General features: G+C 66.3%; 141 protein-coding genes, 3 tRNA genes and 1 riboswitch (1 of these 145 only partly in view). Of the genes, 49 read left to right on the top strand and 95 right to left on the bottom strand.

The window, feature by feature from the left end:
* Together BLT03_RS02720 and BLT03_RS02715 are read right to left on the bottom strand one after the other, a co-directional pair.
* Positions 1 to 203, bottom strand: a 203-nt coding sequence (locus BLT03_RS02720) for a transposase (protein WP_491907763.1), incomplete at its 3' end; no start/stop codon positions are given.
* A 204-nt stretch (positions 204 to 407) separates the two neighbouring features.
* A complete protein-coding gene (locus BLT03_RS02715; protein WP_175537639.1) occupies positions 408 to 3,593 on the bottom strand; it encodes a non-ribosomal peptide synthetase in 3,186 nt (1,061 codons plus the stop codon).
* Positions 3,594 to 3,707: 114 nt separating this feature from the next.
* Here BLT03_RS02715 and BLT03_RS24390 point away from each other — a divergent pair, with 114 nt between their 5' ends.
* Positions 3,708 to 4,070, top strand: coding sequence for a hypothetical protein (locus BLT03_RS24390; protein WP_175537638.1), 363 nt, complete (start codon positions 3,708 to 3,710; stop codon positions 4,068 to 4,070).
* Positions 4,071 to 5,040: 970 nt separating this feature from the next.
* Here BLT03_RS24390 and BLT03_RS02710 read toward each other — a convergent pair.
* The 8 genes from BLT03_RS02710 to cyoA all read right to left on the bottom strand — a co-directional run bounded on the left by BLT03_RS02710 (position 5,041) and on the right by cyoA (position 12,683).
* Entirely contained in the window at positions 5,041 to 5,589 is a 549-nt protein-coding gene (locus BLT03_RS02710) for a BON domain-containing protein (RefSeq protein ID WP_175537637.1), read from the bottom strand.
* 158 nt (positions 5,590 to 5,747) lie between these two features.
* Entirely contained in the window at positions 5,748 to 6,284 is a 537-nt protein-coding gene (locus BLT03_RS02705; protein ID WP_092739985.1) for a response regulator transcription factor, read from the bottom strand.
* Positions 6,274 to 7,611 (bottom strand): ATP-binding protein, encoded by a 1,338-nt coding sequence (locus BLT03_RS02700; protein WP_092739983.1) that lies wholly within the window; start codon positions 7,609 to 7,611, stop codon positions 6,274 to 6,276. The genes BLT03_RS02705 and BLT03_RS02700 overlap by 11 nt, the downstream gene beginning before the upstream one ends.
* Positions 7,595 to 8,491, bottom strand: coding sequence for an SURF1 family protein (locus BLT03_RS02695; RefSeq protein WP_434802322.1), 897 nt, complete (start codon positions 8,489 to 8,491; stop codon positions 7,595 to 7,597). Before BLT03_RS02695 ends, BLT03_RS02700 begins: the two co-directional genes overlap by 17 nt.
* Complete coding sequence (gene cyoD, locus BLT03_RS02690; protein ID WP_092739979.1) at positions 8,488 to 8,916, bottom strand: cytochrome o ubiquinol oxidase subunit IV; 429 nt, start codon at positions 8,914 to 8,916, stop codon at positions 8,488 to 8,490. Before cyoD ends, BLT03_RS02695 begins: the two co-directional genes overlap by 4 nt.
* Entirely contained in the window at positions 8,913 to 9,554 is a 642-nt protein-coding gene (cyoC, locus tag BLT03_RS02685; protein ID WP_092739977.1) for a cytochrome o ubiquinol oxidase subunit III, read from the bottom strand. The genes cyoD and cyoC overlap by 4 nt, the downstream gene beginning before the upstream one ends.
* Positions 9,547 to 11,550, bottom strand: a complete 2,004-nt coding sequence (cyoB, locus tag BLT03_RS02680; protein ID WP_092739975.1) for a cytochrome o ubiquinol oxidase subunit I — start codon at positions 11,548 to 11,550, stop codon at positions 9,547 to 9,549. The genes cyoC and cyoB overlap by 8 nt, the downstream gene beginning before the upstream one ends.
* Positions 11,551 to 11,603: 53 nt before the next feature.
* A complete protein-coding gene (gene cyoA, locus BLT03_RS02675; RefSeq protein WP_092739973.1) occupies positions 11,604 to 12,683 on the bottom strand; it encodes a ubiquinol oxidase subunit II in 1,080 nt (359 codons plus the stop codon).
* A 177-nt stretch (positions 12,684 to 12,860) separates the two neighbouring features.
* Between cyoA and BLT03_RS02670 the strand changes: the two genes are divergently transcribed.
* The gene (locus tag BLT03_RS02670; RefSeq protein WP_092739971.1) at positions 12,861 to 14,198 is read left to right on the top strand and encodes an MFS transporter; all 1,338 of its coding nucleotides are present in this window, start codon (positions 12,861 to 12,863) and stop codon (positions 14,196 to 14,198) included.
* Between the two features lie 253 nt (positions 14,199 to 14,451).
* On the opposite strand, the gene tolA is transcribed toward BLT03_RS02670, so the two are convergent.
* The 12 genes from tolA to BLT03_RS02610 form a co-directional block, all read right to left on the bottom strand.
* Positions 14,452 to 15,453: a cell envelope integrity protein TolA gene (gene tolA / locus BLT03_RS02665; protein WP_092739969.1), complete on the bottom strand. Its 1,002-nt coding sequence runs from the start codon at positions 15,451 to 15,453 to the stop codon at positions 14,452 to 14,454.
* Positions 15,454 to 15,502: 49 nt separating this feature from the next.
* On the bottom strand, positions 15,503 to 15,928 hold the full coding sequence (locus tag BLT03_RS02660) for an ExbD/TolR family protein (RefSeq protein ID WP_092739967.1): 426 nt from the start codon (positions 15,926 to 15,928) through the stop codon (positions 15,503 to 15,505).
* 20 nt (positions 15,929 to 15,948) lie between these two features.
* Entirely contained in the window at positions 15,949 to 16,653 is a 705-nt protein-coding gene (gene tolQ / locus BLT03_RS02655) for a protein TolQ (RefSeq protein ID WP_092739965.1), read from the bottom strand.
* The gene (locus BLT03_RS02650; protein WP_092739963.1) at positions 16,650 to 17,126 is read right to left on the bottom strand and encodes a YbgC/FadM family acyl-CoA thioesterase; all 477 of its coding nucleotides are present in this window, start codon (positions 17,124 to 17,126) and stop codon (positions 16,650 to 16,652) included. Before BLT03_RS02650 ends, tolQ begins: the two co-directional genes overlap by 4 nt.
* A gap of 11 nt (positions 17,127 to 17,137) precedes the next feature.
* On the bottom strand, positions 17,138 to 18,322 hold the full coding sequence (locus BLT03_RS02645) for a pyridoxal phosphate-dependent aminotransferase (protein WP_092739961.1): 1,185 nt from the start codon (positions 18,320 to 18,322) through the stop codon (positions 17,138 to 17,140).
* Positions 18,323 to 18,463: 141 nt separating this feature from the next.
* Positions 18,464 to 19,054: a transcription antitermination factor NusB gene (gene nusB / locus BLT03_RS02640; RefSeq protein WP_092739959.1), complete on the bottom strand. Its 591-nt coding sequence runs from the start codon at positions 19,052 to 19,054 to the stop codon at positions 18,464 to 18,466.
* Complete coding sequence (ribH, locus tag BLT03_RS02635; RefSeq protein ID WP_092739957.1) at positions 19,051 to 19,515, bottom strand: 6,7-dimethyl-8-ribityllumazine synthase; 465 nt, start codon at positions 19,513 to 19,515, stop codon at positions 19,051 to 19,053. Before ribH ends, nusB begins: the two co-directional genes overlap by 4 nt.
* A 3-nt stretch (positions 19,516 to 19,518) precedes the next feature.
* The gene (ribBA, locus tag BLT03_RS02630; RefSeq protein ID WP_092739955.1) at positions 19,519 to 20,640 is read right to left on the bottom strand and encodes a bifunctional 3,4-dihydroxy-2-butanone-4-phosphate synthase/GTP cyclohydrolase II; all 1,122 of its coding nucleotides are present in this window, start codon (positions 20,638 to 20,640) and stop codon (positions 19,519 to 19,521) included.
* 145 nt (positions 20,641 to 20,785) lie between these two features.
* The gene (locus BLT03_RS02625; RefSeq protein ID WP_092739953.1) at positions 20,786 to 22,504 is read right to left on the bottom strand and encodes a T6SS phospholipase effector Tle1-like catalytic domain-containing protein; all 1,719 of its coding nucleotides are present in this window, start codon (positions 22,502 to 22,504) and stop codon (positions 20,786 to 20,788) included.
* 164 nt (positions 22,505 to 22,668) lie between these two features.
* Positions 22,669 to 22,965 (bottom strand): 2Fe-2S iron-sulfur cluster-binding protein, encoded by a 297-nt coding sequence (locus BLT03_RS02620; RefSeq protein ID WP_092739951.1) that lies wholly within the window; start codon positions 22,963 to 22,965, stop codon positions 22,669 to 22,671.
* Between the two features lie 450 nt (positions 22,966 to 23,415).
* Positions 23,416 to 23,697 (bottom strand): DUF427 domain-containing protein, encoded by a 282-nt coding sequence (locus tag BLT03_RS02615; RefSeq protein WP_092739949.1) that lies wholly within the window; start codon positions 23,695 to 23,697, stop codon positions 23,416 to 23,418.
* Between the two features lie 248 nt (positions 23,698 to 23,945).
* On the bottom strand, positions 23,946 to 24,614 hold the full coding sequence (locus BLT03_RS02610) for a glutathione S-transferase family protein (protein ID WP_092739947.1): 669 nt from the start codon (positions 24,612 to 24,614) through the stop codon (positions 23,946 to 23,948).
* Positions 24,615 to 24,909: 295 nt separating this feature from the next.
* Between BLT03_RS02610 and BLT03_RS02605 the strand changes: the two genes are divergently transcribed.
* Positions 24,910 to 25,812 carry an SDR family NAD(P)-dependent oxidoreductase gene (locus BLT03_RS02605; protein WP_092739945.1) on the top strand — a complete coding sequence of 301 codons (903 nt, stop codon included), beginning with the start codon at positions 24,910 to 24,912 and terminating at the stop codon, positions 25,810 to 25,812.
* A 31-nt stretch (positions 25,813 to 25,843) separates the two neighbouring features.
* On the opposite strand, the gene BLT03_RS02600 is transcribed toward BLT03_RS02605, so the two are convergent.
* On the bottom strand, positions 25,844 to 27,844 hold the full coding sequence (locus tag BLT03_RS02600) for an esterase/lipase family protein (protein ID WP_245711199.1): 2,001 nt from the start codon (positions 27,842 to 27,844) through the stop codon (positions 25,844 to 25,846).
* 108 nt (positions 27,845 to 27,952) lie between these two features.
* Between BLT03_RS02600 and BLT03_RS02595 the strand changes: the two genes are divergently transcribed.
* On the top strand, positions 27,953 to 30,187 hold the full coding sequence (locus tag BLT03_RS02595; RefSeq protein WP_092739943.1) for an FUSC family protein: 2,235 nt from the start codon (positions 27,953 to 27,955) through the stop codon (positions 30,185 to 30,187).
* Between the two features lie 65 nt (positions 30,188 to 30,252).
* On the opposite strand, the gene xopZ is transcribed toward BLT03_RS02595, so the two are convergent.
* Positions 30,253 to 34,506: a XopZ family type III secretion system effector gene (gene xopZ / locus BLT03_RS24385; RefSeq protein ID WP_092739941.1), complete on the bottom strand. Its 4,254-nt coding sequence runs from the start codon at positions 34,504 to 34,506 to the stop codon at positions 30,253 to 30,255.
* Between the two features lie 276 nt (positions 34,507 to 34,782).
* Between xopZ and gshA the strand changes: the two genes are divergently transcribed.
* Positions 34,783 to 36,306, top strand: a complete 1,524-nt coding sequence (gene gshA, locus BLT03_RS02585; protein WP_175537646.1) for a glutamate--cysteine ligase — start codon at positions 34,783 to 34,785, stop codon at positions 36,304 to 36,306.
* A 110-nt stretch (positions 36,307 to 36,416) separates the two neighbouring features.
* Here gshA and BLT03_RS02580 read toward each other — a convergent pair whose 3' ends face one another.
* The 4 genes from BLT03_RS02580 to amaB all read right to left on the bottom strand — a co-directional run bounded on the left by BLT03_RS02580 (position 36,417) and on the right by amaB (position 42,104).
* Positions 36,417 to 38,141 carry a thiamine pyrophosphate-binding protein gene (locus BLT03_RS02580; RefSeq protein ID WP_092739937.1) on the bottom strand — a complete coding sequence of 575 codons (1,725 nt, stop codon included), beginning with the start codon at positions 38,139 to 38,141 and terminating at the stop codon, positions 36,417 to 36,419.
* Between the two features lie 43 nt (positions 38,142 to 38,184).
* On the bottom strand, positions 38,185 to 39,444 hold the full coding sequence (locus tag BLT03_RS02575) for a pyridoxal phosphate-dependent aminotransferase (protein WP_092740130.1): 1,260 nt from the start codon (positions 39,442 to 39,444) through the stop codon (positions 38,185 to 38,187).
* Between the two features lie 23 nt (positions 39,445 to 39,467).
* Positions 39,468 to 40,439 (bottom strand): amino acid ABC transporter substrate-binding protein, encoded by a 972-nt coding sequence (locus BLT03_RS02570; protein WP_092740128.1) that lies wholly within the window; start codon positions 40,437 to 40,439, stop codon positions 39,468 to 39,470.
* Between the two features lie 126 nt (positions 40,440 to 40,565).
* Positions 40,566 to 42,104, bottom strand: coding sequence for an L-piperidine-6-carboxylate dehydrogenase (gene amaB / locus BLT03_RS02565; protein ID WP_092740126.1), 1,539 nt, complete (start codon positions 42,102 to 42,104; stop codon positions 40,566 to 40,568).
* Positions 42,105 to 42,402: 298 nt separating this feature from the next.
* Between amaB and BLT03_RS02560 the strand changes: the two genes are divergently transcribed.
* Positions 42,403 to 43,320, top strand: a complete 918-nt coding sequence (locus tag BLT03_RS02560; RefSeq protein WP_092739935.1) for a LysR family transcriptional regulator — start codon at positions 42,403 to 42,405, stop codon at positions 43,318 to 43,320.
* A gap of 180 nt (positions 43,321 to 43,500) precedes the next feature.
* On the opposite strand, the gene BLT03_RS02555 is transcribed toward BLT03_RS02560, so the two are convergent.
* Positions 43,501 to 44,490 (bottom strand): oxidoreductase, encoded by a 990-nt coding sequence (locus tag BLT03_RS02555; protein ID WP_092739933.1) that lies wholly within the window; start codon positions 44,488 to 44,490, stop codon positions 43,501 to 43,503.
* A complete protein-coding gene (locus BLT03_RS02550; protein ID WP_092739931.1) occupies positions 44,487 to 45,254 on the bottom strand; it encodes a dCTP deaminase domain-containing protein in 768 nt (255 codons plus the stop codon). Before BLT03_RS02550 ends, BLT03_RS02555 begins: the two co-directional genes overlap by 4 nt.
* A 120-nt stretch (positions 45,255 to 45,374) precedes the next feature.
* Between BLT03_RS02550 and tmk the strand changes: the two genes are divergently transcribed.
* The 4 genes from tmk to BLT03_RS02535 all read left to right on the top strand — a co-directional run bounded on the left by tmk (position 45,375) and on the right by BLT03_RS02535 (position 47,912).
* The gene (gene tmk / locus BLT03_RS02545; protein WP_092739929.1) at positions 45,375 to 46,007 is read left to right on the top strand and encodes a dTMP kinase; all 633 of its coding nucleotides are present in this window, start codon (positions 45,375 to 45,377) and stop codon (positions 46,005 to 46,007) included.
* Between the two features lie 23 nt (positions 46,008 to 46,030).
* Positions 46,031 to 46,423, top strand: coding sequence for a hypothetical protein (locus BLT03_RS23710; protein WP_139160296.1), 393 nt, complete (start codon positions 46,031 to 46,033; stop codon positions 46,421 to 46,423).
* 359 nt (positions 46,424 to 46,782) lie between these two features.
* Positions 46,783 to 47,391: a DUF4256 domain-containing protein gene (locus tag BLT03_RS02540; RefSeq protein ID WP_092739927.1), complete on the top strand. Its 609-nt coding sequence runs from the start codon at positions 46,783 to 46,785 to the stop codon at positions 47,389 to 47,391.
* Between the two features lie 173 nt (positions 47,392 to 47,564).
* Positions 47,565 to 47,912 carry a DUF6678 family protein gene (locus tag BLT03_RS02535; protein WP_139160295.1) on the top strand — a complete coding sequence of 116 codons (348 nt, stop codon included), beginning with the start codon at positions 47,565 to 47,567 and terminating at the stop codon, positions 47,910 to 47,912.
* Between the two features lie 105 nt (positions 47,913 to 48,017).
* Here the strand turns inward: BLT03_RS02535 and BLT03_RS02530 are convergent, their stop codons facing one another.
* Both BLT03_RS02530 and BLT03_RS02525 read right to left on the bottom strand, forming a co-directional pair.
* Positions 48,018 to 48,794: an SDR family oxidoreductase gene (locus tag BLT03_RS02530; protein ID WP_092739923.1), complete on the bottom strand. Its 777-nt coding sequence runs from the start codon at positions 48,792 to 48,794 to the stop codon at positions 48,018 to 48,020.
* A gap of 133 nt (positions 48,795 to 48,927) precedes the next feature.
* Positions 48,928 to 49,968 carry an NADP-dependent oxidoreductase gene (locus tag BLT03_RS02525; protein WP_217640123.1) on the bottom strand — a complete coding sequence of 347 codons (1,041 nt, stop codon included), beginning with the start codon at positions 49,966 to 49,968 and terminating at the stop codon, positions 48,928 to 48,930.
* A gap of 24 nt (positions 49,969 to 49,992) precedes the next feature.
* On the opposite strand from BLT03_RS02525, the gene BLT03_RS02520 reads away from it, so the two are divergent.
* A complete protein-coding gene (locus tag BLT03_RS02520; protein WP_092740124.1) occupies positions 49,993 to 50,871 on the top strand; it encodes a LysR family transcriptional regulator in 879 nt (292 codons plus the stop codon).
* 45 nt (positions 50,872 to 50,916) lie between these two features.
* Here the strand turns inward: BLT03_RS02520 and BLT03_RS02515 are convergent, their stop codons facing one another.
* From BLT03_RS02515 to BLT03_RS02505, 3 genes are all read right to left on the bottom strand, one after another.
* Positions 50,917 to 51,303 (bottom strand): TipAS antibiotic-recognition domain-containing protein, encoded by a 387-nt coding sequence (locus BLT03_RS02515; RefSeq protein WP_092739921.1) that lies wholly within the window; start codon positions 51,301 to 51,303, stop codon positions 50,917 to 50,919.
* 133 nt (positions 51,304 to 51,436) lie between these two features.
* Entirely contained in the window at positions 51,437 to 51,682 is a 246-nt protein-coding gene (locus BLT03_RS02510) for an oxidoreductase-like domain-containing protein (RefSeq protein ID WP_092739919.1), read from the bottom strand.
* Between the two features lie 18 nt (positions 51,683 to 51,700).
* On the bottom strand, positions 51,701 to 51,946 hold the full coding sequence (locus BLT03_RS02505) for a hypothetical protein (RefSeq protein WP_092739916.1): 246 nt from the start codon (positions 51,944 to 51,946) through the stop codon (positions 51,701 to 51,703).
* Positions 51,947 to 52,025: 79 nt separating this feature from the next.
* Here BLT03_RS02505 and ylqF point away from each other — a divergent pair, with 79 nt between their 5' ends.
* A complete protein-coding gene (gene ylqF, locus BLT03_RS02500) occupies positions 52,026 to 53,036 on the top strand; it encodes a ribosome biogenesis GTPase YlqF (protein ID WP_092739914.1) in 1,011 nt (336 codons plus the stop codon).
* 152 nt (positions 53,037 to 53,188) lie between these two features.
* On the opposite strand, the gene BLT03_RS02495 is transcribed toward ylqF, so the two are convergent.
* A complete protein-coding gene (locus BLT03_RS02495; protein ID WP_092739912.1) occupies positions 53,189 to 54,904 on the bottom strand; it encodes a hypothetical protein in 1,716 nt (571 codons plus the stop codon).
* A gap of 204 nt (positions 54,905 to 55,108) precedes the next feature.
* Here BLT03_RS02495 and BLT03_RS02490 point away from each other — a divergent pair, with 204 nt between their 5' ends.
* On the top strand, positions 55,109 to 56,041 hold the full coding sequence (locus tag BLT03_RS02490; protein ID WP_092739910.1) for a M14 family metallopeptidase: 933 nt from the start codon (positions 55,109 to 55,111) through the stop codon (positions 56,039 to 56,041).
* 86 nt (positions 56,042 to 56,127) lie between these two features.
* Here the strand turns inward: BLT03_RS02490 and BLT03_RS02485 are convergent, their stop codons facing one another.
* From BLT03_RS02485 to BLT03_RS02475, 3 genes are all read right to left on the bottom strand, one after another.
* Complete coding sequence (locus BLT03_RS02485; protein ID WP_092739908.1) at positions 56,128 to 56,382, bottom strand: hypothetical protein; 255 nt, start codon at positions 56,380 to 56,382, stop codon at positions 56,128 to 56,130.
* Positions 56,383 to 56,556: 174 nt separating this feature from the next.
* Entirely contained in the window at positions 56,557 to 57,789 is a 1,233-nt protein-coding gene (locus BLT03_RS02480; RefSeq protein ID WP_092739906.1) for an MFS transporter, read from the bottom strand.
* A gap of 101 nt (positions 57,790 to 57,890) precedes the next feature.
* Positions 57,891 to 58,298: a RidA family protein gene (locus BLT03_RS02475; RefSeq protein WP_092740122.1), complete on the bottom strand. Its 408-nt coding sequence runs from the start codon at positions 58,296 to 58,298 to the stop codon at positions 57,891 to 57,893.
* Positions 58,299 to 58,493: 195 nt separating this feature from the next.
* Here BLT03_RS02475 and soxR point away from each other — a divergent pair, with 195 nt between their 5' ends.
* Positions 58,494 to 59,051 carry a redox-sensitive transcriptional activator SoxR gene (soxR, locus tag BLT03_RS02470; RefSeq protein ID WP_092739904.1) on the top strand — a complete coding sequence of 186 codons (558 nt, stop codon included), beginning with the start codon at positions 58,494 to 58,496 and terminating at the stop codon, positions 59,049 to 59,051.
* Positions 59,052 to 59,108: 57 nt separating this feature from the next.
* Here the strand turns inward: soxR and BLT03_RS24380 are convergent, their stop codons facing one another.
* The 4 genes from BLT03_RS24380 to pdxR all read right to left on the bottom strand — a co-directional run bounded on the left by BLT03_RS24380 (position 59,109) and on the right by pdxR (position 62,456).
* On the bottom strand, positions 59,109 to 59,252 hold the full coding sequence (locus BLT03_RS24380; RefSeq protein ID WP_175537636.1) for a hypothetical protein: 144 nt from the start codon (positions 59,250 to 59,252) through the stop codon (positions 59,109 to 59,111).
* Between the two features lie 62 nt (positions 59,253 to 59,314).
* Entirely contained in the window at positions 59,315 to 59,815 is a 501-nt protein-coding gene (locus BLT03_RS02465) for an MgtC/SapB family protein (RefSeq protein ID WP_092739902.1), read from the bottom strand.
* Between the two features lie 222 nt (positions 59,816 to 60,037).
* Positions 60,038 to 60,817: a pseudouridine synthase gene (locus BLT03_RS02460; protein ID WP_092739900.1), complete on the bottom strand. Its 780-nt coding sequence runs from the start codon at positions 60,815 to 60,817 to the stop codon at positions 60,038 to 60,040.
* Between the two features lie 130 nt (positions 60,818 to 60,947).
* The gene (gene pdxR / locus BLT03_RS02455; protein ID WP_092739898.1) at positions 60,948 to 62,456 is read right to left on the bottom strand and encodes a MocR-like pyridoxine biosynthesis transcription factor PdxR; all 1,509 of its coding nucleotides are present in this window, start codon (positions 62,454 to 62,456) and stop codon (positions 60,948 to 60,950) included.
* An 84-nt stretch (positions 62,457 to 62,540) separates the two neighbouring features.
* Between pdxR and BLT03_RS02450 the strand changes: the two genes are divergently transcribed.
* Positions 62,541 to 63,164, top strand: coding sequence for an FMN-binding negative transcriptional regulator (locus tag BLT03_RS02450; protein WP_092739896.1), 624 nt, complete (start codon positions 62,541 to 62,543; stop codon positions 63,162 to 63,164).
* 11 nt (positions 63,165 to 63,175) lie between these two features.
* The gene (locus BLT03_RS02445; protein WP_092740120.1) at positions 63,176 to 63,532 is read left to right on the top strand and encodes an antibiotic biosynthesis monooxygenase family protein; all 357 of its coding nucleotides are present in this window, start codon (positions 63,176 to 63,178) and stop codon (positions 63,530 to 63,532) included.
* A 25-nt stretch (positions 63,533 to 63,557) separates the two neighbouring features.
* On the opposite strand, the gene BLT03_RS02440 is transcribed toward BLT03_RS02445, so the two are convergent.
* Positions 63,558 to 64,193: a glycine zipper family protein gene (locus BLT03_RS02440; protein ID WP_245711198.1), complete on the bottom strand. Its 636-nt coding sequence runs from the start codon at positions 64,191 to 64,193 to the stop codon at positions 63,558 to 63,560.
* Between the two features lie 178 nt (positions 64,194 to 64,371).
* Between BLT03_RS02440 and BLT03_RS02435 the strand changes: the two genes are divergently transcribed.
* On the top strand, positions 64,372 to 65,310 hold the full coding sequence (locus BLT03_RS02435; protein WP_092740116.1) for a DHH family phosphoesterase: 939 nt from the start codon (positions 64,372 to 64,374) through the stop codon (positions 65,308 to 65,310).
* A 21-nt stretch (positions 65,311 to 65,331) separates the two neighbouring features.
* Here BLT03_RS02435 and BLT03_RS02430 read toward each other — a convergent pair whose 3' ends face one another.
* From BLT03_RS02430 to BLT03_RS23705, 6 genes are all read right to left on the bottom strand, one after another.
* Positions 65,332 to 65,655 (bottom strand): hypothetical protein, encoded by a 324-nt coding sequence (locus BLT03_RS02430; protein WP_092739894.1) that lies wholly within the window; start codon positions 65,653 to 65,655, stop codon positions 65,332 to 65,334.
* A 223-nt stretch (positions 65,656 to 65,878) separates the two neighbouring features.
* Entirely contained in the window at positions 65,879 to 67,162 is a 1,284-nt protein-coding gene (locus tag BLT03_RS02425) for a DUF1501 domain-containing protein (RefSeq protein WP_245711197.1), read from the bottom strand.
* Positions 67,163 to 67,255: 93 nt separating this feature from the next.
* Entirely contained in the window at positions 67,256 to 68,845 is a 1,590-nt protein-coding gene (locus BLT03_RS02420; RefSeq protein WP_092739892.1) for a DUF1800 domain-containing protein, read from the bottom strand.
* Positions 68,846 to 69,102: 257 nt separating this feature from the next.
* Positions 69,103 to 70,329, bottom strand: a complete 1,227-nt coding sequence (locus BLT03_RS02415; RefSeq protein WP_245711212.1) for an MFS transporter — start codon at positions 70,327 to 70,329, stop codon at positions 69,103 to 69,105.
* Positions 70,330 to 70,536: 207 nt separating this feature from the next.
* Complete coding sequence (locus BLT03_RS02410) at positions 70,537 to 70,965, bottom strand: thermonuclease family protein (protein ID WP_092739890.1); 429 nt, start codon at positions 70,963 to 70,965, stop codon at positions 70,537 to 70,539.
* Positions 70,966 to 71,192: 227 nt separating this feature from the next.
* Positions 71,193 to 71,756: a hypothetical protein gene (locus tag BLT03_RS23705; RefSeq protein WP_139160294.1), complete on the bottom strand. Its 564-nt coding sequence runs from the start codon at positions 71,754 to 71,756 to the stop codon at positions 71,193 to 71,195.
* Between the two features lie 13 nt (positions 71,757 to 71,769).
* Between BLT03_RS23705 and BLT03_RS02405 the strand changes: the two genes are divergently transcribed.
* Positions 71,770 to 72,117: an Imm1 family immunity protein gene (locus BLT03_RS02405; RefSeq protein WP_092739888.1), complete on the top strand. Its 348-nt coding sequence runs from the start codon at positions 71,770 to 71,772 to the stop codon at positions 72,115 to 72,117.
* Positions 72,118 to 72,505: 388 nt separating this feature from the next.
* On the top strand, positions 72,506 to 73,201 hold the full coding sequence (locus BLT03_RS02400; RefSeq protein WP_245711196.1) for a hypothetical protein: 696 nt from the start codon (positions 72,506 to 72,508) through the stop codon (positions 73,199 to 73,201).
* A 108-nt stretch (positions 73,202 to 73,309) separates the two neighbouring features.
* Here the strand turns inward: BLT03_RS02400 and BLT03_RS02395 are convergent, their stop codons facing one another.
* From BLT03_RS02395 to BLT03_RS02380, 4 genes are all read right to left on the bottom strand, one after another.
* The gene (locus tag BLT03_RS02395) at positions 73,310 to 74,305 is read right to left on the bottom strand and encodes a tetratricopeptide repeat protein (RefSeq protein WP_092739886.1); all 996 of its coding nucleotides are present in this window, start codon (positions 74,303 to 74,305) and stop codon (positions 73,310 to 73,312) included.
* 137 nt (positions 74,306 to 74,442) lie between these two features.
* Complete coding sequence (locus tag BLT03_RS02390; RefSeq protein ID WP_092739884.1) at positions 74,443 to 75,108, bottom strand: pseudouridine synthase; 666 nt, start codon at positions 75,106 to 75,108, stop codon at positions 74,443 to 74,445.
* A gap of 37 nt (positions 75,109 to 75,145) precedes the next feature.
* Positions 75,146 to 75,331 carry a hypothetical protein gene (locus BLT03_RS02385; protein ID WP_092740108.1) on the bottom strand — a complete coding sequence of 62 codons (186 nt, stop codon included), beginning with the start codon at positions 75,329 to 75,331 and terminating at the stop codon, positions 75,146 to 75,148.
* A gap of 154 nt (positions 75,332 to 75,485) precedes the next feature.
* Positions 75,486 to 76,433 (bottom strand): M23 family metallopeptidase, encoded by a 948-nt coding sequence (locus BLT03_RS02380; protein ID WP_092739882.1) that lies wholly within the window; start codon positions 76,431 to 76,433, stop codon positions 75,486 to 75,488.
* Positions 76,434 to 76,764: 331 nt separating this feature from the next.
* Here BLT03_RS02380 and BLT03_RS02375 point away from each other — a divergent pair, with 331 nt between their 5' ends.
* From BLT03_RS02375 to BLT03_RS02350, 6 genes are all read left to right on the top strand, one after another.
* Positions 76,765 to 77,991 carry a GGDEF domain-containing protein gene (locus BLT03_RS02375; RefSeq protein WP_139160292.1) on the top strand — a complete coding sequence of 409 codons (1,227 nt, stop codon included), beginning with the start codon at positions 76,765 to 76,767 and terminating at the stop codon, positions 77,989 to 77,991.
* 154 nt (positions 77,992 to 78,145) lie between these two features.
* On the top strand, positions 78,146 to 79,429 hold the full coding sequence (locus BLT03_RS02370) for a phospholipase D-like domain-containing protein (RefSeq protein ID WP_175537634.1): 1,284 nt from the start codon (positions 78,146 to 78,148) through the stop codon (positions 79,427 to 79,429).
* A gap of 207 nt (positions 79,430 to 79,636) precedes the next feature.
* Positions 79,637 to 80,599, top strand: coding sequence for an AAA family ATPase (locus BLT03_RS02365; RefSeq protein WP_217640122.1), 963 nt, complete (start codon positions 79,637 to 79,639; stop codon positions 80,597 to 80,599).
* Positions 80,600 to 80,610: 11 nt separating this feature from the next.
* Positions 80,611 to 81,804, top strand: a complete 1,194-nt coding sequence (locus tag BLT03_RS02360; protein ID WP_092739878.1) for a DUF58 domain-containing protein — start codon at positions 80,611 to 80,613, stop codon at positions 81,802 to 81,804.
* Positions 81,801 to 83,246: a TgpA N-terminal domain-containing protein gene (locus BLT03_RS02355; protein WP_092739876.1), complete on the top strand. Its 1,446-nt coding sequence runs from the start codon at positions 81,801 to 81,803 to the stop codon at positions 83,244 to 83,246. Before BLT03_RS02360 ends, BLT03_RS02355 begins: the two co-directional genes overlap by 4 nt.
* Positions 83,247 to 83,319: 73 nt before the next feature.
* Positions 83,320 to 83,916, top strand: a complete 597-nt coding sequence (locus BLT03_RS02350) for a type 2 periplasmic-binding domain-containing protein (protein WP_092739874.1) — start codon at positions 83,320 to 83,322, stop codon at positions 83,914 to 83,916.
* Positions 83,917 to 84,024: 108 nt separating this feature from the next.
* On the opposite strand, the gene BLT03_RS02345 is transcribed toward BLT03_RS02350, so the two are convergent.
* The 3 genes from BLT03_RS02345 to BLT03_RS02335 all read right to left on the bottom strand — a co-directional run bounded on the left by BLT03_RS02345 (position 84,025) and on the right by BLT03_RS02335 (position 87,424).
* A complete protein-coding gene (locus BLT03_RS02345) occupies positions 84,025 to 84,921 on the bottom strand; it encodes an alpha/beta hydrolase (protein WP_245711195.1) in 897 nt (298 codons plus the stop codon).
* Between the two features lie 190 nt (positions 84,922 to 85,111).
* Positions 85,112 to 85,444, bottom strand: coding sequence for a DUF2322 family protein (locus tag BLT03_RS02340; RefSeq protein WP_092740102.1), 333 nt, complete (start codon positions 85,442 to 85,444; stop codon positions 85,112 to 85,114).
* Between the two features lie 168 nt (positions 85,445 to 85,612).
* Positions 85,613 to 87,424, bottom strand: coding sequence for a glutamine--tRNA ligase/YqeY domain fusion protein (locus BLT03_RS02335; protein ID WP_092739870.1), 1,812 nt, complete (start codon positions 87,422 to 87,424; stop codon positions 85,613 to 85,615).
* Positions 87,425 to 87,592: 168 nt separating this feature from the next.
* Here BLT03_RS02335 and BLT03_RS02330 point away from each other — a divergent pair, with 168 nt between their 5' ends.
* From BLT03_RS02330 to BLT03_RS02305, 6 genes are all read left to right on the top strand, one after another.
* Positions 87,593 to 87,982, top strand: a complete 390-nt coding sequence (locus tag BLT03_RS02330; RefSeq protein ID WP_092740100.1) for a hypothetical protein — start codon at positions 87,593 to 87,595, stop codon at positions 87,980 to 87,982.
* A gap of 132 nt (positions 87,983 to 88,114) precedes the next feature.
* Positions 88,115 to 88,558, top strand: coding sequence for a type II 3-dehydroquinate dehydratase (gene aroQ / locus BLT03_RS02325; RefSeq protein ID WP_092739868.1), 444 nt, complete (start codon positions 88,115 to 88,117; stop codon positions 88,556 to 88,558).
* 68 nt (positions 88,559 to 88,626) lie between these two features.
* Positions 88,627 to 89,529 carry an alpha/beta fold hydrolase gene (locus BLT03_RS02320; RefSeq protein WP_245711194.1) on the top strand — a complete coding sequence of 301 codons (903 nt, stop codon included), beginning with the start codon at positions 88,627 to 88,629 and terminating at the stop codon, positions 89,527 to 89,529.
* Positions 89,526 to 89,945, top strand: a complete 420-nt coding sequence (gene arfB, locus BLT03_RS02315) for an alternative ribosome rescue aminoacyl-tRNA hydrolase ArfB (RefSeq protein WP_092739864.1) — start codon at positions 89,526 to 89,528, stop codon at positions 89,943 to 89,945. The genes BLT03_RS02320 and arfB overlap by 4 nt, the downstream gene beginning before the upstream one ends.
* Before the next feature lie 132 nt (positions 89,946 to 90,077).
* Positions 90,078 to 90,773, top strand: a complete 696-nt coding sequence (locus tag BLT03_RS02310) for an alpha/beta hydrolase (protein ID WP_092739862.1) — start codon at positions 90,078 to 90,080, stop codon at positions 90,771 to 90,773.
* 177 nt (positions 90,774 to 90,950) lie between these two features.
* Complete coding sequence (locus BLT03_RS02305) at positions 90,951 to 91,838, top strand: DUF3014 domain-containing protein (RefSeq protein ID WP_092739860.1); 888 nt, start codon at positions 90,951 to 90,953, stop codon at positions 91,836 to 91,838.
* 137 nt (positions 91,839 to 91,975) lie between these two features.
* Here BLT03_RS02305 and BLT03_RS02300 read toward each other — a convergent pair whose 3' ends face one another.
* The 6 genes from BLT03_RS02300 to BLT03_RS02275 form a co-directional block, all read right to left on the bottom strand.
* Positions 91,976 to 92,827, bottom strand: coding sequence for a M90 family metallopeptidase (locus BLT03_RS02300; protein WP_092739858.1), 852 nt, complete (start codon positions 92,825 to 92,827; stop codon positions 91,976 to 91,978).
* Positions 92,828 to 92,880: 53 nt separating this feature from the next.
* A complete protein-coding gene (locus BLT03_RS02295; protein ID WP_092739856.1) occupies positions 92,881 to 93,669 on the bottom strand; it encodes a UDP-2,3-diacylglucosamine diphosphatase in 789 nt (262 codons plus the stop codon).
* A gap of 36 nt (positions 93,670 to 93,705) precedes the next feature.
* Positions 93,706 to 94,212, bottom strand: a complete 507-nt coding sequence (locus BLT03_RS02290) for a peptidylprolyl isomerase (protein WP_092739854.1) — start codon at positions 94,210 to 94,212, stop codon at positions 93,706 to 93,708.
* Positions 94,213 to 94,259: 47 nt separating this feature from the next.
* A complete protein-coding gene (locus BLT03_RS02285) occupies positions 94,260 to 94,844 on the bottom strand; it encodes a peptidylprolyl isomerase (protein WP_092739852.1) in 585 nt (194 codons plus the stop codon).
* The gene (locus tag BLT03_RS02280; RefSeq protein ID WP_092739850.1) at positions 94,841 to 96,127 is read right to left on the bottom strand and encodes a L,D-transpeptidase family protein; all 1,287 of its coding nucleotides are present in this window, start codon (positions 96,125 to 96,127) and stop codon (positions 94,841 to 94,843) included. Before BLT03_RS02280 ends, BLT03_RS02285 begins: the two co-directional genes overlap by 4 nt.
* A 103-nt stretch (positions 96,128 to 96,230) precedes the next feature.
* A complete protein-coding gene (locus tag BLT03_RS02275; protein ID WP_092739848.1) occupies positions 96,231 to 97,322 on the bottom strand; it encodes a L,D-transpeptidase Cds6 family protein in 1,092 nt (363 codons plus the stop codon).
* 213 nt (positions 97,323 to 97,535) lie between these two features.
* Here BLT03_RS02275 and cysS point away from each other — a divergent pair, with 213 nt between their 5' ends.
* From cysS to BLT03_RS02240, 7 genes are all read left to right on the top strand, one after another.
* Positions 97,536 to 98,915 (top strand): cysteine--tRNA ligase, encoded by a 1,380-nt coding sequence (cysS, locus tag BLT03_RS02270; protein WP_092739846.1) that lies wholly within the window; start codon positions 97,536 to 97,538, stop codon positions 98,913 to 98,915.
* A 44-nt stretch (positions 98,916 to 98,959) separates the two neighbouring features.
* The gene (locus BLT03_RS02265; protein ID WP_175537633.1) at positions 98,960 to 99,619 is read left to right on the top strand and encodes a DNA-3-methyladenine glycosylase family protein; all 660 of its coding nucleotides are present in this window, start codon (positions 98,960 to 98,962) and stop codon (positions 99,617 to 99,619) included.
* A gap of 88 nt (positions 99,620 to 99,707) precedes the next feature.
* Entirely contained in the window at positions 99,708 to 100,685 is a 978-nt protein-coding gene (locus BLT03_RS02260; protein ID WP_092739844.1) for an acetyl-CoA carboxylase carboxyltransferase subunit alpha, read from the top strand.
* 107 nt (positions 100,686 to 100,792) lie between these two features.
* Positions 100,793 to 101,743, top strand: a complete 951-nt coding sequence (gene tilS / locus BLT03_RS02255; RefSeq protein WP_092739842.1) for a tRNA lysidine(34) synthetase TilS — start codon at positions 100,793 to 100,795, stop codon at positions 101,741 to 101,743.
* Between the two features lie 97 nt (positions 101,744 to 101,840).
* A complete protein-coding gene (locus BLT03_RS02250) occupies positions 101,841 to 103,109 on the top strand; it encodes an aspartate kinase (RefSeq protein ID WP_092739840.1) in 1,269 nt (422 codons plus the stop codon).
* Between the two features lie 43 nt (positions 103,110 to 103,152).
* Positions 103,153 to 103,245, top strand: a tRNA-Ser gene (locus BLT03_RS02245).
* A 248-nt stretch (positions 103,246 to 103,493) separates the two neighbouring features.
* A complete protein-coding gene (locus BLT03_RS02240) occupies positions 103,494 to 103,871 on the top strand; it encodes a hypothetical protein (protein ID WP_092739838.1) in 378 nt (125 codons plus the stop codon).
* A gap of 966 nt (positions 103,872 to 104,837) precedes the next feature.
* On the opposite strand, the gene BLT03_RS02230 is transcribed toward BLT03_RS02240, so the two are convergent.
* From BLT03_RS02230 to BLT03_RS02215, 5 genes are all read right to left on the bottom strand, one after another.
* Entirely contained in the window at positions 104,838 to 105,242 is a 405-nt protein-coding gene (locus BLT03_RS02230; RefSeq protein WP_175537632.1) for a hypothetical protein, read from the bottom strand.
* Positions 105,243 to 105,357: 115 nt separating this feature from the next.
* Entirely contained in the window at positions 105,358 to 105,510 is a 153-nt protein-coding gene (locus BLT03_RS24375; RefSeq protein WP_175537631.1) for a hypothetical protein, read from the bottom strand.
* A 676-nt stretch (positions 105,511 to 106,186) separates the two neighbouring features.
* On the bottom strand, positions 106,187 to 106,606 hold the full coding sequence (locus tag BLT03_RS02225; protein ID WP_092739832.1) for an RNA-binding S4 domain-containing protein: 420 nt from the start codon (positions 106,604 to 106,606) through the stop codon (positions 106,187 to 106,189).
* Entirely contained in the window at positions 106,603 to 108,063 is a 1,461-nt protein-coding gene (locus BLT03_RS02220; protein ID WP_092739830.1) for a sensor histidine kinase, read from the bottom strand. Before BLT03_RS02220 ends, BLT03_RS02225 begins: the two co-directional genes overlap by 4 nt.
* Positions 108,060 to 108,743 carry a response regulator transcription factor gene (locus BLT03_RS02215; RefSeq protein ID WP_092739828.1) on the bottom strand — a complete coding sequence of 228 codons (684 nt, stop codon included), beginning with the start codon at positions 108,741 to 108,743 and terminating at the stop codon, positions 108,060 to 108,062. Before BLT03_RS02215 ends, BLT03_RS02220 begins: the two co-directional genes overlap by 4 nt.
* 126 nt (positions 108,744 to 108,869) lie before the next feature.
* Between BLT03_RS02215 and BLT03_RS02210 the strand changes: the two genes are divergently transcribed.
* The 3 genes from BLT03_RS02210 (at position 108,870) to BLT03_RS02200 (ending at position 112,038) form a co-directional block, all read left to right on the top strand.
* The gene (locus tag BLT03_RS02210) at positions 108,870 to 109,829 is read left to right on the top strand and encodes a Bug family tripartite tricarboxylate transporter substrate binding protein (RefSeq protein ID WP_092739826.1); all 960 of its coding nucleotides are present in this window, start codon (positions 108,870 to 108,872) and stop codon (positions 109,827 to 109,829) included.
* A gap of 173 nt (positions 109,830 to 110,002) precedes the next feature.
* On the top strand, positions 110,003 to 110,527 hold the full coding sequence (locus BLT03_RS02205; protein WP_245711211.1) for a tripartite tricarboxylate transporter TctB family protein: 525 nt from the start codon (positions 110,003 to 110,005) through the stop codon (positions 110,525 to 110,527).
* Positions 110,527 to 112,038: a tripartite tricarboxylate transporter permease gene (locus BLT03_RS02200; protein ID WP_092739824.1), complete on the top strand. Its 1,512-nt coding sequence runs from the start codon at positions 110,527 to 110,529 to the stop codon at positions 112,036 to 112,038. Before BLT03_RS02205 ends, BLT03_RS02200 begins: the two co-directional genes overlap by 1 nt.
* Here BLT03_RS02200 and BLT03_RS02195 read toward each other — a convergent pair.
* The 3 genes from BLT03_RS02195 to BLT03_RS02185 all read right to left on the bottom strand — a co-directional run bounded on the left by BLT03_RS02195 (position 112,028) and on the right by BLT03_RS02185 (position 115,849).
* Positions 112,028 to 113,224, bottom strand: a complete 1,197-nt coding sequence (locus BLT03_RS02195) for a PepSY-associated TM helix domain-containing protein (RefSeq protein WP_434802321.1) — start codon at positions 113,222 to 113,224, stop codon at positions 112,028 to 112,030. The genes BLT03_RS02200 and BLT03_RS02195 overlap by 11 nt on opposite strands.
* A gap of 58 nt (positions 113,225 to 113,282) precedes the next feature.
* Positions 113,283 to 115,493 carry a TonB-dependent receptor gene (locus BLT03_RS02190; protein ID WP_092740092.1) on the bottom strand — a complete coding sequence of 737 codons (2,211 nt, stop codon included), beginning with the start codon at positions 115,491 to 115,493 and terminating at the stop codon, positions 113,283 to 113,285.
* Positions 115,494 to 115,630: 137 nt separating this feature from the next.
* A complete protein-coding gene (locus tag BLT03_RS02185; RefSeq protein WP_092739822.1) occupies positions 115,631 to 115,849 on the bottom strand; it encodes a hypothetical protein in 219 nt (72 codons plus the stop codon).
* A gap of 308 nt (positions 115,850 to 116,157) precedes the next feature.
* Here BLT03_RS02185 and BLT03_RS02180 point away from each other — a divergent pair, with 308 nt between their 5' ends.
* Positions 116,158 to 118,293, top strand: coding sequence for a D-(-)-3-hydroxybutyrate oligomer hydrolase (locus tag BLT03_RS02180; protein WP_092739820.1), 2,136 nt, complete (start codon positions 116,158 to 116,160; stop codon positions 118,291 to 118,293).
* 173 nt (positions 118,294 to 118,466) lie between these two features.
* Here the strand turns inward: BLT03_RS02180 and cysC are convergent, their stop codons facing one another.
* Together cysC and hemH are read right to left on the bottom strand one after the other, a co-directional pair.
* Positions 118,467 to 119,129 carry an adenylyl-sulfate kinase gene (gene cysC, locus BLT03_RS02175; protein WP_434802325.1) on the bottom strand — a complete coding sequence of 221 codons (663 nt, stop codon included), beginning with the start codon at positions 119,127 to 119,129 and terminating at the stop codon, positions 118,467 to 118,469.
* A gap of 101 nt (positions 119,130 to 119,230) precedes the next feature.
* Complete coding sequence (gene hemH / locus BLT03_RS02170; protein ID WP_092739816.1) at positions 119,231 to 120,292, bottom strand: ferrochelatase; 1,062 nt, start codon at positions 120,290 to 120,292, stop codon at positions 119,231 to 119,233.
* 73 nt (positions 120,293 to 120,365) lie between these two features.
* On the opposite strand from hemH, the gene BLT03_RS02165 reads away from it, so the two are divergent.
* Positions 120,366 to 121,058: an HAD family hydrolase gene (locus BLT03_RS02165; RefSeq protein ID WP_092739814.1), complete on the top strand. Its 693-nt coding sequence runs from the start codon at positions 120,366 to 120,368 to the stop codon at positions 121,056 to 121,058.
* A gap of 165 nt (positions 121,059 to 121,223) precedes the next feature.
* On the opposite strand, the gene BLT03_RS02160 is transcribed toward BLT03_RS02165, so the two are convergent.
* The gene (locus BLT03_RS02160) at positions 121,224 to 122,033 is read right to left on the bottom strand and encodes an alpha/beta fold hydrolase (protein WP_092739812.1); all 810 of its coding nucleotides are present in this window, start codon (positions 122,031 to 122,033) and stop codon (positions 121,224 to 121,226) included.
* Positions 122,033 to 123,355, bottom strand: coding sequence for an O-acetylhomoserine aminocarboxypropyltransferase (locus BLT03_RS02155; RefSeq protein ID WP_092739810.1), 1,323 nt, complete (start codon positions 123,353 to 123,355; stop codon positions 122,033 to 122,035). Before BLT03_RS02155 ends, BLT03_RS02160 begins: the two co-directional genes overlap by 1 nt.
* Positions 123,356 to 123,451: 96 nt before the next feature.
* On the opposite strand from BLT03_RS02155, the gene BLT03_RS02150 reads away from it, so the two are divergent.
* The gene (locus BLT03_RS02150; RefSeq protein ID WP_092739808.1) at positions 123,452 to 123,907 is read left to right on the top strand and encodes a CBS domain-containing protein; all 456 of its coding nucleotides are present in this window, start codon (positions 123,452 to 123,454) and stop codon (positions 123,905 to 123,907) included.
* Positions 123,908 to 124,059: 152 nt separating this feature from the next.
* A complete protein-coding gene (gene aroC, locus BLT03_RS02145; RefSeq protein WP_092739806.1) occupies positions 124,060 to 125,157 on the top strand; it encodes a chorismate synthase in 1,098 nt (365 codons plus the stop codon).
* Between the two features lie 78 nt (positions 125,158 to 125,235).
* Here aroC and BLT03_RS02140 read toward each other — a convergent pair whose 3' ends face one another.
* The 5 genes from BLT03_RS02140 to BLT03_RS23700 form a co-directional block, all read right to left on the bottom strand.
* Positions 125,236 to 127,560: a hypothetical protein gene (locus BLT03_RS02140; RefSeq protein WP_092739804.1), complete on the bottom strand. Its 2,325-nt coding sequence runs from the start codon at positions 127,558 to 127,560 to the stop codon at positions 125,236 to 125,238.
* A gap of 214 nt (positions 127,561 to 127,774) precedes the next feature.
* A complete protein-coding gene (nrdR, locus tag BLT03_RS02135) occupies positions 127,775 to 128,224 on the bottom strand; it encodes a transcriptional regulator NrdR (RefSeq protein WP_092739802.1) in 450 nt (149 codons plus the stop codon).
* Between the two features lie 108 nt (positions 128,225 to 128,332).
* Positions 128,333 to 129,577, bottom strand: coding sequence for a serine hydroxymethyltransferase (gene glyA, locus BLT03_RS02130; protein ID WP_092739800.1), 1,245 nt, complete (start codon positions 129,575 to 129,577; stop codon positions 128,333 to 128,335).
* 34 nt (positions 129,578 to 129,611) lie between these two features.
* Positions 129,612 to 129,765, bottom strand: a riboswitch (ZMP/ZTP riboswitch).
* A 68-nt stretch (positions 129,766 to 129,833) separates the two neighbouring features.
* On the bottom strand, positions 129,834 to 130,703 hold the full coding sequence (locus tag BLT03_RS02125; RefSeq protein WP_092739798.1) for a lytic transglycosylase domain-containing protein: 870 nt from the start codon (positions 130,701 to 130,703) through the stop codon (positions 129,834 to 129,836).
* 232 nt (positions 130,704 to 130,935) lie between these two features.
* Positions 130,936 to 131,301 carry a hypothetical protein gene (locus BLT03_RS23700; protein WP_139160288.1) on the bottom strand — a complete coding sequence of 122 codons (366 nt, stop codon included), beginning with the start codon at positions 131,299 to 131,301 and terminating at the stop codon, positions 130,936 to 130,938.
* Positions 131,302 to 131,354: 53 nt separating this feature from the next.
* Between BLT03_RS23700 and BLT03_RS02120 the strand changes: the two genes are divergently transcribed.
* Both BLT03_RS02120 and BLT03_RS02115 read left to right on the top strand, forming a co-directional pair.
* Complete coding sequence (locus BLT03_RS02120) at positions 131,355 to 135,179, top strand: DUF748 domain-containing protein (RefSeq protein ID WP_092739796.1); 3,825 nt, start codon at positions 131,355 to 131,357, stop codon at positions 135,177 to 135,179.
* Between the two features lie 266 nt (positions 135,180 to 135,445).
* Entirely contained in the window at positions 135,446 to 138,187 is a 2,742-nt protein-coding gene (locus BLT03_RS02115; protein ID WP_092739794.1) for a DUF349 domain-containing protein, read from the top strand.
* A 214-nt stretch (positions 138,188 to 138,401) separates the two neighbouring features.
* On the opposite strand, the gene BLT03_RS02110 is transcribed toward BLT03_RS02115, so the two are convergent.
* Both BLT03_RS02110 and BLT03_RS02105 read right to left on the bottom strand, forming a co-directional pair.
* A tRNA-Leu gene (locus BLT03_RS02110) sits at positions 138,402 to 138,486 on the bottom strand.
* Positions 138,487 to 138,649: 163 nt separating this feature from the next.
* A tRNA-Leu gene (locus BLT03_RS02105) sits at positions 138,650 to 138,734 on the bottom strand.
* 19 nt (positions 138,735 to 138,753) lie between these two features.
* Here BLT03_RS02105 and rnr point away from each other — a divergent pair.
* Both rnr and BLT03_RS02095 read left to right on the top strand, forming a co-directional pair.
* The gene (rnr, locus tag BLT03_RS02100; protein WP_092739792.1) at positions 138,754 to 141,042 is read left to right on the top strand and encodes a ribonuclease R; all 2,289 of its coding nucleotides are present in this window, start codon (positions 138,754 to 138,756) and stop codon (positions 141,040 to 141,042) included.
* Between the two features lie 39 nt (positions 141,043 to 141,081).
* Complete coding sequence (locus BLT03_RS02095) at positions 141,082 to 141,837, top strand: SDR family oxidoreductase (protein ID WP_092739790.1); 756 nt, start codon at positions 141,082 to 141,084, stop codon at positions 141,835 to 141,837.
* A 402-nt stretch (positions 141,838 to 142,239) separates the two neighbouring features.
* Here the strand turns inward: BLT03_RS02095 and glgA are convergent, their stop codons facing one another.
* The 13 genes from glgA to BLT03_RS02030 form a co-directional block, all read right to left on the bottom strand.
* Entirely contained in the window at positions 142,240 to 143,697 is a 1,458-nt protein-coding gene (gene glgA, locus BLT03_RS02090) for a glycogen synthase GlgA (RefSeq protein WP_092739788.1), read from the bottom strand.
* Positions 143,698 to 143,710: 13 nt separating this feature from the next.
* Complete coding sequence (locus tag BLT03_RS02085) at positions 143,711 to 148,690, bottom strand: malto-oligosyltrehalose synthase (protein ID WP_092739786.1); 4,980 nt, start codon at positions 148,688 to 148,690, stop codon at positions 143,711 to 143,713.
* The gene (gene treZ / locus BLT03_RS02080) at positions 148,687 to 150,504 is read right to left on the bottom strand and encodes a malto-oligosyltrehalose trehalohydrolase (protein ID WP_092739784.1); all 1,818 of its coding nucleotides are present in this window, start codon (positions 150,502 to 150,504) and stop codon (positions 148,687 to 148,689) included. The genes BLT03_RS02085 and treZ overlap by 4 nt, the downstream gene beginning before the upstream one ends.
* Positions 150,501 to 152,669 carry a glycogen debranching protein GlgX gene (gene glgX / locus BLT03_RS02075; RefSeq protein WP_092739782.1) on the bottom strand — a complete coding sequence of 723 codons (2,169 nt, stop codon included), beginning with the start codon at positions 152,667 to 152,669 and terminating at the stop codon, positions 150,501 to 150,503. Before glgX ends, treZ begins: the two co-directional genes overlap by 4 nt.
* The gene (locus tag BLT03_RS02070; protein WP_092739780.1) at positions 152,666 to 153,970 is read right to left on the bottom strand and encodes a glucose-1-phosphate adenylyltransferase; all 1,305 of its coding nucleotides are present in this window, start codon (positions 153,968 to 153,970) and stop codon (positions 152,666 to 152,668) included. The genes glgX and BLT03_RS02070 overlap by 4 nt, the downstream gene beginning before the upstream one ends.
* Before the next feature lie 548 nt (positions 153,971 to 154,518).
* Complete coding sequence (locus BLT03_RS02065) at positions 154,519 to 155,028, bottom strand: MarR family winged helix-turn-helix transcriptional regulator (RefSeq protein WP_175537629.1); 510 nt, start codon at positions 155,026 to 155,028, stop codon at positions 154,519 to 154,521.
* Between the two features lie 296 nt (positions 155,029 to 155,324).
* Complete coding sequence (locus BLT03_RS02060; protein ID WP_092739776.1) at positions 155,325 to 155,702, bottom strand: response regulator; 378 nt, start codon at positions 155,700 to 155,702, stop codon at positions 155,325 to 155,327.
* Between the two features lie 77 nt (positions 155,703 to 155,779).
* Entirely contained in the window at positions 155,780 to 157,996 is a 2,217-nt protein-coding gene (locus tag BLT03_RS02055) for an ATP-binding protein (protein ID WP_092739774.1), read from the bottom strand.
* A complete protein-coding gene (locus BLT03_RS02050) occupies positions 157,993 to 158,652 on the bottom strand; it encodes a biliverdin-producing heme oxygenase (RefSeq protein ID WP_092739772.1) in 660 nt (219 codons plus the stop codon). Before BLT03_RS02050 ends, BLT03_RS02055 begins: the two co-directional genes overlap by 4 nt.
* A 122-nt stretch (positions 158,653 to 158,774) precedes the next feature.
* Positions 158,775 to 161,435, bottom strand: coding sequence for an ATP-binding protein (locus BLT03_RS02045; protein ID WP_092739770.1), 2,661 nt, complete (start codon positions 161,433 to 161,435; stop codon positions 158,775 to 158,777).
* Positions 161,436 to 161,445: 10 nt separating this feature from the next.
* Positions 161,446 to 163,425, bottom strand: coding sequence for a hybrid sensor histidine kinase/response regulator (locus BLT03_RS02040; protein WP_092739768.1), 1,980 nt, complete (start codon positions 163,423 to 163,425; stop codon positions 161,446 to 161,448).
* Positions 163,426 to 163,428: 3 nt separating this feature from the next.
* Complete coding sequence (locus tag BLT03_RS02035) at positions 163,429 to 164,376, bottom strand: sensor histidine kinase (RefSeq protein ID WP_092739766.1); 948 nt, start codon at positions 164,374 to 164,376, stop codon at positions 163,429 to 163,431.
* A 20-nt stretch (positions 164,377 to 164,396) separates the two neighbouring features.
* On the bottom strand, positions 164,397 to 164,601 hold the 3' portion of the coding sequence (locus tag BLT03_RS02030; RefSeq protein WP_092739764.1) for an ATP-binding protein. 851 nt of this gene lie beyond the right edge of the window; the window shows 205 of its 1,056 coding nt (coding positions 852-1,056); its start codon lies off the right edge, out of view; the stop codon is at positions 164,397 to 164,399.

The raw sequence follows: 164,601 nt of genomic DNA, 5'->3' as shown, positions 1-164,601 counted from the left end.
AGGTACAGCAACCCGGCGATCAGACGAGGTGGCAATGCGGGCCGGCCCCGCCAGGAAGTGAACGAGACCACGAACGTGCGCTCGATCTCGGCCCAGTCGATCAGCGCAGCCAAACGGACCAGCGGGTGCTTCATGTTGAGCTGCTCGTCCAGCCGTGGGCGAAACAACTCACCGGACTGAGGCAGCGAAGGCTTCGGACCCATGGAACTCCTCGGAGAAATTTGCAAGAAAACAGGTACTGGAACAACCATACCTTGCAAATCCTGCGCCCATCCATCAGCAGAACTACGTGTCAGATCAAGGGCTTGCAGATTGTTCAGGGCGGACTCGATAGTGCATCGCTCCCACTCCTGTCGATCAAAGAAATTGAAAAAGAAAGAAATACAGACCCAGGGCCATCGAAGGGGTCAGCCCTCGGGCACCTCGGCATCGGCGCAGAAGCCGAGCAATTGCCACGCGTAGCGCCCAGCGGAGGCGGCGACAGCGCCATCGTCTTCTCCAGCCAGCGTTCGTTCCAACGCCGTGCATTGGTCGCGCAGGAAGAGCCGGGGGTTGTCGGTCAGCAGTCCGGACAGGGAGCGCGCGAAGGCCTCTTCGTCGCCTGCGGCTGGCAGCAGGCTGCGAACCACCGTGAGCGCCCGCGGGCCACCCGCAGCCACGGCTGCGTCGAGGCGATCGATCCATTCGGTGCAGGACACCGGTGGCGTCGGAATCCCGGCGACGTCGAAGAAGTTCTGAAAGGCCACGCGCTGGGGATGCAACACGTGAAAGGTGCGGCCCCATACCTGTGGAGCGCGCATGGCCAGCGCGACACGGCGCGCGACATAGTCCGCAGGCGTCCAGTCGGACACCATCTCTGCGCTGGGCCGGACCCCGAGGTGCGCGATGGCGGCCAGCAGAAAGTGGGTCAGCGCGCGCTCATTGGGCCGCTGGGGCAGGCCCTCTGCAGCTGCTGGCATCACCTCGCCCAGCCGGTAGATCGACACCATGGCGCCCTGCATGCGTGCGGCATCGAGCAGGCGCTCCGCCGCCCACTTCGAACGGCTGTAGCCGCTGGCGGGACGGATGCCCTGTGCGAGGTCGAAGTCTTCGGCCAGGGGCGTGGTTTGCAGCGCGGCGTGCCGGTCCAGCCTACCGAGCGTGGAGATGTGGTGCAGTGGCTTGGCGCGGCCTTCCAGGGCCAGGCGCAGCGCCTCCCGGGTGCCGAGGACGTTGGTGGGGCGGTGGGCGCCGTAGTCGTACAGAAAGTTGACCATCGCACCGCAATGCAGCACGGCGTCGCACGACTGCGAGAGCTGGCTCCAGGCTGCCGCATCCAGGCCGAACGCTGGCTGTGCCAGATCGCCCGGAACGGCCACCAGCCGGCCTTGGAAGTCGGGCCGCCACAGGCCCCGCTGCTGCAAACCCGCCACCAGTGCCGACTGCGTGCTTTCGGCTTGTCCGGCCTGTCCAATCTGTCCGACCTGTCGGCACAGTGCATACACCGTCGCGTTGGGGTCGTTCGACAGAATTTCATGAGCGAGGTGGCTTCCCACGAAACCGGTGGCCCCCGTCATGAAGATGCTGGACGGCACTCTCGCCACCGCGTGGTCCGATCGGTGCGCGGCGACCCAGCCGGGTGGCAGCGTGGCGTCACGTTCCATCGCTTGTTCGTCATCAGGCGCTTCGCTTTCGCCGGACTCATCGCGGCTGTGGGCATGGCCCGTAGCGGCGCTGCGCTGTTTCGCTGCGATGCAGCCGGCGATCTGCCGCGCAGTGGGCTGCGCCATCAGTTCTGCGATGCGCACGGGCACGCCGAAGCGCTTTTCCAACGACACGATCAGCGAGACGGCCTGCAGCGAATCACCGCCATGCTCGAAGAAAGCGTCGTCGGCGCTCAGCGACGGCTGCTGAAGCTGCCGCCGAAAGACCGCGAGCACGGCATCGCCCTGCGGAGTGGCCGCGTCGTGCGGCGGGGGCTCGTCCGCCGGAGTGTCCAGGGCGGGGCGCTCAAGATGTTGCAGCAGCGCCCTGCGGTCGAGTTTGCCGTTGTCGGTGGTCGGCATTTCGGCCAGCACCACGATGTGCCTTGGCACCGTGTGGCGAGGCAGTGCACCGCGCAAGTGCGCTTCCAGCGCATCGCGCGTCAGGCCCGGGTCGCCGGCGGCAAACAACGCCAGTGCACGGTCGTCGCCCTGGCCCACGGTCATCGCCTTGGCATGGTTCACGCCGGGGCACAACTCCGCGGCGCTTTCGATCTCGCCCAATTCGATGCGCACGCCGCCGACCTTCACTTGGAAATCTCTGCGGCCCGAAAAGCGCAGCCGGCCGAGGCTGTCGAAATAGCCGAGATCGCCGGTGCGATACAGCCTGGCCCCTGCAATGCTGGCAAAAGGGTTGTCCACGAATGCGGCCGCCGTGCGCTCTGCATCGTCCAGGTAGCCGTTGCCCACGCACACGCCGCCCACCAGTAATTCGCCCCGCGCGCCGGGCGGCAGGGGGCGAAGCGCTGCGTCCACCACGACGACATGGCAGTTGTCGATCGGGCGTCCCAGCGGGATCGACAGCCCGTCCGCATCCTCCACCGGGTGGAACACCATGCCGATCGAGGTTTCGGTCGGGCCATACGCATTGGTGATGCGCAGCGCCGGCAGGATGGCGCGCAGCCGATGCACCATTTGCGGCGTGATCTCTTCACCGCCCACCACCAGTTCACGCAGCGTGGCGAGACGATGGCGGACCTCATGGCTGTGCTCGGCCAGCACCACCAGCTGGTTGAACACGCTGGGCACGAAATCCGTCATGTCGACGCCATGCCGTGCGATCGTCTCCACCGTGCCCTCGAGGTCGAGGTGGGCGCCCTCCTGCGGAATGACCGTGGTGCCGCCTGCCGTCAGGGGCCAGAACAGCTGCCAGACCGACGAGTCGAACGTGTGCCGGGTGTTTTGCAGCACGCACCGGATGCCGCCGTTGCGATGGAAATAGCGCGTCATGAACTGAAACCGATTGGTCAGTCCTGCATGGTTGTTCATGGCGCACTTCGGCCGGCCGGTCGTTCCCGAAGTGAAGATGCCGTAGATGGCCTGCTCCGGTGCGATCGGGGCCTGAATTCGGGCGGCCGAGGCGCCGTCGAGAAGCGCGACATCGACTGCCAGGGCGCGGTCTTGGTGGCTCGCTGGCACGGCGGACAGGTCGGCACAGAGCACGACAGGACTGTTCAAAGCTTCCAGCGCTTGCTGGCGGCGCTCCACCGGCCACCCCGGGTCCAGCGGCACGAACGCAGCGCCGAGTTTCATCAGTGCGAAGTAGCACACAGGCAGTTCCAGGCTATTGCCCAGCAGCACCGGCACGGGCGTTTCCGGCCCGGCTCCTCGGGCTGCCAGCTTGCCTGCCAAGGCGTTGGCCTTGCCGTTGAAGTCGCGGTAGCTGAGCGCCGAATTGCCGAAGTACGCAGTGCGGTCACCATGGCGCTGCGCCGATTGCTCCAGCCAATCAGGAATGGAAAGAAACGCACCATATTCGTGCGAATGACCTGAAAGATTATTCAGCGCATATTGGAGAGATGCCGTTCCGATGCCTGCGGCTTGGGATGCGCAGATATTCTCGTCCCCCATCATGGCGCAGAGAATTTCTAGATAAATCTCGGCGATGGCATTGCATGCTGGCGCTGCAAAATCACGCGCGTCGGCAATCACGACGGCGGATGCAATCCCATTTCCCAACTGGCAATGGATAAGAATTTTGGCGGAGCCTATTTCAATGGTCGTGGCGTGATCCGCCAGCTGTACCTTGAGCGCACCATTTTCGGAAATTTCATTGGATATATCGATCAATGCACCAGTTTGGTTGGCTGGGCATTTTCTCCAACAGGCATCGGTATTCGCGGGCCAACCGGCCTTGAACATCGGCTGGTGAACTGCTGGTTGAACGTCAAACCCCGATTTGCCCAAACTACGGCTGCGCCAGAAGTCCAGCACCATGACGGGGATCTGCAGGTCGAGCCGGTCGCAGAGCTCGAACGCGGCGACGGCCGCCAACGCCCTGAGACCGACACGGGCTTCGCCGTCGGGCAGGGCTTCCGCCGGGCGTGAGTACTGCCCAAGGACGTGGCTGCCGAGGACATACGCGGCACCGGTTTTTTCTTTAACTGATTGATTTTCTGCGGGCCGATTCGGCACCTCGGGCTTTTCGCTGTCAACGGCTTCAGAAGCGATCGAAAAATGGCTTGAGTCCACCCGCATTGGAAATTCCCCAGTTTGTTTTCCATATTTGTAACCCCCTCTCTTCAGCGCTTTTCAATCCAGAGAATATCCGGATTGAAAAGTAAAAGATAAAGCTCCGCCCAACTGGATAAATCCAGCGGATTAAAGCGTTCCATCCTTTTCTGAAGATCCCCGATCCCGTGCTTTTGGCTGATCTATTTTTTCGGGGGTTTTGGTTGCGGGTTCAGTTTCTAAAAAAACAGGTTTGTTTGTCGATGGTTTGTTTGATTGTTATTTGTATGATATGTAAATTACTGTTTCGGGAACTGTTTTGCAATGGCTATTCGTATTTTTCGGATAAAAGCTCGGCTTATGCACCGTATTAACAGTGGTTTTCCAAGGATTTTTTAGAGAGTTCACGGCCGCGCCGTGGTCCGCCGTACGCAATTTGCTCAGCCGCACAACTTGCTGGCGACGTTAAAAATATTGGAATCGGCCAAGGTGTTTCGCGACCAGGCAGTTCGTCCGAGCCCAGCGCTGCAGACAGATTTCTGCATCGGCAGGTCTGACCAGCAGCCCTTTGTGGACCCCTGAACGCGGAACTGCAGCGTCAAGCGAGACGTTCGGAGCGGGCGCACTTGAGGCGCTCCGTGTTGAGAGGGTTGGGTCAAAGCCGTTGAATTGGCTTTTAGTCGAGAGCGCATGGCGCCTGTGCGCAGGCTGCCGCCTGACATCGGCTGCGTGTGATCGGGCGCTTTTCAGTAACGACGGGCGCGCTCAATCTGCGCCGTGACGGCGCTGCAGGCTAACTTCCAACGCCCGTCGGCCTAGCAGCCCGAAGGCGGAGCGCTCAATGCGGCTAAGGCTTCGCCGCAGTCGCAGGGGTTTGCGCTGGCGGTGCCAGCGGGTAGCGGATGGCATCCGGTGGCCCGAGCACCGCCATCTGGTCGATGACCGTGACCACGTCGGCCGTTTCAGCCAGTTGCTTCACGAAGGCGTCCCGGTCGAAGTCCGCGGTCACGCAGCCCTGCACATAGATGATTCGCCGCTGCAGCATGAGCCACAGGGTGGACTTGCGGTCCCATTGGGTCTGGTCCGCGATATGGGTGAGCCGCCGTTTCACGGCCTCGCTGATTTCACTGTCGTACCGGTAGCCGCTGGACAGGCGGCAAGTGCCCTGGATGTAGCAGCTGTTGCCGCGTTCGGCGCGATAGTGTTCTTCGCGCTGCCATTCCTGCTGGCTCAGCAGCGGCCCCAGCGGTTGGGGGCAGGCCGCGACGGCGCTGGAAATCTGGAAGAAGGGGTCGTTGCCCCAGTTGCGCAACGCTTCGTCCGCGCCGGACGGTGCAATGAAAGCCAGGGCCAGCATCGCGCTGGCAGCTAGGCGCGCTTTTTTGGATCGCAGCATGGTCGTTGTCCTCCCTTGGTGTCGATGAGCCTGACGGGGCCCTGGGAGGGCTGCGGTTCCCTTGCCGTTCGCTCTGCTGGCGACGGCCCGCTGTCAGGTCGGCGTTAGGGTACCAATGCTTCCCATCGATGTCGATATCGATGTTCGGCAGGCAGGGCTCAGTTCACGCGCCGCTTGTCCAGCTTGCGGGCCAATGTGCGCCGGTGCATGCCAAGGCGCCGCGCGGTCTCGGAAATGTTGAATCCGGTTTCGGCCAGCACTTCGTGAATGCGCTCCCATTCCAGCGTCTTGATCGAGCTGGACCGGTTGGTCAGCTCGACCTCGATGTTGCCTTCGGTCAGGCCGAAAGCGGCTTCGATGTCGTCGGTGTTGGACGGTTTGGCGAGGTAGTGGCAGGCGCCCAGCTTCACGGCCTCTACCGCGGTGGAGATGCTGGCGAAGCCCGTCAGCACGACGATGAGCATGTCTTCGCTGGCGGCATGCAGCTTTTGCACGCAGGCCAGGCCCGAGGCTTCGCCCTTGAGTTTCAGGTCCACCACGGCGTAGCCAGGGGTGTGCTCGGCCAGCAGGGCTTCCACCTCGGGCAGGTTGGCGGCGTGCAGCACGCGGTAGCCGCGCCGTTCGAACGAGCGGGCCAGCGTGCGCGCGAAGGCGTCGTCGTCCTCCACGATGAGCAGCAGGCGTTCAGCGTCCATGGTCCGGGGTCTCCTGCAGCGCCACGGCTGCGAGCGGAAGGGTGATGGTGACGGCGGCGCCGCCCGCCGCGCGGTTGCGCGCGGTGATGGTGCCGCCCAGCGTGCGCGCCACATTGGTGGCCAGGTACAGCCCCAATCCTCCGCCCGGCCGGCCCTTGCTGGACTGGTAGGGCTTGCCGAACTGCTCCAGCATGGCGGGGGCGAAACCGGGGCCGGCATCGGTGACGGTGATCAGCAGCGCATCGGCCTGCCGCTCTGCCGCCAGGCCCACCCAATGCGGCGACGCATCCCGCGCATTGTCCAACACGTTGAAGACCATCTGCTGCAGGGTGACATCCGACACCATGGGGCTGTCCTGCCCGAACTGGTTATCGTAGGCGAAGGTGCCCACGGGCCGGGTGCTGCGCCATTCCTCGGCCAACTGGTCGAGAAAGGTGCAAACGGTGGTCTGCATGGATTCCTCGCCCCGGGTCTCTCCGGCCGACAGCAGGATGCCGCTCACGATGGTCTTGCACCGCCGCACCTGCGCCTGCATTTCGGCGATCTCGGCCTGGAGTTCGGCATCTTGCGCCAGCGCGGGCATGCGGCGCCAATCGCCCAGGATCACGGCCATGGTCGCCAGCGGCGTGCCCAGTTCATGGGCCGCGCCCGAGGCCAGCAGGCCGGTGCGCACGATGTGGTCCTCTTCGGCGGCGCGCTGGCGCATGGTGGCCAGGCGCGCGTCGCGCTGGCGCAGGTTGCGCCCGATGCGCGTGATGAAGATCACGAGCAGCACCGCGTTGAGCATGAAGCACACGAGCATGCCCAGCACGTAGGGGCTGTACAGGCCGCGGTCGTGGTCCAGCGGCAGCGCGAGCGGCCGGCTGAAAAGCGCCAGCCCGCCCAGGCACGCGACCGTCATGGCCACGATCGTCCACGTGTAACCAGCGCGCAGCAGCACGGCGGCCAGGGTGACCTGCAACAGGTAGAGGAATACGAACGGGTTGGTCGTGCCGCCGCTCAGGTAGAGCTGCGCCGTCAGCATGCCGACGTCCACGACCATGGCGAAGAAAAGCTCCACGTTGCGCACGCGTCGCCCGGTGCGCCAGCGCAGCAGGCTCGCCGTGTTGAACACCACCAGCGCGCCCAGCACCATCAGCATCTGCTGCAGCGGCAGGATGATGCCCAGGCTGTAATGCACCACTTCGATGGTGAACAGCTGGCCCACTACCGCGATCCATCGCAGCTGGATCAGCTGTTGCAGGTTCTTGAGTCCTGTGGAGTCGGCCACGGCCGCGCGGGTGCGCGGCGCAGGCCGCTCGGCGGCGGTGTCAGTGGAGAGCGGCATCGGCGGGCTGCGCGGTTTGGCGGCGGCGGCGCTTCTGGTCGTCGCGCCACACCACCCATGCGCCTGCGAGCACCATCAGGGCCAGCGTGTACCAGGTGATGGCGTAGACCAGGTGGCTGTTCGGAAAGCGCACCACCGTCAGGCCCCCTGCGGGCCACTGAGGAGAGGCCTCGGCGGACGTGCCTGCCACAGGCCCCGCCGTGGGGGCCGGCTGCGCGGCGAAACGTGGGGCTGCTTCGGCGTCGATGAAATAGGGCGCGACCGGGGCAATGCCGCGCGCTGCTGCAATGGCCTGCACGTCACGCGAGAACCAGCGGTCGGCAGCGGGATCGTTGTGCCGCAAGAAACCACCGCCGGGCTCGCTCAGCCGCAACAGGCCGATCACTTCGGTATTGCCTTGGGGTGCTGGTGTGCCGCGAGCGGCGGGGTCGCGCGCTTCGGGGGGGACGAAGCCCCGGTTGACAAGCACGGCCGTGCCGTCGGCCTGGCGCAGCGGCGTTACCACCCAGAAGCCCGCGCCCATCGTGGTGTTGGCCTGCACCAGCGCTTCCTTGGCGTGGTCGAACGTGCCCTGCAAGCGCACGTGCTGGTACTCGGCGTCGCGCGCCACATCGGGGTTGCGTTGCCAGTCGGCGGGGGAGGGGGGGGCGGTGGGAGCGGCGTGGATGCGTTGCTCCACGCGCTCGATCAAATCCAGTTTCCAGGCGCGGCGTGCCACTTGCCAGCTGCCCAGTGCCACGAGCGTGGCAAACACCAGCAGCGCACACACTCCCATCGCCGCCAGCACCGCCCTGGAGCGGGGCGGGGCCGGCCGGTCCGCGCCCGGGGCGGGCGCGGCGGCAGGGGCCGAAGAAGCAGTGCTGCCGGGAAGGGAGGTCAAGGCATGTTCTTCATGTCGTGGATCGACATGGGCATCATGTTGGCGTTCAGGTGGAACATCACCCAGAGCGAGCCTGCCAGTGTGATGACCACGAGCACGATGGTGAACACCAGGGCCAGCATGTTCCAGCCGCCTTCGGACTTGGTGTTCATGTGCAGGAAGTACACCATGTGCACCACGATCTGCACCGCGGCGAAGCCCAGGATGACCAGGGCGGTCGTGCTCGACTTGTCGAACACCTTGCCCATGACCAGCCAGAACGGAATGGCGGTGAGGATGACCGAGGCGCCGAAGCCGATCACGTAATCGCGCATGGAGCCGTGGCTCGCGCCCTCGTCTTCGTCGTGATGGCCGTGGTGGTCGTCATGGCCATGCTGGCCATCGTGCGTATTGGTGAGGTTTTTGTGGTCGTGGGGGGTGCTCATGGCAGGACTCCCATCAGGTAGACGAAGGTGAACACGCCGATCCAGACCACGTCCAAGAAGTGCCAGAACATGGACAGGCAGAGCAGGCGGCGGCGGTTGGCGGGGTTGAGGCCGTGCTTCTTGAGCTGGAACAGCAGCACGACGAGCCAGATGATGCCGAAGCTCACGTGCAGCCCGTGGGTGCCCACCAGGCCGAAGAAGGCCGACAGGAAAGCGCTGCGCTGGGGGCCGGCGCCTTCGTGGATCAGGTGGTTGAACTCATACAGTTCCAGGCCGATGAAGGCTGCGCCCAGCAGGCCGGTGATGGCCAGCCACACCATGGTGTTGTTGAGCTTCTTCTTCTGCATCTCCAGCATGGCGAAGCCATACGTGATGGACGACAGCAGCAGCATGGATGTGTTCAGTGCCACCAGGGGCAGGTCGAACAGATCGGCGCCGGACGGGCCGGCCGCATAACTGCGGCCCAGCACACCGTACACGGCGAACAGACACGCGAAGATGAGGCAGTCGCTCATCAGGTAGATCCAGAAGCCCAGCAGGGTGCCGTTCTGGGGGTGATGCTCTTCCGTCAAGTGGAAGACCGGCTTGGCCGGGGCGCCCGCGGCGCCGGGGTGGTGGAGTGCGGTGGTATCAGACATGGCTGGCCAGGAGACGGGTGCGATCGGATTCGGTGCGGGCAACGGTGTCCGCGTCGATGTAGTAGTCGCGTTGGTAGTTGAAGGTGTGGGCGATGCTCACGACCAGCAGTGCGGCAAACGACACGCCTGCCAGCAGCCACATGTGCCAGATCAGCGCGAAGCCCAGCACCGTGCAGATGCCCGCGATGACCACGCCAGCGGCGGTGTTCTTGGGCATGTGCACCGGGATGAAACCGCCCAGCGGACGCTCGTAGCCGCGCTGCTTCATGTCGTGCCAGGCATCGTTGTCATGCACTTGCGGCGTGAACGCGAAGTTGTAGGCGGGCGGTGGCGACGACGTGGACCATTCCAGCGTGCGGCCACCCCATGGGTCGCCCGTCGTGTCGCGCAGGGCTTCGCGGTTGCGCCAGCTGACCACCAGCTGGATCAGGAAGCTGCCGATGCCCAGTGCGATCAGCACGGCGCCGAACGCGGCAATCTGGAACCAGATCTGCAGCGAGGTGTCCTCGAAGTGGCTCATGCGGCGGGTGACGCCCATCAGGCCCAGCACGTACAGCGGCATGAAGGCCATCCAGAAGCCGATCAGCCAGAACCAGAACGAGCACTTGCCCCAGAACGGGTCGAGCTTGTAGCCGAACGCCTTGGGGTACCAGTAGTTGATGCCGGCGAACAGGCCGAACACCACGCCGCCGATGATCACGTTGTGGAAGTGGGCGATCAGGAACAGGCTGTTGTGCAGCACGAAGTCGGCCGGTGGCACGGCCAGCAGCACGCCGGTCATGCCGCCGATGACGAAGGTCACCATGAAGCCGATGGTCCACAGCATGGGCACCTCGAACTTGATACGGCCCTTGTACATGGTGAACAGCCAGTTGAAGATCTTCGCCCCGGTCGGGATCGAGATGATCATGGTCGTGATGCCGAAGAACGAGTTCACGCTGGCGCCGGAGCCCATGGTGAAGAAGTGGTGCAGCCACACGAGGTACGACAGGATGGTGATCACCACCGTGGCGTAGACCATCGAGGCATAGCCGAACAGCTTCTTGCGGCTGAAGGTGGAGACCACCTCGGAGAACACGCCGAACAGCGGCAGGATCAGGATGTAGACCTCAGGGTGGCCCCAGATCCAGATCAGGTTCACGTACATCATCGAGTTGCCGCCGAAGTCGTTCGTGAAGAAGTTGAAACCGGCGTAGCGGTCCAGCGACAGCAGGGCGAGCACGGCCGTCAGCACCGGGAAGGCAGCGACGATCAGCACGTTGGTGCACAGCGAGGTCCAGGTGAACACGGGCATCTTCATGAGGCTCATACCGGGTGCGCGCATCTTCACGATGGTCACCAGCAGGTTGACCCCCGAGAGCAGCGTGCCCACCCCCGCGATCTGCAGGGACCAGATGTAGTAATCCACCCCCACGTCAGGACTGTGCAGGATGCCCGACAGCGGCGGATACGCCAGCCAGCCGGTCTTGGCGAACTCGCCCACGAACAGCGAGGCCATCACCAGCACCGCGCCGCTGGTGGTCATCCAGAAGCTGAAGTTATTAAGGAACGGGAAGGCCACGTCGCGCGCGCCGATCTGCAGCGGCACCACGTAGTTCATCAGGCCCGTGACCAGTGGCATCGCCACGAAGAAGATCATGATCACGCCGTGCGCCGTGAAGATCTGGTCGTAGTGGTGCGGCGGCAGGAAGCCGGGGTTGTCGCCGAAGGCGATGGCCTGCTGCATCCGCATCATGATCGCGTCGGCGAAGCCGCGCATCAGCATCACCAGCCCGAGGATGATGTACATGATGCCGATCTTCTTGTGGTCGATGCTGGTGAACCACTCGCGCCACAGGTAGCCCCATAGCTTGAAGTAGGTCAGCGCACCGAGCACGGCGATGCCGCCCAGGATGACGGCGGCGAACGTCGCGATCAGGATCGGTTCGTGCAGTGGAATGGCCTCCCAGGAGAGGCGGCCAAAGATGAGTCGGGTGAGGTCTATAGGATCGGACATCGGAGGTCGCGTGCCGTTGGCGCGTGAAAAGTAAGTGTCTGGACGCGCGCCGCTTAGATCGGCTGCGTGGCAGGGGCCGGGGAGGCCTGCACGGCGCCCTCGGGGTTGGTGACGGTGCACATGGCGCCCACGTAGCTGCGCGAAGGCGTGTCGGCGAGGCCCAGCCGCGAACGGGTCGCGTCGTCCAGCGAAGCCACGTTGAACGAACCGGGCTTGCCCAGGCCGCCGTTGGCGTCGATGGCCATCATGTCCTTCATGCACATGCGGTTGGCTTCCACGCAGCGGTTCAGGATGGCGTCATACAGGCCGGGGGCCACGGTGGCCCAGCGGCGCACGGGATCGCGTTCGCTCGGCTTTTCCAGTTGCAGGTAGCCGTCGCGGCCGAGTTCGCCGCCCGCTTCCTTGGCCTGCTTCACCCATTGGTCGAAACCGGCCTGATCGACGCCGTGGAACCGAAAGCGCATGCCCGAGAAGCCTGCACCGCTGTAGTTGGCCGAGAAGCCTTCGAAGTCGCCCGGCGCATTGATCACCGCGTGCAGCTTGGTTTCCATGCCCGGCATGGCGTAGATCTGGCCAGCCAGTGCGGGAATGTAGAACGAGTTCATGACCGTGGAGGAGGTGATCTTGAACTGGATGGGGCGGTCGATCGGCGCGGCGATCTCGTTCACCGTGGCGATGCCTTGTTCGGGATACAGGAACAGCCACTTCCAGTCGAGCGCCACGACTTCGATCACCAGCGGCTTGACGCCTTCCGGCACGGCGCGGCCTTCGCTGATGCGGTCCAGCGGCCGGTAGGGGTCCAGCTTGTGGGTACTGACCCAGGTGATCGCGCCCAGCGCGATGATGATCGCCAGCGGAGCCGACCAGATGATGAGCTCCAGGCCGGTGGAGTGGTCCCAGTCCGGCTTGTACTCGGCCTCGGTGTTGGCCTGGCGGTAGCGCCAGGCGAACAGGAAGGTCAGGAAGATCACCGGAACGATGATCAGCAGCATCAGGATGGTCGAGACGATGATCAGGTCGCGCTGCTGCGCGGCGATATCGCCGGAGGGGCTGAGCACGACGGCATTGCAGCCGGCTAGAAGCGCGGCCGCGGGAACCGCGAGCAGTCCGCGAAGTCGGTGAATGGAGGGCATACCGGGCAAAAAAGGTGGAAGGCGGCACGAGATGGCCACGGGAAGCCATCGAATCTACGTGAAAACCAGTGTGGTGGGAATGGGACGTTTTGTCCTACAGTGGGTTGCGGCAGCCAGCGACAGGTTCGGTGGCCCGCCAAAGCAAAAACTGCTGGTGCATTCAAAAGGAGCACGCCGATGACCACATTGACACAGCATTACCCCGGATCCTCATCGCGCGCCACGGAAGAAGACTCCCGGCCCGTCCAGAACGGACACTCCCCCGTCGCTCCCGAGGAGATAGCGATCGGTGTGGTGATCGGCCGCGCCTCCGAATATTTCGACTTCTTCGTTTACGGCATCGCCTCGGTGCTCGTCTTTCCCACCGTATTCTTCCCGTTCGTCGATCGGCTGCAGGGAACCCTCTACGCCTTCGCGGTCTTTTCATTGGCATTCGTGGCCCGGCCTTTCGGCACGGCGCTGTTCATGGCCATGCAGCGCCGCTGGGGCCGGGGCACCAAGCTGACGGCTGCATTGTTCCTGCTGGGCTTTTCCACTGCCGGTATGGCGTTCCTGCCCGGCTACGAAAGCCTGGGCGCGTATGCGATCGTGCTGCTGGCGCTCTTTCGCATCCTGCAGGGTGTCGCCATGGGCGGCTCGTGGGACGGACTGCCCTCGCTGCTGGCGCTGAACGCGCCTGCCAGCCGCCGCGGCTGGTACGCCATGCTGGGCCAACTGGGCGCGCCCACCGGCTTCATCATCGCCAGCGCGCTGTTCCTGTTCCTGCACGCGAGCCTGTCGTCGGAAGACTTCATCTCCTGGGGCTGGCGCTATCCGTTCTATGTGGCATTCGCCATCAACGTGGTGGCCCTGTTCGCCCGCCTGCGCCTGGTGGTGACCGACGAGTACACCAAGCTCCTGGAAGAGCGCGAACTGGAGCCCACGCCCATCGGCGAAATGGTGCGCACGCAGGGCTACAACGTGTTCATCGGCGGCTTCGCGGCACTGGCCAGCTACGCGCTGTTCCATCTGGTGACGGTGTTCCCGCTGTCGTGGGCCGCGCTCTACCCTGAGCAGCCGATCAACGACGTGCTGTTCGTGCAACTGATTGGCGGGGTGCTGGCCATCGGCAGCATGATCGCCTCGGGCGTGATCGCCGACCGGCTGGGCCGCCGCACCACGCTGGGCGTGCTGGCCGTGATGATCGCCGTGTACAGCGGCTTCGCTCCCGCGCTGATCGGCGGCGGAGCGGTGGCACTGGATGCGTTCATCCTGATCGGGTTCGTGCTGCTTGGCCTGTCCTATGGCCAGGCAGCTGGCGCCGTGACGGCCAACTTCGCCTCCAAGTACCGCTACACCGGCGCTGCCTTCACTGCCGACCTGGCTTGGCTGGTGGGCGCTGCCTTTGCGCCGCTGGTGGTGCTGGGCCTGTCGGCACACTTCGGTCTGTTCGCCGTGAGCCTGTACCTGCTGTCGGCCGCGGCCTGCACGCTGGGCGCCTTGAGCGTGAACCGGATGATCGAGCGACGGGACTGACCGCATGGGCCGCAGCGGCGCTGGCATTCTGGCTGGCGCGCTGCAATGCCTGTGGGGATCAAAGCCAAAGGGGTGTCGCTATTAAATCAATAGCGGTGTTCCCTGGAAGAACATGGGCTTCAGGCATTAAACGGCCTGAAGCCCTTTGTTTTATTGCGCTGGCAGCTTCTGTTTCGATAGCAAACTGCCGGCCAGACGGCCAGACGGCCAGACGGCCAGACGGCCAGACAACCGCCCCAGGCGTTGACCGATCTCAATCCTGCGGACGGAACCCGATGACGAGCGATGACGGAACCCGCCCGTCCACGTCGCGTGGCAGGGTTTCGGTCTTCTGCAGGGCGCGCACCACCGCATCGTCCCAGGCCTTGTTGCCGCTCGACTTTGTCACGCGGGTGCCCACGATGGTGCCGTCGGGCGACGCGCGCACTTCCACTTCGGTGCGCGGGTTGTCCGACAGGGCGTCCGGGTACACGATGTTCGGGCGGACCTTCGCGGCCACCTTGCCGCCATAGCTGCCCGACGGGCCGGCACTGCGCTGGGCCGTGCCGGTGGCGGTTTCGCCGCCCGTGGCGCCGGCCAGGCCCTGCATGCGGCGCAGGTTTTCCTGGCGCTGCGCCTCGGCCTGCTTGGCCTGTGCGGCTTCGGCCTTGCGTTTCTCTTCGGCCTTGCGCTTGTCCTCGGCCTGTTTCTTCTGCTGTTCCTGGCGATCCTGCTCGGCCTGCTTTTCGCGGCGCTCTTTCTCGGCCTTTTCGCGTTCGGCCTTGTCGGCCTTCTCGCGCTGTTCCTTTTCTTTTTCCTTTTGCAGGCGTTCTTTCTTGTCTTCTTCGAGCTGTTCCTTGCGCTCACGCTCGCGCTTTTCCCGCTCGGCCTGCTGCTGGCGCTCTTTCTTTTCCTGCTCTTGGCGCTTTTTCTCGCGCTCGAGGGCAATGTCGGCCTCGCGCGTGTCGGGCTCCGCCTTCGGGGGCGGAGGTGGTGGCGGAGGCGGCGCCGGCGCAGGGGGCGGAGGCGGCAGTGGGGGCGTGGGATCGGGCTGCGGAACAGGCGGCGGTGGCACGTCCCGGGGAGCGGCTTGCTGCGGCACGCGATCCCAGATCTCCGCTTCCACGGCAGGCATGTCTGCGCTGGTCTTCCAGTTCACGCCCCAGGTGAGGGCGCCCAGCAGCGCCGCGTGCACGAGCACGGCCAGCGCGACGGCGCGCAGGCGCCCGGGCGGACGGGTGGGGGCGAACTGGTCGCGGTCGTTGGAGGCGTGCATGCGATCGGAAAAAGGCGAAAACGGGGCGAGGGCGAAAGCGGTGGCGTGGTCAGCCGCCCGACTTGACCGCCAGGCCCACGCGCTGCACGCCCGCCCGTTGCAAGGCGTCCATGGCCTTCACCACGGTCTCGTACGTCACGGTCTTGTCGGCGCTGATGAGGATGGGCGTATCGGGCGGCTGCGTGGCCTGCCAGGTCTTGGCGGCGGCGCCCAGGCCCTGCAGGGTGATGGGGCGCTCGCCGTCACCGGTCTTGAGCTGCAGGCTGCCGTCCTTCTGGATGATGACCTGGCCGAACGCCTTGGGCGGCTTGGCGCCCTTGCCCACGGAGGGCACGTTGATGGCGCTGGGCGTGAGCATGGGCGCCGTGACCATGAAGATGATCAGCAGCACCAGCATCACGTCGATGAAGGGCACCATGTTGATCTCGTTGATGGTGCGGCGCCGGCCGCCGCCGCGTGAAGCCATTGCGGGCATGCTGCTGTCTCCTGTGCTGCTCAGTGGCCCGAGGCGGACGACGTGGGCTGGGCGCCCAGGTTGCGCTGCAGGATGTTGGAGAACTCTTCGATGAAGGTTTCCTGGTGGATGGCCACGCGGTCGATGTCGCGTGCAAAGCGGTTGTAGGCGATCACGGCCGGAATGGCGGAAAAGAGGCCGATGGCCGTGGCGACCAGCGCTTCGGCGATGCCAGGGGCCACCGTGGCCAGCGTCACCTGCTCCATGCCGGCAAAGCCCGTGAAGGCATGCATGATCCCCCACACCGTGCCGAACAGGCCCACGTACGGCGAGACGGAACCTACCGAGGCCAGGAACGACAGGCTGGATTCGACCACGTCCATCTCGCGCTGGAAGCTGGCGCGCATGGCCCGGCGGGCGCCGTCGAGCAGCGTGCCGGCGTCGGTGATGCGGCGCTCGCGGAGTTTTTGGTATTCGCGCATGCCGCTGGCGAAGATGCGTTCCATCGGGCCGGCGTTCTTGGCGTTCTGCGCGGCGCTGGCGTACAGGTCGTTCAGGCTGGTGCCGGACCAGAACTCGCGCTCGAAGTCTTCATTGAGCGATTTCACGCGCTTCAGGGCGAAGAGCTTGCGGAAGATGGCGGCCCAGCTGGCCACCGATACGCCGATCAGCAGCAGCATGACGAGTTGCACCACCCAGCTGGCGTTGAGCACCAAATTGAGGATGGACATGTCTTGGGAATTCATGATGAGAGTTGTTCCAGAAGGGTGCCCGGAATGCGCGCGGGACGCAGGGTGGCGGCATCGACCCATCCGATGCGGATGGTGCCTTCACACAGTAGCACGGGCTTGATGGGCAAGGGCTGGGGTTGGGACATTTGCTCTGGTTTCAGGAGCGCTTGCTGGCGTATTGTCAGGGATGCGCGGCCATGCTCTTGCAAAGAGGCCGTAACAATCAGTTCATCGTCGAGGCGCGCCGGGCTCAGGTAGCGCAGCCGCGCGTCCGTTACGACAAACATGCCGCCCGTGAGTTCCCGCAGGTTGTGCTGGCCCAGGCCCAGCGAGCGCAGCCATTCGGTGCGGGCGCGCTCGAAGAACTTGAGGTAGTTGGCATAGAACACGATGCCGCCCGCATCGGTGTCCTCCCAATAGATGCGCAGCGGCCACTCGAACCGCGCCTCGGCCTGGGGCGTGGCCTGCAGGTCGGCATCGGGGGCCATACCGGTCGCCGTCATCCGAGCAGGGTGCGCAGGCGCGCGACCGATTCCTGCAGTTGCGCCATCGAGTTGGCGGTGGAAAAGCGCACGAAGCGCTGCGGCTCGAAGGCGCCGAAGTCGCGCCCCGGCGTGACGGCGACGTGCGCGCGGCGCATCACTTCGTAGGCGAAGTCCCAGCTGCCCGAAACATCCAGGCGCTCGGCGGCCCGGGTGCAGTCGGCCCAGGCGTAGAAGGCGCCGTCGGGCGCCACCGGCACTGACAGGCCCAGGGCCTCCAGGGCGGGAATGAAGTAATCGCGCCGGGCCTTGAACTCGGCACGCCGGCGTTCGTATTCGGCAATGCTATCGGGCTCGAAGCAGGCCATGGCTGCGTGCTGCGAGACGGTGCTGGCGCAGATGAAGAGGTTTTGCGCCAGCCGTTCGACCACGGGCACCATGGCGTCCGGCACGACCATCCAGCCCAGGCGCCAGCCGGTCATGTTGAAGTATTTGCTGAAGCTGTTGATGCTGATGATGTTCTCGTCGATCGCCAGCGCCGTGTGTCCGAAGCGCTCTTCGTACGACAGGCCCAGGTAGATCTCGTCGATCAGCGTCACGCCGCCGCGCGATTGCACGGCCGCATGGATGCGGCGCAGCTCGTCGGGGGCGATGGACGTGCCCGTGGGGTTGGAGGGCGAAGCCAGCAGCACGCCGCGCGTCTTCGGTCCCCAGGCCGCTTCGACCTTGGCGGCGCTCAACTGGTAGCGCTCTTCGGGCGTGGTGGGGATCAGCACCGCCTTGCCTTCCGCAGCGCTCACGAAGTGGCGGTTGCAGGGATAGCTCGGGTCGGGCATGAGGATCTCGTCGCCCGCATCGATGAGGGCCAGGCAAGCGAGCTGCAGCGCGGCCGATGCGCCCGCCGTCACCACGATGCGCCGGGCCGGCACCTGCACGCCGAAGCGTTCTGCATACCAGGCGCTGATGCGCTCGCGCAGGGGCTCCAGGCCCAGGGCGTTCGTGTATTGCGTGGTGCCGCCCTGCACGGCGCGCGCCGCGGCTTCCTGCACGAGGGGCGGGGCCGTGAAGTCGGGCTCGCCGATGTTCAGGAAGATCATCGGTTCGCGGGTGCCGGCCACCTCGCGCGCCAGCGCCTGGGCGGCCTTGGCCACCTCCATCACATAGAAAGGTTCGATGCGCTGTGCGCGCGAAGAAAATTGCATGCTCTGTTCCTGCCCGCACGGCGCGGGGTGGGCGTTGACGTGGGAAGAGGCCAGGGCGATGGGCAGTGGGAGAGCGTGCGCGGTAGTCCGGCGACGAGGCACGCGGCCCCACGCCCCAGCCCATGTCCATGTCCATCGGGCTCAGGCGTCGTCTGCCGGGGCTTCGGGGGCTTCGCTGGCGGGCGCCTTGGGCTTCGCTGCGCCCTTGTCGGCGGCGACTTCGTCCGCGCGCAGCGTGGGTGCCAGGCCATTGAGCACGCCGTTCACGTATTTATGCCCGTCGGTGCCGCCGAACTCTTTCGCCAGTTCGATGCACTCGTTGATCACCACGCGCCACGGCACGTCCAGGCAATGCTGGAACTCGTACACGCCGATCCACATGGCGGCGTGCTCTATGGGCGAAATCTCGGCCATCTTGCGGTCGAGCTGGGGCGTGATGAGCGCATCCAGCGCTTCGGCCGATTCGATGCAGCCGTGCAGCAGCGCGTCGTAGTGCGCGGCGTCGGCCTTGTGAAAGCCCGACAGGTCGCGCGTGAAGGTGTCGATGGCGGCGGCGTCGTTGCGGCCCACCAGGTGCTGGTACAGCGCCTGCAGGGCGAACTCGCGGGCGCGGCTGCGGTTGGACTTGGAGGCGGCCTTGCGGGCGCCGGTGCTGGTCACGCCGGTGCGTGCCTGCCGCGGCGGGCGCTTGGCGCCGCTGCCGGGGTGGGAGGAAGACGAGGAATCGCTCACGACAGGTCCTCCAGCAGGTTGGCCATTTCCACGGCCACGCGGGCGGCGTCCTGGCCTTTTTCGGTCTGGCGGGCGATGGCCTGCTCCATGTTTTCGGTGGTGATGATGGCGTTGGCCACCGGCACGTGGTAGTCGAGCGAGATGCGGCTCACGCCGGCGCCCGATTCGTTGGCCACCAGTTCGAAGTGGTAGGTCTCGCCGCGGATGATGCAGCCCAGGGCGATCAGTGCGTCGTATTCGTCGCGCTCGGCCATGGCCTGCAGGGCCACGGGCACTTCGAGCGCGCCGGGCACCAGCACGTGGTGGATGTGCTTTTCCTGCACGCCCAGCGCCAGCAGCTCGGCGCGGCAGGCCGCGGCCAGGGTGTTGGTGATGCTCTCGTTGAAGCGCGCCTGCACGATGCCGATGTGCAGCTTCTTGCCGTCGAGCTTGTCCGATGTTCCTTTTTCTGCGCCAAACATGTCTTATTCCTTGGGAAGGTATCCGGTGATCTCGAGGCCGTAGCCCGCCATGCTGGGCATGCGGCGCGGCGGCCCCATGAGCTGCATCTTGTGTACGCCGCATTCGCGCAGGATCTGCGCGCCCACGCCGTAGGTGCGCAGGTCCATGCGGCCGCGTTCGGGCGCGTGGGCCGAGCGGGCCCGGCCTTCGAACTGCTCCAACAGCTGCTCGGCGCTCTCGCCGCAGTTCAGTAGCACGGCCACGCCCTGGCCTTGGGTGGCGATGTATTGCAGGCTGCTGTCCAGGCCCCACGAGTGCATGGAGCGGTTCACTTCCAGCGCGTCCAGCACCGACAGCGGCTCGTGCACGCGCACAGGCACGCTGTCGTCGGGGTTCCACTGGCCCTTGACCAGCGCCAGGTGCACGGCCTGGCTGGGCGCATCGCGGAAGGCGTGGGCGGTGAACTCGCCGAAGGCGGTCTGCAGCGTGCGCGAGCCGACCTTTTCGACCAGCGATTCGTTGCGGCTGCGGTATTCGATGAGGTCAGCGATGGTGCCGATCTTGAGGCCGTGCTCGGCGGCGAAAACCTGCAGGTCGGGCAGGCGGGCCATGGTGCCATCGTCCTTCATCACCTCGCAGATCACGGCGCTGGCGCTGCAGCCGGCCATGGCGGCCAGGTCGCAGCCGGCTTCGGTGTGGCCGGCGCGCATCAGCACGCCGCCGTCCACCGCCTGCAGCGGGAAGATGTGGCCGGGCTGGACCAGATCGGCGGCCACGGCGTTCGGCGCCACGGCGGCCTGCACGGTGCGGGCGCGGTCGGCGGCCGAGATGCCGGTGGTCACGCCCTCGGCCGCCTCGATGGAGGCTGTGAAGGCCGTGCCCATCTTGGTGCCGTTGCGGGCCACCATGGGCGCCAGGTGGAGGCGCTCGCAGCGCTCGCGGGTGAGGGTCAGGCAGATCAGCCCGCGGCCGAAGCGGGCCATGAAGTTGATGGCTTCGGGGGTGACGTGGTCGGCGGCCAGGACCAGGTCGCCTTCGTTTTCGCGGTCTTCCTCGTCCACGAGGATGACGATGCGCCCGGCGCGCATCTCGGCCACGATGTCTTGCACCGGCGAGATGGGCGCAGGGGTCAGGGGGGTGTTCATGGAGGACAGGGCTTTCGGTGGCCGCGCGGGTGGCGTGCACCGCGCGGTCCCGGCCGCGGCCCGGGGCGGGGCCGCCTGCAAAGAGCGAGCGGTGCGGCGCTGGCCGCACGGTGCAGGAGCGCTCTGCGCCCCAAAGGCGGCGATTTTAGTGCACTTGGGCACCGGGCGAGGCGGGGCGCGCCCGGCCGCCATCGCGCCCGGCCAGGGTGCCGGCTGCCATCACCCATGCCAGCACGAGCAGGCACAGCGCTTTCGCGCCGCTGGCCAGCGTCAGCACCGTGGGCCAGTAGGGGTGGTGCATATGCAGCGTGGCGAAGTTTTCGGCGAAGTCCGACGCCACCAGCGCCATCATCGCCCAGTGCGCGTGGCGGTAGAGCCAGCCCAGCGCCCACCCCGGCGGCACGGCCCGCGCCACCATGCGCCGCAGCGCCCACGCCACCGGGTAGGCCAGCCACAGCGTGTAGCTGGCCAGCAAGGCCCAGTCCCAGGCGATGGCGCGCCGCACGGTGTCGGTGCCGCCGCAGAGCACGCCCCAGTCCGCGTGCCAGTGCGCCGACAGCTGAAAGCCCGACGGCAGCCCCTGCACCCAGCCGGGCGCGGCGTCGAGGTCGCAGGCCTGCAGGCCCATCGAGTAGGTGATGGCGAACAGCACGGCGGTGATCAGCGCCAGCACCACGCCGATCCAGCGCCAGGGCTGCGTGCGCGGCACGGCGCTGGCGGGCACGGCGCCATCCACCGGGCGGGCCGTGGGGTCGATGAAGTCGTGGGGAAGGCGTGCTCGCGCGTTCAGGCCCGTCCAGACCCAATAGGGGCAGTCGTACGCCTGGTCGTGCATGGGCGTGAGCGGGTCGCCGGGCTGCAACTGGCTGCGGTCCACGCGCAGGCCCTTGGCGAAGGCTTCGTCCACCATCCACCGGAGCGTGAGGTTGGACAGCCCCGCCCGGGCATACGAGCCGCCGACATCGCTGTGCACGCCGCGGAACCAGCGCTGGTCGAAGCTGCGCGCGCCACGCTCGCGCTCGTTGAAATGCGGGTCGAGGTAGCGCCGGGGTGAATATTTGCTGCGCGATTCGTACAGCGACATCGCGTGGCGCACGTTCGCGAAGCGCTTGCGGGCGAACGCGGTCGAATTGGTGATCTGGATGCCGCCCAGCAGGCCGCTGCCGATGGCCTCCACCGTGTCCCACACCCCGATGAAATGCACCAGCGGCGTGCGTCCGAGCGAAAAGTTGTCGATCACGTCGCGGGCGAAGGCCTCGCGGCTCTTGGTGCCCGAGCGGTTCTTGCGGCCCTGCGGGGCGAAGTAGGTGCGCACCAGGGTTTCGATGAGCGGCAGCCCCTCGGTGTGGATGAGCCCGTACATGTTGATCATGCCGGCCACTGCCCGCGCGGTGAACGCCCCGCGCGAGAAGCCGAACAGGTAGATGCGGTCGCCCGGGCGGTAGGTGTGCACGAGGAATTTGTAGGCCTCGGCGATGTTGGGGAACACGCCGCTGCCCAGCGCCAGCCCCGTCAGTTGGCGGATGCGGTCCTTGACGATGGACGCCACGCTGTCCGCCGGAAACTCGTTGGCCGTGCCCACGCCCGGGTCGTAATAGACGAGCTGGGTGGGCTCGCGGCCGGGGTCGTCGCGCTCCTTGTCGAGCATGCGCAGCAGCTTGACCACGTTGGTGTCCTGCTGGTTACCGAGGATGTTCCCGGTGCCGTCGAACAGCAGCACGAGGTTGCGGCCGGGCTTTGCGGCCCATTGCGCGTCTGCGGCGATGCATTCGGCCAGGACGGCTTCGCGTGTGGGTGCGTCGTCCGGGCCTTCCCTGGCCGGGGTGGTGGCCTGTTCGGCCGGTGGCTTGCCTCTGGCGTCCATGGTGTTTTCCCTCCCTCGCTTGGATGCGTATCGGGAAGATTCTGGGCGAAGGCGGTGCCGTCCAGCAAGGGTGCCAGCCCGGCCCTGCAGCAGGAACCGCGCGGTTTCAGATCGATTCAGCCCGATTCAGGGGCTTAGATGCGGGGGGCTCAAATGCGGGAGGCTCAGATGCCAGGGGCCTCCAGGCGCAGGTCGCTCACCGGGTACGCCACGCAGGGCAGCACGCAGCCTTCGGCCCGTTCTTCCGGGGACAGTCCCGGCCATTCGATCTCGTAGCGCACCTCGCCTTCGGCCAGCAGGCCGATGCAGGTGCGGCATGTGCCGTTGCGGCACGAGCTGGGCCAGTCGATCCCGCCTTGCTCCAGCGATTGCAGCAGAGGCTGTTCGGGCCAGGCGTCGCACTGCGTACCGTCGTCGCCGACGCGGGCGGTGAAGAAAGGAATCGAAGGGAGATCACTCATGGCGAAGCAGCAGCAGGAGAGGGGAAAAGGGAAAAGGGAAATGCGGAGCGCCAGATCAATGGGAGCGCCAAGCGCGGAATGGCATGCGCCCAGGGTTAGGCATGAAAAAGGCCTCCAGCGCAATCAATGCGCCGGTAGGTAGCTATGCTTTTAATAGCATCGCGGTACGACGGCCGAACTCGTCTCGCAGTGCTTAAAAAGCAGGCAGCGGAGCGGAATCCTTTGTAAATCAACGGCTTGGCGCCGCCATACAGGGCTTGTCCCAAGTTATCCACATGATTGTCCAGCGATCGAAGGGATAACCACAGGCCTGTGGGCAACCGGGTGCCTAAAAATGAGGCGACGCATCGGTTTCCCTTTCAGGTCAACGACTTACGGCACCCATACAGGCGTTGTCCCGGGTTATCCACATGATTGTCCAGTGCCGCCAGGGATAACCCGAGGCCCGGTTCAGGCGCCGACCTTGACGCCTTTCCAGAAGGCGAAGCGGCCCCGGATCGACTCGGCCTCGGGCTTGGGGTCGGCATAGGTCCAGACGGCGTCCGGATTGAGTTCGCCGTTGACCAGCAGCGACCGGTAGGTGGCCTGGCCCTTCCAGGGGCACATGGTCTTGTGGTTGCTGAAGGTGAAGTATTCGGGCTTCAGCGCGCTTTCGGGGAAGTAATGGTTTCCCTCGACCAGCACGGTGTCGTCGCTCTCGGCGACGGTCACGCCGTTCCAGATGGCTTTCATGGCGATGCTCCTTGCATCAAAGCCCGGCGGCGGCACGAAGACGGACGCGGCCACGCGGGCGGATTGTCGAATCGGATCAATGGCGCGCGGGCGCGGTAGCGCTCGCGTGGCAGGCGGCGGGGCCGGAGTGCGGAAGGCCGCTGGCCGAAAAAAGCCTGCCCGGCAACCTTACCCGACTTTTCGGCGCGCGGTCTCTGACTCGACCATGCGCCTTGCCCAGGTTGCAGCCGATTCAAAGGCTCAGGGCGTCAAGGCCGCAGGTCGGGCGCATGCGTGGGATCGATGCCCTGGTCCTGCGCGGCCGCTGCCTGGGCCGCCATGGCGCGGGCGAACCCGGGCCGCTCGCGCAGCCGTGCCCAATAGGCGGCCACGGCGGGCGTGAAGGACGCTGCCATGCCCAGATGCTCGGCCAGCAGCAGGGCGTAGCCCACAGACACGTCAGCTGCCGTGAACCGGCCCGCGCACAGAAAGGCCTGCTCCGCCAGGCGTGGCTCCAGCATGCGCAGGCGCGCCAGGAACCAGCGCGCGTAGTCGTCCGCCACCTGCGGGCTGCGCCGCTCCGGCGCCTCGAAATGCCGGTAGCGCAGCACCAGCGTCTGCGGAAAGGTCAGGGTGGCTTCGCCGAAGTGCAGGTCGTTCAGGTAGCGGCCGAAGTCCGGCTCATGCACCTCGACCTGCAGCGGCGTGGGCGCATGCCGCGCGCACAGGTACTGGCACATGGCGGCGGACTCGGTCATGCGCGTGTCGCCATCGACCAGCAGTGGCACCGTGCCCAGCGGATTCGCCTCCAGAAAGCCGCGGGCATGCACCCGGGGCGGAAACGGCAGCATGTGCAGCGCGTAGGGCACCTGCAGCTCCTCCAGCATCCACAAGGGGCGGAAAGAGCGCGCGCTGAGGCAGTGGTGCAGGGTGATCATGGGGCGACTCGCGAGGGCGGGGAGGGTTGCGTTCGTGCAGGTTCGCCAGCATAGGCGCGGCGCAGGGGCGCTGCGCTGCCAACGGGTTCGCAAAAGCTGCCATGCACGGCCGGCGCCACGGCGCGGCGGGGGCGGCCATGTCGTCATCGCGACGCCTTCGCGACGCCAGCGCGTGGCAATGGCCTGGTCTGTCGATCAAAATCCCGCCACTGCACCGTGCATCTGCGCGCATGTCCTCATATTCCGGCTGAATGCCCCAACCGGCCCCCGACGGGCCACAGGAGACACCGACATCATGGCAATCGATTTCAAAGGCCGCGTGGCCATCGTCACGGGCGCCGGCGGCGGCCTGGGCCGCCAGCATGCTTTGGCGCTGGCAGCGCGCGGCGCCAAGGTGCTGGTCAACGACCTGGGCGGGGCGGTGGATGGCAGCGGCGGCACGGCCGGCGCCGCGCAGGCGGTGGTGGACGAGATCCGCGCGGCGGGCGGCGAGGCGCTGGCCAACGGCGCCTCGGTGACCGATTTCGAGGCCGTGCAGGCCATGGTGCAGCAGGCCATCGACGCCTGGGGGAGGGTGGACATCCTCGTCAACAACGCCGGCATCCTGCGCGACAAATCCTTCGGCAAGATGGACATGGCCGACTTCCGCCTCGTGGTGGACGTGCACCTCATGGGTGCGGCGAACTGCTGCAAGGCCGTCTGGGCGCACATGGTGGCGCAGCAGTACGGGCGCATCGTGATGACGACGTCGTCCACCGGCCTGTACGGCAACTTCGGCCAGGCCAACTACGGCGCGGCCAAGCTGGCGCAGGTCGGGCTGATGCAAACCCTGGCGATCGAAGGCGCCAAGCACGGCATCCACGTGAACGCGCTCGCCCCCACCGCCGCCACCCGCATGACCGAAGGGCTGATGCCCGAAGAAGTGCTGGCCGCGCTCAAGCCCGAGGCCGTGGTGCCCGCCATGCTGGTGCTGGCCCACGAAAGCGCGCCCAGCCGCACCATCCTGTGCGCGGGCGCCGGCACGTTCGAGGCCGCGCACATCACGCTCACCCAGGGCCTGCACCTGGGCATCGGAGCCGATGTGCCCGAGCAACTGGCCGCCCGGCTGGCCGAGGTGACCGACCGCACTGGCGAACAGGTGCCGCAAAGTGGCGCCGCCCAGGGCACGAACGAGGTGCGGCTCGCCCAGCAGCGCTGATCGCTGAAAGCTGCGCGCCGGGCCTTGGGGCTCAGCGCGCGGGCGGGGCCGCCAGCGCTTCGCGCAGGATGCGGCGGATCTCCAGAATGGCGCGCGGGTTCTCCTGCACGCTGTGGTGCGAGGTCAGCACCAGTTCCGAATCGGCGCCAGCGAGGTGGGCGCTGGTGTAGGGCACGATGCCGTCGCTCGACTGCGCCAGCGGCGCGGCGGGGTCTTCGCGGCCCATGATCGAGTGGTAGCGCACCCGCGGGCTGATCGGCAGTTCGGCCCCGGCGCGCACGAACGGGTCGGTGTCAGCCAGGTTATCGATGCTGTTGGGCAGCCGCGGCGGAACGCCGTCGGATGTCGATTGCGTGGCCTGGGCCCGGGCCAGCATGCGTGTGGCATCGCCGAAGCGCTCCAGCAGCGCGAGCGGCAGCGTCACCATGTTCGCCAGCCAGCGCGAGAGGGTCTTGTTCGCGAACGGCGTGCCCCGGTGCGGCGCGGCGATGAAGACGGCGCTGCTCACCTGCGGCAGCGGCTCGAACACCAGAAACGGCCCCAGGTCTTGGCGCAACTGGGCCTTGTCGGCGTCTTCCAGTTGCGTGTTGCCGACGATCTGGTTCCACAGCACGTCACCCGTGTCGGACACCAGCAGGCGCCCCAGCACGCCGCCCATGCTGTGCCCCACCAGCACCATGTCGCGCGAGGCCCGTGCGGTGCCGGCCGGGTCGAAGTGCGCCAGCGTGGCCTGCAGCGCCTCGCGGATGTCGTGCTGGTTCACCGCCAGGGGGGCATTGGTGGGGTAGTACACCTGCCACACCTGGTAGGCATCGCGCAGCTGGGCGTCGCCCAGCACTTCGTTGGCCACGTTGATCCATGCCTCGGGGCTGCTGGCCAGGCCATGGAGCATGACGATGGTGCGGCGGTTGGGGTCGTAGGGCTGCATCAGGTGGATGCGCGGGGCGTCCAGCCGGTCGTTCCAGCCCAGCAGCGTGCGCATGGCCTGCGTGGCGAAGCCCGAGCGGGCCAGCCAGAGCCCATACCCCGCCGTGAAGTTGCCGGCCAGCGGCACCGGCCGCCCACCCAGTTCCACCTGGGCCGTGTGGTACGGGTCGTACACGGTGAGCTGCACGTCCTGGGTGCGCAGCACCTCGCCCAGCGTCTTGCCTGGAAACCGCAGCAGGGCGGTGGCGGCGGGGAAGGGCATTTCCTGAAACGGCGGCGGCGTGTGGGGCGGGCCGTGCAGTCCGTCCTGCTGTGCACTGACGGACCCGGGCACAGGTTCGGGCACTGACACGGCCACCAGTTCCGTGCCGAGGCCGTCGCGCCGGTAGGTGTTGCGCACGCCCGAGAACCGCAGCGTGGCGGCGGGAATCAGCTCCGAGGGCAGCGGGGCATCGCTTGGCAGGCGCAGGTCCGAGGCGTCGCTGGAGATGCGCCACGCGCCCACGGTCAGCGGTGCATCCGAGCGGGTGCCTTCGGCCTGGTACCGCTGGAACAGCAGGGCCACCACCCGCTGCGTGGCGAAGTTGTAGTAGTCGCGCACCTGCGTCTGCCGGTCTTCGAAGGCCCGCTCGCCCGGGCCGCGCGGGGTGAAGAACAGGTAAGCCCAGGCGTGGCGGGCCGACTCCATCCAGGCGTCGAGCGCCTCGTCGGGCGGCAGCGGCGCGCTGCGGTCGCGCTCGCCGTCGATGCCCACCTGCAGCCACACCTCGGCCAGGGCCGCCAGGCGTTGCTCTTCGTTCAGCCCGCTGGACGCGGCCAGTTGCGCGCGGCATTCGGCCAGGTCGTCCGCGCAGGCCTCGGCGTCGCTGCCGATCACGCGCAGCACCTCTTCGGTCGCCTCGCTCACCCGGCCCGTCGTGAGCACGTCGCCGCGCCGCTGCGTGAGGTATTCGCGCGGCGACATCGAAGACACCGTGACCCCCGCGCAACCGCACAGCAGTGCTGCGGCACACAGGGCGGCCAGGCCTCGCAGCGCTTGCCATCGCCCGCGCAGTGGAGCAGGGGCCGCAGCGCGGAAGGTGGAGAAAGGAAGGGAAGGCGGCATGCGGCAAAAGCCCGGACGGCGGCGGGCAGCCGATGTTACCCGGCGGCCTGCGCGATGCGGCGCCGCCTGACGCCGCGGGCCAAAGCTCTGCGTTACGCTTGCCGGCTTATGAGGATCTCTCCGGAACACCGCCTGCGGGCCGCCTTGCGCGTGGCGCTGAGCCACTATGTTTTCAACGGGCTGTCGGTGGCCTTCGGCCTGCTGCTGATCTCGGCCGGGGTGCACGGGTGGCTGGGTGCAGCGGCCGCCGCATCGGCGTCGGTGGGGGTGATCGTCACCGCGCCGCCCGACCTGCCCGGCCCGGCGCGCGGCAAGTTCTGGCAGATGCTGCCCGCGCCGCTGCTGGGCGTGCCGCTGTTTTTCGGGGTGCAGATGCTGCACCCCTCCGAACTGGCGCTGGGCCTGCTCGTCGTGCCCGCCAGCTTCGTCGCGTTCCTGGCCATGGCGTGGGGCAAGCGGGGCGTGCCGATCGCGGTGGCCGTGATGTTCTCCATGGTGTTTTCCATGGCCGTGCCGCCCGCGCACGGCGTCGAGCCGCTGGCTGCCGCGCTGGCCACCACCGGGCATTTCGCGCTGGGGGCTGCGCTGTACGTGGTGTATTCGGTCATCGCCAACCATGCGCTCAACGCACGCTACCGAGTGCAGTCGGTGGCGGACGCGCTGCTGGCGCTGGCCGCCCTCATGCGCGTGCAGGCGCGCCAGTTCACGCCGGTCGATCTGCAGGGGCCGCCCGCGCCGGCCCTGGCGGGCGCGCTGCTGCAGCGCCAGGCCGCGCTGGCCGAGCAACTGCAGTCCGCGCGCAACATCGTGCTCGAATCGCCCCGCACCCCGCGCCGCCAGCGCCTGGCCGGCATGCTGCTGCTGGTGCTGGAGATGCGCGACCACCTCCTGGCCTGCGAACTCGACCTGGACGCGCTCAAGGCCCACCCCGGCCACGCCCCCGTGGTCGGCCGCCTGCGCGACGTGCTGCTGAACGTGGCCGACGAAATGGAGCGCCTGGCCGACGTGATGCTCATCGGCCGCCTGCCCACGGCCTTTGCCGACCACCGCCCCCATCTGGCCGCGCTGCGCTGGGCCGAAGAGGCGCCCTTGCCCCAGCCCGACAGCGCCACGCCGTCGCCCCGCCTGCTGGCGCGCGGGCTGGCGGACCGCATCGGACACATCAACGACGAGGCCCTGCGCATGATCGCCCTGGCGCGTGGCGAGGCCGAGCCCAACCTGGCCGTGGTGCGTGCCAACTGGCAGATGTTCGTCAGCCCCACCGCCTGGTCGTGGCACCCGTTCAACGGCCTTTGGCGGTGGGACGCGCCCCCGCTGCGCCACGCCATCCGTGCGGCACTGGCCATGGGCGTGGGCTACGCGGTGGCGCAGGCGCTGCCCTGGGGCACGCACGCCTACTGGATCTTGCTGACCATCGTGGTCGTGCTGCGGGGCAGCCTGGCGCAGACTTTGGAGCGGCGCAACAGCCGCGTGGCCGGCACCCTGCTGGGCTGCGTGCTGGCGCTCGCGCTGCTGTCCATGCACCCGACGGCGCTGGGGCTGATCGTCGCGCTCACGCTGGCGCAGGCCGTGGCTCACGGGTTCGCGGTGCGCCGCTACCTGGTCACCGCCGTGGCGGCCACCGTGCTGGGGCTGGTGCAGTCGCACATGCTGCATGCGGGCAGCAGCACCGCCTTCGCCCTGTTCGAGCGGCTGGCCGATACGCTCATCGGCACCGGCGTGGCCTGGGCGTTTTCATACGTGCTGCCCTCGTGGGAGCGCACGCAGATTCCCTCACTCGTCTCGCGCACCCTGGCCGCCCAGGCGCGGCATGCGCGCGAAGCCTTGGCCCTGGGCCAACTCCAGGCGGTGGACAACGCGCCCGAACTCGCCTGGCGGCTGGCGCGGCGCGAAGCGTACGACAGCCTTTCAGCCCTGGTGCAGGCCACGCAGCGGTCGCTGTCGGAGCCGCGCGCGGTGCGCCCGCCGCTCGAGCCGCTGGAGCGCCTGCAGGTGCACTGCTACCAGTTGCTGGCCCAGCTCACGGCTGTGAAGACCATGCTGCTGCAGCGCCGCGGCCACCTGGAGCCCGAACGGCTGCAGGCCCCGCTCGCCACAACGGCAGATGCGATCGACAACGCTCTGACCGCCCCGCGCACGGCGGACGGCGTTCCGCCACCGGCCCGCGTCTCGCCCGGCCCCGAGCCGTTGCCCGACCCGTTCGATGCGCAACTGGGTCCATGGCTGCTTCGCCGGCTGGGGCTGGCGGTCGGGCTGGCGCAAGAGCTGCGCACCGATGCGGATCAGGTGCTGGAATTGATGGTCGTTCCCGAGGATCAGGTTCGCGCCCCGCGCGAGGCTTGAGGCCCAAGCCAGGGGTGAGCGGGCCAAGGCGAGGGTGAGGGACGGGCGTGGGGCGTTCGGCGTATTCAGTCCCGCGCAGGCCGCATCTCTCCGCTGTCTTCTCCATCCCTGTTTTCCTCGTCGCCCTCCGGCACGCTGTCCAGCCGTCCATCGTTCGGCGCGCCGGGTGCAGCCTTCCAGTGTCCGGCGGGTTCGATGCGCTGGCCGGGCTCGGAGCGGAGTACCGGCTCGTACAAGATCCACTGCGCCACCGTCCGCATGGCCTCGGCGCCGCGGTTGTTCTGCCGCTTCAAGAAGAAGTCCAGGCCGCGCTCGCGCAGCACCTTGGCCTTTTCGCGCAACAGCAACAGGGTGGGCTCCCACAGTTCGTCCTTCACCACCAGGTCGTCGAAGCCTGTCTGGCTGATCTGGGCTTCCTGCAGGCGCGCCACTGCGCGTTCCTTGCATTTCGCGGCCTGTCGCATGTGCTCCACCCCGTCGTCCCGCCGGCGGGCCTGCGAGGGCGATCGCCCGGTCTTGCCGATCACCTTGCGCTCCAGCCGCGCCGCAGCGTGGCCCAGGTGTTCCGAGGCCGCATCCGCGTCGCCGGCCTCCAGGGCCTTGCGCGCCTTGGCGAGGTCGGCGCGCACCGAACGCATGTCCATGCCCGCGGCATCGAACTCGGCAGCGGCGGCGTCGTAGCCGGTGCAGGCCTTCATGAACTCTGCGCTGGCCGCCTCGCCGTCCAGGCGGGCCAGGGCACGCAGGGTGTCCAGCGCCGGCGCGGCCGGCACTTTCATGGACTTGTCGGCGAACATCGCCGCCAGGCCGTTGCCCTGCGCGAAGGCGCGGGTTTGCTCCATGAAGTGTTCCAGCTGCAACTCCGACGCGGCGTGCTTCAGGTCGTCGTCCACCGCCGTGCCGAGCTTGCCCACCCCGTAGCTCGACCAGCTGTCCCATTCGTCGCGCACGATCTGCTGAAAGACGTCGAACTCCGACACGTCGGTGGCGCGGTCGCTGCGCGTGGGGTCGATCTCGTCGTCGAACACGAACAGCGTGCAGAAGTGCGTCACGGCCTTGGAAACCAGTTCGCGCGAATAGCCTGCATCGAGCAGGCCCAGGCTGGCGCTGGCTTTCTGCGTCGGGCCGTTCTTCGGGTCGTTCTCGATGGACTCGGCAAACTGCACGCCCAGCGTGCCCCTGCCGGACACCTCCACCTTCATCTGCGCCGTCGCGTCGCGGTAGATGGTGGTCATGTAGCCGGCCACGGTGGTGCGCGTCTGGCCGTTGTCCTGCCGGGCCTTCACGCCCACGCTGGCGGCCGCCCCGGCGCGCCGTCCGCGTCCGGCGACTTCGCCCACGCGCAGGCCCACGCTGGCCGACACGTTGGTCTCGGTGCCGCTGCTGCTGCGCTCGGCGTTGTCGATCAGGCCGATGCTCAGTTCGGGGTGCTCGGCCAGCAGCTCACGCATCCAGTCCTTGCGCGCAGGCTGCCCATCCCCCGGCGGGGCGGCCATGTCGATCAGGTGTTCCAGCGCGTCGGCGAACTGCGCGTCCAGTTCCGGCTCGCGCCCTTTCGACAGGCGCGGTATGCGCACCTGCACGCCGTTCTCCACGCCGCGCTCGCCGCGCCAGCGCCAGTCGCCGCCGCCGGTCACGCCGAAGCTGGCCTGGTCGGTGCCCAGCGGCACGGCGTAGCCGGTGTTCACCCCCGCCCCGGCCTGCACCTGGTTGGTGGACTGCGAGCTGATCTGCAGATAGGTGCCAGTACGGCCTCTGTACAGCTCCAGCGTGCGGTCTTCGTTGTGCTGGGCCGAGCCGATCAGCTTCACGCCCACGCCGATGGCGCTGGCAATCGCCGCGGCGGCAGACAGCGGCCCGAGGTTCAGGCCGTAGGTCTTCTGGCCCATCATGCGCAGCCGGTCGCGCCACTCGAGGTGCTCGGCCACATCGCGCAGCAGGTCGAACAGCGCCCGTCCGTTGGTCACGTGCGAAGGGTCGCCGTCGTACAGCAGGCGCAGTGCCTTGGCCGTAGACACGTGGAATGCCTTGCGCTGCGCCTGCGCCCGCTGCGCATCGGTGGGCATCGACGTGGAGGAAGAGGACGTTGCCGATGCAGTCTCCGGTTCTGTCGCGCCCATCGGCTCGTTCAGCAGCGCCCGCTGCAACAGCGCCAGGGCCTGCACGCCGGTGTGCGGCTCGGCGCGCAGCCGGTCCCAGGCCGAACGCATGGCAGGCGATTCGGATGCCGGAACCGGGTCGCCGGCACGGCGGCCGATCTCTCTTGCACGGTCACGCTGCCGCTGGGCGCACTGCGCCTGAATGGCGTCCAGCATCGGGGCGTCCAGCACCATGGTGGCCCGCTCGGTGCCCTCGGGCGCCCAGCGCACTTTGTCGGCCACGGCGGTCCAGGCGAGTTCCGCCTCGGAAGGCACTTCGTCCGGCGGCCGGGTGGCGCGTGCCGCCATCAGGTACTGGGTCAGGTGGTCGGCCGCGTTTTCCAGTTCCTCTTCCGCCCGGCGGCGGGGCGTGGGCAGCGCGGTGGCCGAGCCCACTGCCAGCGCCTGGGGCAGCGAGCGCAACGGGTTGATCTTCTGGCCGCGCTGGCTTTTCTCGACGCTGCGGTCGGCGGTGTGGTCGATGTCGTGCAGCCAGTCGGCGATCTTCTGCAGGTGCTGGTTGGCGCGGTCATACGCCGAGCCTTCGGCATTGCTTTGGTAGTTGTTGCGCAGTGCGTGGTAGGCCGATCGTTCATCGGGGGTGCACGCGGCCAGGGCTTTGGCGGGGTCGGCGCTGTGAAGGGCCTTGCGCGCCGCGCGGGAAGCACCGGCCAGCCAGTCGCGCAGTTCCGGCCCGGTGGCGGACCGCGCTGTGGCCTCGGCCTGCAGCGCCAGGCGGGCCGTGTGGCGGCGGGTGTGGTCGGGCCCGCCATCGGCGCCCGGTGCCAGCAGGTGGCCCAGCACCTGCGTGCCGCGCGGCACGCGCGCCAGCAGGTCCACCGTGCGCTGCGTGGCGGCATCCAGCGGCGTGGCGCCCGGGCCCGCGGCCGGGTCGGGCAGCAGCGTGCCCCAGGTCTGGCTGCGCAGGGCCTTCAAGGTCTGCAGCGCCACCGTGGCATCGCCGCCGCTGGTATCCGCCAGCGCCTTGATGGCCATCGTCAGCGCGCTGGCCGGCACGATGGCTTCGGCGCCGTGGCGGGCGGCGTCGATGTCCTTCACCCAGGCAGCGAGCGCCTGGCGCAGCTCCCCGATCGCGGGAGAACTGCGGAACACCTCGAACCCGGGCAGGCGCCGCAGTTGCAGGTCGATGATGTCGGCATAGGCTTTTTGCAGGGCTTCGGTCGCGATGCGGTCGCGGCGCTGGGCGTGCTCCAGTTGCTGCTCGGCTTCCTTGCGGCGCTGGGCCAGCGCCGGCTTGAGCGATTGCAGGTCGAAGGCGCCGCTTTCGTACTGGAGCAATTCACGGGCGGCGGCGTGGGCCTGGCGCTCGGTGCTCTCCAGCGCCGCGCGGGTGTCCTGGCTGCGCTGTACCAGCTCGGCGTGTTTGCCGGCCTGCGTGCGCTGCAGCGCCGTGAGCGCTTCGATGTGTTCCGCCATGCCGTCGAGCGCGGCGCTGCTGCCTCCCGCTTCGTGATTTTTGGCCTGCAGGGCCAGCGCCTTGTCCAGCCGCTGGCGTGTGGCCTGCAGGTTCTGCTGCGCGGATTCTTGCTGTTCTTGCAGCGCTGCCCGCCAGATGGCGATGGACTGGCCTTCGCGCGTCAGTTGGCGCGCGGTGGCTTGCAGGTGGCCGGCGCGCTGGCTGCGCAGCAGGGCTTCATCGGTCAGGCGGTCCTGGTGGTGCTCCACCAGTCGCTCCATCGAAATGGCCTTGTCCACTGCGATCTTCGCGAGCCGCAAGTTTTCGGCCGCTTTGAGCTGGCCGGTCAGCACGGGCTCCAGGCTTTCCCATTTGCCGCGGCTGCGCAGCGGAATGTGCGTGCGGTCTTCCTTGGTGTTCTGGTAGCGCAGCAACTCTTCGGAGCGCACCGGGTCGCCGCGCGCCACGCCGAAACAGGTACCCACCTTGTTCGCCAGACGGCCCAGCACCGATTTGGGTTTGCGGGGGGCCATGGCCGCGTCGGCGTCGGCCGTTGTCAGGGGCTTGGCGAGGTACTCGCGCGCCGCACGGGCCGCATCGAACAGGGGCGACAGCAGCGCGTGCTGCGCGGCCCGCGGGTCGAGCTGGTGCAGCTTGTGGTGGGCCTGTTTGTGGTTGGCCGGTTTGCCGGCGTGGGCGGTCGAGGTCGAATTGCCGGGCAGACCCACCGAGGTGTTGGAGGGACGCACAGAAAATTTTGGCATGGTGTCCAGTCATTCAAGGGCGTCGTGCGTTCCGGGGCCTGAAAGCGGCCTTCTTCGGGAACGGTGGCTGGACCGGCGCATTGCACGCCCTGTGTTGGCTGGCCACGACACGGGCGATGGTGCGCTGCGGCATGCGGCGCGCGCGTGCGTTTCGCGAAGCGGCGCGCAGCCTGCCGAAGCAAGGTCTTGACCTGCCGCGCCAGCGAGAGTGCCCCGGCCGTGCTAAGTTCCGGGCCGAACCGACGAACAGGTCATAACGAAATCACCAAAATGACGATGAGCCATCTGCAGCGGAAAATCGACGCACAGCCCGCCAGCCGCCTGACCGGCATGCGCCGTGGCATCGAGAAAGAGGGTCTGCGGGTGCTGCCCACCGGCGGCCTGGCGCTCACGCCGCACCCCGTGGCACTGGGCTCGGCGCTCACCCACCCGCACATCACCACCGACTACAGCGAGTCCCAGATCGAGCTCATCACCGGCGCCCGCCTGGGCGTGCAGGAATGCCTGGACGAGCTGACCGAGATCCACCAGTTCGTCTACCGCAGCCTGCAGGCCTCGGGCGGCGAGATGCTTTGGCTGTCCAGCATGCCCTGCGGCCTGCCCACCGACGAGACCATTCCGCTGGCGCGCTACGGCTCGTCCAACGTGGGCCGCGCCAAGAGCGTGTACCGCATGGGCCTGGGCCACCGCTACGGCCGGCGCATGCAGACCATCTCGGGCATCCACTACAACTGGTCGCTGCCGGACGTAACCAGCGACGAATACTTCGGGCTGATCCGCAATTTCCGCCGCCATGCCTTCGTGCTGCTGTATTTGTTCGGCGCCTCGCCCGCGCTGTGCCCGTGTTTCGTGCAGGGGCGCGAGCACGGCCTGCAGCGCCTGGGGGGCGATGCGCTGTACCTGCCGCACGCCACCTCGCTGCGCATGGGGCGCCTGGGCTACCAGAGCGAGGCGCAGGCCACGCTGGCCGTGAGCTACAACGGCCTGGAAGGCTACGCCGCCTCGCTGCGCGAAGCCCTCAGCCGGCCATATCCCGCCTACGAAGCGCTGGGCGTGCGCAACCCCGGCGGCGAATACAACCAGCTGGGCACCAGCCTGCTGCAGATCGAAAACGAGTTCTACGGCACCATCCGCCCCAAGCGCACGGTGCGATCCGGCGAGCGCCCCTTGAACGCGCTGCGCGACCGGGGCGTGGAATACGTCGAAGTGCGCCTGATGGACCTGGACCCGTTCGCACCGCTGGGCATCGAGGCGCAGACCATGCGCCTGCTCGACGTCTTCCTCATGCACTGTTTGCTGTCCGACAGCCCGCCCGATACGCCCGAAGAGATCGCCGAACTGCAGCGCAACCAGCATCTCACCGCCGAACGCGGGCGCGAGCCGGGCCTGCTGCTGCAGCGTGCCGGGCAACAGGTGCCGCTGGCCGAATGGGGCGCGCAGGTGCTGGCCGAATGCGAACCGCTGGCCGCTGCGCTCGACGCCGCCCAGGGCACCACCGATTTCAGCGCCGCGCTGGCCGATGCCCGGCGCCTCATGGCGCAGCCGCAGGCCACGCCCTCGGCCCGCGTGCTCGATCGCATGGCGCAAGAGCACGGCCAGAGCTTCAACGCCTTCGCACTGTCCCGCTCGCAATGGGCGCGCGACACCTTGATCGATCTGCCATGGTCCGAAGCGCAGCAGGCCCGCTTCGAGGCCGCCGCCGCTCAATCGGTCGCCGAGCAAAAGGCCATCGAAGCGGCCGACACGCTGCCGTTCGAAGCCTGGCGCGAGCAGTACATGGCCGTGCCGATCCAGGACTGAACTAAAACCGCGCCGGTCCGCTGCCGTGTACGGGGGCGGTGCTGCGTGGCGCGGTGCGGGCCGGCGCGGCGCGATGAAGCCCGAACCCGCCTAATCCAACTGAGCTCGACCTAAACCGGCTTGCGCGCCTGCGCCGCGTTGCGAATGCCCTGCAGCGTGCCCGTGGGCGTGATCGCCTCGGGGTCCAACAGGCAGTGCAGCACGCACGGCAGGCCGCTCGCCCGCGCACGGGCCAGTGCCGGGGCAAATTCCGCCGTCGTCTCCACCCGCTCGCCATGCCCGCCGAAGGCCACGGCGTAGGCCTTGAAATCGGGGTTCTTCAAATGCGTGGCACTCACGCGGCCAGGGTATTCGCGCTCCTGGTGCATGCGGATCGTGCCGTACATGGCGTTGTCCAGCAGCACCACGATGATGGGCAGGCCGTACTGCACCGCGGTCGCAAATTCCTGCCCGTGCATCAGAAAGTCGCCGTCGCCCGCGAACACCACCACCTCGCGCTGCGGCCACAGCCGCTTAGCGCCCACGCCGGCCGGCAGGCCGTAGCCCATGGAGCCGCTGGTCGGCGCCAGTTGGCTCGCATACGCGGTGAACGGCCAGAAGCGGTGCACCCAGGTGGCGAAGTTGCCCGCGCCGTTGCAGAAGATCGCATCGTGCGGCAGCACCTCGCGCAGGTGCCGCATGACCTCGCCCATCTGCAGCGGGCCGGGGATGCGGATCGGGTCCGGATCACTCCACGCCAGGTATTCGGCGCGCGCGGCCTGCGTGTGCGCGGCCCAGCGCACCGCAGCGGCGGGGCGCAGGTCGGCCAGCGCGCTGGCAAAAGCCTGCGGCGTGGCGTGGATCGACTGGGTGGGGCGGTACAGCCGGCCCAGTTCGTTGGCATCGGCATGCACGTGCACCATGGGCTGCGCGGGCACGGGAATGTCGAACAGCTCGTAGCCCTGCGACGGAATCTCCGACAGCCGCCCGCCCACCACCAGCACCAAGTCACTCGCCCGGATGCGGGCCAGGAGCTTGGGGTTCACGCCCAGCCCCAGGTCGCCACCGTAGCTGTCGTGGCTGGCCGGGAACAGCATCTGCCGACGGAACGAGCAATACACCGGCAGCGACCACGCCTCGGCGAATGCGACGAAGTCGCGCACCGCCTGTTCCGACCAGCGGCTGCCGCCCAGAATGGCCACGGGCCACTCGGCGGCCGCCAGGCGCTCGGCCAACTCCTTCAGCGCGGGCGCGCCGGGGTAGGTTTCCGGCACCGTGTAGGGCAGGGCGTCGGCCACCTGCACGGCATCGGTCAGCATGTCTTCGGGCAGCGCCACTACCACGGGGCCGGGGCGGCCCGACGTGGCGACGTGGAAGGCGCGCGACACCATTTCAGGCACGCGGGCCGCGTCGTCGATCTGTACCACCCACTTGGCCATGGTGCCGAAGACCGCGCCGTAATCCAGCTCCTGGAACGCCTCGCGCCCCAGCGCGCCTCGCGCCACCTGGCCCACGAACACGATCAGCGGCGTCGAATCCTGGTGTGCGATGTGAATGCCGGCCGATGCGTTCGTCACCCCCGGCCCGCGCGTGACGAAGCAGATGCCGGGCTGCCCCGTGAGCTTGCCCTGCGCCTCGGCCATCATCGCCGCGCCGCCTTCCTGACGGCACACGGTGACGGCGATCTGCGCGTCGTGCAGGGCATCCAGCACAGCCAGATAGCTTTCGCCGGGCACGCAGAAAAGCTGCTGCACGCCGTGCAGGATCAGCTGGTCCACCAGGACCTGGCCGCCCGTGCGGGACGGCAGGGTGGAGGAGGGGGCGGAAGGGGTGGGGGTGGAGGTCGTTGAACTCATGGAGCGTCGGTCCAAAGCGTTGGAAAGGAAAGAAACGGTGCCGTCAGCGCAGCGCCGCGCAGGCCGCCTGAATGCGCTGGCAGGCCTCGCGCAGTTGCGCCATCGACGTCGCGTACGAAATGCGAAAGTACGGCGCCAGCCCGAAGTACGTGCCCGGCACCACCGCCACCTCGTACTCGGCCAGCAGGTACTGGCAAAAATCCACGTCGGTCTTGAGCAGCATGCCGCCCGGCGTGGTGCGGCCCAGCGTGCCGGCGCAACTGGCGTAGGTGTAGAAGGCGCCTTCGGGCGTGCGGCAATGCAGGCCGGCCGAATCGTTCAGTGCCTGCACCACGAAGTCGCGCCGCGCCTGAAAATCTGCGCAGCGCTCGGCCACGATGCCCTGCGGCCCGGTCAGTGCCTCGATGGCCGCCGCCTGGCTGATCGACGACGGGCACGACGTGCACTGGCTCTGCACCACCGCCATCGCGGCGATCAGCTCGCGCGGGCCGCCGGCGAAGCCGATGCGCCAGCCCGTCATGGCGTAGGCCTTCGACACGCCGTTCACCGTGAGGCACCGGCCCTTCAGGCCCGGCTCCAGCGCGGCGGGCGTTGCGAACCGCGCGCCGTCGTACAGGATGTGCTCGTAGATGTCGTCCGACAGCAGCCACACCTGCGGGTGGCGCAGCAGCACGTCCAGCACCGGGCGCAACTGCTCGGCGCTGTAGGCCGCGCCCGTGGGGTTGGAGGGCGAATTGAGCAGCAGCCAGCGCGTGCGCGGCGTGATGGCCGCCTCCAGCGCCGCGGCCGTCATGCGGAACCCGTCCGCCTCGGTGCACGGCACGATGGCCGGCACGCCGCCCGCGATGGTCACCACATCGGCATACGACGACCAGTACGGCGCGGGCACGATCACCTCGTCGCCGGGGTTCAGCGTGGCCATGAAGGCGTTGTAGAGCACCTGCTTGGCCCCCGCGCCCACGGTGATCTCGTTCAGCGCGAAGTCCAGCCCGTTGTCGCGCCGGAACTTCTCGCGCACTGCCTCCTTCATCGCCGGGCTGCCGTCCAGCACCGTGTAGCGCGTGTCGCCGCGCGACAGCGCCCGTCGGGCCGCTTCCAGAATGTGGTCGGGCGTGTCGAAATCCGGCTCGCCCGCGCCCAGCACGATCACCGGGCGGCCCGAGCGCTTGAGCGCATTGGCGTGGTCGGTGATGCGCAGAATGGGCGACACCCCCAGCGCCGCGATGCGCCGCGCCGGCGTGAAGGCGCCGGCGGCAGCCCCGGCCGCAGCCGTATCGGAGTCCAGAGCGGTGGTGGCTGTCATGGCGGTCGAGGCGGTCATGTCGGTCACTTCAGGTAAGCCTCCAGCGGCTTGTCGTTCGGCGCGGCGATCAGTTGCCGCAGCGTGGCGCTCATGGGCAGGTTCAGGCTCTGGTTGCGCGGCGGGATCGGACTGGTGAACCACTTGGCGTAGATCTTTTCCAGCTCGCCCGTCTGCATCAGCCGCACCAGCACGCCGTCCACCGCCGCCTTGAAGGCCGGGTCGTCCTTGCGGAACAGCAGCGCGATCGGCTCCGAGCCCATCGGCTCGCCGGCAATGCGGTAGCCCGCCGGGTCCTTGGAGGTGGAAATCGCGCCCGCCAGCAGGTTGTCGTCCAGTACGAAGGCATCGGCCCGGCCCGACTCCATCAGCAAGAAGCTCTCCTGGTGGTCCTTGCCCAGCAGCGTCTTGATGGGCGCGCCCAGTGCGCGCTCCTGCTTGCGCAGCATCTGCACGGCGGTGGTGCCGGCCGATGCGGCCACGGTGCGCCCGCCCAGCTGGCTGACCGAGTTCAAATCCGAATCGGCGCGCACGGCCATGCGCACCTCGCTCACGTAAGTGGTCACCGCGAACGACACCTGCTGCTGGCGCGCCGTGTTGTTGGTGGTCGGCCCGCAGCCGATGTCGACGGTGCCGTTTTGCACCAGCGCCAGCGTGTTCTGCGCCGTGATCGCCATGTATTCCATCCGGGCCTGCGGCGTGATCTCTTTCAGCACGCGCTCGCACAGCTCCACGTGGTAGCCGACGAACTTTTCATTCGCTCCCAGGGCATAGGCCATGGGCGGCGAAGCCTCGCGCACGCCCAGCACCACCTTGCCGGCGGCCTTGATCTTGTCCAGCGTGGGCTGCTGGGTCGATGGCGCAGACGGTGCTGCGGGCGCTGCCGGGGCGGGCGCCGGTGTTGGTGCTTGCGCTTGCGTCTGCGCGCCCGTTGCGCTGCACCAGAGGGCGACTGCGGCCGTGGCCGCGGTGGCCAGGGCCTTGAGGGGAAATGCCATGGGTTCTTGTCTCCGTTGTTGTTGGGCCTGTTGGGCCTTTTGGCCCTTGGTGGGGCCGGGTGTCCGCAGCGCCGAAGCCGTCGCCATCGTTCAAAACGGCCCCGCCATCGCCCTGCGGCCGATCGCTCAGTCGGCGATGTCGAAGGTCACGCCCTGCGCCAGGGGCAGGGCGGTGGAATAGTTGATGGTGTTGGTCGCACGGCGCATGTAGGCCTTCCAGGCGTCCGAGCCGGCCTCGCGCCCACCACCGGTTTCCTTCTCGCCGCCGAAGGCCCCGCCGATCTCGGCGCCGCTCGGCCCGATGTTCACGTTCGCGATGCCGCAGTCCGACCCCGCGGCCGACATGAACTGCTCGGCCTCGCGCACGTTCAGCGTGAAGATCGACGACGACAGGCCCGCGCCCACCGCGTTGTTCATGGCTATGGCTTCCTCCAGCGTGCCGTAGCGCACCACGTACAGGATCGGCGCGAAGGTTTCGTGCAGCGCCGGGCCCTCGTGCCTGGGCAGCTCCACCAGCGCGGGCCGCACGTAATACGCGTCGCTGCCCGCAATGCCGTCCACCCGGTCGCCGCCGTGCACCGTGGCGCCCAGCGCACGGCTTTGTTCCAGCGCCTTTTGCATGCCTTCGAAGGCCGGGCGGTCGATCAGCGGGCCCACCAGCGTGCCCGCCGTGCGCGGGTCGCCCACCTGCACGCTGGCATACACCTTGGCCAGTTGGGGTACCAGTTGGTCGTAGATGCTTTCATGCACGAACAGCCGGCGCAGCGTGGTGCAGCGCTGGCCCGCCGTGCCCATGGCCGCGAAGGCAATGCCGCGCAGCGCCAACCCCAGGTCGGCCGAAGGCGCCACGATGGCAGCGTTGTTGCCGCCCAGTTCCAGAATGCCGCGCGCAAAGCGGGCCGCCAGGCGCGGCCCCACGGCGCGGCCCATGGCGGTGGAGCCCGTGGCCGACAGCACCGGCACGCGGGCGTCGTCCACCAGCACCTCGCCCAGGTCGCGCTGGCCCACGATCAGCTCCAGCAACCCTTTAGGCGCATCGGCACCGAAGCGGGCGATGGCACGCTGCGCGATCGCATGCGTGGCCAGCGCCGTCAGCGGGGTTTTTTCAGACGGCTTCCACACCACCGGGTCGCCGCACACCAGCGCCAGCGCCGCGTTCCACGACCACACCGCCACTGGAAAGTTGAACGCCGAGATCACGCCGCACACGCCCAGCGGGTGCCACGTTTCCATCATGCGGTGGCCGGGGCGCTCGGTGGCGATCGTCAGGCCGTACAGCTGGCGTGACAGGCCCACGGCGAAGTCGCAGATATCGATCATTTCCTGCACCTCGCCCAGACCTTCGGACGGCACCTTGCCCGCCTCGATGGTCACCAGCAGGCCCAGGTCGGCCTTGGCCGCGCGCAGTTCTTCGCCCAGCAGGCGCACCAGCTCGCCCCGGCGCGGCGCCGGCACGTTGCGCCACACCTGGAACGCCGCATGCGCCCGCCCGATGGCCGCCGTGGCATCGGCCGCGCTGTGCTGCGCCACCGCGCCGATCGACTCGCCCGTGATTGGCGAGCGCACCGGCAGGCTGCCGCCCGTGTAGGCCGCGCGCGGCACGCCCAGGCGTTGCAGCAGTTGATCGACCTCGGCCGCGACCGGGGCGGCAGGGTGGGCGGGCATGGCGGCGGGGGAAGGGCTGGCAGCGTTGGAAGACATGGCAGGTCTCGCAGTCAAAAACGAACGACGGGGGAATGCGCCAATATCCGCCAATCCACCAGCCCTGCATAGCAAAAAATTGGAACGACTTGATGCGAAAATGGAATCAAGCTGCGAATGGGTAAAAACCCTCACCCTAATTGAATATACGCTGGCGGCCAGCGGCCTTTTTGCAGTCATTCCACTGGCGCATGACCATTGCCCGCGCCGTGCCCACCGGCAACAAAGCCAATTCCACCGTCAACGCTACACCGCTACCACCATGCTGCGCCGCGCCTTTCTCCCCTCCATGGCCGATCTGCTCGCCTTCGAAGCCGCCGCCCGCCACCACAGCGTGTCGCGCGCCGCCGCCGAACTGCACCTGACCCAAAGCGCCGTCTCGCGCCAGATCCGCCAGTTGGAAGAGCAACTGGGCACCGCGCTTTTTCACCGTGTGCGTCAGCGCGTCGTGCTCACCGACGCCGGCCGCGTGTACGCCAACGACGTGCAGGGCGTGCTGCAGCAACTGTCGGCCATTACGCAAAAGGCCATGGCCTTCAGCAGCGCCGACGGTCTCCTTAACCTGGCCGTGCTGCCCACGCTGGGCACCCGCTGGCTCATCCCGCGCCTGGGCGGCTTCATGGCCCTGCACCCCGACGTGACCGTGAACTTCGCCGCCCGCGCCGAACCCTTCGACTTCGCCGGCACTCCGTTCGACGCGGCCATCCACTTCGGCGCCCCCCACTGGGCCGGCGCGGTGTGCGAATACCTCATGCATGAAGAAGTCGTGCCCGTGTGCAGCCCTGGCTACCAGCGCCAGCACGGCATCCACACCCCGCAAGACCTGGCCCGCGTCGTGCTGCTGCAGCAAAGCACCCGGCCGACGCAGTGGGCCGAATGGTTCGAACTCGTCGGCGCCCCCACCACCCTGGCCCTGCGCGGCCCGCGCCACGAACAGTTCGCCATGATTGCGCAGGCAGCGGTCTCCGGGCTGGGCGCGGCGCTGCTGCCGCGGTTCTTGATCGAGCCGGAGCTGGCGGCGGGGAGCCTGGTGGAGCTGTCGGACTCGGTGCTGACGAGTACCAATGCGTATTACCTGGTGTACCCGGAGGCGCGGGCGCAGACGCCGTTGGTGAAGGCGTTCAGGGATTGGGTGGTGGGGGAGAGTGGAGGCGTGCCGATGGGCGCGGCATTAACCTAAGGCTTGTTGGTAAAACAGTGTATGAGAATAGCCATTCTTCGTCTTTCCCAACCTTGTTTATCAATAGCTGACGTAACAATACGGCATGATCGAAACAAAAATTACCATCGAGTGAATAAGGGATTTGAGACGATGACGCCCGGCGTGCGAAGATTTTTATCTAAAAATATATGATGAAATCTAAATTTGCCAAAGACTGCATTCTAATTTTGAAGCGCCTCTAGAGTGATAGTGGCATTTCATGCAATTTTGACATGGCTTGTTATTCGATAGATATTCTGGATTTGCTATTAAATCCCTGCATACTCCTAAGTGAACGTTTTTTGGAATGTCATTATGGATCGTGCTAAATATTTTTCCGGAGATTATAAATAATTGTTGTGAATGTTGCTTTGCTCGGTTTGTGGATCTTGTAAAGCGCTCTAAAAGTTGTTTTTCTGAAGTTGGATATATTAATTTTTTGTCTATATTGTAAAATCCTTCTGATATATCGAGATAGTCAAATCCTGTGTTACAAAAGTCACTCAAATTTATTGTGCGGTCTGAATTATCTAGTTCTAAATCGCCTGTGAGTATCGAGATTCTCATAGAGGTTTCTATCCCAGCTTGCTTCATGTTTTGCGCCCAGTCTGTCGCCAATTCTAAGGCTAAATTCGACAAATTTGAGAAACGCGAATCCAGGAGTAGATTAAATAAGTAGCCATGAGCGGCATGTAATTGCAAGTGGGAAAATCCGTGATCAATAGCTAACTTACTTGCTTTCGTAAGTGATTGGAATGCGTTTTTAACATCTGTTTTGGTAAATGATTTTCCTATTTCTAAGTAATGATTGATTGCTGATTCATAGTCTTGAGGGATAAATTTGATATTTCCCTTATATCCTTGCCAAGTTGAAGCCAGCTGAATTCCTGGCTTGGCACCTTCATCTCTAATGGCTGTGGCTACCGACGACCAAACACTATGGTTGGAGATTTTTGAGCAGAATTCATTGCTCCCAAACCCATCAGGAATTACTACATTTCCGACTATCGCACAATACAATCCGTTGCCGCTTCGCTGCCTGTAGAATTCGATAAAATCCCTGTTTGGATTGCCTTGAGTGCTGTATCCAGTATTTACGGCAATGAAGAAGATATTTCTAACTCCCGTGATGGATTTCGAGAAAGTCATTTTTTTAGGGGGTTGTAGTTTGGGAATGCAAAGACTGCAGAAGCTAATAGATTGGTAGAAATTGCGAACCAAAACTCTGTTCGATTGATATCAAGTACAATCGCAAACATAAGTATGTTCACTAGTGTAATTAAAATCAATGACTGCTTGAGTGAGCGCTGATCCATCTGTATTTTTTTTAAAGCCAACACTGTAGCTGCTGGAATTACTTTGCCGGCCTCCTCATCTTCAGAGCCTACACGCGTGTCATTTTTTATTTCGCCGTATGTTTTTTGCAAATCATTTCTAATTGGCCAAATTTGCGAATGATAGCCATGTTGCCCAATGTAATTTTTTTTAACATTTCTGGATAGCCGAGAAAAATCTACTTTTGCGATTGTTTGTTTGATTGGTAAAACGATATACTTATCGCTCATGTTTTGGGTTACTATGCCAATATGACCCGAAAATCCTGGGTCCGCATATGTACTCACCGCGCTGAGTCCGATGCTGAACAATGAGCCTTTACTTGATATTCTGGCAAATATGTCATTTGAAATGTCTAATTGTTCTAGGGTTATAAGTACCACCCTGTGCCCAGGCTTGATTAAAATTGTTTTTTGAGCGGTTGCATCAATGCGAGTGCTGCCTTCGGTGAGGTCGTAGTAGATTGGCCCTGCTCTTAGCTCATAACAAGCAGGGCCTATGAGGCCGTAGTCTCCCTCTTTGATGAGCATGCCGGATTTCATTGCCGTCAAAATTTCTTCATCAGTAAGTATTGTCATAGTACCCTTTCTTGACTCTTCGTCTAGCTGTTAAAATAAGTTTTGCTATAAAGGCATGTGCTCATGCTTTTATATTTTGCTGAATAACGCTATTTCTATTTATAAAGTTACAGGCATCACATGATTAAGCCGATTTTTGTAGTTTTTGAAGGTCTTGATGGTTCCGGAACATCAACCCAAGCTATTCGCCTAGAAAATTTTTGGCGCTCCAAAAGTTTGAATTGTTGTCTTACAGAAGAGCCTTCTCCTGGACCTGTGGGTCAGATGATTAGGCAGGTCCTTAAAGGCCGACTTTTATTTTCAAACGATCCTATCATGTTTGATCGACAGTTGGCTTATTTGTTTGCTGCTGATCGATTTGATCATTTGAATAATGATATCGACGGAGTTGTATCTCTTTTGAATAGGGGTATTTCCGTTATTAGTACTCGATATATCGCGTCCTCATATGCGTATCATTGCGGGTCTGAAGCCGACTGGCAGCGAATTCAAGAATTAAATAAAGAATTCCCCGATCCATCACTTTTGATTTATTTAAGAAATCCCGTCAAAGTTTCTGTTCAGCGTATGAAAAACAGAACCACTCTGGATGCTTATGAAAATCCGGACAAATTAACGATTGCATCCGAGAATTATGAAAGATTTTTGCTTGAATACAAAAGCCCGTTGTTGGTGCTTGACGCGACACTTTCGCCAGATAAAATACATGAAAGCGTTCTGCAGGCAATCGATGAAATCTCGGGTGGAAAATAATTCTGTCTTTAAATAGGTGGCTTATGTCAATTAATCCTGATACCTATACGCATAATGCGATAAATCAGTGGTTTTCTTCCGCCAAGGTGGAGGAAATTGTTCCGTTGATAAGAATAATCGCTGGTAATGTAATTTCTGATTTTGAGGAAATTAAAAATAAAGAGAAATTTTTGAATCTAGATGACAAAGTTTCGTATCAAGTTGCTGAGTTGACAGTGCTTGAATTAATAATGGGGACACTTGATCCTGAACTTGTCCGAACTTCAATTGGAGAGCGTTTCAAGGCTAAAATGCAGATCGTTTCTAAAGAACTGTCTATTTCTGATGCGGTTATTAATTTTAGGGATGCGGATGAGATAAATTTACGCCGTTGGTTTGGTGAGATTGGCGAGTTTAAAAATTTATTGGGTCATTAAGCTGGCTGGCCTGTAATTATTTTACATTTACCAAGCATGCTGTAGGTGTATTTAGTCCCGCTTGATAAATATAATTTTTTACAGGTCTTGTTTGCAAAATAATCATAATCAAAGATGCGTTACGAATTTGGCTACTCTACGTAATTGATTTAGTACCTGAACTTTGTCGATTTTAGTGGTTTAAGTCAAATTCAGTTTCTTATTTTTGTGTTGCGGCAGCGCTTTTATCCAAGCGCTTGGACACCGACGCGTTGCGCGCGAATGGTCCGCTATTCGCATAGGCAGATTGCCACTTTTCTGTGAAAGGGTGGTATACAACTCCACTTGACGCCCCCGACACGAGAAGCCATCTGCACTCCATGGAAGACTGTTCCCAACTCGAAACAGTCACAGCAGGCGGCAAAAGAAGAGGAGCCATCGAAGTGAAAGTAGACCAACGCGATCTCATCCTTGATGCCTTGGCGCAGCGTTTCTACCAGAACCCGCGCAGGCATCTAGGAATCCACTGGGCCGATGTCCATGCCCGTTTGCAAGCCAACCCCGAACAGCTGAAAGCCCTCCATGCGATGGAGACGACGGGCGGCGAGCCTGATGTCATTGGCACAGCGGGCGCCGATGGGGCGTACGTGTTCTGCGACTGCGCCGCCGAGAGCCCGCAGGGGCGCCGCAGCCTGTGCTACGACGCTGAGGCGCTCAACGCCCGCAAGCAGAACAAGCCGGAGGACAGCGCGATGGACGTTGCCGGCGCCATGGGCATCTCGCTGCTGACGGAGGACCAATACCGGGCGCTTCAGCAGTTCGGGGAGTTCGACCGCAAGACGTCGAGTTGGGTCGCCACGCCGCCGGAAATCAGAAAACTCGGTGGCGCGTTGTTTTGCGACAGGCGCTACGGCAGGGTCTTCGTGTATCACAACGGGGCCGATTCTTACTACGCTGCGCGAGGGTTCAGGGGCTCGGTGAGCGTGTGAGGCAGCCTTTGAGTTGGCGCGCAGCGATAGGAACCCGAATCTGCTGCAGGCCTCGTTATCGTGGCGTCCATCGTTGCCTGCGATTGGACTGAACGATGGAAATTTCGGAGGGCCATGTGACCCGTCTGCGCAAATGGGATAGCAGGACAATGCCTCGCCCAACCGATGAAGATATGAAGCGCTTGTCAGCCATGGTCCAGCGCGGGGATCTTTATCCGGCGCTCAATCACACCAAATGGGCGGAGCTGCGTGCCGAGATGCTAGCGGCACCGGTCGAGCAGCATCCCCAGTTCCGGGGTCGCAGCGTTTTCGCGCCACCGGGGTTCTGTACTGCCTGGGACGGCGAGTTCTATTACCACCTTCATCCGGTCGCGGAGTGGGAGTGGATCGAGCTCCAAGCGGCCTCGGCACAATGGCTGCAAGAGGTCCTCAAGCGCCACAGCATTCCCTATTCCGTGGAAGCGGGAGTCATTCGGGTGTGGGGCTATACCCGGCCTGGGCCCCAGCCAGACTGGCATTAGAGGGTCGGTGGTCCATCACCGAAGTCGAATGCTGTCTGATGAGTGGACGGGAAAGCCCCTGGCCGCGCCGTTGCACACATTGGCGGCAAAGATCGCTCGCCCCGCTCAACGATCCCGCATCAAATCAACCGACTTGCCCAACTGCGCCAACATGAAATCCGGTGCGATGCGCGAAGCGATCTTCAACACGTTGCTCAAGCCCGGTCGAATCTCGAGCCTGTCTTTCCGCAGCCCCGCCAGGGCATGTTTCACCAGGGTCTCGACCGGCATCGGCGTGACGCCTCCGACATCTTCCTTCGTGAAATCGCCCGAGAAAAGCGATGTATCCGTGCCCGGCGGTGCCAGCTCGAAGACCTGCACGCGGGTGCGTTTGAGCTGCAACCGCAGCGAGCGGGTGTAGGCGTGCAGGCCCGCCTTGGTCGCGCAGTAGATGGGCGCGATGGCCATGGGCACGAAGGCCAGGCCTGAAGACACGTTGACGATCGCCGCGCGTGGCTGCTTCTTCAGATGGGGCAGGAACATCTGGTTGACCCATATGGTGCCTTTCAGATTCGTTTCGACCTCCTGGGTCAAATCTTTCAGATCGTCCGTCGGGCTTTGGAGATTGATTTTCCGCATGATGCCGGCGCAGTGGATGACGACGTTCAGCGCCGGAAAATCCAGCGGCAGCGTCTGGTGCATCGCGCTGATGGATGACGGGTCGGCCACGTCGCACACCCGCGTGTGAATGCCGGGGAGCGCGCGGCTCACCGCCGCCAGTTTGGCTGGGTTGCGGCCGGTGACGATCACAGTGTTGCCGAGGTGCCGAAGCTGCTTCGCCAGCTCCAGCCCGATGCCGGACGAGCCGCCGGTGATCAAGACGGTGTTGTTGCTGATGTCCATGGTGTTGTGGCCTTGCCTGCAAGTTGACGGTTGACGCTTGGTGGATTCCGCAGCCTTTCAGGCGCTGGCTGGAAGATCGATCGAGAGGGTTGAAGAGGCCGGCTTTGACGGCCAAGCCTCCACACACCCATCTTCAATGCATGGTGATGACGAGCCGCCCGGTCACATGGCCTTTCGCGCTGAGTTCATGCGCGGCAGCGATGCGGTCCAGCGGAAAGGTTTGCTCCACCGTCAAGGTGAACGCGCCTGCTGTGAACAGCGTGGCAGCACTGGTTAGCGCTTTGGTGGCCTGGACCGCTTCCATGGGCTCGAACGAGGTTTTGGCGCCGTGTTGCGGGGCGGACAGGTCGGAGATCGACAGCACTTTCGAGGCATCGCCGGTGATCGCCACCAGTTCGGGAATGACGCCCGAGCCTGCAATGTCGAGTGCTGCTTGCACGCCTTGCGGTGCTAGGGCGGCCACGCGGTCGGCCAGTCCGGGCCCGTAGGTGGTGGGGATGGCGCCCAGCGAGCGCAGGTAGTCGTGCTTGGAGGCGCTGGCGGTGCCGATCGTGCGGATGCCCGCGGCTTTGGCGAGCTGGATCACGGCCGACCCCACGCCTCCGGCGCCGCCGCTGACCAGGAGCGTTTCGCCCGGCTTCACGCCCACTTCGGCAAGGATGCGGGTGGCTGTTTCGACCGCGACCGGGTAGCCCGCGGCTTCTTCGAACGACAAGCCTGGGGGCTTCGTAGTCCATTCCTGCAGGATCGCGAATTCGGCCATGGTGTCGATGCCCTTGCCGAAGACGGCATCGCCCACGGCCACGCCGGACACGCCTTCGCCCACGGCATCGACGATGCCCGCTGCATCGAACCCGCTGCCGGCGGGCATGGCGATGGGCATCATCGCGTGCATGTAGCCGGCCCGCAGTTTCCAGTCAATCGGGTTGATGCCTGCCGCCTTGACCGCGATGCGCACCTGGCCGGGGCCGGGCGTGGGCTTTGCGATGTCTTCGATGGTCAGGACCTCTGGGCCACCGTATTGGTGAAACCGTACTGCTTTCATGGTGCGTTCCTTGTCGTTGGTGTCGTGAAGTGAGCGGGCGGTGAAGCGGGCCGGCTGGCGGCCTTTCTTGCCCACGGCCCGATTGTTCGGTGGCTCATGAATGGTGCATAGTCCGAGAAATCTGGACATGGCGTCTCGAAAATGGAACAAACCATGGACATTGCTGCATTGGCCGACTTCAACCTGGTGGCGATCCACGGCGGGTTCGGCAGCGCCAGCCGCGCCAGCGGCGTGCCGAAGGCCACGCTGTCGCGCCGCGTGCGGGCGCTGGAGGACGCGCTGGGCGTACGCCTCGTGGAGCGCGGCACGCGCAAACTGCAGCTCACGCCCGAAGGGGCGATCCTGCATTCGCGCACGGCCGATCCCTTCGGCGAGATCACGCAGGTGGTCGATGAGTTGAAGTCCGGCATCGGCCGCCCGCGGGGCGTGCTGCGCGTCAGCACGCCGCTGCTGTTCGCCCACGTGGCGATGGGGCAGTTGGGCGCGGCGTTTCTCCGCGCGCACCCCGAGGTGCGGCTGGAAGTGACGGCGGAGGACCGCCTCGTCGATCTGGTGGGCGACGGCTATGACGTTGTCGTGCGCTTCAATCCGCGGCCGGACGATGCGCTGGTCGGCCGCTGTTTTCTGCGCGATCAGTTGCTGCTGGTCGCGCCCCCCGATCTGTCACCGCCGCCAGCGAATGCCGCGGGGGCCGGCGGCGGCATCGAGCTCCCGGCGGTCGTGCGCACCGGCCGCGCGGTGGTGGGGCCGTGGACGGTGGCCGACAAAGACGGCAACGTGCGGACGTATCTGCCCAAGCCGCTGCTGCGCTACTCGACCCCGCTGCTCATTCGGAACGCAGTGCTGGCGGGCGCAGGCCCGGCCCTGGTGCCCCGCACCGCCGTGGCGCCGGACCTGGCCGCCGGGCGCCTCGTTGAATGGGGCGTGGTGCAGGGGGCCCAGCCCGAAGGCTGGGTGCTGCACGCATCGCGCCGGCTGGTGAGCCCCAAGGTGACCGCTTTCGTGGATTTTCTCTGCGATCATTTCGCCTGAGTGCGCCCGATGCGAGCCTCTGCGCTGCGCTGCGAGCGAACCTGCTTACCCCAGGTGCTGCTGTGCGTACGCGTGCACGGCATCGCCCAGAAACTCCACCATCCGGGGGTGGTACCCGTTGTGGAACGCCTTCATGTCCGCGTTGTCGGCATAGAACAGCGCGGTGCCCACATATGCCTCGCGAGAAGGCACGTAAAAGCGCGAGACGATTTCGAAGTGCTTTGCCATCAGCGCCTGGACGGCAGCGGACGAGGGCGCGTTGGTGTCGATCAGCGGGGCCAACTCTTTGTAGAGCGCGTCGAAATCGGCGTGTGCCTGGGCCTTGTCGACGTGTGCCCACTGCTGGGTGGCGGCCATCGATTGTTCCTGCTCGGCGCGCTGTGCGGCGCGGCATTGGTCGAGGTAGGCGGGGGTGGTTTGCTGAAGGCTCATGTTCTGTGGTTGCGGTGATGCTGGACTGGGACAACGTGAACGCCGGTCGCCCGCGTGGGATGCGCGCTGGCACACGACGATCCGAAGCCAAAGATGGCGTTGATGTTGAAGCTGGAGTCGGATGATCGAGCCTTCAATCCGGGTGCATGACGGCAGGGGCCGCGGCTTGCAGCGCATCGAGCGCCTCCAGCGCATCCTGCCGCCACCACTCGGCGGCGGCGTAGAAGCCTTCCCACACGCAGCCGTTGCAGCCGCGGCCGCAGCAGGTGGTGGGCTCTGCCGGGGGCGGGCGCAGCGCCACCGCATGGGCTTGCGCGCGGGCCTGGAGCTCGGCGAACAGCGCGCGCGTGCGGGCGAGTTCGGTGGCGACCTCGGTCATCGCATCGTCCCCGCGCCGTCAGTAGCGGCGGCGGCCCCCGTAGCGGCGCATGGCGTAGCGCACGAGGAAGGCGCCGCCCAGCACCAGGGCGAACCAGCCCACCAGATAGGCCTGCCGCATCATGTCGGCCACGCTGGACGACCGCGCCACGTAGGGTGCCAGCAGCACGATGAGGCCGATGAGGGCGCAGGTCACGCCCTTGAACAACAGCTCTTTGTCGTGCTTGCTGTCGGGACGGTGAACGGGGGGTGGGGGAAGGGGCATGAAGGCCAGGGCCGGGAGTGAAAGCAGGGCCGATTATCCTTGTCGCCCTCGAACCCCCTCAAAAAGCGAAAGACTCTCCATGGCCATCCAGTGGTTTCCCGGTCACATGCACCTCACGCGCAAGGCGATCGGCGAGCGCATCAAGGACATCGATGTGGTGATCGAACTGCTGGACGCGCGCCTGCCCGGCTCCAGCAGCAACCCGTTGCTGGCCGAGCTGACCGGGCACAAGCCCGCCGTGAAGGTACTGAACAAGCAGGACGTGGCCGACCCCGCGCGCACGCCGCTGTGGCTGGACTGGTACAACGCCCGCTCTGAAACGCGCGCCATCGCGCTCGACGCGTCCGAGCCCGCGCCGGCCCGGCGCCTCATCGACGCCTGCCACCAGTTGGCGCCCCAGCGTGGCGGCATGGCAAAGCCCATGCGCGTGTTGATCTGCGGCATTCCCAACGTGGGCAAGTCCACGCTCATCAACACGCTCAGCAAGAAGAGCCAGGCCAAGACGGGCGACGAGGCCGGCATCACCAAGCTGGAGCAGCGCATCACGCTGGCCGACGACTTCTACCTGTGGGACACGCCCGGCATGCTCTGGCCGCGCATCACCGTGCCCGAGAGCGGATTCAAGCTGGCGGCCAGCGGCGCCATCGGCCGCAATGCCTACGATGAAGAAGAGGTGGCGCTGGAGCTGATCGGCTACCTCAAGCAGCACTACGTGCCGCTGCTGGAGGCGCGCTACAAGCTGGGCCTTCCACCCGGTGCCGTGGGCGACATGCAGGACGAAGAAGTGCTGGAGGCCGTGGCCCGCAAGCGCGGCGCCATCATGGCCGGCGGCCGGGTCAACCTGCAGAAAGCGGCCGAGCTGGTGATGACCGACTTTCGCACCGCCATCCTGGGCCCCATCACGCTGGAGACGCCCGCCGAGTTCGAAGTCTGGCAGGCCGAAGGCGCCCGCCAGGAAGCCCTGCGCGCCGCCAAGAAAGAAGCCAAAGGCCGCAAGCGCGGCAGCCGTGGAGCGGACGGCGGCGGCGATGGCGCCGATGGACTGGCGGATGAGGGCGGTGCGGACGCGGGCGACGGCGCGGGGGACTGAGGGCGCGCGCTGGCACGGACTGGCGGTTGCGCCGGCCGGTGCTGCAGGCCCTGGCGCGAGGGTTTGATGCCAAATCGTGCTCCCGCCGTAGGAAATCATGCGGTGGCAGCTATAAAAATAATAGCAAATGCTGCTGGCGGGCGCTGCGGCGTTCAACCGCCCTGCGGCGCAGGCCGCTCCTGCTCTGAAGCCGTGGCCTGCGGCAACGAGGCATGGGCCGCATGCAGGCGGTCTTCCAGCGCCAAAAACCAGCGCAGCAACCGGGCGGCATGGTCCACGGCGTGGTGCGGCAACAGGCGGCGCGGTTCCGACTGGCGCTGGGCGCAAGCGATGCGCACGGCAGGCGGTGCGCCGGGGGCCGAGGCTTCGATGTCGATCTGGTAGGCCGCATGGGCGTCGTCGGGCGGATCGCCGGGGGCTTCCTCGCCGTTGCGCCAGCTGAGCTTCAGGGCCAGCCCCCAAGGCTCGCCCTGGTGCATGCAGGGCTGGCGCACGCCCACCCACACGTCGCCTTCCCACCAGCCGTTGCGCTCGTCGTCCCACCAGTCGTTGTACTGCTCGGTGAACACGGGCAGCCGGGACAGCGCCTCGATGCGCTCTGCCGACAGCGCGGTCACCAGCCGCCGCCACACCGGCTTGCCCGCCCGGGCATGCGCCACGGCCTTGCGGGCATAGTCGAGCACGCCTTGCCAGGACTGCTGGCAGGCCTCGCAGGCCTGCGCTGCGGCGGGGTCGGCGCCGTCTTCCATCAATGGCTCCCACGGGCCCGGCACGCCGGCGGCGTACCGCCGGTGCATGACGGTCAGCCCGTCGCTGCGCGGCGCGGGCGGCGGGCGCCACCGCGTTGCCAACCGGCGCCACCAGCCTTGCCGCGCGGTGCCGTCGTCGATGGACAGGTGAAAGTCCCAGGTCTTCCAGACCGTCATGAACAGGCCGTCGGTGTAGGTGTCGCCGTCTTCGTCCACATGCTGGCGGCACAGCATGAAGTCGGTGGCGCCGAACCAGCCCACGGCCTTCTTGTGCGCCGCATCGAGCAGCCGCGACCGCAGCAGTTGCCGCAGGTGCGCCGCGTGCATGACGCTGCCGGGGCACAGGGCCGGGTCGTACGCCAGGTCTGCGGCGAGGTGTTCGGGGCTGCGCAGCACCGGTTGTCCGGCCTGCAGCGCAGCCAGCAGGGCAGGGCGGTCGGGCAGCGCATCGAGGCGGCCGGGCTCGCCCACCGCCAGATGGTGGACCAGTGCCGGTTCGAAAACGGCGGCCAGCGGCTCTGCGGAGAAAGCGGCCCGGTCGTGTTCGCCGTGCGCCGCGCCGAAGCGGTAGGGCACGGACACGCCGGCGCCGGCGTGCAGGCCGCAATGGCCCGTGAACAGCGCCACCTGCGCGCTGAGCGGGCCGCCGGTACGCAGGCTGGGAGGGATTGGTTCACTGGGACCGCCATCCGCCGCGCCATCGCCGCCGCACCACAGCAGGCCATCGACCTGCAAGGCGCCGGTGACGGTGACGGCCACAGTGCCCAGCACCGCATGGCCAAAGTGCGCATCGCCGCACACCAGCAGTTGTGTGGCGGTGGCGCCGGGCGAAGTGACCGCGCCCATCACCGCGCTTGTGACACGAAGGGCGCCTTGCACGATCAACAAGGCGGGCGCGGCGGGCAGCGGGTCCGTTGACATGACCAGCGCCCGCAGGGGCGAACCCGGCGCGAGCGGAGCACACAGGTCCAGGGACGGCAGCGAAACGTCGCCCTGCACGCACACGGCGCCTGCGGCCTCCACGGCCTGTGCCAGCGCCGGGGTGAAATCACCGAAGCCTTCGGGCCAGAGCCGGCGGGCTTCTTCCAGTGACGTCGGCGTGGCGGTGGGCGGGTGCATGGCGTGAGGGTGGGGCTGCGTTTGGGTGGCAGGGCGGAGCCGGGCCTCGGTGTCGGCACCCCTGCGGCGATCCTACAAGACGCGGCCCCGGCCACACCCACGCAGTGCGGTGCAAAGGTGCGCCGAAGCCGCTACGATGGCCGGCTTCCCCACCTTCACAACGGACGGGCGGCCGAAGCCGGGCGCGCCCTCCGCCGCACTGCGATGAGCCTTTCCCCTCCCTTGTTCGAAGTCCTTCCCCGCGACCTGTCCGCCTACCGCGAGGGCAACACCGGCGTCCCCTACGTGCACCGGTTCGAATCGGGCCAGCCCGGCCCGCACGTGCTGATCAACGCGCTCACGCACGGCAACGAGATCTGCGGCATGGTCGCCGCCACGCACCTGCTGGACAGCGGCGTGCGCCCGTTGAAGGGCACGCTCACCATCAGCTTCGCCAACGTGCAGGCCTACGAGTCGTTCGACCGCAGTCGGCCGTTCGACAGCCGCCAGATCGACCACAACCTCAACCGCGTCTGGTCGGCCGCCGAACTGGATGGCAGCCTGGACAGCATCGAGATGCGGCGCGCGCGCGAACTGCGCCCCGTGGTGGCCGCGGCCGATCACATTCTGGACATTCACTCCACCAGCCAGGACGTCGAGCCGTTCTGGGTGTACCCCGCCTATCCCCGCAACACCGAAGTGGCCTGCGCCATCGGCCGGCCGGGCGTGCATCTGTTGATGCCCAGCGGGCTGGGATCGGGCACGCCGCTGATCCAGCACGGGCGCCTGGGCGAGGCAGCGGGCGCGGGCACGGGCCTGGTGGTCGAATGCGGGCAGCACTTCCTGCGCTCGGCGGGAGAGGTCGCCACCACCGCGGCGCTGGATTTTCTGGGGTATTTCGGGCTGATCGAGCGCGATCGCACTGCGCCGGGGCCGCAGCGCCGCTACGAGCTGCTGCAGACCTGCATGGTGAAGACGCCGGAGTTTTCGTTCACGCGGCCGCTGGTGGGTTTTGAAGTGTTTGCCGAGGGCGAGTTAATTGCCACCGACGGCGTGGACGAGATCCGCGCGCTGTGCAACGACTGCACGGTGATGATGCCGACCCGGGCGCCCATCGTGGGCCGCGAGGCGGTGTACCTGACCCGCCCGGTGCCCTGAGCCGGTGCGGGATTGATCCGTTGTTGAACTGATCCAGGCGGTTGCTGCGCCGCCCGGCAACCGCCGGGCGGGCGCGTTTTGCAGGGTTATGCGCTGGCCGGGGCGACGTGGCCCTCTTCGGCGTGGCCGCCTTGCGGCAGGATCTTGCCGTCGTTCACATACAGCTCGTATTGGTCGCGGGGCATGGCGGCCAGGCCTGCCGCGTCGTTGTCCGCTGTCCAGCTCAGCGTCACGCTGTCGGGCGCGTGGACCAGTTCGACCGGGCCCTCGGGAATGGCGATCGGCATGCCGTCGCCTTCGCGGTAAGTGACTTCTCCGCGGATGGTGGCGTGTTGCTTCATGGGATGGTCCTCCTCGGGTGGTTTGCTATAGGCCGCCCGGTGCCGGGCGGCTCAGCCCATTACATGGCAGGGGCTGCCCGCGCCGTGTCGGACCCGTTCCCTTTTTGCTGCGCTGCACGAAGGGCCCCACTGCAAGGCAACCGACTGCTTTGCAACCGGGCGTAAAGGGCGCGGCTAGCGGCCGCTCAGGCCCGGCGCACGTTTTGCCAGCCGCGCGTCGTGCACCATCGCCAGGGCATTGAGCACCGCCACGCCCACGCCGGTGAGGCACGCCGCACTCCAGCCGCCGCGTTGCCATGCGGCCGAGCCGAGGGCCGAGCCCAGCGCGGCGCCGGTGAAGTAGGTGGTCATGTACACCGCGTTGAGGCGCGAACGTGCCTCGGGTGCCAACTGGTAGATCACGTTCTGGTTGCTGATGTGCACGCCCTGCAGCGCCAGGTCGATCACCAGCATGCCGATCAGGAACCACACGATGGACGTGCCGCCCAGCCACAGCGCCGCCCAGCTGCCCAGCATCAACAGCACCGAGACGCGGGTGGTGATCTGTTCGCGGCCCTGGTCGGCCAGGCGGCCGGCCACGTTGGCCATCAGCGCACCCGCCACGCCGGCCAGCCCGACGAGGCCGATGTGCGCGTCGCTCATGCGGTGGGCGGGGCCGGCCAGCATCAGCGCCATGGTGGAGAACAGCACGCTCACCGAGGCGAACGACAGTCCGCCCAGCAGCGCGCGGCTGCGCAGGCGCGGGTGGCGCAGCGCCAGCGTGCCCAGCGACCGCAGCACCTGCCCGTAGCTCGGCGGATTGGGGCTGCGCAGCGTGGGCAGTGCGAACCACAGCGCCACGGCCACCAGCAGCACGGCCACGCCGCCCACCCGGTACACCAGGTTCCATCCGCCCAGGCCCGACAGCAGGCCTGCCACGCTGCGCGCGGCCAGAATGCCGGTCAGCAGGCCGCTCATCACCAGCCCCACGGCCTGCCCGCTGCGCCCGGGCGCGGCCAGCGCCGCCGCCATGGGCACCAGCACCTGCGCGGCCACCGAAAACAGCCCCGTCATCAGCGTGCCCAGCGCCAGCAGCGCGAAGCTGTCGGCAAAGCCGCTCAGGAAGAGCCCGACCGCCGCCAGCACCATCAGCGTGGCGATCAGGCGCCGCCGCTCCAGCTTGTCACCCAGCGGGACGAGCAGCAGCAGTCCGAAGGCATAGGCCACTTGCGCGATGGTGACGGTGAGCGCTGCCATGCCCTCGGACACGTTCAGGTGCACGGCGATGGAATGCAGCAGCGGCTGGTTGAAATAGTTGGCCCCCGCGCACAGGCCGCAGGCCACGGCCATCAGCAGCAGGACTGGGGTGGACAGCCCAGCGGCGGCAGAGGGGCTGGAAGAGGAGGCGGGGAGGGCGTTGGAAGGCATGCGAACGGAGCGTGAAGGCGAAGCAGTGGAGGTTGGCGGGCGGGGGGCGGACGATGGAAGGGCCCGAGGCCGTACGGCAAGGGCGGAAGGATGCCAGCGCGTCAGCGGGCCGGCACGTAGGCAAGCGCGTCGATCTCGAACAGCATGCCGTCCAGCGCCAGGCGCGGCACGGGGATCAGCGTGCAGGCGGGTGTCGGCGCGCCGGCCCAAGCGGCCATCAGCGCCTGGCCGAACGAGCGCAGGCGCTCTTCGCTGTGGTCCACGACCAGCACGGTGAGCTTGGCCACGTCCTTCAGTTCGGCCCCGGCCGCGCCGAGCGCGGTGCGCAGGTTGGCCAGCGCCTGGTCCACCTGGGCCCCGAAGCCTTCCGCCAGCCGGCCCTGGGCATCTTCCCCGCCCTGGCCCGCCACATGCACCGTGCGCGCCGCGCCCTGCACCACGGCCAGGTGCGAATAGCCGTTGGGCTGCGGGTCGTACAGGCCCGGCGGGTTCAGGAGCGACAGCGCCATGGCGGGGGCGCCACGGGTGCCCAGCGGGGCGATGTAGGCCGCCGCGGCGGGGCCTGCGGAACGGCTTGAAGGGGCGGTGGAAGCGGCTGCGGAGTTCGTGCTGGACATGGGGTAACCGGCCTGTGGAGTGAAGAGGCCTGCAGTATCAAACCTCAATTAAACTTGAGGTCAACCCATTCCTTACCGTTGGTTTTCATGCCTGCAGACGACCCCTCGAAACCCGCCCATGCCACCCCCGAATTGACCGTGGGGGAAGTGGCCGCACGCAGCGGCCTGGCCGTGTCGGCGCTGCATTTCTACGAGGCCAAGGGGCTGATCGGCAGCGTGCGCAGCGCAGGCAACCAGCGGCGCTATCCGCGCTCGGTGCTGCGGCGCGTGGCGGTCATCAAGGTGGCCCAGCGCATGGGCGTGCCGCTGTCGGACATTGCCGAGGCGCTGCAGGCATTGCCGCAAGGCCGAACGCCCACGGCGGCGGACTGGCGGCGCATGTCGGCGGCCTGGAAGAGCGGCCTGGAGGACCGCATCCGCATGCTGACGCAGCTCAGGGACCAGCTCGACGGCTGCATCGGCTGCGGTTGCTTGTCGCTCAAGGATTGCCCGTTGCGCAATGCCCAGGACCAGTTGGCCCAGGCCGGGCCGGGGCCGCACTTCGAAGCCGCCGCCGCGCCGGTCGATGCTGTTGAACCTGCCGTGCCGGTGATGCCCCAGTGGATCTGGCCGGCGCCCAAGAAAAAACGGCGGCCTGCGCTGTAAGCCAGCGCAGGCCGCCATTGGTGGGCGGGGCGGACGAGCCGGCCCTGCTTGTTCAATTTACTTGTTCTTCAACTTGCCGCGGGGTGCCACGGCGGTGATGGGTGCCATGGGACGGTCGGAGCCGCCGCCTTCTTTCGGGGGCGAAGTGTCCTTCTTGGGTTTCTTCGCCATCTTGTTGCTACGCTGTTCGCCTTTGGCCATGGGGTCCTCCGTTTCAGGTCACCGGGTGGGACCGTGGCGCGATGGTACGCCACAAAGCCCCGCTATTTTCGAACCGGATCGTCGTGCCGCGTGGTCATGCGCTGCACCAGCGGAACGGCGTTGAAGATCGCCAGCGCCAGCAAGGTGCTGAGCACCGCCGTTGCCTCCAGGCCCAGCCCCGCCGCCACGCCGATGGCCGCGGTGAGCCAGATGCCGGCCGCCGTGGTCAGCCCCTTCACCTGGCTCTCGCCGTCGCCCTTCAGGATGGTGCCCGCGCCCAGAAAGCCCACGCCCGCGACGATGCCCTGCAGCACGCGGCTGTTGTCCCCCGCGCTGATGCCGGCCTGCTGCGCGACCAGCACGAACATCGCCGCACCCATCGACACCAGCATGTGCGTGCGCACGCCAGCCGCCTTGCCCTTGTTCTCGCGCTCCCAGCCCAGCATGCCGCCCAGCAGCCCGGCGATGCCCAGGCGCACCACGATGCGCGTGGCCTGGCCCAGGTCGGTCAAGTCGGAAAACTCCATGGCCACAGTGGTGGCGATCTGGTCCCACCAGCCCATCACGAATGCACTCCGTGCACCGGGGCGAGAAGCAGCAGAAGCAGTGTCTTGGTCATCCGGAAATACCCCATGAAAAATGAATCGGTGCGGCTGCAGTGGCCGGCTTGAGGAAGGCCGCTTCGGCCAGCCGCCAGCCAATGTCGGCTCGGCGCGCAGGCTTTGCCAGCAGCCTCCGGCGACAGCGCAGGTAGGACGCGACCGGCGGTGGTGGCTCCGCCGCCATCATCCCAGCGGTTGCCAGGGCAGGGCAAGCACGCGCTGCTGCCAGTCCAGCGCATCGCCGGCGATGGCCGCCGGAGCCGTGGGCGATACGGTGGGGCCCGGTGCCGCCCCAGTCCACGCGGGCAGCCCGCTTTCCAGGTCCAGCCACTCGCCGGTCACCGGGTGCGGCAGGCCCAGGTGCCAGGCATGCAGCCACAGGCGCTGGCGCCCCAGCCGCTCGGCCCACCAGCGGTTGAGCGGGCCTTTGCCGTGCGTGGCATCGCCCAGGATCGGGTGGGCCAGGTGCTTGAGGTGGCGGCGGATCTGGTGGCGCCGACCGGTCGTGGGCACGGCCTCAACCAGCGAGGCACGGGTGCCTGGAAAGCGTGGGTCGGCCGCCTCGGGCAGCTCCAGCCGGGCCAGGCAGCGCAGCGAGGTGTGGGCGCTCTGCACGGGCGCATCGGGCGGTGCGTCGTCCGGTCGCAGGGGGTGGTCCACCTCGGCCGTTTCGGGCGCCCAGCCGCGCACCAGCGCCAGGTAGCGCTTGCGCACCGTGTGGTGCTCGAATGCCTGCGACAGCGCGCGCGCCGCGGCCGGGTGCAGCGCCATCACCAGCACGCCGCAGGTGCCTTTGTCGAGCCGGTGCACCGGGTACACGTGCTGCCCGATCTGGTCGCGCAGCACCTGCATGACGAAGCGCGTCTCGCCCGCGTCCAGCCCCGTGCGGTGCACGAGCCAGCCGGCAGGTTTGTAGACCGCAACGAGGTGCTCGTCGCGCCAGAGAAGGTGCAGGGGGGGCATCCGATGGAAGGGGTGGAAGAGGCGAAAGCGGGAGGGTGCAGCAGGCACTAAATGCGCTGCCGGTAACGGCGGGCAGGATAACCGGCCCGGTGTCACTCGCCTTCGCGGCCCGGCCACCGACATGCTCGGTTCAACGCCGTCGCGCTGCCCGCTGCCGGGGCACCGCCCACGGCGCGAGCACCCCCGCCAGGATCTTCACCCCTTGCTCGATCTGCTCCACCGTCAGGCTGGCATAGCCCAGCATCAGCCCGCCCGGCCGCTTCGGCTGGCCTCGCGGCGGTGGGGCGAACAGCGGCGACACCGGGTACACGCCCACGCCCTGATCGCGTGCGGCGGCCACCACCGCGGTTTCGTCCTGCGGACGCAGGAACGGCAGCCACAGCACCGCATGCAGTCCTGCCGCCGTGCCGGCCAGCCACGCATCGGCCGGCAGATGGCGCGCGATGGCGTCGAGCAGCGCGGTGCGGCGGCGCTCATGCTCGCGCCGGGTGCGCCGCACGTGGCGTTCGTAGGCGCCGCTGTCGATCAGCGCGGCCAGCGTGCGCTGCTCCAGCACCGGGGCGTGCCGGTCGGCCATGCGCTTGGCCTGGCGGAACACCGCCACCAGCTCGGCCGGCAGCACGAGGTAGCCCAGGCGCAACTGCGGCGACAGCGCCTTGGAGAAGGTGCCCATGTAGATCACGCGGCCATCGGTGTCGATGGATTGCAGTGCATCGATGGGGCGCTGGCCGTAGCGGAATTCGCCGTCGTAGTCGTCCTCCACGATCCACGCGCGGTGGCGCTGCGCCCACTGCAGCAACTCCATGCGCCGCCCGATCGGCAGCACGCCGCCGAGCGGAAACTGGTGCGATGGCGTTACGTAGGCCAGCCGCACCCGGCCGTCCTGCGGCAGATGGGTGGTATCAAGGCCCTGCGCATCGACCGGCACGGCCCGCAGTTCGGCGCCCGTGGCTTCGAAGCACCGGCGCGCCATCAGGTAGCCGGGTTCCTCGAAGACGAACGCATCACCCGCATCCAGCAGCAGCCGCGCGCACAGGTCGATGCCCTGCTGCGAACCGTGCACCACCACGATCTGCTCCGCATCGCAGGCCAGCCCGCGCGCGCGCCGCAGGTAGCCCTGGATGGAACGGCGCAGCGCGGCATCGCCTTCGGGCGGGATGTAGCGCAGGCTGTGCTGATGGCGCAGCAGCTCGGCCTGGTAGGCGCGGCGCCAGGCCAGCGCGGGAAAGTCGCGCGAGGCCACGGCGCCGTACAGAAAGTCGATTCGGGCCGGCGCCTCGTTCGGCAGCCCCGGCATCTCCATGCCGGCCAAACGCTGGCCGAAGGCCGACAGCCTCAACGGCGCCTTGCCGCGGCGCCCGGGCGCTGCAACGTGCCGGGCGGCCGCAGCCGGCGGAATGGCCACGCGCGCGGCCCGCCCCACCGCGGTGACGAGGAAGCCTTCGGCCGCCAGTTGCTCGTAGGCCGCCGTGACGGTGGTGCGCGAGACGCCCAGGTCGGCCGCCAGCGCGCGGGTGGACGGCGCCCGCGCGCCCGCAGCCAGCGTGCCATCGGCGATCTGCGCGCGCAGCAGGTCGTAGATGCGGCGGCCGGTGCCGGTGCCAAGGCCTGCGGGGTCGGAGGTGTGCAACTGGCCCATTGAAATTGCCTGAAACTGGATCTTCGGATTGTGCCGGTTCTGCGCGACAGTCCGGGTGAATCATTTCTGCACGAGCGACGCCCCATGTACATCCCCCCGCATTTCGCCGAGACCCGGCCCGAGCCCCTGCACCGCCTGCTGCGCGAGTACCCGCTGGGCACCTTGGTCACGCACGGCCCGGACGGGCTGGACGCCGACCACCTGCCGTTCGAGTTCGACCCCGCGGTGGGCGAGCACGGCCAGTTGTCCGCCCATGTGGCCCGCGCCAACCCGCTGTGGCAGCGCTGCCCCACGGGCACGCCGGTCATGGTGGTGTTCCAGGGCCCGCAGGCCTACATCTCGCCCAACTGGTACCCCAGCAAGCACGAGTCGCACCGCATGGTGCCCACCTGGAACTACGAGGTCGTGCACGCGCACGGCGTGCTGACGGTGCATGACGACGAGCGCTTCGTGCGCCGCCTGGTCGCCCGGCTGACGCGCCAGCACGAGGCCGCGGAACCCCGGCCTTGGAAGATGGGCGATTCGGCGCCCGATTTCATCAACGCAATGCTGCAGAACATCGTGGGCATCGAGATCGCCATCACTTCGCTGGTCGGCAAATCCAAGCTCAGCCAGAACCGCGAACCGCGCGACCTGGCGGGCGCCGCCGACACGCTGCAGGCGCGCGGCCACGGCGACCTGGCGGCACGCATGCGCCCCGATGCATGATCGCGCGGACCATGTACACATCGACCTTCACTTTCCAAAAACGGCAGTACGACGACGCGTTCCACGCGCTGGACCAGACCATCGCGCAGATCGCGAAGTCCATCCCCGGCTACCTGGGCGAAGAGGCTTGGGAAAACCCGGCCACGGGCCAGGTGTCGAACGTGTACTACTGGGAATCGATGGAGGCGCTGCGCCAGCTCATGGACCATCCCGCGCATGCCACGGCAAAACAGCAGCAGGCCCGGTGGCTGGCCGGCTACCACGTCACCATCGCGCAGGTGATCCGCTCCTACGGCGATGGCGGCATCGCGCACCCGCTGGCTGGCCGTGCGCCGCAGGCAGCGGCTGCGGGACCGCACACCGAATAGCGCACGCGGCGGTTTCGGCGGTGGGTCAGCGCAGCACGCGGCACTGGCCGAATTCGCAGCGGATCGCCAAGGCGTCGCCGTTGCTGCAAGGCACGGTGTAGGTTTCAAAGCCCGGGCCCTTCGCCGCCAGCCAGGCCATGGGCGTGGCGGTGCAGGACTGGTCGCGCGCCAGGCGCTCGGCATTGAACGTGTCCGTGCCGATGGCGCGCGCCGGTAGGTGCGTGTAGTCGGCATGCGCCATGGCCGCCGGCTGGTTGGGCTCGGGCAGCGGCGGCAGGGCGGCGTAGGTGCCGCCCGCATGGCCCCGGCCGGCCATGCAGTTGGCCACGATGCGCTGGCGGCGGTCGAGCGCCTGCACGCCCTGCGTGGCGCCGAGCGCCCCGCCGATCAGTGCCGAATCCTGCACCGCATTGCGGCTGCCGCCCAGTGCCCACACCACCGTGGCCGCCAGCACGGCGCCGGCCACCAGGCCGTCCACCGTTTCGCTGGCCACGCCGATCTGGCTGGCGTAGCGCTGGCAGTCCGCCAGGTCCGCGGCCTGACGGGCCGGGTCAGCGCCCTGCGCGCTGCCGGCAGGGGCGTCCAGCGAGAGGCTGTCCGAGCGTTGCGTGGCGCAGCCGGCCAGGAAGAGGGCCATCACGCAGATCGACAGCTTTCGCATAAAAACTCCTTGCGGGTGAATCATCGGGTGCCGGCGAGCGCGATGCAGCGCCCTGGGGGATTGGACAACCGAAAGGGTGGCCCTGCCAAGTCCTGCAGCCGGCCTGCAGCCATCCCCATGCCGGCCCTGTGCATTCCCAGGGCGGCTCTGCCCCTCCCGGTGCCCGACAATGCGGCCCATGACGATCCCCACGAAAAAAACCCTCCTGCCCCTGCAACTGCTGGTGCACCCGGACAAGAACGATCCCAACCCCCTGATCCTGTACCACGGCCGCTGCGCCGACGGTTTCGGTGCCGCGCTGGCCGCCTGGCGCTACTACGGCGGCCAGGCCGAGTGCGTGGGCCTGTCGCACGGGCAGGTGCAGTCGGTGGACGATTTGCCCGCGCTGAACGGCCGGGCGGTGTACATCCTCGACTTTTCCTTCACGCCCGAGATATTGACCGCCATCGACGAGCGCGCGGCCAAGCTGGTCATGCTGGACCACCACAAGAGCGCCGCCGAAAAGCTCACCGGCTTTGCCTGCCGCTGCGGCGTGGTGCACTTCGACATGGACAAATCGGGCGCACGCCTGGCGTGGGAGTTCTTCTACCCCGACGCTCCGCTGCCCGACCTGGTGCGCTACGTGGAAGACCGCGACATCTGGGCCTGGCAGTACCCCGAGAGCGCCGGCTACCTGGCCGCGCTGGACATGGAGCCCTTCGACTTCGCGCGCTGGGAAGAAATCGCCCACTTCACGCCCGAGCAATCCGCCGCCTTCGTGGCACGCGGCAACGCCATGGACGAGAAGTTTCGCCACCTCGCCGCTGACGTGGCGGGCGGCGCGCAGCCGATCACGTTCAACGGCAAACAGGGCCTCATGGTGAATGCCCCGGGCGCCTTCCACAGCCTGATCGGCGAGATGCTCTCCAAGCAGTGCGGCACGTTCGCGCTGATGTGGATCGTCGGCAAGGACGGCAAGGTCAAGGTAGGCATGCGCTCGCAGCGCAACTTCGACTGCTCGGTGCTCGCCGAAAGCATGGGCGGTGGCGGCCACGCGCAGGCCTGCGGATTCCGCATGGGGGCGGATCGCCTGCCCGAGCTGCTGAGTGGGATTCTGAACTCCCGAATGGACTCATGACCGCAGCTGCGGGGCGCTGCGTCAGTGGTCGCTTTCGTAGGCTTTGATGACCGCGACCTCTGTTTTTCCTACTTGGAACATGAGCCGGTCGCTCTTGCCGATGCCGGTCGTGCCGCTCGGGTAGAGCTCGATGAGGTCAGCGCTGGTTTTCCATTTCTGTGCCCGGACCCGGTGCGTGGCAAAAAGGCCTAACCACTGGGACATCGGATCTGGCGTGATATCGGTTTCCCAGCACAGGTTATGGACAAGTTGAACCACTTCTTTCGCGGGCTCAGGTGCTTTGAGTTCCGCGTCGATCTGCGAGTCGATGGCGGCGGTGTTTGTCTTGTCCTGGTAAGTCGGCATGTGCTTCTCCCTCGGTGATGGATGTTGTATTGATGGTGGCAGGTGCCGCAGCTGTGCTTTCGGGCAGTGCGTGCACTGCGTTGGCGTCCCCGTGCGCACCGAAAGCCATCCTACGGGCCGTTGCCCCTGAAGGGTCTGAAGAGAACTGAATTCATCTGAGCGTTCGGCTTCGTCGGCGGGGAGAGTGCGTTTCGTACGGATGGGTTTGACCGTGTATCGCCATTCAAACCAGCCGCACATCCTTTGCCTTCGTCCCTGGGAATACCCGCGCGAGCGACGCGCCGTTCAGCCCGTACATGCGCGCGAACAGCCCGCCCAGCACGGCGCGGTAGTCGTTCAGCACGGGGTAGTCGCGGTTCTGGAACAGGGTGGTGGCCGTGAGCGCCTGCTGCTCGCCCGCGATGCGGCCGCCCGACACGCCGCCGCCCAGCACCCACATCACGCTGCCGTGGCCGTGGTCGGTGCCGCGGTTGCCGTTCTCGCGGAAGGTGCGGCCGAACTCGCTGATCACGACCGCCGTGGTCTTGTTCCACGCCGGCCCCATTTCATCGGCGAAGGCGGACAGGCCCCGGCCCAGTTCTTCGAAGCGATTGGCCAGAGCCCCCGTGGCGTTGCCCTGGCCCACGTGCGTGTCCCAGCCGCCCACGTCCACGAACCCGAGGTTGTAGCGCGACTGCATGAGCCGCGCCATGCGGCGCGCCGTGCCCTCGAAGCCCTTGGTGCTCAATGCGTTGCGGCTGGCCGCGTCCATTTCGCCCTGCATGGTGCGCGCCACTTCGTCGCGCGTCTGAAAGCCTTCCGCTACCGCGGCGGCCAGTGGCGTGCCGCCGTACATCGAGGCGATCAGGCCGGCCTGGCGGTCGTCGATGCCGGGCTTGGCCGCGCCGGCTGCGCCCAGCGCGGTGTTGGGCACGTCGTAGCCGCCGCGCAGCACCAGCGGCAGCGTGTCGGTGAAGGCCATGGGCGACAGGTGGTCGTGCCAGCGTGGCTGCACGCCCAGCTCGGCCGCCAGCCGGTTGAGAAAGCCCGACCGGTAATCGCGCCGCCCGCCCACCGGCTGGCCCAGCTCGATGCTGTCCTGCGTGTCGAAGTGGCTGCGCGTGAGGTCTTCGGTGCCCGAGAACGGCACGAACGCCACCTGTTTCTTCTGGTACAGCGGCAGCAGCGAGCCGGCCAGCGCCGGGTGCAGGCCCCAGTCGGCCGTCAGGGGCAGTGCGCCGCTCGCCTCGCCCGGTTTGGCGATGGCGATGTTGGGCCGGGTCTCGTAGTAATAGTCGCTGGCAGTCGGCACCAGCAGGCTGGCGCAGTCGTACCCGCCGCGCAGGAACACCAGCAGAAAGCGCGCATCCGTGGCGCCCTGCGGCGTGGCCGCCAGGCTGGCTTGCAGCACCCCCGGCGTGGCGAGTGCGGCCAGGGCCTGCAGGCACTGGCGGCGGGTGGGGGCAGGGCCGTTGTCGGCAGCGCCAGCAGAAGTACCGGAACGGCGGGGCGTGAAGAAGTGCGTCATGGCAATGCCTTTCAGCGGGAAGAGGCTACGAGAAAGCTAGAAGAAGGAGGGGGACGGTGCGGTGGGGCGCGGAATGCGTGCCGTGGTGCCCCGTCAGCCGTACATGAACTCCGGCGCGCTGAGCAGGAAGGTGTTCCATTCCAGCGGCGAGGCCGCGCGCGCCAGCGCCACGCGGGTGGCGGGGGCCAGTTGCGGCTCCAGCGCGCGGTAATAGGCGCTCTGGGCCAGTGGCGGTGGGTTGACCTTGGGCGGCGGTGCGCCTTCGGGACGGTAGAGCGCGCTCGCCCCGGCCCCACCCAGCGCCCGCGCCACCTCGAAGCGCACGGCCATCTGCCCCGAACTCGTCCAGGCGGCGGAGTCGAGCGGGTAGCCGTCCGGCGTGGCACGGCCGTACAGCGGCTCGGCCAGGCGCTGCAGCCACGATAGCGCGGGATCGGGGTTGGTCAGCACGCGGTCGGCATAGCCCATGCGCAGCCCGGCCATCACGTACTGCACCGGGTCGCGCAGCCGCGTACCCAGCGATGCCTGAAACGGCGCGCTGGCGAACAGCGTCTGCAGCACGGCGGCGATGTGGCCGTCGCTGCGCGTGAACGACTCGGCCATCGCCTCCAGCAAAGCGGGCGGCGGCGCATCGCCCACCAGGTACATCGCAAGCTTGCGCGACACGAAGCGGGCCGTGGCCGGCGCACGGGCCAGGCGGTCGAGCGCCTCGTCCAGCTCCGCCATGCCCTGGCCCTGCAGCGGCTGGCCCAGCAATTCCTTGGCGCCCCAGTCGTGGCGCTGGGGGTGAAACTCGTACAGCCCGTGGCGCACGTACTGGCGCGTCCACTCGGGTTTCAGCTTCGGGGGCGGCTCGCCCAGGGGGCGCAGCGACACGCCGTGGCCGGTCAGCACGCGCGCCATCTCCTGCACGTCGCGCTGGCTGTAGCCGCCGTCCACGCCCAGCGTGTGCAACTCCATCAGTTCGCGGGCGTAGTTCTCGTTGATGCGGTTGGCCGCGTTCTGCGCGTTGTCCAGATAGCGCAGCATGGCCGGATGGCGCACGGTGGCGCCCAGCAGGTCCCGAAAGCGCCCCAGCGCGTGCGGGCGAATGGCGCGGTCTTCGTAGTCGCCCACCATCGCGCGGATGTCGGCCTTGCCCGCGAACACGCTGAAGTGGTTCATCCAGAACCAGGTCATCTTCTCCTGCAGCTGCGCTGGCGAATACACGGCCCGCAGCACGAAGCGGCGCTCGGCTTCGCGCTGCAACCCGCGCAGTTCGCGCTGATAGGCCTCTTGCGCGGCCTTGCGGGCGTCTTCGTCGGGCAGGTCCTTGATGGCTTGCTGCCGGCCCTGCAGGTCGATGGCCAGCGTCTCCATCGGCGTGCGGGTGATCGCCATGGCGTCGATCTGGGCCTGGGCCTCGGGCGGCAGCGCGGCCGGGCCGGAGCGCAATTGCGAAGCCAGGTAGCCAGCTGTGCCCGCCTCGGCCATTGCCTGCTGCGTGGCGGCCGTGGCCCCCCACGAGATGCGGTCCAGCAGCCTCACGCCGGCAGCGGCGTCGTCCAGCCCCGGCGGCGCGCCGGCCGGGCTGGCGGCGGCCCAGGCGCTGCCCGTGGTGGCGAGCGACAGGGCGGCGGTCCATCCAAGCCAATGCCTGCGGGTGAGTGGCAGGGCGGTCGAAGCGGCGGGCGAGGGGATCATGGCAGGGCTCCATGGAGGAAACGGTGCCCATGGTGCAGCGCAGCGCGAGGCCCGGCAAGGGGGCGCACGGGGGTTTTACGCTCGGGATACAGATGTATCCGCAGCGCCCCGAAAGGCTTTGAATGAAAAAGGCCTGCAGCGCAATAAAGACAGCGGTGTATCGCTATCAAAAGATGAGCAATTTGGCCGTGGCTGACTTTTTGGTAACCGCTGTCAACCGAGCGGGGGCCTGCGCCGTCAAGCCCCCGTTTTTTCTGTCAGCGGCGCTGCCGCTCTTCGCTGGCTTGCTCGAAACGGTCCACCTCGCGCAGCGGCTTGAACGCCAGCGTCCACGCGCCCACCACGGCCAGCGTGCACAGCCCGCCCGCCACCGCGGCCGGCACCGCGCCCAGCCAGGCGGCGCTGGTGCCCGCGCGGAACTCGCCCAGTTCGTTGGACGACCCGATGAACAGCATGTTGACCGCGTTCACCCGCCCGCGCATTTCGTCCGGCGTGGAAAACTGCACCAGCGCCCCGCGGATGTACACGCTCACCATGTCCGCCGCGCCCGCCACCATCAGCGCCAGGAACGACAGCAGGAACCAGTGCGACAGCGAGAACACCAGGTTGGCCGCCCCGAAGATCGCCACCGCGATGAACATGCGCCGGCCCACGTGGCGGTTGAACGGCCGCAGCGTCAGGTACAGCCCCGCGCCCACTTCGCCGATGGCAATCGCGCTGCGCAGCGCACCCAGCCCCTGCGGGCCCACGTGCAGCACCTCGTGCGCGTAGATGGGCAGCAGCGCCACCACGCCGCCCAGCAGCACCGCGAACAGGTCGAGCGAGATCGTCCCCAGAATGATCGGCCGCGAGCGGATGAAATGAATGCCTGCGCCGAAGCGCTGCCACATGCGGCCCTGCGCGGGCGACGGCGGCACGGCATAGGCCACCGTCACGCGCGCCAGCAGCAACGCGCCCAGCACGAAGCACACGCAGCACACGGGGTAGGTCAGCGAGGCACCGCCCGTCGCGTACAGCAGCCCGCCGATGAGCGGCCCGGTGATCCCGGCCAGCCGCATCAACATGCTGTTGGTGGCGATGGCCTGCGCCAACTGGCTGCGCGGCACGATCTGCGGCAGCAGGCTTTGCAGCGCCGGCCCCGAGAACGCGCGAGAGCAGCCGAATAGCACCAGGGCCGCATAGATGCCCGCCACCCCCGCCGTTCCGTGGCCCGAAAGCCACCACAGCAGCGCACTGCACACCGCACCCACCGACCAGCTGATCGCCAGAATGCGCCGACGGCTCGCCCGATCGATCAGGTCGCCGGCCGGCAGCAGCAGGCACAGCATGGGCAGAAACTGCGCCAGGCCCACATATGCCAGCGCCATCGGCTCGCGGGTCAGGTCATACACCTGCCAGGCCACGACCACCGCCTGCACCTGGGTGGCGAACACCGCCACCACCCGGGCGATCAGGAACGCCAGAAAGCCGGCGTGCCGGTACACGCTTTCAGGGGCGGGCGGAAGGGGCGGGGGAGGCGGCGGCGGAGCGGCCTGGGTGGCGTTGGAAAGAATATCTGGCACGGCGCGGGCGCCTTCAGCGGGCGCATCCCATGGGCGGTCACGGGCGTCGGCGCTGCAGGCGGTTCAAACGGTGAAAGAAGGGAAGAAAAGAAAAGGAAGAAACGCAGGGAAGCGCCGCATGCTACCGGTTTATCCGCGCGGATGCTGTCGCCGGTAGTCCCACGGCGCGCGCGGCCGCTTCTGCGACCACAGGCCCGTGTGGCTGACCTGCGCCTGACGCTGCAGCGCCGCCAGTTGCGGGTAGCGCGATGCCCGCGGCGTGTACACCCAGGCCAGCCCGGCCCGCACCTGGGCTGCGGCCGCATCGCCGTTGCCGCACTGCACATGCGCCACCGTGCGGCCATAGGCATCGCGCGCCACGGTCTGCAGCGTGGCCTTCTGGCGAAGGCACAGCCGCGTCAGGTTCTGGCGGGACGGTGTGCCGAACGCCTGCTTGCGCTCGGGCGCATCGATGGCGGCCAGGCGGACCTGGATGGGGCGCTGCGCGCCGCAGCGGGCGGTGAGGGTGTCGCCGTCGCTGACGGCAATGACGAGGCAGAGCAGGGTGGCAATGGGCACGGTAGCGAACGTGGGTGGGGATGGAAAAGCGAGAGGGTATCTGGCGAGGGCGGATGATGCGAACTGCAGCACAGCTCAGTCTTCGCAGCCATGGTGCCGCGGGGCCGCGCACTATAGCTGTACCGGGGGATGGCCGACCTCCAGTCACGGTACGCATCTCTCCAACTACGGCACTTGGCCCGTTTCCGCCATCGGCTGACTCGCGCCGACGCGAGTTGCTGGAAGGGTCAGGTCGTGCCTGTGAAAGCCTGCACCTCCTGAGGCAAGCGGGTCAAAGATGAACCACACCAGGGGCAGTGGCGAATGACAGTTCTGCTCGGTGCGACCCACCAACATGGCAGATTCTCCGGGCCTGCCAAGCCAAACCTGACTGGAAGGCCGGCGTTGGCACCGTGAACGGCGTCGGACATCTCGGTGCAACAGTACGCTTGGGATCTGTTTACCCTTTCATACCGTTCCGGTTCCAACTCCGATCTTCTCCACTGAAGGCAGGCCTTGCACTGCGACGCGTGTTTGATTGCGGCAGCCAGTTTTGCATCTGTAAAAACGGTCGAATCGGCTTCTATGCAGTCGTCCAAGGCAAGACTTATCGTGGTTTGATCGATTTGATTTGCGTGCCAAGACGTCTTGATCGCAACGCGCGAAGTGGCACAGACAGGGTCTGCTGTGGAAACACCAGAAGGCCCATTGCCGAGCAACTGTTTGACTTTGTTTGAATGGCTCATACGAACGGCCTGACGTTTGAATTCACGAACTGCGGCTTTGCGCACAGCTTCTGCGGATTTTTTCACGCTACCTCTTTCAATGAATAACTCACCATTTCAGGAAGTTTGGGTCGATGGGCCCGCAGGTCAAATGATGTGTGCGCTGATCAATGGAGAAGTCGGCTGGCTCATGTATCTCCGCGAACCGAGCGATGCTGGATTCAGCTCTCGGAACCCTGCCTACACCGGATCGCAACACGCGGTCATCAGTTACGTTCTATCGAACGGACAGGTCGATGAATATCCTGCAGCGTGGGCCTATCCATTGGCCACGGTACAAGCGGCAATCGATTATTTCCGGACCCATGGCAGCCCCCCGCCATTCATCGCTTGGCACGACGACGGCGGTGGCGGCTTGCAGCCCGGACCGAAGCCGGAGAGATCTTGAGCCAAAAGCTGCACGCGGTCATGTGGTCATGTGGTCATGATGGCGCCGCGGACGACTTGCCACTGCCCAAAATCCAGGCACCGCCCTGCAACCCAATGCTGGCGCGGTTCCTGCGGGTTGTCCCTAGGGTTGTCCACAGAACGGCCCACAGCCGACGGGCATAACTCGGGCTTGTGGCGCTGATCACATTCCGCAAGGCAGCACAAACTGGTCACCAAACACTGATAAGGCAACCCCATCCGCAGCACAGCACGCGCACGAAAAAGCACCGCCTAAACCCGCCAGCGCTGAAACACCTGGATACACTGCCGTCCGCAAGCCATTCCTGCATCGGCATGGCGCAGCACACCTAGTAAGACAAACCATCAAAACACCGAGGACCGAGGGCATGGCAGCAACGCGGCACGCATTCACACTCCACATCGGCGCGCTGGCGCGCCGCCGCTTCATGGCCCTGATGGCGGCGATGGCCTTGCTCATGCTGGCCGCAGCCGCCACGGCCCCGCTGCCGGCGGCAGCCAAGGATTCGAACCAGAAGTTTGGCAAGCGACTGGTCGAGGTGTACGAACTTCCGTCCGAGGCGTTGGCGAAGTTCGCGCAGTTTCAGGAAAAGAAGGGCGCCGCCAACGCCGCCAGGCCGCGCGGCGAGGCGCCGGACACGCAGCCGTGGACGGGCAGCGAGATCGTCTCGCTGGGCACCAGCGGCAACCCTTACACGCTGGTGGTGCGCGTTTCGGGCGTAGCACTGGCCGATGGCGATGCGGGGACGATGTGGATGGCGGGTTGGTCCATCGATGGCGCTTCGCGCACGGCCCTGGTGCCGCAGGTGGCGGCCACCGGGCTGCGGGCTGGCCAGGCGGTCGAGATGGTGGGCGCCGCGGCGCCGCTGAGCTTCAAGGAGGACCGCAAGGTGCAGCCGGTGCTGGAGTTCGCCAACGCTCGCAACGTGCGCATCGACCGCGTGCGGCTCGAGGTGTGGTCGGGCATTCGGCCGTCCACCTTCCTGGAGCTGTTCATGTCGTGGATACCGATGTTCACCGGCGTCGTGTTTCTGGCGCTGGTGTGGTGGTGGCGCCGCCGTTAGGCGGGCCGGCGTGATCGCTGCAATGGCTGTCGCTGTCGCTGTCGATGCGGCATCGGCATTGGCTGCGATGGCTCTTTCGGTGGCGGGGCGCTTCGGCCCCGGCCCGGGCTAGAGCTCCAGCGGCTGCCCCGGTTTCCACGCATCGGCGCGGCGGCGGGCTTCGGCGATGTCGGCCGGGTTCATGGTGGCGGCCAGCTTGTTCAGCGTGCCGCTGGCCCAGAAGGCGCCGTGGCGAGGCGGGGTGAGTATGTCTTCCGGCGGCTGGCCGGACGTGGCGCGGTTGGCCAGGTCCAGCAGCATGTAGGCGGGTATGGGGCGCTGGCTGACCATGTCGCCGCCACGCGCATAGAGCGCGCCCAGGCTGTACAGCCCGGCGGGATAGCCCTGGCGCGCAGCGCGCAGGAACCAGTTCTCGGCCAGCGACATCTGGCGCGGCTCGTCCAGGCCTTGTTCGTAGATGGCGCCCAGCCGCACGGCAGCCAGGCCCGAGCCGAGGTTGGCCGCCTTGGTGAGCCACTGCATGGACTCGGCGTGGTCCTTGGGGATGTCGTGGCCGTCGTTCAGCATGGCCGACAGCAGCACCATGGCGCGCAGGTCGCCCTGCTGGGCCATGGCGCGCACGGTGGGCAGGGCGGCAAGGCCCTGGTTGTGGCGCCATTGCGATTCGGCGGCGGCCAGGCGGGCTTGCTGGTCCAGACCTTCGCGCTCGACGGCCACTTGCTGGGCGCGCGCATCGTTCGCGGCGCGGGCGGCGCGCTCGGCGGCCTTGTCCTTGTCGTGGCTCCACTTCCAGCCCATGAGCGCGGTCACCAGGGCGGCGGTGCCGGCCATGGCGATCAGTCCCCAGGGGCGTTCGCGGGGTGGCGCTGGACGGCGCACAGGCGCATCCTCAGGCTTGCCACGGCCGCTGGCGGTGCGCGGTGCGGCGGGCTTGGCCTGTACCTTGTCGTAGGCGACTTCGCAGCGCGGGCATTGCCAGGCGGGCGCGGTGTCGGTCGCCTGGCGGACGTAGTGGCAGCGGGGGCAGGTGCGCGCCGCAGTGGGGGTACTGCGCGCGGCTTCGGGCGTCTCGATCGGTGCGAGCGAAAAATCGGGTGCGTTCACGGCTCCATTCCTCCTGGGGGGCGATTGTCATGTGCCGGCAGGGCCTGAAAACGCAGTGGCACGGCATTTTGATGAAAAAGGCCTCCAGCGCAATAAAGACTAAGGCAGTGTGCTATAAAATTTATAGTAATGGCGATTCAGTCTGCGGGGCCGCCATCCACCGTGGCGGTCTGCCAGGTGCCGGGCGCCAGGCCGTCGAGCGAATACGGCCCGATGGCCGCGCGAATCAGCCGCAGCGTGGGCAGGCCGACGGCGGCGGTCATGCGGCGCACCTGGCGGTTGCGGCCCTCCTTGATGGCCAGTTCGATCCAGGCGGTGGGAATGCTCTGGCGCACGCGGATGGGCGGGTCGCGCTCCCACACGGCGGGCGGCGGGTCCATGCGGCGCGCGCGGGCGGGGCGGGTGGGGCCGTCGTTCAGCGTAACGCCGCTGCGCAGGGCGGCAAGCGCCGCTTCGTCCGGCGTGCCTTCGACCTGCACCCAGTAGGTTTTTTCCATCTTGAAGCGCGGGTCGGCAATGCGGGCCTGCAACGCGCCGTCGCTGGTAAGCAGCAGCAGCCCTTCGCTGTCGGCATCGAGCCGGCCGGCCACGTACACGCCGGGCAGATCGATGAAGCCCTGCAGCCCTTGCCAGCGGCCCTCGGGCGTGAATTGGCTCAGCACGCCATAGGGCTTGTTGAAGCGGATGAGTCGGGGCGGGGCGGCCGCTGCGGGCCGGGCGGGCGGGCGCGGGGCCAGCGGCCGGGTTGGCCGGGGCGCGCGTGAAAGGTTCGGTGCGCGGGCGGGGCGGGGCGGTGTGGGCATGGTGCGTGCGGAGGGGCAGGCGGCGCGTGCGTGGCTTTCAGTCGCTGCCGCTGCCCACCACGGCGCGCACGCCGGCTGCACCCACATCCACCGTCGTGCCCACCACGGTGGCGCCGACCTTGACGGTGGTGGCCACCACCGTCACTGCCGCATCGGCCACGGCCACCACGGCGCAGCCGCTGCAGAGCATTGCCGCGAGCGCGGCACCCAGAAAAGATCGCATGGAAAACACCCACAAAGGCCCGTGGCCTGAAGGCCGCGATTGTCGCCGCCTGCTGCGCGCGCGGGAATGGGCGCGCCGAAGTCTTTCAAAAACCGGGCTGCGCCGCGTCGGCTCGGCGCAACGCAGGCAGCAGGAAAAAGGGGCGCCGCTTCGTTCAGGTGGGCAGGAACAGCGCCGGGTCCACCAGGGCGCGGTTGAGCATCACGCCCCAGTGCAGGTGCGGCCCGGTCACGCGGCCGGTGGCGCCGACCTTGCCCAGGCGGTCGCCGGTCTGTAGCTGATCGCCGACCTTGGCGTCGATGGCGCTCAGGTGGGCATAGACCGTGAGCAGGCCGCCGCCATGGTCCAGCCACACGGTGCCGCCGCTGAAGAAGTATTCGCCGGTGTCGATCACCCGGCCCGGCATCGGCGCCAGGATGGCCGTGCCGGTGCCGGCGGCGATGTCCATGCCGCTGTGCGGATTGCGCGACTGCCCGTTGAACACGCGCCGCAGCCCGAACGAGCTCGATCGGGCGCCCGGCACCGGCACGTGCATGCGCAGGTCGGTGGGCTTGGGGAGCGGCGTGGAGAACGCCGCCGTGACCTGCCGCTGGTGTTCGCGCTCGCGCTCGAAGCGGGCGTTGTCCTCGGCCGAAAGGTCCACGGTGCGCGGGGCGACGGTCAGGCGCTGCTCGCGGTATTTCTTGGGCGCGATGGTGTAGGGCACCTTGCGCGCGGCATCGCCTTCGGTGGCCGAGCCCCGCACGATGATGCCGGCAGGCCCGGGCTTGGCCGCCAGCGGAATGCCGACGATGGCCGTCCACTCGATCGCATCGCCCAGCACGAGCACCGGCACGTCGCCATCGCCTTCGTCCACATGCGCCACCGGCCGCGTGGCCGCCGGCCCCAGCGACAGGCGCGCCACGCCGCCGGGCACTTGCGAAGCGCGCGGCCACACGGCGGCAGACGCGGGCGAAGGCGATGAGGCAACGGAGCGGGATTGCGGTGCCGGGCCGGCAGCCCAGGCCGGGGTGCGCCAGGCCAGCAGGCCCAGCGAGGCCAGCACGGCGGTGCGGCGGCTGAGGGCCTGAGAAGAAGAAAGCAGGGAACGGTCGTTTGCCATGGCGCGGAGCGAGGGAATGGGAAGCCGGCAGTTTATAGAGCGGCCACCCCAGTGCGGCCGCCCGCCCCCGGAGTTACCCTGAACCGGCCCCGAGAGCAGCGCCGGGCCGCATGGCCGCAGGTACCATCGCCCGAATGCGCCGCGCCTGCCTGCCACCGCCTCACTCCACGCTTCCTGTCGGTCGCCGGGTTCTTTCGGCGGGCCCTTGCGGTGGTGCCGCAGGCTGGGCCCTTCGTGTGTTCAGCGTCTTCCGCATTTGCCGTGCCTGCCCGGCAGGCTGCCCGATCCGGCCGGCGGGCTGATCTCCACCGCTTTCACCGACCACCCCGCAATGCCAGGCGGCCTCACCCGTCCCACGACACCGCGGGAATCCCCCGCGCGGCGCGCCACCGATGGCAGCGTGCCGGCGTCCGGTGGCCTTTTGGGTGCGCTTCGCCATGCGGTGCTCGGCCCCGGCCCGCAGATGCAGGTGCACATGTGGCAGTGCCTCATCGCGTTCGGCCTGCTGTGCGTGGTGGCCATCGTGCAGCACGCCGAGGTCCTGCTGGGGCTGATCGAGGCCCCCCAGTCGCACCTGCTGACGGCCTATACGTTGGGCACCAGTCTCTTGTGCTGCGGGCTCGTGCGCAGCGGGCTGGCGCGCAGGATGGCCCCGGGCGATCCGGCGCTCACCATGGTGCAGGCGCTGCTGGCCGTCACGGCGCTGGGCTGGTCGTATGCGATCACCGGGCCCGCGCGCGGCGCACTGCTGGCCTTGCTGGCGCCGCTGTTTTTGCTGGGTGGAATGTTCCAGTTGCGCGCAGCGCAGACCCGGGTGCTGATGGGGTACTGGCTGGCGCTGGTCACGGCCGTCATGCTGTGGCGCACGTCGGGCGATGCGCCGCGCTACGACCCGCGTGTCGAGGTTATCCACTGGGCGTTTTCGCTCATCGTGGTGACGGCCGTGGCCGCGCTGGCCATCCGCATCAGCACGCTGCTCACCCGGCTGGCCGCGCAGAAAGCCTCGCTCATCGAAGCGCTGGAAACCAGCCGCAAGCTGGCCGAGCACGACGCGCTCACGGGCCTGCTCAACCGCCGGGGCATGGCCGGCCTGCTCACCCTGCATTGGACCGTGGGCGCCACGGCGCAGGCGCCCCGCGGTGTGAAAGTCCCGGCCAGCGGCGCACCCATGGCGATCGCCATGATGGACATCGACCTTTTCAAAAACGTGAACGACACCCATGGGCATGCCGTGGGCGATGCGGTGCTGCAGCGCTTTGCGCAGATCGCCCAGGCCGGGGTGCGCGGGCGCGACGTGCTCTCGCGCTGGGGCGGCGAAGAGTTTCTGCTGCTGATGCCCGGCACTGGCCGCGACGGTGCCATGCGCGTGCTGGAGCGCCTGCGCGGCCAGATCGCCCGGGGCGAATTCGGCGCGCTGGCACCGGGGCTGGAACTGACGTTTTCCGCGGGCGTGGCAGAGCGCCAGGCCGGCGAGCCCTACGACGCGGCCGTGGAGCGGGCCGACAAGGCGCTGTACCGCGCCAAGCACAACGGGCGCAATCGCTTCGAAGCCGGTTGAACGCAGGGGAACGGACGAAAAGGCGAAAAGGCGAAAGGGCGGAAAGGGTTGACGCCTACCGACGCCCGGTGACCGTTCGCAGCCGGTGCCGCTCCGGATGAGTTGGAGGCGTGGGCTTACAAGAAGGCACAAACGTCGCACCCACAATCGCGCCATGCAAAAAACAGGTCGTACCCTGCTCACCGTGGCCCTCACCTTCGTGGCCACGGCCGCCATCGTGCTGTTCGCGCTGAACTTCACCGCCGGCGAGAAGAAGGTGCAGCACCAGGTCCCGCGCCTGTACACCACCGCCCACCCCCAGTTCGAGCGCGCCATGGGCAGCCTGCTGGGGCCGGGCATCGCCAGCGGCAACGAGGTGGTGGAACTGCTCAACGGCGACCAGATCTTTCCACCCATGCTCGCGGCGATTCGCGCCGCGCAAAAGAGCGTCACGTTCGAAACCTATATCTACTGGTCCGGCGACATCGGCAAGCAGTTCGCCGACGCCTTGAGCGAGCGCGCCCGCGCGGGGGTGAAGGTGCACGTGCTGCTCGACTGGGTGGGCAGCTCCAAGATGGACGAGAGCTATTTCACCGAGATGAAGGCGGCCGGCGTGGAGGTCGAAAAATTCCACAAGCCCCACTGGTACAACCTGGCCCGCATGAACAACCGCACCCACCGCAAGCTGCTCATCACCGACGGGCAGGTGGGCTTCACGGGCGGCGTGGGCATCGCCCCCGAATGGACCGGCAACGCCCAGGACCCGGACCATTGGCGCGATTCGCACTACCAGGTCAAGGGCCCGGCGGTCGCCCAGATGCAGGCCACCTTCCTGGACAACTGGCTCAAGGTCACCGGCAAGGTCATGCACGGCGAAGCGTACTTTCCGGCCATCGCGCCCGGCGGCACGCAGAAGGTGCAGATGTTTTCCAGCTCGCCCTCCAGCGGCAGCGAGAGCATGCAGCTCATGTACCACCTGGCCATCACCTCGGCCGAGCACAGCCTGGACCTGTCGGTGGCGTACTTCGTGCCCGACGACCTGACCCTGCAATTGCTGCTCGACGCCGTCAAGCGCGGCGTGCGCCTGCGCCTGATCACGCCCGGCGAACACACCGACACCGAAACCGTCAAAGCCGCATCGCGCGCCACTTGGGGCCCGCTGCTCAAAGCCGGGGCCGAGGTGTACGAGTACGTGCCCACCATGTACCACTGCAAGGTGATGATCGTGGACCAGCTCATGGTGTCGGTCGGCTCCACCAACTTCGACAACCGCTCGTTCCGCCTGAACGACGAAGCCAACCTGAACGTGTACGACGCCCCGTTCGCGCAACGCCAGACCCTGGTGTTCGAAGACGACCTGAAGCGCTCGCGGCGGGTGACGTATGAGGACTGGCTGGACCGGCCGCTGAAGGAGAAGCTGGCGGAGAAGGCGGCCTCGCTGCTGGGTTCGCAACTCTGATCTTTCGCAGCGACGGCGCTCCGGCTTGAGGCTGCTGCAATGCCTCTGCGCTGCGTTGCCGTGGCTTAAAAGCCGCAAGAGCGTAACGGTGACAGCGCAGGCGGCTGTTCGCGCTCGATTGGCAAAGTTTTGCGCTTACATTCCAGGCTCCAAAAGGGCGCGGCGCATCGGTCAGCGCCCTGTCTTTTTGCATGAGGGCGGGAAAAAGTGAGTTCCATACCAGCATCGGCAGTCGCCGCGCAGCAGTGCGCGCAGCTCGCGCAGTCCATCGTTCAAAACGTCGAGAAGGTGCTGGAAGGAAAGCGCCCGCAGATCGAACTGGCCCTGGCCGCGATCGTGGCGGGCGGCCACCTGCTGATCGAAGATGTGCCTGGGCTGGGCAAGACCATGCTGGCGCGCGCCCTGGCCGTGTCCGTGGGCCTGTCGTTCAAGCGCATCCAATTCACCGCCGACCTGATGCCGTCCGATATCGTGGGCGGGCCGGTCTACAACCCCAAGGATGGCAGCTTCATCCTGCGCCCTGGGCCGGTGTTCGCGAACATCGTGCTCGCCGACGAAATCAACCGGGCAAATCCCCGTGCACAGTCGGCTTTGTTGGAATGCATGGAAGAGGGGCAGATCACCCTCGACGGCCAGACCCTGCCGCTGCCGGCCCCCTTTGCCGTGCTGGCCACGCAAAACCCGATCGACATGGCCGGCACCTACCCGCTGCCGGAGGCCCAGCTCGACCGATTTCTGATCCGGCTTTCGCTGGGCTATCCCGACAGCGCAACGGAGGCCGGGCTCATCACCAGCCAGCAGTTCTCCCACCCCATCAACCGGCTGCAACCCGTCTGTGAGACCGGTCAATTCGCGCGGCTGGTGGCGGGGGCCCGCGACGTGTCGATCACGCCCGAGGTGGCCCAGTTCATTGCAGCCATCGTGGCAGGCACACGCAAGCATCCTTCGATCCGTTTCGGCGCGAGCCCGCGGGGCACGCTGGGCCTGGCACGCATGGCGCGGGCACTCAGCTGCATTCGAGGCCTGTCCTACGTGGACCCTGCCGTGGTGCGGGAAGCCGCCGTGCCCGTGCTGGCGCACCGGATTATCGTGCAGACGCAGGGCGCCCAGCCCAAGCCGGCGGCTGAGCTGATCCAGGACATTCTGCTGTCGCAGCGCACGCCGGTATAGGGGCGCACGGCATGGAGCGCTGGCTTTCCAGGTCGCGGGTTCTGCTCGCGTTGTGCGGCGTGCTGCTGGTGGCGGCCCTCAATCGCCGCGACCCCATGGTCTACGGCATGTTCCTGTTTCTGGCCGTCGCGACCGTGTTGGGTTTCGTGGTGCCCTGGATGTCGCTGCGATCGACCACCGTGCGCCTGCAGGCCAGCGGCGGCATCGAGGTGGTCGAGGGCACGGATTGCGATCTGAACATCGTGGTGGAGCGGCACGCCCAATGGCCTGCTTTTTTGGTGGATGTCGAAACCGAGTGGGAATGGGCCGGGCAGCGGATCATGTTGCGCCAGACCTTGCCGATCGTCCGCTCGCGGGGCAGGTCGTCGGCATCTGCTGCCGCGCTGGCGGGGCGGGTGCGCTTTCCCTGTCGGGGCCATTACCGGCTGGTGGGTTTGCGTTTGTCCAGCGGCTTTCCGCTGGAGTTGGTGCGCGCGCATCAAACAGTGCGGCCGCCCGACATCGCCTTGCATGTGCTTCCGCGTGCGCAGCCGGTGCATTGGCCGCTGCCATGGGGCGTGGCGCCCGATCCCCTGGGTGATCTGACCCTGCGGCAGATGGGCCAGTCTTTCGAACCGGGCGTGTTGCGGTCCTATCAGCACGGGGATTCGGTGGGCCGTGTGAACTGGCGTGCATCCGCACGCGCCGGTGAACTGGTGATCCAGCATTTTCAGCAGACAGGTGCCATTCGGCTGCGGGTCGTCGTCAACGCACCCACGCTTCCCGCGCTGGGCCAGGCCGACAGTGCCGGCGAGCAGGCCATTCGTCTGGCGGCCGGGGTGTGCGATGCGGCCATGGTCCACGGCGTTCAGCTCTTTCTCTACCAGGGGCCGCAAGAGGCACCGCTGCAAGACGCCACGTTGGCACGCCGTGCCTTGGCACAAACACAGTCGCAAGGCGCTGGCGCACTGCGCAATGCCTGTGCGCGGGCGGCCCGCGACGCCGTCGCTGGTGAGCAGATGGCCCTGGTGGTCCCGGGCGATCTGGCGCCTGAAACCCTGGTGACCGCGCTGTCTGAACTGAAAGGCGTGGGCTGCACGGTGGTGGTCTGCATTGCCCTGGCGCGCACGGCTGCGCTGCCCAAAAACGCAGGGGCAGTCGCAGCCCATTTACGGCAGGTGGCGGCAGATGCAGGGTTTGCGACGTTCATGGAGATGCCCGCATGAAGCCCGATTCGTTTCCGTGGGCCGAGCTCGACGCCCGCAAACCGGCCAAGCCGGAGAAGGGTGCCGCGACGTCGCCCGCATTGAAAAGCCGGGGCGCCATCGTGTTCGCTGGCTTGAGCTATTTGTTCGTTGCGTTCGCGTTTTCGTACCTGGACCGCAAGTTCAAGGGGTTTGGCGTCGAAAGCCTGCTGTGGCTGGTGTGGGCCCTGGTGGGCTTTGGCGCGGGCGCCATCAATTTGCGGCGTGCCGAAGGGGCGGGCGCCACGCAGTGGATGGTGCTGGGTCTGCTGGGGCTTGTTCTGGCCCTGATTCCCGGTGTGGCTTTGTATGCCTTTCCGCGCTGGGTCTGCCTGGCACTGCTGATCATCATCGGCGCGCGAGCAGCCACGATGCGGACCCGGCGCGATTTCTATCTCACGCTCACCGTGATCTTCACCGTCAGCTTCATGGTGGCCACGCACTACAACGCTGACTGGAGCCTCTGGTTCTACCTGGGGCCGGCTTGGCTGTTCGGTGCCTTTGCGCTCGCCTGGCTGCATGCGGAAGGCGTGGCAATCCCACGCTGGACCAAGTTTTCGATGGCAACCGGGTTCGTGGGGCTTTCATTCGTGCTGGCATCGGTGCTGTTTCTGTTCGCTCCGCGGCCGCCAGTGCTGGGGTTTGGCTTTCTACCGCCAGGGGCCGATGTTCCCGGCTTGTTCGACGAGCCTGCGGGCGATGCGGGTGGCATGACGGGACAGTCTGGAAAACAGAGCGGTACAGCCTCGGGCAGTTCGCATAAGCCGGGGCAGGGCGGTGGCGCCCAGGGTGAAGCCACACTCAGGTCCGGCGGGCTGGCGCAACAGTGGGGCGACATGCTGGGCCGCATGCGCGAAGCGGCCCGAGACCCGACCGTGCCGCAGTGGCAGCGTGGAGCCATTCAGGGCATGGTGGGAACGGCCCAATCCCTTCTGGATCGGCTCACTGGTTCCCCGGCGGGGGGCGAAGGCCAAGGAGGCATGGTGCAGTCGCCCTCCCCAAGGCCTACCTTCACGCCACCCAGCTTGCTCGACCTGCTGCTCTGGCTCGCCCTGGCGGTGGCTGCTTGGCTGCTGGTGCGGTACCGCTACCGGCTGGGGCTTTCGGCAGCATTGGGAATTTCGTGGCTTCTCGCGAAGCCGTTTCCTGCGCAATCGATGCGCCTGTCGGCCCGCGCCATGACTTGGTGCCTGCGAATACGCAGCCATCCACCCGCGCGCGGCCAATCGGTGCGGGAGCATTGGTCTTCGGTGCCTGGCATTGCCCCGATGGCCAGGAAGTGGCTGCGCTATGCCCTGGAAAGCTATTGCGCCACCCGCTTCGGAGGCGTTCCTGCTACGCGCCAGCGCGCGCTGCACATGCGTCAAGCCGTCCAGGGCACGTGCGACATCCTCATGGGTGCTTTGCCGGAACTGGGCCGTTGATCTGTGCCTCCTGTCCTGTTGCTGGGCCAATGACTGATCGGTGCGCCTTTGTCACAGCCCTAGCCCCGGGCTGATGCGGGAAAACTCTTTCATCATTCATCCATTCGTCATGAAAAATCGGACCTCCGAAAGCAGTTTGCACAAAGCGCTCAAGGTCGCTTTGCTCATCTTCCTGGTGCTTCTGGCGCTGATGGTGTTCAGTAACCGTGATCGCATGGACGTGTACGGTCGCCACTTTCGCGAGTCCTCACCGGCCGTGACACTGCGCTTGGCGGAGCTGTCTTCCACCATGGATGAAGCGGCGCTCAAACGGCACTTCGCGGATGTGCCGTTGCGGTGCGTGGCCGAAGCTTCAGGTCCGGGCGGCCTGGGCGACCGCGTCTGTTACGCCACCATCGGCGAAGCCGACGGCCATGCCGCGCTGACACTGGCCAATTTCTTTCGCGAAGGGCACCTGGTGCGCACGATGGTCCATGTGCCATGGTGGGTGCACGGCATCTGGATCGACCGTTTCAATGCGGCTTACGGCACGCCCCGGCAGGCAGGAAAGGTTTCCGTCTGGGGCGGCCCTGTGCTGCGCTGGAACATGTCCAACGGCTATGTCGATTTCAACCGTGACCGCAGTTTCAATCCGCTGGAGTGGAACGTGGTTTTATGGACCGCCCGTTGAGGCATTTGATGAACTGCGATCGCGCCTGATTTTTCTTCGATTCCCTTCGTTGGCCTGCCCTTCGGCTAATAAAGTGCGCGATCGCTCCCGAAGCGGCAACGCAGCAAATCACTGGGCCGGCGATTCCGCTTGAATGAACGCCGTCACATCGTCCAGCAGCGGCGCAATCCAACGCAGCGGCCATGCGAAAGCACCGATCAACGTGGTGTGACTGGCCCGCGGATATGACTTCAGCGTGACCGGCACGCCGGCGGCTTGCAGCTTGTGCGCGAGCTGCTGCGTGCTGCATTCGGGGCTGACCAGCTTGTCGTTGACCGGCGCGGCGAGAAAGGTGCGCGGCGCGGCCGCGTGCGCAAACTCGATGGGCTGGGCCTTGGGCGGGTAGTTGGGGTGGAAGAACACCGGTTGCGCATCCGGGTTCTCGGTCGGAAAGAAATCGTAGGGGCCTGCCAGTCCGATCCAGCCGGCCAGTTCGTTCGGTGCGTGGCCTGTCGGCTGTAGCCATCGCGGGTCGAGCGCGATCATGGCTGCGTTGTAGCCGCCAGCGCTGTGGCCCATGGCGTACACCCGTTTCGGGTTGCCGCCCCATTGCCCCGCGTGGTCGAGCGCATAGGCGACGGCCAGCGCGCTGTCGTTCAGGAACTCGGGGTAGCGTACGTCGGGGTAGAGCCGGTAGTCCGCCACCAGGGTGAGCACGCCCCGCGCTGCGAGGGCTTCGCCGACGAACAGGTAGTCGGCACGCTCGCCGCTGTTCCACGAGCCTCCATAGAAAAACACTGCCACCGGCCAGCCCGCCGCAGGCGCTGTGGCCTTGGGCTGGTAGACGTCCATCTGCTGGCGCGGCAAGGTGCCGTAGGCCACGCCGTTGTGCACGGTGTGGCTGCCTTTGGATGTGACTGCGTTGAGCGTGCCGACGGCGGAGCAGCCGCTCAGCCAGGCCGCCAGCGCCAGGATGCCGGTGGCTTTCCATGCCACGCGGGCCCAGGAACGGTAGGGGTGTCTCAATCGCGCCTCCAGTAAGCGGCCGGCCGATCGATCGATCAATCGATCCACCGGCGCAGATGCGAAAGGCATCTGCCGGCGGATTATGGGTTGGGGCCTGGTGTCGAGGCCGTCGGAGACCGCGCCGCCGTGGGGCGGGGATCGCAGCCTTTTTAAGCGGCGGGGTGCGGCGCCGGGCGGCTCTTGGCCCGTATCAGTTGCTCGCGTCGGATGCCAGGACGGGCTGTGCACGATAGCTGGCCGTGCCGCCAGCCCAGGCCACGAGGCGGTCGATGTTGGGGTGCTTGCCGGGATGCGCGTGCGCGTCCGCCGTGTGCTCTGCGTACCACTCCAGGCCCAGGCTGGCCGCTGCGGGCGTGATGCTTCCACCGTAGAGGGTGGCCAACGCGCTGTAGACGGCAAGCGATCCGGCCTGGCCGGGCTTGTTTTCCAGCGTGGCGATGGTTTGCCCGTCAGCGCTCTGCAGGTGCAGCGCGGCAAGGTGGGCAACGGATGGTAGTTGCTGGAGGCGGGCGGAAAAGTTCATGAAAGCGATATCAATGAAAATGGCATCCAGCGCAATATCCATCAGCGCTGGATGCTATTGAATCAGGAGTAACGTTGGTTGCTTGGGGGAAGTGAAGGTTCGCGTGGAGCCTCCACGGTGGTGGCCCAAGCCCGGAGCGGTGCAGGCCGCCCGCTCCGAGGCCCGAGGTCACTTGCCCCAGGAGTCCTTCAAGCCCACGGCCAGGTTGAACACCGGTTTGCCGGCCGCGTGGTCCTTGCCGTCCGCGACGAAGTAGCCGTGGCGCTCGAACTGGAACTTGTCGTCCGGCTTCGCGTTCGCCAACGATGGCTCCACGATGGCCGTCACCACTTTGAGGCTGTCGGGGTTCAGCAGCGTCAGGAAGTCTTTGCCGCCGGCATCGGGCTGTGCATCGGTGAACAGGCGGTCGTACATGCGCACTTCGGCCTGCACGCCATCGGCCACGCCGATCCAGGTGATGGCCGCTTTCACCTTCACGGTGTCCGCGCCCGGGGTGCCGCTCTTGGTGTCGGGCACGACGGTGGCGAGCACTTCGGTGATGGTGCCGCTGGCGTCCTTGTTGCAGCCGGTGCATTCGATCACGTAGCCGCCCTTCAGTCGCACCTTGTTGCCGGGGAACAGGCGCTTGTAGCCCTTGGGCGCGACTTCTTCGAAGTCTTCGCGCTCGATCCAGACTTCCTTGCCGATGGTGAAGTGGCGCACCGGCGATTCAACGCCCTCGGGCGGGTGGGGCAGGGCGGGCAGGGTGCAGGGCTCCAAGTGGCCGGCGCCCATCACTTCGTCCCAGTTGGTCAGCACCAGCTTGACGGGGTTGAGCACGGCCATGCCGCGGTGGGCCTTGGTTTCCAGGTCTTCGCGCAGGCAGCCTTCCAGCGTGCTGTAGTCGATCCAGCTGTAGTCCTTGGTCACGCCGATGCGGTCGCAGAACAGGCGGATCGATGCGGGCGTGTAGCCGCGGCGACGCAGGCCGACGATGGTGGGCATGCGGGGGTCGTCCCAGCCTTGCACGATGCCGTTGTCCACCAGGTGCTTGAGCTTGCGCTTGCTGGTGATCACGTAGGTGAGGTTCAGGCGCGCGAATTCGTACTGGCGCGGCTGCGGCGCGGCGATGAGGCCGCCTTCGACCAGGCGGTCCATGAGCCAGTCGTAGAAGGGGCGCTGGTCTTCGAATTCCAGCGTGCAGATGCTGTGGGTGATGTGCTCCAGCGCGTCCTCGATGGGGTGCGCGAAGGTGTACATGGGGTAGATGCACCACTGGTTGCCGGTGTTGTGGTGCTCGGCATGCTTGATGCGGTAGATGGCCGGATCGCGCAGGTTGATGTTGGGCGAGGCCATGTCGATCTTGGCTCGCAGCACGGCGGCGCCGTCGGGCAGCTTGCCTTCGCGCATCTCGCGAAAGCGCGCCAGGTTTTCAGCGACGGTGCGGCTGCGGAAGGGGCTGTTGACGCCGGGCTTGCCGAAGTCGCCACGGTTGGCGCGCATTTCATCGGGGGTCTGCTCGTCCACGTAGGCGAAGCCGGTTTCGATCAGGTACTCGGCCGCGCGGTACATGAAGTCGAAGTAGTTGCTGGCGTAGTAGAGGTGGTCGGTGCCGTCGCTGCTGGCCTTCCAGTCGAAGCCGAGCCAGTGGACCGCGTCGATGATGGCGTCGACGTATTCCTGGTCTTCTTTTTCAGGGTTGGTGTCGTCGAAGCGCAAATGGCACACGCCGTCGTAGTCGGCCGCCAGCCCGAAATTCAGGCAGATGCTCTTGGCGTGCCCGACGTGCAGGTAGCCGTTGGGCTCGGGGGGAAAGCGCGTGCGGATCTTGGCCGGGTCGGGCTGTCCGGCCGCGTGGTGGGCCGCATCGCCGGGCGTGCCGCCCCAGCGGGCCTGGGCGTGGGTGCCCTTGGCGAGATCGCTCTCGATGATCTGGCGAAGAAAGTTGCTGGGCTTGGCCGCGGCGTTGGAGGAGGTGTCGATGGGGGCTGGGGAACTCATGGCGGCATTCTAGGCGGCGGTGCCCCATGCGTTACGGCGTGAAACACGGCGCGCTACGTCCGGAAACAACATCGGGGGTCATTTGTGCCATCCTTTCGGTCATGTGATGCGTTGAGCATCCACGGGGGCCTCGCCGATGGCGGCGGTGCCCAATCAAAGGAGATTTCCATGACACACAGCCGTTCACTCTCTGCCATGGCCGCCACAGCCGGCGTGGCGCTCGCCCTGCTGGCGGGCACAGGTGCCGCCCAGGCACGCGACATTTCCTGGTCCGTGGGCATCGGGGCCCCCGGGGTAGCGGTCGGTGTGGGCGGAGGCGGCTACCCGGTCGTGGTGGCCCCGCCCGCTTATTACCCACCCCCCCGTCCCGTGTACTACGGCCCCCCACCCGTGGTCTATGCCCCGCCCCCTGTCTATTACGCACCACCTCCCCGCCCGGTGTACTACGCACCACCGCCTCCGGTGGTCGTGGCCCCCTACGGTTACTACGGTGGCGGACGCCACTGGCACGGCCGGGGCCATGGCTACGGGCGTGACCGCGGTTACTACGAGCGCTGAACCTTTCCGCAGTGCTGGAGCGCACACCAGAACAACGGCCCTACGGGGCCGTTTTCTTTTGGGGGCCGCTTGCATAATTCAGCCGTCTGCGTTCGCCGCCCATGGCGACGCCTCGCCTGGAGTGTTGGCCCCGTGAAAACCGTTTTTGTCCTCAATGGCCCCAATTTGAATCTGCTCGGCACGCGCGAGCCTTCGGTGTACGGCGTGCAAACGCTGGCTGATGTCGAGACCATGTGTGCCCAAGCGTGCGATCGCCACGGCTTCGCGCTGCAGTTCCGCCAGAGCAACCATGAGGGCGAACTGGTGGACTGGGTCCACGAGGCAGGCCGGCTGCATGCTGCCGGCGAACTCGCCGGTCTGGTGCTGAACGCCGCGGCCTACACCCACACCAGTGTGGCCCTGCTGGACGCCGTGAAGGGCACGGGCGTGCCCCTGGTGGAACTTCACATCAGCAACGTGCATGCGCGCGAGCCGTTTCGCCACCATTCCTACCTGTCCAGCGCCGCGCGGGCGGTGATGTGCGGCTTCGGCGTGCAGGGCTATGTGCTGGCGATCGACGGACTGGCCGGGTGGTGAGCGAGTCCATGTCTGCTGGTGGTGGAATAGCTGGGATCGATGGGGTGGATCGGATGAAGAGCGCCGGCATGCCGGGCGCATCGAATGCCCCTGTCGAGGTGCAGCGGCTGCAGGCCCAGGCGACGCGCCACGCCACCCCTTGCGGAGACGGCGACTTGGTCTGGCACACCTGGGGCGAACCGTCTCCGGATCAGCCACCGCTGGTGCTGCTGCACGGCGGCAGCGGCAGCTGGACCCATTGGGTGCGCAACATCGAAGACCTGGTGGCCGCAGGCCGGCAGGTGTGGATACCCGACCTGCCGGGTTTCGGCGATTCGGCCCTGCCGCCGGTCGGTGCCGATGCCGACGCGCTGGTCGAGCCCTTGTATGAAGGCATGCGCGCGCTGTGGGGCCCGCAGCCGTGCGATCTGGTGGGCTTCTCGTTCGGCGGCATGGTGGCTGGGCTTTTGCTGGCCGATCATCCTGAATTGGCCCGCCAACTGGTAGTGGTGGGGGCACCGGCCATGGGCGTGGTACCGCACCGCCAGTTCGAACTGAAAGCCTGGCGCCACTTGCCTGCGGACCAGCAACCGGACGTGCACCGCCACAACCTGGCCGTGCTGATGCTGCAGGACCCGTCGCTCATCGAAGGACTGGCGCTCGGCCTGCATGTGGCCAACGTCATGCGCGACCGCATGCCGCGGCGCCGGCTGGCGCACACCGACATCCTCGCGCGTTCACTGCCCAAGGTGGCGTGTCCGGTGCATGCCATCTATGGCCGAAACGATGCGCTGTACAAGCGATGGATCGTGGAGCTGGAAGCGGCGTTCAAGGCCGTGGTGCCGGACTTTCGCGGCCTGGCCTTCATTCCCGAAGCGGGCCATTGGGTGCAGTTCGAGCAGCCCTGGCCGTTCATGGCGGCTTTGCTGGCAGCGCTTGAAGACGGAGCCCGGCCCTCGCAAGCAGGGCCAGCGGGGCAGGCGGCGCGATGAACGCCCAATCAGCGCCGACGGTGCCGCAGGTAGACGAGCGCGAGGTGGAGATCACCGCCATGCGGGCGCAAGGCGCGGGCGGCCAGAACGTCAACAAGGTGTCGAGCGCGGTTCATCTGCGGTTCGACATCGCGGCGTCTTCCTTGCCTGACGGGGTGAAGGAGCGGCTGCTCGCCCTGCGCGACAGCCGTATCACGCAAGAAGGCGTGCTGGTCATCAAGGCACAGCAGTACCGCAGCCAGGAAGCCAACCGGCTCGACGGCCTTGCGCGCTTGCAGGCGCTGGTGGCCAGCGTGGCGCAGCCCCCGCGTGTCCGCCGCGCCACCCGGCCGACCTACGGCTCCAAGCAGCGTCGGCTGGAATCCAAGAGCGTGCGGTCCGGCATCAAGGCGCTGCGCGGGCCGGTGCGGGACTGATCCGTTGGAGCGGGCCGGCAGGTCTGGTGAAGGCGAGGGGCAAACCCGGCGCAGGATGGGGGTGAACTCCCGCACCATGCGACACTCCAAACCGCTTCGCAACTCTGCAGAAATGCCTTCTGACGCCTATCGATGCTTGATCTGCCGCTCCCATTTTTGAACCGTCCCGCCGCGTCCCAGACCGCCTCTCCCTGGCTGCTCGTGCTCATGCACGGCGTAGGCAGCAACGAGGGCGATCTCTTCGGTCTGGCACCGCATGTCCCCCCGCAATTCCACGTCATCAGCCTGCGCGCGCCGCACACCATGGGCCCGAACGCGCATGCGTGGTTTGAGTTTTCCGTGCTGCCCGATGGAAGCCGGTCCATTCACGAAACGCAGGAAGCCGCCAGTCGCTCGCTGGTCGCGCTCACCGTGGAGGCAGCGGCCGCGCAGCTGGGCGTGCCGCCGGAGCGGGTGGTGCTGGGCGGTTTCAGCCAGGGCGGCATCATGGCGCTGTCGATGCTGCTCACGCGGCCCGAACTGCTGCATGCCGCCATGGTGTGGCACAGCCGGCTGCTGCCCCAGGCCCTGCCTTTTTCGGCCTCGGCCGAGGCCCTGAGCGGCAAGCCGCTGTGGGTGAGCCACGGCGTGCAGGACAACGTGATTCCCCTCGCCAGCGCCCATGCGATCCGGGACCATGCCCAGGGGCTTTCGCTGGACCTGACCTACCGTGAATACCCCGGCGCGCACGAGATCCGCCCCGCGGAGTTGGCCGACGCCATGGCTTGGCTCGGCGCTCTGAAGCCCGCGCCCCACACCGCGCCCAAAGCCGTCCCTTTGCACGGCTGAACCGGCCGACGACGCGGTTGCCCGTACCCGATGGGCGGGCATCCGTCATCGGGCAACTCCGTTATCCCATGCCGTCACACGGCGTTACGGCACTGCAGAGCCCATGGTTTCCAATCGACGGACCACTGCGGCCCATGCCGCAGATGGGTTCTCGAAACCAACGACAAGGATGAGTTGATGCCCGAACGTGAGACGGTGGAATTGCGGCCCGCGCAGGAGGCTTCGCGCGCCTGGATTCCGGTGGTGCTGATCGCGGGTGCGCTGGGCGCTGGCGCCGCGTGGTGGTTCTGGGGGCGCGCGGCCTCCGAGCCGACCCCCTTGCCGCCGGTGGCCGGCCAGGCAGCGTCCGAGCCCGCTTCGGCTCCGGCCTCCGCCGCGTCTGGCCCTCTCCATCCGATGGAGGCCGTGCAGCCGGCGGATGCGTCGCTGCCCTCGATGGCGGAGTCGGACCGCAGCATCGCGGATGCGGTCACGGGATGGGTGGGCGCGGAGTCCGTCGCGTCCCTGCTGCGCATCGATGGGTTCGTTCAGCGTGCGGTGGCCACGGTGGACAACCTCCCGCGCCAGAGCGCTCCCGCCCGGATGTGGCCGGTGCAGCCGGCGTCGCAGCGTTTTCTGGTGGATGGAGAGGGCAGCGACAACGAGACGATTGCCGCCGCCAACCCGGCCCGCTACCGCGCTTTCGTCATGCTGGCCGAAGCCATTCCGCAAGACCAGGCCGTCGCGCTGTATGCCCGGCTCTACCCGCTATTTCAGCAGGCGTATGAAGAGCTGGGCTTTCCACGCCGCTACTTCAACGACCGGCTGGTGGCCGCGCTGGACCACCTGCTGCAGGCGCCCGAGCCGGCTGGCCCGGTCCGCGTGCAGCTCACCAAGGTGACCGGCGAGGTGCCTTCGACGCGCCCCTGGGTGCGGTACGAATTCGCGGAGCCGAAACTGCAGGCCCTGTCGAGCGGCCAGAAAATCCTGGTGCGCATGGGCGTGGAGAACGAGCGGCGGATGAAGACCGTGCTGTCCGAGTTGCGCCAGCGGGTCGCCACGGGCGAGATGGCGCGCAAGCCCTGAGCGGCGTTGACCCTACCGGATCGGCTCCCATAGCGCGACCTTTGTCGGGCAGTGGGCAGCGGGCAACGGGAGCCGACGACTCAAGCCGCCTTTTGTTGAGAATGATTTGCTATTAAAAATATAGCAACGAAGGCATATTAAACGTCGGCAGGAAGCCGATTCGGCTCCAACCATTCGCGGTGAAAGAACGCATCCAGCGCCGGCATCAGTGAGGGAAACTCGCTCGCGAACGTTTCCAGGTCCACGAAGTACGCCTCGCACGCCACCGCGAAGAATTCCGCTGGGGCGGTTGCTCCATAGGCGTCCAGCCACGGCCATTCGCCGCCAAAACGTTCGGCGATGATCACCCGCTCGCGAAACGCGTCGTAGGCCGGCTGCCATGCGGCGCGCCAGGCCTGGCGTGCGGCCTGGGCGCTGGGCGCTCCCAGAAACCCCGAGGGCAGCGGCGGAAAGCCGTCGGCGGCGCCGTTGTGCATGTCCAGCTTGTGCACGAACTCGTGGATGACCACGCTCATGCCCCGGTCGGTGCCGCGACCGGCGCTGTCCACGGCCGGCCAGCTCAGCATGACCGGGCCCTGGTGCATCGCCTCGCCCAGCAGCACCTCGGTGTAGTCGTGCACCACGCCCGCCGCGTCGGTGGACTGACGGCGTGCGACGGCCTCGCCGGGGTGCACCACGATGCCCACGAAATCGCCGTACCAGTCGAGGGCCTGCGCCGGCGGGCCCCAGTGCAGCAGCGGCAGGCAGGCCTGCGCCGCGATGGCGACCGCCATGGCATCGGTCACCACCAGGCCGTGGGCGCCGGTGAATTCCTTGCGCTGCAGGAAGAGGGCGCTCAGGGCCCGGAGCTTGGCCTGGTCGTGCAGGGGCAGGGCGGACAGAAAAGGATAGCGCTGCAGCGTCTGCAGCCAGAGCGTGGCGGAGATCTCCGGCACGGGGGCGACGGCCGCGCGCACGCGGTGCCAGAGTTTGTTCCAGAGAGCAGGCATGAAACGAGCGGAAGGCCTGCTTGCGCACTCCCGGCCAAAAAATGAGATGCCGTCTACATGGGGACGGCGCTGAGCCGTTCCAAGCCCCGCCCGGGCGACAGGCGCAGCACCTCGGCGCGCGGTGGGTGGGCGGCAGCGTCCCAGTCGCTCAGCACCACGCGCTGCAGGCCAGTGCCGAGCGCATGCACGGCCGGGCGGTGGGTGTGGCCGTGCACCAGCGTGTGGGCGCCGGCGGCCCGAAGCCACGCTTGCGTCGCGGGGCCGTCCAGGTCGGCATAGGTGGCATCGCCCGCCTGCTTGCGCGCCTCGCTCTGCTCGCGAATGCCGCGCGCCTGTTCGCGCCGCACGGCCAGCGGCTGGGACAGGAATCGCTGCTGCCATTCGGCGCTGCGCGCCTGCAGACGAAAGCGCTGGTAGTCCACGTCGTCCAGGCACAGCAGGTCACCGTGGCTCAGCACCGTGCGCTCGCCGGCAAATTCCAGCACCGTGGGATCGTGCAGGCCCGTCATTCCGCACTCGGCCAGAAAGCGGCTCCCGATGAGGAAGTCGCGGTTGCCGTGCATGAAGAAGACCGGGCGGCGGCGCGCCGCTTCGCGCAGCACGGCGCAGCACTCGGCCTCGAACGCGCCGTCGGCATCGCCCGTGCAGTCATCGCCCACCCACACTTCGAACAGATCGCCGAGGATGAAGACCGCGCTGGCCTCGGTGCTCTGCAGGTAGCGGCGCCATGCCTCGAAAGTGGCGGGCTCGCTGGCCTGCAGATGCAGGTCTGAAATGAATTCGACCGTGCGCCAGTCCGAAGGAGCGGCAAGCTCCTCGAACCGGGGCACGGTCGTGGTCACGGGCGAGCGGTGGTGGGTGCGCCGCGGTCGCCGCGATTAAAGCGCGACGGCCTTCTCGATGATGACGTCTTCCTTCGGCACGTCGTCATGGAAGCCCTTGCGGCCGGTCTTCACGGCCTTGATGGCATCGACCACTTCGGTGCCCTTGACCACCTTGCCGAACACGGCGTAGCCCCAGCCCTGAGCGGAAGGCGCGGTGTGGTTCAGAAAGCCGTTGTCCGCCACATTGATGAAGAACTGGGCCGTGGCCGAGTGCGGGTCGCTCGTGCGGGCCATCGCCACGGTGTAGTTTGCGTTCTTCAGGCCATTGTTGGCTTCGTTCTCGATCGGGGCTTCGGTGCCCTTTTGGGTCATGCCGGGCTCGAAGCCGCCGCCCTGGACCATGAAGCCGGGGATCACGCGATGGAAGATCGTGTTGTCGTAGTGGCCCTTCTTCACGTAGGCGAGGAAGTTCTCGGTTGACTTGGGCGCCTTTTCAGCGTCGAGTTCGAGGGTGATGACGCCGTGGCCGGCGATGTGCAGTTCGACTTGGGGGTTGCTCATGGGAATGGATTCCTTGGGGTCTGTCGGGAGAGGCGCCGTGGCTGGGCTTACTTGACCACGGTGGCGGAGTTGATGAGCACGGGCGTGGTGGGCACGTTCTGGTGCATGCCCTTGTTGCCCGTGGACACGGCCTTGATCTTGTCGACCACGTCGTTGCCCGAGATCACCTTGCCGAACACGGCGTAGCCGTTGCCTTCGGAGGTGGCGTTGAGCATGGCGTTGTCCTTCACGTTGATGAAGAACTGCGAAGTGGCCGAGTCCGGGTTGCCGGTGCGGGCCATGGCAATGGTGTAGTTGTCGTTCTTGAGGCCGTTGTTGGCCTCCAGGGCGATCGGTGGCTTGGTGGGCTTTTGCTGCATGTCGGGCGTGAAACCGCCGCCCTGGATCATGAAGCCGTTGATCACGCGGTGAAAGACCGTGCCGTCGTAGTGCTTGTCCTTCACATAGGACAGGAAGTTGTCCACCGTCTTGGGGGCCTTGGCGGGGTCGAGCTGGACCACGATGTCGCCCATCGACGTGGCCAGTTTCACCTTGGGGGCGGCCGCATCCTGCGCCTGAGCGGGTGCTACTGAAACGATAGCTGCCAGCGCAATGCTGGCAAGCGCCAGGGTCGAATTTCTTCTGGAAATCATCCAATCACTCCTTCGAAAAATATCTGCCATTGATTGCCCTTGCGCGTCCAGTATTGGCGCTTGACGGGGCCGGTGCGTGCACCTTCGATGACTTCGCCGAACGTTACCACCATGGTGTCGGAGGCATCCGTCCAACGCAGCAGGGTCTTGTCCTTGAGCTGGATCGGCCGGCCGCGCAGCGCGCGCGTTTCGGCACTCAGTTGCTTGGAAAACTCCTGGAGCGGCATCTTGCCGTAGCTCTGGAACGTCGGCGCGTAAAACCCCATCAGCCGCTGCAGATCGCCTTGCGACTTGGCCGTGCGCCAGGCATCGAGCACCGCGTCGAACGCCTTGCGGTCGGCCTGCACGGCGTGTGGCTGCACCCACTGCAGTTGCCGGGCGATGACCACGGGCGTGGAGCGCGGCTCCACCGTGCGCAAGATGCGCTCCAGGTCGGGGTTGGCGAGGGCCAGGCAGCCGTCGGTGGCCAGCGGCGCGCGCGAGAACTGGTCCGGCGGCGTGCCGTGCAGCCAGATGCCGCTGCCCGTCTTGCCGCGGCTCTGGTCCAGCGGATTCGGATAGTTGATGGGCAGGGCGCCCGCGCCGTAGAAGTCCTTGAGCGTCGCGGGATCGAGGCGGCTCGTGATGAAGTAAACGCCCAGGGGGGTGCGCTGGTCGCCTTCGATCAGCTTTTCGATGCCGAGCTTGCCCACCGAGGCGTAGTAGTCAGCCACCAGTTCCAGCCCGTTCGGCGTGTTCTCGAACAGATACAGCCGCGAGCGCGATGCGTCCACCGCGATGGCATGGCGTGAGCGCAGTGACAACTCGATGAACTGGGCCGGAATGCTGCGCACCTGGGGGCGCACGCGCAGCGCATCGGTGCGCTGGCGCGACTCGGCTCGCAGCTCGGCCAGGATGTCGGCGGCCTCTTGCGGCGGCGTTGAATCGCCCTGGCCGGCGGGCACGTCGCCCATCTGGCGCAGCGGCCGCGTGCGGGCGGAGAGCAGATCGCCCAGCGCCAGTTGGGCGAGCTGAAAGTTGGGATGGTCGCGCACCAGGCTCTCGGCCTTGGTCAGCGCTTCGCGGCCTTTGCCTTCGCCGGTCAGGCGGTACACCTCCATAAGGCGCTTTTCGGCCTGGCCATCGACGAGCGGGGTGGGCCGCACCGGCGCCGTGCGCGCGTTCTTGCCGACGGCACGCAGCTTGTCGCCCTGCGCATGGGCCGGCAGCGCAGCCGCCGCCAGCAGCGACAGCGCCATGCCCGCCGCAATGCCGCGGCTCCAGGGGGAACGTCCCGCAGGCATCCGGGGCGTCAAGCGAGTGCGATTGCGGCGCGGCGCGCCTGCAGAGGGCAAGGGGACATCCCGGTCGCGAAAGCGATAGGCCGCATCACCGAACAGGCCGCCATCAACCGCCGGTGGCTTCGCGAACGATGGCCCACTGGCCGCCGGTGTTGACCAGGTCCAGGGTCTTGCGGCTGTTCACGCTGTAGCTGCCGGAGCTGTAGCCCTGGCGAAAGCGTGCCTGGGCCTTGCTGCCGTTCACCGATACGCGCAGATCGCTCACGCTGACGTTGATCTTGGCGCGGCCGACGATGCGGTCGCGGCGCTCTTTTTCCCACGCGGCGTGGCTTTGCTTGCCGTTGGGGGCGTAATTCTTGTCGTAGGCGGCCAGGTAGGCGTTCATGTCCTGGCTTTCCCAGGCCTTGGCCCAGGCGTGCACTGCTGCGGACACGTCTTTTTCGGCGGTAGCGCTGGAGGTGCTGGAGCCGGTCGTCGCGGCAGCCGGCGCAGGCGCGGGCGTTGGAGCAGGTGCTGGTGCGGCCGCCACGGGAGGCGCGGCCGGGGTCGGCGCTGGCGAAGGTGCGGGAGACGGAGCGGCGGTGACCGGAGCCGGGGCGGGCGCGGGGCGGGGTGCTGCGGCGGCCACGGGCGTGGCGGCGGCGGCTGGGGCCTTCGCGGTCGAGGCCTTGGGGTCGGTGGAGAACAGGTCGCGGATCAGGGCCAGCTTGGGCTTGACCGAATTGGCATGCGTGGCATCCAGTTGCAGCGCCTTGTTATAGGCCTGGCTGGCCAGCTTGGCGTAGATGTCGCCCAGGTTTTCATGCGCGGTGGCATAGCTGGGGTTGGTGCGGATCGCCATCTCGAGCGCGGTGCGCGCCTTGTCCAGCTGGTTCTGGTTGGCGTACAGCACGGCCAGGTTGTTGTAGGGCTCGGGCAGCTCGGGATAGTCTTCGGTGAGCTTGGTGAAGGTCGCGACCGCTTCAGTCTGCTTGCCCGAATCCGCCTGGGCCACGCCGCGCAGGAAGCGCAATTGCGGGTCGCGCGGGTTGGCGGTGAGGCGCTGGTCGGCCTTGGCCAGCGCGTCGGCGGGCTTGCCGGCCTTCAGCAATTGGGTGATGTCGGCGTAGTCGTCCGCATGGGCCAGCGGGGCACCCAGCAAGGCCGACAGGGCAATCAGGCGCAGGAGATGGGCAACGGTGCGTTGTGGGTGCTTCATGGGCGGACGGAGTGGTTGGAGGTGTCAAGCCGTAACGGGGGCTTATACTGCGGCGGATTGTAGCTGAGGGGTTTGTCATGCCGGTACGCTGTTGCCGCTCCTGATTTTGCTGGTGCGCACCGCCGCGCACAGCCCTTCCGAGAGGCTCCCGCCTCTTTGCGCAGCCCCTGCCCGGGCGCCGGCTGCACCACCCATCCCCTTGACTGACCTTCCATGAGTTTGCGTATCTACAACACGCTGTCGCGTGCGCTGGAGCCTTTTTCCCCGCTGGAACCCGGACATGTGCGCATGTATGTCTGCGGCATGACGATCTACGACCTGTGTCACATCGGGCACGCCCGGATGATGATGGCCTTCGACGTCGTGCAGCGCTGGCTCAAGAGCAGCGGCCTGCGCGTGACTTATGTGCGCAACATCACCGACATCGACGACAAGATCATCCGGCGTGCGGTCGAGCGCGGCATCACCATCCGCGAACTGACCGACGAGATGATCGTGGCCATGCACCAGGACATCGGCGCGCTGGGCATCGAATCGCCGTCCATCGAACCGCGTGCCACCGAATACGTGCCGCAGATGCTCGCGCTGATCGGCGCGCTCGAAGACAAGGGCCTGGCTTACCGCGCCAGCGGCGGCGATGTGAACTACGCAGTGCGCAAGTTCGCGGGCTATGGAAAGCTGTCCGGCAAGTCGCTCGATGAGCTGCGCGCCGGCGAGCGCGTGGCGGTGGCCGACGGCAAGGACGACCCGCTCGACTTCGTGCTGTGGAAATCTGCCAAGCCCGAAGAACCGCCCGAGGCCAAGTGGGAAAGCCCCTTCGGCACCGGCCGCCCCGGCTGGCACATCGAGTGCTCGGCCATGAGCTGCGCGACCCTTGGCGAGAGCTTTGACATCCACGGCGGCGGCGCCGACCTGCAGTTTCCGCACCACGAAAACGAGATCGCCCAGAGCGAAGGCGCCACCGGCCAGCCCCTGGCGCGCTTTTGGGTGCACAACGGTTTCGTGCGCGTGGACAACGAGAAGATGAGCAAGTCGCTCGGCAACTTCTTCACCATCCGCGACGTGCTGGCCAAGTACGACGCCGAAACGGTGCGCTTCTTCATCGTGCGCGCCCATTACCGCAGTGCCCTCAATTACAGCGACGCGCATCTGGACGACGCCCGCGCCGCGCTCAAGCGCCTGTACACGGCCCTGAGCCTGGTCGCGCCGCAGCCGGTGACCGAAATCGACTGGAACGACCCCTATGCCGCCCGCTTCAAAGCTGCAATGGACGAGGACTTTGGCACGCCCGAAGCCGTCGCCGTGCTGTTCGATCTGGCGGGCGAGGTCAACCGCACGCAGTCTTCGCAGACCGCCGGGCTGCTCAAGGCGCTGGCGGGTTGCCTGGGCCTGTTGCAGGGCGATCCGCAGGCTTTTCTGAAAGCCGGCGCCACGCTCGACGAGGCCGCCATTCAGGCGCAGATCGCTGCGCGCGCCGCCGCCAAGGCCGCCAAGGACTTCGCCGAGGCCGACCGCATCCGCAAAGCCTTGCTGGAACAAGGCATCGTCCTCAAGGATTCCGCGACGGGAACCACCTGGGAGGCTTCGCAGTGAGCAGGTTTGGGTTGAATTGGCCTCTGGCGCAGATGGGATAAGCGGTGGCAGCTACGAAAAAGATAGCGGGCGATGCGCCCGAGCTGATCGCGCCCGCGTACTGGGCCGAGGCGTGCAAGCACCTCGTCAAGAAAGACCGCGTCATGAAGCGGCTCATCCCCGAACTGGGCGATGTGGCGTTGCGCCAGCGCGGCGACGCCTTCACCACCTTGGCGCGCAGCATCGTCGGCCAGCAGGTGTCGGTGGCCTCCGCGCAGAAGGTGTGGGACCGCTTTGCAGCGCTGCCCCGCACCATGACGCCGGCCAGCGTGCTCAAGCTCAAGGTGGACGACATGCGCGGCGCGGGCCTGTCCGCCCGCAAGGTGGACTATCTGGTCGATCTGGCGCTGCATTTCGACAGCGGCAAGCTGCACGTGAAGGACTGGGACGCGATGGACGACGAAGCCATCACGGACGAGCTGATCGCCATCCGTGGCATCGGCCGCTGGACGGCGGACATGTTCCTCATCTTCCACCTGGCCCGCCCTAACGTGCTGCCGCTGGATGACACCACACTGATCCAGGGCATCAGCCAGCACTATTTCTCGGGCGATCCCGTGAGCCGCAGCGATGTCCGCGAAGTGGCCGAGGCCTGGAAGCCCTGGTGCAGCGTGGCGAGTTGGTATATTTGGCGGTCGCTCGCCCCGTTGCCGGTGGACTATTGACGCCCTCGCGGGAGGACGCGGCAACCGATGCTGCGTCCGTGCCCGTGGAGCTGGCCTGAACAGGGCGAGGAGCCCAAGGAGAATTACGTTGGCGAAAAAAACCTTTCTGGATTTCGAGCAGCCGATTGCCGAGCTCGAGGGAAAAATCGAAGAACTGCGCTACGTGCAGACCGAAAGCGCGGTCGATATTTCGGAAGAAATCGACCAGCTCAGCAAGAAGAGCCACCAGCTCACCAAGGACATCTACAGCGATCTGTCGCCCTGGCAGATCACCAAGATCGCCCGCCACCCCGAGCGCCCCTACACGCTCGACTATGTGCGCGACATCTTTACCGACTTCGTCGAGCTGCACGGCGACCGCCACTTCGCCGATGACCTGTCCATCGTGGGCGGGCTGGCCCGCTTCAATGGACACGCCTGCATGGTGCTGGGCCACCAGAAGGGCCGCGACACGAAGGAGCGCGCCGCGCGCAATTTCGGCATGAGCCGCCCCGAGGGCTACCGCAAGGCCCTGCGACTCATGAAGACCGCCGAGAAGTTCAAGCTGCCCGTGTTCACCTTCGTGGACACGCCCGGCGCCTATCCCGGCATCGACGCCGAAGAGCGCGGCCAGTCCGAAGCCATCGGCCGCAACATCTTCGAGATGGCGCAGCTGGAAGTGCCCATCATCACCACGGTGATCGGCGAGGGCGGCTCTGGTGGAGCGCTGGCCATCAGCGTGGCCGATCAGGTCGTCATGCTGCAGTACTCCATCTACTCGGTCATCAGCCCCGAAGGCTGCGCGTCCATCCTCTGGAAGACCAGCGACAAGGCGCAGGATGCCGCCGACGCCATGGGCATCACGGCGCATCGCCTGAAGGCCCTGGGCCTCGTGGACAAGATCGTGAGCGAGCCCGTGGGCGGCGCCCACCGCGACCACAAGCAGATGGCCGCGTTCCTCAAGCGCGCCCTGGGCGATGCGTTCCGCCAACTGGCCGACCTGAAGACCAAAGAACTGCTCGACCGCCGCTATGAGCGCCTGCAGAGCTATGGCCGCTTCACCGACACCAAGGCCGAAACGCGTTGAATCTCCGGTTCGGCAGCGACCCGCTGCCGGCGTGAACCCTGCGGCCCTTCGGGGCCGTTTTCATTGGTGAGAGCCGCTACACGCTCTTAAAGGAACAGGCCCTTTGCATGACGCAGTCCTTCGATGCCGCCATGGACGCTTTCGCGCCGGCCCTGCCGCTGTCGGTGGCTTTCAGTGGCGGGGCCGATTCCACCGCGCTGCTGCTGGCCTGCGCGGCCCGGTGGCCTGGCCAGGTGCATGCCTTTCATGTGCACCACGGCTTGCAGGCTGCGGCCGACGACTTCGAGCGCCATTGCGCCGCGCTGTGCCTGCGCCTGGCGGTGCCGCTGCACGTGGCGCGGGTGGATGCCCGCCACGCGGCGGGACAAAGCCCGGAAGATGCGGCACGCCGCACACGGTATGAGGCTTTTTCGACCCTGGCGCAATCAACACGCCGGCACATTGCTATAAAAACAATAGCATTGGCCCAGCATGCGGACGATCAGGTCGAAACCCTGCTGCTGGCACTGTCGCGGGGTGCCGGGGTGCCGGGCCTGGCGTCCATGCCGATGCATTGGCAGCGTGACGGCTTGGCTTGGCATCGCCCCTTGCTGCGCGTGGCGGGCGCGGAGGTGCGCGCCTGGCTGATCGACCGCGGCGAGTCCTGGGTGGAAGACCCCACCAACGGCGACGAACGCTACACGCGCAATCGCATCCGCCACCGCCTGCTGCCGGCGCTCGACGCCGCATTTCCCCAGTTTCGCGACACCTTCGCCCGCAGCGCCGAGCATGCGGCGCAGGCCGACGAACTCCTTCATGAGCTGGCCGAAGCCGATCTCGCGGCCGTCGGCGTGCCGCCTCGCCTGGCGGCGCTGCAGACGCTGAGCCGTGCCCGGCAGGCGAACGTGTTGCGCCACTGGCTACGGACGGCACACGCCACCACGCCGGCAGCGGCGCAGCTCGCAGAGCTTCTGGACCAGATCGCAGCGTGCACCACGCGCGGGCACCGCATCCGCATCAAGGTCGGCCGCGGCTTCGCGGTGCGCGAGGCCCAGGTGCTCGGTTGGTACAATTCCTAGGTTTTGGTCCCCATCCCTGCACGAACAACGGCGGCGCGCCAGAACAACTTTCTCCCTTCCTCAGCGCCGGCTTTCGTTTCGTCATTCCAGATATCCAATGGCACTGATCGTTCATAAATACGGCGGCACGTCGATGGGCTCCACGGAGCGCATCCGCAACGTCGCCAAGCGCGTGGCCAAGTGGGCGCGGGCCGGCCACCAGATGGTCGTGGTACCCAGCGCCATGAGTGGCGAAACCAATCGTCTGCTCGGGCTGGCCAAAGACCTGGCCCCTTCGCGTGCCACCGATGCGTACCACCGTGAACTCGACATGCTGGCCTCCACCGGCGAGCAGGCGTCCTCCGCGCTGCTGGCGATCGCGCTGCAGTCCGAAGGCATGGAATCGGTGAGCTACGCCGGCTGGCAGGTGCCGATCCGTACCAACAGCGCCTATACCAAGGCTCGCATCGAATCCATCGACGACCAGCGCGTGCGTGCCGATCTGTCCGCCGGCAAGGTCGTGATCGTCACGGGCTTTCAGGGCATCGACGAACACGGCCACATCACCACGCTGGGCCGCGGCGGCTCCGACACCTCGGCCGTCGCCGTGGCTGCCGCCATGAAGGCCGCCGAATGCCTGATCTACACCGACGTGGACGGCGTGTACACCACCGATCCGCGCGTCGTGCAGGAAGCGCGGCGCCTGGCGACCGTCAGCTTCGAAGAGATGCTCGAGATGGCCAGCCTGGGCAGCAAGGTGCTCCAGATCCGCTCGGTGGAGTTCGCCGGCAAATACAAGGTGCCATTGCGCGTGCTGTCCAGCTTCACGCCGTGGGACATCGATATCAATGAAGAAGCCCGCTCCGGCACGCTGATCACTTTTGAGGAAGACGAAAAAATGGAACAAGCCGTTGTATCCGGCATCGCATTCAACCGCGACGAGGCCAAGATCTCCGTGCTGGGCGTGCCCGACAAGCCCGGCATCGCCTACCAGATTCTGGGCGCCGTGGCCGATGCGAACATCGACGTCGATGTGATCATCCAGAACCTCAGCAAGGACGGCAAGACGGACTTCAGTTTCACCGTGAACCGCTCGGACTACGCGCGCACCGTGGACCTGCTCAAGGAAAAGGTCGTACCTGCGCTGGGTGCCCAGGAAGTCGTCGGTGACGCCAAGATCTGCAAGGTGAGCATCGTCGGCATCGGCATGCGCAGCCATGTGGGCGTGGCCGCCAAGATGTTCCGCGTCCTGAGCGAAGAGGGCATCAACATCCAGATGATCTCGACCTCGGAAATCAAGACCTCCGTCGTGATCGACGAGAAGTACGTGGAGCTGGCCGTGCGCACTCTGCACAAGGCGTTCGAACTGGACCAGCCACCGGCCTGAACGAGGAAAAAGCGCCTTTAATCTGAGGCATAATAGCGGGATTGGAAACGTGACCGAGTGGCCGAAGGTGCTCCCCTGCTAAGGGAGTATGGGGTGTAGAGCCTCATCGAGGGTTCGAATCCCTCCGTTTCCGCCAGAGCAAGAAAAAGCACCCGAAACCGGGTGCTTTTTTTTCGCCTGCACGAACTCGGAAATTTGATGTCAGCGATTCCCAGTTCGGTCGTTGGCCCTCGCAAATTGACCTGAATCAATCCAATTGCCGCGATTGCGCGCCGTCTGACAGCTTTGCAATCCTCGGGATGGCGCTACCGCGTGAAGGGCGTCCTTACAACGGAACTGCAGCAGGCATTCCGCTTGCGAGCACGACCTGAAGAGGAGCTTCTCATGAACCCGACCACGACCCACACTTCGCAAACCGCACCGGACTCCGATCTCGCGGAACAGGCACGTCCCGGCCACGGCGTCCCATCCCAAGACCCCGCGCCTGCAGCGCAATATGCCCTGTCTCGAGAAGAGGCGGAGCGCGAATCCAATTCTTCCCTGATGGGTGGCGGTTTCATGGCGGGGGCTGCCGCGGGTGCGGCCGTAGGTGCGGCAGTGGCCGGGCCTGTCGGCGTGTTTGTCGGCAGCACTGTTGGCGCCGTCGCTGGTACCTTTGGCGGCGCCGCTGCCGGGAAATTGGTAGAGCCAGCACGTACCGAGGAGGACGCAGAAGCTGCGCCGGTGTCTGAGAAAACTGTCAATAGTTTGCCGGCGCGATGAGCCGTCAAGCGTGTCGATCCTTTTGTAGACCACCAGCCATAAAAAAAGGCAGGGTGAATGTGTCCAACGCGCGCGCGCCAACCACAAACGCCTTTGCCGCGAGTGGACACGGCATCGACCAAGACCCCGCCACCTGGCCAGGCGACGCGATGATAGTTCGGGGGATGTGATACAGCCTGTGAGATGCGGTAAGTGCGACCAGCGCATGTCAATTCGCGATCAATTGACGGCATCTTCTGCAGCGTCGTGACGTTCTGATGTGCTCACTTTGCACGCCGCAGCAAGGAATACAGTTCAGAAAAAGGCAGTTTCGCCGATGTTGCGTGCCGTTGATAAATGCGCTCCTTTGTCTGACAGGGCTTGCAGCCCTGTGTGCCTAACTTTCAGGAAGCACTTACCCATCAAACGAGGTTCATAATGAAACAGGTCGGCAACCCCCAGACTCCAGCGGCGACACAAACTGGAGCCCATGAGTCAGCTAGCAAACGGGACGAAAAACGAATTCTCTGGATCGCCTTGTGTGGCGTGGCCATCGTGGTCGCCGCCGTCGTTTTCTTCAACGTCAGAGGGCCCGACATGCCAACATCCCCAGGGCAGGGCAGCAATACGCCTTCAATGCAGCAGGGAGCCAATCAGACCGGCGGGCCGTCAGGCGACCCGACAACGCAAGGATCTGCACCTCAGCGTTCCGACACGCCAACACCGCAGGGCCGGGAAGCGATGGGTGCGCCCGTTGGAGCAGCCCCTTCTGCCGAATCGGCCGCGTCGAGGTAGCCACAACAGAAATGCCCATCAACGGCTTGAAAAGTATGTGAGAGAGGAGTCTGCCGCGTGGCTGCGGCAGGCTTCTCACGGCTACCTCTTAAAGCACGGGGCTTGAGAGAAGGGGCTGAGAGAAGTGAGAAGCGCGGGTGCGGGTAAAAAATAGACGCGGCTCTTGCGCTGGGCCGCGTCACGAATGAATTGCTAGGGAGCAGATGGCAGATACAGCGATGCTGCGTCGGTGGCGAGTGCGTTCAATCGCCCATCTCCCCCCAGTCGAAAATGCGCACCCGTCGTGTTGGCGATGGCGACATAGGCTGCAAAGCAATGGGCGGGAAGGGTGATCATGCCGATCGCATCGCCGGAAACGATATCGAACGCAGGGGGAGGCGGATCGGCGTCCAAAGTGAATCCGATGAGCAACATCGTGCCGTGGACACCCACTTTTCCGCCGGTGATCTCGATGCAGCCGACGGCGTTTTCCACCGTGTAGTCGTTGGTGGAGTAGGGCGCCTGTCCCGACAGCGCGACCACACGTACGCCGCGAGCCTTCACGACGCTGTAATCGGCCCAATCGGTCGATAGGTTCAAAGGTGTGAACTGTTGCATGAGGCCGCGGTGTCGCGCGCTCCTTGCTGGGTAGTTTTCCATGGGCTGGTGAATGGTTTTGCTTAAACGTGTGGAGCCCGCCGCGAGCTCCCCTTGGGTGAAAAGGAAGTGGCGATCAACGTTCGTTTTTTTGAGGCTGGGGCTTTGTGAAGCCGTTGGCGTCTGACGTTGCACTGGCGTCCAGCACTGAATTAATTGCACCTTCCATCGGCAAGAAAGCGCGTCGGCGCTGGGTGAATTGGTTTTTTTGGACGTTGTTGTTATGCATGGCTTATCTCCTCGTCTTGTGGGTCACAAACAGAAGCACCTTTGACCTTTTGGGTGCCTCGGAAGGTTGCGCTTTCACCACGTACTGAGGCGTAGGAGAACCCTGACTAGAGAGTCAGGCAGCGTTGCTTTGGTGTAACGAAGTGCGGTTTTCGTGACGTATGGTTAATTCTTTACGGATTCAAATCCGTGATGTAGCTGAATTTCATTTGCTGAAATCGAAAGTGATACCTGTCAAATTCGAATGCCAAGGTAGCGTTAATAGCAAATTAGCAACATTCCGTTCAGTGAAACGATATTTCTGTTGAGGATGGCTGTTTTGAATTTATGATTCACCCCGTCGGCACCTCCAGCCGACACCTCCCTTTCTTGCTCTTTAGCAAGTTTTAGCCCGCCTAGTGCGGGCTATCTTTTTTTGGGCTGTCAGCAGGCAGTAAGGGACATGTCCAAAATGGATTCCACCTGACGGGGGCATCGCCTCCCCTACGGAATCCGGGCTGTGACCAGGCCGCAATGCCTGCCCGACTTTGCCCGCCCTCGTGCGGGCATTTTCTTTTCTGCGTTGATTCAGCTTCGTCGACACAAGTCAGCAAAGCCAGAAAAGGTCAGAAAAGCCAAGCCAAGCTGCGCTGAGAGCAGCGCAACGACTTCAAACCATCAAAGCAAGCCTGACCCGCTCAGTCGTCGGCGGAGGCGCTCCAGCGGCTGCCCCAGTCGCGGGCTTGGTCGATGTTGCGGCGGTCCCGCTTGGTGGGCCGGCCTTCTTGCAAGCTGGCTGCGGGTTCAGGGGCCAGGCGGCGCTGCTCGGCGGCCTTTTCGCGTGCGGCGATGCTTTCCGCCGTTTCTTCGTAGAGCAATTGCGCCACTGGCGCCGGGCCGCGCATGCCGCTCAGCGCCCGCACGAGCACGGTGCGCTGCATTGGCCCTTGCTTCAAGGCGACGCTGTCGCCGGGGCGCAATTCGCGGGCAGCCTTGGTGGCCTGGCCGTTGACGGTGACACGGCCTTTGCCGATCTCTTCCACGGCTAGGGAGCGGGTCTTGTAGAAGCGGGCGCACCACAGCCATTTGTCCAGGCGCATCGATTCAGGAGCATTCATGCGGTGATTTTCTTCCGATCGGCGGGCGCTGGATTGTCGGAGGATGCCAACGGAAGCCGCACCACGGCGTCCAGCCCGGCAATGCGGGAGCCCTCCATGCGGTTGGACAACTCGATCTGCCCGCCCAGGGCCTGAACGATTTCCCGGCAGATCGCCAAGCCGAGGCCCGAGCCGGTGCGCACGTCGCCCGCGGAGAAGGGCTGGAACAGGCGCTGGGCCAGTTCAGCGTCGATGCCCGCGCCGGTATCGGCCACCGTCAACGCCGCATGGCGCCCATCCGTGCGCAGCTCGACCGACAGCACGCCGGACGGCGGCGTGTGGCGGATCGCGTTGTGCAGCAGGTTGCGGGTGAGTTCGCGCAGCATCCATTCGTGGGCTTGCACCGGCGCGGGATCGGTGTGGATGCCGAAGTCCAGATCGCGCTGGGCGATGAGCGGCGAAAGTTCGAGCGCGATGGCGCGCAGTTCGTCGTCCAGCCGTGTCACCGGGGGGGCGCTTTGCTGGCGCAGTTGCTCGACTTTGGCCAGCGCGAGCATCTGGTTGGCCAGCAGCGTGGCTCGCTCGACGGTGTCGCTGATTTCATGCAAGGCCTGCTCCGGCGGCGCATCGCCGCGCAGGGCCGATTGCACCTGCGTCTTGAGCACGGCCAGGGGCGTGCGCAACTGGTGCGATGCATCGCGCACGAAGCGTTTCTGGTGCGCCAGCAGGTGCGACAGCCGCAGCATGACGTGGTTCGTGGCCTCGATGAGCGGCTGCAGTTCACGCGGGGCGGCGGGGGCGGAGATGGGGCGCAAGTCGTCTTCGGGCCGGTTCTGCAGGCGCGCGCTCAACTGGCGCACCGGGCGCGTGGCTTGCTGTACCACCAGCACGACGATGACGGCGATGGCCAGCACCAGAAGCGCCTGGCGGGCCAGCGTGGTCCACAGAATCTGAAGCGCCAGGGTCTGGCGCAGTTCCAGCGTTTCGGCCACCTGGATCACCGCCATGCCGCGCCCCTGGGGCGTGGCCACGGGCTGCAGCAGCACGGCCACGCGGACCGGGCGACCGCGGAACTGGTCGTCGTAGAAGTCCACCAGCGCAGCGTACGGCGGGCGGGCGGGGATGGAGCCGTGCCAGAAGGGCAGCTCGTCGAACCCCGAAACCAGTTGCCCTTGCAGCGTGGACACCCGGTAGAACATGCGGCTTTGGTTGTCGGCCTCGAACGCCTCCAGTGCGGAGTACGGAACGATGGCGCGCAACTGCGCCGCGTCGTCGTAGCCCGTGACATCGATCTGTTCGCTGATGCTCTTGGCCGATGCCAGCAAGGTGCGGTCATAGGCCGTGTGCAGCGACGCCAGCGTCTGCCGGTACAGGCTGTGGGTGTTGTAGGCGATGAAGAGCGAAGCCGGCACGAGGATGCCCACCAGCAGCTGGCGGCGCAGCGAACGGGTGCGGGGGCGCGCTGCGGCGCGCTTCATGCATCGGCCTTGAGCAGGTAGCCCAGGCCGCGCAGCGTCATGAGCGTGAGGCCCGTGCCCACCAGCTTCTTGCGCAGGCGGTAGACCACGACTTCGATGGCCTCGTACTGCACGTCCAGCTGGCCCGGAAAGACCAGTTCGTACAGGCGCTCCTTCGTCACTGCGTGGCCGGGCTGGGCGAGCAGGGCGTGCATCAGCGCCAGTTCGCGCGGGGTGAACTCCATGACCTGGTCGCCCAGATAGATGGCGCCGCTATCTTTTTCATAGCGTATTGCCGCGATGTTGATTGCGCTGGAGGCCGATTTGGCTTCAGGTGCCTCGCCGGTTCTGCGCACCAGGGCGCGCAGCCGCGCTTCCAGTTCGTCCAGGTCGAACGGCTTGGGCAGGTAGTCGTCGGCGCCGGCGTTCAGGCCGAGCACGCGGTCGCCCACGGTGCCGCGCGCGGTGAGCAGCAACACGGGCGTGCGCAGCCCTTTGGCGCGCGCCTGCTGCAGCACTTGCAGGCCGTCCAGGCCGGGCAGGGTTAGGTCCAGCACCACCACGTCGGGGGCGCGTGCGGTCCATTGCGCGAGGGCGGCGCGGCCGTCGCCCAGGGCGGTCACTTCCATGCCCCGGCGGCTCAGGGAGCGTTGCAGCGTGGCCTGCATGGCCGGGTCGTCTTCCACGAGGAGCAGTTGCATGCGCGGCACCTTAGCACCGCTCGCAGCGGTCCCGAAGATGGGTGTTTACCCTGAGCGCGTGGACAGCCGTTTGACAGGAACGGCGCGCATCATCGGCCCGTTCGTACAACTAATAAGGAGACAACGATGCGTCGCGATACCTTCCTCAAATCCCTGGCGGCCCTGGCCGCTGCCGGCACGCTGCCCCTGTCGGCGCAGGCTGCCAATGCGGTCAAGATGATGCTGCCCGCCAACCCCGGCGGCGGCTGGGACACCACGGGCCGCGCCCTGGGCCGCGCGATGCAGGACGCCGGTGTGGCGTCTTCCGTCACTTACGACAACAAGGGCGGCGCGGCGGGTGCCATCGGCCTTGCGCAGTTCGTCAATTCCAGCAAGGGCGACCCGAACGCACTGATGGTCATGGGCGCCGTGATGCTGGGCGGCATCATTACCGGCAAGCCCCCGGTCAACCTGACACAGGCCACGCCGATCGCCCGGCTGACCAGCGAATACAACGTGTTCGTGCTGCCCGCGAGTTCGCCGTTCAAGACGATGGGCGAGGTCGTGGCGCAGCTCAAGAAAGACCCGGGCAGCGTGAAGTGGGGCGGCGGCTCGCGCGGCTCCACCGAGCACATCGCGGCGGCCATGATCGCCCGCGAAGCTGGCGTGGACCCGGCCAAGATCAACTACGTGGCGTTCCGTGGGGGCGGCGAGGCGATCGCCGCCATCCTGGGCGGCAACGTGACCATCGGCGGTGGCGGCTACAGCGAGATGGCCGAGTACATCAACACCAAGAAGATGGTGCCGGTGGCGGTGACTTCGGGCCAGCGCCTGAAGGGTTCGTCGGTGCCTACGCTGAAAGAGCAAGGCATCAACGTGGAGATCGGCAACTGGCGCGGCGTGTATGCCGCCCCGGGCATCTCCGCCGAGCAGCGCAAGGCCCTGATCGCCATGGTGGACAAGGCGCTCAAGAGCAAGAGCTGGGCCGAGTCGATGGAAAAGAACGACTGGACCCCTGCCTGGATGGCCGGCGACGAGTTCGGCACGTTCGTCGATACCGAGTTCGCCAGCCTGCGCGCCACCATGGTCAAGGCCGGGATGGTCTGACGGGCGTTCGTTCCCATCCTGCGGTGCCGCCCCTTCGCCGGGGCTGGGCACCGCGCCTTGCGCGGCCGCCGGGCCCCTAGCGCTGATCGATGCATTCCGGGCACGGTGGCCCCGGGGTGCCAAGGACATTGAGCATGCCGGAGCCAATCGTTTCCCCTTCTTCTCCTCCTTCGATGGATGCCGCCGCTGGTGCGGCGCCGGGCGCGCGGCTGCAGGCCGCCGTGGGCGCCGCCGTGGTGCTGACCGCCGCCGCGCTGGCCTTCGGCGCGCTGAGCATTCCGTCCAACGCCGGCTACGGCGGCGTGGGCCCCAACTTCCTGCCCTGGCTGGTGGCGGTTGTGCTGGCGCTGTGCGGCGCGGTGCTGGTGTGGGAGGCGCTTTCGGGCGGCTTTCGCTCCATGGATGACCCGGGCGGTGCGGCCAGTGCCAACAAGGCGGCGTTCGTCTGGGTGTCGGCCGGCCTGCTGCTGAATGCGGCGCTGATCGCCACGGTGGGCTTCATCCTGAGTTGCACGCTGTGCTACGTGCTGGCGGTGCAGGGCCTGCGCCGCGCTGCGGGCCAGCCCGCGGCCGGTAGCGCCCGCACCTGGGGCACGGATGTACTCACGGGGGCGCTGATCTCTGCGCCGGTGTATTGGATGTTCACGCAATTCCTGGCGATCAATCTGCCAGGGCTCACGCAGACAGGGTGGCTGTGATGGAAATTTTCGACGCATTGCTGGCGGGCTTCGCCACCGCGGCCACTCCGGCCAATCTGCTCTGGGCCCTGGTGGGCTGCGCACTCGGCACGGCCGTGGGCGTGCTGCCGGGCATCGGCCCCGCCGTGGCGGTGGCCATGCTGCTGCCGATCACGGCCAAGGTCGAAGTGACGGCCTCGATGATCTTCTTTGCCGGCATCTACTACGGCGCGATGTATGGCGGATCGACCACGTCGATCCTGCTGAACACGCCGGGGGAGACCGCGAGCATGGTCACCGCCATGGAGGGCAACAAGATGGCCAAGAGCGGCCGCGCGGGCGCCGCGCTGGCCACTGCGGCGATCGGCTCGTTCGTGGCGGGCACCATCGCCACGGTGGTGGTGACGCTGTTCGCGCCTTACGTGGCGGACTTCGCCGTGCGCCTGGGGCCGCCGGAATATTTCATGCTGATGGTGCTGGCGTTCACCACGGTGAGCGCGGTGCTGGGCAAGAGCACGGTGCGCGGCATGACGGCACTGTTCGTGGGCCTGGCCGCCGGCCTGATCGGCATGGACCAGATTTCCGGCGCGGCCCGCTACACGGCCGGCCAGCCCGAGCTGCTGGACGGCATCGACATCGTCTTGGTGGCGGTGGGCCTCTTCGCCGTGGCCGAGGTGCTGCATGCCGCGATGTACGAAGGCCGCGTGACCGAATCGCGCAACCGCATGGGCCGCGTGCACATGACAAAGCGCGACTGGAAGCGGTCCATCCCCGCATGGCTGCGTGGCACGCTGATCGGCACGCCGTTCGGCTGCATTCCCGCCGGCGGCACCGAGATCCCGACCTTCCTCAGCTACGCGATGGAAAAAAAGCTGGCCAAGGGCGAGGACAAGGCCGAGTTCGGCAAGGAAGGCGCGATCGAAGGCGTGGCCGGCCCCGAAGCCGCCAACAACGCCACGGTGACCGCCGCGATGATTCCGCTGCTCACGCTGGGCATTCCGACCTCCAACACCACGGCGGTTCTGCTGGGCGCGTTCCAGAACTACGGCATCAACCCCGGCCCGCAGCTGTTCACCACGTCGGCCACGCTGGTGTGGGCGCTGATCGCCTCGCTGTACATCGGCAACGTGATGCTGCTGGTGTTGAACCTGCCCATGGTGGGCCTGTGGGTCAAGCTGCTCAAGATTCCGAAGCCCCAGCTGTACGCGGGCATCCTGATCTTCGCCACGGTGGGTGCCTACGGCATGCGCCAGAGCGCTTTCGATCTGTTCCTGCTGTATGGCATCGGCCTGCTGGGTGTGCTGATGCGGCGCTTCGACTTCCCCACCGCCCCCGTGGTGGTGGGCATGATCCTCGGCCCTCTGGCCGAGGCCCAGATGCGCAACGCCATTTCGATCGGCGAGGGCAGCTGGTCCATCTTCGTCACGCGCCCGATGTCGCTGGCGCTGATGGTGATCGTGGTGGCCGTGCTGATCGTGCCCCGCGTGATGCGCGGCTGGGCCGCGCGCCGTCTGGCCGTGGCTACCGCCTGACGGGGGTGCGTGCCGTCAGCGGGGAGGCCAGGGTGGCCTCGCCGCTGGCAGGGCTTGCGCCAGCGGCGCCTGCCGTCGCCGCGGCGCTCGATTTGCGGCGACCCAGCCACAGGTAGAGGCCGCTGCCCAGCACGATGATGGTGGCGATGTCCAGCAAGGCCCAGATGATCTTCATCGGCATGCCGCCGTAATCGCCGAAGTGCAGCGGCTGCGACACCAGCAGCGCCGTCAGGTACCACGGCAACTTGGGAGCTGCGGTGACCTCGGCCGTCTTGGCATCCACCAGCACGGGCTGCAGCAGCCGCGAGGTGAGCGGCTCGTTGCCGCGCAGGAAGAAGGTGTGGTGGTGCGGGCTGGAATAGGACGTGCCCGGAAACGCGATGAACGACAGCTTGGTGCCCGGTGCACGGGCCAGCGCGGCGTCCAACGACTTCTGCACCGAAGCGCGCTCGGCCACGGGCGTCACCGCCTGGCCTTGATAAGGCGCCAGCAGCGCGCTCAGCTCGTCGTATTGCCAGTATTTGATGAGCAGGTCGGCCCAGGTGTTGATCATGCCGGTGCCGCCCACCACGAAGGCCCACACCAGCGTGACGATGCCCAGCAGGTTGTGCAGGTCCAGCCACTTCACGCGGGTGGAACGCTCGCGCCGCACTTCGCCGAAGCGCAGCTTGCGCATGAAGGGCGCGTACAGCACCACGCCAGTGACGATGGCCACGAGCAGCAGCAGGCCCATGAAGCCGAGGAACAGCTTGCCGGGCAGGCCGGCGAACAAGTCCACGTGCAGCTTGAACATCACGTACATGAACCCCTCGTCGAAGCGGGGCTGCGCCAGCACCTTCGCGGTGCGCGCGTCCACCGCCACCGAGCGGAAATCGTCCGTGGGGGCCGGCGTGGGCGTGAGCGTGGTGAACCACAGGTCGGTGCTGTCCTCGGGCTGCGAGGCGAACTGCACCACGCGGTCGGGGTGCTGCGCGCGCGCCACTTCCAGCACCCGGTCCAGGCTGACGTGGGGCGTGCCGGCCGGCATCGGCGGCGCTTCCACTTCCGTGCCGAGCAGGTGTCCGATCTCGTGGTGGAAGATGAGCGGCAGGCCGGTCAGGCACAGCAGCAGCATGAACACGGTGCAGACCAGGCTGCTCCACTTGTGCAGCCAGGTCCAGGTCTTGAGGGAGCGTGCAGTCAGCATGGTCGGGCGAGGGTTGGTGCGGTGCGGTGCGATGCGGTGTGTGTCGTGACGGCGTGGATCAGAAATCCACGCTGGCGCTCAGCGTGAACGTGCGGGGCGCCGCCACCACCAGGTAGCCGGAGCCTGGGTAGCCGCCGGCCGAGGCCCAGTAGTTGCGGTCGGTGGCGTTGTCCACGCGGGCGCGCAGGGTGACCAGGCGGCCGCTCCATTCGGTGGCGTAGCGCACGCCCAGGTCCAGGCGCGTCCAAGCGGGAACGCGCAGGGTGTTGGCATCGTTGGCGTAGGTGGCGCCGGTGCGCACCACGCGGGCATCCAGCGCCAGGCCTTGCGCGCCGGGCACGTCCCACTCGGCGCCCAGGTTGGCCTGCAGGCGCGGCACGCCGATCACGCGGTTGCCGTTGAGCGCGGCATTGCCGGTCTCGCGCTGCTTGGCGTCGAGCCAGGTCGCGCCGCCCAGCACGCGAAGGCCGCGCATGGCTTCGCCGTACACGTTCAGCTCCACGCCCTGGTGGCGGTCCTTGCCGGACGCGGTGAACACGTTGGCCCCATTCACGATGGCGCGCGGCTTGGTCGTGCTGAACAGCGCCAGCGAGCCGCCGATGCGGCCGGCGTCGTACTTGAGGCCGATTTCCTTTTGCTTGGCGACATAGGGCGACAACTGCTCGCCGCGGTTGACCACCGGCGTGCCGTTGGCCGTGGCGGGCGCGGCTTCGCCCTTGCTCAGGCTCTCGACGTAGTTGGCATACACCGACAGCTGCTTGCTGGCCTTGAACACGGCGCTGGCCAGCGGGCTGGTGCGGCTTTGCTCATAGCGGTTCGTGAGGGCCGAGGTGCCGTAGGCGTAGTCGGCGATGTCGAGCTTCTGGTGGCGCAGGCCCAGCGTGACGAGCACGGTGTCCTGCACGAACGACAGGGTGTCGCCCAGCGCGAAGCTGGTCATGCGCGTGCGGCCGTTCAGGTTGGGGTTGGCCAGCACGCCGCCGTATCCCGCGTTCGCGCTGAAGGCGGGCTGGGCGTAGGGCGTGTAGGCATACAGGCTGCCCGGGCGCGTGTTCAGGAAGTCGAACGCATAGGCGTTGTCCTTTTCCGCCTCGAAGTACGAAGCCGAGGCCACCCATTCGTGACCCACGCTGCCCGTGCGGGCCTTGCCGCGCACGCCGAGCTCGCCCGTGTTCACGCGGTCCTTGCGGGTGTTGTCGAAGCGGTAGGTGCTGCCTGCGCCCGTGGTCGAATCGTTCACGGTCAGGTTTGCCAGCGAGTTGGATTCTTCGCTGCGGCGCATGCCCCATGCGCCCCAGGCCGTCATGTCGGGGGTGATGTCCACTTCGCCGCGGAAAGTGCCGAACACATCGCGTTCGTTGGAATAGGTCCAGGGCTGCGAGAAGTTGGCCGAGGCGTCCGGTGCGGCCGGAATGAAATTGGCGTTCGCGCCGCTCAGCGACACATTGGTGCGCGTGCCCTTGAGCTTGTTGTCCTGCCAGCCGATGTCGCCCGACAGGCGCACGTCGCGGCTGCGCCAGTCCAGTCCCACCGACAGCAGGCCGAGTTGGTTTTTTTCATGGTCGACGGCCGTGTCGCCGTCGCGGTAGGCCGCGTTCAGGCGGATGCCGGTGCTCTGGTCGGGGCCGAAGCGGCGTGCAATATCAGTGGACACCATGCCGTAGCCGCCCGATCCCGTGCCCACGGTCACGCGCGACAGCGGCTCGTTCGGTGCCCGCTTGGGCAGCAGGTTGATCGCACCGCCGATGCCGCCGCCGTTGGGCGCCGCGCCATTCAGAAATGCCGAAGCGCCGCGCAGCAGTTCCACGCGCTCGAACAGTTCGGTGGCGATGTACTGGCGCGGCAGCAGGCTGTACAGGCCGTTGTAGGCCACGTCGTCCGAATCCAGCAAAAAGCCGCGGATGAAGTACGTTTCCTGGAAGTTGCCGAACCCGCGCGCCAGCCGCACGCCGGCATCGTTCTGCAGCACTTCGCCCACGCTGCGCGCCTGCCGGTCCTGAATCAGCTCATTGGTGTAGCTGGTGATGCTGAATGGCGTCTCCATCGCATCGCGCGTGCCCAGAATGCCGGCCCGCCCGCCACGCGCCACTTGGCCGCCGGGATAGGCGGGCGACAGGCCCTGTGCCGAAGCGTCGGCACTGGCGCCCACCGTCACGGTCGGCAGGGTCGGTGCATCCGCAGGCGCTGCCGCGGCCTGGGCGCTGGCATGGCCCGCGAAGGTGGCGAGGGCCATTGCGACGGCCAGGGCGATGGGGGTGTGCTGGTTCATGGACATGGATCAGGGCAAGGAAGGGAAGAGATCAGGACAGCGGCGCGGCAAGGCAGCGAGACTGGGGCGCGGCGGCGGCGGGCGGCGGGCGGCGGGCATCGGGCCAGCATGGGGCGAGGCATCGGGCCGCAGGCGTTTCAGCGCTGAGAGGAACGTCGGCGCAGGCCGAACCATGCCATCACGGCCACCGGCAGGCCCAGGGCGATCCAGGACCAGACATCTCCCCACCCATCGCTCACCAGGGCGCTCAGCAAACCGGTGGCGGTCAGCAGGCCCAGCGCGATCGGCCAGCCCCACAGTGGAAGAAAGCCGCCGGGTGTGGGGCGCAGATGGGTCGGTTGATCGGTGGGTGGCATGGGCGGGGCGCAATCGGGAGGGTGATGGCGGGGCAGGGCCGCCGCGCAAAGCCAGCGGGGCGCAGCGAACGCCCCGGGGACGGACCCCCGGGGCTCCCCACCAGGGCGCTGTTTTGCAAGGCCGCGATTTTAAATGATATTGCGAATGGTTCGCATTGTTTTTGGCGCAAATTCCTCAGCGTGGCATGATTCGCGCTGGAAAAGTTGCAACGCCTTGTGGTGCCGCGCCATTGGCATCACCCCTGAGGGCGCATTGCATACTCCCCACGACAATTTCATTCCGTTTCCCCGCTGCAGGAGATTTCCCGATGCGACCGCTCATTCCCCGCGCCATCGCCCTGGCCGCCCTGACCGCCGCCCTCCTGGCCGCTTGCGGCGGTGGTGGCGGCAACACCGTCGACTTCGATTTCAACGTGCGTCCCTCCTATCTGGCCAGCCTGCGCCAGGCGGCCTACGACGGCGTGGACGACGACCTGCTGACGGCCGGCCTGGGCCGCACGGGCCTGGCCGATCCGCAGGCGCCGGGCTACGAGGGCGACCAGCCCACGGCCGGCGAAATGCGCCGCAATGCCATCTATACCAATTACCGCGCCCTGCTGGACATGACGGCGGCGGGCGGCTACGGCACGCTCTACGGTCCCAATGTGGATGCGCAGGGCCGCGTGACGGCGGGCGAGGGCAAGATCGCCGGCACCGAAACCATCGCCTACTACGACGACGGCTCGGGCCGCCAGAACGTCACGCTGATGGTGCAGGTGCCCGACACCTTCAACCCGGCCAAGCCCTGCATCATCACCGCCACGGCCTCGGGCTCGCGCGGCATCTACGGCGGCATGTCCACCGGCGAATGGGGCCTGAAGCGCGGCTGCGCCGTGGCCTATACCGACAAGGGCACCGGCGCCGCCCCGCACGACCTGCAGGCCGACACCGTGCCGCTGATCGACGGCACGCGCGCTTCGGCCACCTCGGCGGGCACCAGCGCCGCGTTCAACGCCGGCCTGTCGGCCGCCGATCTGGCCGCGTTCAACACCGCCACGCCCAACCGCTTCGCCTTCAAGCATGCGCACTCGGGCCAGAACCCTGAAAAAGACTGGGGCCTGGCCACGCTGCGGGCGGTGGAGATGGGCTTTTACGTCATCAACGAGCGCTTCGGCGACCTGTCCCCGGGCGGACAGCGGCTGCGCACGTTCAAGCCGACCAACACCATCGTCATCGCCTCCAGCCTGTCCAACGGCGGGGCCGCTGCCATCGCCGCGGCCGAGCAGGACACGCAGGGCCTGATTGGCGGCGTGGCCGTGTCGGAACCTGCGGTGGAGCTGCCGGCCAACCCCGGCGTCACGGTGCGCCGCGGGAATGCGGACGTGACGGTGAACAGCCGCACGCTGATCGACTACACCACCTACGCGCAGCTGTACCAGGCGTGCGCCGCGCTGGCGCCCTCCATCAGCGACAGCCCTTACGCCAGCACCTTCGCCATCGGCTTTGCCAGCCCGTCGCTGCCCATCGCATCCAACCGCTGCGAAGCGCTGCGCGCGCAGGGGCTCATCACCGGCGGCAGCACCGTCGCGCTGGCCGAACAGGCGCTGGCCCGCATGCGCGCCTACGGCTGGGAGGCCGAATCGGTCGCGCAATACGCATCGCTCGCCGGCTTCGAGGTCGTGCCCGCCGTGGCGGTGACCTTCGCGAATGCGCTCTCGCGCTCCAGCGTGAAAGACAACCTGTGTGGCTACAGCTTCGCGGCAACCACGGCGCAGGGCGCGGTCACGCCCCTGGCGCCCGCGGCGCTGGCCGACATGTTCGCCACCGGCAACGGCGTGCCGCCATCGGCAGGCGTGCAACTCGTCAACAACCGCAGCCAGGGCGGCCCTGCGCGCGATGTGCTGTCGCAGAACGCGGCCGGCGTGCGCAACTGGAACCTGGAAGGCGCGCTGTGCCTGCGCAACCTGGTGACCGGCACCGACGACGCAGCCCGCAGGCTGCAGGCCGGCGTGGACGAAACGCGCCGCAGCGGCAACCTGCGCGGCAAGCCGGCCATCATCGTGCACGGCCGCTCCAATGCCTTGCTGCCCGTCAACCACACCTCGCGCCCCTACGCCGCGCTGAACCGCCGGGTGGAAGGCTCCACCAGCCGCCTGCGCTACATCGAAGTGACGAACGCCCAGCATTTCGACAGCTTCATCGGCCTGCCCGGCGTGCTGGCGGGCTACGACTCGCGCTACATCCCGCTGCACGTGTACCTGAACCGCGCGCTCGACGCCATGTACGACCACCTGGCCAACGGCACGGCGCTGCCCGCCAGCCAGGTGGTGCGCACGGTGCCGCGCGGCGGCACGCCGGGCAGCGCGCCCGCCATCACCGCTGCCAACGTGCCGGCCATCGCGGCCACCCCCGTGAACGGCAATGCGATCAACATCACGAGCGGTGCGATCGCCGTACCGGAGTGACCTGAGCCGGCCGCTCTGACGGATGAGCGGCGAAAGGATCAACGGTGTTTTTTGCTATTGAATTAATAGCGATACACCGTTGATTTCATTGAGCTGGTGGCCTTTTTGGCTCCAAGTCTGCCGCCATTCGAATACTGAAGCTCCAGCGGCCGACCGGGCGGCGGGCCGGCGTCCTAGCCGGCTTGCACGGGGCCCTGCGCGGTCCACAGCGCCTGGACGCATTCCTGCACCGAAGCGCCCGTCGTGTCGATCTCGAAGTCCGCATCCCACGGCTCTTCATAGGTTGCGCCCACGCCGGTGAATCCCGGAAGGCAGCCGGACCGGGCGCGGGCGTACAGGCCCTTGGGGTCGCGCGCTTCGCAGACGGCCAGGGGCGTGCGCACCCACACCAGCCGGCAACGGTCGTGCCCGACGATCTCGCGCACCCGCTGGCGGTCTTCGTCGTGCGGCGAGATCAAGGCGGCCACCACCCAGAGTCCCGCATCGTTGAAGAGGCGCGCCACTTCCGCAGTGCGGCGGATGTTCTCGCTGCGGTCAGCCTGGGTGAAACCCAGCGATGCATTGAGCCCGTTGCGCAGCGCGTCGCCATCCAGCACGGTGCAGGCCGTGCCATGGGACTTCAGTTGGTGGGCGAACGCGTTCGCCAGGGTAGTCTTGCCGGCGCCGGACAGGCCGGTGAGCCAGACAGTTCGGGGGTGGGCGGAAAGATTCATGCCGGTGTGTTCGGTCGGGCGGCACGCAGGCAGCCGGTCAACCGTGGCGGCGGAATGCGTTGCCACGGCACTCGGCTTTCTGCGCCCGCCGATGGTTGCATCAGAGGGCTGGGAAGTGCCAATTTTTCCACGAAACGCCGCCGCTCATCCGTAGCGAAAAGTGTCTTGATCTGCCTTGTCACCCAGGCACGCAGGGCGATGACGCGGAGGGCACCCGGAGCCGGTCAGGGCCGGTCCCACCCCTGCAGGTGCTGCTGGGCGATCTGGCTCAGGCCGGTGATCCACGCGTTGTCGTCGTTCATGCAGGGGATGTAGCGAAACTCCTTGCCGCCCGCGTGCAGGAAGGCTTCGCGCGCCTCCTGGTTGATTTCTTCCAGCGTTTCGAGGCAGTCGCACGGAAAGCCTGGGCACATCACGTCCACGCTGCGCGTGCCGGCCTGGGCCATTTCGATGAGCGTGGGTTCGGTGTAGGGCTCCAGCCAGCGGGCCTTGCCGAAGCGGGACTGAAAGGTCACCCGGTACGCGTCGGGCGACAGGCCCAGCGCCTCGGCCACCAGCGTGGCGGTCGTCAGACATTCCTGCTGGTACGGGTCGCCCAGCTGCACGTTGCGTGCGGGAATGCCGTGAAAGCTCATCACCAGCTGCTCGGCGCGGCTGCCTTCGCGCTTCCAGTGCGCGCGCACGCTTTGCGCCAGCGCGTCGATGTAGCCCGGATGGGCGTGGTAGCTGTTCACGAACCGGAACTCCAGCAACCGGCGCTGCCGGCCCGCCCACGTGTACACGTCGTCCGCCACGCTGGCGGTGGTGGTGGACGAATATTGCGGATACAGCGGCAGCACCAGCACGCGCTCGATGCCCTCGGCCTGCAGTGCGTCGAGCTGCGAGGCGATCGATGGCTGCCCGTAGCGCATCGCATGGCGCACCGGCACGCCCAGGCCCGCCTCGCCCAGCCAGCCGCGCAGCAGCGTGGCCTGCCTGGCCGTCCACACCGCGAGCGGCGAGCCTTCCGGCATCCAGACGCTGGCGTACTTGGCGGCGGACTTGGCGGGGCGGATGCGCAGGATGATCCCGTGCAGGATCGGCAGCCACGCGGCGCGCGGGATTTCGACCACGCGCGGGTCGCCCAGAAACTGCGCCAGGTACCGGCGCAGCGCCGGTGCGGTGGGCGCCTCGGGCGTGCCCAGGTTGCACAGCAGTACCGCAGCGCGGGGCACGCGGGCAGGGCTTTGGTGGGCCGGGGCAGACGGGGTAGAAGGGGCGAGGGGCGCTGGAGTGGAGGTCTGCATGCCCGCATTGTGGCAAAGGGCGCGCACCGGCTGAGCAGGCCGTGCGCGAAACCCCTGCGCTATCCTCGCCGCCATGCTCGACACCCAACGCATCCGCGCCGTCACCCTCGACCTGGACGACACCCTTTGGCCCATCTGGCCCACCATCGCCCGCGCCCAGGCCGTGCTCTGCGCCTGGCTGCAGGACCGGGCGCCCGCCACGGCGGCGCTGGTGTCCGACCCCGAAGCCTCGGCCGTGCTGCGCAGCGAGATCGTGCAGGCCCATCCGGAGCTGTCGCATGACCTGAGCGCCTTGCGCCGCGAAAGCATCCGCGCCGCGCTGCGCAAGTCGGGCGACGACACGGCGTTGACGGATGGCGCCTTCGACGTCTTCTTCGCCGAGCGCCAGCGCGTGGAGCTGTACGACGACGCCATCGCGGCGCTGGAGTTTCTGGCGTTGCGCTACCCGCTGGCGGCGCTGTCCAACGGCAATGCCGACCTCGATCTGATCGGCATCGGCCCCTACTTTCAGGCCCGCATCAGCGCGCGCGAATTCGGCATCGCCAAGCCGGACCCGCGCATCTTCCACGCAGCGGCCGAAGCGCTGGGGGTACCGTCCGGCAGCGTGCTGCACGTGGGCGACGACGCCACGCTGGACGCCCACGGTGCGTTGGGCGCCGGCATGCAGGCGGTGTGGATCAACCGGTCCGACACGCCCTGGCCGCACGAGGGCGAGCCCCAGGCCACCGTGACCGACCTCACGCAACTGTGCCGGTTGCTGGCCTGAGCGCTATCCGGTGGCTGCATCGTGGTGCTATTGAATTAATAGCTGCATAGGCCGTGGATAAAGCGCTGATGGCCTTTTTGGCTGTGAGCGCTTTTGGTGCCCGTCCGCTTCGTTGCCAAGCCGTGCCGCGCCACGCTGACCTGCAGCGCGGCGCGGCATCGGCCCTCAGGCGCCGAGAAAATCCCGGATGGCGAACAGCGTCGCGTCGGGCGCCTCCGTCATCTGGTTATGTCCCACGGGCAAGTCCGCCACCTGCACCGATTTGCCCGCAGCTCGGGCCTGCGCGATCAAGCCTTGCGCGCCTTTGGGGTGCGTCATCTGGTCTTGCGCACCCAGCGCGAAGAGCACCGGGCAGGTGATCTGCGCCATCGCGGCCTCGCCACCGGCATAGGTGTCGCAGGCCACGAAGCCGCGGTGGAACACGTTCACGGCCGGGTTGCTGCGCAGCACGCGGCGGCCCAGGGCCATGCCGGCGCCATAGGCCCAAAAGCCCGCGCCCGAGGGCGACGCGAGCGTGCTGCGCGAGAACACGTTCACCATGCGCAGCGCCTTTTCCGGCGTGTTCAGGGCCGAGTCGATCAGCGCGGGCGACACCTTCATCGGGTAGGCGGTGCCCACCAGCACCAGGTGCGTCACGCGGTCGCGCAGCCGGCCCGCGGTTTCCAGGGCGATGAGCGATCCCCAGCTGTGCCCCACCAGCGCGGCGCGGGCCACGCCTGCCGCATCCAGCAGCGCGGCGATGAAGCCGGCGGCCTGCTCGACGCTTTCGGGCGCATCGCCCTCGCTGCGGCAGTGGCCGGGCAGGTCCACCGCCAGCACGTTCCAGCCGTGGTTGGCGAAGTAGCGGCTTTGCAGCGCCCACACACTGTGGTCGTTGAGCACGCCGTGAATGAAGACGACGGTGGGCTTGGCCGCATCGAAAGCCTTGCCGCCGGTGTAGCAGTAGCTGCGGTGGCCGTTGACGGTGATGTGCATCACGCACCTGCCTTTCCGGAAGTCTTTTCCGCGGCCTTGAGGGCGCGCTGCAGGTCGTCGATCAGGTCGTCCGCATCTTCCAGGCCGATCGACAGGCGGATCGTGCCCTGCGAGATGCCGGTCTGGGCCAGCGCCTCGTCGCTCATGCGAAAGTGCGTGGTGCTGGCCGGGTGGATCACCAGGCTGCGGCAATCGCCCACGTTGGCCAGGTGGCTGAAAACCTTCAGTGTCTCGATGAATTTCTTGCCCTGCGCGCGGTCGCCCTTCAGGTCGAAGCTGAACACCGATCCCGCGCCGCGCGGCAGCAGCTTTTGCGCCAGCGCATGGCTGGGGTGCGATTCGAGCAGCGGGTGCCCCACGCGCGACACGAAGGCGTGGCTGGCCAGAAACTCCACCACCTTCTGCGTGTTGCGCATGTGGCGCTCCATGCGCAGCGGCAGCGTCTCGATGCCCTGCAGGATGAGCCAGGCCGTGTGCGGGCTCATGCAGGCGCCGAAGTCGCGCAGCCCCTCGCGCCGCGCGCGCAGCAGGAACGCGCCCACCGTGCTTTCCTCGGCGAACACCATGTTGTGAAAGCCGTCGTAGGGCTGCGTCAGTTCCGCGAAGCGCCCCGCCGTGCGCGGGCCTTCCCAGTCGAAGCTGCCGCCGTCCACCACGATGCCGCCGATCACCGTGCCGTGGCCCGACAGGAACTTGGTGGCCGAGTGGTACACCAGATCCGCCCCGTGCTCGAACGGCCGCATGAGCCACGGCGAGGTGAGGGTGGAATCGACCAGCAGCGGCACGCCGGCCTCGTGCGCGATGGCAGACACGGTGGGAATGTCCAGCACATCGAGCCCCGGGTTGCCCACAGTTTCGCCGAAGAACAGGCGCGTGTTGGGCCGGGCTGCGGCGCGCCAGCCGTCGATGTCGCCCGGGGCGACGAAGGTCGTCTCGATGCCGAAGCGCGCCAGCGTGTAGTGCAGCAGGTTCTGCGAGCCGCCGTACAGCGCCGTGCTGGCCACGATGTGGCTGCCCGCGCCCATCAGCGTGCAGATCGCCAGGTGCAGCGCGGCCTGGCCGCTCGCCACCGCGATGGCGCCCACGCCGCCCTCCAGTGCGGCGACACGCTGCTCCAGCACGGCGTTGGTGGGGTTGCTGATGCGGCTGTAGACGTGGCCCGGGCGTTCCAGGTTGAACAGCGCGGCCGCGTGGTCGCTCGACTCGAACACGAACGAGGTCGTGAGGTGGATGGGAACGGCGCGCGCCCCGGTGGCGGGGTCGGGCGAGGCGCCCGCGTGCAGCGCCAGTGTGTCGAAGCCAGGGTCTGAGTAACCGGGCATCCGTGTCTCCTAGGGTGTGTTGTTGGCGGGACATTGTGGGCTATATTGCGCAGGACCCAGCCCAGCAGCGCCCCGCCGCGCACCACGGAGACCCCCATGAAAGTCAGCGATATCCTTCGCGTCAAAGGCAACACCCTCTATACCGTCAACGCCGACGAACCGCTGGCCCAGGCCGTCGAAATCATGTCCGAGAAGGACATCGGCTCCCTCGTGGTGATGGATCTCGGCGATCTGGTCGGCATGCTCACCTTCCGCGAAGTGATCCAGGCCGTCGTGAAGAACGGCGGCGCCGTCGGCACCTTGCTCGTCCGCACGGCCATGGACGACGCCCCGCTCACCTGCACGCTCGAAACCGACATGGACGAAGTGCGCCGCATGATGCTCAACCGCCACGCCCGCTACATGCCGGTCATGGACAAGAAAATGCTCATGGGCGTGATCAGCTTCTACGACGTGGCCAAGGCCGTGGTGGACGCCCAGAATTTCGAGAACAAGATGCTCAAGGCGTACATCCGCGACTGGCCCGAAGAAGACGCCCGCCCGGCCGCCTGAATCGCCCCTCCAACGCGGCCTTGGGGCGAAAAAGCCCTCCTGCCGCCGGTTTGATTGCCTCTGTTGCTATGTTTTTGGTAGCAAATGGAGCCAGCCGCCATATCCCGCCACGCTGCGAGGGCACCATCGGGGCTCTGTGATAATCGCGCCCCATGAGCGGCAACACACTCGGCACCCTATTCGCAGTCACCAACTTCGGTGAATCCCACGGCCCGGCCATCGGCTGCGTGATCGACGGCTGCCCCCCCGGCATGCCGCTGTCGGAGGCCGACATCCAGGCCGATCTGGACCGCCGCCGTCCGGGCACCAGCCGCCACGTCACCCAGCGCAACGAGGCCGATTCGGTCGAGATCCTCTCCGGCGTGTACGAAGGCAAGACCACCGGCACCCCCATCGCCTTGCTGATCCGCAACACCGACCAGCGCAGCAAGGACTACTCCAACATCGCCGAGAGCTTTCGCCCCGGCCACGCCGACTACACCTATTGGCACAAGTTCGGCATCCGCGACCCGCGCGGCGGCGGGCGCTCTTCGGCCCGCCTCACCGCGCCCACGGTGGCGGCCGGCGCGGTCGCCAAGAAATGGCTGTCCGAGAAATACGGCGTGCGCTTTCGCGCCTGCATGACGCAGATCGGCGAGCTGGAGATTCCGTTCGAGAGCTGGGACCACGTTCCCTTGAACCCATTCTTCGCACCGGTCGCCGACGTGTCGGCCTATGAGGATTACATGGATGCGCTGCGCAAGTCCGGCGACTCCTGCGGCGCGCGCATTCGTGTGCAGGCCACGGGCGTGCCCGTCGGCCTGGGCGAGCCGCTGTACGACAAGCTGGACGCCGACATCGCCCACGCGATGATGGGCTTGAACGCCGTGAAGGGCGTGGAGATCGGCGCGGGGTTCGCCAGCGTCGCGCAGCGCGGCACGACGCACGGCGATTCGCTCACGCCCCGTGGCTTTGCCAGCAACAATGCGGGCGGGGTGCTCGGCGGAATCAGCACGGGGCAGGACATCGAGGTGTCGCTCGCGATCAAGCCGACCAGTTCCATCATCAGCCCGCGCGAATCCATCGACGTGCACGGCCAGAGCACCGAAGTCATCACCAAGGGCCGCCACGACCCCTGCGTGGGCATCCGCGCCGCGCCCATCGCCGAAGCGCTGCTGGCACTGGTCGTCATGGACCACGCGCTGCGCCACCGCGGGCAGTGCGGCGACGTCGAGCCGGCGGTGCCGCCGATCCAGGCGTCGTTCCTTTAAAGCGAGGCTTCGGCCGGACGCCAGAGTCGGGCGCTGGTCGCCGGCTGTCCGGTCCGGGAGCCTGCTGGTTCCTGAACCTCAGCGTGCAGCCGATGCTGCGGGCGTGGGCGCCGGTGGTGCCGACGCTGCCGAGGCCGGCACGGCAGCCGCAGGCGCCTGCACCGCAGCGGCCGGCGCCGGCGTTGGAGCCCGTTCTGTCCGGTACCAGCGCCAGGCGGCCACGGCCAGCACCGCGATTAGCACCAGGCCCACGGCCAGCAGCCACACCGGCCGGCGGGGTTCGGCAAACGGGTCGTCCAGCAGCCGCCGCGCGTTGGCCGGCACGCGCGCCGTCTGCGACAGCGAGCCCCCTAAGCGCGTGTTGATGCGCATGCGGCCGTTGATGGCCCAGCCGCTGGCGTCCAGGATCGGCCCGAGACTGCGCTGGCGCAGCTTGAGCCAGGCGATCAGCATGCTCGGCCCCGAGATGGCGAGCACGATGCCGATGATCGCCAGCGGTATCCACACGCCCAAATCCACGAACTTGCCGAAGATGCCCACCAGCACCGCGCTGATGCTGCCCAGCGCCACGCCGATGGCGGCCACCGTGCCCACGTCCGTGCGGCGCATGGGCTCGGCCACGGTGGAGGAGGGCGCCGCTCCGGCTGGCTTGAGCGGGGTGTTGGCCAGTTGCCCGGCCGTGGCGCCCAGGGATTTTTCGACCCGCGCGTCGCTGGCCGAAGCCCGCTTGGCCACCTGCTCTTCGATCATGCGCAGGAACTTCTTGTAGGGCGAAAAGAACGCCTGCCCGATGCTGGTGGGGTTCTCGATCAGCTTGGTGATGGTGGCGTCCCAGTCGTGGCCCTGGCGGTCGTAGAAGACGCCGTTGCGGCCCACGAACAGAAAGTCCACGTCGCCGGCCGTGAACGCAGCCACGATGGTCATCTTCTGCCCCTTGCGCGTGCAGTCGCAGTAGGCGAGGTAGGTCTTGGCCAGGCCCGCCAGCTTGGCGTGCTTGCCCGCGTCGGCCACCTGCACGGTCAGGTCGCAGCTGCGCGCGTCCAGGTACAGCGTGCCGGCCTGGAAGATCGCGCCCTCGCGCTGGTAGAACGCCGAGAACGACACGAAGTTGTTCAGCAGCACGAGCAGGTCGCGTCGAAGGCGCAGCAGTTTTTCCAGGTCCGCCGTCTGCGTGTTGTGGGCCTTTTCGGCTTCGTCCTGGTCGATCAGCGCCATCACCCTTTCGCGAACGCCGCTTTCATGCAACTGCCGAATGGCGTCGGCCTTGAGTGCGCCGAGCTTCGTGGCTGGTTTGTCGGCCAGCCATTTCTGGCACGGGGCCAGCGCCTTCTGCACTTGCTGCCATTCGTCCTCGGACAGCACCCCGGCGGCGCGCCCGAGCAGCGGTTCCACGGCTTTCTCCCGAAACGCCTGCAAAGCCTCGGCCCATGCGGGGTTCACGCCGTGCGCCAGCGGCAGCGTCCCGTGGGCGGTGATCGGCGCCAGCGGCAGGGCGGCCACTGCGGGGGACGCCGCATCGAGGTCGGTGCCCGCCATGGCGGCGTATTCCTCGGGTGTGGGGTTCAGCGCCGCCGCCGCCCGCGGGTCGTATGCCGCCAGCCGGCACCGCGCGAAAAAGTCGTCGATCTTGTGGCGCACGGCGTTCAGCGCCTGCGTCGCATCGAGCGTGCGGTCGCCCAGCGCCATGCCGGCGGTGCCGCCACTGGCCTGGGCCGCCCAGGCGTGCAGCTTGGCCACTTCGCCGAAAAAAGCCTCGGCATGGGTCCGGTCCACGCCTTGCAGGGGTGGCGGGGTGATGCCCTTCACGGCCTTTTGCTCGATCGGCACGCTGCCATGGGTGGCGATGATCTGCTTGACCGCGTCTGCGGCTTCCTCGTCGTCCTCGGCGGTGTCCGGCGTGATCGCGCCATCGCCGTTGAACCGCATGGCGCTCAGTTGCTCGCTGCGCTCCAGCACCTGGTCGAGCGTGATGCGCGTGGCGTCCGGCTGCCCCGCAAGGGCCAGGATGCGCCGCGCCTGGGCCGCCAGGGCCTTGCCGTCGTCGCCGGCGTCGTCGATCGCGTCGAGATCCAGCGCATCGGCGGGCTGGGCGAGGGTGTCCGGATCGCGCAGACGGGCGCAGGCCCAGGCGCAGGCGGCCAGCAGTTCCGGCGGGCGGATGCGCCCGTCCTTGTCGGTGTCGATGAGGTCCAGCGTGCGCGGGTCGAACTCGATTCCGCGGGTGGGGCAGGCGAGGGCCACCCAGAGTTTTTGGTCCAGCTCGGCCAGCTGGGCGATGTCGGCACCCGTACGGATGGTGACCTGGTCCACACCGCCCGCACGGAAGAACTGCCAGGTGTGGCGTGCGGGAGAAGGCGTGTTTGCGTGGGAGGGAAGGGCGTTGTGCGGTGGCTGGGAATCCATGGGACGAGGGCGATGCGCGCTGGCGGTGGCGGGTGTGGTGGCGAATACACCGGGCGCGAAAGCGGTCCCGGCAGGCGGACGGGGCCAGTTTAGAACGCGAGGGCGAAAATGCCGCAGCCTGCCCTGTCGGACATCGCCGCGTTTTAGTTCGCTATTAAATTGATAGCTGTCAGCGCGTGTCTTTCTTGCGCTGGAGGCCTGAAAGACCAAAAAGCTATTTGCGCACTTCGTCCACGAGTGCGCGGAAGTCGTCGATGTCTTCGAAGCTGCGGTACACGCTGGCAAAGCGGATGTAGGCCACCTTGTCGAGCTTCTTCAACTCGCGCATCACCCACTCGCCGATGTGGCCGGACAGCACTTCACGCTGGCCTAGGTTGAGCAGCTTTTCCTCGATGCGCTCAATCGCGCTGTCGATCTGCACCGTGCTGACCGGGCGCTTGCGCAGCGCCAGGTTGAACGAGGCGAGCAGCTTGCCCCGCTCGTATTCGATGCGCCGGCCGTCTTTCTTGACGATGGCCGGGAAGTTCACCTCCGGCCGCTCGTAAGTGGTGAAGCGCTTGTCGCACGCGCCGCACTGGCGGCGGCGGCGCACGAAGTCGCCGTCCTCGGCCACCCGGGTTTCGACCACCTGCGTTTCGGGGTGGCTGCAGAAGGGGCACTTCATCGCGTCGCCCCTTCAAGGGAGCGCGAGAGGCCCGGCACCCGCAGCCGTCCACCCCAGCGCTGGCGTCGTGGGCGAGCGGTGCCGAGCGGTAAGCCGGGCATGCGGCGATCAGCCGTAGACAGGGAAACGCGAGGTCAGTGCGTGCACCTTGGCCCGCACGGCGGCCAGGTTGGCCTCGTCGCGCGGGTTGTCGAGCACGTCGGCCAGCAGGTTGGCCGTGATGCGCGTTTCCTCTTCCTTGAAGCCCCGCGTCGTGATCGCTGGCGTGCCCACGCGGATGCCGCTGGTCACCATCGGCTTTTCAGGATCGTTGGGGATCGAGTTCTTGTTGATGGTGATGTGCGCGCTGCCCAGGGCGGCTTCGGCTTCCTTGCCGGTAATGCCCTTGGCGCGCAGGTCCACCAGCATCACATGGCTTTCGGTGCGGCCGCTCACGATGCGCAGGCCGCGCGCGATCAGCGTTTCAGCGAACACCACGGCGTTCTTGGCGACCTGCTCCTGGTAGGCCTTGAAGCCCGGCTCCAGCGCTTCCTTGAAGGCCACGGCCTTGGCAGCGATCACGTGTTCCAGCGGGCCGCCTTGCAGGCCGGGGAAGATGGCGCTGTTGATGGCCTTTTCGTGCTCGGCCTTCATCAGAATGATGCCGCCGCGCGGGCCGCGCAGGCTCTTGTGCGTGGTGGATGTGACCACGTCGGCATGGGGAACCGGGTTCGGGTACTGGCCGGCCACGACCAGACCGGCGTAGTGGGCGATGTCGACCCAGAAGATCGCGCCGATCTCTTTGGCGATCTTGGCGAAGCGCTCGAAGTCGATGCGCAGGGAATAGGCCGATGCGCCGGCGATGATCAGCTTGGGCTTGTGTTCGCGGGCCTTGGCTTCCAGCGCGTCGTAGTCGATCTCTTCCTTGTCGTTGAGGCCGTAAGAGACGATGTTGAACCACTTGCCGCTCATGTTCAGCGGCATGCCGTGCGTGAGGTGGCCGCCTTCGGCAAGGCTCATGCCGAGAATGGTGTCGCCGGGCTTGAGGAAGGCCAGCAGCACAGCCTGGTTGGCCTGCGAGCCCGAGTTGGGCTGCACGTTGGCGGCATCGGCACCGAAGAGCTTCTTCACGCGGTCGATGGCGAGTTGCTCGACCACGTCCACGTTTTCGCAGCCGCCGTAATAGCGCTTGCCTGGGTAGCCTTCGGCGTACTTGTTGGTGAGCTGCGAGCCCTGGGCGGCCATGACCGCAGGGGAGGCGTAGTTTTCGCTGGCGATCAGCTCGATGTGCTGTTCCTGGCGAACGTTTTCAGCCTGGATGGCGGCCCAGATTTCGGGGTCGGCCTGGCTGACGAGAATATTGCGTTGGTACATGTTGGCAGTCCTATGAACTTGTGTCCCTTGAAACAAGGGCTGCCCAGGCGAACGGCGGAACACATCGGGCCTTGCAGCCCGTGCGGCACGCTCCCCAGTGGTTCACAGGGGGCAAACCCCTGCCGGTTTCCACGTCAGCGGCGGAGTCGTTGGGACTACCGCGCCTATCGCCAGTTGCGTACCCCCCGAGTGTAGCTGACCGAAGCCGGGCGCCCGGCACCCCTTTACGAATCGATGCCATCGCGGCACCGCTGGATCAAAGGTCGGAAAGAAGCGCCACCTTGTCGGCGCTGTCCTTGGGCGTTTCCGCTTCCGCAGCCGCCTTGGCAGGCACGGCCTGAGCGGGCTGGGCAGGGCCCTGCGTCGAGAGCATCGGAGGCGCCGCAGGCACGGGCGGCTGCAGCGGCACCGAGCGGCCGCTGGCCACCTGGCGCAGGCGGAAGTGTTCGGCCAGCACCTTGGCGGCATAGCCGCCGTCGTCCGGCAGGTTGGCTGCGCCGACGTAATAGCGCAGGCCACCTTCGAGCGATCCAGCGCGGGCAATGCATTCCTGCAGAACCTTCACGCCCACCCGCAGATTGCTCACCGGGTCGAACGCCGCGAAGTGGCCACCGAAGTTCTGGTACTTGTCGGTGTGGATGTTCGTCATGACCTGCATCAGGCCCTGGGCGCCCACCGCGCTTTGCGCAAAGGGATTGAAGCTCGATTCCACGGCCATGATCGACAGGATCAGCGTCGGGTCGAGCTTGGTCTTGCCGCCGATTTCATAGGCCTCGGCCACCAGCACCGCCAGGGGCTCGGGCGCCACACGGTATTTCTTGCTGAGCCAGTAGGTGACGGCCGCCTGCTCCTTGGGCAGCTCTTTCGGATTGCTCGCCGTGGCGCGCTCGCTGGCTTCCGGCTCGATCGGAGTGCCGATCATGGCCACCTTGCGGGACTGCAGCCAGCCCATCAGCTTCTCTTCTCCGGTCTGGCGCAGATCGGGGCGTGCCGTCAGGGTGATGACGGCAAAGGCAACGGCCAAGCCAACGAGGGCAAAGCTGCTGTGGGTGATTTCAAGAAAACCGTCGATCACATCGGATGCGAACGTTCGCACTCCGGCGACCACTTTTCCTGACGCTGTCATATCGCTTTTCCTTTCTGAGTCGAGGCCTGAGCAAGGTGGCCCACATGGGGCCAGGCCGTGCCAGGCATCTCGCCTGGATTGGTTCGCCATCAAGTTCGCAGGGCCTGCCGTAAAGCGGGCAACGAGCGAATTGACTTAGCCGGTATCGGCAGCGGATGGAAGATCGTCAACCCCGTTTTTCAGGGCTCGCGGATTCTAGGAGGGCTCTTAATACATAGTCAATACTAACAAATCAAATTGTTAGATCAATTTGATCTAAAAAACCTGTTAGGAAACACAGATTTCCAGCGTTTTTTCGGCGCGATTGACCGCCGGTCGTTACGTTGTGGTCGCGCGGCTTCCAAGAATCCAATCGCCTGAGGTGCAGCGATTGAAAATTCAGTTTGTGGGCCACCATGAACTTGGCTACATTGGCCTTGCCTGAGTGATTCAGGCATCGCCCGACGAAGCGAAACCGCTCTTCAAATGCATGCAGTGCGATGAAGGTGACAGGCCCAGCTTCCAAGGCAGACCCCGGAGGCAATACCTTGTCTCCTGCCCTGTGGACGTTCAACTCCAGGGTGCAAACGATGGCAAAGACCGTTGTGTCAGCCGTCAAGCCCGGTGCGGATCGACAGATCCCGCCGGGCTTTCTTTTTTGCGTCTGGTTACATGTCAAGCCGGTCGATTTCTGCTCGAATCGATGATCTTTGCAATAGGAACCGGACGTCTCACGTGGCCTCGAAAGCGCTTTCTCTGATTAAAGGCCCGTGGTTCCGCCGCGCGGCTTGGGCCATGCTGATCTGGCTCGGTTTGTGGGCGTTGGCCTGGGGCCTGGTGCCAGCCGGATTGCGCTATGCGCTGCAGACGAAAGCGTCCGAACAAATCGGCCGCGAAATCTCGGTCGGCAAGATCGATTTCAAGCCCTGGACCCTCGAACTGCAAGTCCATGACCTGAAAGTCGCCGCAGACAGTTCCGGCAAGGAGCCGCAGCTGGAAATCCGCCGCCTCTATATAGATGCAGAGTTGCGGTCCCTGTGGCACCTGGCACCTGTGATCGATGCGTTGGAGGTGGACGGGCCGGTGCTGCGCCTGTCCCGCACGGCGGCGGGGCGTACCGACTTCGATGACCTCCTGAAGAAGCTGGCGACCCCTTCGACCACTGAGTCGAGCAATGGGCCGCAGCGCTTTTCTCTCTACAACCTGGTGGTGCGGGACGGCGCCGTCGATTTCAATGACGTATCGGAGGGCCAAGTCCAGACCTTGCGTGGCTTGTCTTTGAGCGTTCCCTTCCTGAGCAATCTGCCCGCAGATCAAACCGTCAAAGTCGCGCCGCATCTCGCCTTTCAACTCAATGGAACGGCATTCAATACTGGCGCCCAGAGCACGCCCTTCCTGGACAGCCGCGATACCGAGGCAACGCTGCAATTCAAGGGTCTCGATCTGCGGCCATTTCTGGCCTATTTACCGGACGGCCTGCCGGCCCGCGTCGAGCAAGGCACGCTGGACGCCGATCTTCGGCTGACTTTCCTGCAGCGAGCCGAGCCGACGCTCACGCTGAGTGGCATCTTGCAGATCCAGGGCGCACGGTTGAGCGATCCGCAGGGCGGTGATCTGCTGTCGTTCGACGCGTTGACGGCCAACCTGAAGGAATTGCAGCCCTTGCAACGCAAAGTGCACGTGGGCTCGCTGACTTGGCGCAACCCCCGCGCGACGGTTCGGCGCGACCGAGAGGGCCAATTGGCGTTATTGGCTGGGAAGGCGCCTGCGCCAGCTACGTCTTCACCTGACAAGCTCGCAGCCGTCAGTCCACCCTGGAGCCTTTTGGTGGATCGGGTGGCGGTGGCCGGTGGTCAGGTCGAATGGCAGGACGACAGTACGGCGCAGCCTGCTCGCATTTCCGCGAGCGACTTGCGCGTCAATGTCACCCGTCTGGTGTTTCCCTTTGACAAACCCTTGCAGTTCGTCGCGGATGCGAAGCTTTCATCGGAAAAGGGTGGCGACGCTGCCGCAGCGTCGTTTCAGGGACTGATCGGGGCAGGATCTGGCAACGTAGCGGCTTCCATCCGTGGTTTGCCTTTGGCCATGGCCCAGCCGTATCTGGCGGCCGTGTTGCAGCCGAAGCTTTCCGGTACTCTGGATTCTGATCTGGGCCTGGCATGGAATGGCTCGGCATGGGCCGCGAAGTTAGCGAAGCTGTCGGTGGACCGCGCAGAACTGGCCTGTGGACCTGCGCGTGATTGCCCGGCGAGCGCCATTGCGGGGCTTGCACTGCGGAACAACGCGGCCTGGGCGGAAGTTGGCCGCATCGAGGTGGAGGATGCATTGGTCCAAATGCCCCTGCGTGCCGTTTCCCTGCGGCGCGTAGCGGTCCTTCAACCCAAGCTGCGCCTGGAGCGGGGAGCCGATGGCCGCTGGATGCTGGAGCGATGGTTGGCGCAGAAACTCCCTGGCACGGCCGAGCAGGCTTCTCCGCCGGGCAAGCCGGGAAGGGCGCAGTCTGACGCGCCGGTCTGGGGCGTGCAATTGGCCGAAGTTTCAGTCGATGGCGGAGTGCTGGCTTTCAATGACGCGGCGAAGTCGCAGCCAGTATCGGCACTTCTGGATGCGTTCCAATTGCGGGCCAAAGGTTTCGGCTGGCCTGCCACTGGCGGTGCGACCGCTTCACCGTTGTCGCTCTCGGTGTCCACACGGCTGGCTGCTGGCCGGTCCGAGCCCGGCAGTCTGGCTTATGAGGGTTCTTTGCAGCTGGCGCCCCTGCAGGCGCAAGGCAAGGTGCAGATATCCCGCTTGCCGCTGCATCCGTTCGAGCGGTATGTGGAAAGCCCGATGGCGGTGGACGTCATTCGCGCACTGGCCAGTTTCAACGGTGACGTTCGCTATGCCGCGCAGGCGGAAGGGGCGGCCGTCGGGGTTCGGGGCAATGCCTCGCTGGAGGATGTGCGGGTGCGGACTTTGGTTGCTGCTGCGCCCGCGCCGGCTTCCCCGGATGCGGCGCCTGCTGCGCCAACCCGGGGAGAAGAGTTGCTGAACTGGAAAACGCTGGCCTTGCAAGGGCTCGACGTCAATTGGGTTCCTGGCAAGCCTGCGTCCGTGGATGTCAAGGAGACCGCATTGAGCGATTTCTTCGCCCGCATCATCGTGCAACCCAATGGCCGGATCAATCTGCAAGACCTGTCCCGGCCCTCGCAGGATGAACCTACCGCCACCGCGAATGCCGCAGCTCCGCAGCAGGCTTCCTCAGCCGCAGTCGCATCTTCGGTGGCCTCTGGTAAGTCGGACCCGTTGGCTCCCGTTTTCCGGTTCGGGCCGGTTGTGCTGACCGGTGGCTCGGTCCGGTTCACCGACTCGTTCGTCCGGCCCAATTACTCGGCGGATCTGAGTGACCTGAACGGGCGACTCAGTGCCTTTGCTTCCGTGCCTCCCGGCGAAGGCAGCGAGCCGACCATGGCCGATCTGCAACTGCGTGGGCGCGCGCAGGGTTCGGCCTCACTGGAGATCACCGGGCGCCTGAACCCCTTGGCCAAACCGCTGGCGCTGGACATCCAGGGGCGCATGCGTGATCTGGAATTGCCGCCGCTCTCGCCCTACAGTATCAAATATGCGGGCCACGGCATCGAGCAGGGCAAGCTCAGCATGGACGTGAACTACCGTGTTCTTCCGGACGGCCAATTGACGGCCAGCAACAAGCTCGTGCTGAACAAACTGCGTTTTGGCGAGCCGGTGGACGGCGCCCCTGCCAGTTTGCCGGTGCGCTTGGCCGTGGCGCTGTTGGCGGACCGCAATGGCGTGATCGATGTGGAACTGCCGATCAACGGGTCGTTGAACGACCCGCAGTTTCGCCTGGGTCCCGTCATCTTCCGTGCCGTGGGTAATCTGGTGATGAAGGCGATCACTTCGCCTTTTTCATTGCTCACAGGATGGATGGGCGGAAGCAGTGAACTGGACCGAGTGACTTTTGCGCCGGGCAGCGCGGCGCTGGACGATGAGGCCTGCAAAGCGCTCGACAAGGTCGGGCAGGCACTTTCGGACCGACCGGGCCTCAGCATGACCGTTGCCGGGCATGCGCAACTGGACGCCGATCGGGAAGGATGGAAACGGGCGCAACTGAAGTCCCGGGTGCTGGCGCAGAAACGCCGTATAGCGGCGCGGTCCGGCGAGCTGGTGGCTGGGCAGCAGCCCCAGGCACCGAGCGCGCAGGAGTACGCGGAATTGCTCCAGGAGGTTTACCGCAGGACCGACATCGCGAAGCCTCGAAATCTGGTCGGCATGGCCAAAGAGCTCTCCGTGCCTGAAACGGAGGCCCTGTTGCTCGCTAACATTGCCGTGCCGGACGACGCCATGCGGGAACTGGCCCAGGCGCGCGGCCTAGCGGTCCGCGACTATTTGGCCGGCAGACAGGTATCGCTTGAACGGCTATTTGTCGGTGCCCCGAAAACGGATGCAGAGAGCCCGAACTGGTCGCCCCATGCAGAGCTGACGCTGTCGACGCGTTGAACGGCGAGCTCAAGCGTAGAAACAAGCTTTTGCATCCTGGGTCGCCCGTGGGCTACATTGCCGTATTGCAGTCGTGACACTGCGCCTCATATGCAATGCGCTGGTGTTTGAACGAGGTTCTGCTGGCCTGTTTGCGCCGGATAAGACGCACGGCATAGAGGTCTTGCCAAAACCGGGCGAAAATAGCCCCCTTGTTTCCGGCGGCGTCGTCTGCGCTGCCTCTAGGCGCTGGCTCCATCGGCCACGGCCTTTTACCCATTGAATCCATGTTTCCTTTTTCTTCTCGCAACAAAATGTCTGACGCACCCGAAGTGAACCCGGCCCCGGCCAAGCACACCGAGCCGCATCCCTTGGATGCGCTGACGGGCGGCGCGTTTTCTGCCGCGACCTCGGGGGAGAGGGCGTCGCGCATCCGCGAGTGGCTGCAGACGCAGCCAGCGCCTGAGCAGTTGCAAGAGGTGTTCAAGGAGCTGAGCGGGCGTGACAAGGGTGCTGCGCGTGCGGTGCGTGAACGCCTCGACGAAATCCGCCGAGCCAAGGGCCAGGAAGCCATCGCTGCCGAGTGGGCGGAGAAAGCGCAAAGCCTGTTGTCTGCGGGCAAGCTGAATATTGCAGACGCGTTGGCTTGGCAGCGGGACGCCGCGAAGGCTGGCGCGCCTTTGTCGCGCGAGCCCTTGGCCTCGCTGAAGGTGCAACTGGCCGAACGCATGAAGGTCATCGAAGACCTGCAGCACCGCGTGCAAGTGCAGCGTGAGGCCGCCGTGCTGCTGGCGCAGCGCATCGAAGTGCTGTCCACCAAGCCGTGGCGCGACGCCCAGGCTGCCTTGGAGGCCTTGCGAGTCGATGTGGACCGTTGGCAACAACAAGCCCAGGAATTGACGGGCGACCCCTCCTGGGCCAGTGTGGAAGCGCGTTTCCCGCCATTGCTGGATGCGTCGCGTACCCAGTTGCTGGTGGTGTGGGATGCGTTTCAGCCAGCGGTGGCGCAGGCCGTGACTGCCGCGCAAGACCCCGCTGCGGCGCTTCCGCCCGTGCCTGTCTGGGCGGATGAATTGCGCGTAGCGCGCGGCCAACCGTCCGAAACTGCAGCGGCGCAGCAGGTTTCGGCCCGCACGCCAGCGCGTCCTAAAGTGGATCCCGAAGTGCGGGACAAGGCCGTGCAGTCGGTGCGTGAATCCCTGGGCAAGCTGGAGCGTGAAACTGCTGAAGGCCACGGCAAAGCCAGTGCGGGAGCCGCCGCTGCGCTGCGCGCCGTGCTGAAGACGCATGGCAAGCACATCGATGCTGCGCTGGAGCAGCAGGTGCATGCTGCGTTGGTGGCCGCGGGCGAGCTTGAAGGCTGGCAGCGCTGGAGCGCTGACCAGGTCCGTGAAGACCTCGTCGCCCGTGCTGAAGGCCTGTTGCAACGGCCTGAAGGCCAAGCCCTGGGCGGCCGCAAGATGCAGGAGACCCTCCGTCAACTGCGCGAGCAATGGAAGCAGGCAGACCAGGGCGGTCCTGCCAACCATGCCCTTTGGAAGAAATTCGACGAGGCCTGCAACGCGGCTCACAAAGTGGTCGAAGCCTGGCTGGAAAAAGTGCGTGCCGACGCGGCCGAGCACAAGGCGCAACGTGTGGCGTTGATTGAAGAGGTCAAGGCTTGGACGGCAGATCAGGCCAATGCCGGTCAACCGGACTGGAAAGCCGTCAACCGCGCGCTCCATCAGTTTGGTGACCGTTGGCGTGACGGCGGGCATGTCAGCGAAAAGGTGTTTGCCGAACTGCAGCCGCAATGGAAAGACGCCATGGCGGCCGCAGCGGCTCCGCTGGAAACTGCGCAAAAGGAGAGCCTGGCACGTCGCCATGCGTTGATCGACGAGGCGGTCGCATTGGGTTCGGCGCCTGCTTTGCGGGTGGATGCCGTCAAGGCTTTGCAGCAGCGCTGGCAGGCAGAGGCCCAGTCCGTGCCACTGGACCGCAAGCATGAGCAAAAGCTGTGGGATGCGTTCCGCAAGCCCATCGATGAAGCGTTCAACCGCAAGTCGGCCGACCGAGACAAGATGGCCGGCGAAATCAGTGCGCGAGACCGTGTCGTGCTCGACGCCTCCAAGGCACTGGAAGAGGCCAATGCCAGCGGCGATGCGCAGAAGATTCGCGCTGCCATGTCCGCCTTGGAAGTTGCGCTGCGTGGCCAGGCTTTGGCCAACGAGGCCGCGGCTTCTGCTGCGGCAGCCGCGCAAACCCAGCCGGCGGCTCCATCGGGCGATACGGCTTCCGTCCCGGCGGAGGGTGCCGCATCGGACAGTGAAGAGGGTAGTGCGAACGCCGACCAAGGTGCACCTGTCGCCGCTACGGCACCCAAACCTGCTCCCCGTCCTGTGGTGGCGGTGCGTGGCGATGATCGTCCTGGGATGAAGAAGGACGCGCCGGCAGTACCGGGCCGTCCTGGACGTCCGGGTGATCGCAAGGACGGCCGTGGCCCGCGCGATGCAGGCCGAGGCGGTGACACCCGCGGCGATCGGTTTGGTGACCGTGGCGATCGTTTCTCAGAGCGTTCCGAACCTCGTGGTCCCCGCCTGGGCGACAGCGCATTCCGCGCTCAACGCGAAGCGCTGGAACACGCTCAGTCGACCCTGCGCAAGCTGGCCGCTCAGGCGCATGGCGAAGCGCTCACGCAGTTGATCGCTGCTTGGCAAAAGCGCGATGCAGCACAACTGCCCAGCACCCAGGAACTGGGCGGGCAGGTGCAGGGAACGGTTCGCTCGGCCTGGGCTCAGGCGGTGTCAGCTCCCCCGCAAGGCGACGCGTCGGAAGCATTGCTGCGCTTGGAAATGGCCGCAGAGGTGCCGACGCCCGCAGAACAGTTGCAGGCGCGTCGTGCGATGCAATTGCAGTTGCTCACCCGCCGCAACGATCCGACCCCTGTGCAGACCTGGGGCCAGGATGTTGCCCGAGTGCTGGCAAGTCCGAGCGAAGAGTCCAGCGCTCGCCGGCTTCAAAACGCCTTGAAGACTCTGCTGCGCAAGTAAGGTTAGTTAGCCAGCGCCTACACAGTGCCGTTGACTGCACCAAAGGTTTTCATAACCTTTGGTGCGGCGATGCCGTGATGCGAAATTTGGTGGAGCTACTGGCGCTCTGGGCTTGGGCTCCAACGCCTATGGATCCCGGCAGCGTTCAGTAGTTACTCTGGCAAGATATCGGGCAAAAAAAAGCCGCTGTGTGATCACAGCGGCTTTTTAAATTTGGTGCCCAGGAGAGGACTCGAACCTCCACGATGTTACTCGCTAGTACCTGAAACTAGTGCGTCTACCAATTCCGCCACCTGGGCATTTCAGGAAGACTCGAATTATAGTGCGATTTTTCAGGGGTATGGTCGAGCAACAAAATTTTGTTGTTCGGGCATTGGACGGAGTAGGCGAAAGGCGCAAAAAAAAGCCGCTTCGAAAGAAGCGGCTTTTTTGTCCGAAAACCTTGCAGGTTATCGTTAAACTTGGTGCCCAGGAGAGGACTCGAACCTCCACGATGTTACTCGCTAGTACCTGAAACTAGTGCGTCTACCAATTCCGCCACCTGGGCATTTCAGGAAAGACTCAGATTGTATATCAAAAAATCGACCCCCGGCGCACCTGCTGCGCGCAATGAAGACGAGATCGAAGGCAGTGTGCAGGGGCATCGCGACGGACATGGATTTGTGCAGCGCGACGACGGCGAATCCGATATTTATATTCCTCCCAATGAGATGCGTGCCGTCTTGCACAAAGACCGCGTGCGTGTGCGAATCGTTCGACAAGATCGTCGGGGCCGTCCCGAAGGGCGCGTGGTTGAAATCATCGAACGGCCGAACCAACCCATCATCGGGCGGCTGTTGCAGGAAAGCGGCGTCTGGCTCGTGGCGCCTGAAGACAAGCGGTACGGACAGGATGTTCTGATACCCAAAGGCGCTACCGGCGCGGCGAAACCGGGCCAAGTGGTCGTGGTCCAGCTGACCGAGCCGCCGGCCTTGTTCGGCCAACCTGTGGGACGCATCACCGAAGTTCTGGGCGAGGTGGACGACCCTGGGATGGAGATCGAGATCGCCGTGCGCAAATACGGCGTGCCGCATGAGTTTTCGGCCGATGCACTCGCGCAAGCCAAGGCGCTGCCGGACAAGGTTCGGGCTCAGGACAAGCGCAGCCGGGTCGACCTGACAGATGTGCCGCTGGTGACCATCGACGGCGAAGACGCACGCGATTTCGACGATGCGGTGTACTGCGAGCCCACCAAAGTCGGACGTGCCAAAGGATGGCGACTGCTCGTTGCGATTGCAGATGTCAGCAACTACGTGGAGACAGGCAGCGCGATCGACATCGATGCGTACGACCGCGCCACCAGCGTGTACTTTCCGCGCCGCGTGATCCCGATGCTGCCCGAGAAGCTGTCCAACGGACTTTGCTCGCTGAATCCGGACGTTGAGCGCCTGTGCATGGTGTGCGACATGCTCATCACCGCCAAGGGCGACGTGCACGCGTACCAGTTCTATCCCGCGGTGATGTTCAGCCATGCGCGGTTCACGTACACCGAAGTGGCGGCCATCTTGGCCAACACACGAGGACCGGAGGCGACCAAGCGCAAGGCGCGCGTCAAAGACCTGCTCAACCTGCACGATGTGTACCGCGCCCTGCTGGCTGCACGCCATGTGCGTGGTGCGGTGGATTTCGAAACCACCGAGACACAGATCATCTGCGACGACAACGGCCGCATCGAAAAGATCCTGCCCCGCACCCGCAACGATGCGCACCGCCTGATCGAGGAGGCCATGCTGGCGGCCAACGTGTGCAGTGCCGATTTCATCGCGCAAGGCGGGCAGCCCGGTCTGTTCCGCGTGCACGAAGGCCCTACGCCGGAAAAGCAGGAAATCCTGCGCAACTACCTCAAGGCGATGGGTGTGGGCATGACCATCGGCGACGATCCCAAACCCGGGGATTTTCAGGCGATTGCTGACGCTACCAAGGATCGCCCGGACGCGCAGCAGATCCATACGATGCTTCTGCGGTCCATGCAGCAAGCCATTTACACCCCGAACAACAGCGGCCATTTCGGGCTCGCATTCGAGGCATACACCCATTTCACCAGCCCCATCCGTCGTTATCCAGACCTTCTGGTTCATCGGGTGATCAAGGCGATTCTCAGCAAGAACAAATACCGTTTGCCCGCGCTGCCGACTCCCGGCGAAGCGCATGCCAAACTGGCTAAACGTTTGGCAGCAAGGGCTGCCGCGCCGACCACCCAGCCTCGCAAGGAGGCGCCCGTGGCCAGCCGTGAGACGCAGGCCTGGGAGGCCGCTGGGCTGCATTGCAGCGCCAATGAGCGCCGTGCCGACGAAGCCAGTCGCGACGTCGAGGCCTGGCTCAAGTGCAAGTACATGCGCGAGCATCTGGGCGAGGAATACAGCGGCGTTGTCAGTGCGGCAACCAGCTTCGGGATCTTCGTGACATTGGATTCGATGTATGTCGAGGGCCTCGTGCACATCACTGAGTTGGGCGGCGAGTACTTCAAGTTCGATGAGGCTCGCCAGGAACTGCGTGGCGAGCGCACGGGCATCCGCTATGCGATCGGCAGCCGCGTGAGGGTGCAGGTCAGCCGGGTGGACCTGGATGGCCGCAAGATCGATTTCCGGCTTGTTCGCGAAGGCGAAGACCTTGCGCTGCCACGCCCGACCAAGGGCAGGGCGGTGGGCGCTGGGGGCTCTTCGGAAAGCCGCGGCACGCATGCGGGTGCCTCGTCCGGTAAGAAGTCGTCAGCCCGCGGTGCATCGTCTGATGAAAGATCGTCGCGCAAGGCGCCCTCAAAGCCTCCGGGCAAACGTGCGGGACCGGCCCCTAAAGGTCGCAAGTCCCGTCGATGAGGTCAGCTGTGCGATTCAGGACAAGTCAAGGAACGGGCGATGAGTAATCCATCAAAAGTTGCCATCGTCACGGGTGGCGGATCTGGCATTGGCAAGGCGGCGGCATTGGCATTGCTCCGCGACGGTTGGCGTGTGGTACTTGCCGGGCGTCGGGAAACGCTGCTTCGGGATGTCATTGCCGAGGCAGAGGCGGGAGACCGTGCCCTGGCGGTCCCAACGGACGTGGCCGATCCCGAAGCGGTGCGTGCGCTGTTCGATCGAGCGGTGGAGGTTTTCGGTCGGGTCGATCTGCTGTTCAATAACGCAGGTGTCGGCGCACCGGCAGTGCCGATTGATGAACTTCCGCTGGAGCAATGGCACCGAGTTGTGGGCACCAATCTCAACGGCATGTTTTATTGCCTGCAACAAGCGTTTCGTGTGATGAAGTCGCAGCAACCCCAGGGCGGCCGGATCATCAACAACGGCTCGATCTCTGCCCACACGCCCCGGCCTTTTTCGATCGCCTATACGGCCACCAAGCATGCCGTGTCGGGCTTGACCAAGACGGCTTCGCTGGATGGACGCAAGTACGACATCGCCGTCGGGCAGATCGATATCGGCAATGCGGGGACTGAATTGGCTCAGCGCATGACCCAGGGCGTCCCTCAGGCGAACGGCCAGATTGCTGCGGAGCCTTTGATGGATGTCGACATCGTGGGCACTTCGGTGCTCTACATGGCGAACTTGCCGTTGGAGGCCAACGTCATGTTCCATACCGTCATGGCCACCAAAATGCCGTTCGCCGGACGGGGATAGCAACAGGTGAATGGGTTTGCCGGCCTTGGCCGGCAAACCGGTCAGCCAGCCGAAGTCAGCAGATTGCTGGATGCGAAGTCGGAACAATGATTGCGGTGACCATTGCCCATGGCTGAGGGAGAGGCGCTGACGCCGTCCGTGCCGAGCGATATCGGAATGGACCGTGCGGACATTCGCGTTGCGTCTGACGTTGGGGCAACACGTTGCTCGGGGCTGCGCTCTTGGTACGTGGACAGGAAGGGCCAGGATTTACGGGTCATTTCTATCTCCTAGAAAGTGCAGGGGCCGAGGTCGAGGTACGAGTACCTTTTATGTGCCTCTTTACCGTGGCACTCGATGAGTATTTCCTCCGTTCTTAATGTTTTTTGTAGGACAGAAGAGAACAATAGGGCGGCTAACTTCTCATGTTTGCAGCAGTTGAGCGTAAAGCCCGGCATAGGCATTCGCTGATGCTTCCCAGCCGAACTCCTGGCGCATGCCCGCGCGCTGCAGCGACTCCCAAGCAACCGGTGACTTCCATGCAGCGATGGCGCGTTGCACCGCGTCGTCGAACATTTCCTGCGTGGCTGCCGGCATGACAAACCCCGTTCCTTGGCCTTGGTCTGAGTCGGCATCGACCACCGAGTCCGCAAGGCCACCCGTCCGAGTGACGATCGGCGGCGTCCCGTAGATTTGGCTGTACATCTGGTTGAGCCCGCACGGCTCGAAGCGCGAGGGCATGAGAAAGCAATCCGCCCCGGCTTCGATTTGATGGGCCAACGACTCATTGAAACCCAAGGTGACGCTGACATGCGCAGGATGTCGGGACGCAAGCTCCATGAACCGGGCTTGCATGGCCGCATCACCACTGCCCAACACAACCAGTTGGGCACCTTGCTGCAACATGCGCTCGGCGCCTGCAAGGATCAGATCCACACCTTTTTGGTGGGTCAGCCGCCCCACCAATCCAAACAGCATGCGGTTTTCCCCCGCGTCCAGGCCACATTGCTGTCGCAGCGCGGTTTTGTTCAGGGCTTTACCAGATGGGCTCTCCACGCTGTACGGCGCTGCGATAAGCGGATCATTGGCTGGGTCCCAAATCGTGCCATCGATACCGTTGAGGATGCCGTGCAGCACATGGGAGCGCTCCCTCAACACCCCATCCAGGCCGAAGCCCAGCTCGGCACTCTGGATTTCTCGCGCATAGGTCGGGCTGACAGTAGTGATGGCGTCTGCAAAGTTCAAGCCCGCCTTGAGCATCGACATCTGGCCCCAGAATTCGACGCCATCCACGCCCCTGAGTTCGGTCGGAATGTCCAGCGACTCGCAAGCCTGCAGTGGAAAGACGCCCTGGAACGCCAGGTTATGAATGGTGACCAGGCTGCGTGCTACGGGCGCCCCGCTGGGGCTGGCTTCGGCCCGTGCCTGGGCAAGATACAAGGGCGCCAGTCCGGTAGGCCAGTCATTGGCGTGGACGATATCGGCCTGCCATCCACAGGGACTGTTTTGCGTACCGATCATTGCCGCCACGCGGCTGAGCAGGCCAAAGCGAAACGCGTTGTCCGCGTGGTCAGCACCGTCCGGGCTGCCGTAGGGCGTGCCTGCACGTGCATACAGTTGCGGGCACGAAAGCAAATAAAGGACGAAGCCGTCGTCCTGGCGCAATCGGATCAACTGCGCCGCGGGCCAGGGGCCATGCGGAGCAATTGCGAACAACCCCACGATCTGACCGGCAAGGACCATGTCGCCATAGGCCGGCATCAGCAGCGCTACCTCATGTCCCAACGCTGCCAATGCGCGCGGCAGTGCGGCGCTCACATCGCCAAGCCCGCCGGTTTTCACCAGCGGCGCACATTCGGAAGTAGCAAAGAGCACTTTCATTCGAACAGCGCTTTCATTCGATGTCTTCTGGCACCAGTACGACGAAGGGAAGGGCTCCTCCCTGCGGCTGTGCTTCGCCCATGAGAGTCTCGATTTCGATGCCGTCTTCTGCTTCGGCCGCCATCGTCGCGCCGGTCACCCAGTTCTTCCACCGGGCAACTTTCCCCAGCACCGGATGGGCTGGCGCAATGGCGAAGCGAGTGCCTCGCCAGCCCATCTCGGTCAGACCGTACAACAGGCGTGAGCAGATCACCACCATGGCTTTGCCGTCACGGATGCGCGCAAAGGCAACGGCATGCTCGGCGCTCGGTCCTTCGATGGTCAACGGCAGGTAGGTGGAGCTCAAGAACAGGTCGGGCATCTTCTGGCGTAGTTGCAGCAGCCGCCAGGTCACCAACTGCTTGACCTTTGCATCGGGCACGGCCGTCAGCATGTCGGTCCATGCCTGTACCGAGGGGTAGCCCTGGGCGTACAGAGACTGCACCTGCTCCAGTGAGCGTTCCAGGGCTTCGAAATCCACAGGGCGGCGGTTGTCCGGGTCCACCAGGCTGAAATTCCATTGCTCACAGCCTTGGTAGATGTCGGGTACGCCCGGTACCGTGAGTTTCAGTGCGAGTTGGCACAGGCTGTTCTGAAAGCCATAAGGCGCTACGGCCTGGACGAACTTCTCCAGTTCGCGCACGAAACGCTCGGTCGACAGCGCACCATCGATATAGCGATGCACGGCTGCTTCATAGGCTTCGTTGGGAAAGAGCCAGTTCGTGGCCTGCTTGGCCTCGCGCATGGCCTTGACCATGTATTCCTTCGCGCGTTCCCGCAAGCTGATGCGTTCTTGCACGTCGGCCCCGCCTGCCGGCCAGATGCCGACCAGTGCCTGATACAGCGCCCAGAGGTCGTGCGCGCTCGGTACCGTGACCCCGTCCACTTCAGTGCTGAAGCGTGTGCCGAGTTCGCGCAGCTGGATCGCCGTGTCTTCCCACAACGCCGGTATCTCGGACAGCACGTTCAGGCGAGCGCGCAGGTCTTCCGAGCGTTTGCTGTCATGGGTCGAGGTCGCCAGCAGACCGTGCGGCAGCCGCCGTGAGCGCTGCAGATTGGCCTGGTGAAATGCGGCACCGGACAGGCCGAAACGCCGCGGCTCGGAGCCGACATCGTTGAGGGACACCAGGCGCACGTAGCGGTAGAAGGCGGTGTCTTCCACCGACTTGGCCATCACCGGCGCCGTGAACTGCTGCCAGCGGCGCAGGAACGCGCCGCGCAGCTCGGGCGCATGCTGCCCTTCCGTGCCTAGGAAAACGCCTTGCAGGTATGCCAGTACACCGCCTTCCGCCGTACCCATCCGGCGGCGTGCGGAGGCAATCGTCCATTCGATGTGCTGCCGGTCGGTATCGGACAAGCCCGTGCCGTCGGGCGCGATATACGTGCGATAGACCGGAAACACTGCCGCTACTTCCGTCAGCGCAATGCGCAGTTGGTTGCGTGTGAAATCACAGGTCTTGCGATCGGTGCGGCTGATGTTGTAGAGCGTGTCAGCCAGCCAACCCAGGTCGCTGAACAGCGAGGTTTCGATGATGTGCTTCTTGCACTCGTGCACTGCCTCTTCGAATTCCTTGCGGTCTCCGGTGAACGCGGAGTACGCATCGTCGAACGCGGCCTGGGACGCTGGCTCCACGAAGAGCCCGTTGACCAGGCTGCTGAAGCGGTAGCCTGTGGCTCCGTGCACGGGCCAGTCCTGGGGAAGGGGCTCGTGGTCCGCCAGAATCTTCTCGACGATGAGGTACAACGCTCGCGGCTCGCGGCCCGCAGCACGTGCAAGCGAGGCGTAGCGCCGTTGCAGGCGATCGAAATATTGCGCCGGATCGGCCAGGCCGTCCGGGTGGTCGATGCGCAGCCCGGAAATCTTGCCTTCCGCCAGCCAGCGGAAGATGCAGGCATGCGCGGCTTCGAACACCGCAGGATCTTCCATCCGCACCGCGGCCAGCGAATTGACATCGAAGAACCGGCGGTAGTTGATGTCGTCACCGGCTACACGCCAGTCCGCAAGCCGATAGGCCTGGTCACGGAGCAGCTGGTCGAGCGCGTCGAAACTCTCAGGGGTTTCCTTGTGGCCATTCCACTGCGTCAAGAGCGCGTCGATCCACTGCCGCACCCAGGGGTGTTCAGCGGCCAGTTCTGCGAGCCGGCGCTGGTGCAGCGGTGCATCCCGCTGGCGCATGGCGCGCTCGTTGTCGTCCACCGCGTTGCGCGACGGGAGGTTGCCGAAGGCATCCACCAGCGACTGCATCTGCGCGAGGCTGTCTCCGTCCCGATCACCGCCCGAGATGGGTGGCGCCACTGCCGCGAAGATGCGCGCGTAATGCTGCGGATCGATGGGAAGTTCGTGGTCCCAGTAGCGCACGCTGAAGCGGCCGCACTTTGCGTCGAAAGCCATCTGCAGCTCGCCGGATTCCAGCACCCGGCCGTAGTGCCCGCCCAGCATGGGCAGCAGCACCCGGCCGTGCATGTCAGGCGCCGTCGGCTCCCATTCGATGTCGAATGTGCCAGCGTGGGCCGATGCGCGTCCGTGTTCCAGAACGTCTTGCCACCAGGGGTTGTTGGCGTCCAGCACGCCCATGTGGTTGGGGACGATGTCGAGCACCTGGCTGAGGCCGTGCGCCTGCAGGGCTTCGCACAGCGCAGCGTGGGTGGTTTCGGAGCCGACCTCGGGGTTCAAGCGCGTCGGGTCCACCACGTTGTAGCCGTGCGTGCTGCCGGGCACTGCCTTCAGGTAGGGCGAGCTGTAGAGGTGGCTGATGCCCAACGCGTGAAGATAAGGTACCGCGCGCGTTACCTGCTCGAACGTATTGCCTTCGTGGAACTGCACGCGGTAGGTGGCGAGCGGAATGTCTGCCGTGTCGAGCGCAGGCAGCGCCTCGCTGAAGGGCAGGGCGGCTCCGCCGCGCTCGGCGCGCATTGCAGCAGCGATGGCTGAGAAGCAGGCATGGGTCGCCAGCTTTTCCAGCGGCACGCTGAGGCGCCGCCGCCAATTGGGTTGCATGGCTTCAGTCGAACCCGGCACGTTGACCTGTTCGAGTTGGCCGGTGACGTCCTCCAGTTGCACGGCCGCCAGCCAGCACGGAGTGCGCGCGAGATAGCGATGCACGGCCGCCGCAAAGTCCGCATTGGCCTCCGGCACGGATTGCGGGTCCGCGGTGGCGCCTTCGGGAAGCAAGCCTTCTTCATTGAGCGCGATGAGCAACCGTACCCGGTCCTGGGCACGGTCCATGAGGGCCCGTGCGTGGGCGTCGGGCGCCGAAAGCCAGCCCAGGCGCGATTGCACATCGATGTCTTCGGCGGCCCAGAAGCCGCGCAAAGTCGGCAGATCATGGGTGCTGACCACTGCGAGGGCCTGGTGCGGCCAATGGGCCGGTGCGCGAAAGGCACCGCCGTCCACGCGTTCGAAGATCAGAGGGCGATAGGACAGCAGCGTGCGCTGTGCCATGGCTTCGCGCATTTGCGGCGCGACGTTGCCCAGGTCTTCCCCGATCACCAGGCATTGCTGGCGATGGCTTTCGATGGACATGATCGTCAGCAGCGCGTCCAGCGGATAGGAAACGTAGGTGCCGCCGTCCGCGCTGGTCCAGAACAGGCGCATGAGCGCCATGACATGGTCCATGCGAAGGGCGCCAGCAGGGCGCATGACGCTCTTCAGCAGCCGGCGCATCGGCAGGAAATGCGATGCGGCCAGCGCGCACGGGTTCATGGGGGGTAGGCCCCAGTCCTGCCCCTGGTGGTTGAGCGGGTCGGGCGGCGCGCCGACCCGCATGCCGTGGGCGTACAGGCCTTGCCCGGTCCATGTCTCTGAGCCGCCATCGTTGGCGCCGACTGCCAGGTCGCAGTAGAGGCCGAGCGGCATCATGGCCCTGGCCCGCTGGCTGACGCGGTCCAGTTGCTCGTGCGCCAGCCATTGCAGCCAGAACCGGTAATGCACCTGCTGGGCATGTTCCTGTGCAAACGCCTTCACCGCGGCGCCGTGCGGGTCCTGCATCGCTTCCGGCCATGCCGGCCATCCCCAGACGCCGGGGTCGATGGCATGGAGGTGGTACTGGATGGCTTCGTACAGCGCATGCTGCCCGAGCACATCGGCATTGCGCTGCATGAACTCGCGAAAAGCCTCCGCACGGGGCGACGAGGCTTCCCATTCGCTGCGCAGGAACTCATCCCACAGCAGGGACAGCATCTCCTGCTTGGCGGTAGTCACTTCGGCATAGCGAACCGTGTCCGAAGCCCGCAACGCGCCAAGGCGCTGCTGAAAGGCCGCATCGGAAAACAATGCCTGCGCGGCCGCGCTGCGCATGAATTCAGGCACGGCTGCCACATCGATGAACAGCGTGTTCAGTGCAAGCCGGCTGGATGGGCTGTAAGGGCTGGCTGCCTCCGGCTGGTCTGCCCGCAGCGCATGCAGGGGGCTCAGCCCGACAAACGCAGCACCTTGTCCCGCAGCGATGGAAACCAGGTCCGTCAGATCGGAAAAATCGCCGATGCCCCAGTTTCTCTCGGAGCGCAGCGCATACAGCTGGGCGCTCAGACCCCACCAGCGCTCGCCTTGGCGCAGGGGTTCCGGCGACCAGCAATGCTCGGGGGCGACGATGACCAGGCGCTCTTTTGCAGAGCCGGCAGCCTGCAACGCGTAGTAGCCCATCTCCAGCGAGGCGGGCAGTTGCGCGGTCGTCCCGTGGCCTTCGCAAACCAGCGTTCTCTCCGCCGTCTCGGCGGTGAACAGGCGCCAGGGACCTTCGGCTTCCAGCGGGACATCGCTGGCGGTGCCATGCGTGACCAATACGGCAGAAGGCACGGCCGTGGTGTCCGCATGTTCTCCCATGGCATCCAGGGCCCGCTCGATCACTGTCGCGGGGACTTCCCGGTGTTCGCCCCAGAAACTGGTGTAGTGCAAGGCAATGCCGGCCAGCTGCGCGCGTTGGCGCAGTGCTTCACCGGAGATAGGGTCCGTCATGCGTTGGGCTCCAAGAAACACCAGCGGGCAGACCACGGGGCCCAGGTGGTGTCGTCGCTGTTCCAGCGGTGTGAAAACCGCAGGGTTCCATGAGAATCGTCGGGCGCGGGTGCCGGGATGGGGTCATCGCCAAGATTGATGTCCATCCGCCATTGCGCGCCGTCTTCGTATTGCCATTGCACCCGCAGGCCGCGGCTGCCCACCCGTTGGGCGCTGTGGCCCCGCGGAGCAAGCCGGTTCAAGCGGGGATTGAGCCACTGCCGGCGCACCGCAAGCGCCTCGCGCAGCAATGCCTGCCGAGCCTGGCCCTCGGGGCTTTCGGCCTCTTGCCAATCCAGGCGGCTTCGCGCGAAGGTATCTTGATCGCAGGGATCAGGCAGGGTGCCACCTGGTGGCACTTCATGGCCGAACTCGCGCAGGCGGCCCTTGCGGACCGCATCTCGCAACTCGCCTTGCCAATCGGCAAAGTACAGGAAAGGCGTGGTGGCACCGAATTCGTCGCCCATGAAAATCAGGGGCGTGGCGGGGCCGAGCAGCGTCATCAGCAGGGCCAGTTCCACCGCAGGCGCGGGTACCAGTTGCGCCAATCGTTCGCCGAAAGCCCGATTGCCGACCTGGTCGTGGTTGCCGAAGAACTGGACCATGGTGGACAGGGGCTCGGGCCCCGCTGCCACCACTTGACGCCTGCGCGCATGCTCATCGCGCTCGCTGTGCGCAAAGATATAGCCGTTGGTCAGAGACCGGGCGATCAGCGCAAGAGGCTCCGTGCCGTAGTCGGCGTAGTAGCCCTTGGTCTCGCCGGTCAGCAGCACATGCAGCGCATGGTGGAAGTCGTCATTCCATTGCGAGTCGTAGCGCGAGGGCTTGGCGCCCGGGGCCAGATGCTCTGATTGGTTCTTTTCGTTTTCCAGCACCAGGTGCACGTGCCGGCCTGCGAATGCCGTGCGCACGCGCTGCGACAGTTCCGCAAGAAACCCCGGGTGGCTGTCGTCCACGATGGCATGTACGGCATCGAACCGAAGACCGTCGAAGCGGAATTCGCCGATCCAGTACATCGCGTTGTGGATGAAGAACTCCCGCACCGCTTCGCTCTGGTCGCCGTCGAAGTTGATCGCGGCGCCCCAGGGGCTGGTGTGCTTCTCCGAAAAGAACTGGGGTGCGTACAGGCCGAGGTAATTGCCGTCCGGACCGAAGTGGTTGTAGACCACGTCCAGAAACACCATCAGCCCGAGTGCGTGCGCTCCGTCGATGAAGCGCTTGAGGTCGTCGGGCGTTCCGTAATCAGGGTGCGGCGCGAACGGCAACACACCGTCGTAGCCCCAACCGTGGCGGCCACCGAAGCAGGCCAGCGGCATCAGCTCCACGGCGGTGATGCCCAGGTCGCGCAGGCGGGGCAACTGCTGCAGCGCTGCCGCCAGCGTGCCTTGCGGCGTGAACGTGCCCACATGCAATTCGTACAGGACCACATCGCTCCATGGCAAACCCTGCCACGGCACCTGCCAGTCGAAGTGGTGAGGGTCGGTCACCTCGCTCGCTTCGTGCGGGCCGCCAGGGTTGCTGCGCGATGCCGGATCGGGAACCCGAGGCCCGTCGTTCACTTGCCATTGGTACCGTGTGGCGCCCGTGGCCTGCGGGATTTCGGCATGCCACCAGCCATCCGGCCGCGACTGCGCGGGCGTGGCGGCCATCGGCCCACCGGCCGACGCACCGTGGTGCAAGACCACCTGCCGAGCGGCAGGGGCCCACAGAGTGAATTCGGCGCCACCACGGGAATTGAGCCGTGCGCCAAACGGCATGTCGTGCCGGTACTTCATGAATGGCTGGGACGGGAAGGGGTTGTCAATACGGCCATGGAATGCGGCTGGAGCGTCCACTGCTCGCCCGCCTGAATGTCCGCAGCCTCGGGAGGCGGCACCTCTGCCGTGCGCGTGTCCACTCGCACGGACCAGACGCGGCCCCGCTCGTCCTGCGGCAGGGTGAAGACCGCGTCCGCAGGCGTTGCGTTGAACAGAAGCATGACCGACTCGCTGTCGCCATGGCCTTCCATGAGCGCAGCCACGCAGCGGACTTGCGGGTCTTCCCATTCCTCCTGGGTCATCGGCAGGCCCCATACGCTGTGCCAGTTCAGTGCGACGCAGGCTGGGTGGCCCGTGGTGCCCGCCGGGTGCACGGCGGGGCGCAGCACAGGCAGGCTGTGGCGCAAGGCGAGCAATGCGCGGGTGAAGCCCATCAGGTCGGCTTCGCTGGTCGCCTGGCTCCAGTCGTACCAGGAGATCTCGCTGTCTTGGCAGTAGCCGTTGTTGCTGCCGTGCTGGGTGCGCGCCATTTCGTCGCCGCCCAGCAGCAGCGGGGTGCCGTGAGAGACGAACAAGGTGGCGATGAAGTTGCGCATCTGCCGCGCCCGCAGTGCCTGCACCGCGGGATCGTCGGACGGGCCTTCGGCGCCGCAGTTCCAGCTGCGATTGTGGTTCTCACCGTCGCGGTTGTCTTCCTTGTTGGCCTCGTTGTGCTTTTCGTTGTAGCTCACCAGGTCGGCCAGGCTGAAGCCGTCGTGCACCGTCACGATGTTCACGCTGTCCGTGGGCGGACGCTTTCTGGGCGCCAGCATGTCCGCACTGCCGCACAGGCAGGCAGCGAACGAGGGCAGGCTGCTGTCGGCATTGCGCCAGTAGTCGCGAACCGAATCGCGGTAGCGGCCGTTCCACTCCATCCAGCCCACGGGAAAGCCACCGACCTGATAGCCATCAGGGCCCAGGTCCCAAGGCTCGGCGATCAGCTTGACGCGCGACAGCACCGGGTCTTGCGCCACGGCGGCGAAGAACGCGGCCCGGTGCGTGAACGCCCCGGACGGATCGCGGCCCATGGCACAGGCGAGGTCGAAGCGGAAACCGTCCACCCGCATTTCCGTGACCCAGTAGCGCAGGCTGTCCAGGATCAGGCGCAGTGCCGCCGGGCTGCTGGTGTCGACGGTGTTTCCGGTGCCGGTGTAGTCCACGTAGTAGCGGGCATCCTCGGGCGACAGCCGGTAATACGCGGCGTTGTCGATGCCCTTGAAGCTGATCGTGGGGCCGAGGTGGTTGCCTTCGCCGGTGTGGTTGTAGACCACGTCCAGAATCACTTCCAGGCCGGCGGCATGCAGGGTCTTCACCATCGACTTGAACTCGTCCACACCGCCGTCGGCCGACGAGGCGCTGTAGCGTGGCTCGGGGGCGAAAAAGGCAACGGTGTTGTAGCCCCAGTAATTGGTCAGGTCGTTGTCTACCAGCCGCTTGTCGTCCAAGAATGCCTGCACCGGCAGCAGCTCCACGCTGGTGATGCCCAGTTCGCGCAGGTGCGCGATGGCCGCGTCGCTGGCCAGCCCGGCATAGGTGCCGCGCAAAGGCTCGGGCACGCCGGGCATGGTCTGGGTGAAGCCCTTCACATGCACTTCATAGAACACCGTGTCTTGCGGAGGAACGCGGGGCGGGGCATCGTCGCCCCAGTCGAAGCGGGATTTGACGACCCGGCACTTGGGCGCCATGGCACCGTTGTCGACTGTGCTGGGTTGAAAGTCTTCCTCTTCCTGGTCCAGCTCATAGCCGAACTGCTCGGCGTGGCCTAGCACTGGCCGGTCGAGCGCCAGCGCATACGGGTCCAGCAGGAGCTTGGCGGGATTAAAGCGCTGGCCATTGGCCGGCTCGTATGGGCCATGCACACGCAGACCGTACCGCTGGCCGACTTTCAGGCCCTTCACCAAACCGTGCCAGATGTCGCGCGTGAGGCACGGCAGCGTAATGCGCGCCGTCTCCTGGTCATCGTCGGAGAACAGGCACACCTCCACCTTCTCGGCGGAAGGAGCGTACACGGCGAAGTTCACGCCATGCCGGCTGGCCGTCGCGCCCTGGGGCCAATAGCGGCCGGGTTCTACGGTGTAGCGGACTTTTCTGGATCGTGATGCAGCGGTGGGGGCCGGAGGAACATTCAACGCGTCTGCGCTCATGCGGCTACCTTCCGGTCACTGTCGGTGGCAATGGGGGCGGGAGCGCGGGCGCGGCCGATGCTGGCGGTGCTGCTGCCGGCATCCTTTTGCGTGGTGAAGAACTGGCGGGGCACGACGACGATGCCGCTCTCGGTCACATGGAAGCGCTTGCGGTCTTCTTCCAGGTTGAAACCGATGCGTTCATGCGCTGGCACATCGTTGTCCTGGTCGATGATGGCGCGGCGCACCTGGGCTCCGCGGCCGATGCGAGAGCGCTCCATCACGATGCAGTGCTCCAGCCGTGCGTCCCGCTCGACGACGACCGAGCGGCGCAGCATGGCGTGGTCCAGCGATGCGCCGTCCACGATGCTGCCGGAGCCGACCACCGAGCGGTGGATCACGCCGTTTTCGATCTGGGCGGATTCGGCCTGATCGGGGCTGGCATAGATGGGCCAGTTGCGGTTCGTCATGCGAAAGCGCGGCGTGGCGCCCAGCGTGTCGAAATGCGCGTCGAAGTACGAATCGATGGTGCCGACATCACGCCAGTAGGCGTGCTCTTCATACGGCTCGGTACCGGGAATGGTGTTGGTGTCGAAGTCGTAGGCCATCAGGCGGTGGGATTTCAGCATCGTCGGCAGGATGTGCTTGCCGAAATCGCTGTGGCCGGTTTCGTGGGCCTGCTTCAGCGCGTCGAGCAGCACGTCGGCGTTGAAGAGGTAGTTGCCCATGGACGCCAGTGCATGCGTCGAACTGCCGGGCATGGGGTTGGCGTGCTTTGGCTTTTCGACGAACTGGGTGATGCGGTGGTTGTCGTCGGTCTCGACGATGCCGAACTGGTCGCACTGCGACAGCTTTACCGGCAGGGTGGCCACGCTGACGTGGGCGTTGTTGGCCACGTGGAAATCGATCATCTGGCGCACGTCCATGCGGTAGATGTGGTCCGCGCCGAACACGGCGACGATGTCGGGGCGGAAGCTCTCGATGAGGTGGATGTTCTGGTAGACCGAGTCGGCCGTGCCCTGGAACCATTCGGGGCCGTTGCGCATCTGGGGTGGCACCACGGTCACGAAGTGCTCTGGGATGAATCGGGTCATCGTCCAGGACTGGCGGATGTGCTCGATGAGCGATTGCGACTTGTACTGGACCAGCAGGTAAATGGAGTAGATCTCCGAGTTCACCAGGTTGGACAGGACGAAGTCCACGATGCGGTGCTTGCCGTTGAACGGCACGGCGGGCTTGCAGCGCTCGGCGGTCAGCGGGTGGAGGCGGGAGCCTTCGCCGCCTGCCATGACGATGGCGAGAACATTTTTGGTGCGTGACATGGTGGGAACTCCCAAATGATCAGACGTGGAAAGGCTGGGTGTGGCAAATCAGAGCGGGCCTCGGCGCCTCGCTCACACGCACGAAAGCATTGGAGAGACCATTTCGGTGCCCTTCCAATGCCTGTGCCGCGCGCTCGAAGCGGGGCGATCCTTCTGCGGTAACCTCCATCGCGCTCCATGGCGTCTGGCCGATCAGACTGCCTCGATGGCAGGCTTTTCGGTCGATGCGGAAGCGGGGATGGGGGTGCATGCAGATGGTCCTGAAACCCATCTTCTGTTGCGTTGCAACAATAGGTTGCAGGAAGTTCCTGCCTGCAGATGTAGGCATGTGCCTACATAGCTCAGCCGTTGTCAGGGCAGAGGCATTGCGCGCGGAACGCCAGCCGAAAGCTGGCGGGGTGTGCACTTTTTCACAACAGAAACACGAAGCGCTTCACAGCGCTCCATTGACACGTTGGTACATCGGCCAAAGGCGGGGCGCTCCTGTCCACCGACCATGTCATTCAACCGGTTGCTATTAATTTAATAGCTATACACCGGCGGATTTATTACGCTGGAGGCTGATTTGACTGTGAAAGGTGCCGGGCAGGCGACGCCTTTTCTTCCTTTGCGGCCAGCGCCTCCGGACTCACACGCTGCAAAAGCTCCAGCAACAAGGCCCATTCCGCTGCGGAGTAGTGCTTGCGCAGGCTGGCTTCCATGGTCATCGAAGCCTCGTGCGCTTGTTGCGCGACCGCCAGTCCTTCTTCGGTGAGGCGGATGGCCTGGGCGCGGCGGTCGGTCGGATTGCGCTCGCGCACCAGCAGGCCCCGGCCTTGCAGACGGCTCACGACCAGGGTGAGGTTCGGTGCGCTCAGGCTGAGGGCCTGGGCCAGTTGCCGTTGGGAAAGCCCATCACCCGGCATGAGCAGCATGAGCAGGGAAAATTCCACCGGGCGCAGGTGCATCGGCTCGCCGATCGCCTGGAAAAAAGCACGGTTGGTCCCTACGCGGGCCTGGGCCAGCGAATAGCCCAGCAGGTGCAGGACGGCGGAGGGATCGACGGGAGTTTCATGCATGGAGGGTTTCCGGCGTCGAGTGTAAGAGTCCATACAGCCCTGGCCAGTCCGGCACAAGACACTGACGGGGCTCCAGGACACCCGGGGCAACGCCGGCCTTGTGGGCGGGCGCTAGCGTTTCGAGGGGGCGGCGAAATGCTGGCGACGCCAGGGAAGGCCACTGCCAAAACGGCGTGACCGAGGCCCGGCAGTCGGAAACATCCGCCTTGAAGCGACGCATTATCACCATGAGCGGGCCCGGCCGCTGAGTGGCCGGCTTCGAGTGAGAGCCGGCGTGCGGTCCGGTCGAGGTAGCGCTATCCGTTCTGCTGCTCCAACTGCGCCGCGCAGGAAGCGATAAGGGCGTCGAAAACGTCGAACGCCAGCGGTTTGGCCAGCACGTGGTCGAAACCCGTGAGCTCCGCGCGTTCCGCTGGGCCGAGCCCGGTGATGGCGATGGCGATGCAGGCCCGGCCCGCCGCTGCCGCGCGCAACTGGGGGACGAGCTGGGTGCCGAGCATGTCCGGCAATTGCTGGTCCACCAGGAACAGGGAGGAGGGTTGCTGCGCCATGAGCTGCAGCGCCTGGTGGCCGCTGTGGGCGATTCGGACGGCGTAGCCCTGCATGTCCAGCAGGTCGCTCAGCAGCTCGGCGGCGTCGCGGTTGTCGTCAATGATGAGAATGTCTGCTGGCATGCGGGAGCTTCGCTGACGGTGCGGTGTCTTGTGAAAGCCATCGAACGCTGGGATTCAATAGCCGTTTTCTGGGGTCGCTATTGTGCCCGGCTCTGCAGCGGAAACCGGACCGAGAAGACGACGTGGGGCGAGCGGTATTCGTAGGTGATGGTGCCGCCGTGGCCCAGAACGATCTGGTGGGCGATGTACAGCCCCAGCCCCATGCCCGAGCGGTTGCGGGCATTGCCGCCCGACGATGCCTTGAAAGGGCTGAACAGGTTGCCGGCGATATCGTCGGCAATGGGCGCGGCCACGTTGTGCACCGCGATTTCGTGCCATTCGTCGGTAGCGCTGGCATGCACTTGGATGGGATGTCCGGTCTGGCCATGGTGGCGGGCATTGCTGATCAGGTTCACCACCACCTGCGCGATGCGGTCGGCATCGACCTGCGCCCTCAGCGCTGCCGGAATGGTGACCACGATCTCTGTGCCGGGGTGGGCCGTGCGTGCCTCGTCCATCAGGTCGTTCAGTAGCGCGACCAGGTCCACTTCCGTGCGCTGCAGGTCCAGGCCCAGTCCGCTTTGCAGGCGCGACATGTCCATCACCTGGCTGACGAGCCGCTGCATGCGGCTGCTCGACGACTGGATGCGCTGGCCGATCCGGCCGGCCCGCCCGCCATCGGCCCCGCCTTGCTCCAGCACGCGCGCCGCCATGCTGATCGAATGCAGCGGGTCACGAAGGTCATGGCCCAGCACCGCCATGAGCTGGTTGCGCGTGCGGTTGATTTCGGCGGTGCGCGCGTTCTGCACCCGCACCAGTTCGTCCAGCAGCTGCCGGGCCACGTCCAGTTCCAGCGTGCTCCAGTGCTCGGCGGTGGAGCGCACCGTTTCCTTCCACAGATCGAACGACCCGCGCGGGGTCAGCCGTGGGCCCAGCGGGCCGGGGCGGACTTCTTTCTCCGGCTTGCCACCCCAATGGATGGTTTCGATCTGCTCCTTGCGCAGAAACACGAGCCAGCCCTGCCGGTCGCGGTCGAAGGGAATGCCGAGCACGCCACACCAGGGCGACGTCGCGCCGGCCAGTGCCGGTGCGTCCAGCGGCAGCGTCTGGGTATGGAACAGCCGCTCCTGCGCCTGGGACGCAGGCTCGGCGGACAGCCATCGCACGATGGCGCTGCCCGCCTGCTCGGACACCTCGCCGAAGACCTGGAGCTTGGCTCCGTGCGCCACCAATGCGCCCCCGGAGCGCAGCGCCGTCGCCATCTCGGCCGCGTGCTGGCACAGGGCGGCGAATTCGTCGTCCGCGTGCAGCACTTCTTCGACGAGGCGCGTGCGCGCGGCGGTGGCCTGCTGCAGCCGTTCCACGTGCGATCGCGTGGAGGTGCTTTGAATGTTTGCCGACAGGACCTGCGCGATCACGTCGCAGGCCATCCGCACGCTGTAGGGCACCTGGCGGGGTGACATGTGGTGGCAGGCCAGCAGACCCCAGAGTTGCTCGTTGATGACGATCGACACGCTCATCGAAGCGCCCACGCCCATGTTGGACAGGTATTCGATGTGGATCGGCGACACGCTGCGCAAAATGCTGCCGCTCAGGTCCAGCGGTAGCGCGCCGGCTTCCTGCAGCAAGGGGACAGTGGTCGATCGCACGTCGGCGATCAGCCGCAAGGTATTGGCCACGTACAGCCGGCGCGCCTGCGCAGGAATGTCGCTGGCGGGATAGCGCCGGCCAAGGTAGGGGTCGAGCGTGTCGATGCACGACTCGGCCACCACTTCGCCGCTGCTGTCGTGGCGAAAGCGGTAGGCCATCACCCGGTCGAAGCCGGTCAGGGCCCGCAATTCTTCGGTGGCCAGTTGCAGCAGGTCACGCACGGCACGCGGGCGGCGCAGCTTTTCCATGGCGCGGTGGGCTTGTACGGCAAAGCCGGCCAATTCGCCGCTCGACTGGTGCCGCAGTTCGAACTCGGCCACCAGCATCCCGCCGCTCAGGTGCAGGACGACGTCGAAGTGCCGGTCGCCCACCTGCAGCTCGCCCGGCATGGGCACGTCCTGTTCCCCCCGCAGGGCCCGCACGCCGTCTTCCAGCAGCGCGGCAATCGCCGGGCAAAGCTCGCCTCGGCTCTGCTCCAGCGTCTCGCCGACCGACACCGCGCAGTGCAGCAGAGGCTCCACATTGGCGCCCACGTAGCGGACCACGCCATCGCGGTCCACGGCGATCAGCGTGCCGTGGTTCTGGATGCTGCCCGGCAGGTGGATGGGCTCGCGGTCGCAGTTGTCCAGCGTGGTGGGCGTGCCGGGTGTCGGGAGCTGGCTCATGCGAAGACCCCGTGTTCCTGGAATTCCCGCTGCAGGCCCTCGAAGCCGGCGCGCGCGCCTGCGCAAGCCATGCGGACATCGAACTCGCTGTGCACGTTGGCGTTCAGCAGCGTGGTGAAGCGTTTCCAGCGCGCGCCCGTGTCCAGCCCTGCACCTTGCAGATAACGCAAAGGGTGCGGCGCCAGCCGAGGGCCGAGGCGGCGGTAGAGGAGTTGCCCGCCCAACTGCGAGCCTTCGACCACATAGGCCAGTCCCCAGCACACGGCGGTCTGGCGCGCAGTCCCGGACTCCGTGAAGGCCCGGTCTGCCAGCGTGTGCGTGCAGTCGCTGATGCGTGCTTCGTCAGCGTCCAGGCTTGAATGGCCGCCAGGGGCATCGCGCGCATCCTGCTGCAAGGCGTCCAGTCGGGCAGGGTCGGCAAAGCGGAAACCCGGTGCCAACGGCTCCAGCGTGGAAAGGTAGGGGTGCAGGGCCATGAGCCATGCGCTCACGGCCAGCGTGTGGTGCCGGTAGTCCTCCAGCGTCGCTTCGTCCCGGCCCAGCGGCAAGCTGGCGTCGAGTCGGGCATGCAACTCCTTGGTGGCAAGGCGCAGCGCCGCAAGGCAGTCGGTCTCCGGCGCCGGGGCGCCTGGAAGGAGAGGAAATCGCTGTGACACTGAAGGAGGGCAGGGGGATCGGGTTTGGCGGAGTACGCCGCCGGCAGATTCTAGAGGGTCGGCCCGCCCCTGCCATCAGCAGGGAGGTCGCTTCGCGCCACCGCGGGAATGGCGGCCTGCTCTCAAGGCGGAGCGATCATTCCCTGCACACGCCGTGCGAGCGCATCCAGCGTGAACGGTTTGGTGAGCACCTGCATGCCGCGCTCCAGATGGCCATTGCCCACGGCCGCGTTCTCGGCATAGCCCGTGATGAACAGGATTTTCAGGTCCGGCCGGTACACGCGGCCGCTGTCGGCCATTTGCCGGCCGTTCATGCCGCCCGGCAGCCCAACGTCGGTGATCAGCAGGTCCAGGTGGGTGCTGGACTGCAGCACCAGCAGGCCCGATGCTCCGTCCTGCGCCTCGATGGTGTCGTAGCCCATCTCCTGCAGCACCTCGACCACCAGCGAGCGCACGCTGGGCTCATCGTCCACTACCAGCACCGTGCCCGAGCCTTTGCCGCCAGCGGCTGAAGGCAAAGACGGCAGATCGGAGTCCTGCGCCATCGCTTCGTGCCGCGGCAGGTAGATGCACATGGTCGTGCCCATGCCGGGCTCCGAATAGGCGCGCACCTGGCCGCCCGACTGCCGCGCGAACCCATAGACCATCGACAGCCCCAGCCCCGTGCCCATGCCAATCGGCTTAGTGGTGAAGAAGGGTTCGAACACGCGGTGGATGATGTCGGGCGACATGCCCGTGCCGGTGTCGGTCACGCACAGCGACACGTATTGGCCCGGCGGCAGATCGCGGTCCAGCGACGCGCGCTCGTCCATCCATTTGTTGGCGGTCTCGATGGTGAGGCGGCCGCCGCCCGGCATGGCGTCGCGCGAGTTGATGCACAGGTTCAGCAGGGCGCTTTCGAGCTGGTGCGGGTCCACGTGCGTGGTCCACAGCCCCACGGCGCCGACCACTTCCAGTTCGTTTTCCGGGCCGATGGTGCGGCGGATCAGCTCTTCCATGCCCTTCACCAGGCGGTTCACGTCGGTGGGCTTGGGGTCCAGCGTCTGTCGGCGCGAAAAGGCCAGCATGCGGTGGGTGAGCGAAGCCGCCCGCTTGGCTGCACCCTGGCCCACGCTCACGTAGCGCTCCAGGTCGTCGTAGCGGCGTTGGCCCACGCGCCGGTGCAGCAGTTCCAGGCTGCCCGTGATCGTGGCCAGCAGGTTGTTGAAATCGTGCGCGAGGCCGCCTGTCAACTGGCCGACGGCTTCCATCTTCTGCGACTGGCGCAGCGCGTCCTGCGCGGCTTCGCGCTCACGCGACTCGATGGTCAGGCGCTCCAGGGCGTTTTCGACTTCGCGCGTGCGCTCGGCCACACGCGCTTCCAGGTGGCTGTTCAACGCGCGCAATTCTTTCTCGGCCACCACCTTTTCCGTCACGTCGTAGCCTTCGGCGAAGACCCCGTTGATCTCGCCCTGCGTGTCGACGGTCGGCTGGTAGATGAAGTCCAGGTAGCGTTCGACCAGCGGCATGCCGGGTTTCTGTTCGATCAGCACCCTGAGGCCCTGGGCGATGTAAGGCTCCCCGGTGCGATAGACCTCGTCCAGCAGTTCGTACACCCCCTGGCCCTCCAGTTCGGGCAGGGCCTGCCGCACCGGCTTGCCTTCCACGCTGCGGTGCCCGATCAACTGCACGTACGAATCGTTGACGAACTCGAACACATGCTGCGGCCCGCGCACCACGCACATGAATCCCGGCGCCTTCTGGAACAGGCTGCGCAGGCGATCGCGCTCTGCCGTGCTTTCCTCCAGCACCTCGACGCCTGCCAGGCGCGAGGCGATCTGGCCCGCCAGCAATTGCACGAAGGCCATCGCTTCCCCGTCGTGCATGGGCCGGTGCGGATTGGCTGCGCACACCATGAAGCCGGCCGTCCGCGCACCCCCTTGCGCTGGCAAGGCCACCACGAAGGCTGCACGCGGCTGGGTGTCCCAGTCGCCCGCGGGTACATCGTCTGCCAGTTCCAGCGGCACCGTGAACGATGCTTCGCCGGCCTGCAGCCGGTCGAGTTGCCAGGGGCCTTGCGATTGCGGCTCCAGCATGGCCGGGGCCAGCCGGTGGCCCCGTTCAATGCCTGCGTTGCAGGCCAGGTGGGCAGCGCCAGAGGCGTCGTATAGGTAAACAAGCGAGAACGGCAGGTCCCGCTGGGCCCGGCCCATGAGTTCGCAGGACGTGTCCAGCACTTCCAGCCGGCTGTTCACGGCCGACAGTGCCGCGCCCAATTCGCGCAGCAGGCGCAGGCGGCGTTCGCTGAGCACGCGGCCCGTGTCTTCCGACACAGCGCAGAACAGGCCGCCGACCTGGCCGTTGTCGCCATGCAGCGGGCTGTACGAGAACGTGTGATACGTCTCTTCCAGGTAGCCGGCGCGGTCCAGCAGCAGCATCAGCGAGTTGTCCCAGGTGGACTCGGCCCGCTCGTACACGGCGTGCATCCGGTCCTTCACCTGGTCCCAGATTTCGGCCCACACCTGCGCGGTCGGCCGTCCCAGCGCATGCGGGTGCTTGGCGCCCAGGGTGGGGCGGTAGGCGTCGTTATAGAAGAACGCGATGTCCGGCCCCCATCCCAGCCACATCTCGAAACGGGACGTCAGCAGAATGCGCAGCGCCACCTTCAGCGTGTCGGGCCAGAACTCTGGCGACCCGAGTGGCGTCGCCTCCCAGTCGTGGCAACGCATGCGCTGCGCCATCTCGCTGTCGCCGACGAAGATGTGGGCAAAACGCGCGCTGCCGGAAGCGGAAGGTTGGTTCATGGGCACGGGTCTAGCGCGAATCGGCCAGTCGGTTGATGGTGGCCATCAGCGCGTGGGGCTGCAGGGGTTTGCCGAGGTGGGCGTCGAATCCGGCTTCCAGCGCGCGCTGTGCATCTTGCGCGCGGGCGAAGGCCGTCAGGGCGACGGCGATCGGCGCGGTCTTGCCGATGGGCAGCGGCATCGAGCGCAGGGTGCGCACGAGGTCGTAACCGTCGCGGCCCGGCAGGCCGATGTCGCACACAAGCACGTCGGGCCAGCGGTCGGCCAGGGCGAGCATGGCGGCGTCGTAATCGCCGGCCTCGCGCAGTCGCGCACCGCCGTCGGTGAGCACCACGGTAAGCATCTCGCGGGCATCGGGATGGTCTTCCACGATGAGGATGTCCAGGCCCGCCAGCGGGCGGTCGGTCATCGGTGGGTCGATGGGGGTGTCGTCGCCGTTCGGCGCGTCCAGCGCCTGCTCGCCGCCCTTGTGGTCGACCGGCAGCGTCACCTGCATGGTGGTTCCCCGGTCGAGCCCGGCGCTCATGGCCTTGGCGCGGCCGCCATGCAGTTCGGTCAGTTGCTTGACGATCGACAGCCCCAGGCCCAGGCCGCCGTGGCGCCGGTTGTCCGGTGAGTCGCTCTGCGTGAATCGGTCGAACAGGTGGTCGATGAATTCGCTCGCGATGCCTCGGCCGTAGTCCTGCACCGAGAGGGTGAGCACGCCTTTCTCGCGCCGCAGGATGACGTCGATGCGTGCCCCGTCGTGCGAGAACTTGATGGCATTGGTCAGCAGGTTCCAGAAAATCTGTTGAAACCGCGTCGGGTCCAGCCAGGCGGGCGCGCTGGCGTCGTGCACTTCCAGCTCGACGCTCAGGCGCTTTTCAGCGATGGATGCCTGAAGGGCGTCGATGGCGGAGCGCACCACATCGGCCGGGTTGATCCACTCCCGCTCAAGGTGCAGCTTGCCGCTGTTGATGCGCGACACATCGAGGATGTCGGAAATGATGCGTGCCTGCGCCTTGACGTTGCGGTGGATCGAATCTAAACCCTTGAGCAATTCGGGCGTGCCGCCCCGGCGCTTGAGGATGTGCACCCATCCCGCAATGGCGTTGAGCGGTGTGCGCAGCTCATGCGACAGCACGGCGATGAAGTCGTCCTTGGTGCGGCTCAGCCGCTCGGCCGTGGCGCGGGCTGCCTGCTCGCGCTCCAGCACGTCCTGGCGGCGCGAATCGAGTTCCATGCGCTCCGAAATATCGGCGGCCATGGCCATGCGCAAGCCGGGCTCCACGTGGGCCGAAATGCTCCATTCGAGGTACACCCAGGCGCCGTCTGCGCGCTGCAGCGGAAACTCTCCCTGCCAGGGCTCTCCCCGCTCGCCGCCCACGGTTTTCTCGGTGACGAAGTCCAGCCATCCGGGGGGCGCGAAATCGCTGATGGGATGGCCCAGCAGCTCGTCGCGCGAGCGGCCCAGCATGCGCGTCATGGCGGGGTTCACGTCGGTGAACCGGCCGTCGGGCTTGATCAGGCCGATGCCTGCCAGCGCCTGGCTGTAGATGGCGCGAAAGCGCCGGTCGCTGCGGCGCAAGCCGTCTTCGGCCATGCGCGCCCGGATCAGCGCCTGCAACGTGCCGACGAGCACCGCCGGTTCCACCGGGTGGGTCAGGTAGGCATCGGCCCCGGCGTTCAGGCCGGTCACGCGGTCTTCGCTGTGCACGTGAGCGGCGGACAGATGCATCACCGGCAGCAGGGCGGTGCCGTCCTGTTGGCGAATGACCCGGCAGACCTCGAACCCGTCGATGTCGGGCAGGTGCACGTCCAGCACCACGGCCGACACGTCGGTCGCGGCCAGCCGGATGGCTTCGGTGCCGGTGTCGGCTTCCACGGTCTTGAAGCCTGCGGCGCGAATCACCCGTACGGTGGAGTAGCGGGTGACGGGGTTGTCGTCCACCACCAGCACGGTGTGTGCGGCGCGGTCGATGGTCGTGTGGATGGCGCTGACGTCTAGCATTCGCTACGCCTTCTGGCCGCCCTGCGGCGTGCTGGTTGAAGAGGGCTCTTGGGAGGCATCGAGGGTGGATTCGTTCCCCGGCAGGCGCACCGGCAGCGTGAGCGAAAACACCGAACCCACGCCCGGCGTGCTCTCCAGCGCCACCGTGCCGCCGAGCAGCTCGGCGAGCTGGCGGCTGAGCGCCAGGCCCAGTCCGGTGCCGCGCAGGCGCTTTTGCAGCGACGAGCCGATCTGCGTGTAGTCCTCGAACACGCTCGCGTGGAACTCGGGGGCGATGCCGATGCCGGTGTCGGCCACCGCAAAGCGCACATGCTCGCCTTCCAGGTTCGTCACCGACACGCGGACCTCGCCGCGCGGCGTGAACTTGAGGGCGTTCGAGATGAAATTGCGCAGGATCTGCGAGAGCTTGCGGTCATCGGTGTACAGCGGCGGAATGCCGTCGGGCTCGTCGAAATACAGGCTCACTTCCGGGTTGGTGAGCACCGGCTTGAACATGCCGCGCAGTGCCTGGAACAAATCCAGCATCTCGAACCAGGCGGGGGAAATGTCCACGCGGCCGGCCTCGATCTTGGCCAGATCGAGCAGGTCGTCCACCATGTCCGAGAACTCGCTGGCCGTGCTCTGGATGAAGCTCACCTGGCGGGCCTGTTCGGGGTTGAGCGGCCCGTCCACATGGTCGGCGAGCAGGCGCGCGATGCTGCGAATGGAGTTGATCGGCGTGCGGAACTCGTGGCTCATGTAGGCCAGGAAACGGCTCTTCATGGCCGTGGCGTCGCGCAGTTGGTCTGCCTGTTCGTCCAGCTCGGAATACAGCGCGACCACGCCGCGGTTGGTGTCCTCCAGTTCGGCGCGCAGGTCCTGGATCTCCTGTTGGCTTGCGGCAAGGGCGGCCCGCAGGTCTTCGATCGATTCCTGCGTCGCCGCCGTGGGTACGGGGGAGGTGCGGTCCATGGGGATTTTGTTGCTTTCGGTCACTGGGTGTTCTGTACCACGACCACGGTCGCGTCGTCGCGGGCCCGGTGGTGGTCGCGCAGCAGCACGGCCGCGACCAGCGTGGGGTCGCTGCCCAGCAGGCGCTGGATATTGGAGGAGTGCCAGCGGGTTTCGAGGCCGTCGCTGTGCACGATCAGCAGGGCGTAGGAGGGCAGTTCGGTCGCGGTCTCCTGCGGCCGGCGC

This window comes from Paracidovorax valerianellae (genome assembly GCF_900102625.1).
Classification (GTDB): Bacteria; Pseudomonadota; Gammaproteobacteria; order Burkholderiales; family Burkholderiaceae_C; genus Paracidovorax; species Paracidovorax valerianellae.
Note: the sequence above shows the minus strand (reverse complement) of the source record. Positions and strands in the feature narration are given on the sequence as shown.

Bases quoted from the DNA above. Each gene is read 5' to 3' on its own strand.
- BLT03_RS02230 (WP_175537632.1), bottom strand. From the start codon at position 105,242: ATGCAACAGTTCACACCTTTGAACCTATCGACCGATTGGGCCGATTAC.
- BLT03_RS02715 (WP_175537639.1), bottom strand. From the start codon at position 3,593: ATGGGGGACGAGAATATCTGCGCATCCCAAGCCGCAGGCATCGGAACG.
- BLT03_RS02035 (WP_092739766.1), bottom strand. From the start codon at position 164,376: ATGGACCGCACCTCCCCCGTACCCACGGCGGCGACGCAGGAATCGATC.
- BLT03_RS02155 (WP_092739810.1), bottom strand. From the start codon at position 123,355: ATGCCCGGTTACTCAGACCCTGGCTTCGACACACTGGCGCTGCACGCG.
- BLT03_RS02495 (WP_092739912.1), bottom strand. From the start codon at position 54,904: ATGCACCCGCCCACCGCCACGCCGACGTCACTGGAAGAAGCCCGCCGG.
- BLT03_RS02400 (WP_245711196.1), top strand. From the start codon at position 72,506: ATGGCAGCAACGCGGCACGCATTCACACTCCACATCGGCGCGCTGGCG.
- BLT03_RS02670 (WP_092739971.1), top strand. From the start codon at position 12,861: ATGACCACATTGACACAGCATTACCCCGGATCCTCATCGCGCGCCACG.
- BLT03_RS02070 (WP_092739780.1), bottom strand. From the start codon at position 153,970: ATGTCACGCACCAAAAATGTTCTCGCCATCGTCATGGCAGGCGGCGAA.
- BLT03_RS02575 (WP_092740130.1), bottom strand. From the start codon at position 39,444: ATGACAGCCACCACCGCTCTGGACTCCGATACGGCTGCGGCCGGGGCT.
- BLT03_RS02540 (WP_092739927.1), top strand. From the start codon at position 46,783: ATGGAAGACTGTTCCCAACTCGAAACAGTCACAGCAGGCGGCAAAAGA.
- cyoD (WP_092739979.1), bottom strand. From the start codon at position 8,916: ATGAGCACCCCCCACGACCACAAAAACCTCACCAATACGCACGATGGC.
- BLT03_RS02240 (WP_092739838.1), top strand. From the start codon at position 103,494: ATGAACCCGACCACGACCCACACTTCGCAAACCGCACCGGACTCCGAT.
- BLT03_RS02465 (WP_092739902.1), bottom strand. From the start codon at position 59,815: ATGGGCTGGTGGGACCAGATCGCCACCACTGTGGCCATGGAGTTTTCC.
- BLT03_RS02650 (WP_092739963.1), bottom strand. From the start codon at position 17,126: ATGGCCCCCGATGCCGACCTGCAGGCCACGCCCCAGGCCGAGGCGCGG.
- BLT03_RS02515 (WP_092739921.1), bottom strand. From the start codon at position 51,303: ATGAGCCTTCAGCAAACCACCCCCGCCTACCTCGACCAATGCCGCGCC.
- BLT03_RS02285 (WP_092739852.1), bottom strand. From the start codon at position 94,844: ATGATTTCCAGAAGAAATTCGACCCTGGCGCTTGCCAGCATTGCGCTG.
- BLT03_RS02065 (WP_175537629.1), bottom strand. From the start codon at position 155,028: ATGCATGAAACTCCCGTCGATCCCTCCGCCGTCCTGCACCTGCTGGGC.
- BLT03_RS02460 (WP_092739900.1), bottom strand. From the start codon at position 60,817: ATGCCCCCCCTGCACCTTCTCTGGCGCGACGAGCACCTCGTTGCGGTC.
- glgX (WP_092739782.1), bottom strand. From the start codon at position 152,669: ATGAGCGCAGACGCGTTGAATGTTCCTCCGGCCCCCACCGCTGCATCA.
- hemH (WP_092739816.1), bottom strand. From the start codon at position 120,292: ATGCAGACCTCCACTCCAGCGCCCCTCGCCCCTTCTACCCCGTCTGCC.
- BLT03_RS02200 (WP_092739824.1), top strand. From the start codon at position 110,527: ATGGAAATTTTCGACGCATTGCTGGCGGGCTTCGCCACCGCGGCCACT.
- BLT03_RS02510 (WP_092739919.1), bottom strand. From the start codon at position 51,682: ATGACCGAGGTCGCCACCGAACTCGCCCGCACGCGCGCGCTGTTCGCC.
- BLT03_RS24390 (WP_175537638.1), top strand. From the start codon at position 3,708: ATGGATAAGAATTTTGGCGGAGCCTATTTCAATGGTCGTGGCGTGATC.
- BLT03_RS02435 (WP_092740116.1), top strand. From the start codon at position 64,372: ATGACGATCCCCACGAAAAAAACCCTCCTGCCCCTGCAACTGCTGGTG.
- BLT03_RS02115 (WP_092739794.1), top strand. From the start codon at position 135,446: ATGTTTCCTTTTTCTTCTCGCAACAAAATGTCTGACGCACCCGAAGTG.
- BLT03_RS02645 (WP_092739961.1), bottom strand. From the start codon at position 18,322: ATGCAATTTTCTTCGCGCGCACAGCGCATCGAACCTTTCTATGTGATG.
- amaB (WP_092740126.1), bottom strand. From the start codon at position 42,104: ATGCCCGCCCACCCTGCCGCCCCGGTCGCGGCCGAGGTCGATCAACTG.
- BLT03_RS02430 (WP_092739894.1), bottom strand. From the start codon at position 65,655: ATGCCGACTTACCAGGACAAGACAAACACCGCCGCCATCGACTCGCAG.
- BLT03_RS02550 (WP_092739931.1), bottom strand. From the start codon at position 45,254: ATGACAATACTTACTGATGAAGAAATTTTGACGGCAATGAAATCCGGC.
- BLT03_RS02305 (WP_092739860.1), top strand. From the start codon at position 90,951: ATGCCCGAACGTGAGACGGTGGAATTGCGGCCCGCGCAGGAGGCTTCG.
- arfB (WP_092739864.1), top strand. From the start codon at position 89,526: ATGAACGCCCAATCAGCGCCGACGGTGCCGCAGGTAGACGAGCGCGAG.
- BLT03_RS02340 (WP_092740102.1), bottom strand. From the start codon at position 85,444: ATGAACTTTTCCGCCCGCCTCCAGCAACTACCATCCGTTGCCCACCTT.
- BLT03_RS02280 (WP_092739850.1), bottom strand. From the start codon at position 96,127: ATGCCTGCGGGACGTTCCCCCTGGAGCCGCGGCATTGCGGCGGGCATG.
- BLT03_RS02335 (WP_092739870.1), bottom strand. From the start codon at position 87,424: ATGAGTTCCCCAGCCCCCATCGACACCTCCTCCAACGCCGCGGCCAAG.
- BLT03_RS24375 (WP_175537631.1), bottom strand. From the start codon at position 105,510: ATGCATAACAACAACGTCCAAAAAAACCAATTCACCCAGCGCCGACGC.
- tolQ (WP_092739965.1), bottom strand. From the start codon at position 16,653: ATGAATTCCCAAGACATGTCCATCCTCAATTTGGTGCTCAACGCCAGC.
- BLT03_RS02355 (WP_092739876.1), top strand. From the start codon at position 81,801: ATGAAGCCCGATTCGTTTCCGTGGGCCGAGCTCGACGCCCGCAAACCG.
- BLT03_RS02320 (WP_245711194.1), top strand. From the start codon at position 88,627: ATGCCGGGCGCATCGAATGCCCCTGTCGAGGTGCAGCGGCTGCAGGCC.
- cyoC (WP_092739977.1), bottom strand. From the start codon at position 9,554: ATGTCTGATACCACCGCACTCCACCACCCCGGCGCCGCGGGCGCCCCG.
- BLT03_RS02700 (WP_092739983.1), bottom strand. From the start codon at position 7,611: ATGCCGCTCTCCACTGACACCGCCGCCGAGCGGCCTGCGCCGCGCACC.
- BLT03_RS02190 (WP_092740092.1), bottom strand. From the start codon at position 115,493: ATGAACCAGCACACCCCCATCGCCCTGGCCGTCGCAATGGCCCTCGCC.
- BLT03_RS02350 (WP_092739874.1), top strand. From the start codon at position 83,320: ATGCGGGAAAACTCTTTCATCATTCATCCATTCGTCATGAAAAATCGG.
- BLT03_RS02420 (WP_092739892.1), bottom strand. From the start codon at position 68,845: ATGATCCCCTCGCCCGCCGCTTCGACCGCCCTGCCACTCACCCGCAGG.
- BLT03_RS02060 (WP_092739776.1), bottom strand. From the start codon at position 155,702: ATGCCAGCAGACATTCTCATCATTGACGACAACCGCGACGCCGCCGAG.
- BLT03_RS02370 (WP_175537634.1), top strand. From the start codon at position 78,146: ATGCAAAAAACAGGTCGTACCCTGCTCACCGTGGCCCTCACCTTCGTG.
- BLT03_RS02480 (WP_092739906.1), bottom strand. From the start codon at position 57,789: ATGCCTTCCAACGCCCTCCCCGCCTCCTCTTCCAGCCCCTCTGCCGCC.
- BLT03_RS02095 (WP_092739790.1), top strand. From the start codon at position 141,082: ATGAGTAATCCATCAAAAGTTGCCATCGTCACGGGTGGCGGATCTGGC.
- BLT03_RS02705 (WP_092739985.1), bottom strand. From the start codon at position 6,284: ATGGACGCTGAACGCCTGCTGCTCATCGTGGAGGACGACGACGCCTTC.
- BLT03_RS02605 (WP_092739945.1), top strand. From the start codon at position 24,910: ATGGCAATCGATTTCAAAGGCCGCGTGGCCATCGTCACGGGCGCCGGC.
- BLT03_RS02620 (WP_092739951.1), bottom strand. From the start codon at position 22,965: ATGAGTGATCTCCCTTCGATTCCTTTCTTCACCGCCCGCGTCGGCGAC.
- BLT03_RS24380 (WP_175537636.1), bottom strand. From the start codon at position 59,252: ATGGCCAAAGGCGAACAGCGTAGCAACAAGATGGCGAAGAAACCCAAG.
- treZ (WP_092739784.1), bottom strand. From the start codon at position 150,504: ATGAAGTACCGGCACGACATGCCGTTTGGCGCACGGCTCAATTCCCGT.
- BLT03_RS02595 (WP_092739943.1), top strand. From the start codon at position 27,953: ATGAGGATCTCTCCGGAACACCGCCTGCGGGCCGCCTTGCGCGTGGCG.
- BLT03_RS02505 (WP_092739916.1), bottom strand. From the start codon at position 51,946: ATGCCCCTTCCCCCACCCCCCGTTCACCGTCCCGACAGCAAGCACGAC.
- BLT03_RS02215 (WP_092739828.1), bottom strand. From the start codon at position 108,743: ATGCAACTGCTCCTCGTGGAAGACGACCCGGCCATGCAGGCCACGCTG.
- nrdR (WP_092739802.1), bottom strand. From the start codon at position 128,224: ATGAAGTGCCCCTTCTGCAGCCACCCCGAAACGCAGGTGGTCGAAACC.
- BLT03_RS02040 (WP_092739768.1), bottom strand. From the start codon at position 163,425: ATGCTAGACGTCAGCGCCATCCACACGACCATCGACCGCGCCGCACAC.
- BLT03_RS02225 (WP_092739832.1), bottom strand. From the start codon at position 106,606: ATGAATGCTCCTGAATCGATGCGCCTGGACAAATGGCTGTGGTGCGCC.
- BLT03_RS02660 (WP_092739967.1), bottom strand. From the start codon at position 15,928: ATGCCCGCAATGGCTTCACGCGGCGGCGGCCGGCGCCGCACCATCAAC.
- BLT03_RS02085 (WP_092739786.1), bottom strand. From the start codon at position 148,690: ATGACGGACCCTATCTCCGGTGAAGCACTGCGCCAACGCGCGCAGCTG.
- aroC (WP_092739806.1), top strand. From the start codon at position 124,060: ATGAGCGGCAACACACTCGGCACCCTATTCGCAGTCACCAACTTCGGT.
- BLT03_RS02490 (WP_092739910.1), top strand. From the start codon at position 55,109: ATGAGCCTTTCCCCTCCCTTGTTCGAAGTCCTTCCCCGCGACCTGTCC.
- cyoB (WP_092739975.1), bottom strand. From the start codon at position 11,550: ATGTCCGATCCTATAGACCTCACCCGACTCATCTTTGGCCGCCTCTCC.
- tolA (WP_092739969.1), bottom strand. From the start codon at position 15,453: ATGCACGCCTCCAACGACCGCGACCAGTTCGCCCCCACCCGTCCGCCC.
- BLT03_RS02440 (WP_245711198.1), bottom strand. From the start codon at position 64,193: ATGCGAAAGCTGTCGATCTGCGTGATGGCCCTCTTCCTGGCCGGCTGC.
- BLT03_RS02390 (WP_092739884.1), bottom strand. From the start codon at position 75,108: ATGCCCACACCGCCCCGCCCCGCCCGCGCACCGAACCTTTCACGCGCG.
- BLT03_RS02185 (WP_092739822.1), bottom strand. From the start codon at position 115,849: ATGCCACCCACCGATCAACCGACCCATCTGCGCCCCACACCCGGCGGC.
- cyoA (WP_092739973.1), bottom strand. From the start codon at position 12,683: ATGCCCTCCATTCACCGACTTCGCGGACTGCTCGCGGTTCCCGCGGCC.
- BLT03_RS02290 (WP_092739854.1), bottom strand. From the start codon at position 94,212: ATGAGCAACCCCCAAGTCGAACTGCACATCGCCGGCCACGGCGTCATC.
- BLT03_RS02165 (WP_092739814.1), top strand. From the start codon at position 120,366: ATGCTCGACACCCAACGCATCCGCGCCGTCACCCTCGACCTGGACGAC.
- BLT03_RS02310 (WP_092739862.1), top strand. From the start codon at position 90,078: ATGCTTGATCTGCCGCTCCCATTTTTGAACCGTCCCGCCGCGTCCCAG.
- BLT03_RS02570 (WP_092740128.1), bottom strand. From the start codon at position 40,439: ATGGCATTTCCCCTCAAGGCCCTGGCCACCGCGGCCACGGCCGCAGTC.
- ribBA (WP_092739955.1), bottom strand. From the start codon at position 20,640: ATGAACACCCCCCTGACCCCTGCGCCCATCTCGCCGGTGCAAGACATC.
- soxR (WP_092739904.1), top strand. From the start codon at position 58,494: ATGCCTGCAGACGACCCCTCGAAACCCGCCCATGCCACCCCCGAATTG.
- BLT03_RS02220 (WP_092739830.1), bottom strand. From the start codon at position 108,063: ATGAAGCGCGCCGCAGCGCGCCCCCGCACCCGTTCGCTGCGCCGCCAG.
- BLT03_RS02535 (WP_139160295.1), top strand. From the start codon at position 47,565: ATGAAGCGCTTGTCAGCCATGGTCCAGCGCGGGGATCTTTATCCGGCG.
- BLT03_RS02210 (WP_092739826.1), top strand. From the start codon at position 108,870: ATGCGTCGCGATACCTTCCTCAAATCCCTGGCGGCCCTGGCCGCTGCC.
- BLT03_RS02425 (WP_245711197.1), bottom strand. From the start codon at position 67,162: ATGACGCACTTCTTCACGCCCCGCCGTTCCGGTACTTCTGCTGGCGCT.
- BLT03_RS02560 (WP_092739935.1), top strand. From the start codon at position 42,403: ATGCTGCGCCGCGCCTTTCTCCCCTCCATGGCCGATCTGCTCGCCTTC.
- BLT03_RS02375 (WP_139160292.1), top strand. From the start codon at position 76,765: ATGCCAGGCGGCCTCACCCGTCCCACGACACCGCGGGAATCCCCCGCG.
- BLT03_RS23710 (WP_139160296.1), top strand. From the start codon at position 46,031: ATGTCAATTAATCCTGATACCTATACGCATAATGCGATAAATCAGTGG.
- tmk (WP_092739929.1), top strand. From the start codon at position 45,375: ATGATTAAGCCGATTTTTGTAGTTTTTGAAGGTCTTGATGGTTCCGGA.
- BLT03_RS02445 (WP_092740120.1), top strand. From the start codon at position 63,176: ATGTACACATCGACCTTCACTTTCCAAAAACGGCAGTACGACGACGCG.
- BLT03_RS02275 (WP_092739848.1), bottom strand. From the start codon at position 97,322: ATGAAGCACCCACAACGCACCGTTGCCCATCTCCTGCGCCTGATTGCC.
- xopZ (WP_092739941.1), bottom strand. From the start codon at position 34,506: ATGCCAAAATTTTCTGTGCGTCCCTCCAACACCTCGGTGGGTCTGCCC.
- BLT03_RS02530 (WP_092739923.1), bottom strand. From the start codon at position 48,794: ATGGACATCAGCAACAACACCGTCTTGATCACCGGCGGCTCGTCCGGC.
- BLT03_RS02180 (WP_092739820.1), top strand. From the start codon at position 116,158: ATGCGACCGCTCATTCCCCGCGCCATCGCCCTGGCCGCCCTGACCGCC.
- cysS (WP_092739846.1), top strand. From the start codon at position 97,536: ATGAGTTTGCGTATCTACAACACGCTGTCGCGTGCGCTGGAGCCTTTT.
- BLT03_RS02195 (WP_434802321.1), bottom strand. From the start codon at position 113,224: ATGCTGACTGCACGCTCCCTCAAGACCTGGACCTGGCTGCACAAGTGG.
- BLT03_RS02405 (WP_092739888.1), top strand. From the start codon at position 71,770: ATGAATAACTCACCATTTCAGGAAGTTTGGGTCGATGGGCCCGCAGGT.
- BLT03_RS02055 (WP_092739774.1), bottom strand. From the start codon at position 157,996: ATGAGCCAGCTCCCGACACCCGGCACGCCCACCACGCTGGACAACTGC.
- BLT03_RS02450 (WP_092739896.1), top strand. From the start codon at position 62,541: ATGTACATCCCCCCGCATTTCGCCGAGACCCGGCCCGAGCCCCTGCAC.
- BLT03_RS02485 (WP_092739908.1), bottom strand. From the start codon at position 56,382: ATGAAGCAACACGCCACCATCCGCGGAGAAGTCACTTACCGCGAAGGC.
- BLT03_RS02250 (WP_092739840.1), top strand. From the start codon at position 101,841: ATGGCACTGATCGTTCATAAATACGGCGGCACGTCGATGGGCTCCACG.
- BLT03_RS02610 (WP_092739947.1), bottom strand. From the start codon at position 24,614: ATGATCACCCTGCACCACTGCCTCAGCGCGCGCTCTTTCCGCCCCTTG.
- glgA (WP_092739788.1), bottom strand. From the start codon at position 143,697: ATGAAAGTGCTCTTTGCTACTTCCGAATGTGCGCCGCTGGTGAAAACC.
- BLT03_RS02625 (WP_092739953.1), bottom strand. From the start codon at position 22,504: ATGGACGCCAGAGGCAAGCCACCGGCCGAACAGGCCACCACCCCGGCC.
- BLT03_RS02150 (WP_092739808.1), top strand. From the start codon at position 123,452: ATGAAAGTCAGCGATATCCTTCGCGTCAAAGGCAACACCCTCTATACC.
- BLT03_RS02385 (WP_092740108.1), bottom strand. From the start codon at position 75,331: ATGCGATCTTTTCTGGGTGCCGCGCTCGCGGCAATGCTCTGCAGCGGC.
- BLT03_RS02360 (WP_092739878.1), top strand. From the start codon at position 80,611: ATGGAGCGCTGGCTTTCCAGGTCGCGGGTTCTGCTCGCGTTGTGCGGC.
- BLT03_RS02120 (WP_092739796.1), top strand. From the start codon at position 131,355: ATGTCAAGCCGGTCGATTTCTGCTCGAATCGATGATCTTTGCAATAGG.
- gshA (WP_175537646.1), top strand. From the start codon at position 34,783: ATGAGCCATCTGCAGCGGAAAATCGACGCACAGCCCGCCAGCCGCCTG.
- BLT03_RS02600 (WP_245711199.1), bottom strand. From the start codon at position 27,844: ATGCCGCCTTCCCTTCCTTTCTCCACCTTCCGCGCTGCGGCCCCTGCT.
- ribH (WP_092739957.1), bottom strand. From the start codon at position 19,515: ATGTTTGGCGCAGAAAAAGGAACATCGGACAAGCTCGACGGCAAGAAG.
- BLT03_RS02380 (WP_092739882.1), bottom strand. From the start codon at position 76,433: ATGGCAAACGACCGTTCCCTGCTTTCTTCTTCTCAGGCCCTCAGCCGC.
- BLT03_RS02160 (WP_092739812.1), bottom strand. From the start codon at position 122,033: ATGCACATCACCGTCAACGGCCACCGCAGCTACTGCTACACCGGCGGC.
- BLT03_RS02330 (WP_092740100.1), top strand. From the start codon at position 87,593: ATGACACACAGCCGTTCACTCTCTGCCATGGCCGCCACAGCCGGCGTG.
- glyA (WP_092739800.1), bottom strand. From the start codon at position 129,577: ATGTACCAACGCAATATTCTCGTCAGCCAGGCCGACCCCGAAATCTGG.
- BLT03_RS02045 (WP_092739770.1), bottom strand. From the start codon at position 161,435: ATGAACCAACCTTCCGCTTCCGGCAGCGCGCGTTTTGCCCACATCTTC.
- BLT03_RS02555 (WP_092739933.1), bottom strand. From the start codon at position 44,490: ATGACTTTCTCGAAATCCATCACGGGAGTTAGAAATATCTTCTTCATT.
- BLT03_RS02140 (WP_092739804.1), bottom strand. From the start codon at position 127,560: ATGGATTCCCAGCCACCGCACAACGCCCTTCCCTCCCACGCAAACACG.
- pdxR (WP_092739898.1), bottom strand. From the start codon at position 62,456: ATGGGCCAGTTGCACACCTCCGACCCCGCAGGCCTTGGCACCGGCACC.
- BLT03_RS02475 (WP_092740122.1), bottom strand. From the start codon at position 58,298: ATGGCGCTGTCGCTCCTGAACCCGCCGGGCCTGTACGACCCGCAGCCC.
- BLT03_RS02525 (WP_217640123.1), bottom strand. From the start codon at position 49,968: ATGTCCAGATTTCTCGGACTATGCACCATTCATGAGCCACCGAACAAT.
- ylqF (WP_092739914.1), top strand. From the start codon at position 52,026: ATGGCCATCCAGTGGTTTCCCGGTCACATGCACCTCACGCGCAAGGCG.
- BLT03_RS02205 (WP_245711211.1), top strand. From the start codon at position 110,003: ATGGATGCCGCCGCTGGTGCGGCGCCGGGCGCGCGGCTGCAGGCCGCC.
- BLT03_RS02580 (WP_092739937.1), bottom strand. From the start codon at position 38,141: ATGAGTTCAACGACCTCCACCCCCACCCCTTCCGCCCCCTCCTCCACC.
- BLT03_RS02710 (WP_175537637.1), bottom strand. From the start codon at position 5,589: ATGCTGCGATCCAAAAAAGCGCGCCTAGCTGCCAGCGCGATGCTGGCC.
- BLT03_RS02125 (WP_092739798.1), bottom strand. From the start codon at position 130,703: ATGACAGCGTCAGGAAAAGTGGTCGCCGGAGTGCGAACGTTCGCATCC.
- BLT03_RS02615 (WP_092739949.1), bottom strand. From the start codon at position 23,697: ATGAAAGCCATCTGGAACGGCGTGACCGTCGCCGAGAGCGACGACACC.
- tilS (WP_092739842.1), top strand. From the start codon at position 100,793: ATGACGCAGTCCTTCGATGCCGCCATGGACGCTTTCGCGCCGGCCCTG.
- BLT03_RS02520 (WP_092740124.1), top strand. From the start codon at position 49,993: ATGGACATTGCTGCATTGGCCGACTTCAACCTGGTGGCGATCCACGGC.
- BLT03_RS02300 (WP_092739858.1), bottom strand. From the start codon at position 92,827: ATGCCTGCTCTCTGGAACAAACTCTGGCACCGCGTGCGCGCGGCCGTC.